This window comes from Pseudomonas sp. PDM20 (assembly GCF_014852575.3).
Lineage (GTDB): Bacteria > Pseudomonadota > Gammaproteobacteria > Pseudomonadales > Pseudomonadaceae > Pseudomonas.
Genome location: NZ_CM181224.1, coordinates 6,263,223 through 6,489,611, shown reverse-complemented (window position 1 = coordinate 6,489,611; position 226,389 = coordinate 6,263,223). Strand labels below are relative to the sequence as shown.

Here is a 226,389-nt window from a genome sequence, read left to right as displayed (position 1 = left end):
CGCCCTGGGCGAAGTCCCTGAAGTACTACTGGTAAGCCCCGTGCGGCGCGTGCTGGCCCTGGCGCTGGCGTTGCTCGCGGGCAACGCCCCGGCGGCCGGCGTGGACGCCGCGGACCACGACGCGTTCTGGCTCTGGAGCGGCGTCGCGCCCCAGCCCGTGCTGGCCCAGGCACGCACTCTTTACGTCCTGCAGGGGCAGGTCAGCGCGCCGCGCCATAGCGATGGTCGCACCCGGCTGATCGCCCAGGGCATCGCCATCCCGCGCCTGAAACAGGGCGAGGTGTGGGTGGTCTACCGCGCCCACACCTTGCGCTGGAACGAAGACATCTACCGCACCCTGCTCTCGCAACTGCGGCGCTGGCGAGCCGCCGGCAATCCGGTGGTCGGCGTGCAGATCGACTTCGATGCGCGCACGCGCTACCTGAACGAGTACGTCGACTTCCTCCAGGACCTGCGCACGCGCCTGCCTGCGGGCTGCAAGCTGAGCATCACCGGGCTGATGGACTGGGGCAGCAACGCTGCGCCTGAGACCATCAACCGCCTGGCCGGCGTGGTGGACGAAGTGGTGGTACAGACCTACCAGGGGCGCCAGACCATCCCCAACTACCAGGCTTACCTGCCGCGCGTGGCGCGCCTGCAACTGCCCTTCCGCATCGGACTGGCGCAATACGGGGAATGGCAGGCACCGGCCTACCTGGCGAAGAGCCGGTGGTTCAGGGGGTATGTGGTGTTCCTGCAGAACCCTTAGCAGCGCAGGTCGGAATTGCGCAGGGCTCCCCTGCAGGGGCGCCCCACGGGCGCGATCACGGGCATGGCCCGCTCCTGCAGGGAAACTCCGGCGGTCAGTCAGTTCCCGCCACACCCGCACTTTCCGCAATCGCTCCCGCAACCGCCAGCTGCCGCCGGTTCCCGCGCATCGCGGGTCGAGCCGCCCTTCAGGTTGCGCATCAGCAGCGCGTATTGCAGGTCCAGCTCCTCGGGTAGTGGGAGGTAGACCACATGCCCGTCGCCGGGCGCGACGCCGATGGATTCGCCGCGGTTGTTCTCCAGTGCGTGCAGGCGGAAGGTGCGGTTGCCCGCCGGGGTCATCAGTTCGACGCTGTCGCCCATCTCGAAACGGTTCTTCACCCGCACCTCGGCCAGCCCATTTCGGCGCTCGCCGGTGAACTCGCCGACGAACTGCTGGCGCTCGGACAGCGAGTGGCCGTACTGGTAGTTCTGGTACTCGTCGTGCACATGGCGGCGCAGGAAGCCCTCGGTGTAGCCGCGGTGGGCGAGGGACTCCAGGGTGTCCATCAGGCCGAGGTCGAAGGCGCGCCCGGCGACGGCATCGTCGATGGCCTTGCGGTAGGCCTGGGCAGTGCGCGCAACGTAGTAGTGGGACTTGGTCCGACCTTCGATCTTCAGCGAATGCACACCCATCTGCGTCAAACGTTGCACGTGCTGGATGGCTCGCAGGTCCTTGGAGTTCATGATGTAGGTGCCGTGCTCGTCCTCGTACGCCTCCATCAGCTCGCCGGGGCGGTTGCTTTCTTCGAGCAGGACGATTTCCTTCGTCGGCGCGCCGATGCCCAGGGTCGGTTCGACGTTGCGCACCGCGTGGCCCAGCTCGTCCTCATGGGCAGCGTGGGTCTGGTATTCCCAGCGGCAGGCGTTGGTGCAGGTGCCCTGGTTGGGGTCGCGGCGGTTGATGTAGCCCGACAGCAGGCAGCGCCCGGAGTAGGCCATGCACAGCGCACCGTGGACGAAGACTTCCAGCTCCATGCCCGGCACGCGCTCACGGATTTCGCCGATTTCCTCCAGCGACAGCTCGCGGGACAGGATCACCCGCTTGAGCCCCTGCTGGCGCCAGAATTCCACGCTGGCCCAGTTCACCGCGTTGGCCTGCACCGAGAGATGGATATCAACCTCGGGGAAATGCTGGCGAACCAGCATGATCAGGCCGGGATCGGACATGATCAGCGCATCCGGGCCAAGGGCGATCACCGACTCCACGTCCTGCAGGAAGGTCTTCAGCTTGGCGTTGTGCGGGGCGATGTTGACCACCACGTAGAGGCGCTTGCCCTGGGCGTGGGCCTCGTGGATGCCGGTGGCGAGGTTGGCGTGGTCGAACTCGTTGTTGCGCACCCGCAGGCTGTAGCGTGGCTGGCCGGCGTAGACGGCATCGGCGCCATAGGCGAAGGCGTGGCGCAGGCTCTTCAGCGAGCCGGCGGGGCAGAGCAGTTCGGGGGAAAACGGCGTGGGGGACATGGCGGCGCAGCGGGTAGTGGGAAAAAGGCCGCCACTCTAGGAAATCCGCGGGCTGCGCGTGCTGAGCGAGGTCAACGGATGCGCTATCCGCGCCGTCAGGCTCTTCGTAGGATGGTGTGGAGCGAAGCGATACCCATCAATACCTCGCGCCGGCAGCATGGGTATCGCTGCGCTCCACCCATCCTACGTCGTGTTCATCCGGTGAGATCGGCGCGGTGCATCACTCCAGCCAGCGCCGCCCCTGCAGCTCCAGCAGCGTCTGCGCCGGTTCCGGCCCGTTGCTGCCGGCGGGGTAGGGGCGCGGGCTCAGGTAGTGCTCGTGCCAGCCCTTGATGATCGGGTCGACCCAGCTCCAGGCCGCTTCCACCTCGTCGCGGCGCATGAACAGCGTCGAGTCGCCCTCGATCACGTCCAGCAGCAAGCGTTCGTAGGCGTCCCAGCGGCGCTTGTTGGTGCTGAAGGCCTGGGCGAGGTTGAGGTCCAGCTCCACCGGTTCCAGCTGCATGCCCTTGCCGGGGGTCTTGGCCATCAGCTGCACGCTGATGCGCTCCTCCGGCTGCAGTCTTATCCACAGGCGGTTGGCCGCGCCGGCACCGCTGCCGATCAGGCTGTTGGGCACCGGCTTGAACTGGATGACGATCTCCGAGCACTTCTTCGCCATGCGTTTGCCGGTGCGCAGGTAGAACGGCACGCCGCTCCAGCGCCAGTTGTCGATCTCTGCCTGAACGGCGACGAAGGTCTCCGTATCGCTGTCGTTGTCGACATTTTTCTCGAACCAGTAGGCCGGCACTTCCTGCCCGCCGATGTGCCCGGCGGTGTATTGGCCGCGCACGGTCTTGTCCTGTACGTCCTGCCCGGAAATCGGCCGGAGCGCCTGGAGAATCTTCACCTTCTCGTTGCGCACCGCTTCGGCGTCGAAGCGCACCGGCGCCTCCATGGTCACCAGGCAGAGCAGCTGCAGCAGATGGTTCTGCACCATGTCGCGCATGGCCCCGGCATGGTCGTAGTAGCTGCCGCGGTTCTCCACGCCCAGGGTTTCGCTGACCGTGATCTGAACGTGGTCGATGTGCCCGTTGCGCCACACCGGCTCGAACAGGGTGTTGGCGAAGCGCAGGGCCATCAGGTTCTGCACGGTTTCCTTGCCCAGGTAGTGATCGATGCGGAACACCCGCGACTCGTCGAATACTTCGCCGATGGCCTGGTTGATCGCCACCGCCGACTCCAGCGAATGCCCCAGCGGCTTTTCGAGCACGATGCGCGCCAGCGGCCCGGCGAGACCGGCGATCTTCAGGTTCTGCGCAATCGGCGCGAACAGGCTCGGTGCGGTGGCCAGGTAGTGCACCAGCACCCGGCCGTCCGTGCGCTTGAGGGCCTTGGCCACGCGGCCGAAGTCGGCGCTCTGGGAGGCGTCCATCGCCACGTATTCCAGGCGCTGGGCGAAACTGCGCCAGGCCTCGGCGGAAAAGTCGCTGCGCGCCACCTGGGCGCGGCAGTTGCGTTCGGCCAGGGCGAGGTAGGCGGCGTTGTCGCGCTGGCTGCGGGCGAGGGCGAAGATCCGCGTGTCGGCCGGCAGGCGATTCTCCCGGTGCAGGTGGTAGAGCGCCGGCAGCAGCTTGTGCAGCGCCAGGTCACCGCTGCCGCCGAACACCAGAATGTCGCAGGAGCTGGGAAGACTAAGGCTGGCGGGCGTATTCAAGACTTATTCCCTGGGCGTGGCGGTTAGTTTTGTAGTATAACTACAACAAGACTACATAAATTTCAGACAACTATCACCGAGCCTATCCCTGTGAACCTTTTGCAGCACATTGCCCAGTCGCGTCATCTGCTCCGCAAGTCGGAGCTCAAGGTTGCCGATCACGTGATGCAGGACCCTGCATCGGTCATGCACAGCTCCATGGCAGACCTCGCCCACAGCGTGGGCGTCAGCGAGCCGACCATCGTGCGCTTCTGCCGCGCCATCGGTTGCACCGGCTTCCAGGACCTCAAGCTCAAGCTGGCGCAGAGCCTGGCCGCCGGCGCCAGTTTCGGCCAGTTCTCGATCAACGAAAGCGACTCGGTGGCGGACTTCAGCCTGAAGATCTTCGACACCACCCTGCACTCGCTGATGGAAGTGCGCGAGAACCTCGACACCCATGCCCTGGAGCGCGCCATCGCGGCCATCGCCCATGCCCAGCGCGTCGAGTTCTACGGCTTCGGCGCCTCCGGCGCGGTGGCGGCGGACGCCCAGCACAAGTTCTTCCGCCTGCTGCTGTCGGCGGCGGCCTACTCGGACCCGCACATGCAGGCCATGTCGGCGGTAACCCTGAAGCCCTCGGACGTGGCGATCTGCATCTCCCAGTCCGGCCGCTCCAAGGACCTGCTGGTGACCGCCAACCTGGTGCGCGAAGCCGGTGCCACGCTGATCACCCTGTGCCCCAGCCAGACCCCGCTGGCGGACCTGGCCACGGTGAACCTGGCGGTGGATGTCCACGAAGACACCGATATCTACACCCCGCTGACCTCGCGTATCGCTCACCTGGTGGTGATCGACGTGCTGGCGATGGGCGTGGCCATGGCTCGCGGCCCGGACCTGGTGAATCACCTCAAGAGCGTGAAGCGCAGCCTGCGCAGCCTGCGCCTGTCGCCGAAGGTGGTGAAGAACCACGAGGAGCGCCCGGAAGAGGCGTCCTGATCCGTCCCTGACGGTGTCGCCGACCGCCCGTCGGCGTCACCGGGGCTTCACCACCACGTCGTCAAACGGTCATCCGTCGTCAGCATGCTGGCGTCTCCAGCCCTTAGGCCTTGGGAGATGCGAGATGCCCCGCCATATCGACGACACCCAGCTCCAAGTGGATAGCAAGACCCGCCGCAAGCTCGAAGACCAGCGCCGCATGCAGTTCCGTCGCGCCATCGAGGACCGCATGGAGGCCCAGCGCCTCGCCCTCGAAACCTCCGATTACCCCGACCTGATCGCGGCCGCCTACCTCACTTCGGCGAAGGCGGGCCGGCGAAGCGTTCGGCCAGCTGGCTGATCAGCGCCCGCTCTTCACGGATGAAGGCGACGAACGCCTGGGCCACCGGGCTCAGGCGCTTGCCGCGGGCGTGCACCAGACACCAGCTGCGGTAGAGCGGCAGTTCTTCCACCGGCAGCTCATGCAGCAGCCCGGATTGCAGCTCGCGGCTCACCGCGTGGCGCGGCAGCAGCGCCAGTCCCAGACCCGCCAGCACTCCTTCGCGTGAACCTTCCAGCGAGGCGAACTCCAGCGTCTGCGGGAAGTGCGCGCGCTTCTGCTGGAAATGTTCCTCGCAGGCCTTGCGCGTGCCCGAGCCGGGCTCGCGGATCAGCAGCGGGTAGGGCTCCAGGTCCTTCAGCGAAAGCTTCGCGGCGTTGCACAGCGGATGGTCCGGCGGCGCCACGGCCACAATGGGGTTGTTCAGGAAGGGCAGGAATTCCAGCGCCATGTCCTGCGGCACCAGGGACATGATCACCAGGTCGTCGCGGTTGTCCGACAGGCGTTTGATCACCTGGGCGCGGTTGACCACCGTGAGGTTCAGGCTGACGTCAGGGTGCTGCGCGTGGAAGGCGGCGAACAGGTGCGGGGTGATGTACTTGGCGCTCGATTCCACTGCCAGGCGCAGTTGGCCCTGCAGCGAGCCCTTGAGGTCGGAGAGGTTCATGTCCAGCACTTCCAGGCGCTGGAAGATGTCGGTGGTGGCGCGCAGCAGGGCGTCGGCGGCATCGGTCTGGTAGAGCTTCTTGCCGATGTACTCGAACAGCGGCTGGCCGACCAGTTCTTCCAGCTGGCGGATCTGCAGGCTGACCGCCGGCTGGGTCAGGGCCATTTCCTCCGCGGCGCGGCTGTAGGAACGGCTTTCGCACACCGCACGGAAAACCTGCAGTTGGCGAAGGGTCATACGCATCAATGACTTACGCATAGAACACGGCCTGATCGCGACATTTCCGCTCAACTATAAAGCATTCTTTATGGCTACCCCAATAATTATTGATTTTGGTTAATCCTCCCTCCCGCGCTAGGGTAAAAACACGCCGGAACCCGCTCCGGCCGAGAGAGCCAGCTGCCGCGACCGGAGCTGCCGATGGGTTTTTACGCCGGGGTCCAAAAGGCCCGGGCCGAGGGAAAGCCGCAGTGATCAAGAAAATCCTGATCGCCAACCGTGGGGAGATCGCTGTCCGGATCGTGCGCGCCTGCGCCGAGATGGGCATCCGTTCGGTGGCCGTCTATTCCGATGCCGACCGTCACGCCCTGCACGTCAAGCGCGCCGACGAAGCCCACAGCCTGGGCGCCGATCCGCTGGCGGGTTACCTGAACCCCCGCGCCCTGGTGAACCTGGCGGTGGAAACCGGCTGCGACGCCCTCCACCCGGGCTACGGCTTCCTCTCCGAGAACGCCGAGCTGGCCGATATCTGCGCCGAACGCGGGATCAAGTTCATCGGCCCCTCTGCGGAAGTCATCCGCCGCATGGGCGACAAGACCGAAGCGCGCCGCAGCATGATCGCCGCCGGCGTGCCCTGCACCCCCGGCACCGAAGGCAACGTCGCCGACCTGGCCGAAGCTCTCTCCGAAGCCGAGCGCATCGGCTACCCGGTGATGCTCAAGGCCACCTCCGGCGGTGGCGGCCGCGGCATCCGCCGCTGCAACAGCCGCGAAGAGCTGGAGCAGAATTTCCCCCGCGTGATCTCCGAAGCCACCAAGGCCTTCGGCAGCGCGGAAGTCTTCCTCGAGAAGTGCATCGTCAACCCGAAGCACATCGAGGCGCAGATTCTCGCCGACTCCTTCGGCAACACCGTGCACCTGTTCGAGCGCGACTGCTCGATCCAGCGCCGCAACCAGAAACTGATCGAGATCGCCCCCAGCCCGCAGCTCACCCCCGAGCAGCGTGCCTACATCGGTGACCTCTCCGTGCGCGCGGCGAAGGCCGTGGGCTACGAGAACGCCGGCACCGTGGAGTTCCTGCTCGCCGATGGCGAGGTGTACTTCATGGAGATGAATACCCGCGTGCAGGTGGAACACACCATCACCGAGGAAATCACCGGCATCGACATCGTCCGCGAGCAGATCCGCGTGGCCTCCGGCCTGCCGCTCTCGGTCAAGCAGGAAGACATCATCCACCGTGGCTTCGCGTTGCAGTTCCGGATCAACGCCGAAGACCCGAAGAACAACTTCCTGCCGTCCTTCGGCAAGATCACCCGCTACTACGCGCCCGGCGGCCCTGGCGTGCGCACCGACACGGCGATCTACACCGGCTACACCATCCCGCCGTACTACGACTCGATGTGCCTGAAGCTGGTGGTCTGGGCGCTGACCTGGGAAGAGGCGCTGGACCGTGGCCTGCGTGCGCTGGACGACATGCGCGTGCAGGGCGTGAAGACCACCGCCGCCTACTACCAGGAAATCCTCAAGAACCCGGAATTCCGTAATGGCCAGTTCAACACCAGCTTCGTCGAAAGCCACCCGGAACTGACCCAGTACTCCATCAAGCGCACCCCGTCGCACCTGGCCATCGCCATCGCTACCGCCATTGCCGCCCACGCTGGCCTGTGAGGAATTCGTACATGACCGTTTCCAAGAAAGTCACCGTCACCGATACCATCCTGCGCGACGCCCACCAGTCGCTGCTGGCGACCCGGATGCGCACCGAAGACATGCTGCCGATCTGCGACAAGCTCGACCAGGTCGGCTACTGGTCGCTGGAAGTCTGGGGCGGCGCCACCTTCGACGCCTGCGTGCGCTTCCTCAAGGAAGACCCGTGGGAGCGCCTGCGCAAGCTCAAGGCCGCGCTGCCCAATACCCGCCTGCAGATGCTCCTGCGCGGGCAGAACCTGCTCGGCTACCGCCACTACAGCGATGACGTGGTGCGTGCCTTCGTCGCCAAGGCGGCGGTCAACGGCATCGACGTGTTCCGCATCTTCGACGCGATGAACGACGTGCGTAACCTGCGCGTCTCCATCGAGGCCGTGAAGGCCGCCGGCAAGCACGCCCAGGGCACCATCGCCTACACCACCAGCCCGGTGCATACCATCGACGCCTTCGTTGCCCAGGGCAAAGCCATGGCCGACATGGGCGTGGACTCCATCGCCATCAAGGACATGGCCGGCCTGCTGACCCCCTACGCCACCGGCGAGCTGGTCAAGGCGCTGAAGGATGCGCTGCCGCTGGACGTGGTCGTGCACTCCCACGACACCGCCGGCGTCGCCAGCATGTGCCAGCTCAAGGCTGTGGAAAACGGCGCCGACCGCATCGACACCGCCATCTCCAGCATGGCCTGGGGCACCAGCCACCCGGGCACCGAGTCGATGGTTGCCGCCCTGCGCGACACCCCGTTCGACACCGGCCTGGACCTGGAGCTGATCCAGGAAATCGGCATGTACTTCCACGCCGTGCGCAAGAAGTACCACCAGTTCGAGAGCGAGTTCACCGGCGTGGATACCCGCGTGCAGGTCAACCAGGTTCCGGGCGGGATGATTTCCAACCTGGCCAACCAGCTCAAGGAACAGGGCGCGCTGAACCGCATGCCGGAAGTGCTCGCGGAAATCCCGCGGGTTCGCGAAGACCTCGGCTTCCCGCCCCTGGTCACCCCGACCTCGCAGATCGTCGGCACCCAGGCGTTCTTCAACGTCCTGGCCGGCGAGCGCTACAAGACCATCACCAACGAAGTGAAGCTCTACCTGCAGGGCCGCTACGGCAAGGCGCCGGGCAAGATCGACGAAACCCTGCGCCGCCAGGCCATCGGCAACGAAGAAGTCATCGACGTGCGCCCGGCCGACCTGCTCAAGCCGGAGCTGAACAAGCTGCGCGAAGAGATCGGCAGCCTGGCCAAGTCCGAGGAGGACGTGCTGACCTTCGCCATGTTCCCGGACATCGGCCGCAAGTTCCTCGAAGAGCGTGCCGCCGGCACCCTGAAGCCCGAAGAGCTGCTGCCGATCCCCAACGGCAAGGGCGTGGCCGCTGCTGGCGGTGAAGGCGTACCGACCGAGTTCGTGGTCGACGTGCACGGCGAAAGCTACCGCGTGGACATCACCGGCGTCGGCGTGAAGACCGACGGCAAGCGCCACTTCTACCTGTCGGTGGATGGCATGCCCGAAGAGGTGGTGTTCGAGCCGCTCAACGAGTTCATCGGCGGCGGCGGCAACAAGCGCAAGCAGGCCAGCGAGCCGGGCCACGTCAGCACCACCATGCCGGGCAACATCGTCGATGTGCTGGTCAAGGAAGGCGACAGCGTGAAGGCCGGCCAGGCCGTGCTGATCACCGAAGCAATGAAGATGGAGACCGAAGTGCAGGCGGGCATCGCCGGCACCGTGAAGGCCATCCACGTAGCCAAGGGCGACCGGGTCAACCCCGGTGAGATCCTGGTTGAAATTGAAGGCTGACCAAGGACAGACGGGTCTTTAAGGTTCAGTCCCACGGGGGAGCACGATGCTCCCCCTTTTTTTGCCTGGAGGATTTCCGGCGTCGCGCCATTGGTTGATCTGCGTCGGAAAATTCCTTCAGAAAGGCTCTATGTTCCACGCTGGGAAAATTGACTGACCAGGGTGCGGCGATGGGGAGAGTCGTTCTGTTGTGGGTGCTGCTGTGCGGGGCCACCCAGGCTTTGGCGCAGTCATCGGAGATGATGGATCGGCTTGCCGCCCTGGAGCAGGACCCGGCCAAGCGCGAGCAGGCCTATGCCGCCGCGCAGGAGCGCATCCTGCTGTGCAGCAAGTGCCACGGCAAGGATGGCAACAGCAAGCGCGACTACATCCCCAACCTGGCCGGGCAGAACCCGCAGTACCTCTTCGACGCCTTCGAGAAGTACGTCGACGGCCAGCGCACCGACTTCGTGATGAACCAGGCGGCCAAGCTGCTGAGCATCAACGAGCGGGTCAACATCGCCTACTACTTCAGCCAGCAGAAGGTCCTGCCCCGCGCGGAGGCGGCGCCGGACAAGGCGCTGGTGGAACAGGGCGCCCGGCGCTTCGCCACCGTCTGCGTCACCTGCCACGGCGAGAAGGCCAAGGGGCACGACGGCTTCCCGCGTATCGCCGGGCAGCCGCAGGTCTACCTGACCCATGCCCTGCAACGTTACCGCGACAAGGATCCGAGCCGTGCGGACTCGCCGATGCTGGCGGTGGCGGCACTGCTCAACGATGACGACATCACCTCACTGGCTGCCTATATCAGCCAGCTGCAGCCCTGAAAGCAGCCAGCCGCCCGGAGGCGGCTGGCTGTTGGACTGAACGGCGGAGGCTTACTGCTGCTTGTCGTCGGCCGGCTTGGCTGCTTCAGCGTCCGGCTGGACCGGGGCGGCGGCTTGTTCGGCAGGCGCCGTCGACTCTGCCGGCGCGGTCTGTTCAGCAGGGGCTGTCGGTTCTGCCGGCTTGGCTTCCGGTTGGATCGCAGGCTTGGTTTCCTGCTGGGCAGCTGCGGGGACGGCAGTCTTCGAGGCTTGTTCCTCTTGCTTGCCACAGGCGGCAAGAACGGCGCAGGCAGCGATCAGGATGCAAAGCTTTTTCATGGGAGTGCTCACTCATCGAGGTTGGGCGGATACCGGTCGGCTGACCGGGGCGGCAAGCTTTGCCGTCGGCGCTCGCTGAGGCTATGTGTCGGGATCCGAGACAGGCCGCGAAATTTCCGAATCTCTCGTCTTAACAACGCCCAAGAAAAAGCCCGGCTTGCGCCGGGCTTTTTCGTCAGTGGATCGCGATCAGAACGCCATCTGCCATTGGGCGATCAGCGCGTGGTTCTGCGCGTTGCTGCCCATCTGCCCGCTGTAACCGATGCCGACGGTGTTGCGCGCCGAGACGCCGACATCGAAGCCGACGTCCAGCAGCAGGCTGTTGCGATCCAGCGCGGTGCCCTGGACGCTGAAGGCGTCGCCGCCGGCGAGGAAGGACTGGCGGGTTTCGCTGTCGATGTCGCCGAAGGTGTGACGCCAGCCCAGGCCCAGGCGCGGGGTGAAGCTCATGCCGTTGCTCAGGGTGTCGAGGCGGGCGATGCGCAGGCCGAGGGTGCTGCTCAGGTTGTCCTGGTCCTGGGAGTCGACGTGCAGCGCGGCGGCGCCGCCCTTCTCGTCGTACGAATCGCGCTCGTAGCGCTGGTAGTCCAGGCGTGCGTAGGGCTCGGCGCTCAGGCGGCCGCTGCCCATGGCGTAGCCGGTCTCGGCGAACGCCTGCCAGCTGTCGGCGTCGTAGTCGCCCTTGGGACGATCACTGAAGCCGTCGAACTCCACCCGGCGTTTGCTCTCGCCGTCATGGCTGCTGTAGGCCGCACCCAGACGCACTGCCAGCGGGCCGCTCTGGTGCAGCGCGTAGGCGCCCAGGTGCCAGCTGTCGATGTCGCCGGAGACGCCGCCGCTGCCGTCCAGGTCGGTGTGCGAGTAGCCGCCGAGCACGCCCAGGCGCCAGTCCGGAGTCACCGCCCAGTCGGCACCGAGCAGGGTTCCGCCGGTGTTCTGTTGCAGGTCGCCGCTGTTGTCGTGTTCGTCGAGCTTGCCGTGGCTGCCGATACCCTGCACCCAGAGGCGACCGGCGGCGTTCGGGTCGTTCAGGTTGCGCGCTGCGCTGGGTACGCCGGTGGCGGCGAGCATTGGTGTGTCGCTGCGCTCGGTGGCCGCCAGCAGGCTGTTGCTGCCCAGCTGGCGCACGGCGTTGAGCATGGCGCTGCCGACCTGCTGGCTGCCGGCGATGGTCGCGGCGGCCAGGCTGGCGTTGCTGGCGCCGGCCAGTTGTTCCAGGGCGGAAGTGGCGTTGCTCGCGTCGCTGGTGATCAGCGCGTTGTACAGCGCACCGCCGTTCTGGCTCTGCAGGGCGGAGCCGGCGTTGCGGCCGTTGCTGCTGCTGGCCAGGTCGCCGAACTGCACGTCGTTGCGGGTCAGTTGCAGGTCGACGCTGTTGGCGCTGTAGCTCAGGGTCGGGGTGAGGAAGGCGAAGTTGCTCTTCACGTCGGCGAACTGGCCGCTGACGCCGCCGGTGGAGCTGATCACCTGTACGCTGCTCTGCCACGGCCAGTTGCCGCTGCCGGCCTGCACGGCGAGGTGCGAGCCGTCGATGCGGGTGCTGCCGTCCACCAGCACGGTGGCGTGGGCGCCGCTGGGCTCCACGCCGAAGGCCAGGGTCGAGCCGCTCTGCAGGTTCAGGTTGCCGGTCACCTGGGCGGCACCGGTTGCCGGCGAGGCGACCAGGGTACCGGCGACGTTCAGCCCGCCGACGCTGCCGCTGCCCGAGTAGGTGGCGCCCTGGTCGATCTGCAGGGTGCCGAGGAGGCTGCCGGTGTTGTTCAGGCTGGCGCCGCTGAAGACTTCGCCGCCTTCGCTGAAGTCGTCGGTGCTGGAGAGCGTCCAGCTGCCCTGTTTCACGTCCAGCCATTCGAAGTTGGCGCTGTTGCCGAAGCTGCCGCCGGCGGCGTCGTCGAAGGTCACGGTGTCGCGGCCGCTGCCGCCGTCCACCAGACCTTCGAAGCGGCTGCCGGAGAGCAGCACCAGGCTGTCGTTGCCGCCCCCCATTTCCAGGGCCACGCCGTTGCCGCCCTGGATCAGACCGTCGTTGACCACGGTGTCGTCGAGGTCGCCGGACAGGGTCACGCCGGAGAGCTTCTCGCCGGTGATGCTGCCGTGGTTCTCCAGGTAGGTGGAGCTGAAGCCGCTGTTGCCGTTGCCGTCGTCGACCAGGATGCCGCGGTCGACGCTGCGGATGATCGCGCCGGCGTAGTTGATGATGGTACCGCCGCCCATGGCGATGCCTTCGCTGCCATTCGGCGAGCCGTCCTTGGAGCCGGCGGCGCCGGTGCCTTCGATGATGCCGTGGTTCTCGATGTGGCCGGTGTAATCGATGTCCACACCGTCGCCGTCGCCATCCGGAACCAGCCCGTTGTAGGAGCCTGTGATGCGCCCGTAGTTGATCACGGTGCCGTCGCCGTCGGAGCCGAAGCCCGAGCCATTGCGGCCGATGATCACGCCGTCGGCGTAGTTGATCAGGGTGGCGCCGACATCGGTGGTGATGCCGTGGCGGCCGCCGCTGATCAGGCCGTGGTTTTCCACGTAGCCGCCGGAGGCGCCCTGGAAGTCGATGCCGTCGTTCTTGGTGTCGGCGGTAATCATGTCCGAGCTGCTGATCTCGCCATAGTTGGTGATCGACGCGTTGCCGCCGGGGCGGATGGCGTCGTTGCCATCGCTGTGGATGACGCCGCTGGCGCGGTTGATCAGGGTGACAGTGGCATTGCTCTGCAGCTTGTCGAAGTCCAGCGCCTGGCCGGTGGCGGAATAGATGCTGCCGGCGTTGTCGACCAGCACGTTGCCGGCGCTGAACGGGTTGTTCATGCGGATGGCGTCGTCGTAGCCGAGGATGCGCCCGCCTTCGCGGTTGATGATCTGGTAGAAGCGCGTGGTGCTGTCGCTGCCGGAGGTATCGACCACGCGGCCGGTGGTGGACTGCATCAGGCCGCTGTTGTCGATGACCACGCCGCTGCCGGTGGCCGCGCCCTTGAGGTCGACGCTCTTGCCGCTGGTGACCAGGCTGCCGGTGCTGGTGACGGTCAGGGTGTCCTGGTTGGCCAGGGTGCGGCTGCTAGTCTGCGCGTCGCTGATGATGGGCGATACCGGCACGGCGTGGGCGGTTTCGGCGGCCAGGCTCGCCAGTACCAAGGCGATGCTCAGCGCGAGCGGGGAGGGCTTGTGCAGCATGGTACGGGCGTCCTTTTTCTTATCGAAGTGGCCGCCTTTTATAGCGATGGATTCTTACGCTTTTGTAACGGTGCTGGCCCCTTGCCAACTTCGTCGCCGGGCAGGGACGGGAGAAACCTTATATACTCTGCGGTCTTTTTACCGTTTCCAGTGTGAGAATCGCCGTGAGCCAGCTGCCGCCCTGCCCCCAATGCAACTCCGAATACACCTACGAAGACGGCGCCCAGCTGGTCTGCCCCGAGTGCGCCCATGAGTGGTCCGCTGACGGCTCGGGCGAGGCCGAAGGCGATACCCGCGTGATCAAGGACGCGGTCGGCAACCTGCTGCAGGATGGCGACACCGTCAGCGTGATCAAGGACCTCAAGGTCAAGGGCTCGTCCCTGGTGGTGAAGGTCGGCACCAAGGTGAAGAACATCCGCCTGGTGGACGGCGACCACGACATCGACTGCAAGATCGACGGCATCGGCGCGATGAAGCTGAAGTCGGAGTTCGTGAAGAAGGTCTGAGCCTTCTCGCTGCCCATAAAAAAGCCCGGCCATGTGCCGGGCTTTTTTTGTTCGCCGTTTTCAGCCTTGGAGAGGGCTCAGGATGAGCGCAAAACTTGCGATACCCATCGCTCGCTGTTGCAGGAACTGATGGGTATCGCTTCGCTCCACGCCATCCTACGGGGTGAGCAGTGGCTCACTCCTTGTAGTAAACCACCTGGTTGCTGGTCGCCAGCAGTGCGCCGGACTGGCTCCACAGCTGGGCGCTCTGGTCGAAGAAGCCGTTGCGGAATTCCTGGGCGCGGGCGTCGCCCAGCAGGTAGCCGCTGCCGACCTCGGCCATCTGCGCGGCGTCGGTGTGGAAGTAGGTGGTGATCGACACGGTGCCGGCCGGCACCGGGGTGGCGCGGCGCAGCCAGATGCGCGGGTAGAAGATGTCACTCATCGCCGCCAGGGACAGGAAGTCCAGCGGGCGGTCCTGGGCATCGCGCAGCCAGAGCTGGCTGCGGCTGGTCTCGCCGCTGCCGTCCCATTGGGTGGGGAAGGCACCAGAGACCGGGCGCATCTCATATTGCTTGGGCCAGGCCACCCCCTTGGCGGCGGGGCTCATCGGCTCGAAGTCGCTGGGCGGGGCGAGGTCCGGCGCGGGGATGTCGGTCAGGCTCCAGGTCTCGCGGCGCAGCGCGGTGACCAGGGTGGCGGTGGTGGTGACCTGCCGCTCGCCGGCTTCATCAGCCTGGGTCAGTTGCAGCAGCCAGTGCTGGGTGCTGCGGTTGGTGCGCACCGGCACGGCTTCGACCTGGAAGGCGCCGGCCACGACTGCCGCAGCGTAGTTCACCGTCAGCGACACCGGGCTGCCGAGCAGTTGCGGGTGGCGCAGCGCGCCCTGCAGCAGGACCGCAGCGGTGACGCCGCCGAAGGGGCCGACCATGTTCCAGTAGTCCTGGCTGGTGTGGCCCTCGTAGAGGTTGGGCTGGCCCGCCACAGGTTGCAGGGCCACGGCGCGGTCGAACGGGTGCAGGGCGGTATCGGTCATGACTCTCTCGGCACTTTTTGTTCTGGGGAGAGGGTCTTGTAGGGGAAAGCGCCGAGTCGGGTCAAGGATACCGAGTGGTCAGGGCGTGACCTCGAACCTCAAGGTGCCGATGACTTGGCCGGCCTCGGTAAGCACCTGCACCTGCCAGTCGCCGCTGGGGTCGGTGGGGAAGTTCTGCTTGTGTGTCCAGGCGCGGTAGCCGGCCTCGCGGCCGCCCTTGATGTCGAGGGCGATGCGGTCCACTTCCTGGCCGTTCAGCCGCCAGGCATGGTAGATGCGCTCGTTCAGCCCGCGCGGGGCGTTGATCGCGGTGTAGGCGTAGAGGCCCTGACTCTTGATCTGCGCAACGCTGACCGTTTCCAGACTGTCGCCGGGGGTGCGCTGGGCGTTGTCGAAGCTCTCGGTCACCGCCATCTCGGTCATCCACAGGGTCGAGGGTGGCACCCAGGCGCGGGCGAACCAGCCCACCGCACCGATGGACAGGGTCAGGCCGACGAGGGCGAACCAGCGCCACCATTTGTGGATCTTCACCGTGACCGCGAGGCTCGGGAAAGACAGCAGCACGGCGATGCCGAGTGCCGCCTGGTAGCTCTGCGGGGTGCTCAGGTGGAGGATGATCGGCAGCGCGGTGAGCAGCACCGCGAACAGCGTCAGGGTGTGGTAGCCGAGGAAGGTCCAGCGCCGCACCGACAGCCACTTGTAGTAGACCGGGTCGGTGATCGCCGCGAGGCCAGCCAGCGTCAGCACGCCGGTGAACAGGGCCTGCCCGCTGTTCCAGGTGGTGGTGACGAAGAAGAACGGCAGGCAGAAGAACAGGCTTTCCTGGTGGATCAGCTGGGTCGCGTAGCGCAGCAGACCCGGTGGCACTTCCCAGCCGAAACGGCGTTTGAAGCGGTCGGTAAGCAGGTTCTCCAGCATCAGCCAGATCCAGCTGACCAGCATGACGATGGCCATGGCGCGGGCGAAGCCGGCGCGGTGGCGGTCCACCATGATGAAGCTGAAGACGCCGGAGCAGAAACCGAACAGGGCGATGACGCGCGGATACTTCTGCAGCAGGCCGAGGACGAGAGTGATGAGGCGCTGCACGCGCTCTTTCCAGATGAGCATGGGGCGGGAAGGCATTGCGGATTGGGGGCGAGATTGTAACCCCGGATGTCGGCGCGGGGCACGGGGAGTGACGGGAGGGGGTTCGGGCGTGGCCCCTCACCCCAGCCCTCTCCCGGAGGGAGAGGGGGCCGTCCGCAGCGTTGGGGCATTTACGGAGTCAGTCGGCGAGCGTCGGTCCTTCAGCCCGTGGAGGACAGTTCCCTCTCCCTTCAGGGAGAGGGTTAGGGAGAGGGCAGCCGCCGCGCAGGAGGACGGGTTCGCGAGCAAGGACTAGGCGTCCCTCTCGGTCCTACGAAAAGCGAGATGTCAGGAGCAGGACTCAGTGCTTCCCGCTCAGCTCCTCCCGCGCATAGTCGACGAACAGCTGCGCCGGCTTGGTCAGCTGGGCGCGCTTGAGCCAGGCGGCGACCAGGCCGGAGGTGCTCACCTCTTCGGCGACATCCACCGTCACCACCTTCTTGCCGTCGTAGGTGCACTCGGAATGTGGACGGGTGACCAGCAGGGAGAAGCCGAAGCCCTGGCCAACCATGCCGCGCACCATCTCGATCGACGGCGAGCTGAAGGCGATGTGCGGGTTCAGCCCCAGTTCCTCGAAGATGCGCACGAAGTAGGTGCGGCTGGGCTGCACGTCCAGCAGGATCATCGGCTCCAGCACCAGGTCGCGCAGGGAGACCTTGTCCTGCTTGGCGAAGCGATGGTTCTCCGGCAGCAGCGCATAGGGGCGCTGGGCGGGCATCAGCGGGTCGGTGGAGATGGTGGCGTCGAGGTCATGCTCGTAGAGCAGCGCCAGGTCGAAGCGGCCGGCGGTCAGGCCCTGCACCAGCTCCTGCTGCTCGCCATCGCTGATGCGGATTTCCACGCCGGGGTAGCGCTCGCGGAAACCCGAGATCAGCCGCGGCAGGTAGAGCGGGGCGACGGTTTCGAAGCAGCCGATGTCGATCTGCCCGGCCACCACGTCGTTGTCGGCGAGGGCGTTCTGCTCGAACTCGTGGGCCATGCGCAGCAGTTCCTGCGCCTTGCGGTAGAAGCGCGCGCCGCTGGGGGTGAGCGACACGCCCTGGGCGTGGTGGCGGATGAACAGCTGAACGCCGAAGCTCTCTTCCAGCCCCTTGATCGCCGTGGAAATGGACGGCTGCGCGATGTACAGCTTGCGCGACGCCTCGGCCACGCTGCCGCACTCCACGGTGGTCACGAAATACTTCAATTGCCGCAAGGTATAGGAAGCCACTGCACGCCTCGTTGATGCTTTTTTATACAAGATACCGCGTTGGGCCGGCCGGCGGGGGCGGCCCATGGCGAAGATTTTCCTCGCCGGGGACCACATTTTTCATGGCCTTGGCCGCCTGCTGCGACCCTCCGGGCGCGGGCATACTCCAGCGCAGTGCGTGAAAGCGCCCTGCAAATCCCGTACACGCAGCCTGGAGTAAAGCTCATGCGCATGGCCCTTTGGCAGACCTGCGGCCTCCCCGGCGATGTTGCCGGCAACCTCGACCAACTGGAGCGCCAGGCCGGCGCCGCCGCTGCTGCCGGCGCGCACTTGCTGCTCTGCCCCGAGCTGTGGCTGGGTGGCTACAACGTACCGCAGCGGATGAACGAGCTGGCCGAGGCGGCGGACGGCCCGTCTGCCCAGCGCATCGGCGAGCTGGCGCAGCGCTTCGGGCTGGCCATCGCCTACGGTTACGCCGAGCGCCATCCGCAGGGCGGCAAGCCGTACAACTCGGTGCAGGTGATCGGCCCGTCCGGCAGCGCGCTGGGCCACTACCGCAAGGCGCACCTGTTCGGTGCCATGGAGCGCGAGGTGTTCAGCGCCGGCGATGTGCTGGAAGCGCCGTTCGACTATGCCGGCTGGCGCATCGGCTTGCTGATCTGCTTCGACGTGGAGTACCCCGAAGCGGTGCGCACCCACGCACTGAACGGCGCCGGGCTGATCCTCATTCCCACCGCGCTGACGCCCGAATACGGCGCGGTGCCGGGGGTGATAGTTCCGGCGCGGGCGGTGGAGAACCAGCTGTTCGTCGCCTACTGCAACCACTGTGGCGTGGAGGACGGGCTGGCCTTCCTCGGTGGCTCCTGCATCGTCGCGCCGGATGGCGAGCGCCTGGCTGCCGCCGGGCCCGCGGAGAGCCTGCTGATCGTCGATCTGGACCCGCAGCAGCGCGCCCGCCAGGCCGGCACTTTCCCCTACCTGCCGTGCCGTCGCCCCGAGCTTTACGAGGCGCTGACCCGCTGAATACGGGCGCTGCAGCGGTGCGCAGGCGCGCACCGTGATGGTGCGCAATGCTCCGGGCCGGTGCGTGGCTGCCCAGCTTTTTCATATACCCCGAAGACAAATTTAATAATTTTCCTTGGCAAGGCCTTGGGCGACCATCCAATCCACATTCGAACAACAACGTCCCTCGAGGGCGAGCGAAGCAGGAGTGCCCTGGTGTACGAGCTCAACGATTGGCGGCAGCGTGCTGCCCGGCAGACTTTCATCGACAGCGCGCTGATCGGCGGCCGCCGCGTGACTGCACAGGATGGCGCGACCTTCGCCGCCATTGACCCGGCGACCAATCGCCTGCTGGCCAATGTCGCTGCCTGTGGCGCGGCCGAAGTCGACGCCGCCGTGCGCGTCGCCCGCCAGGCCTTCGAGACCGGCCCCTGGGCGCGCATGGCGCCGCGCGAGCGCAAGGCCGTGCTGCAGAAGCTCGCCGAGCTGATGATGGCCCACCGCGACGAACTGGCCCTGCTCGACACCCTGAACATGGGCAAGCCGGTGATGGACGCCTGGAACATCGACGTCCCCGGCGCCGCTGGCGTGTTCTCCTGGTACGCCGAAAGCCTCGACAAGCTCTACGACCAGGTCGCGCCGACCGCGCAGAACGCCCTGGCCACCATCACCCGCGCGCCGCTGGGCGTGATCGGCGCCGTGGTGCCGTGGAACTTCCCCCTCGACATGGCCGCCTGGAAGCTGGCGCCCGCGCTGGCCGCCGGCAACTCCGTGGTGCTCAAGCCCGCCGAGCAATCGCCATTCTCCGCCCTGCGCCTGGCCGAGCTGGCGCTGGAAGCCGGCATTCCCGAAGGTGTGCTGAACGTCGTGCCGGGCCTGGGCGAAAGCGCCGGCAAGGCGCTGGGCCTGCACCCGGACGTGGACGCCCTGGTGTTCACCGGTTCGACCCAGGTCGGCAAGTACTTCATGCAGTATTCCGCGCAGTCCAACCTCAAGCAGGTCTGGCTGGAGTGCGGCGGCAAGAGCCCGAACCTGGTGTTCGCCGACTGCCGCGACCTCGACCTGGCCGCCGAGAAGGCCGCCTTCGGCATCTTCTTCAACCAGGGCGAAGTCTGCTCGGCCAACTCGCGCTTGCTGGTGGAGCGCTCGATCCACGACGAGTTCGTCGAGCGCCTGATCGCCAAGGCCCGCGACTGGACTCCGGGCGACCCGCTGGACCCGGCCAGCCGCGCCGGTTCCATCGTCGACAACAAGCAGACCGCCGGCATCATGGCCTGCATTGATCGCGCCCAGAGCGACGGCGCGCAGCTCGCCTGCGGTGGCCGTCAGCTGAGCTTCAATGGCTCGGACAATTTCATCGAGCCGACCATCTTCACCGGCGTGCGCCCGGAGCAGTCCCTGGCCCGCGACGAAGTATTCGGCCCGGTGCTTGCAGTCATCCCCTTCGACAGCGAAGAAGAAGCCGTGCGCCTGGCCAACGACAGCATCTACGGCCTCGCCGCCTCCTTGTGGAGCGACGACCTGCACCGCGCCCACCGCGTGGCGCGCAAGCTGAACGCCGGCACCGTGTCGGTGAACACCGTGGACGCGCTGGACCCGGCGATTCCGTTCGGTGGCGGCAAACAGTCGGGCTTCGGCCGCGACCTCTCGCTGCATTCCTTCGATAAATACACGCAGCTCAAGACCACCTGGTTCCAGCTGCGCGACTGAATGAAAGACAGGCCGCCGGGGTCGCGCCCGGCGCCTGAGCAACACCCGAATTCCTAACCGAACCGTTCGAGACGGCCGGTGAGACTGCCTAGGTAAGTCCGTCGCCCTCGATCCCCTGAAGACCCCTCAGGCCGGCTGCCGGAGCACCGCCGAGGGATAGAGGAGAAAGTCGATGACCGACCCGAAGAGAGCGCCACGTGATACCCGCGAATACCAGAAAGCGGACGCGGCCCACCACATCCATGCCTTCCTCGACCAGAAGGCGCTGAACGCCGAAGGCCCGCGCGTGATGGTGCGTGGCGAAGGCCTGCACCTCTGGGACAACGATGGCAACAAGTACATCGACGGCATGTCCGGCCTGTGGTGCACCAACCTGGGCTACGGGCGCAAGGACCTGACCGCCGCCGCCACCGCCCAGCTGGACGAGTTGCCGTACTACAACATGTTCTTCCACACCACCCACCCGGCGGTGATCGAGCTTTCCGAGACCCTCTTCAGCCTGCTGCCCGACCACTACAGCCACGCGATCTACACCAACTCCGGCTCCGAGGCCAACGAGGTGCTGATCCGCACCGTGCGTCGCTTCTGGCAGATCGAAGGCAAGCCGCAGAAGAAGATCATGATCGGCCGCTGGAACGGCTACCACGGCTCCACCCTGGCAGCCACCGCGCTGGGCGGCATGAAGTTCATGCACGAGATGGGCGGCCTGATCCCGGACATCGCGCACATCGACGAACCCTACTTCTTCGCCGCCGGCGGTGACCTGACCCCGGCCGAATTCGGCCGTCGCTGCGCCCTGCAGCTGGAAGAGAAGATCCTCGAGCTGGGCGCCGACAACGTCGCCGGCTTCATCGCCGAACCCTTCCAGGGCGCCGGCGGCATGATCTTCCCGCCGGAAAGCTACTGGCCGGAAATCCAGCGCATCTGCCGTCAGTACGACGTGCTGCTGTGCGCCGACGAAGTGATCGGCGGCTTCGGCCGTACCGGCGAGTGGTTCGCCCACCAGCACTTCGGCTTCCAGCCCGACACCCTGTCCATCGCCAAGGGCCTGACCAGCGGCTACATCCCCATGGGCGGCCTGGTGCTGAGCAAACGCATCGCCCAGGCGCTGGTGGAAGAGGGCGGCGTGTTCGCCCACGGCCTGACCTACTCCGGCCACCCGGTGGCGGCAGCGGTGGCGGTGGCCAACCTGCGTGCGCTGCGTGACGAGGGCTGGGTGAATGCGGTGAAGAACGACACCGGCCCGTACCTGCAGCAGTGCCTGCGTGAAGTCTTCGGCAACCACCCGCTGGTGGGCGACATCCAGGGCACCGGCTTTGTCGCTGCGCTGCAATTCGTCCAGGACAAGGCCACCCGCAAGCGCTTCGACAATGAAAACGACATCGCCTGGCGCTGCCGCACCATCGGCTTCGAGGAGGGCGTGATCATCCGCTCCACCCTTGGCCGCATGATCATGGCCCCGGCACTGGTCGCCGGCCGTGCCGAGATCGACGAACTGGTCGACAAGACCCGCCGCGCGGTGGATCGCACGGCCCAGGAAATCGGCGTGCTGTAAGGCGCCGGAGCCACCGGTAGGGCGCATAACGCGCCAGCGTTATCCGCCGTGGATTGACCGGCGGATAACCCGTTCCGGGTTATGCGCCCTACGGCTCCACGAATACCTGATAACAACGCCGCGAGCGCAAAGACGCCCGCGCGATGGAACCCTTTTGTCCGGCTTCTGGCCGGGAGTACTGCCCAGCAACACAACAACGCCAATCCGGCTGTGGGAGTCGTTCCATGAAAGTGTCCTTGCTCACGCGCATCTCCATCACCTGTGCCCTTGCTGCCGCTGTCGGCAGCGTTAATGCACAGCCCCAAAGCATCACCGTCATCTCCTTCGGCGGCGCCACCAAGGCGGCCCAGGAGCAGGCCTACTTCAAGCCCTTCGAGGCCAGCGGCGCCGGCAAGATCGTCGCCGGCGAGTACAACGGCGAGATGGCCAAGGTGAAGGCCATGGTCGATGTCGGCAAGGTCACCTGGGACGTGGTCGAGGTGGAAAGCCCCGAGCTGCTGCGCGGCTGCGAGGAAGGCCTGTTCGAACGCATCGACCCGGCGGCCATCGGCGACGAGAAGAACTTCGTCCCCGGCACCCTCAGCGAGTGCGGCGTGGCCACCTACGTCTGGTCCATGGTCATGGCCTACAACGGTGCCAAGGTCGCCAAGGCCCCGCAATCCTGGGCCGACTTCTGGAACACCGCCGAGTACCCGGGCAAGCGCGGCCTGCGCAAGGGCGCCAAGTACACCCTGGAGATCGCCCTGCTGGCCGACGGCGTGAAACAGGAAGATCTCTACAAGGTGCTCGGCACCAAGGAAGGTGTCGATCGCGCCTTCGCCAAGCTCGACCAGCTCAAGGGCAACATCCAGTGGTGGGAAGCCGGCGCGCAACCGCCGCAGTGGCTGGCCGCCGGTGACGTGGTGATGAGCGCCGCCTACAACGGCCGCATCGCCGCCGCGCAGAAGGAAGGCGTGAAGCTGGGCATCGTCTGGCCGGGCAGCCTGTACGACCCGGAATACTGGGCCGTGGTGAAGGGCACGCCGAACAAGGCGCTGGCCGAGAAGTTCATCGCCTTCGCCAGCCAGCCGCAAACCCAGAAGACCTTCTCCGAGAACATCCCCTACGGCCCGGTGCACAAGGGCACGCTGGACCTGCTGCCGGCGGACGTGCGCGACGCGCTGCCCACCGCGCCGGCCAACCTCGAAGGCGCCCGCTCGGTGGACGCGGCCTTCTGGGTCGACCACGGCGAAGAGCTCGAGCAGCGCTTCAACGCCTGGGCCGCCCGCTGATCCTTTCCTGATCCAAGCCCGGCGTCCGCGCCGGGCCTGCCTTGCCAACGACGCGTGAGAAACACAATGACAACGACGCAAAACCAGGCGACGACTCTGGAGCTGAGCACCATCCAGCCCATCGCCGCACACGAACGACACGGCCGCGCCCGCGACCTCTTCACCATCTGGTTCGGCAGCAACATCATGCTGTTGACCGTGGTCACCGGCGCCCTGGCGGTCACCGTGTTCAAGCTGCCGTTCTTCGCCGCCGTGCTGGCGCTGGTACTCGGCAACCTGGTGGGTGGCGTGTTCATGGCCCTGCACTCGGCCCAGGGTCCGCAGCTGGGCGTGCCGCAGATGGTGCAGACCCGCGGCCAGTTCGGCTCCTTCGGCTCCCTGCTGGTGGTCGCCCTGGTGGTGATCATGTACCTGGGCTTCTTCGCCTCGAACCTGGTGCTCGGCGGCCAGGCGCTGCACGCGCGCTTCGAGATGATCGGCACCAACACCGGCATCCTGCTGGTGGGCGCGATCAGCGTGATCGCCACGGTGTTCGGCTACCGCCTGATCCACGGCTACACCCGCGTGATGTCCTGGCTGTCCGGCGCTGTGCTGCTGGTCAGCTTCGTCTGGCTGGTGTTCGTCCACGGCCTGCCGGCGGACCTGCTTGAGCGCAACGAGAACAACATCCCCGGCTTCCTCGGCGCGCTGTCCATCGCCGCGCTGTGGCAATTGGCGTATGCGCCCTACGTATCCGACTACTCGCGCTACATGCCGCAGGGCACCGGTTCGCGCACCGCGTTCTGGTCGAGCTACTGGGGCTGCTGCCTGGGTTCGATCCTGCCGATGCTGCTGGGCGTGCTGGTCGGCCTGTCGGTGGGCGAGGGCGACGTCATCGCCGGCCTGATCGAGATGACCGGCGGCTTCAGCGCCATCATGGTCGCGGTTTTCTCCATCGGCATCGCCGCCACCAACTCGATGAACCTGTACTGCGGCACCCTCTCGGCCATCACCGTCGGCCAGACGCTGATTCCCGCCTGGTCGGCCAAGGCCGGCTGGCGCGCGGTGATTGCCCTGGCGCTGTTCGGCGGTTCGCTGACCATCGCCCTGCTCGGCCAGGACAACTTCATGGCCAACTACACCAACTTCATCCTGCTGCTGCTCTACGTGCTGGTGCCCTGGAGTGCGATCAACCTGGTCGACTACTACCTGATCGCCCATGGCGAGTACGACGTGCTGTCGTTCTTCCGGCGTGACGGCGGCATCTACGGCACCTTCAACTGGACAGCGGTGAACTGCTACATCCTCGGCATCCTGGTGCAGGTTCCGTTCATGTCCACCGCGCTCTACACCGGCGCCGCCGCGCAGGCCATGAACGGTGCGGACATCTCCTGGGTGGTCGGCCTGGGCGTGGTCTCGCCGGTCTACTGGCTGTTCAGCCGCAAGCGCCAGCGTGCCCTGAAGGCGGCCCGCGCATGAGTCGTCGTACCGGATTCTTCTTCGACGAGCGCTGCTTCTGGCACGCGACCGGGCTGCACGCGCTGATCCTTCCCGTCGGTGGCTGGTTGCAGCCGCCGGTGGGCGGCGGCCACGCCGAGTCGCCGGAGAGCAAGCGTCGGCTGAAAAGCCTGATGGATGTCTCCGGCCTGAGCAGCCAGCTGCACCTGTCCAGCGCGCCGCTGGCCAGCGAGGAAGATCTGCTGCGGGTGCACCCGGCCAGCTACCTGGAGCGCTTCAAGGCCTACAGCGAAGTCGGCCACGGCGACATGGGCGAGGAAACCATGGTCAGCCATGGCACCTACGACATCGCCCGGCAGTCCGCCGGCCTGACCATCGCCGCGGTGGATGCGGTGCTGCGCGGCGAGCTGGACAACGCCTACGCGCTGTCCCGTCCGCCGGGCCACCACTGCCTGCCGGATCGCGGCATGGGCTTCTGCTACCTGGCGAACATCGCCGTGGCGGTGGAGACGGCCAAGGCGCGCCACGGTATCAAGCGTGTGGCAGTGCTCGACTGGGACGTGCACCACGGCAACGGCACCGAGGCGATCTTCTACGGCCGCGACGACGTGCTGACCCTGTCGATCCACCAGGCCGACTGCTACCCCACCGGCACCGGTGCGGTGGGCGACATCGGCGAGGGCGCGGGCAAGGGCTACAACCTCAACGTGCCGCTGTATCCGGGCAGTGGTGACGACGCCTACCGTGTGGCCATGGAAACCCTCATCGTGCCGGCGCTGGAACGCTTCCAGCCCGAGCTGATCGTGGTTGCCAGCGGCTTCGACGCCAACGGCGTGGACCCGCTGGCGCGCATGCTCGCCCACAGCGAGACCTTCCGCTTCATGACCGCCGCCGTGCGCGACGCCGCCGAACGCCTGTGCGAAGGGCGTCTGGTGGTGGTGCACGAAGGCGGCTACGCGGAAGCCTACGTGCCGTTCTGCGGCCACGCGGTGATCGAGGAAATGGCCGGCGTGCGCACCGAAGTGGTCGATCCCTTCCTGCCGATGCTCGAAGGCCAGCAGCCCGACGCGGACTTCCGCGCCTTCCAGCGCCAGGCGCTGGAGCGGATGGCGGCGAAGCTGCTCGGCTGATGTTGCTAGAATGGGGCCTGGCGACGTAACGGCGGATAACCGCAAGCGGTTATTCGCCCTACGTTTCTACCGGGCCTGAGCGCGTGCGTAGGGCGCATAACGGCCCAAGCGTTATCCGCCGCTTGGCCGGATCATGACCGAAGCGGCTAGAGTGGGGGTTCCATCCAAAACAACGGATCGCGTCCCATGAAGTCCCTGTCCTTCCTCTTGCTCCTGCCCGCCAGCCAGCTGGTGTTCTCCGCGGCCGCCCAGGCCGCCGCCGACTGCGCCGACGCCCAGACCCAGGCCGAGATCAACGCTTGCACCGGCGCCGCCTACAAGGCCAGCGACAAGCGCCTCAACGACCTCTACGGGCAGTACCGCCAGCGCCTGGATGCCGGACAGAGGAAGGCCCTGACCGCCGCGCAGAAGGCCTGGCTGAACTACCGCGATCTCAGCTGCCAGTTCGAGACGGCCGGCGCCAAGGGTGGTTCGGGCTACCCCATGGCCTACAGCAATTGCCTGAAGGCCATGACCGACAACCGCATCAAGGAATTGCAGATGCTGTCCGACTGCCAGGAAGGCGACTTCAACTGCCCTGCGCCCAAGCCCTGATACTTGCAGGAGCAACGGTTCTTCCCCGGGTAGCTTCGTGTTTGCGCGTCCCCCTCACCCCAGCCCTCTCCCTCAGGGAGAGGGAGCAGACCGTGCCGGCTGAAGCTGCGGTTTCATCCTCCACCGCACGGTCCCCTCTCCCTTTGGGAGAGGGTTAGGGTGAGGGTCGACCTGAGCGGAGGAATATCTGGCAGGAACGGGCTCTAACCTGCGGGCAGAAAAAAAGGGAGCCTTGCGGCTCCCCTGGAGAGACGGCCGCGGAAGTGGAGTCGCGGCCGGGGGTTAAGCTGCGCTGTCAGGCTGCGCTGAACAGGCTGTGCGGGTCGATGACGAATTTCTTCGGCACGCCGGCATCGAACTCGCCATAGCCCTTGGGCGCCTGGTCGAGGGTGATGACTTCCACCCCGACGACGTCGGCGATCTTGATGCGGTCCCACATGATCGCCTGCATCAGCTGGCGGTTGTACTTCATCACCGGGGTCTGGCCGGTGTGGAAACTGTGCGACTTGGCCCAGCCCAGACCGAAGCGGATGCTCAGCGAGCCCTGCTTGGCGGCCGCGTCCACCGCGCCCGGGTCTTCGGTGACGTAGAGGCCCGGAATGCCGATCTTGCCGGCGACCCGCACCACCCCCATCAGCGAGTTCAGCACGGTGGCCGGAGCCTCGTGCTGCGATCCCGAATGCCCATGGCCACGGGCCTCGAAGCCCACCGCATCGACCGCGCAGTCCACTTCCGGCTCGCCCAGCAGATCGGCGATCTGCTCGTGCAGCGGAGTGTCCTTGGACAGGTCGGCGATCTCGAAGCCCTGGGCCTTGGCGTGGGCCAGGCGGGTCGGGTTGACGTCACCGACGATTACCACGGCCGCGCCCAGCAGGCGGGCCGAAGCGGCGGCGGCGAGACCGACCGGACCGGCGCCGGCGATGTACACGGTGCTGCCCGGACCGACGCCCGCCGTCACCGCACCGTGGTAGCCGGTGGGGAGGATGTCGGAGAGACAGGTCAGGTCGCGGATCTTCTCCATCGCCGCGTCGCGGTTGGGCAGGCGCAGCAGGTTGAAGTCAGCGTAGGGAACCATCACGTACTCGGCCTGGCCACCGACCCAGCCACCCATGTCGACGTAGCCATAGGCGCCGCCAGCGCGGGACGGGTTGACCGTCAGGCAGACGCCGGTGTGCTGCTCCTTGCAGGTGCGGCAGTGGCCGCAGGCGACGTTGAACGGCACCGAGACCAGGTCGCCGATCTTCATGGTTTCCACGCCACGGCCGATCTCCACCACCTCGCCGGTGATTTCGTGGCCCAGCACCAGGCCTTCGGGCGCTGTGGTACGGCCACGGACCATGTGCTGGTCGGAGCCGCAGATGTTGGTGGAAACGACGCGCAGGATCACCCCGTGGTCGATCTGCTTGCCCTGCGGGTCCTGCATCTTCGGATAGGGGATGTTCTGAACTTCGACCTTGCCCGGGCCGAGATAAACCACACCACGATTGCCAGACATACGCATTCCTCATTGTGTTTGTGGGTACAAAGGCGGGCCTCGCGGCTCGCGGTTCTGCACTGGGATGTCGTGTGTTGCGCGACAGGGCCGGGGATTGGCAGCCGGTGATCTGTCGGTGTTGCTCGGTGCTTGGGAGAGGGCGCTTTATCGCGAACGCCACAGTCCAGGTCGGAACGTAGGGCGGATGAGCTCCATCCATCCGCCGTTCGGGTGTCATGGCGGCTCCTACAGCACCACCGTCCGGTTGGCGTTCAGGAAGACGCGTTTCTCGATGTGGTAGCCCACGGCTTTCGCCAGGGTCAGGCACTCCACGTCGCGGCCCTTGGCGATCAGGTCCTCGGGGTAGTGGGAGTGGTCCACGGGCTCGACGCCCTGGGCGATGATCGGGCCCTCGTCGAGGTCGTTGTTGATGTAGTGGGCGGTGGCGCCGACCAGCTTCACACCCTTCTGGTAGGCCTGGTGGTAGGGCTTGGCGCCCTTGAAACCGGGCAGCAGCGAGTGGTGGATGTTGATCGCCCAGCCGTCCAGGCGGCGGCACAGCTCGGGGGACAGCACCTGCATGTAGCGGGCGAGGATCACCAGTTCGGCGCCGGTTTCCTCGATCACCTGCCAGACCTTCGCCTCCTGCGCTCCCTTGTCGTTGGGGTCGAGGGCGAAGTGGTGGTAGGGGATGTCGTGCCAGCGCGCCAGCGGTTCCAGGTCCGGGTGGTTGGAGACCACCGCCACCACGTCCATCGGCAACTGGCCGATGCGCTGGCGGTAGAGCAGGTCGTTCAGGCAGTGGTCGGCCTTGGAGACCATGATCACCACCTTGCTGCGGTAGCCCGGCGGGGTCAGTTCGACATTCATCTGGAAGGGCGAAACGCGGTCGGCGAGGCCGGCGCGGAAGGCCGCTTCGTCGAAGCCGTCGCCGGCGCGGAACTCGATGCGGATGAAGAAGCGCTGCGCCAGGCGGTCGTCGAAGGAGTGGTGCTCGGTGACGTAGCAGCTCTGTTCGAACAGGTAGCGCGTGACCACGTCCACCGTGCCCAGCAGGCTCGGGCTGTCGGCGGTAAGGATCCAGGTTTCGGGGGTGCGGCTCATGGTCTGACTCCGAAGGATTTCCCCCCGCCGGTGCGGCAGGGGGAATCGACGCCTGTTACGCCGCTACCTGCAGGCCGTACTCGGCGCAGGCGTCCTGCAGCCACAGCCAGAAGTAGTCGGAGAAGCTGCGGCGCACCACCAGCTCCCAGGTGTGCTCGCCGGTATGGCGGATCACCAGCTGGGACTTGGCGAAGTTCGTGCCGATAGCCTTGCCCACCGGGAAGTTGCTCGGGTGCACGTCGTAGCCGGTGGACTTCATCAGCACTTCGCGGACCTTCGCGCCTTCGAGCTCCAGCAGGGTCTGCCCGCCGCTGACGTTGATCACCGAGTAGTGCAGTTCTTCGCCCAGCGCGTCGCGCAGGCGCTGTTCGACGGCGAACTCCTCGCCGCCGGGGACGATCAGCAGCCACTCGTCCGGGCCGAGCCACTGCAGCGAGGTTTCGCCCTTGGCCACCAGGCCCAGGGCCACCGGCAGCTCCAGGCCCAGGGCCTTGTGCACGCCGCCGGCGAAGGCCGGGTCGTGGGCATCGCCACGCAGGGTCAGGTGGCCGAGGAACTTCTTCTCGCGCAGGGTCACGCCGGCGTTGGCCACCTTGCGCGCGGCGAGCTTGTCCAGCTCGGCGTGGTGCAGGGGCGACTCGGCCTGGATGCCGTCTTCGGGGCGTTGCTGGTAGAGGTTGGCTTTGCTCATGTTCTGTTCACCTTGGGGCGCGTTGCGCCTGGAAATCGGTCAGCCCGCTCCGTGTGGGGAGCGGGCGCGAGGGATCAATCCACGTTCTGCCGTTCGCCTTTCGGGTCGTAGAACACCGAGCTGCAGATTTCCGCCTCGATCACCCGGCCGTCCGCCAGCGGGGCATAGACCTTCTCGCCCAGGCGCTTGATGCCGCCCTTCACCACCGCCAGGGCAAAGCTGTAGCCCAGGCTGCTGCTCATGTAGCTGGAGGTGACGTGGCCGACCATGGTCGCGGGGATGCTGTGCTGCGGGGTGAACAGCAGTTGCGCGCCCTCGGGCAGCAGGTCCATCGGGTTGGTGGGCTTGAGACCAACCAGCTGCTTGCGGTCTTCGCGCTGGCAGTCGGCGCGGTTCATGCCGCGCCAGCCGATCCAGGAGAACGGCTTGGTGCGACCCACCGCCCAACCCATGTTCAGGTCGTCCGGGGTGACCGAGGCATCGGTGTCCTGGCCGACGATGATGAAGCCCTTCTCGGCGCGCAGGACGTGCATGGTCTCGGTGCCGTATGGCGTCAGGTTGTACTTGGCGCCGGCGGCGACGATGGCCTCCAGCACACCCATGGCGTAGTTGGCCTGGATGTTCACCTCGTACGACAGCTCGCCGGTGAAGGAGATGCGGAACACCCGCGCCGGCACGCCGGCGACCTTGCCTTCCTTCCAGGTCATGAAGGGGAAGGCGTCCTTGTCCAGGTCGATGTCGGTGACTTCGGCCAGCAGCTTGCGGCTGTTGGGGCCGGACAGGGTGAGGGTGGCCCAGTGGTCGGTGACCGAGGTGAAGTACACCTTCAGTTCCGGCCATTCGGTCTGGTGGTACAGCTCCAGCCACTCCATGACGCGCGCGGCGCCGCCGGTGGTGGTGGTCATGACGAAGTGGTTGTCCGCCAGGCACGCGGTGACGCCATCGTCGAAGACCATGCCGTCTTCCTTGCACATCAGGCCGTAGCGGGCCTTGCCCACATCCAGCTTGGTCCAGGCGTTGGTGTAGACGCGGTTGAGGAACTCGCGGGCGTCCGGGCCCTGGATGTCGATCTTGCCCAGGGTCGAGGCGTCCAGCAGGCCGACCGAATCGCGCACGGCGCGGCACTCGCGGGCCACGGCGGCGTGCATGTCTTCGCCGCGCTTGGGGAAGTACCACGGGCGCTTCCACTGGCCGACGTCCTCGAACTCGGCGCCGTTCTTCACGTGCCAGGCGTGCAGCGCGGTGAAGCGCACCGGTTCGAACAGGTGGCCGCAGTGACGGCCGGCGACCGCGCCGAAGGTCACCGGGGTGTAGTTCGGGCGGAACATGGTGGTGCCGGTGTCGGCGATGCTCTTGCCCTGGGCGCGGGCGGCGATGGCCAGGCCGTTGATGTTGCCCAGCTTGCCCTGGTCGGTGCCGAAGCCCAGCGCGGTGTAGCGCTTGACGTGCTCGATGGACTCGAAGCCCTCGCGGCAGGCCAGTTCGATGGCGGCGGCGGTGACGTCGTTCTGGGTGTCGACGAACTGCTTGGGCGCCCGCGCCGTGGTTTTCTCGTGGGGCACCTGGAACAGCGCGAGAGTGGCGTCCTCGGCGCGCTCGGCAACCACCGGCAGCTCGCCTTCGACGGACTTGAAGCCGCCGTCGACAGCGGCCTGGCTGCCGGCCTGGTAGCCATCAGCCAGGGCGTCGGCGAGGCGGAACACGCCGTTCACCGCGCCGGCGCAGAGGCGCTTCTGGAAGGCGAGGCCGGGAACGAAGGCGAGGATGTCCTCGCGCCATTCCGGCTTGCCGCCCAGGTGCGAAGCCAGGTGCACCACCGGGCTGTAGCCGCCGGAGCTGGCGATGAGGTCGCAGTCCAGCCACTCACCGGGCGCATTGACCTTGTGGCGGAAGGTGTCGATGGAGGCGACCTTCGCACCGGTCACGCGTTTGCTGCCGCGTGCCTCGATCACTGCGCTGCCGGTGATGACCCGCATGCCGCGCTTGCGCGCTTCCTCGACCCATTCGCCGCGCGGATTGGGGCGGGCGTCGGCGATGGCGACCACCTGCAGACCGGCTTCCTGCCAGTCCAGGGCGACGCGGTAGGCGTAGTCGTTGTTGGTGGACAGCACCAGTTTCTTGCCCGGTGCCACGCCATAGCGGCGGACATAGGTGGAGACAGCGCCGGCGAGCATGTTGCCCGGCACGTCGTTGTTGCCATACACCAGCGGGCGCTCGTGGGCGCCGGCGGCGAGCACCACGCGGTTGGCGCGGACCCGGTGTACGCGCATGCGTACCTGGCCCAGCGGAGCGGTCTCGCCGATATGGTCAGTGCGGCGCTCGTGAATGGTGAGGAAGTTGTGGTCGTGGTAGCCGTTGACCGTGGAGCGCGGCAGCAGGATCACGTCCGGGTTGCCTTGCAGCTCGGCGATGGCCTTGGCCACCCACTCCTCGGCCGGCTTGCCGTCGAGGGTCTCGCGGGTGTCGAGCAGACTGCCGCCGAACTCTTCCTGTTCATCGGCGAGGATTACCCGCGCACCGCTGCGCGAGGCGGCCAGGGCTGCGGCGAGGCCGGCGGGGCCGGCGCCGACGATCAGCACGTCGGCGTGGTGGTTCATCCAGTCGTAGCTGTCCGGGTCCACTTCGGTGGGCGCACGACCCAGGCCGGCGGCCTTGCGGATGTACTTTTCGTAGGTCAGCCACATGGACTGCGGGTACATGAAGGTCTTGTAGTAGAAGCCGGGCGGCATCAGCTTGCCGCCGACCTTGCCGAAGATCCCCATGAGGTCGTTCTGCACGTTCGGCCAGCCGTTGGTGGCGGTCGCCACCAGGCCGCTGTACAGGGCCTGCTGGGTGGCGCGCACGTTGGGCACCTGGGTGGATTCGCGCGAGCCGATCTGCAGGATGGCGTTGGGCTCTTCGGCGCCGGCGGCGACGATCCCGCGCGGGCGCGAGTACTTGAAGCTGCGGCCGAGGATGTCGACGCCGTTGGCCAGCAGGGCGGCGGCCAGGGTGTCACCGGCGAAGCCCTGGTAGCTCTGGCCGTTGAAGCTGAAGGTCAGCGGCTTGTTGCGGTCGATGCGACCGCCACGGGACAGGCGATTGATCTGGCTCATTAGGCCTTCTCCACGGCGGGCTGGACGGCGGATTTCTTCTCGGATTCGGCGCTGATGCTTGGTTTTTCGCCGATCTTGTAGGTTTCCAGGATTTCGTAGGTCACGGTGTGGCGGGTGACGTTGAAGTACTGGCGGCAGCCGGCGGCGTGCACCCACAGCTCGTGGTGGATGCCGCGCGGGTTATCGCGGAAGAACATGTACTCGCCCCACTCGGCGTCGGTGCAGGCAGCCGGGTCGAGCGGGCGCGGGATGTGCGCCTGGCCCTTGGCGTGGAATTCCTCTTCGGAACGCAGCTCGCCGCAATGAGGGCAGAAGATATTCAGCATGGTTTTTGCCCTCTTAGTGCGCGACGGCGGCAGCGCCGTGTTCGTCGATCAGCGCGCCGGTGTGGAAGCGTTCGATGGAGAAGGGCGCGGCCAGCGGATGCGGCTCGCCCTTGGCGAGGGTGGCGGCGAAGACATTGCCCGAGCCGGGGGTGGCCTTGAAGCCGCCGGTGCCCCAGCCGCAGTTGAAGAACAGGTTCTTCACCGGGGCCTTGCCGATGATCGGGCAGGCGTCCGGGGTGGTGTCGACGATGCCGCCCCACTGGCGGTTCATGCGCACGCGCGAGAGCACCGGGAACATCTCGACGATGGCCTGCAGGGTGTGCTCGATGACCGGGTAGGAGCCGCGCTGGCCGTAGCCGTTGTAGCCGTCGATGCCGGCACCGATGACCAGGTCGCCCTTGTCCGACTGGCTGATGTAGCCGTGCACGGCGTTGGACATGATCACGCTGTCGATGATGGGTTTCAGCGGCTCGGAAACCAGTGCCTGCAGCGGGTGCGATTCGATCGGCAGGCGGAAGCCGGCGAGCTTGGCCATGTGCCCGGAGTTACCGGCGGTGACCACGCCGACGCGCTTGGCGCCGATGAAGCCGCGGTTGGTCTCGACGCCGATGACGGCGCCGTCCTGCTTGCGGAAGCCGATCACTTCGGTCTGCTGGATCAGGTCCACACCGAGGGCATCGGCGGCGCGGGCGAAGCCCCAGGCCACGGCATCGTGGCGGGCCACGCCGCCGCGACGCTGCACGGTGGAACCCATGACCGGGTAGCGGGCGCTTTTGGTGCAGTTCAGGTAGGGAATCTCTTCGGCCACCTGCTGGGCATTGAGCAGCTCGCCGTCGACGCCGTTGAGGCGGTTGGCGCTCACGCGGCGTTCGCCGTCACGCATGTCCTGCAGGGTGTGGCAGAGGTTGTAGACCCCGCGCTGGGAGAACATGACGTTGTAGTTGAGGTCCTGGGACAGGCCTTCCCACAGCTTCATGGCGTGTTCGTAGAGCAGCGCCGACTCGTCCCACAGGTAGTTGGAACGCACGATGGTGGTGTTGCGCGCGGTGTTGCCGCCACCCAGCCAGCCCTTCTCGACCACCGCGACGTTGGTGATGCCGTGCTCCTTGGCCAGGTAATAGGCCGTGGCCAGGCCGTGCCCGCCGCCGCCGACGATGACCACGTCGTAGACCTGCTTGGGCGTGGGCGTGCGCCACATGCGCTGCCAGTTCTCGTGGTGGCTCAGGGAATGCTTGAACAGGCCGAAGCCGGAGTAGCGTTGCATGGGGTGCTCCTGATTGTTCTTGTCGCCGTGGCTGCTCTTTGTAGGAGCGAGCTTGCTCGCGAATGAGTTGTCGGGATCGCGAGCAAGCTCGCTCCTACAGACGGCTGAAATTTCTCAACGGTAGACCGGGAAGTCCGCGCACAGGCCCGCGACCTGGGTGGCCACCTTGGCCTCCACGTCGGCGTCGCCCAGGTGGTCCAGCACGTCGCTGATCCAGCCGGCCAGCTCGCGGCATTGTTCTTCCTTCAGGCCACGGGTAGTCACCGCCGGGGTGCCGATGCGGATGCCGGAGGTGACGAACGGGCTCTGCGGATCGTTCGGCACGGCGTTCTTGTTCACCGTGATGCCGACACGGCCCAGGGCGGCGTCCGCTTCCTTGCCGGTCAGGCCCTGCTTCACCAGGCTGATCAGCATCAGGTGGTTGTCGGTGCCACCGGAGACCACGTCGTAGCCGCGCTCGATGAACACCGAAGCCATGGCCTGGGCGTTCCTGATCACCTGGGCCTGGTAGTCCTTGAAGCCGGGCTCCAGCGCCTCCTTGAAGCACACCGCCTTGGCGGCGATCACGTGCATCAGCGGGCCGCCCTGGGCGCCGGGGAAGACGGCGGAGTTGAGCTTCTTCTCGATCTCTTCGTTGGATTTCGCCAGGATCAGGCCGCCGCGCGGACCGCGCAGGGTCTTGTGGGTGGTGGTGGTAACCACGTCGGCGTAGGGCAGCGGGTTCGGGTACAGACCGGCGGCAACCAGGCCGGCGACGTGGGCCATGTCGACGAACAGCAGCGCCCCGACCTTGTCGGCGATGGCGCGGAAGCGCGGGAAGTCGAGGGTCTTGGAGTAGGCGGAGAAGCCGGCGACGATCATCTTCGGCTTGTGCTCCACGGCCAGGCGCTCGACTTCGTCGTAGTCGATCAGCCCGGTGTCGGTGTTCAGGCCGTACTGCACTGCGTTGTAGAGCTTGCCCGAGGACGACACCTTGGCACCGTGGGTCAGGTGGCCGCCGTGGGCCAGGCTCATGCCCAGGATGGTGTCGCCGGCATTGATCAGCGCCAGGTACACGGCGGAGTTGGCCGAGGAGCCCGAGTGCGGCTGGACGTTGGCGTAGTCGGCGCCGAACAGCTGCTTGGCGCGATCGATGGCCAGCTGCTCGACTTTATCCACATGCTCGCAGCCACCGTAGTAACGCTTGCCCGGATAACCTTCGGCGTACTTGTTGGTCAGCCCGCTGCCCTGAGCCTGCATGACGCGCTTGCTGGTGTAGTTCTCCGAAGCGATCAGCTCGAGGTGGTCCTCCTGGCGCGCTTCCTCGGCATCCATCGCCGCGAGCAGTTCGTCGTCATAACCCTGGATCTGGTCTTGCTTGCTGAACATCGCTGGTCTCCCTGCGGCGCGGTGGGGCGCCATGGCTGGTGCGGGGCGCGAGCTGGCCCCCTTGGAAGCGATGGTATGACTGGCCCCGTCAGCCCAGATGCCTGCGCACGTCGCGGGTAGGTGCGTTTGCGACATGCCGTGAACGGCGCAAAAGCGACCGCGTGCGTGGAATTGCACGCGACGGCTGGTCAGAATGCGACATGCCCGCGCCAGGACGGCGCGGCCCGCGGAGCCCTGCCCGATGAAGCGCTTCTTCTTATGTGGTTCGCTGTGCCTTGCGCTGCTGGCGCCGGCTTTGTCGGCCTGGGGCATGTCGCGCCTGTTCGACGGCGACGCGCGGGTCTGGGTGCAGGGCCGGACGCTGTGCTTCGGCGGCGCGGCATTCAAGTCGCCCGGCCTGTTCTTCAACCGCACGCGGCAGGTGGATGAACGGCAAGTGGCCGTATATTCCATCGAAGTCGCCCGCCAGCCTTACGAGCCGTTCTGGTCGTCGGCCAGCATCGAACCGACCCAGGGTGTACCGCTGCGCAGCGAGACCTGCTTCGCCTATGGCCAGGCCATCACCGGCTTCCGCGAGAAAGTCCCGGCACGGGCCCTGGAGCCTGGCCTGTACAACGTCACCCTCGGCGGGCGCGACAGTGCCGGGGACGGCCAGCGGGCGACCTTCATGAAGACCTTCTGCCTGGAAGCACGCGGCGCCGGGGTGGCGGTGATCGATGCCGGCTATGACGAGAAGCAGGGGCGCTGGGTCTGCAACCCCCCGCAATGAAGCTGCCGATAGGAACCGCTGGGCCAAGGGACTAAACTGCGCCCCTCACGAAATGCGAGGACGCCATGAACCGTTCCCTGACTCTGCTTTCCGCCCTGCTGCTCACCGCGACACTGCAGGGCTGTGGTGACGACAGCAAACCCGCCAAGGCCGACGCGCCCGAAGCTGCCGGCACCGCCGCCGCGGCCACCCCGGCGGGCGACAGCTGCACCGGCCATGTACTGGAGAAGGCGCTGCCGCCGACCAAGGCCGTCTACGGCTATCCCTACCTGTCCCGCGAGTGCGGCTACGACGACGCCACCATCGTCTACGGCAAGGCCGATGGCAGCCAGCATCTGGTCGTGACCCTGACCGACACCGGCCTGCCGGCGCCGGGCGCCGACCAGCAGGGCGAGGCCGCCAGGCAGTACCTGGCCGCCCAGGCCAAGCTGCGCGACACCACCGCCAAGAACGTCTCGCTGCTCAACCAGGCCCGCCAGGCCGCGCTGCAGAACGGCACCGCCGCACAGTTCGGCGGCGAGCAGTACCTGCCGGTGATCGACAGCACCCGCATGGGCGACCCGCTGGCCATCAGCGTGCCGGGCCCGGACGACAAGGCCGGAGAATCCAGCCTGACCGGCCTGATCAAGGGCCGCTACGTGCTCAACATGACCTCGCCGGACAAGCCCAACGGCGGCACCGCCCAGTCCCTGCGCGAGCTGTTCGTGCCGATCTCCGAGCAGATGGCGCTGACCAAGCTGCCCTGATCGATCAAGAGAGTTCTGACAGGGGTTCGTCCCACTTTCTGATCCTCCACCGTGCCTAGTTCTTAGGAAAATTCCCGGCGTCGTTAATTACCCCAAACGCCGGGAAGAGGTGGAGGACCATGAATTTCAAGACGAGAGGCCTGCCTGTATTCCTGGCGGCCCTGCTGTCGCTTTCCGTGCAGGCGACGCAGATGCCGGCGCCGGTCCATGAAGTCAAAGCCTACAGCGGCGCCGACGGCGTCAAGGTGTGGGTGGAGCAGATCGGGCCTCGCCGGGCCAACATGTTTCTGGTGCGCATTGGCGGCGTCGATCATGCCTGGAACATGCGCATTCACCGGATGGATGGGCTGAGCCTGCTGGATGAGTCGCTGTTCAAGCTCCATTCCCGGCGGGAGGAGCCTGTTGCCCTGGTGCTGCGTGGCGAGTGTGGCGAAGTGATGCTCCCCGGCGAGCGCAGCGGCCGCAAGGTCTGCTACGACCAGGGACTCTCCGAGACCCAGGATGCCCAGCAGTTCGTGACGTCCTACGTGAACCAGCGCATGTAAGACCGGCGGGTGCACGAGAGGCGGGGATTTCGCTACGCTGCTGACTGACTTTCCGTGCAGTTCCGAGGCAGCGCCATGACCGACAACACCCAACAGTTCGCCAGTGACAACTACTCCGGCATCTGCCCCGAAGCCTGGGCGGCCATGGCCGAAGCCAACCGCGGTCACGAACGCGCCTACGGCGACGACCAGTGGACCGCCCGCGCCTCTGATTATTTCCGCGAACTGTTCGAGACCGACTGCGAAGTCTTCTTCGCCTTCAACGGCACCGCGGCCAACTCCCTGGCCCTGGCGGCGCTGTGCCAGAGCTACCACAGCGTGATCTGCGCCGAGACCGCCCACGTCGAGACCGACGAGTGCGGCGCGCCGGAGTTCTTCTCCAACGGCTCCAAGCTGCTGCTGGCGCGCACCGACGCCCAGGGCAAGCTGACCCCGGAGGCGATCCGTGAGATCGCCCTCAAGCGCCAGGACATCCACTACCCGAAGGCGCGCGTGGTCACCATCACCCAAGCCACCGAGGTCGGCACCGTCTACCGCCCGGACGAGTTGCAGGCGCTCAGTGCTACCTGCCGCGAGCTGGGCCTGCACCTGCACATGGATGGCGCGCGGTTCTCCAACGCCTGCGCTTTCCTTGGCGCGACCCCGGCCGAGCTGACCTGGAAGGCCGGCGTCGAAGTGCTCTGCTTCGGCGGCACCAAGAACGGCATGGCGGTGGGCGAGGCCATCCTGTTCTTCAACCGCGAACTGGCCGAAGGCTTCGACTACCGCTGCAAGCAGGCCGGCCAGCTGGCCTCGAAGATGCGCTTCCTCGCCGCGCCCTGGGTCGGCGTGCTGCAGGATGACGCCTGGATGCACTACGCCAGCCACGCCAACCGCTGTGCACAACTGCTGGCCGAGCGCGTCGCCGACGTGCCGGGTGTACAGCTTATGTTCCCGGTGGAAGCCAACGGCGTGTTCCTGCAGATGTCCGAGCCTGCCCTGGAAGCCCTGCGCCAGCTGGGTTGGCGCTTCTACACCTTCATCGGCGCCGGCGGCGCGCGCTTCATGTGCTCGTGGGATACCGAGATCGCCCGCGTCGAGGAGCTGGCGGCCGACATTCGTAGGGTGATGGGCGCCTGAGCCTGAGTTGTCCCCAGGCGCTGGGGACGGTTGCTCGCGCAACCTGTCCCCAACCTGTGGATGAATGCCTGCAAGGCGCGGTTGGTGTGGCTTGCGCTGATGTGATCAAAGTTTGATCAAGTGTGCCCCCCTCACCCTCTCCCAGGGGGAGAGGGGACTGTTCGGAGCAGGATGGAACCGAGCTTTCAGCCGGCACGGACTGCTCCCTCTCCCTGAGGGAGAGGGCTGGGGTGAGGGGGGAAGCCCTGGCACGGATTTATCGGACGCGTAGGGCGTGAGACCGCCGCTTATACCCGCACCGCCGTACCGCTCACGCTGACCATCAGCATGCTGCCGTTCTGCCCCACGACCTCGTAATCCAGGTCGATGCCGACCACGGCATTGGCGCCCAGCTCCTGCGCGCGCTCCTGCAGCTCCTCGAAGGCGATCTCCCGCGCCCTGCCCAGTTCCTTCTCGTACGCCCCGGAGCGGCCGCCAATGATGTCGCGCAGGCCGGCGAACAGATCGCGGAACACGTTCGCGCCGAGGATCGCCTCGCCGACCACGATGCCGCGGTATTCCTGGATGGTCTTGCCCTCGATGGTGGGCGTGGTGGTCAGGATCATGGGATTGGCTCCTCTGCTGGGGGAAATCCAGCATAGCCCCGCACCCCACCGAAGGCCGCGCCGGCTGTGTTTCAGCATTTGGCGGAAATCCGGGGGAAACCTTGTGATAAAGCTGTGGATAAAGGGGTGGAAAATGACAGCGGCATGGCACTTTCATGAATGACCGAAAATCGTCGCAGAATTTCAGAGAAGTGCCGTCATTCGTGGCTTTCAGGGGTGTCCGGGTGAGGTGTGGAGATCTCCACAGCCGCTGTGGAGGCAAGCTTGCCCAACCTGTGGAAAAACTGTTGGGCAGTGGCTGCGGAGCCGATGGTACGGGGCTTCCCTGAAGCTGGCTGTTTTCTGATCAGTCGCGTGTTTTCAATCACTTGCGGGCCTGTGTATCGATTGCGACGAAATTCCTGTGCACGATCCTTCCACCGCTATCCCCGGTTTGTGTTGACCCACTTGTGTGCCTCCTGTGGAAAACATCGTCGGCGCCACGGGCAGCGGGGCTTCCAAAGGGTTGTTCAAAGATTGATCAGCGAAGGATGCAAGCGACTGATCCACGGCGACTTTTCCCCAGTGATGCGGGCTGCGTGAAACTTTCCACAGTGCCTGTGGGGCGAATCTCGCAGAAGGTGTGGACAACCTGTACCCAGATCGCTGCAAGCCACGCACGGCGCGGCCCAGTCTGCTTAGTACGTTTTTTGATCAATTGGCGAAAGCCGCGCCGTTACTGGCTTTCAGCGAATGTTCCGGCGGGTTTTCCACATTGGCTGTGCAGCGTTCTGCCGGGAACTTGTGGGCGGGTTGTGGATGAAACGCTGTAAAGCCCGTTGTTTCTGGTTTGCGCCGGGCTGATCAATATTTGTCCAGGGGCGCAGGGCCCGCTGCCTATACTTCACTCACCCTGGGGGCGGGAGATTCAGCATGTCCAGTTACTCGGTGGAACAGATCCGCACCGTGGCCCTGGTCGGCCACGGCGACAGCGGCAAGACCCTGCTTGCCGAAGCGCTGCTGCAGCACAGCGGCGCCATTCCCAGCATGGGCTCGCTGGAGCGCGGCGACACGCTGTGCGACTCCGACCCGCTGGAACGCGAATACCACCACTCGCTGGCCGCTGCCCTGGTGCACTTCGAGCACGAGGGCGCGCAGGTCCGCCTGATCGATACGCCCGGTTATCCCGACTTCATCGGCCATGCACTGCCGGCTCTGGCAGCGGTGGAAACCGCGCTGGTGGTGGTCAATGCGCAGAACGGCATCGAACTGAGCACCCGCCGCATGATGGATTGGGCCGGCGAGCGCGGGCTGTGTCGGATGCTGGTGGTGAACAAGATCGACGCCGAGCGCATCGACCTGCCGGGCCTGCTGGCGGGTTTGCGCGAGTCGTTCGGCAAGGAGGTACTGCCCATCAACCTGCCTGCCGAGGGCGGAGCACGGGTTGTGGATTGTTTCTTCAATCCCGACGGCGAGGCGGATTTCTCCTCGGTGGCCGAGGCGCACCAGGCGCTGGTGGACCAGGTGGTGGAGGTCGACGAGGCGTTGATGGCGCATTACCTGGAGGAGGGCGAGGTAGCGCCCGAGGCGCTGCACGAACCCTTCGAGCGCGCCCTGCGTGAAGGACACCTGATTCCGCTGTGCTTTGTCTCCGCCCGCACCGGCGCCGGCGTGCCGGAGCTGGCGAACATCCTCGCGCGCCTCGCGCCGAATCCCACCGAGGGCAATCCGCCGCTGTTCCTGCGCACCGATGACAAGGGCACCGAGCACCCGGTTAAGGCCAGCCCCGACCCGGCCGCCCACGTGCTGGCCCATGTGTTCAAGGTGGTGATCGACCCCTTCGTCGGCCGCCTCGCGGTGTTCCGCGTGCACCAGGGCACGATCCGCCGGGAGATGCAGTTGTTCGCCGGCGATGGACGCAAGCCGTTCAAGGTCGGCCATCTGTTGCGCCTGCAGGGAAAGAAGCACGAAGAGGCGCCGTGGCTGATCCCCGGTGACTTCGGCGCGCTGAGCAAGGTCGACGAACTGGAGTACGACGTGGTGCTGCACGATTCCCACGACGAGGACCACATCCACCTCAAGCCCCTGGATTTCCCCACACCCATGCAGGGCCTGGCCATCGAGGCGAGCCGCCGCGGCGACGAACAGCGCCTGGCGGAAATCCTCCAGCGCCTGCAAGCCGAAGACCCCTGCGTGCGCCTGGATTACAACGCCTCCACCCAGGAAACCGTGCTGCGCGGCATGGGCGAGCTGCACCTGCGCTATCTGCTCGAGCGCATGGCCGGGCAGTACAAGCTGGAAGTGCAGACCCGCGCGCCCAGCGTGCCTTACCGCGAAACGGCGACCCGCAGCGCCGAAGGCCACAGCCGGCACAAGAAGCAGACTGGCGGGGCGGGGCAGTTCGGCGAGGTCTACTTGCGCATTGAGCCAATGCCGCGCGGCGAAGGCTTCGCCTTCGTCGACGCGATCAAGGGCGGGGTGATTCCCGGCAACTTCATTCCCTCGGTGGAGAAGGGCGTGCGCTCGGCGCTGGCGGCCGGGCCGCTGGCTGGTTTCCCGGTGGAGGACGTGAAGGTCACGGTGTTCGACGGCAAGAGCCACTCGGTGGATTCCAAGGACATCGCCTTCCAGGCCGCCGGGCGCAAGGCCATGCTCGATGCGCTGCGCAATGCCGGCGGCATCGTGCTGGAGCCGGTGATGCAGATCGAGGTGACCACGCCGGATACCCACCTGGGCGACATCACCGCCGACCTCACCGGCCGCCGGGGCCAGGTACTGGGCACCGAGTCGCTGTCGGCGAGCGTCGCGCTGGTGCGCGGGCAGGTGCCGCTGGCGGAGCTGGACGGCTACGCCAACCGGTTGAAATCCATCACCGCCGGCCAGGGGCTCTACAGCCTTTCTTCCAGCCATTACAGCGCCGTCCCACAGGACGTGCAGCAGCGCCTGTCGAGTGGCTACAAGGCCGTCCCGGAAGAAGACTGAGCGAATGTGGATAGTTGTCGCAGCCGCTGCCCGAAAAGGCCCGTGGTTGGGCCTTGGCGCGCGACTGTCCGGCGTGTCTGCGGGAAAGGTGAAAGCCACGTGGCATAAGGGTTGCAGGCGGGATCGAGGCGGCCAGCCGGTTCGGCCAGAGGTGTCTCCGAGCTTGCCTCGGGACACCTTCAGCCTGTGGATAACTCAGTGGGTAACGTGTGGGACAGGTGGGGGCAGGCTGTGATCAGTACTCGATCACCACGTCACCCTTGGGCACGCTGCAGCAGGACAGGATGTAGCCTTCGGCGACGTCTTCGTCGGTGATCCCGCCGTTGTGCTCCATCTCCACTTCGCCCGAGCGCTTCATGACCTTGCAGGTGCCGCAGATGCCCATGCCGCAGGCCTTGGGAATGTGCAGGCCGAGCTGCGCGGCGGCGGCATGGACGGTCTCGCCCGGTGCCACGCGGATGCTCTTGCCTGTCTCGCAGAACTCCACCAGGTTCTGATCGGCCAGGGGCACGGCCGGCGCCTCGGCGGCTTCGGCGGCCAGTTCCTTCACGTCGGCGCGGACTTCCGGCGGGGTCGGGCCAAAGGCCTCCTCGTGGTAGCGCGACATGTCGTAGCCCTCGGCTTCGAGCAGGCGCCTGACCGCGTGCATGTAGGGCGTCGGGCCGCAGCAGAAGACCTCGCGCTCGAGGAAGTCCGGCGCCATCAGCTGCAGCATCGCCTTGTTCAGGAAGCCCCGGTAGCCGGCCCAGGACTCACCCATCTCGTACTTCTCGCAGACCAGGTACAGCTTGAAGTTGTTGATCCGCGAGTTCATGTGCTCCAGCTCGCGGTGGTAGATGATGTCCTTGGGCGTGCGCGCGCTGTGCACGAAGACCATGTCGACGTTGCCGTTGGTGTCGAAGAACCAGCGCGACATGGACATCACCGGGGTGATGCCGACGCCGCCGGAAAGGAACAGCACCTTCTCGGCGGGGAAGTCGATGGCGTTGAAGTTGCCCACCGGCCCGTGCACCGGGATCTGGTCGCCTTCCTTGAGGTTGTCGTGCAGCCAGTTCGACACCTTGCCGCCGGGCACGCGCTTGATGGTGATGGAGAAGCTGTAGGGCACCGAGGGCGAGCTGGAGATGGTGTAGGAGCGCATGATCGGCTGGCCGTCGATCTCCAGCTCCAGGGTGACGAACTGCCCCGGCTTGAAGAAGAACATGATCGGCGCGTCGGCCATGAAGCAGAAGGTGCGTACATCCCAGGTTTCCTGGATGGCCTTCACGCAGCGCACCAGGTGGCGCCCGTTGGCCCAGGTCTGGGTATTCACCGGATTGAGGAAGTTGTTCGTCGACATGCTGTCTCTCCGCGCACGCGGGCCGTGCTGGGCCTGATGGGGCAGCGCCGGGGCCCGTTTGCCTACGCCGCTTGAGCGTAGAAAGCACGGGGCCTTTCGGCATGCCTGATGGGGCGGATTGTGTGCACGAGGATGGCCGCTGCATTTACCTGCCAGCGACATTTGCATGCTTATCGCGACCTGCCGCCTGGGACGTGCCGTTGCGCGTCGGGAAATGATGTGGCCGTGTCGCCCATGGATAAGGGTAATCCCGGGGTGCGGCCCCACACTCAGCTCCATGCCGAGCAACTCCCAAGGTTGAGCGAGACGGCGGGAAACGGCGCACTCGGCGCGCCTGGCACCTGCCGCAAACAAGCCCTGCGTGGCAAACCGTATCAGCCACTTATTTCCGCCGGCAGCCCGACCGGGCTGCGGCATGAGGACCGAGCAATGGACGTCACCACTACCCTGAGTCTGGGCGACCCGCTGGAACCGGCCCGCAAGGCCACCGCCGAGATGCTGCGCAGCCGCGACCACAGCTTCTCGCTGCCGCAGCCCTTCTACAACGACGAGCGCCTGTTCCAGCTGGACATGCAGGAGATCTTCCACAAGGAGTGGCTGATCGCTGGCATGACCTGCGAGATCCCCGCCAAGGGCAACTTCCTCACCCTGCAGATCGGCGACAACCCGGTGATCGTCCTGCGCGGTGCGGAAGGCAAGATCCACGCCTTCCACAACGTCTGCCGCCACCGTGGCTCGCGTCTGTGCGTCAGCGACAAGGGCAAGGTCGCCAAGCTGGTCTGCCCCTACCACCAGTGGACCTACGAGCTGGACGGCCGCCTGCTGTTCGCCGGCACCGAGATGGGCGCCGACTTCGACATGAAGAACTACAGCCTCAAGCCGGTGAACGTGAAGACCGCCGGCGGCTACATCTTCATCTCGCTGTCGGAGAACCCGCCGGCCATCGATGACTTCCTGCGTACGCTCGAGCACTACATGGAGCCGTACGACATGGAGAACACCAAGGTCGCGGTGCAGACCACGCTGATGGAAAAGGCCAACTGGAAGCTGGTGCTGGAGAACAACCGCGAGTGCTACCACTGCAACGGCTCCCACCCGGAGCTGCTGAACACCCTGCTGGAGTGGGACGACGTCACCGACCCGCGCGCCAGCCAGGCGTTCAAGGACCAGGTCGCCGCCTGCACCACCGCCTGGGAAGCCGAGAAGATTCCCTATGCCCATGAAAGCTTCGGCCTGCGCAACCGCATTGTGCGCATGCCGCTGCTGCAGGGCACCGTGTCCATGACCATGGACGGCAAGCAGGGCAGCAAGAAGCTCATGGGCCGCATCCAGAACCCGGACCTGGGCTCGATGCGCATCCTGCACCTGCCGCATTCGTGGAACCACTGCATGGGCGACCACCTGATCGTCTTCACCGTGTGGCCGATCAGCGCGCAGGAAACCATGGTCACCACCAAGTGGCTGGTGCACAAGGATGCGGTGGAAGGCGTCGACTACGACGTCGCCCGCCTGCGCGAAGTCTGGGACGCCACCAATGACCAGGACCGTCGCCTGGCCGAGGAGAACCAGCGCGGCATCAACTCCACCGCCTACCAGCCGGGGCCGTACTCCAAGACCTACGAGTTCGGCGTGATCAACTTCCTCGACTGGTACAGCGAGCGGTTGCTGAACAACCTGGGCGAAGAATCCGCCCACGCCCGCCTGGTCGCCGAGAAGTAAGCCCCAGCCATCCAGCGCCCCCTCTTCGGGGGCGTTGTCGTTCAGGAGGAAGCCACGTGGACGCCATGCTCTTCTACAGCAGCTCCGCTTTCGTCACCGGCCTGGTGGCGTGGAACCTCTTTGCCTGCTGGCGCAAGCGCTGATCCCTGTCGCTGTGCTCTTTGTAGGATGGGTGGAGCGAAGCGATACCCATCGGCGCAGCGCGGTCGTGAATTGATGGGTATCGCTGCGCTCCACGCCATCCTACGTCTCGGTTCTGCATCTCCCCTCACTCGGTAATCCGCGGCTTCCGAGCCTTTGCGCGGCACGCATTCCCCTGTGCGACGCAAACGCTGTCGCCCATGTCGCCGCCTTGACGCTTTCGGTATGACCCTGGTCGTTTTCGAACCGGGTCGCCTCGGGGTGCAGGGATATCCTGCCTGCAAAGCGTCGGGGGAAAACCCGCCGCGCCAAGCCTGACAAGCCTTGCCTGACCAGCCGGCCCTGATAAGAGAGACGCCAAGATGAGCCCAGCCGAACTTCACGCCGACAGCATCGTCATCGATGGCCTGATCATCGCCAAATGGAACCGCGAGCTGTTCGAGGACATGCGCAAGGGCGGCCTGACCGCCGCCAACTGCACCGTGTCGGTGTGGGAAGGATTCCAGGCGACGGTGAACAACATCGTCTCCAGCAGCAAGCTGATCCGCGACAACAGCGACCTGGTGCTGCAGGTGCGCACCACCGCCGACATCCGCAAGGCCAAGGAGCAGGGCAAGACCGGCATCCTCTTCGGCTTCCAGAACGCCCACGCGTTCGAGGACCAGCTGGGCTACGTCGAGGTGTTCAAGCAGCTGGGCGTGGGCATCGTGCAGATGTGCTACAACACCCAGAACCTGGTCGGCACCGGCTGCTACGAGCGCGACGGCGGCCTCTCCGGCTTCGGCCGCGAGATCGTCGCAGAGATGAATCGCGTCGGCATCATGTGCGACCTGTCCCACGTCGGCTCCAAGACCTCCGAGGAAGTCATCCTCGAGTCGAAGAAGCCCGTCACCTACTCCCACTGCCTGCCGTCGGGCCTCAAAGAGCACCCGCGCAACAAGTCCGACGCCGAGCTGAAGTTCATCGCCGACCACGGCGGCTTCGTCGGCGTGACCATGTTCGCGCCCTTCCTCGCCAAGGGCATCGACTCGACCATCGACGACTACGCCGAAGCCATCGAGTACGTGATGAACATCGTCGGTGAGGACGCCATCGGCATCGGCACCGACTTCACCCAGGGCCACGGCCAGGACTTCTTCGAGTGGCTGACCCACGACAAGGGTTACGCCCGCCGCCTCACCAACTTCGGGAAGATCGTCAACCCGCTGGGCATCCGCACCGTGGGCGAATTCCCCAACCTCACCGAAACCCTGCTCAAGCGCGGCATGCCCGAGCGCGTGGTGCGCAAGGTCATGGGCGAGAACTGGGTGCGCATCCTCGGCGAAGTCTGGGGCGAGTAATCCGCTTTTCCCCCTCTCCCTCAGGAGCGGGGCGCGCAGCTAGGGCCGGGGTGAGGGCTGCCGCGCTCACCCGTAGAACCCCTCACCCCAACCCTCTCCCCAAGGGAGAGGGAGCCAAAAGAATTGGAGCGAAACCTCATGGCCAAACACGCCCCCGAACTGCCCATCGAAGTCGACAGCGAAACCGGCGTCTGGACCTCCGACGCCCTGCCGATGCTCTACGTACCGCGGCACTTCTTCGTCAACAACCACATGGGCATCGAGGAAGAGCTGGGCGCCGAGCGCTATGCCGAAATCCTCTACAAGGCCGGCTACAAGTCCGCCTGGCACTGGTGCGAGAAGGAAGCCGAGTGCCACGGTCTGGTCGGCGTGGAAGTCTTCGAGCACTACATGAAGCGCCTGTCCCAGCGCGGCTGGGGCCTGTTCCAGATCGAGCAGATCGACCTCGACAAGGGCACTGCCCAGGTACGCCTGAAGCATTCGGCCTTCGTGTACGTCTACGGCAAGGTCAACCGCAAGGTCGACTACATGTTCACCGGCTGGTTCGCCGGCGCCATGGACCAGATTCTCCAGGCGCGCGGCAGCGCGTTGCGCACCGTGGCCGAGCAGGTCTACAGCGGCGCCGAGGAAGGCCACGACGACGGCCTGTTCGTCGTCAAACCCCTCTGATCCACGACTTCGGCACGGGCGGCCCGCGGGCCGCCACCACAACAAGAAACCTCTGATCCCGTGAGGATGCCGCAATGGCTTTCGAGGCAATGTTCCAGCCGATCCAGATCGGCAAGCTGACCATCCGCAACCGCGTGCTCTCCACCGCCCACGCCGAGGTCTACGCCACCGACGGCGGCATGACCACCGAGCGCTACGTGAAGTACTACGAGGAGAAGGCCAAGGGCGGCATCGGCCTGGCCATCTGCGGCGGTTCCTCCGTGGTCGCCATCGACAGCCCGCAGGAATGGTGGAGCTCGGTGAACCTCTCCACCGACCGCATCATCCCGCACTTCCAGAACCTGGCCGACGCCATGCACAAGCATGGGGCCAAGATCATGATCCAGATTACCCACATGGGCCGCCGCTCGCGCTGGGACGGCTTCAACTGGCCGACCCTGATGTCGCCCTCGGGCATCCGCGAACCGGTGCACCGCGCCACCTGCAAGACCATCGAGCCGGAAGAGATCTGGCGCGTGATCGGCAACTACGCCCAGGCGGCACGCCGGGCGAAGGAAGGCGGCCTGGACGGCGTCGAGCTGTCCGCCGTGCACCAGCACATGATCGACCAGTTCTGGAGCCCGCGCGTCAACAAGCGGACCGACGAGTGGGGCGGCACCTTCGAGGGCCGCATGAAGTTCGGCCTGGAAGTGCTCAAGGCCGTGCGCCGGGAAGTCGGTGACGACTTCTGCGTCGGCATGCGCATCTGCGGTGACGAGTTCCACCCGGACGGCCTCACCCACGACGACATGAAGCAGATCGCCAAGTACTACAGCGACACCGGGATGATCGACTTCATCGGCGTGGTCGGCTCGGGCTGCGACACCCACAACACCCTGGCCAACGTCATCCCGAACATGACCTATCCGCCGGAGCCTTTCCTGCACCTGGCTGCCGGCATCAAGGAAGTGGTCAATGTGCCGGTGCTGCACGCGCAGAACATCAAGGACCCCAACCAGGCCACGCGCATCCTTGAGGGCGGCTACGTGGACATGGTCGGCATGACCCGCGCGCACATCGCCGACCCGCACTTGATCGCCAAGATCAAGATGGGCCAGATCGACCAGATCAAGCAGTGCGTCGGCGCCAACTACTGCATCGACCGCCAGTACCAGGGCCTGGACGTGCTGTGCATCCAGAACGCCGCCACCTCCCGCGAATACATGGGCGTGCCGCACATCATCGAGAAGACCACCGGCGTGAAGCGCAAGGTAGTGGTCGTCGGTGGCGGCCCGGCCGGCATGGAAGCGGCGCGCGTCGCCGCCGAGCGTGGTCACGACGTCACCCTGTTCGAGAAGAAGGACCAACTGGGCGGGCAGATCACCACGGCCTCGAAAGCCCCGCAGCGTGACCAGATCGCTGGCATCACCCGCTGGTACCAGCTGGAACTGGCGCGCCTGAATGTCGACCTGCGCCTGGGCACCGGCGCGGACGCCGACACCATCATGGACCTGCGTCCCGACGTGGTGGTGCTGGCCAACGGCGGCCACCCGTTCCTCGAGCAGAACGAACACTGGGGCGCCGCCGACGGGCTGGTGGTCAGCAGCTGGGACGTGCTCGACGGCAAGGTGGCGCCGGGCAAGAACGTGCTGGTCTACGACACCATCTGCGAATTCAGCGGCATGTCGGTGGCGGACTTCCTCGCCGACAAGGGCGCCCAGGTCGAGATCGTCACCGACGACATCAAGCCGGGCGTGGCCATCGGCGGCACCACCTTCCCGACCTACTACCGCAGCATGTACCCCAAGGAAGTGATCATGACCGGGGACCTGATGCTGGAGAAGGTCTACCGCGAGGGCGACAAGCTGGTGGCGGTGCTGGAGAACGAATACACCGGCGCCAAAGAGGAGCGGGTGGTCGACCAGATCGTCGTGGAGAACGGCGTACGTCCGGACGAGAGCCTGTACTACGCGCTCAAGCAGGGTTCGCGCAACAAGGGCCAGATCGACGTCGAGGCGCTGTTCGCGATCAAGCCGCAGCCGTGTCTCAGCGAGCCCGGCGACGGTTACCTGCTGTTCCGCATCGGCGACTGCGTGGCCCAGCGCAATACGCATGCGGCGATCTATGACGCGCTGCGTCTGTGCAAGGACTTCTGATACAGGCCCGGTAAGGATCTCCGGCTGGCTCGGATAGCCCCTCTCCCGCTTGCGGGAGAGGGCGGGGGGAGAGGGTGTTTCAGGCCATGCGCAGTGCCGGCTCGAACACCCTCTCCCTAACCCTCTCCCTGAAGGGAGAGGGGACTGGTCCGGAGTCCCCATTTCGGTCCCTGCGAGGAGACCCATGACAATGCTCAACATTATCCTCCCCATCCTGCTCTTCAGCGCCCTCGGCCTCGCCGTGCTGGGCGCCGTGAAGCGCTTTACGATGTGGCGCCGCGGCCGGCCCGCCCAGGTCGACTGGATCGGCGGCCTGCTGAAGATGCCGCGCCGCTACCTGGTGGACCTGCACCACGTGGTCGAGCGCGACAAGTACATGTCCAAGACCCACGTGGCCACCGCTGGCGGCTTCGTCGCCGCCGCGCTGCTGGCTATTCTCGTGCACGGTTTCGGCCTGCACAGCCGCATCCTCGGCTTCGCCCTGCTGGCCGCCACAGCGCTGATGTTCTGCGGCGCGCTGTTCGTCGCCAGGCGCCGCCTCGACCCGCCGTCGCGGCTGTCGAAAGGCCCGTGGATGCGCCTGCCGAAAAGCCTGCTGATGTTCTCGGCGAGCTTCTTCATCGCCACCCTGCCGGTGGCCGGCATCCTCCCGGAAGGCTTCGGTGGTTGGTTCCTGGCGGCCATCCTCGCCATTGGAGTGGCCTGGGGCGTGTCCGAGCTGTTCTTCGGCATGACCTGGGGCGGGCCGATGAAGCACGCCTTCGCCGGCGCCCTGCACCTGGCCTGGCACCGCCGCTCCGAGCGCTTCGGTGGTGGTCGTTCCACCGGCCTGAAACCGCTGGACCTGGAAGACCCCATGGCGCCGCTGGGCGTCGAGAAGCCCACCGATTTCACCTGGAACCAGCTGCTCGGCTTCGACGCCTGCGTGCAGTGCGGCAAGTGCGAAGCCATGTGCCCGGCGTTCGCTGCCGGCCAGCCGCTGAACCCGAAGAAGCTCATCCAGGACATGGTCATCGGCCTGGCTGGCGGCAGCGACGCGAACTTCGCCGGCTCCCCGTATCCGGGAAAACCGCTGGGCGAACACAGCGGCGGACCCCACCAGCCCATCGTCGCGCTGGACGGCAAGGCGCTGGTGGATGCCGAGACCCTGTGGTCCTGCACCACCTGCCGCGCCTGCGTCGAGGAATGCCCGATGATGATCGAGCACGTCGACGCCATCGTCGACATGCGCCGCCACCTCACGCTGGAAAAGGGTGCGACCCCGAACAAGGGCGCCGAGGTGCTGGAAAACCTCATCGCCACCGACAACCCCGGCGGCTTCGCCCCCGGTGGCCGGCTGAACTGGGCGGCGGACCTGAACCTGCCGCTGCTGGCCGACAAGCAGCAGGCCGACGTGCTGTTCTGGGTCGGCGACGGTGCCTTCGACATGCGCAACCAGCGCACCCTGCGGTCCTTCGTGAAGATCCTCAAGGCCGCCAATGTCGACTTCGCCGTACTCGGCCTGGAAGAGCGCGACAGCGGCGACGTGGCCCGCCGCCTGGGTGACGAAGCCACCTTCCAGACCCTGGCCAGGCGCAACATCGCCACCCTGGCCAAGTACCGCTTCAAGCGCATCGTCAGCTGCGACCCGCACAGCTTCCACGTGCTGAAGAACGAATACGGCGCGCTGGGCGGCAACTACCGGGTGCTGCACCACACCACCTTCATCGACGAGCTGGTACAGAAGGGCGCGCTGAACCTCGGCCAGAGCAAGGCCGCCAGCGTGACCTACCACGACCCGTGCTACCTCGGCCGCTACAACGGCGAGTACGAGGCGCCACGCGCTGTGCTCAAGGCCATCGGCATCGAGGTCAAGGAAATGCAACGCTCCGGCTTCCGCTCGCGCTGCTGCGGTGGTGGTGGCGGCGCGCCGATCACCGACATCCCCGGCAAGCAGCGGATTCCCGACATGCGCATGGCCGACATCAAGGAAACCGGCGCTGAGCTGGTGGCCGTGGGCTGCCCGCAATGCACCGCGATGCTCGAGGGCGTGGTCGCGCCACGCCCGGAGATCAAGGACATCGCCGAGCTGGTTGCCGAGGTCCTCATCGAGGCCACCGAGGTGCCGGCAAAAAAGCCCTCGCTGGCGCGCCGTGAAGAAACGGCGGAGGTGCACTGATGAACGCGCCGGACGCCTTCGTAGGGCGCATAAAGCCAACGGCTTTATCCGCCGTCTCGACGTCATCGGCGGATAACGCTGCGCGTTATTCGCCCTACACCTGCCTGGAGCATCGAGCATGAGCGACATCATCCGCCGCGACCCGCGCGCCGAGTGGATCGCCCGCAACCGCCTGCATCCGCTGCACGCGGCCATGCAATCGGCCCAGGGCGGCGAGAGCCGCTGGATGGGCCCCAACGGCGTGGTGCGCAAGAACCCCCATGCGGTGGGCTTCATCGGCCCCAATGGCGTCAAACGCATCGACCGCTCCGGTGGCCAGCAGGGCACCGGCGGCAAGCGCAGCAGCGCTCCGGAAGTGGTGCAGCTGCCGCTGGTGATTCTCGAACAACCGGCGTTCCTGATTGCCGTGGTGCCGGACATGGTCGGCGGTCGTCTGTCCAGCCACGACCGCGATCTGCTGGGCCTGGCCCGCAAGCTCGCCGGCAGCGACGGCGCGGTGCTCGCTGTGGTGTTCGGCGAGCACAAGGAAAGTGCCTTCGATACCGCCGGCGTCGACCGCCTGCTGATGATCGAAGGCAACGAGTACGACGGCTACGCCCCGGAACAACGGGTGCTGGCGCTGCGCTCAGCCAACAGCCAGTTCGCTCCGCGCCACTGGTTGCTGCCCGACAGCCGCAGCGGTGGCGGCGAACTGGGCCGCCGCTTGGCCGCGAGCCTGGGCGAACGCCCGGCGACCCGCGTCTGGCAGGCCGAAGGCGAGCGCTGCGTCGGCCGTGCCGGTGCTGGTCAGCAGGACCTGCACCGCGAGCTGCCGCGCCTGATCCTGGCCGCTGCCGAGTGCGCCGAACCGGTCAGCGAGACCCGCCACGAAGCCCGTGCCGTGGAGCTGGACTCCAGCGTCGCGCGCAACATCCCGCGTATCGAAGACCTCGGCCCGGTGGCCGTGGACCCGGCGCAGATTCCCATGGCCGAGGCGGAGTTCATCCTCTCCGGCGGCAATGGCGTGAAGGACTGGGACCTGTTCCACCGCGCCGCTGTCGCTCTCGGCGCCACCGAGGGGGCTTCCCGCGTGGCGGTGGACGACGGCCACATGCCGCGCGCTCGCCAGGTCGGCGCCACCGGCACCTGGGTCACTGCGCGGGTCTATCTCGCCGTCGGTATCTCCGGGGCGATCCAGCACCTGCAGGGCATCGGCTCCTGCGACAAGGTGGTGGCGATCAACATGGACCCGGGCTGCGACATGATCAAACGCGCCGACCTCTCGGTGATCGGCGATTCCACGGCGATCCTCAAGGCGCTGATGGCCCTGGCCGAAGCCCATCGCAATGGAGCGGCGCGCGATGCGGCCTGAGGCGTTTTCTCCGATTGTAGGGCGGATAAAGCCGAAGGCTTTATCCGCCGCCGTAGCCACATCGGCGGATAACGCTGCGCGTTATTCGCCCTACGCCAGCTTGCAAGCCCGAGGTGGCTTATGAACGACCTGAACATCGTCACCCTGGTTTCCATCGGCGCCCACCCGGCCTCCGGTCGTTCTCGCCGTGCCGACCAGGATGCCCGCGCGGTGGAGCTGGGCATGAGCCTCGCTGGCAAGCGCCTGCGCGTGGTACACGCCGGCGACGCCGGGGAGGAAGCGCTGCGCGGCTACCTCGGCATGGGCCTGGACGAACTGGCGGTGCTGGAGCAGCCCGCTGGCGCCGACGCCCTGCCGGCACTGGCGGCCTACCTCGGCGACAGCGATGCGCAACTGGTACTCACCGGCACCCAGGCGGAAACCGGCGAAGGCTCGGGCATGCTGCCGTTCCTGCTGGCCGAGCGGCTGGGCTGGCCGCTGGTGGTCGGCCTGGCGGAAGTGGAGAAGGTGGAAGGCGGCAGCGCCCAGGTGCTGCAGGCCTTGCCCCGAGGCCAGCGGCGCCGGCTGAAGGTGCGCCTGCCCTTCGTCGCCAGTGTCGACAATGCCGCGCCGGTGGCTCGCCAGAGCGCGTTCGGCCCGGCTCGTCGTGGCTATCTGGAAGCCCATGAAGTGGAGGTGGTGGACGACCCGCTGCTCGCCGAAGGCAACCTGCAACCGGCGCGCCCGCGTCCCAAGCGGCTGAAGGTGATCAAGGCGAAGACCGGCGCCGAGCGCATGAAGGCCGCCACCGCCAAGGCCTCCGGCGGCACCGGGCAGGTGCTCAAGGACGTCACGGCCGAAGCGGGTGCCGAGGCGATCTTCAAGCTGCTGCGTGAAGAAGGGGTGATTCGAGTCTGACACCGCGCTCCCTGTAGGAGCGCTCGATGGGCGCGATCGCGGGCATGGCCCGCTCCTACAGATGTCCGCGCCAGCGAACCTTGCGGGCGATTTTCCGGTCGAAATCATGCTGGTGGCCGGAAATCATTGAAATGACACGAGAATTATCTCGTAAGCTATTGAATTGACAGCATACGGCTTGTCAGAAGATTCCCGTTTCTGCTGGCCCCGCCGCGCCCCTTTCTTTATCCTCCGCACCCTTTGAAAGGCTTTGCGGAGGCTCCCATGCTTGATTCCACCCTCGAACAACTTGAACAGCTGGTCGCCGAACTGCTGCAGCAGAACGAAGTGCTGGTGCAGGACAACGCCGCTGTGCGTGAAGAGCTGCTCAAGGCCCGTGAGGAAAACGACAGCCTGCAGCTGTCCCTGATGGAGCAGGAAGAGAAGCACAACGCTACGGCCACCCGCCTGCAGGCGCTGATCCGCCGCGTCAGCGACAGCCGCGCCCACGCATGAGTGGCGACGGCGTCCGCGTCCTGCGCATCCTCGGGCGCGAATACAGCGTCCGGGCGCCGGCCGGTGAAGAGCGCCGGCTGCAGGACGCGGCCGCGCTGTTGCAGGCGGAGATCACCGCCAGCAAGAAGAAATTCCCCTACGTCACCAGCAATGAGCTGATGGTGCTTTCCGCGCTCAACCTCTGTGCCCGTCAGCTCGGCGCGCAGGACGGGGAGTGCGACGAGGCGGACGCCGTGGAGCGTATCGCTGCCCTCAACCGCCGGATTCTCGATCACCTGCAACGGCAGGACTGATCCCGCGCGTCTCTTTTGTACATGCAGGGCATCGCGGACAACGTTCGCGGTGCACTTTGTCGTACCCGAATCGCAGGCAAAAAAAAGGGGACACCGGGGTAAGCGGTGTCCCTTCTAAAGGAGAGTGGGCCAGGAGGCCCCTCAACCGGTGAGACGTGGCGCTTCGGACAAGTCCGCCGCGCCGGGCATAAAAGAAGGGAGTGGGGGTAACCAATCCCTGAAAGGTGAGGAAGGAGTACTCCCCCTCAACCGGTGAGACGTGCCCGGCTCGCGCCGGGCGGGTGATCAGGCGCGCAGCGGAATCAGGCGCGGGGCGATCATGTTTTCCGGCAGCAGGATGTCGGCCAGGGTGGCTTCGTCCAGCAGCTGTTCCTCGCGAACCAGTTCCAGTACGCCGCGGCCGGTTTCCAGCGCGATCTTGGCGATGCGGGTGGAGTTCTCGTAGCCGATGTACGGGTTCAGCGCGGTGACCAGGCCGATGCTGTGCTCCACCAGTTGGTGGCAGCGCTCGACGTTGGCGGTGATGCCGGTGATGCAATGCTCGCGGAGCATGTCCATGGCGCGCTGGAGCAGGCGGATCGAGTCGAAGATCTTGTAGGCGATCAGCGGCTCCATCACGTTCAGCTGCAGCTGGCCGCCTTCGGCAGCGATGGTCAGCGCCAGGTCGTTGCCCATGATTTCGAAGGCGCACATGTTCACGGCCTCCGGGATCACCGGGTTGACCTTGCCCGGCATGATCGAGCTGCCCGGCTGACGCGGCGGCAGGTTGATCTCGTTGATGCCGGTGCGCGGGCCGCTGGACAGCAGGCGCAGGTCGTTGCAGATCTTCGACAGCTTGACCGCGGTGCGCTTGAGCATGCCGGAGAACAGCACGAAGGCGCCCATGTCGGAGGTGGCTTCGATCAGGTCGGCAGCCGGGACGACCGGCTGGCCACTGATTTCAGCCAGGCGCTCGACGGCCAGCTTCTGGTAGCCGGGGTCGGCGTTGATGCCGGTGCCGATCGCGGTGCCGCCGAGGTTCACTTCGGTCAGCAGTTCCGGCGCCAGGCGACGCAGGCGGTCGAGGTCTTCGCCCAGGGTGGTGGCGAAGGCGTGGAATTCCTGGCCGAGGGTCATCGGCACCGCGTCCTGCAGCTGGGTACGGCCCATCTTCAGTACGCTGGCGAACTCGACGCCCTTGGCGGCGAAGGCCTGGATCAGGCTGTCGAGGCTGGCCAACAGGGTGTCGTGGCCGAGCAGCAGGCCCAGGCGGATGGCGGTCGGGTATGCGTCGTTGGTCGACTGCGCCATGTTCACGTCGTTGTTCGGGTGCAGGTACTTGTACTCACCCTTGGTGTGGCCCATGGCTTCCAGCGCGATGTTCGCGATCACTTCGTTCGCGTTCATGTTGGTGGAGGTGCCGGCGCCACCCTGGATCATGTCCACCACGAACTGGTCGTGGAAGTCACCGCGGATCAGACGGGCACAGGCTTCGCTGATGGCGGCGTGCTTGTCTGCCGGCAGGTGGCCGAGCTTGTGGTTGGCATCGGCAGCCGCCTGCTTGACCATCGCCAGGGCGACGACCAGCTTCGGGTAGTGCGACAGCGGCACGCCCGAGAGGCGGAAGTTGTTCACAGCGCGCAGGGTCTGGATGCCGTAGTAGGCGTCAGAAGATACTTCGAGGGTGCCGAGGAGGTCTTTCTCGATGCGGAACGATGCAACAGGGGACATGACAGGGATTGTCTCAAAGGAACACGGCCAGTGCCGCGATGCCCGGTAGACTAGGGATTTCGCCTTTCGTCGGCCAATGCTGTTAAAGGCTGCCTCATGCACGAACGGCATAATGTACCCTGTGACGAATTGATGACGGCGAGCGTGTGACTGTGCTACGCGCGCCCGGCTCCTGACCAATCGATCAGTGTGTGACAGCGTTGGAGTTGACGTGAACCTCGAGACCAAATGGCTGGAAGACTTCAGCACCCTGGCCACCACCCGCAGTTTTTCCCAGGCCGCTGAAAAGCGCTTCGTCACCCAGCCGGCGTTCAGCCGGCGCATCCGCAGCCTGGAAGATGCCCTCGGCCTGACGTTGGTGAACCGCCAGCGCACGCCCATCGAGCTGACCGAGGCGGGCCAGCTGTTCCTGGTCACCGCCCGCGCGGTGGTCGAGCAGCTCGGTCAGGTGGTGCGCCACCTGCACCATCTGGAAGGCGGGCAGGGCGAGGTGCTGCAGTTCGCCGCCGCGCACTCCCTGGCGCTGGGCTTCTTCCCGGCGTGGATCTCGCGCCTGCGCTCCGAGGGCCTGAACATCGCCAGCCGTTTGGTGGCCACCAACGTCGGCGAGGCGGTGCACCTGCTGCGCGAAGGCGGCTGCGACCTGATGATGGCCTTCTACGATCCGGACGCCGCGCTGCAGATGGATCCGGAAGTCTTCCCCTCGCTGCACCTGGGCCGTACCGAGATGCTGCCGGTGTGCGCGGTGAACTCCGCCGGCGTACCGCTCTACGACCTGGACAGCGGTCAGAGTGTGCCGCTGCTGGCCTACAGTGCCGGTGCCTTCCTCGGGCGCGGGGTGAACCTGCTGCTGCGCCAGCGCAACCTGCGCTACACCACTGTCTATGAAACGGCGATGGCCGACAGCCTGAAGAGCATGGCGCTGCAGGGCATGGGCGTGGCCTGGGTGCCGCGCCTGAGCATGGAGTCGGAGCTGGCGCGCGGCGAGCTGGCGCTGTGCGGCGGCCCGCACTGGATCGTCCCGCAGGAAATCCGCCTGTACCGCTGCGCCCTGGTGCGCAAGGCGCAGATTCGCCTGCTCTGGCGCAAGCTGGAAGGCGGCCTGGGGCTGGACGAGACGCCCTGATCCGCCGTGCGGAGGCGGACGACCGGGGCTGTTCCGTTTATTTGATAAGCATTATCATTTGCGGCTTTCCAGGGTCTTCCCCTCGCGCCGGCTTCGGTGCGGACCGCTGGCGAGCCTCCGTCCCCGATGCCCCATTCCGACCGCCCGGCCGACTCCCGTGCCGCGGACGCCCCGGCGCCCGCCGAGGCACTGCCGCGCGAGGACTTCCTGCAGGTGTTCCTGACCCAGCGCCCGCGCATGGAGGCACTGGTGCGGCGTCGCGTCGGCTGCCGCGCCACCGCAGCGGACCTGGTGCAGGACCTGTTCCTGCGCTTCTGGAAGCGCCCGCAGGCACCGGTGGAGGAGCTTGGCAGCTACCTGCTGCGCAGTGCGCGCAACCTCGCCATCGACCATCTGCGTGGCGAGGACTCGCGCGGCCGCACCTTGAGCGCTCTGCTGCCCGATGACGGCGATGCCCAGCCTTCGCCGGAACAGGCCGTGCAGGCCGGCGCCGACCTGGCCCTCATAGAAGACGCCCTGCGCCAGTTGCCCGAGCGCACTCGCCACATCTTCCTGCTCAGCCGCGTGCACGGCCGCACCTACGGCGAGATCGCCACGGCCGTGGGGCTTTCCCAGAGCGCGGTGGAAAAACATATGATGCGCGCCCTCGATGCCTGCAAGGCGAGCCTGATGCCCGCCGCGCCGGCCACTCGCCGTGGAGCCGCTGACCGATGAAGCCTGAAATCGCCACCTCGCCCGAGGACGCCCAGCGTCAGGCGCGCCAGTGGCTGCTACGTCTGCAGGATCGTGGTGGCGAAGCCTGGCTGGGTGCTTTCCAGGCGTGGCTGGCGGCTGATCCCCGGCACGCCAGCGCCTATGCCGAAGTCGATGCGCTGTGGCAGGCCAGTGCCGCACCGGCGCAACGGCTGGCGGCGGAGGAGGACGCTGTCCTGAACGCCTATCTGGTGCAGATGGATCGTCCCGCCATCCGCCCTGCGCAAGGTAATAACCGACGCTGGGGCTATCCTCTGGCCAGCGCCGCCTGCCTGCTGCTGATGCTCTGGGCCGGCGGCTGGTGGTCGCCGGGCAACTGGGTCACCGATCTCTCCGCCGACTACGTCAGCGCGCCGGGCGAAGTGCGCGAGATCACCCTGGATGACGGCTCGCGCCTGACCCTGGATGCCGACAGCGCCGTCGCCGTCTCCCTGGATGGCGAGCAACGCCGTGTCGACCTGCTGCGCGGTGCCGCGTCCTTTGCCGTGAAGCACCTTCCCAAGCCCTTCGTGGTGCGCGCCGGCGAAGGCGAAGCGCGGGTGCTGGGCACCGAATTCGAAGTCCGTCGCCTGGGCGAGCAGACCCGCGTCACCGTCGTCGAAGGCCGCGTCTCGGTGCGCGGCAGCCACGCGGTGGGCGTGCCGGAAGTAGTGCTCGGCGCAGGCGAACGCGTCGGCATCGACGGCACCAGACTGGGCGATGCCCAGCCCGCCGACGCCCAGGCCGCGCTGGCCTGGCGCCAGGGTTGGCTGACCTTCTACCGCGCGCCGCTGGGCGAGGTGCTGGAGCGCCTGGGCACCTACTATCCGGGGCGCATCGTGCTGCTCGATAACGAACTGGCGCAGCGTCGGGTCAGCGGCAGTTTCCGCAGCGCCGACCCACAGGCCGCGCTGGATTCGCTGCAAGCGGTGGTGGGCTTCCGCCAGCAGCCGCTGCTCGGGCGCTTCGTGCTGATTCGCTGAGCGCGGAAAATATTTTCGAAAAAGGGATGAGGTACCGACGCGGCTGCTCCGTGCAGTGGTCATGAATGCGATTTATTCGCATGTGAAGTCGACCTTTCGAGCAAGTGAGCCCCCGATGACCCCGCTGCGCCGCGCTGTCCCCGAACTGTCCCTGAAACCGCTCGCCGCCTTCGTGCTCGGCACCGCCCTGGTCGCCGCGCAGGCGCCGGCCGCGTTGGCGGATGAAGTCGCCGCCAGCTCCGCGCTACTGGCGAAACATGGCTTCGCCATCACCGCCCAGCCGCTGCCCCAGGCGCTCAGCGAGTTCAGCCGGGTGACCGGCCTGAGCGTGGTCTACACCGATGAAACGCCGTACGACCTCAAGGCCCCGGCAGTCTCTGGCCAGCTCAGCGCCAACGACGCGCTGAACCGCCTGCTCGCTGGTTCCGGCTACCGCTTCCGCGCCCTCGACGGTCATACCCTGACCCTGGAGCGCCTGCCCGCCGATCCCCTGAGCCTGACCGACACCACCGTCACCGGCCAGGCCGCCGCCACCAGCTACCAGCCGGCGCCGGTGGCCTCCATCGGCCGCACCGATACGCCGGTGCTGGAGACCCCGCAGAGCATCGTCACCGTCCCGGCGCAGGCGCTGCGCGACCAGAAGCCGCGCAACCTCGACGACGCGCTGGGCAACATCAGCGGCGTGACCCAGGCCAATACCCTCGGCGGCACCCAGGATGCGGTGATGAAGCGCGGCTTCGGCGACAACCGCGACGGCTCGATCATGCGTGACGGACTGCCCTCGGTGCTGGGCCGCAACCTCACCGCCACCGCCGATCACGTCGAGGTGCTCAAGGGCCCGGCCTCCGTGCTCTACGGCATCCAGGACCCGGGCGGCGTGGTCAACGTGGTGAGCAAGAAGCCGCAGCTGCAGCAGTACAACGCCGTCACCCTGCGCGGCTCGACCTTCGCCCATGGCAAGCAGGGCAGCGGCGCGCAGATCGACAGCACCGGCGCGCTGGGTGAAAGCAACCTGGCCTACCGGTTGATCGTCGATCACCAGGACGAGAACTACTGGCGCAATTTCGGCCAGCAGCGCGAGACCCTCGTCGCGCCGTCGCTGGCCTGGTTCGGCGAGGACACCACGGTGAACCTCAGCTACGAGCATCGCGAGTTCAAGACGCCGTTCGACCGTGGCACCGCCATCGATCCGCGTACCAACAGGCCGCTGGATATCCCGCGTACCCGCCGGCTGGACGAGCCGTTCAACATCACCGAAGGCCGCTCCGACCTGAGCCGCCTGGATATCGAACACCGTCTCGACGATGCCTGGAAGGCGCACCTCGCCTACGGCTGGACCCGCGAGACCTACGACGACAACCAGGCGCGGGTGACCAAGGTGAACAGCAACGGCACCGTGACCCGCCGCGTCGACGGCACCCACGGCGCGGTGAGCAGCGACAGTTTCGCCACCGCCAGCCTGAACGGCGACCTGCAACTGGGTGGCTTTCGCCACGAGCTGGTGGTCGGCATCGACAGCGAGAAGCGCAAGATCTACCGCGCCGACCTGATCCGCGACACCAAGAACACCACCCTGAACTACCTCGACCCGGTCTACGGGCAGATTTCCCCGGCCACCAGCGTCAGCGCCAGCGACAGCGACCAGACCGACAAGCTGCGCAGCGACTCGCTGTTCCTGCAGGATTCCTGGCACCTGGACGACCACTGGATTCTGGTCGCCGGCGGGCGCTACCAGATGTACGACCAGTACGCCGGGCGCGGCCGGCCGTTCAAGGCCAACACCGACATCAGCGGGCAGAAGTGGGTGCCGCGCGCGGGTGTGGTCTACAAGGTCAACGACGAGGTCTCGCTGTACGGCAGCTACACCCAGTCGTTCAAGCCCAACTCCACCATTGCGCCGCTCTCCACCGGCGAGGTGATCGACTCGGCGATCCAGCCTGAGGAGGCTTCGTCCTGGGAAATCGGCGGCAAGCTCGACATCCCCGGCCGCGTCACCGCCAACCTGGCGCTCTTCGACATCCGCAAGCGCAACGTGATGGTCACCCAGCTCGACGCCAACGGCGACAGCCGTGTCAGCACCGCCGGCAAGGTGCGCTCCTATGGCGCCGAACTGGACGTCACCGGCCAACTGAGCGAAAGCTGGAGCCTGCTCGGCAGCTACGCCTGGCTGGACGCCGAAGTGACCGATGACCCGGAGCTGGAAGGCAACCGCCTGCAGAACGTGGCGAAGGAGACCGCCTCGCTGACGGCGGTGTACGACGCCGGCTCGCTGCTCGGCGGCGACGATCTGCGTCTTGGAGGCGGCGCGCGTTATGTGGGCAAGCGCGCGGGCGATCCGTCCAACTCCTTCGAGCTGCCGTCCTACACCGTGGCCGATGCCTTCGCCAGCTACGACACCAAGCTGGGCGGGCACAACGTCGGCTTCCAGTTCAACGTGAAGAACCTGTTTGACCGCACCTACTACCCGTCGGCGGCGAACAACCTCTACGTGGCTATCGGCGAGCCGCGGCAGTTCGAGTTCTCGACCACGGTGGAGTTCTGATCCGGAAGACGCGGTCGCTTTGTAGGGCGGATAGCCCGTTCCGGGTTATTTGCCCTACAGGTGAGGCGCGGGGTAGGAGTCCACCCCGCGCAGAGGCCTACATCTCGACCACGATCCGCCCTTCGATCTGCCCGGCGCGCATGCGGTCGAGAATGGCGTTGATGTCGTCCAGCTTGCCGGAGGCGACGGTGGCCTTCACCAGGCCTTCGCCGGCGAAGTCCAGGGCTTCCTGCAGGTCGGCGCGGGTGCCGACGATGGAGCCGGTGATGTGCAGGCCCTTGAGCACCACGTCGAAGATCGGCGTGGGGAAGTCGCCCGGCGGCAGGCCGACCAGCGACACGGTGCCGCCGCGACGGGCCATGCCGATGCCCTGGCCGAAGGCGCTGTTGGACACCGCCGTGACCAGTACACCGTGGGCGCCGCCGATATCGCGCTGCACCACCTCGACCGGGTCTTCCTTCTTCGCGTTGACGGTCAGGCTGGCGCCCAGGCGCCTGGCGAGCTCCAGCTTGGCGTCATCCACGTCCACCGCCACCACATGCAGGCCCATGGCCTTGGCATACTGCACGGCCACGTGGCCGAGGCCGCCGATACCGGAGATTGCCACCCACTGGCCGGGGCGCGCGCCGGTTTCCTTCAGGCCCTTGTAGACGGTGACGCCCGCGCAGAGGATCGGCGCGATTTCCAGGAAGCTGACGTCCTTGGGCAGGATGCCGACGTAGTTCGGGTCCGCCAGCACGTATTCGGCATAGCCACCGTTCACCGAATAGCCGGTGTTCTGCTGGCTCTCGCAGAGGGTTTCCCAGCCGGTCAGGCAGTGTTCGCAGCAGCCGCAGGCGGTGTACAGCCAGGGCACGCCGACGCGGTCGCCCTCCTTCACGCGGGTGACGCCGGAGCCGACTGCAGCGACAAAACCGACGCCTTCATGGCCGGGAATGAACGGCAGGCTCGGCTTCACCGGCCAGTCGCCTTCGGCGGCATGCAGGTCGGTGTGGCAGACGCCGGACGCCTCGATCTTCACCAGGATCTGCCCGGGGCCGGGCAGCGGGACTTTGACTTCCTCGATCCGCAGTGGCTCGCCAAAGGCGTGGACGACAGCGGCTTTCATGGTCGTGGGCAGGGTCGTGGACATTGCGCTCGCTCCTTGAAGGGTGAGGGACCTGCCCCATCCGGGCAGGTTCGTGTCAGACGAGTCTGAGCCTCTGAGCCTAGGCCATCTTGAGCTGCGGCAAGCTTTTCCGCGGTCGTCGCAGGCCTTGTCGATGGTGGAATGACGAAATCGGGACCAACGGTCATGCCCAGTGCACTGCCGCACAGTCTTTGCGGTATACTGCGCCGCCTTCAAGCCGGCACTGCCCGCCGGTTTGGCCACGTACAAGCCACGCCCTCACGGAGTCGTGGCTTGTTGGTTTCTGACGCGCCCAAGAGCGCACTTGAGAGAGGCACGACGATGAGCGCACTGGTTGGCGTGATCATGGGTTCCAAATCCGACTGGAGCACCCTGAGCCACACCGCAGACATGCTGGACAAGCTCGGCATTCCGTATGAAGTGAAGGTGGTTTCCGCCCACCGTACTCCGGACCTGCTCTTCCAGTACGCCGAAGAGGCCGATGGCCGTGGCATCGAAGTGATTATCGCCGGTGCCGGCGGTGCCGCCCACCTGCCGGGCATGTGCGCCGCCAAGACCCACCTGCCGGTCCTCGGCGTGCCGGTACAGTCCTCCATGCTCTCGGGCGTCGATTCGCTGCTGTCCATCGTGCAGATGCCCGCCGGCGTCCCGGTCGCCACCCTGGCCATCGGCAAGGCCGGCGCGACCAACGCAGCCCTGCTTTCCGCCAGCATCCTGGGCGCCAAGTACCCCCAATACCACGAGGCGCTGAAGCAGTTCCGCGCCACCCAGACCGAGACGGTGCTGGACAATCCCGATCCGCGCGAGGCCTGAGTACGACCATGAAGATCGGTGTCATCGGTGGCGGCCAGCTGGGCCGCATGCTGTCCCTGGCGGGTACCCCGCTGGGCATGAACTTCGCCTTCCTCGACCCGGCGCCGGACGCCTGCGCGCAAGCCCTGGGCGAGCACATCCGCGCTGACTACAGCGACCAGGACCACCTGCGCCAGCTGGCCGATGAAGTCGACGTGGTGACCTTCGAGTTCGAGAGCGTGCCGGCCGAGACCGTGGCTTTCCTCTCGCAGTTCGTGCCGGTCTATCCGAACGCCGAGTCGCTGCGCATCGCCCGCGACCGCTGGTTCGAGAAGTCCATGTTCAAGGACCTGGGCATCCCGACCCCGGCCTTCGCCGACGTACAGTCCCAGGCCGACCTCGACGCCGCGGTAGCCAGCATCGGCCTGCCGGCGGTGATGAAGACCCGCACCCTGGGCTACGACGGCAAGGGCCAGAAGGTCCTGCGCAAGGCCGAGGACGTCACTGGCGCCTTCGCCGAATTGGGCAGCGTGCCGTGCATCCTCGAAGGTTTCGTGCCCTTCACCGGCGAAGTCTCGCTGGTGGCGGTCCGCGCCCGCGACGGCGAAACCCGCTTCTACCCGCTGGTGCACAACACCCACGAGAACGGCATCCTGCGCCTCTCCGTGGCGAGCACCGAGCACCCGTTGCAGGCGCTGGCCGAAGACTACGTCGGCCGCGTGCTGGACAAGTTGCAGTACGTAGGCGTGATGGCTTTCGAGTTCTTCGAAGTCGACGGCGGCCTGAAGGCCAACGAGATCGCCCCGCGCGTGCACAACTCCGGCCACTGGACCATCGAAGGTTCCGAGTGCAGCCAGTTCGAAAACCACGTGCGCGCCATCGCCGGCTTGCCGCTGGGCTCGACCGCGAAAGTGGGCGAGAGCGCCATGCTCAACTTCATCGGCGAAGTGCCGCCGGTGGCCGAGGTGCTGAACATCGCCGACTGCCACCTGCACCACTACGGCAAGGCCTTCAAGGCCGGGCGCAAGGTTGGCCACGCCACCCTGCGCAGCGCCGACCTGCCGACCCTGAAGGCGCGCATCGCCGAAGTCGAGGCGCTGATCGCCAAGGTCTGACGGCCCGCCGATCCAGGTGACAGGAGAAAGCCGCGTCAATCGCTGACGCGGCTTTTTTCATGGGCGATCGGCGGAGTGCTGTAAGGCCCACGAAACACTGCGGGTCGCTCTGGCGCGCGGGAATACACGGAACGCGAGGCTTTCCTACACTGTCCCATGACACGCGCGAATACGCCGCGCACATCCCACAAGGAGGGACTGTCATGGGCTTCATCGGAACCATCGTCATCGGCCTGATCGTCGGACTCATCGCACGCTTTCTGAAGCCGGGCGACGACAGCATGGGCTGGATCATGACCATCCTGATCGGCATCGGCGGCTCGCTGCTGGCGACCTACGGCGGCCAGGCGCTCGGCATCTACGCGGCCGGTCAGGCGGCAGGTTTCATCGGCGCGGTGATCGGCGCCATCGTGCTGCTGGTCATTTACGGCCTGATCAAGAAGAATTGACGGTGATTTCCGCCCCTCTCCCGCCCAGGGGGAGGGCGCAGGAAGCCCCTGCCGCCTGTGCCCGACCGGGCCCTTCGAGTCCACGATGCGCCGACCACTGCTCGCCTGCTGTCTGATCCTGCTGACTTCCCTGGCGTCCGCCGCCGAACTTCCCGAAACCGACTGGCTGTCCCTGATGCCGCCGAGCGACCGCAAGGCGCTGGAGGACATGCCGGAAATCACCCACAACGGCCCCGAGGCCAACGGCACCTTCACCAGCAAGGGCGGGCTGAAGCAGTCCGACAAGAAGCTGCCGCAGGTGATGTATTCGACCAGAACCGTGGCCGCGCTGAACGGCAAAGCGTTGCGCCTGGGCGGCTACCCGGTGCCGCTGGAGAACGACGCCAAGGGCCGTGTCACCGAGTTCTTCCTGGTGCCTTACCCGGGCGCCTGCATCCACGTGCCGCCGCCGCCGCCGAACCAGATCGTGCTGGTGCGCTACCCCAAGGGCATCCAGATCGACGATATCTACAACCCGATCTGGGTCAGCGGCACGCTGAAGGTGGAGAAGGTCAGCAATGACCTGGCCGACGCGGCCTACGCCATCGACGACGCCAAGGTGCGGCCGGTGGAAGAGAGCGACCTTTAAGTACCCCCGTCTCGAAGCTCTTTGCTACGTAGCCGGCGGCTCCCTTGTAGGAGCGAGCTTGCTCGCGAACAGATTTCCCGGATGCCGCCGGCGTTGTGCGGGTTCGCGGGCATGGCCCGCTGCTACAGGTAAATACCGGCGTTGACCGTCGGGCATGGGGCCATCAGGCCTTCAGCGGCTCGCCCCAGATTTCCACGGTCATGGTCTCGCTGCGCCCCGGCGCCACGCTCATGGCGTCGTCCATCACCCGCGCGGTCTCGATGCAGAGCATGCCGGTCCAGGCATCGTCGGGCATCTGCGACAGGCGCGCGGCCTTGTCGATCCAGGGGTTCCACACCACCGCCGAGCGCGAGCCGCCGGCCTTGACGTGGATGCCGCGCTCCCACAGCGGGTCCTGGATTACCAGGGTCTTCTCCACGTCCAGGTAGACGCGGTCGGTCTCGCCGGTGAAGCGGATCAGGCCGTGCTGCTGGCGCTCCTCCCAGTTCTCCATGGCGTCCAGGTAGCGGTTGCCCTGCAGGCCTTCGATGCTCACCTGGCGGCAGTCGCTGACGGCGAAATAGGTGTGCAGCGCCTGGGTCAGCGGCAGCGGTTTGTCGCCGAGGTTGTGGGTGGTCATTTCCAGGGTCAGGCGTTCGCCGAAGCGCATCACCAGCTCCAGTCGCGCCGAGTGCGCCCAGCCGGGCAGGCCATGGCTGGCGTCATAGCTGAAATGCACCGACAGCTGGCCCTGCTCGTCGGCGATGTCGTCCAGCTGCCAGTGGAGGGCGCGCACCAGGCCGTGGGCTGGCGGCTTGTCGCTCTGGTAGGCGGTGCGGATGTCCACCGGGTTGCGGTCCAGGTTGCCGAACCAGGGCCAGCACACCGGCACGCCGCCGCGCACGGATTGGCCGTGGCGGTACTCGGCGGTCTCGCTCAGCCACACCAGCGGTGGCTGTTCGTGGGGCTGGTAGCTGAGCAGCTGCGCACCCTGCTGGGCGATCAGGGCTTCACCATGGGCGGTGTGGATGCGCCAGCAGGACAGTTGATCGATCTGTACCTGCTCGACGCGGGGAGTCTGGATGTCGCTGCTCATGGGGGTCTCCGGGACTGCGCTGCGAAAGTTTCAGTATCACCGATCCTTCGCGCAGCGGGCAGTTCCCGGAGAATGAAAAGATCAGCTCTGGCGCAAGGCTTCGAGCCGTTCGCGCTGCTGGCCGTCGGCATCGAGGTTGGCGGCGTCCAGCCAGCTTTCGAAGGCCCGCTGGCAGCGCGGCCATTCGCTGTCGATGATGGAGAACCACGCGGTGTCGCGGTTGCGGTCCTTCACCACCGTGGCCTGGCGGAAGGTGCCCTCGAAGACGAAGCCCAGGCGCACGGCGGCACGCATGGAACGGGCGTTGAGCGCGTTGCACTTCCATTCCAGGCGGCGGTAGCCCATCTCGAAGGCCCAGCGCGCCAGCAGGTAGACCGCCTCGGTGGAGGCCGGCGAGCGCTGCATCACGCGGCCGTAGGCGATGTGGCCGATCTCGATGCTGCCGTCCTTCGGGAAGATCCGCAGGTAGCTGAGCAGGCCGACGGCGCGGCCGCTGGTGCGGTCGATCACGGCGAAGAACAGCGGATCGTTGCTCGCTGCGTTGCCCGCCAGCCAGGCGTCGAAAGGCGCGCGCTCGGGGAAGGGGCCGTAGGGCAGGTAGTCCCACAGCAGCGGGTCGGAATCCGGACCTTGCAGTGCCTGCCACAGGTCGTCGCCATGCAGGGCGACGTCCAGCGCTACGAGGTTGACGTAGCGGCCGGTCAGGGTACGGCGTTCCGGGCTGGCGGCGGGGCGCCAGTTCAGCAGGGGTTGTTCGTTCATGGGCGCTCCGGCTCAGAGGATCTTGCGGTACTGGACGAACCCGGAGCGGTCGGCAATCCGGTCATAAAGGAACATGGCGTCGGTGTTGCTCTCGTGGGTCAGCCAGTGCACCCGCGAGGCGCCATTGGCGCGGGCGTCGGCGTAGACGTGCTCGATCAGCTGCGCGCCGATGCCGCCGCCGCGCTGGCCTTCGGCAACGAACAGGTCCTGCAGGTAGACGTAGTCGCCCTGGGTCCAGCAGGAACGGTGGTAGATGAAGTGCACCATGCCGATGGCCACGCCATCGCGCCAGGCGAGGGCCGCGTGCATCGGTTCGGCCGCATCGAGGAAGCGCTGCCAGGTGACGGCTGTGGTGGCCTCGTCGATGGTGGTCTTGTAGAAGCGCTGGTAGCCCTGCCAGAGCGGCAGCCAGGCGGTGTGATCAGCGGCGCTGATCGGGCGGATCTCGACGGCGGAAGACATGCTGACAACCTTGTGTGCGTTGGAATGCTTCCAGACTAGGTCGGGAATTGGTTCTGCTAAAGAGCCATTCATGGTGAAATCAAGGGAACCATTGCCGTCGTCCTGGTAGGCTTCTCCATGAGCGTCCCGTTGCCTTTCAACCCTTCCGGTATCCGTCTCGATCCGGCCCGCCCGCTGGGCGTGCAGCTGTTTCAGGCGTTGCGCGAGCGCATCCTCGATGGTCGTCTCGCGGCGCGCTCGCGGCTGCCGGCCAGCCGTGATCTGGCTTCATCGCTGGGGGTTTCCCGCAATACCGTGGTGCGCGCCTACGAGCAGCTCTACGCCGAGGGTTACATCGAAGGCCGCACGGGCGATGGCACCTACGTGGCGGAGCGGGTTCAGCCCTCGGTCGATGCGGTTCGCAGCGAAGCCCGCAGCCCGGATGCGCCCTCGCTGGAGCGCCTCGCGCGGCACCATCTGCCGCTGCCGCCCACCGGCGCGCCACGGGCGTTCCGGGTCGGCGTGCCGGCCTTCGACCTCTTCCCCTTCGATACCTGGGCGCGGCTGCAGGCGCGCTTCTGGCGCGATCCGCCGCTGGATTGCCTGGGTTACGGCGACCCGGCCGGTGAGCAGCGCCTGCGCGAACTGGTCGCCGCCTACCTGCGCACCACCCGTGGTCTGCATTGCGACGCCGGGCAGATCATCATCACCAGCGGCGCCCAGCAGGGCATCGCGCTGTGCGCCCAGGTGCTGCTCGCCGAAGGTGACGGCGCGGCCATCGAGAACCCCGGTTACCGCGCCGCCGGCCATGCATTCGCCACGGCGGGTGCGCGCCTGCACGGTGTGCCGGTGGATGCCGATGGCCTGTGCACGGCGCAGTTGGAACAGCTGCCGGACTGCCGGCTGGTCTACGTCACGCCGTCGCACCAGTACCCCACCGGCGTGACCCTGTCGCTGGCGCGGCGCCTGGAGCTGCTGGAGTGGGCCGAGCGCAGCGGTGGCTGGATAGTCGAGGACGACTACGACGGCGAGTACCGTTACAGCGGCACGCCGCTGATGCCGCTGGCGGCGCTGGATCGCCATGACCGCGTGCTCTATGTCGGCACCTTCTGCAAGATCGCCTTCCCGGCGCTGCGCCTGGGCTACCTGGTCGTGCCGCCGGCACTGGCGCAGGCCTTCGCCCGCCGCCGTGCGCTAGATGTGCGGCATTCCGAAGTCGGCACCCAGCGGGTGATGGCGGACTTCATCGCCGAAGGACACTTCCAGCGCCACGTCCGCCGGATGCGCCGCGCCGCCCGCAGCCGTCGCGACGCGCTGCTGCGCGGCTGGCCGGAGGTGGCTGGGTGCGCGCCGATGCCAGCTGTCGAGGCGGGATTGCACCTGTGCGTGCGCGTCGACAGCCGCGAACGCGAGCTGGAACTGGTGCAGCGCGCGGCGGCGGTTGGCGTAGAGGTGAACGCCCTGAGCGATTACTGGTTGCCGGAGTCCAGCGAGCCAGCGGATCAGCGTGCCGGACTGGTGCTGGGCTTTGCCGCAGTACCCGAGGCGCGGATCGCCGAGGCACTCAAGGCACTGCGCGAGGCTTGGGCTCGAACGTAGGGCGGATAACCGTTTACGGTTATCCGCCATCCGGGCTTCGCGGCAATCGAGGCGGCGGATAACGCTTGGGGCGTTATGCGCCCTACGGTCGGCTGGGGGTTTTCCGGAGGCTTGTAACTCCCAGCTATTTCCTTAGCTGCCTTACGAAGTTGGCGGGAGGCACTAGGCTCCCTAGAATATCGCCCCTCCCGAAAATGCCCCGGAGTCGCCATGAGCCTAGCCCTGTCCACCGTTCCCGAGCGCAAGTCAACAGCGCCCTGGGTCGCCTTCCTCCTGCTGCTGGCGGGCGCGCTGTTCCTCGCCCAGGTGGTGAGCGGCCGGCAGGCATTGCTGTTCCTGGTCGGCGGCGCGCTGGGGCTGACGCTCTACCACGCCGCCTTCGGCTTCACTTCCGCCTGGCGCGTGTTCATCCGTGAACGCCGTGGCGCCGGATTGCGTGCGCAGATGGTGATGCTGGCGCTGGCCGTGCTGCTGTTCTTCCCGGCCCTGGCCGCCGGCACGCTGTTCGGCGAACCGGTGAAGGGGCTGGTGTCGCCGGCCGGTACGTCGGTCATCGTCGGCGCCTTCATCTTCGGCATCGGTATGCAGCTGGGCGGCGGTTGCGCCTCCGGCACATTGTTCACTGTCGGTGGCGGCAACGCGCGGATGCTGGTGACGCTGCTGTTCTTCATCGTCGGCTCGGTGGTCGCCACCCACCATATCGGCTGGTGGTTCGCCCTGCCGTCGCTGCCGCCGACCTCCATCGTGCAGTCGCTGGGTCTGTTCCCGGCGCTGGCGCTGAGCCTCGCGCTGTTCGCCGCCATCGCCGCCGTCAGCGTGGTGCTGGAGCGACGCCGACATGGCGTGCTGGAGCTGATCGCCAGCAATGGCGAGAAGGGCATCGGCCGGTTCTTCCGTGGCCCCTGGCCGCTGGTGTGGGGCGCGGTGGCGCTGGCGCTGCTGAACTTCGCCACCCTGGCGCTGGCCGGGCGTCCGTGGGGCGTCACCTCGGCCTTTGCCCTGTGGGGCGCGAAGGCGTTCGAGAGCCTCGGCATCGCCGTCGACCAGTGGGCCTTCTGGCAGGTCGAAGCCAATGCCAAGGCGCTCGCCGCGCCGGTCTGGCAGGACGTCACCAGCGTGATGGACTTCGGCATCATGATCGGCGCGCTGCTGGCTGCCGGTCTCGCCGGCCGTTTCGCCCCGAGTCTGAAGATCCCGGCGCGCTCGCTGATCGCAGCAGTCATCGGCGGCCTGTTGCTGGGCTACGGCGCGCGCCTGGCCTACGGCTGCAACATCGGCGCGTACTTCAGCGGCATCGCTTCCGGCAGCCTGCACGGCTGGCTGTGGCTGGTGGCGGCGTTCTTCGGCAACGCGGTGGGCGTGCGTCTGCGCCCGATCTTCTTCCCCGCCGAGCGCGTGGAAGCGCGCCTGACCGGCTGCTGAGTCAGGCTGGGCGGGGCGTCTCGCGCTCCGCCCAGTAGGTCTGTCGGTGGCCGCGGGCCTGGTAGTCCTGCGCCAGGGCTTCGGCCTCGGCACGGCTCAGCTGGCGGCGCATGACGAAGCGGTTGCCGTTGTCGTCCAGGCGCAGCAGGCACCAGTCCCGCTCCTCAGGCATTGAAGGTCGAGGTCTTGCGCAGGCGCAGCGCGAGCATGATGAGCAGGGCGCCAAAGAACACCGAGTAGGCGCCGATCACCCAGGCCACGGCGATCGCCCCGGCTCCCGGATTGCCGATCATCAGCACGCCGAACAGCACCGATACCGCGCCGGAAAGCCCCAGCCACCATTCGTTCTGCAGCGCCTTGCGCAGGCGGATTGCGGCGATGATCTGCAGCACGCCCATCACCAGCGCCCAGCCGGCGATCAGCATCAGCAGGCCCAGCGCGGTCAGCTGCGGCCAGAGGAAGGCGATCAGCCCGGCGGCAATACCCAGCAAGCCCACCAGTACCAGCGGCCACAGCGGCCGGCCGGATTCGCGCATCTGTGCGGCGGCGATCAGCGTGAACAGGCCGTCGACGAACGCGTAGGCGCCGAAGAACAGCACCATCACGGTCAGCACGATGCCCGGCCAGACCATAGCCAGGATGCCGAACAGCAAGGCAGCGACGCCGCGCAGGGCGATCCATTTCCAGTGGCGGCCCAGGGCTTGCCAGAGCGGGTGTTGCGACATGGCGGCGATCCTCGCGAGGGGTATGGCTGAAACCATAGTCGCTGGTGCGCGGCGCGGGCCCTGACGTGGGGCAAAAGAAAGCCCGGCACGGGCCGGGCTGTGAAGGGCCCGTCGCAACGGGCAGGTGCCGTCAGGCGACGTCACCGGGGAGAGCGGCTGCGACACATCCGGCGCGGATTCTGCGATCCTTGCCGGTGGCGTAGCGATGAACGGTACGGGCCCCGCCATGCGGGCGCCTCGGAGGACTTGATGCAACGCAGCATATTCTTAGTTGATTGAGCGTTCAATAAAAAACGAATAGACTGGCCCACATTATCGCCGGACGGCACAGGTACGTCCGGCGAAGAGGAGATTGAAAAATGCCCAAGGTCGGTATGCAGCCGATTCGCCGCTCCCAGCTGATCCACGCGACCCTCGAGGCGGTGGACCAGGTGGGCATGAGCGACGCCAGCATCGCCCTGATCGCCCGCCTGGCGGGGGTCTCCAACGGCATCATCAGCCACTACTTCCAGGACAAGAACGGGCTGCTGGAAGCGACGATGCGACATTTGATGTCGGCATTGAGCAAGGCTGTCGCCGAGCGCCGCGCTACCTTGCGCAACGACGAACCGCGCTCGCACCTGCGGGCCATCATCGCCGGCAACTTCGATAGCTCCCAGGTCAACGGCCCGGCCATGAAAACCTGGCTCGCGTTCTGGGCGACCAGCATGCACCAGCCGGCGCTGCGCCGACTGCAGCGGATCAACGACCACCGGCTGTATTCGAACCTGTGCAGCCAGTTCCGCCGCGAACTGCCGCTGGCCCAGGCCCGCAGCGCCGCTCGCGGCCTGGCCGCGCTGATCGACGGCCTCTGGCTGCGGGGCGCGCTCTCGGGCGATGCCTTCGACACCGAGCAGGCGTTGGCGATTGCCTACGACTACCTCGACCAACAACTGGCCAAGCGCCCCGGATAGCGGGCGCAGCCTTGCGCTGACACCGACAAGAGAGGACCACCGCACCATGGCTCGATTCGAAGTACAGAAGCTCTACATTGGCGGTCGCTACGTGGAAGCCACCAGCGGCGCCACCTTCGAGACCATCAATCCGGCCAACGGTGAAGTCCTCGCCCAGGTACAACGCGCCTCGAAGGAAGACGTCGAGCGCGCCGTGCAGGCGGCGGTGGAAGGGCAGAAAGTCTGGGCGGCGATGACCGCCATGCAGCGCTCGCGCATCCTGCGTCGCGCCGTGGACATCCTCCGCGAGCGCAATGACGAGCTCGCCGAGCTGGAAACCCTCGACACCGGCAAGCCGCTGGCCGAGACCCGCTTCGTCGACATCGTCACCGGCGCCGACGTGCTCGAGTACTACGCCGGCCTGGTGCCCGCCATCGAGGGCGAACAGATCCCGCTGCGCGACACCAGCTTCGTCTATACCCGCCGCGAGCCGCTGGGCGTGGTCGCCGGCATCGGCGCCTGGAACTACCCGATCCAGATCGCCCTTTGGAAATCCGCCCCGGCCCTGGCCGCGGGCAACGCGATGATCTTCAAGCCCAGCGAAGTCACCCCGCTGACCGCGCTGAAGCTGGCCGAGGTCTACACCCAGGCCGGCCTGCCCGATGGCGTGTTCAACGTGCTCACCGGCAGCGGCCGCGAAGTCGGCCAGTGGCTGACCGAACACCCGCTGATCGAGAAGATTTCCTTCACCGGTGGCACCTCCACCGGCAAGAAGGTCATGGCCAGCGCTTCCAGCTCCTCGCTCAAGGAAGTGACCATGGAGTTGGGCGGCAAGTCGCCGCTGATCATCTTCGAGGACGCCAACCTCGACCGTGCCGCCGATATCGCCGTCATGGCCAACTTCTTCAGTTCCGGCCAGGTCTGCACCAACGGTACCCGCGTGTTCATCCCGCGCAACCTGCAGGCGCGCTTCGAGGCCAAGGTGCTGGAGCGCGTCAAGCGCATCCGCCTGGGCAACCCGCAGGACGAAAACACCAACTTCGGCCCGCTGGTGAGCTTCCCGCACATGGAGAGCGTTCTCTCCTACATCGAGTCCGGCAAGGAACAGAAGGCCCGTCTGCTGTGCGGTGGCGAGCGCGTCACCCAGGGTGAGTTCGGCAAGGGCGCGTACGTCGCGCCGACCGTGTTCACCGACTGCCGTGACGACATGACCATCGTCCGCGAGGAAATCTTCGGGCCGGTCATGAGCATCCTCGTCTACGACACCGAAGACGAGGCCATCCGCCGCGCCAACGACACCGAGTACGGTCTCGCCGCTGGCGTCGTGACCCAGGACCTGGCCCGCGCGCACCGGGCGATTCACCGCCTGGAAGCGGGCATCTGCTGGATCAACACCTGGGGCGAGTCGCCGGCCGAGATGCCGGTTGGCGGATACAAGCAATCGGGTGTCGGTCGTGAGAACGGCCTGACTACCCTGGCTCACTACACTCGCATCAAATCCGTACAGGTAGAGCTGGGCGACTACACCTCGGTGTTCTGATCGCCGCGATCGAGCCATGAAAGGCCGGTCGCAGGCATGACTCCCTGACCACCGGCCATCCCCAACACGCAGACACCGGCGCGAACGCGTCGCGGGCGGTGTCGTGCCTGAAAAAGAGGAAGGCCTGCATGTCCCAGGAATACGACTACATCATCATCGGCGCGGGTTCCGCCGGTAACGTACTGGCTACCCGCCTGACCGAGGACGCCGACGTCAGCGTGCTCCTGCTCGAAGCCGGCGGCCCGGACTACCGCGCCGACTTCCGCACGCAGATGCCGGCGGCGCTGGCCTACCCGCTGCAGGGCCGTCGCTACAACTGGGCGTACCTGACCGACCCGGAGCCGCACATGAACAACCGCCGCATGGAGTGCGGACGCGGCAAGGGCCTGGGCGGCTCCTCGCTGATCAACGGCATGTGCTACATCCGCGGCAACGCCATGGACTTCGATGGCTGGGCGAAGGAGAAGGGCCTGGAAGACTGGACCTACCTCGACTGCCTGCCGTACTTCCGCAAGGCCGAGACCCGCGACATCGGCCCCAACGACTACCACGGCGGCAATGGTCCAGTGAGCGTCACCACGCCCAAGGCTGGCAACAACCCCCTGTTCCACGCCATGGTCGAGGCCGGCGTGCAGGCCGGTTACCCGCGTACCGAGGACCTCAACGGCTACCAGCAGGAAGGCTTCGGTCCGATGGACCGCACCGTCACCCCGCAAGGACGGCGCGCCAGTACTGCCCGTGGCTACCTGGACCAGGCCCGCGAGCGGCCGAACCTGACCATCGTCACCCATGCGCTGACCGACCGCATCCTGTTCAGCGGCAAGCGCGCCATCGGCGCGACCTATCTGCATGGCGATGACAACGCGCTGAAGGAAGTCCGCGCACGCCGCGAAGTGCTGGTGTGCTCGGGCGCCATCGCTTCTCCGCAACTGCTGCAGCGCTCCGGCGTCGGCCCGTCCGCGCTGCTGCGTGACCTGGGCATTGAGGTCGTGCATGACCTGCCCGGCGTTGGCCAGAACCTCCAGGACCACCTGGAGATGTACCTGCAGTACGCCTGCAAGCAGCCGGTTTCGCTGTACCCGGCGCTGCAGTGGTGGAACCAGCCGCAGATCGGTGCGGAGTGGATGTTCCTCGGTACCGGGCTGGGCGCGAGCAACCAGTTCGAGGCGGGCGGTTTCATCCGCAGTCGTGAGGAATTCGAGTGGCCGAACATCCAGTACCACTTCCTGCCGGTGGCAATTAACTACAACGGCAGCAATGCGGTGAGCGAGCACGGCTTCCAGGCCCACGTCGGCTCCATGCGCTCTCCCAGCCGCGGGCGGATCAACTTGACGTCCCGTGATCCGCGCAAGCACCCGAGCATCCTGTTCAACTACATGTCCTGCGAGCAGGACTGGCAGGAATTCCGCGACGCCATCCGGATCACCCGCGAGATCATGAACCAGCCGGCGCTCGATCCCTATCGCGGCCGCGAGATCAGCCCGGGCCTGGACAAGCAGAGCGACGCCGACCTCGACGCCTTCGTTCGTGAGCACGCGGAAACGGCTTTCCACCCGTCCTGCTCCTGCAAGATGGGCGACGACGACATGGCGGTGGTCGATGGCGAAGGCCGGGTGCACGGCATGGAGGGGCTGCGGGTGATCGATGCGTCGATCATGCCGCTGATCATCACCGGCAACCTCAACGCCACCACGATCATGATGGCCGAGAAGCTCGCCGATAAGGTGCGCGGTCGCCCGTCGCTGCCGCGCAGCACCGCCGACTACTTCAAGGCCGAAGGTGCACCGGTACGCGGGAAACCGCAGCGCTGATTCTGAAAGATAGAAACGAAAACGCCGGCGAGAATGCCGGCGTTTTCAGTTTTCAGCCACGACGCGGAGGAACCGGTCGGGTACGCCCGCTACCGTCGATGGCAACGAAGACGAACACTGCCTCGGTGACCTTGCGCCATTCGCTGGACAGCGGGTCATCGCTCCATACCTCGACCAGCATGCGGATCGAGCTGCGGCCCACTTCCAGGGTCTGGGTATAGAAGGAGAGCTGCGCGCCGACAGCGACCGGGACCAGGAAGGCCATGCGGTCGATGGCTACCGTGGCCACGCGGCCTCCGGCAATGCGGCTGGACATGGCGGTTCCGGCGAGATCCATCTGCGCCACCAGCCAGCCACCGAAGATGTCGCCAAAGCCGTTGGTCTCGCGCGGCAGGGCGGTGATCTGCAAGGCCAGGTCGCCTTGCGGGATAGGATCTTCTTGTTCGAGCTCGATCATAGGTAAGGGCCTCTTGCCCCCGGCGTACTCATGGTGAGGGTATGGAAAAACTCTCCCAAGACACCTGCCGGCGCAAGGCCTTGGGACAGCTTTTGATCGGCCTCCCCGCATTATATAGAGGGAGGGCCGGCGCGACGACCGCAGGATGGGATGAAATTCCCGCGGGCGCGGCCGCTGTGTCGCCTCCGCGCAATTTGCTATGGTGCGGCACCTGCGGCTGCCGGTCGCAGCCTCCTTGCCTGCAGAGATAACAAGCACCATGCCTTCTGTGAACGCTCCTGCCGCGCCCGCGTCACGTCCGTTGACCCGCAGCGACTACAAGACTCTTTCGCTGTCCGCCCTGGGCGGCGCCCTCGAGTTCTACGACTTCATCATCTTCGTGTTCTTCGCCACCGTGGTCGGCAAGCTGTTCTTCCCCGCCGACATGCCCGACTGGCTGCGCCAGCTGCAGACTTTCGGCCTGTTCGCCGCCGGCTACCTGGCCCGTCCGCTGGGTGGGGTGGTGATGGCCCACTTCGGCGACCTGCTGGGCCGCAAGAAGATGTTCACCTTGAGCATCTTCCTGATGGCCGTTCCCACGCTGATCATGGGCTTGCTGCCCACCTACGCACAGATCGGAATCTGGGCGCCGCTGGCGCTCCTGCTGCTGCGCGTCATCCAGGGCGCAGCCATCGGTGGTGAGGTCCCGGGTGCGTGGGTGTTCGTAGCCGAGCACGTCCCCCATCGTCATGTGGGCTATGCCTGCGGCACGCTCACGTCGGGTCTGACCGCGGGCATCCTCATCGGTTCGCTGGTGGCGACCCTGATCAACAGCGTCTACAGCGCCGAGGAAGTGCAGGGCTATGCCTGGCGTATTCCGTTCCTGCTGGGCGGCATCTTCGGTCTGTTCTCCGTCTACCTGCGCCGCTGGCTGCACGAGACGCCGGTATTCGCCGAGCTGCAGCTGCGCAAGCAACTGGCCGATGAGGTGCCGCTGGGTGTGGTGGTGCGTGAGCATCGCCCGGCCATCGTGCTGTCCATGCTACTGACCTGGGTGCTGTCCGCCGGCATCGTAGTGGTGATCCTGATGACCCCGTCGGTGCTGCAGACCGTCTATGGCTTCGACGCGGCTACGTCGCTGAAGGCCAACAGCGTGGCTATCGTCTGCCTGAGCGTCGGTTGCATCCTGTCCGGGCGTCTCGCCGACCGTTTCGGCGCGGGCCGCACCTTTATATATGGAAGCATCCTGCTGGGCGTCGTCTCCTGGACCTTCTACACCAGCCTCAAGGCGCATCCGGACTGGCTGTTCCCGCTGTATGCGGTCACCGGCCTGTGCGTCGGCGTCATCGGTGCGGTGCCTTACGTGATGGTCAACGCCTTCCCGGCGGTGGTGCGCTTCACCGGCCTGTCCTTCTCCTACAACCTGGCCTACGCCATCTTCGGAGGCCTGACACCCATGGTGGTTGCCCTCCTCATGAAGGAAGACCCGCTGGGCCCGGCATATTATGTAGTGGCGCTGTGCGTGGTTGGCCTGCTGGTGGGTGCCTACCTGTTGCGCCAGGAGCGCAGGTTGGTAGGGCAGGGAATGGCCATAAACTGATCGACCGGACAGTTTTTTGCAGAAAGTTTAAATTAGTCGTTGACGGCCGATTTAAACTCCCTATAATGCGCACCACTCCCAGCGACGAAGCGCTGAAAGAACTTGAAAATCAAGTACTTACAGAGATTCGAAGTTGAGAGTGGCGGTCAGGCAGGTGATTCACTTGCCGCTCTTCATTAGTTGCTCCGGCAGCGAGCTGAAAAGAAGATCGCCGAGGTGGTTGACAGCGAGTTTGATCGCTGTAGAATGCGCCTCCCGCTGATGAGAAGGTTTCCTTCGCTGAAGCACAAGCGATTGAGTAGAAAAGAAATTTTCGAAAAATAAAGCTTGACGGAAGATGAGGTTGGCGTAGAATGCGCGCCTCGGTTGAGACGAAAGTCTTAACCAACTGCTCTTTAACAAGTTGAATCAAGCAATTCGTGTGGGTGCTTGTGATGTAAGACTGATGATCGACTGATTATCAGCAACGCAAGTAACACTCGTGAATTCGAGAGTTTTAGCTCTTTAAATAGAGCATGCGATTGCTGAGCCAAGTTTAGGGTTTTCTCAAAACCCAAGCAGTATTGAACTGAAGAGTTTGATCATGGCTCAGATTGAACGCTGGCGGCAGGCCTAACACATGCAAGTCGAGCGGATGATGGGAGCTTGCTCCCGGATTCAGCGGCGGACGGGTGAGTAATGCCTAGGAATCTGCCTGGTAGTGGGGGACAACGTTTCGAAAGGAACGCTAATACCGCATACGTCCTACGGGAGAAAGCAGGGGACCTTCGGGCCTTGCGCTATCAGATGAGCCTAGGTCGGATTAGCTAGTTGGTGGGGTAAAGGCCTACCAAGGCGACGATCCGTAACTGGTCTGAGAGGATGATCAGTCACACTGGAACTGAGACACGGTCCAGACTCCTACGGGAGGCAGCAGTGGGGAATATTGGACAATGGGCGAAAGCCTGATCCAGCCATGCCGCGTGTGTGAAGAAGGTCTTCGGATTGTAAAGCACTTTAAGTTGGGAGGAAGGGCAGTAAGTTAATACCTTGCTGTTTTGACGTTACCAACAGAATAAGCACCGGCTAACTTCGTGCCAGCAGCCGCGGTAATACGAAGGGTGCAAGCGTTAATCGGAATTACTGGGCGTAAAGCGCGCGTAGGTGGTTTGGTAAGATGGATGTGAAATCCCCGGGCTCAACCTGGGAACTGCATCCATAACTGCCTGACTAGAGTACGGTAGAGGGTGGTGGAATTTCCTGTGTAGCGGTGAAATGCGTAGATATAGGAAGGAACACCAGTGGCGAAGGCGACCACCTGGACTGATACTGACACTGAGGTGCGAAAGCGTGGGGAGCAAACAGGATTAGATACCCTGGTAGTCCACGCCGTAAACGATGTCGACTAGCCGTTGGGATCCTTGAGATCTTAGTGGCGCAGCTAACGCGATAAGTCGACCGCCTGGGGAGTACGGCCGCAAGGTTAAAACTCAAATGAATTGACGGGGGCCCGCACAAGCGGTGGAGCATGTGGTTTAATTCGAAGCAACGCGAAGAACCTTACCTGGCCTTGACATGTCCGGAATCTTGCAGAGATGCGAGAGTGCCTTCGGGAATCGGAACACAGGTGCTGCATGGCTGTCGTCAGCTCGTGTCGTGAGATGTTGGGTTAAGTCCCGTAACGAGCGCAACCCTTGTCCTTAGTTACCAGCACGTTATGGTGGGCACTTTAAGGAGACTGCCGGTGACAAACCGGAGGAAGGTGGGGATGACGTCAAGTCATCATGGCCCTTACGGCCAGGGCTACACACGTGCTACAATGGTCGGTACAGAGGGTTGCCAAGCCGCGAGGTGGAGCTAATCCCATAAAACCGATCGTAGTCCGGATCGCAGTCTGCAACTCGACTGCGTGAAGTCGGAATCGCTAGTAATCGTGAATCAGAATGTCACGGTGAATACGTTCCCGGGCCTTGTACACACCGCCCGTCACACCATGGGAGTGGGTTGCTCCAGAAGTAGCTAGTCTAACCGCAAGGGGGACGGTTACCACGGAGTGATTCATGACTGGGGTGAAGTCGTAACAAGGTAGCCGTAGGGGAACCTGCGGCTGGATCACCTCCTTAATCGAAGATCTCAGCTTCTTCATAAGCTCCCACACGAATTGCTTGATTCACTGGTTAGACGATTGGGTCTGTAGCTCAGTTGGTTAGAGCGCACCCCTGATAAGGGTGAGGTCGGCAGTTCGAATCTGCCCAGACCCACCAATTGTTGTGGTGTGCTGCTGATCCGAATGGGGCCATAGCTCAGCTGGGAGAGCGCCTGCTTTGCACGCAGGAGGTCAGGAGTTCGATCCTCCTTGGCTCCACCATTAATCGTCGAAAGCTCAGACATGAATGTTCAGGTTGAACGAACATTGATGTCTGGTCTTTGTGCCAGAACCGTTCTTTAAAAATTTGGGTATGTGATAGAAGTAGACTGAATAATCTCTTTCACTGGTGATTATTCAAGTCAAGGTAAAATTTGCGAGTTCAAGCGCGAATTTTCGGCGAATGTCGTCTTCACGTTCGAGACAATAACCAGATTGCTTGGGGTTATATGGTCAAGTGAAGAAGCGCATACGGTGGATGCCTTGGCAGTCAGAGGCGATGAAAGACGTGGTAGCCTGCGATAAGCTTCGGGGAGTCGGCAAACAGACTTTGATCCGGAGATCTCTGAATGGGGAAACCCACCTAGCATAAGCTGGGTATCTTGCACTGAATACATAGGTGTAAGAGGCGAACCAGGGGAACTGAAACATCTAAGTACCCTGAGGAAAAGAAATCAACCGAGATTCCCTTAGTAGTGGCGAGCGAACGGGGATTAGCCCTTAAGCTTCTTTGAATCTAACAGAACGCTCTGGAAAGTGCGGCCATAGTGGGTGATAGCCCCGTATGTGAAAGGTTCTTTGAAGTGAAATCGAGTAGGACGGAGCACGAGAAACTTTGTCTGAATATGGGGGGACCATCCTCCAAGGCTAAATACTACTGACTGACCGATAGTGAACCAGTACCGTGAGGGAAAGGCGAAAAGAACCCCGGAGAGGGGAGTGAAATAGAACCTGAAACCGTATGCGTACAAGCAGTGGGAGCCTACTTTGTTAGGTGACTGCGTACCTTTTGTATAATGGGTCAGCGACTTATATTTAGTGGCGAGCTTAACCGTATAGGGAAGGCGTAGCGAAAGCGAGTCTTAATAGGGCGTTTTAGTCGCTGGGTATAGACCCGAAACCGGGCGATCTATCCATGAGCAGGTTGAAGGTTAGGTAACACTGACTGGAGGACCGAACCCACTCCCGTTGAAAAGGTAGGGGATGACTTGTGGATCGGAGTGAAAGGCTAATCAAGCTCGGAGATAGCTGGTTCTCCTCGAAAGCTATTTAGGTAGCGCCTCACGTATCACTCCAGGGGGTAGAGCACTGTTTCGGCTAGGGGGTCATCCCGACTTACCAAACCGATGCAAACTCCGAATACCTGGAAGTGTCAGCGTGGGAGACACACGGCGGGTGCTAACGTCCGTCGTGAAAAGGGAAACAACCCAGACCGTCAGCTAAGGTCCCAAAGTTATGGTTAAGTGGTAAACGATGTGGGAAGGCTTAGACAGCTAGGAGGTTGGCTTAGAAGCAGCCACCCTTTAAAGAAAGCGTAATAGCTCACTAGTCGAGTCGGCCTGCGCGGAAGATGTAACGGGGCTCAAACCATACACCGAAGCTACGGGTGCATCGCAAGATGCGCGGTAGAGGAGCGTTCTGTAAGCCTGTGAAGGTGAGTTGAGAAGCTTGCTGGAGGTATCAGAAGTGCGAATGCTGACATGAGTAACGACAATGGGAGTGAAAAACTCCCACGCCGAAAGACCAAGGGTTCCTGCGCAACGTTAATCGACGCAGGGTTAGTCGGTCCCTAAGGCGAGGCTGAAGAGCGTAGTCGATGGGAAACAGGTTAATATTCCTGTACTTCTAGTTACTGCGATGGAGGGACGGAGAAGGCTAGGCCAGCTTGGCGTTGGTTGTCCAAGTTTAAGGTGGTAGGCAGAGATCTTAGGTAAATCCGGGGTGTTAATGCCGAGAGCTGATGACGAGTCATCTTTCAGATGATGAAGTGGTTGATGCCATGCTTCCAGGAAAAGCTTCTAAGCTTCAGGTAACTAGGAACCGTACCCCAAACCGACACAGGTGGTTGGGTAGAGAATACCAAGGCGCTTGAGAGAACTCGGGTGAAGGAACTAGGCAAAATGGCACCGTAACTTCGGGAGAAGGTGCGCCGGCGAGGGTGAAGTATTTACTGCGTAAGCCCATGCCGGTCGAAGATACCAGGCCGCTGCGACTGTTTATTAAAAACACAGCACTCTGCAAACACGAAAGTGGACGTATAGGGTGTGACGCCTGCCCGGTGCCGGAAGGTTAATTGATGGGGTTAGCGAAAGCGAAGCTCTTGATCGAAGCCCCGGTAAACGGCGGCCGTAACTATAACGGTCCTAAGGTAGCGAAATTCCTTGTCGGGTAAGTTCCGACCTGCACGAATGGCGTAACGATGGCGGCGCTGTCTCCACCCGAGACTCAGTGAAATTGAAATCGCTGTGAAGATGCAGTGTATCCGCGGCTAGACGGAAAGACCCCGTGAACCTTTACTGTAGCTTTGCACTGGACTTTGAGCCTGCTTGTGTAGGATAGGTGGGAGGCTTTGAAGCGTGGACGCCAGTCTGCGTGGAGCCATCCTTGAAATACCACCCTGGCATGCTTGAGGTTCTAACTCTGGTCCGTTATCCGGATCGAGGACAGTGTATGGTGGGCAGTTTGACTGGGGCGGTCTCCTCCTAAAGAGTAACGGAGGAGTACGAAGGTGCGCTCAGACCGGTCGGAAATCGGTCGTAGAGTATAAAGGCAAAAGCGCGCTTGACTGCGAGACAGACACGTCGAGCAGGTACGAAAGTAGGTCTTAGTGATCCGGTGGTTCTGTATGGAAGGGCCATCGCTCAACGGATAAAAGGTACTCCGGGGATAACAGGCTGATACCGCCCAAGAGTTCATATCGACGGCGGTGTTTGGCACCTCGATGTCGGCTCATCACATCCTGGGGCTGAAGCCGGTCCCAAGGGTATGGCTGTTCGCCATTTAAAGTGGTACGCGAGCTGGGTTTAGAACGTCGTGAGACAGTTCGGTCCCTATCTGCCGTGGACGTTTGAGATTTGAGAGGGGCTGCTCCTAGTACGAGAGGACCGGAGTGGACGAACCTCTGGTGTTCCGGTTGTCACGCCAGTGGCATTGCCGGGTAGCTATGTTCGGAATAGATAACCGCTGAAAGCATCTAAGCGGGAAACTAGCCTCAAGATGAGATCTCACTGGGAACTTGATTCCCCTAAAGGGCCGTCGAAGACTACGACGTTGATAGGTCGGGTGTGTAAGCGCTGTGAGGCGTTGAGCTAACCGATACTAATTGCCCGTGAGGCTTGACCATATAACACCCAAACAATTTGCGTGTTGTACGGTGAAGACGTAACGAACCGAAAGTTCGTGTGAACCGCAAATACCTGTCACATACCCGAATCTGGATGAGCGTGTGCATCTGCCACGAGCGTCCATAAAGAATTGCTTGACGACCATAGAGCGTTGGAACCACCTGATCCCATCCCGAACTCAGTAGTGAAACGACGCATCGCCGATGGTAGTGTGGAGTTTCTCCATGTGAGAGTAGGTCATCGTCAAGCTCCTATCCCAAGACCCCTGGTCAGCATCGCTGGCCGGGGGTTTTGCTTTTGTGGCGCGAAAAAGGACGCCGTTCGACATGGAAACGTTGATTTCTACCTTCATCCTGCTGGGTGTTCTGAGCCTGAGCGTCGGTCAGCTGCTCGCCTTCTGCCTGCTCGTGGCGCGGGCAGGGCCAGCTGCGATTCTCGCCCTGATCATCCCGGGTTTCGGCTTCTTTCTAGGGCGCCGGCACGGTATCTATAAATGGCTTCTGCTGCCTTACCTGGTGTGCATGGGCTGCTTCCTCGTCGCCATGATCATGGCCGGATGAGCGCCTGCAAATACTTGCCGCCTTAGCTGAGAGCAGGGCTCGTAGCCCTCTAGAACAGCCATTACAGCGTTATTCTCCCTTTCCTGCGGGTAGCGGTGTTCCTGTTACAAAGCCTCTGCTGCCACACTGATGGCATTTCATCCAACTGTCACATTCCAGTCATAGAGTCTTCATGCGGCCTGCCGATACTGGCCCCCGTTCCATCCAACCCCATTCTCCTTAAGGAGCAAGGCATGAAACTCAAGCGTTTGATGGCGGCCCTGACTTTTGTCGCTGCAGGCGTAGGCACCGCCAGTGCGGTAGCCGCGATCGATCCGGCCCTGCCGGACTACCAGAAAGCCAGCGGTGTGTCGGGCAACCTGTCGAGCGTCGGTTCCGACACTCTGGCCAACCTGATGACCATGTGGGCGGAAGAGTACAAGCGCCTGTACCCGAACGTTAACGTGCAGATCCAGGCCGCCGGTTCCTCCACCGCGCCGCCGGCTCTGACCGAAGGCACCGCCAACTTAGGTCCCATGAGCCGCAAGATGAAGGACGTCGAGCTGCAGGCCTTCGAACAGAAGTACGGCTACAAGCCGACCGCTGTTCCGGTTGCCGTGGATGCCCTGGCGATCTTCGTGCACAAGGACAACCCCATCAAGGGTCTGACCATGCAACAGGTCGACGCCATCTTCTCCTCCACCCGCCTGTGCGGCGGCAAGTCGGAAGTGAAGACCTGGGGTGACCTGGGCCTGACCGGCGACTGGGCCAACAAGCCCGTTCAGCTGTTCGGTCGCAACTCCGTCTCCGGCACCTACGGCTACTTCAAGGAAGAAGCCTTGTGCAAAGGCGACTACAAGCCGAACGTGAACGAGCAGCCGGGTTCGGCTTCCGTGGTTCAGTCGGTCAGCCAGTCCCTGAACGGCGTTGGTTACTCCGGTATCGGTTACAAGACCGCTAGCGTGAAGACCGTTGCCCTGGCCAAGAAAGAAGGCGGCGAGTTCATCGAAGACAACGAGGCGAATGCCCTGAACGGCACCTACCCGCTGTCGCGTTTCCTCTACGTCTACGTCAACAAGGCGCCGAACAAGCCGCTGAACCCGCTGGAAGCCCAGTTCCTGAAGATGGTGCTCTCCAAGACCGGCCAGCAGGTTGTCGTGAAAGACGGCTACATCCCGCTGCCGTCCAAAGTCGCCGAAAAAGCGATCAAGGATCTGGGTCTGTAATCAGCCCTTCAACCGGGCGGAGATCCCGCCCGGCATGGGCTGACGCTTACTCGACCGAGCCCGCCAGCATGGCTCTGCTGGCGGGCTTTGTCGCGTCACCTCCATGTCATCTTTCTGTCATATAGGGCCGCTAGGGTGTCACTCCATGAACGACATGGCCAACTCCCCGATGACTTCTTCTCTCCCCGAGCGGATCGATTTCAATACGCCTGCCCTGCAGCGCAAGCGCCGTATCCGGGCGCTCAAGGATCGACTGACCCGTTGGTACGTCCTGGTCGGCGGGCTCGCCGTGCTGGCTGCCATTACCCTGATCTTCTTCTACCTCGCCTACGTCGTGCTGCCGCTGTTCCGCGGCGCCGAACTGGAGGCGCGTGACCCCCTCGCTCCGACCTGGCTGAAAACGGCCCAGGCGCCGCTGCTGCTGAGCATCGAAGAGCAGAACATGGTGGGCATGCGCGTCGCCGCCAACGGCGAAGTGGTGTTCTTCGACGCCAAGAAAGGCGACGAGATGGACCGCGTTGCGCTGAAGCTGCCCGCCGGCACCAGCGTCACCTCCATCGCCGAGGACCAGCCGGGTCATCCGACCGTCGCGCTGGGCCTGTCCAACGGCCAGGTGCTGGTGTTCAAGCACAACTACAAGGTCACCTACCCGGACAACAAGAAGACCATCACCCCGCACATCGACTATCCCTACGGCGAAGCGCCGATGAACCTGGATCCCCAGGGCCGTCCGCTGGAGCACGTGGCGATCGTCTCGGGTGACGACAGCCTGTTGCTGGCCGCGTCCACCGGCAGCGAAATGCTCCTGCTCGGCCTGACTCAGCAGGAAAACATGCTGACCGGCGAGAGCACCCTGCAGGAAGAACGCATCAACTTGCCGCAGATCGCCGATCCGGTGAAGGCCATCTACATGGACCCGCGCAAGCAGTGGCTCTATGTGCTCAATGGCCGCGCCCAGGCCGACGTGTTCGACCTGAACTCCCACCAGCTCAACGGCCGCTACAAGCTGCTGGATGACGCGTCCGCCGAAGTGACTGCCAGCAGCCAGCTGCTGGGTGGCATCTCGCTGATGGTCGGCGACTCCAAGGGCGGCATCAGCCAGTGGTTCATGGCCCGTGGCGAAGACGGCGAACCGCGCCTGTCCCACGTGCGTGATTTCAAGCTGGGCGACCAGCCGATCTCCAGCATCGCGCCGGAGCAGCGCCGCAAGGGCTTCCTGGCCATCGACAAGCAGGGCAACCTGGGCATTTTCCACAGCACCGCGCACCGTACGCTGCTGGTGGAGAACGTCGCGCCCTCCGCCGGCCCGATGGCCCTGTCGCCGCGCGCCAACCGACTGATCCTCGAGCAGGGCGGTGAGCTGCGTCGCTTCAGCCTGAGCAACCCGCACCCGGAAGTGTCATTCAGCGCGCTGTGGGGCAAGGTCTGGTACGAGAGCTACGACAAGCCGTCCTACGTTTGGCAGTCCACCGCCGCGACCACCGACTTCGAGCCCAAGCTGAGCCTGTCGCCGCTGACCTTCGGTACCCTGAAGGCCGCGTTCTACGCGATGATCCTCGCTGCTCCTCTGGCCATCGCCGCCGCCGTCTACACCGCCTACTTCATGGCTCCGGGCATGCGCCGCAAGGTGAAGCCGGTGATCGAGCTGATGGAAGCGCTGCCGACCGTGATCCTCGGCTTCTTCGCCGGCCTGTTCCTGGCGCCGTACGTCGAAGGCCACCTGCCGGGCATCTTCAGCCTGCTACTGCTTACCCCGCTGGGTATCCTCGCTGCCGGCCTGATCTGGAGCCGTCTGCCTGAGCGCATCCGCCTGAGCCTGCCGGCCGGCTGGGAAGCGGCGATCCTGATCCCCGTGGTCCTCGCCACCGGCGCCTTCGCCCTGTGGATGAGCCCGCACCTGGAGACCATGTTCTTCGGCGGCGACATGCGCCTGTGGATCAGCCATGACCTGGGCATCACCTACGACCAGCGCAATGCTCTGGTAGTGGGCCTGGCCATGGGCTTCGCGGTGATTCCGAACATCTTCTCCATCGCCGAAGACGCCATCTTCAGCGTGCCGCGCAGCCTGACCTACGGTTCCCTGGCCCTGGGCGCCACGCCCTGGCAGACGCTGACCCGCGTGGTGATCCTGACCGCCAGCCCGGGCATCTTCTCCGCGCTGATGATCGGCATGGGCCGCGCCGTGGGCGAGACCATGATCGTGCTGATGGCCACCGGCAACACCCCGGTTATGGACGTGAACATCTTCCAGGGCATGCGCACCCTCGCGGCGAACGTCGCGGTGGAAATGCCCGAGTCGGAGGTGGGCGGCACTCACTACCGCGTGCTGTTCCTCTCGGCACTGGTCCTGCTGTCCTTCACCTTCGTGATGAACACCCTGGCAGAGCTGATCCGTCAGCGCCTGCGCAAGAAATACGCGTCGCTCTAAGCGACGCCCGACGAGGCTACGTTCCGTGAAACAGAAACAGGAATCCGTCAAAGCGTGGTTTGCCAGCGGTTCTCCCTGGGTGTGGATGAACGCGGGTGCGGTGTCCATCGCCGTGATCATGACCATCGGCCTGCTCGCCGTGATCGCCGTGCGCGGTCTCGGCCACTTCTGGCCGGCGGATGTGATCGAAGCGACCTACACCGTCCCCGGTGAAGCGCCCAAGACCCTGATCGGCGAAGAAGTCCAGGTCGAGCAGGTGCCGCGCGAACGTCTGCGCGGCGCCGGTCTGCCGGTGCCGGACAATGGTCCGGAGTTCATGACCCGCGAACTGCTCAAGCTGGGCAACCGCGACCTCTACGGCAGCGACTTCTCCTGGGTAATCGGCGAATGGCTGACCGACCGTCGTCACCCGGCAGACCTGGTCACCCTGGAGCGCCGCGAGTGGGGCAACTTCTATGGCTACCTGCTGAGCGTGAAGGAAAACGGCAAGGTGGTTGCCGAAGGTCCGGGCGCCATGGCCGAGCTGCAGACCCGTCTCAAGCGCGTCGATGAGCTCTACAGCAAGCTGTACCGGCTGGAGAAGAAGGACATTGGCGGCATCAACCATGGTCTGGAGCGCCTGCGCCTCAAGGAACGTGGCCTGCAGCTGAACAACAAGCTGGATGCCACCGCCGAGGCCGACATCGCCGCCGGCCGCGCCGAGCTGAACGCCCAGTACAAGGTGCTGGAAGAGCAGCTCAACGGCCTGCACCAGGAGTTCAACCGCGACAGCATCGTCATGCGCGACGCCACCGGCCAGCAGACCGAAATCAGCGTCGGCAAGCTGGTGCATGCCTACCAGCCGAACCAGATGGGCGTGGCCACCAAACTGAGCTTCTACTTCAAGAAGCTGTGGGAATTCCTCAGCGATGACCCGCGTGAAGCCAACACCGAGGGCGGTATCTTCCCGGCCATCTTCGGCACCGTGATGATGACCCTGGTGATGGCCGTGATCGTCACCCCGTTCGGTGTGATCGCTGCCGTCTACCTGCGCGAGTACGCCCGCCAGGGCCTGCTGACCCGCATCATCCGCATCGCGGTGAACAACCTCGCGGGTGTTCCGGCGATCGTCTACGGCGTGTTCGGCCTGGGCTTCTTCGTCTACGTGCTGGGCGGCTCGCTCGACCGGATGTTCTTCCCCGAAGCCCTGCCGGCGCCGACCTTCGGCACGCCGGGGCTGTTCTGGGCCTCGCTGACCCTCGCCATCCTCGCGGTGCCGGTGGTGATCGTGGCCACCGAAGAAGGCCTGGCGCGCATCCCGCGGGCCACCCGTGAAGGCTCCCTCGCCCTGGGCGCGACCAAGGCCGAGACCCTGTGGAAAGTGGTCCTGCCGATGGCCAGCCCGGCGATGATGACCGGCCTGATCCTCGCAGTGGCCCGTGCTGCCGGTGAAGTGGCGCCGCTGATGCTGGTGGGCGTGGTGAAGCTGGCTCCGGCGCTGCCGGTGGACGGCAACTACCCGTACGTGCACCTGGACCAGAAGATCATGCACCTGGGCTTCCACATCTATGACGTCGGCTTCCAGAGCCCGAACGTCGAGGCCGCGCGCCCGCTGGTGTACGCCACCGCGCTGCTGCTGGTGATGGTGATCGCCCTGCTGAACTTCTCGGCCATCGCCATTCGTAACCGCCTGCGCGAAAAGTACAAGGCGCTGGAAAACTGATTCTGCAGGCGGCGGGCCGTGCCCGCCGCCTGGCCTCCCAAGGAGACTGAACATGCAACATGACACCGCATCCCACGGCATCGATATCGGCGCGCTCGGCCGCGGCGACCGCCATGGCATGAACCTGGAAAGCGAGACCGTCGCCCTCGAAGTGCCCGGCCTGAGCCTGTTCTACGGCGAAAAGCAGGCGCTGTTCGACGTCAGCATGAACATTCCCAAGCAGCGCGTGACCGCCTTCATCGGCCCGTCCGGCTGCGGCAAGTCGACCCTGCTGCGTTGCTTCAACCGCATGAACGACCTGGTCGATGGCTGCAACGTGAAGGGCGAGATCCTCCTGGACAGCCACAACATCTTCGCCAAGAACGTCGACGTCGCCGAACTGCGTCGCCGCGTCGGCATGGTGTTCCAGAAGCCCAACCCGTTCCCCAAGAGCATCTACGAGAACGTGGTGTACGGCCTGCGCATCCAGGGCATCAACAAGAAGCGCGTTCTCGACGAAGCCGTCGAGTGGGCGCTCAAGGGCGCTGCCCTGTGGGATGAAGTGAAGGATCGCCTGCACGAATCCGCCCTCGGCCTCTCCGGTGGCCAGCAGCAGCGTCTGGTCATTGCCCGCACCATCGCCGTGGAGCCGGAAGTCCTGCTGCTCGACGAACCCTGCTCGGCACTGGACCCGATCTCCACCCTGAAGATCGAAGAGCTGATCTACGAGCTGAAATCCAAGTTCACCATCGTCATCGTGACCCACAACATGCAGCAGGCCGCACGTGTCTCCGACTACACGGCGTTCATGTACATGGGCAAGCTGATCGAGTTCGGCGATACCGATACCCTGTTCACCAACCCGGCCAAGAAGCAGACCGAAGACTACATCACCGGTCGCTACGGCTAGTCTCGCGGTATTGCGTGCGCGGTAGAACTTCCCGGAGAACATCACAAGCCAGCGGCCCGGCGCCTGCGGCTTTCGCGGAGCGAACATGATCAACAAAGAAAGCCTCACCCACCACATCTCGCAGCAGTTCAACGCCGAACTGGAAGATGTGCGCAGCCACCTGCTGGCCATGGGCGGCCTGGTGGAGAAGCAGGTCAACGACGCGGTCAACGCGCTGATCGACGCCGACTCGGGCCTGGCCCAGCAGGTGCGCGAGATCGACGACCAGATCAACCAGATGGAGCGCAACATCGACGAGGAATGCCTGCGCATCCTCGCCCGCCGCCAGCCGGCTGCCTCCGACCTGCGCCTGATCATCAGCATCTCCAAGTCGGTGATCGACCTCGAGCGCATCGGCGACGAAGCCTCGAAGATCGCCCGCCGCGCCATCCAGCTGTGCGAGGAAGGCGAGTCGCCGCGCGGCTACGTCGAGGTGCGCCACATCGGCAACCAGGTGCGCAAGATGGTGCAGGAGGCGCTGGACGCCTTCGCCCGTTTCGACGCCGACCTCGCACTGTCGGTTGCGCAGTACGACAAGACCGTCGACCGCGAATACAAGACCGCCCTGCGCGAGCTGGTCACCTACATGATGGAAGACCCGCGTGCCATCTCCCGCGTGCTCAACGTCATCTGGGCGCTGCGTTCGCTGGAGCGTATCGGCGACCACGCGCGCAACATCGCCGAACTGGTGATCTACCTGGTGCGCGGCACCGACGTCCGCCACATCGGCCTGACCCGCATGAAGGAAGAGGTGCAGGGCACCGCTGGCAAGGCCGACAAGGCCGAATAAGCCAGACGCCCGTACCAGAACGGACCCGGCCATCGCGCCGGGTTCGTCATTTTATGGCCGAGCGGTCCCTCACCAATGGCATGTAGCCACCCGGCAAGGCTATCCTTCGCCCTATCGTTTTCGGGAGATGCCGATGGGCAAGGTCAGTGTGCTGGTCGTGGATGACGCTCCGTTCATCCGTGACCTGGTGAAGAAGGGGCTGCGGGACCATTTCCCCGGTCTGCAGATCGAAGAAGCGGTCAACGGCCGCAAGGCGCAGCAGTTCCTCGCGCGCCAGGCCGTGGACCTGATCCTCTGCGACTGGGAAATGCCCGAGCTGTCGGGTATCGAGCTGCTTACCTGGTGCCGCGAGCAGGACCACCTGAAGACCACGCCCTTCATCATGGTCACCAGCCGAGGCGACAAGGACAACGTGGTGCAGGCCATCCAGGCCGGCGTCTCCGACTTCATCGGCAAGCCGTTCTCCAACGACCAACTGGTGAGCAAGGTGAAGAAGGCGCTGTCGCGAGCCGGCAAGCTGGAAGCCCTTGCGGCCCAGGCACCGCAGCGCAGCCTGGTCGGCTCCATGCCCAATGACTCCCTGGCTGCTCTCACCGGTGGCAAGGCCGAGGTAGTACGCCCGGCGGCCGCGCCCGCTGCGCCGCGCCCGGCGGCTCCGGCACCGGCTGCCGCCGCTCCGGCCGCCCGCAGTGGCGCCAAGGGCCAGCAAGGCCAGCTGCGCCTGCCCTCGGCGAGCCTGCCCTGCGTGATCAAGGCGCTCAGCCTCAAGGAAGCGCTGCTGGTGGTGAAGCGCGGCACGCCGCTGCCCCAGGTGCTGGAAAGCGCCGTGCTGGACCTGGAAGAAGACAGCGACGTCGCCCGCCTCAACGGCTACCTGCATGCCGTGGCCGCGCTGGAACCCAAGCCGGACAGCGAGTGGTTGCAGCTGACCTTCCGCTTCGTCGACCGCGACCCGCAGAAGCTTGACTACCTGTCCCGGCTGATCGCCCGCGGCAGCTCTCAGAAGCACTACGTGCCCGGCGCCTGATCCGGTTACAAATCCGCCCGCCGGCAACCGGGACTGTTTCACAGGCCGACCGGCGGCAGGTCGCGACGCACGGGCGACGCTGCTAGTCTTGCCAGCGTCGCCATACCTATAACCAGAGTCGACATGCTAGGGCGCAGTATCCTCCTGTGCGGTCTTCTGGCCGCATCCGGGACGGCTTCGGCCGTGACCATCTACAAGTACACCGACGCCAATGGCGTGGTCACCTACACGGACAAGGCCGTGGCGGGTGCGGCTGTCTTCGTTTTCCGCGATCGCATGGTCGAGCACCTGGAAGAACAGGTGAAGCTGGAGACGAAGAAGCACGCCGGCGGCGAGACCCTGCAGGTGCGCAACGACCTGTACGCACCGGTGGAAGTCGAGCTGAGCGTGACCGGTGTGCAGAACGCCGTGGGCGCGCCGGAGCGGCCGATCCGCTGGGTGCTGCCGCCGCGCAGCTCGATTCGCCTCGCCACCCTGGCACCGCTCGATCCCGCCAGGCCGCTGCGCTACAAGCCCAAGCTGCGCTATGCGCTGGGCGATCCGCGACTGACGCCGTTGTCCTACCAGTACGCGCTGCCATGGACCGGCGGGCCGTTCCGCCTGACCCAGGGCGCCAATGGCCGCTACAGCCACTTCACGCCCAAGGGCCGCTACGCCATGGATATCGCCATGCCAGTAGGCACGCCGATCATCGCGGCGCGCGGCGGTACCGTGGTGAAGGTCGAGAACGGCCAGAGCGGGCGCGGCAAGAACCCCTCCGGCAACTTCGTGCGGATACTGCATGACGACGGCACCATGGGTGTGTACCTGCACCTGATGCGCGGCTCGGTGCTGGTGCGCGAGGGTCAGCGCGTTGGTACCGGTACGCCGCTGGCGCAGTCGGGCAACACCGGCAACAGCAGCGGTCCGCACCTGCACTTCGTGGTGCAGCGCAACGTCGGCCTGGCGCTGGAGTCGATTCCCTACGACTTCTCCCAGCCGGTGGATACGCTGCCGAATTTCGCGGTGGTGAAGGGCAACTGATTCGCTTCTTTCGCGTCCGCGTGGGCACGCTTTACTGCATGCCCATGACGCATGGCGCAGACCTGTAGGAGCGGGCCATGCCCGCGATCGCGCGCATGGCGCGCTCCTGCAGTCGAGCATTTGCCAACGAAAAAGGCTGCCCGGGGGCAGCCTTTTTCATTCAGGGCAAAAGACTCAGTCGAGCTTCACCACCTTGGCGAGGACAATCTTCGGGCCTTTCATCTTCTTCACGATGATGCGCAGGCCTTCGGTATCCAGCACTTCCTCTTCTTCCGGCACGCGCTTGAGGGTGTCGTAGACCAGGCCGGCGAGGGTGTCCGCCTCGACGTGGTCCAGGTCCAGGCCCAGCAGGCGTTCCAGCTTGAACAGTGGCGTGTCGCCGCGCACCAGCAGCTTGCCGGGTTGGTAGGCGACGATGCCGCGCTCGGCCTTGCGGTGTTCGTCCTGGATGTCACCGACCAGCACTTCCAGCACGTCTTCCATGGTCAGGTAGCCGACGACCTTGTGGTCGGCTTCCTCCACCAGCGCGAAGTGCGAGCCGCCCTGGCGGAACTGCTCCAGCAGGCGGGCCAGCGGCAGGTGCTTGGTGACCATTTCCAGCGGGTGGGTCAGCTCGTCGAGGTCGAAGGACTCCGGCAGGCTGTCCAGCGTGGCCAGGGCCAGCAGCAGGTCCTTGATGTGCAGCAGGCCGATGAACTCGCCCTTCTCGCTGTCGTACACCGGGTAGCGGCTGTACTTGTGGCGGCGAATGGTGGCGAGGATGTCGTCCAGCGGGGCGCTGCGCTCCAGGAAGACCAGGTCCTCGCGGGAGTTGGCCCAGTCCACCACTTCCAGCTCGCCCAGCTCCACCGCCGAGGCCAGCACGCGCATGCCCTGGTCGCTGGGGTCGTGGGCGCGGCTGGAGTGCAGGATCAGCTTGAGCTCGTCACGGCTGTAGTGGTGCTCGTGGTGAGGGCCCGGCTCGCCTTGCCCGGCAATCTTCAGGATGGTGTTGGCGCTGGCGTTGAGCAGCCAGATCGCCGGGTACATCGCCCAGTAGAACAGGTACAGCGGCACCGCCGTCCACAGCGACAGCAGCTCCGGCTTGCGGATTGCCCAGGACTTGGGCGCCAGCTCGCCGACCACGATGTGCAGGTAGGAGATGATGAAGAACGCAGTGAAGAACGACACGCCGCGGATGACTTCCTCGGAGTGCACGCCGACCGCGGCCAGCAAGGGCTCCAGCAGCTCGGCGAAGGCCGGCTCGCCGACCCAGCCCAGGCCCAGTGAGGCGAGGGTGATGCCCAGCTGGCAGGCGGAGAGGTAGGCGTCGAGCTGGTTGTGCACCTTGCGCAGGATGGTGCCGCGCCAGCCGTGCTGGTTGGCGATGGTCTCCACGCGGGTCGAGCGCAGCTTGACCATGGCGAACTCGGCGGCGACGAAGAAACCGTTGAGCACGACGAGGAACAGGGCGAACAGGATCAGGCCGAAATCGGCGAAATAGGTGAGGAAGTTGCTACTAGGGGAAGGGTCCATGGTTCTGTTGGTTCAAGAATGGACGGACAAGAATGCGGTTCGCGGGGCCTGGCTGGCAAGCCCGTCTATACCAGAGTCGAAGTCGGACACCGTTATGCGCGGCTCTCGATCTGCTGCGGCGGGAAATGGCAGGTGAAGCTGCTGCCCTTGCCCGGCACGCTGCTGATGTCCAGGGTGCCGCGGTGGCGCAGCAGCACGTGCTTGACGATGGCCAGGCCCAGGCCGGTGCCGCCGGTGCTGGCATTGCGGCTGGAGTCGACGCGATAGAAGCGCTCGGTCAGGCGTGGCAGGTGCTTGGGATCGATGCCGATACCGCTGTCCTGCACGGCGAGGTGCGCGCCTTGCTCGTCGGCCCACCAGCGAATGCGGATTTCGCCTTCCTCGGGGGTGTACTTCACGGCGTTGAACACCAGGTTGGAGAAGGCGCTGCGCAGTTCGGCCTCGCTGCCCTTGAGCTTGACCTTCGAATCCGCCTCCAGGCTGATGCGATGGCTGCGCGCGCCGGACAGCGCCTGGGCGTCGTTGCGGATCGACAGCAGCATCAGGTCCACCGCCACCGGCTTGTTGTCCGCCGGGTAGTCGGTGGCTTCCAGCTTGGCCAGCAGGAGCAGGTCGTTGAGCAGGTTCTGCATGCGCCCGGCCTGCTGCTGCATCTGCTGCAGCGCGCGCGTCCAGCGCGGGTTCACGTCCTCGACGTTATCCAGCAGCGTCTCCAGGTAGCCGGCGATCACCGTCAATGGCGTGCGCAGTTCGTGGGAGACGTTGGCGACGAAGTCCTTGCGCATCTGCTCCAGCTGATGGACGCGGGTCACGTCGCGCACCAGCATCAGGTGCTCGCCGGCACCATAGAGGGTGATGTGGAACTGCAGGCGCAGGTTGTCGTTGATCGGCGAGGAGAGCTCCAGCGGCTCGCGGTAGTCCTCGCCCTCGAAGTACTCCTTGAAGCGCGGATGGCGCACCAGGTTGGTCACCGGCTGGCCGCCGTCCTGAGGGCTCTTCAGGCCCAGCAGGCGTTCGGCGGACTGGTTCCACCACTCGAGGTTGCCGTCGCGGTCGAGCAGGATCATGCCGTCGCGCAGCGCCGCGGTGGACTCCTGCATGCGGTCGATCACTGCCTGCAGACGCCCGCGGGCGCGCTGGTTGCGCCGCTGCAGGTGGTAGATGCTGTCGAACACCTCGCCCCACAGGCCGTAGCCATCGGGCGGGGCTTCATCGGGCTGGTGGTTCTTCAGCCACTTGTGCAGGCGCAGCAGCTGCCAGGTCGACCAGCCGAGATAGCCCGCCAGCGCCACGGCGATGGCCCAGCCGTACTGGCCGGTGATCAGGCCGAGCAGCGCGCCGGCGGCTACGACTAGCAGCAGGTGGCGTATCAGCACGCCACTCCAGTTCTGGGTCACGAAATTCCGTTCCTTGTGCCCGCCAGATGAGAAGCCGGGTCAGCTTTTGGTCGAGAAACGATACCCGGTGCCGCGCACGGTCTGAACCAGATTTTCGTATACCTCGCCCAGGGCCTTGCGCAGACGGCGGATGTGCACGTCGACGGTGCGCTCCTCGACGTAGACGTTGCCGCCCCAGACCTGGTCCAGCAGTTGGCCACGGGTGTAGGCGCGCTCCTGGTGGGTCATGAAGAACTGCAGCAGGCGGTATTCGGTGGGGCCCATCTCGGCGGGCTTGCCGTCGATGGTCACGCGGTGGCTGATCGGGTCGAGCATCAGGCCACCGACTTCGATCGGCGTCTCGCTGTCGCCGGCACCAGTGCGGCGCAGCACGGCCTTCAGGCGGGCAACCAGTTCGCGCGGGGAGAAGGGCTTGGTGATGTAGTCATCCGCGCCGACTTCCAGACCCTGGATCTTGTTGTCCTCTTCGCCCTTGGCGGTGAGCATGATGATCGGGATGGCCGAGGTCAGCTCGTCGCGCTTGAGGCGGCGGGCCAGTTCGATGCCGGAGGTGCCCGGGAGCATCCAGTCGAGCAGGATCAGGTCCGGCTTGCGGTCGACGATCACCGCGTGAGCCGTCTGGGCGCTGTCGGCCTCCAGACATTCGTAGCCGGCCATCTCCAGGGCCACGGCGATCATTTCCCGGATCGGAGCTTCGTCATCGACGATGAGGATTGTCTTGCCAACCATGCTGAGGCCTCAGAATTTCTGTAATGCGCCGCATTAGATAACGGAAATATTTCATGAATGTGACACCGCGATGGTAGCTGAGCCTCGTGCCAGAGCGCTCGTCTATGCTCATGGGGTCGCCGCGCGCTTACCACGCGGCACAAGCGGAACCCACCGGCCCGGTCGGCGGTGTGCCCGGCAGAGAGCCTGCCGGAGTCTTGCGATGACGGTAGTGAGTGCGTTGTCGACGTCCCCTGGCCGGCCCTGCCTGCATTTCCGCCCGCCTTTGCGCCGGTACTCGCGCCGTTTCCACCTCACCAGAGGAGAAGTGTTTATGAAACTGCTATTCCCGGCCCTGGCACTGGGCCTGATGCTGCCGGCGATGTCCGCCCTGGCCGCGGCGCCCGGCATGGAGAAGAACGGCATGCTGGTCGATGCCAAGGGCATGACGCTCTACACCTTCGACAAGGACAGTGGCGGCAAGTCGATGTGCAATGGCGGCTGCGCGCAGAACTGGCCGCCCCTGATGGCCTCGGCCGACGCCAAGGCGATGGGCGACTGGACCATGATCAAGCGCGAAGACGGCACCGTGCAGTGGGCCTACAAGGGCAAGCCGCTGTACACCTTCGTGCAGGACAAGAAGGCCGGCGACATGGCCGGCGAGGGCAAGATGGGCGTCTGGCACATGGCCAAGCCCTGATGTGATCTGCATTTCCCTGTAGGAGCGGCCATGCCCGCGATCGCGCGCATGGTGCGCTCCTGCAGGGGCCCCGATCAGCGCAGGGCGAAGTCCAGCACGGTGCCGAGGAAGATCGCCAGCCCCGCCCAGTGGTTGTGCAGGAAGGCCTTGAAGCACTTCATCGGCTCGCGGTCGCGGGTCGAGTGGAACTGCCAGGCGAAGCAGCCCGCCGCCACGGCCAGACCCAGGTAGTAAGTCAGGTGCATCGCCAGCTTGTTGCCGGCCAGGATCAGCAGCAGGAGCATCAGGCCCTGCAGGCTCAGGTTGATCACCCGGTCGGCGTCGCCGAAGAGGATCGCCGTGGACTTCATGCCCATCTTCAGGTCGTCCTCGCGGTCGGTCATCGCGTAGTAGGTGTCGTACGCGACTGTCCACAGTACGTTGGCGAAGAACAGCAGCCAGGCCACCGCCGGCAGCGTGCCGCTGGCCGCGGTGAAGGCCATCGGGATACCCCAGGAGAACGCCGCGCCCAGCACCACCTGCGGGTAGTAGGTGTAGCGCTTCATGAAGGGGTAGAGCGCCGCTACCGCTGCGCCGCCGAAGGACAGCCAGATGGTCTGCTCATTGGTGCACAGCACCAGCAGGAAACTCAGCCCCAGCAGCGTGAAGAAGGCAATCCAGGCCTCGCGCACGGTGATCTTGCCGGTCGCCAGCGGGCGCGCCTTGGTGCGTTCGACGTGGCCGTCGAGCTTGCGGTCGGCGAAGTCGTTGATCACGCAGCCAGCCATGCGCATCAACACGGTGCCGAGGATGAAGATCACCAGGTTCTTCACGCTCGGCACGCCGCCGCTGGCCATCCACAGCGCCCACAGCGTCGGCCAGAGCAGCAGGTAGATGCCGATCGGCTTGTCCATGCGCGTCAGCTGGATGAAGTCCCAGGCGCGGGGATGCAGGCGGGCGAGGGGTTTGATCAGGGCGACGAACATGGCGGCCTCCGGAAAACGATCCGGGAATTATACGGGCTGTTGTTCCACGCGGTGCCACAGCGATGGCAGGAAAACCTCGGCGACCAGCACGCCCAGGCCGTCGCGGCTGAAGCAGGAGCGGCGGCCCCACAGGCGCTCGGCGCGCACCTCCACCGGCAGGCTCGCCGCCGGGTAGCGGCACACCTCGATGGGGCCGCGCTGGAAGGCGCGGTCGCTGAACAGCAACTCACCCAGGGAGCGCGTGCCGAGCAGGCGCAGGTCGAAGCCCGAGCCTTCCAGCGCCGAGCGCGCGGCGACGCTGCGGGCGAATACCCAGGGTGTGCCGTGGCCTTTCAGGTAGACCTCGCGCACCCAGCCCTGGCTGCCGTCCGGCACACCCAGCGCGGCGCACTCGTCGGTACGCAGGCGATGCCAGCCCTCGGCCAGCGGCTGCACGGCGAAGTTATCGGCGGAGAGAGCCGTCAGCCGGCGCGTCAGCGAGCCTTCGTCGAACAGCCAGTCCACGACCTGGGCGGCGGGAGCGGGGTGCAACTGGGCGGAAGTGAGCCAGCGGGGCGGATGGATCAGGGCGGCTTCGGGCACGGCTTGGACTGCGGTTGGCCAGGGACGCGGCAGCTTAACATGGCGCCTTTGCGCGGCCGATTGCGTTGTCCGCAAGAGTGCATTACGCCAGACCCCACCAAAGGTTTGGCCAGCCGCCCGGCGTTTTCCATGGGGCTTGCGCCGCAAGCCCATCGCCAGTACAAAGCCGGACATTGGATGCACCGACGTCCAAGCGACAAGAACATGAGGGTGATAGCTGATGAAGAAGTGGCAGTGCGTGGTTTGTGGCCTGATCTATGACGAGACCAAGGGCTGGCCGGAAGAGGGCATCGCCGCCGGTACCCGCTGGGAAGACGTGCCGGAAGACTGGCTGTGCCCCGATTGCGGCGTCGGTAAACTGGATTTCGAGATGATCGAGATCGGCTGATCCCGCCCGGATCGATTCCCGCGACGGCGGCCTTCGGGCCGCCGTCTGCGTTTGCGCACCCCGCAAGCCCGCGCCTGACGCGGTAGACTGGAGGCGCGCCGGGTTGACCCTGCTGACGGAGCCCGGCGTCGCGCCCGCCGTTGGCCGGTGCGCGCCGATACGTTAGCTTCACCGGGCAATCGCAGGAGGGCTTGGCTGATGCGCAAATGGCAATGCGTGGTCTGTGGCTTCATCTACGACGAGGCACTGGGCCTGCCGGACGAGGGCATCGCCCCCGGCACGCGCTGGGAGGACATCCCGGCGGACTGGGTGTGCCCGGATTGCGGCGTGGGCAAGATCGATTTCGAGATGATCGAAATCTCCTGAGCCCCTGCCCGAACGAATTTATGCGGCGGCCCCACGGCCGCCGTGCCGTCTTTACGAAATGGCGTGTTTTGAGGTGAGAGAGCAATGAGCGACAACGCACCGCTGGTGATCATCGGAACTGGCCTGGCCGGCTACAACCTCGCCCGCGAGTGGCGCAAGCTGGACAGCGAGACGCCGCTGCTGCTGATCACCGCCGACGACGGACGCTCCTACTCCAAGCCGATGCTCTCCACCGGCTTCTCCAAGGACAAGGACGCCGACGGCCTGGCCATGGCCGAGGCGGGCGCCATGGCCGACCAGCTCAAGGCGCGCATCCTCACCCATACCCGTGTCACCGGCATCGATCCGGGCCACCGGCGCATCTGGATCGGCGAGGAAGAGATCCACTACCGCGACCTCGTGCTGGCCTGGGGCGCCGAAACCATTCGCGTGCCGGTCGAGGGCGACGCCCAGGACCTGATCTTCCCGATCAACGACCTGGAAGACTACGCGCGCTTCCGCAGTGCCGCCGCCGGCAAGCGCCGCGTGCTGCTGCTGGGTGCCGGCCTGATCGGCTGCGAGTTCGCCAACGACCTCTCCAGCGGCGGCTACCAGCTCGACGTGGTGGCGCCCTGCGAGCAGGTCATGCCCGGCCTGCTCCATCCGGCCGCCGCCCAGGCGGTGCAGCAGGGGCTGGAAGGCCTCGGCGTGCGCTTCCACCTCGGCCCGGTGCTGAACAGCCTGGTGCGCGCTGGCGACGCCCTGGAAGCGCACCTCTCCGATGGCCAGGTGATCCCCTGCGACCTGGTCGTCTCCGCGGTCGGCCTGCGCCCGCGCATCGACCTGGCCGCCGCCGCCGGCCTGGATATCAATCGCGGCGTGATGGTGAACCGCGAACTGCGCACCTCCCACGCCAACATCTATGCCCTGGGCGACTGCGCCGAGGTCGACGGCCTCAACCTGCTCTATGTGATGCCGCTGATGTCCTGTGCCCGCGCGCTCGCGCAGACCCTGGCCGGCAAACCGACGCCGGTGGCCTACGGCGCCATGCCGGTGACCGTGAAGACGCCGGTGTGCCCGCTGGTGGTATCGCCGCCGCCGCGTGGCAGCGAGGGCGAATGGCGGGTGGAAGGCTCTGGCCCGGACCTCAAGGTGCTTTGCCGGGATACCGCCGGTCGATTGCTCGGCTATGCCCTGACCGGGGCCGCCGTGAGCGAAAAACTCTCCCTGAACAAGGAGTTGCCGGCACTACTGGCGTGACAGGCGTCGCCAATGGCGTTTTTGCCTTGGGAAAGTGCCCGCAAATTGTCAGACGATACTGGCGTACCAGCTTTCGGCGTGCCATTCTCCCCCCGTCTGCCGCAGCCTAGAGCCTGTACGGCAAGCCTGCGGTGCCTTGGGCGCTGTTGGGAAGACAGCACGGACACAACAACAACAAACCGTCAAAGAGGCATTTATGCGTAAACCAGAACTCGCCGCCGCGATCGCCGAGAAGGCCGACCTCACCAAAGAACAAGCCAACAAGGTGCTGAACGCGCTGCTGGATGAAATCACTGGCGCGCTCAACCGCAAGGACAGCGTTACCCTTGTCGGTTTCGGTACCTTCGTTCAGCGCCACCGTGGCGCCCGTACCGGCAAGAACCCGCAAACCGGCCAGCCGGTCAAGATCAAAGCCAGCAATACCGTTGCCTTCAAACCGGGCAAGGCGCTGAAAGATAGTATAAATAACTGAGACATCGTTTCAGTTTCTGTGGATAGATTCTGAAAAGCCCCGCTAGTCGGGGCTTTTTTACGTCTTTTGTAAAGTGGGGCGCGCGTTTCAAAAGCTTCGCGTCAAGAAATATCCAACGATCGCTGTGTTCGTTTCATTCTGGTGTTGCGTCGGTTAGACTGTTGCGAAAAATATCTATGTATGTACCGGCGTTTCAAACGAATGAGTTCAAACTACAGCATTACAGTACTGCAGTTCCAAAAACTGCAGGGCGTGAAGTTAAAAGTAGTTATTTACCGGGATCAAATTGATGTATTGGCTGGCGCTTATGCAGTGCAGCGCTTCCTCATCGGTAGAAAGCCAAACTCAATAAAGTCTGACCAAGAGTCCATATTGAATCTGTATCGGTTCTGCGAGCGAAACGATATAGACCTTCATCGTCGAATCAGGGAGCTATCCCCCATAACTATCGGCGAAATAGAAGCGTTTTCTATTTATTGCAGCTTCCGCCGAGATCGTGAAGGTAGAGTGGGAGCTGGGCTATTTCAGTCCCGAATGAGAGGCGCGAAGGCGTTTATTGGCTATTTATGGAAATTCTATCAAGGGCGAATTTCCGAGAAGTCAGAAAGTATTGTTGCCGCCATAGCTAGGGGCGAAGCAATGGAAAGCGCTTTTGAGTTTTACTTAAAAGCGCCCTATCAACCCAATAGAAACGATAAAGTCGGCTTGACTCCTGAGATGCAAGCTAGATTTTACGCCATAATTAATCCGTCGGAATATAATGAGCTAAATCCGTGGGTGCGCCCTGAAATTCGTTGGCGAAATTACATCCTTCTCATGGCCATGATGTTAGGGGGAAATAGAAAGGGTGAAACCCTCCTATTAAAGCTGAATCATCTCCAGCTAACTGGGCGGCGAAAGTACTTTGAGATAGAGAAGCCTAAAGGAGTTGTAATATACGCCCGCTCTGAGGTGCCATCGGTTAAAACTTTCGGCCGCCAAGTTGATCTGCATGATGACTTGGCAGCAATGTTCGAGTACTACATCACTGATATGCGAGTTCTGTTCGCAGGGTATCAGAGGTCTAGCTATGTCTTTCTATCCGCTCGTGACGGGCAGGAGTTGTCGCTTCTAACCCCCAATGCGATTTTGAATTCACTAATAGCGAAGAACCCAGAATTCAAGGGGGTTCTTACACCTCACCTGCTCAGAAATACCTTTCACGACTTATTGAATAACGCTTTAGAGAGACGCTATAAAGATTCATCTCCATTATCAAAGGCTCTCTTAAAATCCCCAATTCAAGAAGCCGCGGGTGGATGGAGTCAAGGAAGCACAATGCCTCAGCACTATTCTAAGGGCTCTATAAATTCTCGTGTTTCCGAGCTGCAGAGGGAAATACAACAGAGAGTATTGGGGCGCTAAGTATGGGGAGTGTAGATGTGAGTGCATTAGTTGAGTTGGAGTTCCCGCAGCTACAAGAGTTGCTGTATGAAGGTATTCAGACTGTAATTAGTAGGCAGGGGTTCAAGGTAGATATACTCTCTTCAGACGGATCGTTTGAGCCTCACATAATACTCCCTGATAATGTTGGGGAGTTCCAGTATTTGAATACGGAAAAGCTCCAGTCTTTGAGTGGGTCTTTAAAAGATATCTGTGTCGGATATCTTATATTTATTATTTCACGCTACCAGGCGGGGACTGTCAAGGACAGGTTCTTAATCCTCCAAAAGATAGCCATCGATGCTGCTGCTGGCGTGCCAGTTGCAGATTCTCTTCGCTCGCTTTCGGCTACTAGTGGCTTTCTGATTTCTGGAATAAAGGAGTTTTCTGAGTATCTAGTACTTCACGAGTATGACGAGGATTCGTATTGGATTTTCGAAGAGATTTGTAGTCTGAAAGACTATTCTGACAACTCTAATGGCTATCTAAATCTATTCATGATGGATGATGAAAGAGGCCCTTTTACAAAAGATGAAATGCTGACTCTCTCAAGTGAGGTGGAGAACTCTAATCACTCAGTTGAGTCTAGATTAGCATTGGCGTTATTTCTTGAGTTAGGACTTCGGCCTATTCAAGTCGCATTGTTGAAGCGAACAGACTTCATCTTTGATGAAAATGCTCAGCTCTACTACCTGAGAGTGCCGCGCGTTAAGAGCAGGCAACGAGATTGGCGAGGGCAGTTTAAGGTTCGTGTGTTAAGTGATAGAACGGCACAACTGCTAATAATGCATATTGAATCAACTGATATCAGTATGATTGATGGCGATGTTGATCAGTCTCTTCTCCCGATTTTCTTTAGCGGAAAAGAGATGAATCGTGAAAATTTTCACGTGTGCCGGGAGCTCTGGGCGCTTCGGAATCGAGAGTCGAAGAAATTTTATGTAGATGCCGGCAAGGTCGAATCCTCGTATCACAGAGGTGCCCACTATTTGTGGAGGCTAATATCTAGTCTCGAGAATTCAATTCCAATATCGTCGAGGACTGGTAAACAGTTTAAATTATTCCCATACAGGTTTCGTTACACCGTTGGGACTCAAGCGGTAATCTCAGGCTACGGCCCTGAAGAAGTTGCCGATATGCTTGATCATAGTTCGACGTACACCGTTAAACATTATTTCCGATTCTCTAGTGAGATGTGGGAAATTCTTGAAAAGGCTTCGAATAGCAGGATTGAGCATAAGCACTTCAGCGCGGCCTGGCTACGCCAGGATCTCGGTGAGGAGAATATGTTCACGCGACCAATATATGAGTCAAGAACTTTTACCGTGGTTGGAAAGTGCGCTCTGAAAGAAACCTGTTTCGATGAGCCTGCGGTCGCTTGCTATGGTTGTAATAAGTTTTGTCCTAACTCCGACAAGGCCGCTCACTTTGAGGCATTAAAAGGCCTTTTGGAACGCAGGGAAAGTGCTTCCCAGAGCACATCGGCAGCTATGCTTGTTGATGTAGAGAGGGCGATTGATGGCTGTAAAGCTGCAATAATTCTTTCTGATGCTAACGATGCTGATCGGGTTGTAATTAAGGAATTGATAAGTTGAAGTCGAAAGTTATCAATGCTGCCCATGAAGTTGCCCTGGTTAAGCTAGAAAAGCTGCTGCCTGATTCTAAGATGAAATTTGAGGAAATGAGTTTCTTCAAGGGATCATCTTGGGTTGACAATCGATGGAAATACTTGGGGGTTCATTCGATTCGATTTGCGTCCGATGAGCGATACTCACAAGAGCTTGAGAAGCTTAACAAGATTTTCTTAGTTGACTATCTTTGGCAGCGGAGGCAAAAGCGTAGGCCGTTGACTCCGGCGTGGGTTGACAAACTTGCGCAACCTCTTAGGTTGCTGGCTAGCATCGGAGTTTCGAGTCTTTATCAAATCAATCATGAAAGCTACGCGTCAGCATTAACCACCCTGGAAGGAAAAGGCGGAGCGGCAGGTGATTGCGGAAGATTAAATTCCCTAATTAGATTTCTCTTCAATAAGGGCTTGGTTAATTGTGAGTTTGACCTGTCCTCTCCAAAGGATTTTCTAAAAACCGATAGGTTTGGTTTGCCAGCTATATCCGATAAGCTGCCTTTGCCCGAGTTGGTTAGGTCCATCATAGAGCTTAAGGGGGCAATCGATGAAAGGTGGGATGGGAGTTCTCGGGCGAAAATCGATAAACTGGCGATATACACTCAGCCTTTTCAGTATGCGTTAGGGTTAAGAATTGGAGAGGTTCTAAGGCTGCCCGCTAATTGCCTGTTCACGAAAGACGGAGAGATGTTCTGCAGAGTTTGGACTGAGAAAGGGACACAGCCAATAGCGCGTTATGTTCCAACAGTTTGGCGCGAATTGCTGTTAGATGCTGTTGATAAAATAGACAGTATATCTGGCCCCTATAGGGCTTGTGCTAAGTTAATTGAGAGTAAGCGCTTGTTTGAAACTCTCGACTCTAGGTTCGAGCAACGTGTTAACTCAATTAAAGAGAGTATTAGGCATGCGAAAGGTTTGCTTGAGGTGTATTGCTGGCAGTATAAAAAATATGCAGCCAGGAGAATGCAACTCACACGTGCGTTGGCGGATGACGAACTAGTTGAGCTTAAGGACATAAGGGAGTACTTACCTTCAGCTCCAGTTTCTACCGACTCGGCCACTTTGCTTAGAGCCTATAACCTGCAAGGCCTGAATATAATAAGCAAGCCTCTGGGGATCCGGAAACATAAGCACTATGTCAGGGGCGCAGAATTAAAAAGAATGGCCTCAGAGATAGTTGAGTTTTTTGGAAGTGTCATATCTGAGAAAGATCTGCCAATGATTTTGTTTGGTCGAGCCTTCAGCTCTGCCAAAACTGACCGAAATTATTATTTGGGTCTCAAAAAAACAAAATCTTTGACGCGGCTTGAGTCCGCTGCATTTTTGAGTATTAAGAATTCTAGAACCGGGCAAAATTTTAGCTATTTCACTCGTTCAGATGCAGAGCGGATAATAGAGGAGGTACTCGGCGGGGGGTATTCCTATGAGTATGAAATTCCACTGCGCGACGCTGAGATTTTATTTCCAGAGTTCTTGCTGAGCGCAACAAGTGCAAGGATTAACGAAAGGCCCGAGTGCTCGATACTCACTGGCTTGGATATTTCTAGTGAGCCGAAGAGATTTTACAAGTTAGTAGATCCTGACTCTGCTTTAGATGTTCACACTAACGGTGTTGATGGATATTTGTTGGACTATAGAAGTCTTCGGGCAGCGATAGAAAGGTTTTTCTATCACCAGAATTCAATTGCAGTTCTTGATGATCCAGCTGATCCTGTGTGCTTTGGCGGTGTTATTATAAGCTCAAGCTCTTTTAGTATAGAGCAAAAGGTTTCGGAATACCTATTTGTCGCACCTGCATCCTCTGGTGGTGTATATATAGACGCCATCCCAACTATCCTTGGGTATAGCACCGTTTGGTACTCTCTGAGAAATTCAGATAACGGTGTTTCCGCTTTTACCCGGTATGGCGTAACTAGTGACTTGGCTTTGATTGAATCCTTTCAAACGCACAAGGGACGCCATTGGCAGACAAATTCGCTATTTCGCGCAGGCCTTGCAGCGAGTATTGTTAATAAGTGGATGGGGCGGAGTGACCTGCAAGGTGCGCATTATGATCACCGCACCGCTCGTGAACGTGCGGGTGCTGTCGGTGACCTGATGTTGCGCGAGCAAAAGAGATTTGTCGGACACCTGCCCGAAAAAATAAGATCTTGGTCAGATCGGAAAATGTCACTTGAAGACTGTCAGTCGCATTTGGGTGCATCTCTCCAGACGCTTCACCATTCACCTACTGGTTATTGCGCGCGAGATATAGATCTCAAGCCATGTGAGTTTCATCTAAAGTGCTTGACTGGAAATAATGGTAAAGGTTGTAGGGAGTTTATCTTCGACTTAGAGGATCCGGTGCAGCGAGCGAAAATTGCGGTCGTACGAGATCAGGCAGAGTCTGAGTTAGCAAGGCTGTTCGAGTATTTGAATAGCCCCAATGTACCTGTTGAATCAGTAGAAATGCATATAGAGCACCAGATGGTCGTGTTTAGGAATGCTAACGCGGTGCTTGAAAAATCTGAGTTGATTCTGACAGACGAGCAGGCTAGTCATCACAATGACTACCTCCCATTCAGAGCGGAGGGATCAAGACCAGATGACTGCATATTCCAGTGTGGAGATGTTGGGTAGTATGGCTACGAAAAAAAACCAATGGGACCATGCATTTTCAGTGCTAGACCGTTTCGAACGCCAAATCTTCCAGGCGTCAGATTTATCGTGGAGCTTTTTGGTTGAGCAGACTGGTATATCTAAGCCGACACTATGGAGGAACTCGGTGTTTAAGAGCGAGTTTCAGCGAGTTCGTGAATTGGTAAAAGGGTACGCGACTGGGAGTGAGAGCTTCGATATCGTTAACTCTGTTCACGGCTCAAGAGAACGCGCGAAGGATTTTCTTATCGTTCAATTGAAAGAGAAGATCAATAACCTAACTAGTGAGCTCAATCGTGAGCGGGAACGCTTGATCTACGCCTGTATGGTTGCGCGCCGTCGAAACATCGACCCTATGGAGTTTATGGATTTAGCCCCGCTGGGCGTTGAGGCTCGACCGGCAGTTACAGTTACCCCTATTAAGAAGGGGGCCAAGGATTCCCAACGGCCTTCGCTCAATAAGGCGCCGGAATCCGAGAAAGGTCGCGGCTAACCGGGGTGGCTCCGGCTGAAAAGCCACGGCGAGAAGGAAGCCGAAGCTTTCGAGCGATTTGTTGCAACCCAGGACAACATCCTGGAATGCTTTACGGTGTCTGGTGAGTGGGACTACATGCTGAGAATCGTGGCTGCCGACATTCGGGACTATGAGGCATTCTTGAGAGAACCTTACTTGCTGCACCCTGCTGTCGCGACAGCCAGTTCGCAATTCGCTCTTTCTCGGATTAAGTACTCCACCGCTGTGCCCGTGCAGTCGGCGTGCAGGCCGTTTAGGGGGCGTTCAGCAAGCTCAAGAACGTGGATAGCTTCTTGGGTGAGGGGTGAGGGGTGAGGGGTGAGGGGTGAGGCAGTTTGATAGACTATCCCTTGATGGAAGACTATGAAGGGGTGCTAGACTCCTTGCGAGGTCTAGCACCCCGGCCTTGCTCCACCACAGCCCTGACCAGTCAAGACTCGACCCTCAGCTGGCTCAGGGCTTTCATTTTGAGGGCATCGGGGTGGGTGGACTGGCGCCCGATGCCCGTGGCTCTCCTTATCATGTTCCGCATACGGCCTCCTCTCACAAGACTTCACTCTAGCGTTGCACCACCACAGCCCTGACCAATCAAGACTCGACCCTCAGCTGGTTCAAAGCTTTCATTTTGTGGGCATCGGAGTGGGGTGCTGGCACCCGATGCCCCAGACTCTCCTAAGCATTTGCCTTGGCCCTCCTGATGCGTTTTGGCTTAGTAGGTAGTGCCGGCGGCGGCGGAGGCGGTGCGGCCGCGCTCAATGCTTGCTTGGCAGCTTCAGCCGCAGCGGCCGCCTTTTTTGCTTCCTCTTCTGCTACCCAATGAGCGTGGAGTGCCTCGATATCGCTAAAGGCGCCAATCTCTGGCAGCCGGTCGATGAAGCGGCCATACAGGCCGTCCTGAACCTTGTTGTTACGGCGCATCCATTCAACGGCAGCGTTGGGATTGGTGAGCATCACGTAGTGGAATTCGCCTGATGGCCCTGGCTTGGTAATGATGAAACTCAGCTCACGAAGCTTCTTCATCCGACGCCGCCAGGTGTCCACCGCCCGCTCGCCGAGGAACCCCGCTTCAGCAGCAAAAGTGCTTGGGCTCTCGATCGTGATAACCGGATGATCGGGCATACGCGCCCACAGGCAAAACAACACGTGGCCGGCAGGCTGTCCCTTCGACTGGGCGTCGATGATCTGCATTGCAATTGGCAGCGTCCGAGGAACCGTGCTAAAGCCGTCGTGAGTCTTACGCGTCCATTTCCAGGCTTCGGGGATCTCGGGGAAGTGAACGAGCATCAATTGCTGAGCGCGTTCCGACATCGTTAAGCGGCGCTTTGCTGACTGTTTTGCATTGGCCATTTGCAGCCCTTATCCGATTTCTGTTGAGCCCAGTTTCGTGGCATCTGCTGACTAAGACAAACCGTCATTACACGCCCATATCACGTGCTTTCATGCACGTGAATGAACGATTCAGATCACTCAAATGCCTGATATGAGGCTAGTTCAGATAATCGAATTGCGCGATATCGCGCAAAAAATGTTTATAACTTGCTGAATTTAAAGCATTTATTCTTGTTTTTTGGTGCTCATTCGTCCTCATCGTCCTCGCCGTCCTCAATGTCCTCGTCGTGCTGCAGGGTGTAGGGTTTGGGAAGAGGGGCGTGTATAGGTGGGGCAGCTTCGATTTCTTGCGTCAGCAGCCCCACCACCGGATTCTCGAAATCAGGGGTCTCACGATGTGCTACCGCCGAGGATGATGGTTTCGGGCTGCGCTGCCTTCGGACGGACCAGCGGCTCTCTCTCGGCAGCTGCTCACGTTAAGCCAGCCGGGCGCATGCAATACGCTGTATGCAGTAAGCCGTATCGGTCTGTGTCTATCGACGGATCCGTCACGCCTGTACTGTCTGATTCCCTTTATCTACCAGCGAGCAACGAGTCCCATGGCACTGATTTCTGATCGCGTACTGTTAGCTCGCAACGGCGCCAACGACACGGTCATCTGCCGAATGGCTTCAGGCTGGGCTGTCATGGGGGATGTGCAATTCCTACCAGGTTATTGCCTGCTGCTCCCTGACCCTGTCGTCCCGAGCTTGAACGATTTGGATACTGACGCTCGGATAGCCTACTTACTCGACGCGATGGGCCTTTAGCTTCGATTTCCTGCAATTGCTTGCTCGCGATGCTGTAGTACCTGCGCCTCGCGGGCGCTACTGTCTCGGGCAAGCTCTTCCGCAATAGCACGTAAATCTCCAAGCTGGATGGTTAAGTCCAGTTGCAGGCGATCAATTTCCTCACGCTCGAGCTTGCCGATCGAGACTGGATTTCCCTTTAGCTCGGCCGCGGTGTGAAAGTGCTCTTCCGCTGCGGCGACGCGCTCTGCAACGGCATTCCTCGTCGCGCTTTGACGGCTGCCACCGTGGTTTCCGGTGAAAACCGCAATTGACCGATCGAGTACACCAATTGTGCGTGCAAGGAACTGAACTCGGCTGAATTCGAAGGCGAAGGACGAGACAAGTGCCGCCACCTCTCGCCTTCCTGAGCGAAGCTGATCCGCGAGTAGTGCCTCCTGTGCAGCGGAAGCAGAGCTCGCAGACTTGAAGGCCGCGAGCGTTGCAAGGCCGGTAGCGACCATAGCTCCACATGCAACGACTAAGTTAAGCCACTCTGCGTTTGTCATCCCACGTTCCTCTGATGGTCGATCCATGGCGTAGGCCGAGAAGCGACACGGCTTTGGCATGGATGAAATCCTAGGTCGGGTCACCAGGCGTGCAAGGGGCGAACTGGAAAGTCGACAGGCCTGAAGGCGTGGAGGGGCGGTTCGCACGGCTTTTGGTCGGTCAACGAAGCGGCAACAAACAAAAGCGGAATAGGCAGGTGTTGCGACGTCTCAATGCCTGATTCGAACCGAAGTGAGGTCACTCCGAAAAGATCTGCGAAATTCCGCTTCTGGCCGGTTGCTGCCCCAGGGGGAGGCCGCTACCGACCCATAGCGGACGCTCAGCGAGTGATTTCCGGATATCGACGTGGATCGTTGGGCGAGTTGCTCGGCGTACCGAGTTCCAGTCGCCAATAGCCCACGTCGTGCCACTGGCCCAGCTTGAAGCCGACCTGAGGGAAAGTGCCGATGTGCTGGAAGCCCAGCCGCTCATGCAAGCCGACGCTTCCAGCGTTGGGCAGAGCTACGCCGGCGTAAGCTGCGTTGAATCCCTGCCTGGCGAGGATAGGGAGCAGCTTGGCATAGAGGCTGCGGCCAACTCCGGAGCGACGCTCGCCGTCCGCTATGTAGACGGTGACATCCACCGCCCATCGGTACGCCGCACGCGCCCGGTGCTGACTGGCGTAGGCGTAGCCAACCAGGCGGCCATCGCGTTCCGCGACAAGGTACGGGTAGGTCTGAAGGGTCGTGACGATGCGCTCGCACATCTCCTCCACGGTCGGCGGTACCTCCTCGAAGGAGATTGCCGTGCCGCTCACGATTGGGGCGTAGATGGCCTGGACCGCCGCAGCGTCTTCGGGGCGGGCTTCTCTGATTTCGATTGTCATGGCGGCCTCAGATCGAACGTTGGTTCACGCGGGCGGAAAGCTGCTCGGCACTCTCCTTGCGCTCCGAATAGCGATCCACCAGGAATTCCTGACGATCGCGCAGCAGCAGGGTGAACTTCACCAGTTCCTCCATCACGTCCACCACACGGTCGTAGTACGCCGAAGGCTTCATGCGTCCCGCGTCGTCGAACTCCAGGTAGGCCTTGGGCACCGAGGATTGGTTGGGGATGGTGAACATGCGCATCCAGCGGCCGAGCACGCGCAGCTGGTTGACCACGTTGAACGACTGCGAGCCGCCGCAGACCTGCATCACAGCGAGCGTCTTGCCCTGGGTGGGGCGCACGGCGCCGAGCGCGAGGGGAATCCAGTCGATCTGCGCCTTGAACACGGCCGATAGGGCTCCGTGTCGTTCCGGAGAGCACCACACCTGGCCTTCCGACCACTGCACCAGATCGCGCAGTTCCTGCACCTTGGGATGCTCCACCGGTACGTCGTCAGGTAGCGGCAGACCGGAGGGATTGAAGATGCGCGTCTCGGCGCCGAAGTGCTCCAGCAGGCGCGCGGCTTCCTCCACCAGCAGGCGGCTGAAGGAGCGTTCGCGGGTCGATCCATAGAGCAGCAGGATGCGTGGCTTGTGTTCACTGGTGCGGGTTGCCGCTGGCGGCAGGTCGAACAGCGAAAGGTCGAGGTTGGGCAGTTGTTCGGACATGGTTCCTCCTGCTCAGAGAGCGCCGATGCGATCCAGCTCGCGCTTGAGCTCGTCGCGGCCGAGGGTGGCGAAAGGAAGGGCGAAGAAGTCCCGGCAGCGCAGTTCAATGCGGGCCAGCGTGGCGCGGAAGGCGGCGTCGATGGCGAGCTCATCACCCACCACATCGGATGGGTCTTCCAGCCCCCAGTGGGACTTCAGCGCCGGCCCGAAGTACACCGGGCAGGCTTCGCCGGCGGCCTTGTCGCAGACGGTGATGACGATGTCCGGCGGGTTGCCTTCGAACGCGTCGTTACCCTTGCTGCTCAGGCCTGCGGTTGAAATACCGGCCTGCTGCAGGGTGGTGAGGCTGCGCGGCAGCACCTGGCCCTTGGGGAAGCTGCCGGAGCTGACCGCCTCGAGGCCTTCCGGCGCCAGGTGGTTGAACAGCGCTTCGGAGAGGATGCTGCGGCAGCTGTTGGCCGTGCACATGAACAGGACTCGCATGGAGGTCTCCTCCGCTTGACGCGGACTTCAGAGGCTCAGGCGCAGCGCCAGGGCCGAAAGAGTGATCAGCAGGACGGGCAGGGTCAGCAGGATGCCGACCTTGAAGTAGTAGCCCCAGGTGATGCGCATGCCCTTGCGCTCCAGCACATGCAGCCAGAGCAGCGTGGCGAGGCTGCCGATGGGGGTGATCTTCGGGCCGAGGTCGCAGCCGATGACGTTGGCGTAGATCATCGCCTCGCGCACCAGGCCTTCCGCGCTGCTGCCCTGAATCGACAGCGCGCCGACCAGCACGCTGGGCATGTTGTTCATCACCGAGGACAGCAGCGCCGAGAGCAGGCCAGTACCGATGGCGGCGCTCCACAAACCCTGTTCGGCAAGGCGGTCGAGCAGGTGGGTAAGGAAGTCCGTGAGGCCGGCATTCTTCAGGCCGTACACCACCAGGTACATGCCGAGGGAGAAGATCACCACCTGCCAGGGCGCTTCGCGCAGCACGCGGCGGGTGGAGATGCGGTGCCCGCGAGCGGCGACGGCAAACAGAATGGCCGCACAGGCAGCGGCCACCGCGCTGACCGGAATGCCCAGCGGTTCCAGGGCGAACAGGCCGACCAGCAGCACCAGCAACGTCCACCAGCCGACGATGAAGGTAGCGCGGTCGTGGATCGCCGCCTTCGGCTCCTTCAGCGCATCGAGCGCGTATTGCCTCGGGATGTCGCGACGGAAGAACAGGAACAGCACCAACAGGGTGGCGGCGACACTGGCGAGGTTCACCGGCACCATTACCGAGGCGTACTCGGCAAAGCCCAGGCCGAAGTAATCAGCCGAGACGATGTTCACCAGGTTGGAGACCACCAGCGGCAGGCTCGCTGTGTCGGCGATGAAGCCTGCAGCCATGACGAAGGCCAAGGTTGCGGCCGGCGAGAAGCGCAGGGCGAGCAGCATCGACATGACGATGGGCGTGAGGATCAGTGCCGCACCATCGTTGGCGAATAGTGCCGAGACAGCAGCGCCGAGCAGTATGCAGAAGGCAAACAGCCGGTAGCCGCTGCCATTCGCCCAGCGCGCGACGTGCAACGCGGCCCACTCGAAGAACCCGGCCTCATCCAGCAGCAGGCTGATGATGATGACAGCGATGAAGGTGGCGGTGGCGTTCCAGACAATCGCCCACACGGTCGGGATGTCGTGCAGCGAAACCGCGCCGGCGGCCAGGGCGATGATCGCTCCCAGCGCGGCACTCCAGCCGACACCGAGGCCCTTGGGTTGCCAGATGACCAGAACGAGGGTGAAGACGAAGACAGCAACGGCGACCAGCATGGGGGACTCGCTCGAAGGGATCAGCAGCAGGCGGCATCACGGACGGGGCGGCCATCCATGTTCTGCAGGCGGAGAGTGTTGTCGGCCAACCATTGCGCGTTGGCCAGCAGGGTCACCTGCAGCATCTCGTGCACCCAGGCAGGCAGCTCGGGGTTGAGGCGGTAATACACCCACTGGCCCTGGCGGCGATCCAGCAGCAGGCCGCTGCTGCGCAACTGCGCCAGGTGGCGGCTGATCTTCGGCTGGCTGTCGTCCAGAGCGCACATCAGCTCGCAGACGCAGAGCTCGCCCAGGCTGGCGATGAGCAGGGTGGCGCGAACTCGGGTCTCGTCGGCCAAGCTCTTGAAGACTTCGGGTGGAGTGATCATGGCTTCACCTTGCATATGGAAAATCGAATATACGGATTTCCATATATTTTGCGCAAGCCTCATGGGATTTGAGCGTCTGCTTCTGGCCCAGGCCGTGTAAAAACACAGCGAGCGCTGGGTAGCCAGATATGGATTGGTTTTAACGATATCCAGCGGCCTCCTGGACGCGTGGTGTGCCCATCCTGGGCATTCAGTTGATTCGGCAAGTGCTGCTTCCACGATTCTGTGCGACGCGTTCGGATGGCTGCCAATGGGGTTTCAGGCCTTCATTGCCGCTATCAGCGCACTATTGCCCAACAGGTTCAGCACCCGTTTGAAGTTATAGGCGAGCACATGCAGGCTCATTTCCGTGCTTACGCGGTTGAGCGTCTTGGTGAGGAAATGGGTGGCGCCCATCCAGGCCTTCAATGTGCCGAAAGGATGCTCCACTGTCTGCCGGCGGATGCGCATCATCTCCGGTGCCTGATCCAGGCGAGACTGCATCGCGTCGAGCACCGACTCGTGTTCCCAGCGACTCACTCGCCGCTGCGCGCTCGGTGTGCACTGATCTTTCAACGCACAGCCCTGGCAATTCGAACTCCAGTAACGATGCAGCTTCAGGCCTTTCTCCACCGTCGAAAAACGCCAGATCAGGCGTTCTCCGGCTGGGCAGCGGTACTCGTTCTGGGCTGTGTCGTAAATAAAATCATCTCGACCAAAGCGCCCCGCTGCGGCAGCGCCTGAGGTCTTGGCCTTGGGGACGAAGGCGGTGATGCCAGCCGCATGGCAGGCGAGGATTTCCTCGCTCTTGAAGTAGCCACGATCGGCAACCACCGACAGCGATTGCGTTCCCATTGCCACCCGCGCTTGCTTGGCCATCGCACTCAGTTGATCGCGGTCGATGCCATTGTTGGTGACCTCGTGCGTCACGATCAGGTGATGCTTCGCCTCAACCGCAGCCTGGACGTTGTAACCGACCATGCCTGTGCCGCGCGTCATCATCGAGCGAGCGTCAGGGTCAGTAAGAGAAATCTGTTTGTCCGGGGTGGCCTCCAGCTGAGCTTCGATATCCCTGAGTTCCTGCATCTTGGTTTTCAGGGCGGCAATCTTGCTGTGCAAACGCTCGGATTTGGCCCGTGCCACAGCAGGCTCTTGTCGGTCGGCAGTGTCCAGCGCGGTGAGGTAGCGGCTGATGCTGGATTCGATCTCCTCCATTCGCCGTTGCAGCTTGGCACTGGTGAAGTTGCGGTCGCGATTGTTGACCGCCTTGAACTTGCTGCCGTCGATAGCCACCAGCGCTTCGGAGAACAAACCGAGCTGCTGGCACAGCACCACGAACTGCCGGCAGACACCACGGATGGCTTTGCCGTTGTCCTTGCGGAAGTTGGCGATGGTCTTGAAGTCCGGCATCAGGCGTCCGGTCAGCCACATCAACTCGACGTTGCGTTGTGCTTCACGTTCGAGGCGGCGACTCGACTGGATGCGGTTGAGGTAACCGTAGATATAGATCTTCAGCAGGACGGCCGGGTGATACGCAGGGCGGCCAGTTTCGGCGGGAACCACGCCGCCGAAGCCCAACCGCCCGAGATCGAGTTCATCGATGAACACATCGACTACTCGCACCGGGTTGGTGTCCGCGACGTAATCATCCAGGCTCTCGGGCAGCAGTGTGCATTGGCCTCGATGCTCGCCTTGGATGAAACGCTTCATGGACTGCCCCCGCTATGACTGCCGACGGCAGGATAGCAAGAGCACTAGCCACGTTTTTACACAGCCTGGACCGGAAGCAGACAAATCCTGTCTAAGGAACGGCTGCATCAACCCGTTTGGCGTGCACGCCTGCTGTGCTGCGCCCCATCGTTGATGGTCTGTCGATGTTCGCCTGCACATTGACTCGCGGACTCTCATGCGAAGGTTCGTCGCTGGCATGGATCGTACCGGCCTGGGTGGCCACCGCAGCTGCGACGGCGACGGTCGGATTCATGCTGTCGACCATGGAGCTGGGAATGAGGATGGTGGTTCCGCGCTCCTTGGTGGTTTCGTAGATGATGTTCATTGCGCGCAACTGCAGGGCCGTAGGCTGACCGGCATAGATCGTGGCTGCTTCCACAAACCGTCCGGCGATTTCCGCTTCTGCGGAGCCCAGGATGATTCGCGCCTGCTTCTCGCGTTCGGCCTGCGCCTGGCGTGACATGGCGTCCTGCAATGCCACCGGGATGGCCACGTCGCGGATCTCCACCGAGCCGACGGTGACACCCCATTCCTGGGTCTTTTCACCAATCTCGCGGCACAACTGCTGATCGGAGCTGCGTCGATCGGATAGCAGCGCGGCCAGCATCGACGAACCGATCATTTCCCGCAGAGAGGTCTGTGCTACCCGGTCGATGGCCTGCCGGTAGTCGGTGATAGCCAGTGCCGCTTTGCGGGCGTCGTGCACGTGCCAGAAGATGATGGCGTCGACGTTCACCGGCACTGTATCGCGAGTCAGTGCCTGCTCGGCATTGAACGCCGTGGTCTGGATTCGCTCGTCGATCACAGCGACGACGCTGTCCAGGACCGGAATGATCATGAACAGTCCGGGCCCGCGCACGCCTTGCAGGTTGCCTGCGCGCAACACGACGAATTTCTGCCAGGTGTTGGCCATCTTGAGGGACAGCGAGACGACCAATGCACACACCAGCACAACGATGCCCACAACCGAGTGGCCAAGGTAGATGAGGACGGCACCGATGGCCGTCAGAACCATGACGATGAAGAGGGTGATGGGGTTCATGGTGTCCTCCCGCATTCAAGCGCAACGCTCATTTGAAGATTGCGCCTGAGGCGTTCGTCTGTCTGTGCGCTAGACCACTGGAGCAATCCGCTGGGAAGGTCCCCGTGAGCACTGCCGGTCTTTGTGAGGGGCTAAGCGCGCTTGCGTACCGACGCCAGGAGTTGCGACCTGCCATGGTTGCATTCCGTCAACACCGAGCTGGCCTGGCGTTTCGGTACGTCCTGGCGATCAGCGGTGATCGGCTCACCAGAGGTCGCCATGAAAAAACAACCGGGAACAGTTCCGGACAGCCCGTCGCCAACCGGTGGTGGTGTCAGGCCCACACTGCCGGGCGGTGAATATGGCTCTCCCGCCGAGCGATATTCATTTCGAGATCGCGACAAGAAACAGCCGACGCTGCCGCCATCGGTTAATCCGGCTGAAGGCCCATCACAGGCTCCGCACAATTCTCCGGTCGATCCCCCGGAGGAGTAGTCCCCACCGAGCGTGCGATGGCGCACGGACGGCAATCCTGACGCTGTTGTCCGTCAGCTGCCCGGAGTCGGTCTTTGCGTCGTCATGTGCCAACTCAGACCAGGCTGATGTCCATGTGCGCACCGACTCCGGGCGCTCTTTCGATGACTTCGAAGGCGCGCAGGGTTTCGCGCGCCGAGTGGGTCTCGGCAAGCAGAACGACATTTCCTGGCAGGAGGGTGTACCCGAAGGGATGGTCGTCCTGGCTGACGTTCGCCGAAGCGCTGATTGCCGCGCCCGCCAGCCCTCCCACTACAGCACCCCAGCCCAGCAATTCGAGTAGCGGCGAGTCGCCGAAGAGGCCTGCACCGGCATTCGTCATCGCGATTGCGAACAGCGCACTGACCAGCAGGCCGAACAGCGTCCCGACGGCAACGCCCTTGATGACCTGCCTAAAGGCGCGTCGCTTCGCGCGCAGGCGCCCGGAGGGCACCAGTTCCTGGTTGTCGAATATGTGCACTCGGTCCAGACGAATGCCTAACCCCAACAGGTCCTGTTTCGCGCAATCGGCCTGTGATCGTCGGGTGAACACACCTGAGACCTGATGGCAGTAGTCGGTCATGGTTGCTCTCCTGGAATGCGACCTTTCGAACCAGTTTCCAGCATCCGCGAAGCCGAGGCGTCGGTCCGTCTGTTAACGCACGTACCCGTGCTCGTTATTGGGTGACGACCGCAAGTGGGCTACCGCACCGACAACCTGGTGAAAGGTTGTCATTGTCGCTCCCTCCACACTCTGCATGGCGCAGGAGTGGGAAGCGCGGCGAGGCGGCCATGAACCAGATAGGCAAGCAAGGCCCCCATGGCGGGGCAGCTGATCCCAAGAGGAAGACTCATCCGCAAGGCAGGCGCAACGAAGCGCCGCGTCTGCCGGGCTCAGATAACTACTCCCATCCGAAGACCAGAGCGGAAGCGGTACTCCAGCAATCGCTGGAGGTCGATTCTGCTGGAAATCCGACCCATCGACCGGAGAAGGGCACGAAGCCCGGCCGCGCCGGAGATGTTCATGACCAGTGATGCGCCATCGATGGATGACTACAGAAAACGCAGTGTGGCGGCGGGTCTGCGGCGCCAATGGCGGCATGCGGTGATTCTCTGCAGGAGGGCATGGCGTCAGCTGTCCATGACGACACACCCTGTGCCGCAGGCCAATCGCCAGATCAGGGCGAAAGAAACGCCGGTGGTTCGGCGCAAGCCGCGTCGTTGATCGTGCAGCTGCCGGTTACGATGGAGGTCACCAGAGCCCATGAACAGATTGTCACTGATCGATGCCGGGAAAATGCTCGACACCTGGCTTCCGGGATACTCATGCGCACTCTCTCGGTCCGCCATGGGCTCCATCAGTCTTCAGCTCATGTCCTTGCTGCAGGGAGAGGGGATTACGTTCCTGGGCATCGGCCAGCATTGCCTGCAAGGCGCGCAAGCGCTGAGAACGCTCAGTCAATCGTTGCAGGGAGAGCTGGCCCTCGTCTTCACCCCGCCTGCAGAGGAATCACAGGTTCCGGCACGCAGAGTTACCGAGGATGAGAGCCTGGACTTCGAGTGTCAGTAGCCGCCGATTGCAATCAGGGCTCCTCCTCACCACCTGGCGTCCTTCGTTCCAGGAGCGCACGAAGAGTGCCCTCGAACGTTGCGAGGTCCCATGGCTTGGCCAGGAACGTCGTGTTCTCGGGCGGCTTTCTGCCCTCCGGCCTATTGAGTCCCGAGGTGATCACGACGGGCGCCGAGGGACAGTGCCGCAGAGAAAATCTGGCAACGTCGTAGCCGTCGAGCAGCCCGACCATCTGAATGTCGGTGATGATCAGATCGACCCGCGTGTCCGGCTGCTTCAGGTACTCGATTCCATCTTCGGCGCTGGAGAAGGCGGTGACCTGCGCGTCGAGAAGATTGGCCAGGATCTGCGTCATCAGAATGCGGACGGTCAGCTCGTCCTCCAGCAGGAGGATGTGCGGTGAAATGCTGCCCATGTCGTTGTCATCCAGTCCAGGTTGCCAATGCTTGAAAGCTCCCGTGGGACAGGGAGCGCTCGGCTATGTGATGCTCTGCTGGTGTGCGGGCGCCCATCATGGCTTGCCACCAATATCCCCGGGCAAGCTCGGCGCCTGGTCTTCCGTACGGGCTGATGTGGCCGCAGTTTCCTTCGGCAACATGGCCTCTATCTGATGCGGCGCTTCCACTCCCAGTTCCTCCAGCATGGATAGCAACTCGGTGCAGAATCGCTGCAACTGGGTCTCGGAGAGCGCGGCAAAGCCATGGGCGAGGATGTAGCGGGCGATCACATCCTGCGGACTGTCCGGCGTGAACGCCGATTGCGCGATCAGATGGCGCAAGTCCTCGTAGAACCGTGCATTGATGTCGTTCGATTCCATGACAGTCACCTCTTCAGCGGACTAGGGAATTGCCCTGAGACGTATCGGCGCTCAGGGGCTGGACGTGCATTCGATGCATGGAACGGAAGCAGCGTTTCCTGTGGGGGGAGGCAATGACACAGGCCATTGATTAGACGACCTGCCCTTCATTGGAATAGTGCGATCAGAATGATCAATGCGCCTGGCAGGCACCGAGCCGAGCCTCAGGCGGCCCTTAAGTGCGCAACCGCACCGACGTCGTAGTCCTGGTCTGCGAAGGTTGGAGTCAGGCATGCCCCACGGCTTGCGGTGATACGGGCAGCTTCTTCAGGAGCCGCCGGGTACCGACAGAGGGGGCTTTCTCTGTACGTGCCACCCTGGCGCTCGTGTCGACCTGCCAGGTTTCCGCCGCACTTCCGGAGCCTTGCCATGATGTCGCTCCATTTCCGGGCCTTGCGCCGCGGCCGATCGAAGCCTCCTTGGGACAGTCTGGTACCGGTTCGCGAAGAACTCTTCGGCATCGAACGGCTCGAACAGCACGCGCAGAGCCTGGCCCTGGCACAACAAGTGACGGATACGCCAAGGCGTGTACTGCCGTTGCATGTGCGCCTGGATGACAACGCCCGTGTCCTGCTGGCTGCCTACCGGGCCAGTGCTGTCGAGTTGGAAAGGGGCAATGGTGTGGTACCGGCTGCCGAGTGGCTGCTGGACAATTACCACATCGTCGAAGAACAGATCCGTGAGGTCCGCGACGACCTGCCGCCTGGCTACTACCGGCAGTTGCCCAAGCTCGCCGATGGACCGTTCGCCGGCTACCCGCGGGTCTTCGGCCTGGCCTGGGCCTTCGTGGCGCACACCGACAGCCACCTCGATGTGGAGCTGCTGCAGCGCTTCATCCATGCCTACCAGCGAGTCCAGCCACTGACCATCGGCGAACTGTGGGCGGTGGCGATCACCCTGCGCATCGTCCTGATCGAGAACCTGCGGCGCCTGGCCGAGCAGATCAGCGCCGGCCGCATAGCCCGTGCCGATGCCGATGCCCTGGCCGAGCGCCTGCTCTCGCCAGGGCACGCTCGCTCGGCGCTGGAGGCGGATATCGCCGCGCGCTCGACCGGTCCGCTTTCCGAGGTGTTCTCCGCCCAACTGGCCAAACGCATGCGCGACCAGGACCCGCGCACGACACCGACACTGGGTTGGCTCGAAGAGCGCCTGCACGAACAGGGCGTCAGCGTCGAAGCGGCGGTCCAGCATGCGCAGCAGCGCCTGGGCGCCTCCAATGTCACAGTGCGCAATGTGATCACCAGCATGCGCCTGATCTCCGATATCGACTGGGCACAGCTGTTCGAGAACGTCAGTCTGGTCGACGCGCGGCTGCGCGACGGCAGCAACTTCGCTGCCATGGACTTTCCCACTCGTAACCTCTATCGCAGCGCCATCGAACAGTTGGCGCGCGGCTCTTGCCTGGACGAGCTCCAGGTGGTCGATCACGCCCTGGAGGCTTGCCGTCAGGCTGTGGCCGACCATTCGGAAGGTGAAGACCCCCGCCGTGAATTCGATCCCGGATTTCATCTGATTGCTGAAGGCCGCCCGACGCTGGAGCGCGCCATCGGCTTCAGCCCGACGTTGCACCTGCGCCTGAATCGCTTCAGTGTGCGCCTGGGCATGGGAGGCTACATCGGTGCCATCGGCCTGCTCAGCCTGGTGCTGCTGGGATTCGTATCCCACCTGCTGAATCAGTCTGCGCCCTCCTGGGGCTGGATGCTGGCCTTCCTGGCCTGCCTTTGCGTTCCGGTGACCGAAGTGGCCACAGCACTCATCAACCGCTTGGTGACCTGGAGCTTTGGCGCGATAACGCTGCCTGCGCTGGAACTCCTGGCCGGCGTGCCACAGGCGTTGCGCACCGTTGTGGCTGTGCCGACCTTGCTGACCACCGAGGCCGATCTGCTGGAGCAGATCGAGCGGCTGGAGGTCCACCATCTGGCGGGTATCGGCGGTGACCTGACCTTCGTGCTGATTCTCGATGGCGTCGACGCGACACAGGAGGTCCTGCCCAGTGATGCACCGCTGCTAGATGCTGCGGCTGCCGCCATCGACCGCCTGAATCGGCATTACGGCCAGGGGCCCGGCGGCCAGCGCTTCTTCGTGCTGTTTCGCAGGCGCTGCTTCAACCCTGCCGAGGGCTGTTGGATGGGCTGGGAGCGCAAGCGCGGAAAGTTGCATGAACTGAACCGGCTGTTGCGCGGCGCCACCGATACCAGCTTCGTGGCGATTGCCGGAGAGCCGCCGCGAGTGCCGAGCGAGGTACGCTTGGTCATCACCCTCGACGCTGATACTCGCCTGCCCCGCGAGGCGGCCCTGCGCCTTATCGGCAAGATGGGCCACCCGCTGAACCAGCCGCGCTTCGATGCCCTGCAGCAGCGAGTGATCAACGGCCACGCGGTACTCCAGCCGCGAGTGACGCCATCGCTGCCGATGGGCGGGGAGGGCTCGTTGTACCAGCGCGTCTTTTCCGGCCCGGCAGGTATGGACCCCTACGCGGCGGCGGTGTCGGACGTTTATCAGGATCTGTTCGGCGAAGGCTCCTTCACCGGCAAGGGGATTTATGACGTCGATGCCTTCGAGCGCGCGATGGTCGGCCGGGTCGCGGACAATCGACTGCTCAGCCATGATCTCTTCGAAGGCATCTTCGCCCGTGCAGGGCTGGCGTCGGATGTCGAGGTCGTCGAAGAGTCGCCGTCGCGCTTCGATGTGGCGAGCAGGCGCATGCATCGCTGGACCCGCGGCGACTGGCAGCTTTTGCCGTGGATGCTCGGCCACTGGCGCGGGCCGCAGGCGATGCCATTGATCGGCCGCTGCAAGATGCTCGACAACCTGCGCCGGTCGCTGGTCGTGCCCTTCGCCCTGGCAAGCCTGCTGCTCTGCTGGTGGCTGCCATTGCCGCAGGCACTGCTGGCCGCGACGTTGGTCATTCTGACCCAGGCGATCCCGCCGTTACTGCCGATCTACTGCGCGTTGCTGCCAGCGCGCTCGGGAGTTCGATTACGCAGCCACTTCGCCATGCTCGGCGCCGACTTCCGTCGTGCGTTGCTGCAGATCCTGCTGTCGCTGGCCTTCCTGGCAAACGATGCCTGGAGCATGGTCGATGCCATCCTGCGCACGCTTTGGCGGATGTACGTCAGCCAGCGCAACCTGCTGGAGTGGACCACTGCCGCACAGTCCTCACGCAAGCCGCGCCCTGGCTGGCTCGGCAGCTATCGGCAGATGGCCGGTGGGACGGCCCTCGCCGCATCGGCCGGCATCACCGGGTTGGCATTGCAGCCGGCGAACTGGTTGCTGATTCTGCCATTGACCCTGCTCTGGTTGAGCGCGCCTCTACTCGCGTTCTACAGCAGCAGGCCCACGCAGCCGTCGCGTCGTTCGGGCCTGGAAGAGGATGACGCAACCGCATTGCGCCTGTGCGCACGGCGGACCTGGCGCTTCTTCGAGACCTTCGTCACGCCGGCGGACAATCTGCTGCCGCCGGACAACTTCCAGGAGCAGCCCAGGCCTGTGCTGGCTCACCGCACCTCGCCTACCAATATCGGCCTCTACCTGCTGTCCGCGGTGTCCGCTCGCGATTTCGGCTGGGCCGGCGGCCTGCAGACGCTGGAGCGCCTGGAAGGCACCCTGGCGGTGCTGGAGAAGCTGCCGCGCAGCCACGGCCATTTCTTCAACTGGTACGGAACCCGCGACCTGCGAGCCCTGGAACCGAGGTACCTGTCCTCGGTGGACAGCGGCAACCTGGCTGGGCACCTGATCGTGCTGGCCAACGCGTGCGAGGAGTGGCGCGCCAGCCCGCTGGTGGAGGAAGCCCGCCAGGGCCTGCTCGACACCCTGCACCTGGCACGGCAAGCCGTCGCAGCGCTGCCGCTGGCTGAAGATGTCGCGTTGCTGCAGGTGAAGGACGACGTGCGGGAGATTCACCGGGCCCTCACCGGCCCACAGTCGCTCGACGCCTTGCTGCCCGCCCTCGGGCACCGCGCGGAAAAGGCCGTGCGGTGCGTCGCGGGCCTCGCGCCGGCTGGCGAGGAGGGCGGCGACCTGTCTTTCTGGTTCGACGCACTGCGCAGGGCCTTCGCCGAGCACAGCCGAGACCGACGGCATGGCCATGAAAAGGCATTGGACCGACGCCTTCAGGCCCTGGCCGATACGGCGCGCCGGCTGGCACTGGAGATGGATTTCGGTTTCCTGCTCAACCAGGAGCGCAAGCTGCTGTCCATCGGCTATTGCGTGGACGACAACCGCCTGGATCCTAGTTGCTACGACCTGCTGGCCTCCGAGGCGCGCCTAGCCAGTCTGTTCGCCATCGCCAAGGGCGACCTGCCGACCCGCCACTGGTTCCGCCTGGGCCGCACGGCCACGCCGGTGCCCGGTGGCTCGGCGCTGATCTCCTGGTCCGGCTCGATGTTCGAGTACCTGATGCCCTCGCTGGTCATGCGGGCGCCGGCCGGCAGCCTGCTGGAACAGACCAACCGCCTTGTCGTGGCGCGGCAGCAGGCCTACGGTGCCGCGCTGGGCATCCCCTGGGGCATCTCCGAATCGGCCTACAACGCCCGCGATCTGGAATTCACCTACCAGTATTCGAACTTCGGCGTGCCGGGTCTTGGTCTCAAACGCGGATTGGCCGAGAACGTTGTCATCGCGCCCTATGCCACGGCACTGGCGACCATGGTCGATGCGCAAGGGGCGCAGCGCAATTTCGATCACTTGACAGCCGTCGGTGCGCTTGGCCGCTATGGCTTCTATGAGGCTCTGGACTTCACCCGCTCACGCCTGCAGGACGGGGAAAGCGTCGCCATCGTCTGCAGTTTCATGGCCCACCACCAGGGCATGAGCATCGTCGCCATCGCCAATACCCTGCAGCACGGGCGCATGCGCTGCCGCCTGCATCGCGAGCCGATGATCCAGGCCAGCGAACTGCTATTGCAGGAGCGCGTCCCGCGCGATGTGGCGCTGGGGCATCCCCGCGCCGAGGAAGTAACGGTAGCGCCCAGCGACACCATTGCCGATGCGTCCACGCTGCGCCGAGTCGATGCAATGCTCGATGGACCGCCGATCACTCATCTGCTGTCCAACGGTCGCTACGCATTGATGCTGACTGCCAGCGGTGGCGGCTACAGCCGCTGGGGAGATATCGCAGTGACGCGCTGGCGCGAGGATGCCACCTGCGACGACTGGGGCAGTTTCATCTTCCTGCGCGACCTGCAGAGCGGCGCACTGTGGTTGGCCACGGTGCAGCCTGGCGGACAACCGGTGGAGAATGGCGAGGTACTGTTCGACGAGGACCACGCCGAGTTCATCCAGCGCGACGCCGCGCTGCTGACCAGCCTGGAAGTACTGGTGTCCGGAGAGGACGATGGCGAGGTGCGGCGGGTGTCGCTGACCAACCATGGTCGCCGTGCACGCGAAATCGAACTGACTTCCTATGCCGAAGTGGTGCTGGCAACGCCGGCAGCCGATGGCGCGTATCCGGTGTTCTCGCGGATGTTCGTACAGACAGAATACCTTGCCGAGTTCGGCGCCCTGGTCGCCACGCGACGCCTGCGCTCGCCGGACGATCCGTCGATCTGGGCAGCCCATTTCGCAGTGGTCGAGGGCGAGGTGATCGGCGAGACGCAGTATGAGTCCGACCGCGCCCGCTTCCTCGGCCGTGGCCGAACCCTGCGGGAGGCGCAGGCAGTTCTGGGCCACCGTGCCCTGGGCAACTCCCAGGGCAGCGTGCTCGATCCGATTTTCTCCCTCCGCCTGCGCCTGCGGGTGGCACCCGGCAAGGTTGCACGGGTGGCATTCTGGACACTGGTAGCCAGTACCCGGGAAGCCTTGCTTGACCTGATCGACAAACACCATGAACGCAACGCTTTCGAACGCGCCAAGACCCTGGCCTGGACCCAGGCCCAGGTGGAATTGCGCGACCTGGGCATCGATGCCGAAGAGGCCGCCGATTTCCAGCGCCTGGCGGCGCCGATTCTCTATGCGGATTATCGCTGGAGGGTACCGCAGGAAGCCCTTCGGCGCGGCGCAGGGCGCCAGTCCGGGCTCTGGCCGCTGGCGATTTCCGGAGATTTGCCGATCGTCCTGTTGCGCATCGACGAAATCGACGATCTGTCGCTGCTGCGGCAGCTCCTGCGCGCTCGCGAATACTGGCGGATGAAGGGCCTGGACGTTGACCTGGTGATCGTCAACGAACGAGCCTCGTCCTATGTCCAGGATCTGCAGACCGCCATCGAAACCGCCGTACGCAGCAGCCCCTCGCGTCAACGCAGCGAAGGCCAGGCCTCGCGCGGCGCCGTGTGCACCTTGCGCGCCGACCTGATGACCGTGGAGGCACGGGAACTGCTGAACGCCGTGGCGCGGGTGAACCTGCTGGCGCGCCGGGGCTCCATCGCTGCCCACCTGGGGCGTCTGCCGCCGGCCAAGCCGCGGCCGTCTGCCGCCCGGCATGCACCGGCGGCCTTGCCGCTGCTGCCCGCGACCGAGGGAACGAGCAGTGATGAGCCGCTGGAATTTTTCAACGGGCTGGGCGGCTTTGCGCTGGGCGGGCGCGAGTACCACATCGTTCTGAACAATGGCCACACGACCCCGGCGCCGTGGATCAATGTGATCGCCAATCCAGCGTTCGGCTTCCAGGTCTCGGCGGAAGGCAGCGGCTACACCTGGGCCGGCAACAGCCGGGACAATCAGCTCAGCCCCTGGTCCAACGACCCGGTCATCGATCCTGCAGGTGAGGCTTTCTACCTGCGCGACGAAGACAGTCTGGCATTGTGGGGCGTTACCGCCCGGCCGATCCGCGACGCAGGCTTGTACCGCGCCGCCCATGGTTTCGGCTACAGCCGGTTCAGCCACACGGCCCACGGTATCGAGGCGCAGCTGCTGCAGTACGTGCCGCTGGATGACCCGCTGAAGATATCGCGGCTCACACTGCGCAATACCTCCGGCCGGCCGCGCCGGCTATCGGTGACGGCTTACGTGGAATGGGTACTGGGTACCGCGCGCGGAGCCTGCGCCCCTTTCATCCTGACTGGGGTGGATGTCGAAAGCGGCGCGCTACTGGCACGTAACCCCTGGAGCATCGCTTATTCCGAGCGGCTGGCTTTCGCCGACCTGGGCGGGCGGCAGAGCAGCTGGACCGCCGATCGCGGCGAATTCATCGGCCCTACCGGTAGCCTGTCGGCTCCTCGGGCGCTGCTCGGCACCGTGGCGTTGTCGGGCGCCACTGGCGCTGGCTTCGATCCTTGCTCTGCCCTGCAATGCATCGTCGAGCTGGGTGTCGGCGAGTCCGTGGAAGTGCTGGCGTTGCTGGGGCAAGCCGGATCGGACGAAGAGGTTCGTGGTCTCGTGGAGCGATATCGCAGCATCGATCTCGATGCGGTATTGGCCGATGTGACACGGCACTGGCAGCAGCGGCTGGGCACAGTCCAGGTGCGCACGCCTGATCGCGCCATGGACCTCATGCTCAACGGCTGGTTGCTCTACCAGACGCTGGCGTGCCGCATCCATTCCCGTTCGGCGTTCTACCAGGCCAGCGGTGCTTATGGTTTCCGTGATCAGTTGCAGGATGGTCTGGCGCTGTCGTTCGCCTGCCCAGAGCTGACCCGCCACCACTTGCTGCGGGCCGCCGGGCGCCAGTTCGTCGAGGGCGATGTGCAGCACTGGTGGCTTGAACAGACGGGGCAGGGAGTGCGCACGCGAATCTCCGATGACCGGGTCTGGTTGGCCTATGCCTGTGCCAGCTATATCGAGTCATCCGCGGACCTTGCGGTGCTCGACGAAATGCTGCCTTTCCTCGACGGGCCACAGCTGCATCCTGGCGAGAGCGATACGTTTTTCCAGCCGATGCTTGCAGAGGAGAGCGCCTCGCTGTTCGAGCACTGCGCTCGGGGCCTGGACCAGTGCCTGGAGATGGCCGGCGCCCACGGCCTGCCACTGATGGGGAGCGGAGACTGGAACGACGGAATGAACCGTGTGGGCGTCGGCGGGCAGGGCGAAAGTGTGTGGCTCGGCTGGTTGCTGTTGCATACCCTGGAGCGCTTCGGTGCGCTGGCCGAGGGGCGTGATAAGGTGCGGTGCGTGCGCTGGCGGAAACATTCGGCGGCGCTGCAGCTGGCCTTGGAGGAGCATGGCTGGGATGGCCAGTGGTATCGCCGAGCGACTTTCGACGACGGCACCTGGCTCGGTTCGGCGGCCAGCGACGAATGCCGGATCGATTCCATCGCCCAGTCTTGGGCGGTGCTCTGTGGCGGCGCGAATCCCGAGCGCGCAGCCACTGCCATGGCCTCGCTGGAGCGCTGGTTGATCCGTCAGGATGAGGGGTTGGCCTTGCTGTTCACTCCACCCTTCGATCTATCAGCGCATGATCCCGGCTACATCAAAGGCTACCCGCCGGGCCTGCGCGAGAACGGCGGGCAATACAGTCATGCGGCGATGTGGAGCATCCTGGCGTTTGCCCGTCTAGGTGAGGGCGACAAGGCGGCCGGGCTGTTCTCCCTGCTCAACCCGATCAACCATGCACGTACCGCGGCAGAGGTGGAGTGCTATAGGATCGAACCCTATGTCGTCGCCGCCGATGTCTATTCCATTGCCCCCCATGTCGGGCGTGGTGGCTGGAGCTGGTACACCGGCTCCGCTGGCTGGATGTACCGTGCGGGGGTGGAAGGGATTCTGGGGCTCCGGCGCGAGGGTGCAAGTCTGCTGATCGATCCGTGTATTCCGCTGGACTGGCCGGGGTTCGACGCCAGCGTGACGGTGGATGGTTGCCATTACAGCATCGTCCTGGCCTCGGCCGGGAAGCACTGCCGCGGCATCCAGCGCGCGCTTCTGGATGGCCGTTCACTGGTCTGCGGCGAAAGCCCGGTGCAGGTGCCGCTGGCGGTTGGCGAGCATCGCCTCGAGCTGTTCCTGTAAACTCGTGTCACTCCGCCGCATGGCCTGGACGACGGGGGACGTAGGGTAGCAAGCGGTCGGTTTCCGCCTTCACCACCGCGTAACACTCGCAGCTCAATGCCTCCAGGCGCGGGCGGTCCAGCACTGTGATCCGCCCCCGGCTGTACTCGATCACACCTTGCTTCTGCAGTTTGCCGGCCGCTTCTGTGACGCCCTCTCGCCGTACACCGAGCATGTTGGCGATGAGCTCCTGGGTCATGATCAGCTGGTTGCCGGGCAGGCGATCGAGGGACAGCAGCAGCCAGCGGCAGAGTTGCTGGTCGATGGAGTGATGGCGGTTGCAGACTGCCGTCTGGGCCATCTGAGTGATCAATGCCTGGGTATAGCGGAGCAACAACATGAGCATGTCGCCGTGGCGACTGAACTCGTCCTTCATTCGTTGCCCCGCGAGCCGGTAAACGCTGCCGGCGCTTTGCACGATAGCGCGGCTGGGGGTGCTCTCGCCGCCCATGAAGACGGCTATACCGACCAGCCCCTCATTACCGACCACGGATATCTCGGCCGATGCACCACTTTCCATCACGTACAAAAGCGAAATGATGGAGTCGGTGGGGAAGAACACGTAACGCATCGCATCACCGGGTTCGTAGATCACCTTGCCCAGATCCAGGCGTTGCAGCTCCAGATGGGGGAAAAGGCGTTCCTGAACCTCGCGGGGGAGTGCGGCCAGTAAATGGTTCTGCGCGGGGGAGGGAGTCTCTCGCATGGCGGCCTCCTCACGGGGCGTATCGCGACTATTCAAGCATACAATTTCAGGCCTTTGCCGGTGGTGCAAAGTTCCCTATCGCACAGACCGGACTCCTATTTGCGCGCAGCCTGGAGCTTGCGGTGGCGGATGCTGATCTGGCGCCTTGTACGACCCTGTCATCGCATCGTTCAGGGTGGGCGTGAACATTGAAGATCTGGATTCCTGCGGTATTTACTAGGGCCATAACGGCATAGTCGCCGATGACCATTCCTGCCCCGGCCGGGCGCGGATAGGCTCATCGGGAGTGACAACTGCAACTCCGAGGACGAAGGCCTTGGCGGCCTCAAGGAAATCGTGCTGGATTCGCAAAGTGGGCAAGTTGCCTGTGCCGGGCTGTCATTCGGCGGAATCCTGGAGATGGGAGAAAAACTGTTTGCAGTTACATGGAGGCGGGATACGGCGAACAAGCGCTTCGTGCTTGACGTCGACCTGGATCGCCTGAGCAGCGCGCCGGGGTTCGACTAGGATAATTGGCAGGACATGCAGCATTCGACATTGGGCGGGAAATACCTAATCATTATCATTATGAAGCCGCGCCAGTCGAAGCTCCCAGCTTCTGATTGATTGTGCCTGGCCGTGCCCTGCCTTTTTGTTAAATTGAAGCCGGCCAGATGATTCTTAATCAGCGGATTGGAAATATATTCGAGATTGACTGGATATTGGCCCGCTTGAGTGAGTCCATGATCACGGCGACACATTCAAGTTGTTGTCTGATTCTGGCGAGACTCTCCCTATTCGTGGAGGATTCGGAACTGACTTCTTCTGCCACAAGATCATTTATCGCCTGTGTCAGGCAACTGCTTGCAATATTAAGGCTTTGCCCAAATCGCTTTTCTTTCATGTCGAATCCCCGCTATTTTCCTGAGAATCGCATGGCTTGAGCCCAATGAGAGACCCCGCAGTTAGCGGGGTCTGGGGATTTCACAGTACTTTAACCTGCTCGGCCTGGTCACCTTTAGGGCCAACGCCCACCAGGAAGCTCACGCGCTGACCTTCATCCAGTGACTTGAAGCCTGGAGTGTCGATTTCTCGAAAATGGACGAATATGTCCGGCCCCATCTCGGGGGTAATGAAGCCAAAACCTTTTACTGCGTTGAACCATTTTACGGTTCCATTCTGACGAATAGCCATGATGATCTCCACGCGAATGGCTGCAGAGTGAAGTGGCCGAGGAGATGGGCGTCATTCATCAAGACGGAGCCGCTAAACACGGCAGAGGAATTAAATTATACAGCGAGCGGGGAGGTTTGCAGGGATTTTAAGATTAATTTTGATTATTCGGATGAATGGTCTGCTGGATGAGCATCGATATTATGTCTTTCATGAGTTTTTATTTGGTCTTTCTGTTTTTTTGACTTCTCTGAGATGTTGGCTAGAGGTTTTGATGGTCGCAGTTGCGGGGATGTTTCCCTAATGGGATTGAACTTGGTGGAAAAGATACCCGATCCAGATTCATTCCAGTAAGTTGGGTGCATATGAACAAAGAGTCCTCCCGTAGCGAGTCTGGCTGCAGCTTGGCATATGGCCGGCACCGGCTCACGGTGCCGGACTCTTTCAGCTGATTGCCGGGGGTAGCGTTACGCAGGCGGCCAGCACCCAGGCGGATGCATGGTCAAACCTCAGTTTGTTCCGCCATTGCCAGAGCGTCGTCGACCTCGATACCCAAATACCTAACAGTACTCTCCAGCTTCGTATGGCCGAGCAGCAACTGCACTGCTCTCAGGTTCTTTGTTCTGCGATAGATCAGCGATGCTTTGGTCCTACGAAGCGTGTGGGTTCCGTAGAGTGTGGGGTCGAGGCCGATTGTGGTTATCCAGGTTTTCACAATGCGGGCGTAAGCTTTTTCTTTCGCCATGAGACAGGCAAGTGACGGGCCTTGCCTATCAAGGGGCCCTTTTCGCGTCATGCAGAGCGCTGGCATTGAGCGTGATTTGTTCGTGGATTGGGCGCTTCAGTGGCCAATGACGTCTGATCAGGTGAAGAGGTAGGGCGATCGCCATGTCTGAAAACACCCGGCCGCGATGGGGGCCTCTCTAGGTCGAGGCATTCGCCGGAGCTTGCAATCGAAGATATGTCACAACGAACCACGCAATTTACCGTGACCGTCACGAATATTGGTTGCGTTTATACGTCCGTGAATCCTAAAATCCACCTAAATGGACTGGGGGTTCCCGGTCGGCGTTATGGCCTCGGTGCGATCACCGGGGCCTTTCGCTTTCTACAGGGGGGTGAATTTTGAGGCCCATCCCTTCGAAGCCGACGCCGACCTGCATACGCCCCCCGCTGCAGAAAAATTTCCGCTTCAGCAATTCGAAGGCGCGGTTCTCTTGCTCGGGCCTGACTACAGATAGCCCGATCGGGCGTGCTACTAAGTCAGCAAGCTGCAGGCCAGAAGAGTTAGTTTTTTTGTCAGCAAAAACGATTTCGAAAGGCAGTGTCTTACCGAATTTGTTGTCTCCAGCACAGACGCGCCGGAATTCGAGCTCCAGCTCTGCGTCCTCGCGCTTCCCCCTGCACTCCACAACGACATAGGTCGTCAGCTGCTCCTGCCCCTTCTCCTCGACAAACTCGAAGAGTGTCTCCAGGCAAAAAGCGAGCGCAAGGTGGTACGGGTTGCTTGTGCGCTCACGGAGTCGGATCTTATCGATTACACAGCCAATTAGAATGAAATTGCTGGTCTCGATAATGCCAGTCAGTTCGTTAAGGAATTGGTCCTTGTGCGGTCGGCTGTCGAAGCGGAAACCACCCTTTTCTTTCCGAATATCGGTCTCGTGTAATACCACGAGATCGTGGCCAAAGTGCTTGAATTTAAATGACTCGATTGAGGGTACGACCCGCTGCGCGTAGTGACTTTTGTGGAAGACACAAAATGCTAATACGAACACTGGATAGTTTGGGTCAACATTCTCCAGTCCATGGTCACCGCTCTCGTCTACGTAAACGACGTGCTTACTATACCGCTTCTCGGGAACAACCGGCTCAGGAGGGGCGGCCGGAGCTTCTCCTGCTGCAGGAAATAAAGGCAATTGCCCAGGCAGTGGTGCTATGGGTACGGCGGATAGATCTGGGAGCTTATCTGTCATTTGCTCGACCAAGAGCCGGAATTTGGGCTGACGATCATAACGGGCTGCATATATGCATCGCAAAAATTTCGCCGCGACGCCGCCGGGCATACCTCATGGACGGTCTGTCGATAACGCCAAACTCACATGAATAATCGGTATGGGTAGCTGGTGTTAGGCAGGCTCATTACGTTCGAAATTGTTCGAGCGAGCCGTTGTGAGTACATGATGGTTACTGGTAACGGGTCATACAGCGCATCGTTATTCCAGTCCATCTTGGCTAATGCAATCGCCTCTGAAGCAAGGAGATCGAAGGGCCCTCGCCCCATGTGCCGCCGCAGGAATATGGGCTTAGGAATGCTCTTGGCTCCCTGGAAGTAGTCTCTTCCCCCCACGACAGAGGGGGCATTGCCAGCGATCCATAAAAGCGCCGAATTCCCAGATGTCATCACAAAGGTGCCGCGAGGCACGGGAAACTTCGCGGCTCCGATGCTCGCCGGTGTAGAGCTATTCTCGACCAGCCATACGCCCCGCCAAGCCGAACTGGAGCCAATTTCTAAGCACTCGACCTCAGGAATCGTAAACGTTGCTTCCTGAACTCCCTTTAACTCGTCTTCAGTGAATGCTGTCGTCTTGTGAATGACCAGACGGCGGGGAACGCGACCGCCATGACCTTCAAGATAGAGACGTAGGCTTCGTGTCAAAACGGCACGCATATCTGCTTTCGAAAGGAAGGGATTCCGACGAGCTTCGGGCTCATCGGAAATTGAATCGTTCGCTTCAAATGCAACGAACTGCATTCCCCCGCCCTCCATATCAAAGACTTGAGAGCAACAGGTGACGTAATGAGCAGAAGAGCGCCTGATTGCGTAGGCCAGGCCTATGTAGGCGGTATCCGCTGGGGCACCGGCAATAGGGGATAGCTTCCAGGGTGTTCCGCCGGCTTTTGCATAAAGGGCTATCGCAAGCCTCCATGCTCGTGCTCCCCAGTTGTTAAAACTGAGGGATTTATCGTTCACGACCTGAGTGGGGATCCCCAACTGTGCTGCTAGAGCTTTTAGCTCATCATGTGCATCAAATTCTTTGGTTCGCAGGTGCCGAAGCCATCGATCAGGAAAGTACACGAGTGCTACGTCAAACTGATCTCGGGTTGCCGATAGGCGGATAAGGGCCTGATGCAACGCGGCGCGAACTCTATCTGCCGCCTCACCAGTGCCGGGAAAATCGTTTAAGTCCTCTGGCCACTTTACGTGAACCTGTTGATCTGCTCCTGACAGATCAACCCCAAACAAACTGCTAAATCCTGGATACTCTTGCGCATAGCTGCTCCTGTCCGTGTTTCTCTGGCGTACACGCAGGCTATCCCGCATATCGCGAACTCGCTCTGCTCCGGAGCGTGGGCCGACATAAGCAATACGAAGGTCGGAGACGTAATGTCGAAAGGACGCTTGGTCGAAGGCGCCGAATCGCGAAAGGCCAATTAAAGGATGACGGTGGGTGGCATCAGCTGTCCCAACTGAAAAGGCTAGCAATGGTTCATCCAGAAGGGTAAACGCCGGTAGTTGGATAGGCACAGTCCGTGTGTTCATGCTCACCGCCCCGATACGTGGTAAGAGTTGTGGTCATGACTTGGACGACTTCGAGCTGTGCGCGGCCCCAGCTCAAATTCAGCAGTAATTCCTCGCCCCTCGGGAAGCCTATAGGCTGTTCTGCGAGCCCCATTTATGTGAGCTAGCAATTCGACCCAGGCATCGAATATGGCTGACCATCTCGGATTGTATTTCTGCACCCACCGTTCGCGGCGCCAATCTTCGGCTTTCCTATGCTCAAGAGTGGACTGCGTAGGGTCTGCATCCTTCCCCGCTCGAGAGAAATCAATAAACGTGGCTGGCTCGAATACCACCCACCATCGCCCATCGGCCTCTTCGAGGCGTATCCAAACCCCTTCGGCATACCGAGCAGTTGTACCTGGCACCAATCCAGTAAGTTCAGTGCCGTATGCCGATTTCAAATTTGCCAACTGTTGGCGTCGCTCAGCGGCTGCCTCAGCGGTAAGGTTTGCATGGGGCCAAGAAACCGAAAGGCTGTGTCCCCGTCCCTGTAACCTTGCTCGTAAAGGGAGATTACGGCATAGGGCGCGGATGAGCGCTTCGTAAATCACTCCCTTCGCCCATGGATCTTTCGAGATATCGAGTTGAATCTCGCCGGAGAGCTTTGGGCCGAGGGGAGAGAGTGCCTTGCATAAAGCCTCGTCGTCGCCGAAGGCAGCAATTACGCCGGGCTGACCGGCGAGACCTATGACTGCCTTGGTCATGCTCTCCTTCAGCAGGCCTCGGATTTCCGCAACTTCTACGGGCGAGTCGAGGGTGATCTTTCGTGCGGAGTGCGGCATTGCTAGCAGCGGCAACGCTGATAAGCGCAACACAGGCGCTGCCAGAGTTGGGCTGCGTTCCAGTGTTACTGGCGTCGGGGTAATTGATCGTTCCGAGCTGATGACGTGGCTGACCAGCGGTGGCGGTAGCTCGGTGATATCCGCAATATTTCCGAGAAGCTCGTCGAAGGTAGTGCCACACACCAGATGAACGTCGACTCCTGCTGTCTCTGCCTCTTCAAGAAATTCAGTTACGGCAGGCAGCAGTCTCGTTGGATCTTGGCACAGCCAATAAATGCCCTTTGGGTAGTGGACTGGATCAGTCAGAACTGCTCTTAGAGCCTGCATAATGGATTCGTCGCGGCCGCTGTAGCCCACCACAATGAGGCCGAACCGATGTAGGGACTGCGTCAGCACCAAGCGCAGTCGCTCATCCTGCTCTAGCAACTCCGAGTCAGTGTTTTTTAGCTCGACAGATTGGTAGTCGCCATGAAGTTTGACGATCAAAGGCCACTCGTTTTCCCGCAAACATGTCTCTGCTCGGGCGCTGTTATCGATGGCGGCAAGAGTCACTGAAGAGCGGTCGCTTGGTGGAAGCAGTTGGGCGGCAACGGTCGCTGAATCTTCTATCAGGGTGTCGAAATTGGTGGTGAAGACGCATGAGGTCTGATTGGAGCTTAACAGTGCGCCCAGTACCTTATGCCCTAAAGACGGGCTGCCCTTGGATACTTGCCTTTTGATGTAAAGGCGTCGGTCTTCTTGAGAGGGATAAAGTGCTTCGAATGCTCGGCTGTATTCAGTCGGTGACCACTTGGGAGGAAGTACTCCTTTCCGCTCGTGATGCTGATCAATCCGCTCTTGCCATAGAGGGTCCGAAGAGTCGATTTCTCGAGAACTGATTCCCGTCTCCGACGCATAGAGTTGCGCCCGGAACTCTTGAATCATTTGATAGCCGGTCGGTATCCCTGCCGTTGCGGAAGCGCCTGCTCCAAGCAGCCAAGCATAACTGGAGGGGTTAAGCGCAAATCTAGTTGCAAAAGCTCGTCCGCTGGTTTCCTTCATGCAGAACTCCCTGAGCAATCGAAGCCTAATCTAACCTTCTCGCTTCCATGCTACATGGCAATGATAGGCTTTGTGCAGCCAAAATTAACCAGGCCATGCGGTACAAGAATTTGAGCGAAGCGTCGCAATGTTTTCGGGCGGTAATTGGCCTCGTTCGGCGTTTGGATGCCTCGCAAAATAAGGATGCGGGCTCCCATTTCGTGGCCGATGCGTAATAAAAAAGCGCCAAAGGCTGGGAGCCTATGGCGCTTCGGGTGGTGCGAATATCAGTTATTGCTGTAGCCAGGACTCAACCGTGTCGTTGCCGTGTTCGGCTTTCCAGGCCTTCAGAACCTTATGGTTGCCGCCTTTGGTTTCAACGACCTCATTGGTATGAGGGTTCTTATACACCTTGATCGCACGAGCTCGGCGAGCTGGTTTAGCAGCACCAGTGCGTACGCCTCGATGAGACGCGGGGTCAAGGATCGCCACCACGTCCTTGAGGGACTTGCCATACTGGGCGAGAAGGGCATTGAGTTTCTCTTCGAACTCAATTTCCTTCTTCAAGCCAGAATCATTTTTCAACGATTCAAGATAGGCCAGCTGATCGGCCAGGGCTTTTTCTGCTGCGCGAAATTCGGCAAGCCTAGACATGATTTACTCCGGGTAAGAATAATTACGTTTCCCAAGTTTAAAGCAGCTAATCAGGGCTGGCTACCAACTGAATGCGGTTTGATTTAGTGACGTCTGCTTTGGAGCTAGCTGCGACCCCAGCCGACTGCGCGGCGCGCTGCGGGTTTTGCCCTTCGGGCTCCCCTGTTACGGTGCTTGCCCGATACGTTGTGCGAGCGGAAGCGAAATTGCCTGCCGCATCCAAGATGGCATTTCGCTGCTTTGCAGCTTCTGAAGGTGTTGTGTACCAAGCTTATTGAGAATTTTGGAGATGTTTCCCAAACTCAGATCCTGAGGGCCCAAATAGTAGAGGGCGATGATCGCCAGTCCGGCAACCGAATCTGTGTGCTGAAAGCAGAAACTTGGGGCGTGCTGAAACCTTACTGTCAGATTGTATACACGAATCTTCATGCTACGAGCAGTAGTGTAGAAAACAGGAGTGACCTGCATTTGCGTGGTTAATCCGAATTTCCGAACAGCCTCTGCGCCATGGGTCTGATATTTTTCCCCCTTGGAGTTCATTATTAGCTCAATGACGTCAGTCAGCTCCGCACCTATTTTGCCGAAGGGTGGGATGGTTTCAAGGCGCACATAAATTCCACGACTGACCCTCTCAATCTCTCCGCAAGCAACAAGTCTATACAGCGCACTGAGTACCGCTTTGCGAGGCCCAAGGGCGCGGAGGGCGCTAGTTTGAAATGGACGACGCGCTGGGTACCGCAGTATCCAACCCTTGACTGCGCTTGCGACTCTGAGTGGGCTTGCCATTTTTTGGGGGCCGGCTCTTAAAGGCTTTCGGTTGTGGAGGAACTGAATATGGGGCCGAGCAGATGAGCTATGCCTTGCGATTCGGCAAAGGTCTCCTCCTCAATCCTTCCTGCGAGCAATACTTGGTCAGCGCTGGGGTAATGCCGTAATAGAAGCTTCGCATCAGATCGAAGCGTCATCGGGAGACTGATGTTTTTGGAGATTTCGACGAGAAGCTCTCGAGTCTGAATGACTGCGCGAGTGCGTTCGTGCGGCATTGACATCATCTATCCTCCAGAGGTGGATTTTGAAGGAGGATTTTTTGGCGGCGACTTGTAGATGTGCTTGTCGACCCGTAATGGCTCAGTCCATTCGCCAAGTTCCGAAAAGTACTTTTTGCCACTTACGGTCTTAAACATTACGCCTGACCTGTTGGTTGCCGAGTCGGCTACCTGAAGTATTTCGTCCAGCCGTTCCATCTCCCAGGATTCCGTTCCGGTCAGTCTGCTAGGGACAACGACCGAGATCTTCTCAATTTGGAAGTCGGGTCCTTCCTCGATCATGGCTTTTTTAAGGACCACGATGCTGGTCGTCATGAGGACGCTTTTGTAGCGTGCGCGGCTAATGACGCGGACGACCTCTATGAAAAGCACGGGAGCATTCAGCTCCAGCTCGACGAATGACCAAGCCTGTGCCGAGTCATCCTCCTTGAGGCCTCCTAAGAGAATCTCACCCTGCCGATGTGTCACGAACATGACTTGCTCCTTCCGGGCCTCGAGCGTGATCAGCCTCGTGTTGTCCGAAGCCGTCTCTTGAGTATCGATGAACAATATATTTTGTAGCCATATCTTGTTCAATATCGCTTTATCGCTTCCTTTTGCGGGTATGCAAAATGGAAACGAAAGAGCGCTTCGGGAAAGCCCTGCGGCTTGTGCGACTTCGGCGAAACCTGTCCCAGGAGGCTTTTGCAGTGGTGAGCAGCCGGACGTTTATCAGCATGCTTGAACGCGGAAAGACCAGTCCTACGTTGGAAAAGCTGGACGAGCTTTGTTCGGTTCTTGAGATCCATCCCGCTACCTTGGTTGCACTCACTTACATGTCAGATGAGAGGGACAAGGGGAAGTCAGGCAGAGAGGTGCTGCAGGTCATCTCAAGGGAGCTCCAGCAACTGCTCGAGGGCTCTGAATTCGGCTAGGCGGGAATTTTGTGAGTGCTGACGGCTATGCGCTCTGGGCGGTCAGTGTTTCATTTTCTTCGGTCGGAAATCGTTGCCGCTGTAAGCCCGACAAAACGGGAGTTTCACTTTTCGCCGTTTCAGCTAAAAATCGCTGTCCAAACACAGCTTTTTGAAACGACTATTTTGGCAGCGATGCTCTCATTTCCATGAGGGCCACGAAATTAGCTGGCTGCCGTTGGAGGTCGGTATTTTGAAACGAATTTTTCTTAAGCTAATCAAAGACGCCGTCAACTGATCGCGTCTGACCCGGAGCCAGAGCGGCTCCGGGTTGCCTCCTCCAGTTACATAATCCCTCCAAAAGACCGGATGTAGTCCGTTTTCAAACTGGCTACAATGCGCAGACTATTGTCTCGAACGTCGAGGTTTGTGCATGAAATTCCGTCTACTCCTGTGGATGCTCGGTCGCCTGATGGCCAAGGCCAGCCGCGAAAACCCGGCGTTCCAGAAGCAGCTCGAAGGCAAGGACCTGGTGTTCCAGCTCCACACGCTCGACGGCAAGGTCGCCCGCCACTACATCGTCAAGGACCTCAAGGTCAGCGCCCGTCGCGGCACCCATCCGCAGCCGGCCTTCGCGCTGGGCTTCAAGGACGGCGCCTACGGCTTCGCCACCATGACCTCGAAGAACCCGCAGCTGGCCTTCATGCAGGGGATCCAGAACAAGGACATCCAGATCCAGGGCAACCCCGGCCTGGTGATCTGGTTCCAGGGCTTGGTGAAGTACCTCAAGCCGAAGAAGAAAGCCGCGCCGGGCAGCGACAAGAAAGCCGCCTGAGGCGCTTTCGACGACCAGAAAAAAGGCCCCTTCGAGGGGCCTTTTTCATGTCTGCATCGCGACGGCTTCAGCGTTGGTACATTCAATGCGCGGGATTGAACTGGCTGGCCAGCTCGCGCAGCACCGCTTCGGCGTCGAGCACCTTGCGCACGGCGTCTTCGGCCTTCTCGCGGGGGATGTCCAGGCGATCCAGCAGGTCCTGTGGAATGTCGGTCTCCGGGCCGCTGCCGATGCCGTGGTTGCGCAGCAGGCGGGTCGCCAGGCAGACCAGGTTGGCGTAGGCCGAGCAGTCGCCGGCGTAGGACGGGTCGTGCTGGAAGCGCAGCGCGGTGTAGATCTCTTCCGGCATGTCCCAGGTGCGCATCAGCCAGGCGCCGATCTGCTCACGGGTGATGCCCAGCAGGTGCTGCTCGACGAGGTTGTGCTCGACGTGCGGGTTCACCTCGAGGTGCCGGCAGATCAGTGAGAAATGCGGCGGGAAGATGTGTGCCAGGACCAGGTAGCCGATGCTGTGCAGCAGGCCGCCGAGGTAGGTCAGGCCGGCTTCCGGGCGCTCGGCGCGCGGTACGGCACGAGTCAGGCCCTCGATCACCGCGGCGGTGTAGATCGCCTGGTGCCAGTAGGGCTTGGCGTGCTGCGGCTGGTCCTTGGGCAGGCTCAGGGTCTTGCCCAGGGCCAGGCCCAGGGCGAGGTTGATCACCAGGTCGAAGCCCAGTACGCGGACGATGGCGTCCTCCACCGAGCGGATCTTGCCGGGCGCGGCGTAGTAGGGCGAGGCCGCCCAGCTGACGACCTGCGCGGCCAGCGCCGGGTCGGTCTCCACCACGCCGGTGATGTCGTCCACGGTGGCGTTGGGGTCGACGCGCAGCTTGATGATCTTTTGTGCGGTTTCCGGCAGCGGCGGAATCTCGATGGTTTCCTCGAGGCGCTGCTGGATGCGGCGGGCGGTGAACGCCTGCACGGCCTGGGTGATTTCCTTGCGGTCGTCGTCCGGGCGGTCGAGGTTCGGCCGGATCGATTCCAGCGCCACGCCGAAGCGCGCCGCGCTGGCTTTCTCCAGCAGGCTGCGGAAGGACGCGGTGGGAATCTCCAGCAACGTGCCGGCTGCGCCGGACTCGATCAGCAGCTGGGGTTCCTGCAACAGGCGCTCGTCATACAGGCACGGCGAGCTGGTCAGCGGCGGCAGCGCCGGCAGGCGGCCGAGCTGGTGCTTGCCGAGCATGCGCTCCAGGCGATCGGGCTTGACCGCCACCAGCTTGCGGCCGGTGAGTTCGGCCAGGCGGTTCAGGTCCAGCAGCTGGCTTTGCGGGAACAGCACCAGCAGGGTGCCGACGGCATCTTCCAGCAGGCTGGCCTGTACCCGGCGCGAGGCCGCAAGCGTAGTGACATCGCAGACTTCGCGAGACGGTATGCCCAGCTTGGCGAGCAGCTGCAGGATGACCTCTGGGGCCTGCGAGGAGTCGGATGGGGCGCGTGCGGCGTCGCTCATGAATGTGATCCGGTTATCAACGGCTGGGTCGGAGTATAACCACGCAGTCAGCGTGACCGAGCAGTCAACTGACCGATGAAAGTGAAATAGATCACACTTGTCCGTATTGCTGCCCGTGTCTCAGCCAGCGTGCCAGCAACGGGCTGACCGATTGCGGCCAGTGTGCCAGCAGGGCCTGGGCGGCATCGCGCACCGCCGGCAGCAGGTCGGCGTCGCGCATCAGGTCGGCCACCTTGAATTGCAGCAGGCCCGTCTGGCGGGTGCCGAGCATTTCGCCGGGGCCGCGCAGCTCCAGGTCCTTTTCGGCGATGACGAAGCCGTCGCAGGTCTCGCGCATGATCCCCAGGCGCTCGCGGCCGATCTGCGACAGCGGCGGGTGGTAGAGCAGCACGCAGTGGCTCGCCGCGCTGCCCCGGCCGACGCGGCCGCGCAGCTGGTGCAGCTGGGCCAGGCCCAGGCGCTCGGGGTTTTCGATGATCATCAGGCTGGAGTTGGGCACGTCAACGCCGACCTCGATCACCGTGGTGGCGACCAGCAACTGCAGCATGCCTTCCTTGAAGGCTTCCATGACCACGGCCTTGTCCGCCGGCTTCATGCGCCCGTGGATCAGGCCGACGCGCAGTTCGCCCAGCGCCGAGGAGAGTTCTTCGTAGGTGGTTTCCGCAGCCTGGCAGGTGAGTTCTTCGGATTCCTCGATCAGCGTGCACACCCAATACGCCTGACGGCCTTCGGCGCAGGCGGCGCGCACCCGCTCGATCACTTCGATTCGGCGGCTGTCGGCCACCAGTACGGTGTTTACCGGGGTGCGGCCGGGCGGCAGCTCGTCGAGGATCGAGGTGTCGAGGTCGGCGTAGGCGCTCATTGCCAGGGTCCGCGGAATGGGCGTGGCGGTCATGATCAGCTGGTGCGGGCAGAGCCGGCCATCGACGCCTTTCTGGCGCAGGGCGAGGCGCTGCTGCACGCCGAAGCGGTGCTGTTCGTCGATGATCACCAGGGCCAGGCGCTTGAACTTCACTTCGTCCTGGAACAGCGCGTGGGTGCCGACGATCATCGGCGCGCCGCCGGCGATCTGTTCCAGTGCGCTGGCGCGGGCCTTGCCCTTGAGCTTTCCGGCCAGCCAGGCGACTTCGATGCCCAGCGGTTGCAGCCACTTGGTGAAGTTGAGGAAGTGCTGCTCGGCGAGAATCTCGGTCGGCGCCATCAGCGCCACCTGATAGCCGGCTTCCAGCGCCTGCAGGGCGGCGAGGGCGGCGACCACGGTCTTGCCGGCGCCGACGTCGCCCTGCACCAGGCGCAGCATGGGTTCGGGCTGGGCGAGGTCGTAGGCGATCTCCGCGCCGACACGCTGCTGCGCGCCAGTGGGCTTGAAGCCGAGGTTCTTCAGGTACAGCGCCGGCAGGCGCTTGGCCGGCGGCAGCTGTGGCGCGGCCTGGGAACGCACGCTCTCGCGCAGGCGTTGCAGCGACAGCTGGTGAGTCAGCAGTTCCTCGAAGGCGAGACGGTGCTGGGCCCAGTGGCGGCCTTCGGCGAGTTCTTCCAGGTCGGCGTCCGGCGGTGGCCGGTGCAGGTAGCGGATGGCTTCGTCCAGCGGGCCCAGGCGGTAGTCGCGGGCCAGTTCCGCCGGCAGCCAGTCCGGCAGGCTCGAGGGGCCCAGGCGCGCCAGGGTCTGCTCGCTGAGCTGGCGCAGGCGCTGCTGGGTGAGGCCTTCGGTGGTCGGGTAGATCGGCGTCAGGGTCTGCTCCACCGGCGCCGCGGCGGCGTCGGTGAGCGAGCGGTATTCGGGGTGGTAGATCTCCAGGCCCGAAGCGCCGGGGCGAGCCTCACCGTAGCAACGCAGGTGCGTGCCGCGCTTGAGGTTCTCCTTCTGCGCCTGGCTGAAGTGGTAGAAGCGCAGGCTCAGGGTGCCGGTGCCGTCCTGCAGGCGCACCAGCAGGCTGCGCCGCTTGCCCATCACCACGTCGGCGCCGGAGACCACGCCTTCGACCACGGCATCCTGTCCCGGACGCAGGGCGCCGATGGGGGTGATGCGGGTGCGGTCCTGGTAGCGTAGCGGCAGGTGGAAGAGGATGTCCTGGAGATTCTCCAGGCCGACCTTCGCCAGCTTCTCTTCCAGCGCGGCGCCCACGCCCTTGAGCGCGGTGACCGGGACGTTAGACAGATCGGTCATGCCGGTTCGGCTTCACCCTTGACGGTCGGCTTGGCGACCGAGCACAGGCGGATCGAGTCGGCCAGCACTTCGATGGCGCGCGGGCGCGGGAAGCTCGCGCGCCAGGCGATGGCGACGGTGCGGAAGGGGACTGGCGCGCTGAACGGGCGCACTTCCAGCACGCCCGGCGCGTAGTGGTGGCTGTCCACGGCGGAGAACGGCAGCACCGACACGCCAAGGCCGGAGGCGACCATGTGGCGGATGGTTTCCAGCGAGCTGGATTCCACCGTGGTGTGCCTGTTTTCGCCGCCCTTGTGGGTGGTCGGGCAGGCTTCGAGCACCTGGTCGCGGAAGCAGTGGCCTTCGCCGAGCAGCAGCAGACTCTTGTCGTTGAGCAGCTCCGGGTCGATGGTCTTTTTCGCGGTCCATTGGTGGTCCGCCGGCATCAGCACATAGAAGGGCTCGTCGAACAGCTGCAGGGTCAGCACGTCGGCTTCCTGGAACGGCAGGGCGATGATGATCGCGTCCAGCTCGCCGGTGCGCAGCTTGTCGCGCAGGATGTGGGTGAAGTTTTCCTCGATGTACAGCGGCATCTGCGGGGCAACCCGGTGCAGCTGCGGGATCAGGTGCGGGAACAGGTACGGGCCGATGGTGTAGATCGCGCCGACCTTGAGCGGCGAAGTCAGCTGGTTCTTGCCGGCCTGGGCCAGTTCACGGATGCCCTGGGCCTGCTCGAGGACCTTCTGCGCCTGCGCCACGATGCCTTCGCCGACCGGGGTCAGGCGCACTGCACTCTTGCTGCGCTCGAAGATCAGTACGCCGAGCTCGTCTTCCAGCTTCTTCACGCCCACCGACAGGGTCGGCTGGCTGACATGGCAGCGCTCCGCGGCGCGGCCGAAGTGTTGCTCCTGGGCAAGCGTGACGATGTAGCGCAGTTCGGTAAGGGTCATGGCGACTAAGTCCGTTGAGGTGGCCCAAGCATAGCGGCTGCACCGCCGCGAACCAACCGCGCTAAACTGCCGAGCTTTGATTCGCGGAGCCAAGCATGAGCAAGAGCACCTTCCCCAGCCTGATGATCGTCGGTTGCGGTGACGTCGGCAGCCGCCTGGGACGCCAACTGGCCGCCCGTGACTGGCGCGTCCACGGCCTGCGCCGCAACGTGGCCGCGCTGCCGCTGGAAGTGCTGCCGGTGGCCGGCGACCTGGGCCAGCTCGAATGCCCGGACACCTGGCCGGTGGGCAAGCTGGACTACCTGGTGTTCTGCGCCGCCGCGACCCAGCACGATGAAGCCGGCTACCGCGCCGCCTACGTCGAAGGCCTGCGCAACACCCTCGGCTGGTTGCAGCAGCGTGGACAGCTGCCCAAGCGCCTGCTGTTCGTCTCCAGCAGCGGCGTCTATGCCCAGCGCGATGGCGAATGGATCGACGAGACCTCGCCCGCCGAAGCCCAGAGTTATTCGGGCAGCGTGATGCTCGAGGCCGAGCAGGTGGCGCTGCAGAGCGGTATACCCGCCAGTGTCGTGCGTCTCACCGGTATCTACGGCCCCGGCCGCGAGTGGCTGCTCAAGCAGGTGTGCGAGGGCTACCGCGTCGCCAGCGAGCCGCCGCTGTACGCCAACCGTATCCACGCCGAGGACGCCGCCGGCCTGCTCGCCGCACTGCTGGAAGCCGACCGCAGCGGTGTCGCGCTGGAAGACTGCTACATCGGTGTCGACAACGACCCGGCGGCGCTGCACGACGTAGTCGGCTGGCTGCGCGCGCATCTGGGCGTCACCCACTGGGCCGACGAGCAGACCGTGCGCCGCGCCGGCAGCAAGCGCTGCAGCAACGCCCGCGCCCGCGCGCTGGGCTGGGAGCCGCGCTACCCGAGCTTCCGCGAAGGCTACGCGGCGATCCTCGCCGGCAAGCAGGACTAAAAGGGTCTGATGGACGCCAATCGACTGCTGGCGCGCCCCTGGTTACCGGGGGTGGAGTTGTTCCATGCGGACTTCTCCGGCCAGCCGTTCGGGCGGCACAGTCACTATGCCTTTGCCATCGGCGCCATCCTGCACGGCGCTGGTGGCTACCAGTGCCGCGGCGCGCACCACGTGCTGCCGGCCGGCACCCTGTCTCTGATGAACCCGGAGGAGCCGCACACCGGCAATGCCGAGTCCGAGCGGCTGGTCTATCGCATGCTCTATATCGAGGAATCGCGCCTGCTCCCGCTGCTGGGCCGCAAGCAGTTGCCGCGTGGCTTCCAGGCGCTCAATCCGCACGATGACGGGCAGGTGGCGGAGGCGCTGCGGCGCGTCGCCACGGAGTTCGAGCGCAACGACGCGCTGGCGCTGGAGAGCGAACTGCTGGCGCTGCTGGAGTTGGTGTTCGTTCGCCACGGCGGCATGCGCCCGACTGCCTCGGCCTCGCGCGACGGCAGCGTCACTGCCAAGCTGCGCGACTACCTGGAAGCGCATTACCGCGAGGCGGTCAGCCTCGAAGCGCTGGCTGAGCTGCTGCAGCGCCATCCGCGCCACCTGATCGAAGCCTTCCGCAACGCTTACGGCGTGCCGCCGCACACCTACCTGCTGCAGCGGCGCATCCGCGAGGCCAAGCGCCTGCTGGTGGCCGGCGAGAAGCCGCTGGAGGTCGCGCTGACCCTGGGGTTCTACGACCAGGCGCACTTCTCCGGCACCTTCCGCCGCTTCACCGGCGTTACGCCCGGTCGCTTCCTGCGCGCCACGCGCACCTGACTTTCTTCCAAGACCGGCAAACCCCGACGCTTCCAGACTGCGCGACGCCGCTATCCGGGAGATCACCATGTTCGCCGCCTTCGCGCTGGTCGCCAGCACCCACTTCGCCGCCCTGCTGTCACCGGGGCCGGACTTCTTCCTGCTGATCCGCGCCGCGCTGCTGCGCGGTCGTCGCCATGCCGATGGCTGCGCGGCGGGCATCGCCCTGGCCAATCTGGCGAGCATGCTGCTGGTGCTGTTCGTTCTCGGTCTGTTGCCGGAAGTGGCCAGCCACGGGCTGCGGGTGGTGCAGTTGCTGGGTGGCGTCTACTTCGTCTGGCTCGGCGCGCAGGCGCTGCTGGCGCGTCGGGAGCTGGAGATTCCCACTGATCTGGGGCTGCAGCGCAGCGGAGGATTTCTGCGCGGGATGCGCGAGGGCCTGCTTGCCAGCAGCCTGAACCCCAAGCTGCCGATCTTCTACACCGGGCTGTTCGGCGTGCTCGGGCAGTTCCACCTGCCGGGCTGGGCACTGGGAGTCTGCGTGCTGTGGATGGGCGCAGTGGTGCTGCTGTGGGACATGGCGCTGGTGCGCCTGCTGGATCGTCCGCGCTGGCGCGGCTGGCTGAAGCGCCGGGTCACGGCGCTGGACCGCCTTTGCGGCGGCCTGTTGCTGGCGCTGGGTGGCTGGCTGCTGTGGAGCGGGCTGCGCTGACGGCTGTCATTCGCGCCCGCCCGCTCGCGCGGAGTCAGTCGCGCTCCAGGGTCCAGACCTTGTTGCCGGGCGCGTACTGCGGCATCTCGTCGGACTGGGCGCGGTTCACCGCTTCGAACAGCTCCAGCTTGTCGCCGTCGCGCTCGAAGAGGAATTCGCGGCCCTGCTGGCCCTGTTGCAGCCAGATGCTGTCGTTGTCGCCGCTCATGGCCGCGCAGTCGCCGGCCAGGCACAGCGCGTAGCGATCGAAGCCGGGCATGCCTTCGAGGCTGCCGTTGGCGGCGAACTTGACCTTGCTGCCCTTGCCTTCGCCTTCCTCGATGATCCAGGTGCCGTTCAGGTAGGCGGCGTAGAGGGCGTTCTCGAAGGTGCTGCCGGCCGGGCTCTGCGCGGCGGGCTGCTCCTTGGGGCGCAGGAAGCGCTGCTCGGGCCAATTGTCGCTGCCCACCTGCACCAGCTCCTTGCCGTCAAGCTCCAGGGATTCCTGGTTGCTGCCGTAGAAGTCGACGCGGTAGTGCTTGGGATCTTCGGCGCTCAGCTGGCCTTCGCCGAGCTCGAAGCCGTTGCTGAAGGTGGCCTGGCTGGCCTTGGTGTCCAGCTTCCATTCCAGGTTCGGGCCGTAGGCCAGCAGCGCCTCGCGCAGCTTGCCACCCTTGCCGGCGGCATCGATGGCGGCCTGGTTGACCCAGACGCCGGAAGGGTCGGACGGGGTGCCGGCGCAGCCGGTGAGCAGGCCGATCAGGGCGCTCAGGATCAGGGCGCGACGCATGTTTGCTCCTTGCAGACAAAAGAACGGGGCCCTGAAGGCCCCGTTCGGGAGGTGCGGCTTATTCCAGGACGACGATGGCGTCCATCTCGACCTGGGCGCCCTTGGGCAGGGCGGCAACGCCGATGGCGGCGCGGGCCGGGTAGGGCTGGACGAAGTACTTGCCCATGATCTCGTTGACCTTGGCGAAGTGCGACAGGTCGGTGAGGAAGATGTTCAGCTTGGCGACGTCGTGCAGGTAGCCGCCGGAAGCCTCGATGACGGCTTTCAGGTTCTCGAACACCTGGACGGTCTGCTCTTCGAAGCCCTCGACCAGTTCCATGGTTTTCGGGTCCAGCGGGATCTGGCCGGAGACATAGACGGTGTTGCCAGCCTTGATCGCCTGGGAGTAGGTGCCGATGGCGGCCGGGGCTTTGTCGGTGTGGATAACGGTCTTGGTCATGTCGACTCCTAACGGGGTGGGATCAGCTGCGCATGCGGGTGATGCGGATCACGCCCTTGAGCGCGCGCAGCTTCTTGATGACGCGGGCCAGGTGCACACGGTCATGCACGCTGACGACGAGCTGGACCACGCTGATGCGACCGTCGCGCTCGTCCATGCTGATCTTCTCGATGTTGCCGTCGGCGGCGTTGACGCTGGTCGCCAGCAGGGCGATCAGGCCGCGCTGGTGTTCCAGCTCGACGCGCAGTTCGACGTTGAATTCGCCGGTGACATCCTTGGCCCAGCTGAGCTGGATGCACTTTTCCGGATTGTGGCGGATTTCGCTGATGTTCCGGCAGTTCTCCAGGTGCACGACCATGCCCTTGCCGGCCGACAGGTGGCCGACGATCGGGTCGCCGGGGATCGGCGTGCAGCACTTGGCGTAGCTGAGCACCAGGCCTTCGGTACCGCGGATCGCCAGCGGCCCTTCGGCGCTGGGAGCCTGCTCGCCTTCGCTGGACAGCAGGCGGCGCGCGACCACGTAGGCCATGCGGTTGCCCAGGCCGATCTCTTCGAGCAGGTCCTCGAAGACTTCCATGCGGTATTCGTTGAGCACGCCCTGGATGCGTTCCTGAGGGATCTTCTCCAGGTGGCTGTCGAAGCCGGCCAGCGTCTTGTTCAGCAGGCGCTCGCCGAGGTTGATCGACTCGGAGCGGCGCTGCAGCTTGAGCGCGTGGCGGATGTGCGTGCGCGCCTTGCCGGTGACCACGAAGTTGAGCCAGGCCGGGTTCGGCCGGGTACCCGGTGCGGTGACGATTTCCACCGTCGCGCCGCTCTGCAGCGGCTCGGACAGCGGCGCCAGGCGGCGGTTGATGCGGCAGGCGATGCAGCTGTTGCCGACGTCGGTGTGCACCGCGTAGGCGAAGTCGACGGCCGTGGAGCCCTTGGGCAGCTCCATGATGCGGCCCTTGGGCGTGAAGACGTAGACCTCGTCCGGGAACAGGTCGATCTTCACGTTCTCGATGAATTCCAGCGAGTTGCCGGCGCGCTGCTGCAGTTCGAGGATGCCCTTCACCCACTGGCGGGCGCGGGCATGGGTGCCTTTCTGCGCTTCCTCTTCGCTGGACTTGTACAGCCAGTGCGCGGCGATGCCGTGGTTGGCCATCTCTTCCATCTCACGGGTGCGGATCTGGATCTCGATGGGCACGCCGTGCATGCCGAACAGCGTGGTGTGCAACGACTGGTAGCCGTTGGCCTTGGGAATCGCGATGTAGTCCTTGAAGCGACCGGGGAACGGCTTGTACAGGTTGTGCACGGCGCCGAGCACGCGGTAGCAGGTGTCGACCTTGTCGACCACGATGCGGAAGGCGTAGACGTCCATGATCTCGTTGAACGCCTTGCGCTTGCCGCGCATCTTCTTGTAGATGCTGAACAGGTGCTTCTCGCGGCCCAGGACCTGGCCTTCCATGCTTTCGCGGGCGAGGCAGTTGACCAGCGATTCCTGGATCTTGCCGACGATCTCGCGGCGGTTGCCACGGGCCTTCTTCACCGCCTGGCGGATGCGCTCGGAGCGCATCGGGTGCATGGCCTTGAAGCCCAGGTCCTCGAATTCCACGCGCATGCTGTGCATGCCCAGCCGGTTGGCGATGGGGGCGTAGATTTCCAGGGTTTCCTTGGCGATGCGCCGGCGCTTCTCGCCGGACAGCACTTCCAGGGTGCGCATGTTGTGCAGGCGGTCGGCCAGCTTCACCAGGATCACGCGGATGTCGCGCGCCATGGCCATGGCCATCTTCTGGAAGTTCTCGGCCTGCGCCTCGGCCTTGGACTCGAAGTTCATCTGGGTCAGCTTGCTGACCCCGTCCACGAGTTCCGAGACGGTTTCGCCGAACTGCGCGGTGAGCGCTTCCTTGGCGATGCCGGTGTCCTCGATCACGTCGTGCAGCATGGCCGCCATCAGGCTCTGATGGTCCATGTGCATGTCGGCGAGGATATTGGCGACGGCGAGCGGATGGGTGACGTAAGCCTCGCCGCTGCGGCGGCGCTGCCCGTCGTGGGCCTGCTCGGCGTAGTAGTAGGCGCGGCGGACCAGGTTGACCTGGTCCGGGCCCAGATAGCTCGACAGACGATCGGCGAAGGCATCTATGCTCGGCATGGGTTCACCCCCTGCCGAGCGGTACGTCGCAGTGCACCGATTCGTCGGCCGGACATGGACTTACAGGGCCTCGTTGTTGGCCTCGTCTTCGAAGGCAGCGAACAGCGGTTCTTCTTCAACCACGTCCTCCAGCAGAACGATTTCGTTGTCGATCAGGCCGGAAGCGATTTCGCGCAGGGCGACGACGGTGGGCTTGTCGTTTTCCCACGGTACCTTCGGCTCTTTGCCGCCGGTGGCCAGCTGACGCGAACGCTTGGTGGCGAGCATGACCAGCTCGAAACGGTTATCGACGTTGTCCAGGCAGTCTTCAACGGTGACGCGGGCCATGGTGTTCCTCGTACTGAAATGTAGGCCCGGAAAATGCCGGGCGGACTGGATAGTCTAAAAAATCGCCAATCTTTATGGAAGTGCCTTCTCTCGGCGACTTCAGGCCAACAGGCGTTGCAGCAGCTCGGTGTGACGCTGCTGCTGGGCATCCTGACGGAGCTGGCGGGCGCGGAAGATCGCCTTGAGGTCTTCCAGCGCGTGGGCGAAATCGTCGTTGATCACCAGGTGATCGTATTCCACATAGTGGCTCATTTCGCTGACGGCTTCCTGCATGCGCCGCTCGATCACCTCGTCGCTGTCCTGGCCGCGGTTGGTCAGGCGCTGGCGCAGGGCTTCCTGGGTCGGCGGCAGGATGAAGATCGACTGCGCCTGGGGCATCAGCCGGCGTACCTGCTGCGCGCCCTGCCAGTCGATCTCCAGGATCAGGTCGTTGCCTTCGGCGAGGGTCTTCTCGACCCAGCGCTGAGAGGTGCCGTAGAGGTTGTCGAAGACCTGCGCGTGCTCGAGGAATTCGTTGCGCTCGAGCATGGCGCGGAAGGTGTCGTGGCCGACGAAGTGGTAGTTCACCCCGTCCACTTCGCCCGGGCGCATGCCGCGGGTGGTGTGGGAGACGGAGACGCGCACGCTGGGCATGGCGTCGAGCAGGGCCTTGACCAGGCTGGTCTTGCCGGCGCCGGACGGGGCGGAAACGATGTAGAGGGTGCCGGACATGGCGCTTTCCTGGAGTTGCGGTTGACTGTGGTTGAAGCCGGATGCGTCCGGCTTACTCGATATTCTGGACCTGTTCGCGCATCTGCTCGATCAGGACCTTGAGGTTGACCGCGGCCTGGGTGGAGCGCGGGTCGAATGCCTTCGAGCCCAGCGTGTTGGCCTCGCGGTTGAGTTCCTGCATCAGGAAGTCCAGGCGCCGGCCGGCGGCGCCGCCCGCCTTGAGCACGCGGCGTACTTCGGTGACGTGGGTGGTGAGGCGATCCAGTTCCTCGGCAACGTCGCTCTTCTGCGCCAGCAGGACCATTTCCTGTTCCAGGCGCTGCGGGTCGAGCTCGGCTTTCATCTCGGTGAAGCGGTCGAGCACCTTCTGGCGCTGGTTGGCGAGCATTTCCGGGACCAGCTGGCGCAGGTTGGCCACGTCTTCCTGCATGGCTGTCAGGCGCTCGTCGATAATCTTCGAAAGCTCGGCACCTTCGCGGGCGCGGCCGGCCTTGAGTTCATCCAGGGCCTGGGTGAAAGCGGCCAGCGCGCTGGCGTTGAGCGCCTGCGGATCGGCGGCATCGCCCACCAGCACGCCGGGCCAGGCCAGCACGGCCAGCGGATCGAGCGGGGCGGGGTTCTTGATCAGGTCGGCGACGGTCTCGGCGGCGGCGACCAGTTGCGCGGCGCGCTCGCGGTCGACCTGCAGCGCCTTGCCGGCGTTTTCCTCGTTGAAGCGCAGGGTGCATTCCACCTTGCCGCGCGACAGGCCCTGGCGCAGCGCCTCGCGCACCGCGCCTTCGAGGTCGCGGAAGGCTTCGGGCAGGCGCAGGTTGGGCTCGAGGTAGCGGTGGTTGACCGAGCGCAGCTCCCAGCTCAGGGTTCCATGGGTGCTGGCGCGCTCGACGCGGGCGAAGGCGGTCATGCTGTGGACCATGGAGTCACCTCTCTGAATGGGCTGGGAAAACGGCCGACAGGTCGTCGGAAACCGGTAATTGTACCCCAGCGTAGCGCGCCGCAGCACGCCGGCGGTGGTTGCGCCCGTCCGCTGGCCTCTATAATGGCGGACATTCCCCCGCCAGTAATCTGTACAGGATGCCTCCATGAACCGTCCCAGTGGCCGCGCCGCCGACCAACTGCGCCCGATCCGTATCACCCGCCATTACACCAAGCACGCCGAGGGCTCCGTGCTGGTCGAGTTCGGCGACACCAAGGTGATCTGCACCGTCAGCGCCGAATCCGGTGTGCCGCGCTTCCTCAAGGGCCAGGGCCAGGGCTGGCTGACCGCCGAATACGGAATGCTGCCGCGCTCCACCGGCGAGCGTAACCAGCGTGAGGCCGCGCGCGGCAAACAGGGTGGTCGCACCCTGGAGATCCAGCGCCTGATCGGCCGCTCCCTGCGTGCCGCGCTGGACCTGTCCAAGCTAGGCGAGAACACCCTGTACATCGACTGCGATGTGATCCAGGCCGACGGCGGCACCCGCACCGCTTCGATCACCGGCGCCACCGTGGCGCTGATCGACGCCCTGGCCGTGCTGAAGAAGCGTGGCGCACTCAAGGGCAACCCGCTCAAGCAGATGGTCGCCGCGGTTTCCGTGGGCATGTACCAGGGCGAGCCGGTGCTGGACCTGGACTACCTGGAAGACTCCGCCGCCGAGACCGACCTGAACGTGGTCATGACCGATGCCGGTGGCTTCATCGAAGTCCAGGGCACCGCCGAGGGCGCCCCCTTCCAGCCGGCCGAGCTCAATGCCATGCTGGAACTGGCGCAGCAGGGCCTGCGCGAGCTGTTCGAACTGCAGCGCGCCGCGCTGGCAGACTGACCCGGCGGGCGGCCAGCCCGCCCGATCTTCAAGTGCAAGGAGCGAAAGGATGAGCGACGAAGTACCGGTACAGCAGGTTCAGCCGAGCCAGGAAGCCCGTCAGTGGGCGATGTTCTGCCACTTTGCCGCCTTCCTTGGCTTCATTTTCCCCTTCGGCAACCTGCTCGGGCCGCTGATCGTCTGGCAGATCAAGCGTGAATCGGACCCGTTCGTGGACCGTCAGGGCAAGGAAGCGCTGAACTTCCAGATCACCGTGAGCCTCGCGGTGGTGGTCAGCTGCCTGCTGATGCTGGTGGTGATCGGCTTCTTCCTGCTGGGCCTGGTGAGCATCGGCGCACTGGTGCTGACCATCATTGCCGGGATCAAGGCCAATGAAGGGCTGGATTACCGCTATCCCTTCACCTGGCGTCCGCTCAAGTAAGCGCGCTCCAGACGCGAAAAAGCCGGCGCGAAGCCGGCTTTTTTCTGTCCGCCTCGCGGCGGTGCGACAGGACTCAGATGCTCAGGGTCCAGTCGTAATCGACGATCAGCGGCGCATGCTGGGAGAAGCGCGGCTGGCGCGGCAGCTTGGCGCTGCGCACGAAGCGGCGCAGACCCGGCGTGAGGATCTGATAGTCGAAGCGCCAGCCCAGGTTGAGCAGCTCGGCCTGTTCGCTGTCCGGCCACCAGCTGTACTGGTCGCCTTCGCGGTTGACCTCGCGCAGGGCGTCGACGTAGCCCATGGTGCCGAAGATCTCATCCATCCAGCCACGCTCCGGCGCCATGAAGCCCGGCGATTGCTGGCATTCGCGCCAGTTCTTCACGTCCAGCTTCTGGTGCGCGACGTACAGCGAGCCGCAATAGATGTATTCGCGGCGCTTGCGGCGCTGCTTGTTCATGTACTGGGCGAAATCGTCCATGAACTTGAACTTGTGGTTCAGGTTCTCATCCCCTTCCTGCCCGGTAGGCAGCAGGAGAGTGGCGATACTCACCTTATCGAAATCGGCTTGCAGGTAGCGCCCGTAACGATCGGCCATCTCGAAACCCAGGCCGCTTATGACAGCCTTGGGTTGCAGACGACTATAGATTGCGACGCCGCCCTGACTGGGCACTTCGGCATCGCAGGCGTACAGGAAGTAGCCATCCAGTTGGTAGGACGGGTCATCCAGATCGAAAGCGGAGGCGCGGGTATCCTGCAAGCAGATCACGTCGGCATTCTGGGCTTGCAGCCAACTGAGCAAACCACGCTCGGCTGCAGCCTGAATACCATTCACGTTCACACTGATGATCCGCATAAATGGCCCCCAAAATCACGTGTGTGTATGATACCCGAGCTCAAACGGTTTAGCTAAATTCATACCGGCCGGTTCTTACCCATGCAGCCATATCAGCGCGATTTCATCCGCTTCGCCATCGAGCGCGGCGTTCTTCGTTTCGGCGAATTCACCCTCAAGTCCGGGCGCACCAGTCCGTACTTCTTCAATGCGGGCCTGTTCAACTCAGGCGTTGCGCTGTCCCAGCTGGGTCGTTTCTACGCCAGCGCGGTGGTCGACAGCGGCATACCTTTCGACGTGTTGTTCGGCCCGGCCTATAAAGGAATTCCGCTGGCGGCCGCTACAGCCATTGCGCTGGCGGAACAGCACGGCCTCGACCTGCCCTGGTGCTTCAACCGCAAGGAAGCCAAGGACCACGGCGAAGGTGGCACGCTGGTCGGCGCACCGCTGGCCGGTCGCGCGCTGATCATCGATGACGTGATCACCGCCGGCACCGCGATCCGCGAAGTCATGCAGATCATCGACGCGCAGGGGGCCCAGGCCGCCGGCGTACTGATCGCGCTGAACCGCCAGGAACGCGGCAAGGGTGAGCTGTCAGCGATCCAGGAAGTTGAACGGGACTTCTCGATCCCGGTCGTAAGCATTGTCTCGCTGGAGCAGGTGCTGGAGTATCTGGCCGGTGACGGGCAGCTCAAGCAGCATCTCGCGGCCGTCGAGGCCTATCGGGCGCAGTACGGTATCTAACCGGAACAAGGGTGTCGGGCATGGCCAAGCAGGGTGCTTACCGCTACAGGGTGTTGATGGGGCTTCTGGGGGCCATGCTCGCAGGCCAGGCGGCAGCTGCCGGCCAACCGACCAGCCAGGTCGAGCTGTACCGCTACGTCAATGACAAGGGCATCACCGTCATCGACCGCCTGGGCGTCCCGCCGCAGTACATCGGCAAGGGCTACCAGGTGCTTAACGACCAGGGCCGGGTGATCCGTGAGGTGCCGCCGGCACCGACCGCCGCCGAGATCGAGCAGCGCAAGGCGGACGCCGCGCGTGCCAGTTCCGACCAGCAACTGATGCGCATGTACACCAGCGTGGAGGACGTCGACCGTGCCCGCGACCGCAAGCTGGCTGAGCTCGACGGGCTGGCCAGCGTGGCCAAGGGCAACCTGCAGTCGCTGAAAACGCAGCAGGCCAACCTGCAGGCCCGCGCTGCCGATCAGGAACGTGCCGGGCGCCCAGTGCCGGATGACCTGGTCGCGCAACTGAGTAACCTGCGCAGCGATGAGCAACGCCTGCAGCAGGACATCGCCCGCTATCAGCAGCTGCGCACCCAGGCGCAGAGCAGCTTCGCCTCCGACCGGGCGCGATTCGCCCAGATTTCCGGCGGTAACTGAGGCAGACGCTCGCCGCGCTTACTGTTGCGGCGAGACGCGCTCGAATTCGTTGATCTTCCCGCGCAGCCAGTCCGGCAAGGGCTGGCTTGTCCGGTCTTCGCCGGCATAGGCGTAGATCAGCTCCCCCAGCGTCAGCAGGGTTTCATCACACCAGATCGACACCTGGAAGGTCAGGCTGCTGCGGCCCAGCCGACTGACGCGCACGCCCATTTCCAGCCAGTCGTCGAAGCGCGCGGGCGCCAGGTATTCCAGGGTGGTCTTCACCGCGAACAGATCGCCGCCGCCGCGCAGCAGGTCAGCCGGGTAGCTTACGCCCAGGTGGCGGTAGTACTCGGTGGTGGCGACATCGGCGTAGGTCAGGTAGTTGCCGTTGAAGACGATTCCCTGCGGGTCCACCTCCGACCAGCGCACGCGCAGGCCGTGGAAGAAGCTGAAGTCGTTGCGGGATACGGGGGATGCGGTCATTCCAGACTCCAGACGGAAAGACACCCGCGTGGATCGCTCCAGGCGGGTGTCATTTTCGATCAGCGCTGCTTGCGATTGGTGATCAGGGTGCCGACACCGCTGTCGGTGAAGATCTCCAGCAGCACGGCGTTGGGCACGCGACCATCGATGATGTGCGCGCTGGTCACGCCGCCCTGCACCGCTTCGAGGGCGCAGCGGATCTTCGGCAGCATGCCGCCGTAGATGGTGCCGTCGGCGATCAGCTCGTTGACCTGCTCGGTGGTCAGGCCGGTGAGGACCTGGCCCTGCTTGTCCATCAGGCCGGCGATGTTGGTGAGCAGCATCAGCTTCTCGGCCTTCAGCGCCTCGGCCACCTTGCCGGCCACGAGGTCGGCGTTGATGTTGTAGGACTCGCCGTTGGCGCCCACCCCGATCGGTGCGATGACCGGGATGAAGTCACCCTGCACCAGCATGTTCAGCAGGTCGACGTTGACCCCGGTGACTTCGCCCACGTGACCGATGTCGATGATTTCCGGCTTGGTCATCTCCGGCGTCTGGCGGGTGACGGTGAGCTTCTTCGCGCGGATCAGCTCGGCGTCCTTCCCGGTCAGGCCGATGGCGCTGCCGCCATGACGGTTGATCAGGTTGACGATGTCCTTGTTGACCTGGCCGCCGAGGACCATCTCCACCACGTCCATGGTCTGCGCGTCGGTGACGCGCATGCCATCGATGAAGTGGCTCTCGATCGACAGACGGCTGAGCAGGTCGCCGATCTGCGGACCACCACCATGGACCACCACCGGGTTGATGCCGACGGCCTTCATCAGCACCACGTCGCGGGCGAAGCTGTTCTTCAGCTCGTCCGTTTCCATGGCGTTGCCGCCGTACTTGATCACCAGCGTCTTGCCGACGAAACGGCGGATGTAGGGCAGGGCTTCGGCAAGGACGCGGGCAACCTGGGCGGCGTCATCGCGGCTCTGGGTCATGGTGGGCTCCGGCATAGAGGTCAAAAGGGCAGGCTGAGGGCGGGATCGACCGCTTTCAGCTGGGTGCGGAACACTTCCTTGATGCGTTCCAGTTCTTCCTGGGAATCCGCCTCGAAGCGCAGGACCAGCACCGGAGTGGTGTTGGACGCGCGAACCAGGCCCCAGCCTTTGGGGTAATCCACACGCACGCCGTCGAGGGTGGTGAGGTTGGCTTCACCCCACTGGCCACGGGCCTGTAGCGCCTCGATCAGGGCGAACTTGCCCTCGTCGGTGACGGTGATGTTGATTTCCGGGGTGGAGATGTCCATCGGGAACGCGGAGAACACGCGTTCGGCATCGCGCTTGTCCAGGCTGATGATTTCCAGCAGGCGCGCGGCGCTGTAGATGCCGTCGTCGAAGCCGTACCAGCGTTCCTTGAAGAAGATGTGGCCGCTCATCTCGCCGGCGAGCAGGGCGCCGGTTTCCTTCATCTTCTTCTTGATCAGCGAGTGGCCGGTCTTCCACATCACCGGGCGACCGCCGTAGCCGCTGATCAGCGAGATCAGGCGACGGGTGCATTTGACGTCGAAGATGATGTCGGCGCCCGGGTTGCGCGATACCACGTCCTTGGCGAACAGCATCAGCAGGCGGTCGGGGTAGATGATGGTACCTTCGTTGGTCACCACGCCCACGCGGTCGCCGTCGCCGTCGAAGGCCAGGCCCAGGTCGGCGCCGGTCTCTTTCACCTTGGCGATCAGGTCTTCCAGGTTCTCGGGCTTGCCCGGGTCCGGGTGGTGGTTGGGGAAGGTGCCGTCGACATCGCAATACAGCGGAATCACGGTGCAGCCCAGGGCTTCGATCAGCTGCGGGGCGATTACGCCGGCCACGCCGTTGCCACAGTCCACCACCACTTTCAGCGGCTTGGCCAGGGCGATGTCGTCGCGGATCTGCTGGAAGTAACGCGGCAGGATGTCGACCTGCTGCACGCTGCCCACGCCGGAGGCGAGGTCGCCATTCTGGATGCGTTCGCGCAGTGCCTGGATCTGCTCGTTGGCCAGGGTCTCGCCGGCGACGACGATCTTGAAGCCGTTGTAGTCCGGCGGGTTGTGGCTGCCAGTGAGCATCACGCCCGACTTGCCTTCCAGGACGTTGGCCGCGTAGTACAGGACCGGAGTCGGCACCATGCCGACATCGGTGACCTGGCAGCCGCAGTCGAGCAGACCCTGGATGAGGTGCTGGACCAGTTCGGGGCCGGACAGTCGGCCGTCACGGCCCACGGAGACGCACGGCTCGCCGCGCGCAAGGCTTTCGGAACCGATCGCACGGCCGACCCAGTAGGCGGTCTCGGTGGTCAGGGTGTCGCCGACCACGCCACGGATGTCGTAGGCGCGGAAGATGCTGGCGGGCAGCTGCGGGGCTTTAGGCGTGCTCATAGCGGGTGTTTGCTCCAATCCCAGGAGATCCTGGTCTTCATCAAGAATGTCGATGTCCAGAATGTCGGTATTCTGGAACAGCGGATCGACCAATGGCGTTTCAGTGACAGCGGCCGGGGCGCTGGCAGCGGCGACAGCCGGAACCGGCTGGGCGGCGGCTGCAGGCGCGGCGGGAGCGCTGGCACTGGGTGTTTCGGTCTTGCGACGCGGCTGGCGGGCCAGCGCCTGAGCCAGCGCCTGCAGGCTCGGCAGGCTCAGCTCAGGAGCTTTGGCAGTGCGTTGGCCGGCGAGTTCCTGAATGAACTGCCCCAGGCCCTGGGCATCTTTGCTGACCCGGCGCTGCATCGCACTTTGCGCAAGATAGAGGCCGAGCAGGCCGCCCACCAGCGCGAGCAGCGCAGCGATGCCCAGCAGGGTCGGCGAGTACAGCGGATTGGTGAGGGTCGGGCCGGGGGTGAAGCTCAGCTTCCAGTTCGGGTTGCCGCTGGCGATGCTGAGCGGCGCAACTTCACTGGCTTGGCCGCGCTGAAGCAGTACCTGCGCCGGCGAGTTGCCGAACTGCTGGGAAAGCTGCAACTGGCCGATATCGGCGGACATCGGCGGCAGGCTGCCGAGCAGGCGCTGCAGGTCGACGACCAGCAGCAGCGAACCCTGGATCGAGTTGTCCGCACCGCGCAGCGCGGTGGGGCTGTAGACCAGCCAGCGGGTGCCGACCTTGTAGGCTTCCGGTGCCACGGCCTGGCCGCTCTCGACGCGGTGCAGCATGTCCAGCGCGGCATAGTTGAGCGGGCCGGGGCGGGAGGTGTCCTGCACGGCCTGCCCGCTGGCGTTCAGGTGGACATCCACCAGCCCATCAAGATGCCCCTGGGTGAGTGCCTTTTCCAGCGCGGCGATGCGCGCCGGGTCATTGCTCTGCAGGGTCGGCAGCAACTGCGAGTCGCTCGCCATGGCGCGGCTGTCCGCGGCCAGCAGGCTGAGTGACTGGCGCAGCGCGCCGGCCTGGCTTTCCGACCAGGCGCTGCTGACCTGCGCGACGTGGGCCTTGTCCGCCTGGCCGAACAGGCTGAACCAGAGCAACGCGCCGGCCGCCGCTACACCGCCGACGGTAAGGACCAGGGAGGGCAGCAGCGGTTTGAGGTCGACCTTGGCCGCCGGCCCCTTGACGGGCTTCTCCGCCGGCACGAGTTCCGGCAGTTCGGCGCTGTCCTTGGCAGTGCGTTGGAAAAGTTTCATGCAACGTCTCCTCGGCGATTCATCCTGAAAGGGAAAGGGGTCAATGGCTGCCGGAGTGACCGAAGCCGCCGGCGCCGCGCTGGCTCTCGTCGAAGGACTCGACCAGCTCGAAGTGCGCCTGCACCACCGGCACCAGCACCAGCTGGGCGATGCGTTCGCCAATGGCGATCTTGAAAGCCGTCTGGCCGCGGTTCCAGCAGGAGACCATCAGCTCGCCCTGGTAATCCGAGTCGATCAGGCCGACCAGGTTGCCCAGCACGATACCGTGCTTGTGGCCCAGGCCCGAGCGCGGAAGGATCAGCGCAGCCAGGCCCGGATCGGCGACGTAAATGGACAGGCCGGTGGGGATCAGTACGGTCTGGCCCCGCTCGAGGACGCAGTCCTCCTTGAGCATGGCGCGCAGGTCGAGGCCGGCGGAACCGGGAGTGGCGTACTGCGGCAGCGGGAAGTCGCTGCCCAGGCGGGGATCGAGGATCTTGGCTTGCAGGGAATGCATTGAGTTCTCAGTGTTGATTGATGCGTTCGGCGATGAAGGCGATCAGCTGGCGGGCGATCTTGCCCTTGCTGGTCTGGGCGAACGCAGTCTTGTGCAATTCGCGGTCGATGACCGTGATGGCGTTCTCTTCACTATTGAAGCCGATGGACGGATTGGCGACGTCATTGGCGACGATCAGATCGAGATTCTTGTCCTTGAGCTTGCGCGAGGCGTACTCGAGCAGGTTCTCGGTCTCCGCGGCGAAGCCGACGCTGAAGGGCCGGTCCTCGCGCAGCGAGAGGGTGGCGAGAATGTCGGGATTGCGCACCAGCTGCAAGAGCAGGCCGTCACCGGTGGTGGGGTCTTTCTTGAGTTTCTGCGTGGCGACCAGTTCCGGGCGGTAGTCGGCCACGGCGGCGGAGGCGATCAGGATGTCCGCCGGCATCGCCGCTTCGCAGGCGGCGAGCATGTCGCGGGCGCTGACCACGTCGACGCGGCTCACGCGGTCGGGAGTGGGCAGGTGCACCGGGCCGGTCACCAGGGTCACGCGGGCGCCGGCTTCGGCAGCCGCTTCGGCCAGGGCGAAGCCCATCTTTCCGGAGCTGTGGTTGGTGATGTAGCGCACCGGGTCGATGTTTTCCTGGGTCGGCCCTGCGGTGATCAGGATGTGCTGGCCGGTCAGGGCCTTGAACTCGAAGCAGTCGGCGGCCAGTTGCGCCAGCTCTTCGGCCTCGAGCATGCGTCCCGGACCGACGTCGCCGCAGGCCTGGCTGCCGGCGGCGGGGCCGAAGAAGTGCAGGCCGCGCGAGCGCAGCAACTCGGCATTCACCTGGGTGGCCGGGTCGCGCCACATGGCCTGGTTCATCGCCGGCGCCAGCGCGACCTGCGCGTCGGTGGCGAGCACCAGGGTGGTCAGCAGGTCGTTGGCCACGCCCTGGGCCAGACGCGCCATGAGGTCGGCGGTGGCGGGGGCGATCAGCACCAGATCGGCCCAGCGGGCCAGCTCGATATGCCCCATGGCTGCTTCGGCGGCGGGGTCGAGCAGGTCCAGGTGCACCGGGTGGCCGGACAGGGCCTGGAGGGTGAGCGGGGTGATGAACTCGCGGCCGCCCTGGGTCATCACGACACGCACCTCGGCGCCCTGGTCGCGCAACCGGCGGACCAGTTCGGCGCTCTTGTAGGCGGCGATACCGCCACCGACGCCCAGAACGATGCGTTTACGATAGAGCCGCTGCATAGGCCAGCCTTAAATACGGAAATGGATGACGCGCGCTGAAGCCGATGACGCCTCCCCAGGCCTCCGGCCGCGCGCAGCGAGGGGGCTAAGATAGCACAGCGCCTGCGCCGGAACAGCGGGCGGACCAGACCTGGGAGGTTGCGTGAGAATTCTCGATTGGCCTGTGTCGGAGCGACCTCGGGAGCGCTTGCTGGAACAGGGGGCGGCGAGCCTGAGCGATGCCGAATTGCTGGCCATCTTCCTGCGCACCGGTGTCACCGGTTGCAGTGCCGTGGACCTCGCGCGCCGGCTGCTGGTCGAGTTCGGCAGCCTGCGCGCGCTGCTGGAAGCCGATCTCGAGGCGTTCTGCAGCCATCGCGGGCTGGGGCCGGCCAAGTTCACCCAGCTCCAGGCGGTGCTGGAGATGAGCCGCCGGCACCTGGCCGAGGACATGGATCGTGGCCCCGCCCTGGAAAGCCCGCAGGCGGTGCGCGACTTCCTCAAGGCGCGGCTGCGCCACGAACCCCACGAGGTGTTCGCCTGCCTGTTCATGGACAACCGCCACCGCATGCTGGACTTCGAGGTGCTGTTCCACGGCTCCATCGACAGCGCGAGCGTCTACCCCCGGCAGATCGTCAAGCGCGCCCTGGCGCACAACGCTGCCGCGCTGATCCTGGCGCACAACCACCCCTCCGGGATCGCCGAACCGAGCCAGTCCGACGACCTGCTGACCCGTCGCATCGTCCAGGCGCTGGCGCTGATCGATGTGCGGGTGCTCGATCACTTCATCGTCGGTGACGGCGAGCCGCAATCCATGGCCGAGCTGGGGATGCTCTAGCTCCGGTGCGCTACAGCTGCACCTTCGAATAGTCCTGGCGACCGAAGGGGTTCACTACGTAGCCCTTCACGTTCTGGCGGGTCAGCGCCGAGGCAGTCGGGTGCGCCAGCGGCAGCCACAGCGCCTGGTCGTGGATGATCTGCTGCGCCTGGTGATACAGCTCGCTGCGCTTGGCCTGGTCGGCCACCGCCTTGCCCTGGCTGATCAGGCCGTCGAGCTTCTCGTCGCAGTAGCGCGCGAAATTCAGCCCGGATTTCACGCTGGCGCAGGAGAATTGCGGGGTGAGGAAGTTGTCCGGGTCGCCGTTGTCGCCGGCCCAGCCCATGAACAGCAGGTCATGCTCGCCGGCCTTGGCGCGGCGGATCAGCTCGCCCCATTCGATCACGCGGATTTCGGCCTGGATGCCTATCTGCGCCAGGTCCGCCTGCAGCAGCTGTGCGCCGACGCTGGGGTTGGGATTGAGCAGGCTGCCGGAAGGGCGGGTCCAGATGGTGGTCTTGAAGCCGTCCTTGTGCCCGGCCTCGGCCAGCAGCGCGCGGGCCTTGTCCAGGTCGCGCGGGTAGCCGGGGATGTCCTTGGCATAGCTCCAGGTGTTGGGCGGGTAGACGCCGTCGGCGGCGGTGGCGCTGCCGGCGAACACGCTCTTCAGGTAGCTGCCCTTGTCGAAAGCGAGGTTGATCGCCTGGCGCACCTTGGGATTGTCCAGCGGCGGGTGCTGGCTGTTGATGCCGACGAAGGCGGTCATGAAGGCCGGGGTCTGTTCGACCTTGAGTTCGGCGCTCTTCTGCGCCGCCTCGACGTCCAGCGGCTTGGGCGACAGGGCGATCTGGCATTCGCCGCGCTTGAGCTTCTGCAGGCGCACGCTGGCGTCCGGGGTGATGGCGAACACCAGGTTATCCACAGCCGGCTTGCCGCCGAAGTACTCGGCGTTGGCGATATAGCGCACCACGGCGTCTTTCTGGAAGCGCTTGAAGACGAAGGGACCGGTGCCGATCGGCTGGGCGTTGAGCTTCTCCGGGGTACCGGCCTTCATCAGATGGTCGGCGTACTCGGCGGAGTAGATGGAGGCGAAGCCCATGCTGAGCATCGCCAGGAAGGTGGCGTCCGGGTGGTTGAGGCTGAAACGCACGTGGTGCTCATCGACCTTCTCCACGGCCTTGACCAGGCTTGGCAGCTGCATCGACTGGGCGTGGGGGAAGCCGCTCTGCGCGACCTTGTGCCAGGGTTGGGCCGGGTCGAGCATGCGCTGGAAGCTGAACACCACGTCGTCGGCGCCCAGTGCGCGGCTCGGCTTGAAGTAGTCGGTGTGGTGGAAGGCCACGCCGTCGCGCAGCTGGAAGTCGTAGGTCAGGCCATCGTCGGAGACTTTCCAGCTTTCGGCCAGGCTCGGCACCACTTCGCCGCGGGCGGCGTCGAAGTCCACCAGGCGGTTCATCAGCACGTCGGCCGAGGCGTTGGTGGTGGTCAGCGAGTTGTACTGGACCACGTCGAAGCCTTCGGGGCTGGCTTCGGTGCACACGCTCAGCGAGGCGGCGCTGGCGAGGGCAGGGGAAAGAAGGAGGGCAAGAAGGGCAAGACGCATGACGAACTCCGTGTGAGCTGGCAAGATGCCCATCCGCGAGGCTGGGCGGGGTCATGCAAGGCTGTTGGCAGCCTCGAAGGAGCTACCCTAGACCAAGCCGCCGCCCGTCACAACGATGACAGGCGACGAACGGCACCAGTGCCGCGGCCCGCGGGGGCTGGCATCGGCTTTTTCGAGTCATGCTTTCCCTTGCAGCTGGAAGTGTCTTTCTGATATAAAGCTGCGCTCTTTTCTGGGGCCCTGCTCTGATCCTGCGACTCGATCGCGGCGAAGCGGCAGTTAAGACCCCGGTGAAACTGAGAATCCTATTGAGTTAAGCAGCCAACCCATGCCGGGTTTGGCATGTGGTTTACAGAGGGCTGAGCCATGTCGAGAGTTTGCCAAGTGACCGGTAAGGGTCCGGTTACCGGGAACAACATTTCCCACGCACACAACAAAACCCGCCGCCGTTTCCTGCCGAACCTGCAGCACCACCGTTTCTGGGTTGAATCCGAGAAGCGCTTCGTGCGTCTGCGCGTTTCCGCCAAAGGCATGCGTATCATCGACAAGCGTGGCATCGAGGCCGTTCTGAACGACCTGCGCGCCCGCGGCGAAAAATTCTAAGGAGCTGCAGTCATGCGCGAACTGATCCGTTTGGTGTCCAGCGCCGGTACCGGCCACTTCTACACCACCGACAAGAACAAGCGTACCAAGCCTGAGAAAATCGAGATCAAGAAGTACGATCCGGTTGTTCGCAAGCACGTGATCTACAAGGAAGCCAAGATCAAGTAATTGATCTTCGCCCTTGTGAAGAAACCCGCCCTTCGTGGCGGGTTTTTTCTTGCCCGCGATTTCCTTGCGAAGATCGCGGACGAAAAAAAGCCCGCCGATCGGCGGGCTTTTTGGTGTTCGGGGGATCAGGCCTTCTGTTCGAAGATCACGTAGACCTTGCGGCAGGGCTCCAGCACTTCCCAGGTGCCGCTGAAGCCGGCCGGGATGACGAAGCGGTCGCCGACGCGCACGGTCTTGGCGCCGCCATTGGCGTCGCGGATCACCGACACGCCCTGGAGAATCTCGCAGTACTCGTGCTCGGTGTAGCTGACATTCCAGTGGCCCGGCTCGCCTTCCCAGATGCCCACGTTGAACTGGCCGCAGTCGCTGGCGTAGTGGTTGCGCACGTTCTGCGCCGGGTCGCCCTTGATGATGCGGTCCGGGGCGGGGCGGTAGTGCTCGGGGGCGGTGGTGGCCTGGGCGAAATCGACGATCTGCTCGACGTTCATGGCGGTCTCGGTTCTTTAGAGTTGTTGGCGAGAGTGCGTGCGGGCACGCGCAGCGCTGTTGGATATTTACTCCGAAGCGGCTGTCGGAAAACCATCAGCCGACGAATCAGGGCAGTCTATGTTTAATAAAACGAACGTGACAAGGCCATTTGGCCGCTTAGTGTAAAAAATATTGAAAATTGGCGGCCTCCGGTTTAGGGTTGCCAACAGCATGCGTTTGCTCCGCCTTGCGGAATTTTTGACAGCGCGCCCGCCGGGCGCCTGCACCTGATAAGTACATTAATAAGAGGACACGTTGTCATGGGTACCCTTACTCGCGCCGATTGGGAAGCTCGCGCCAAGGACCTGAAGATCGAAGGCCGCGCCTTCGTCAACGGTGAATATGTCGACGCCGCATCCGGCGCCACCTTCGATTGCATCAGCCCCGTGGATGGCCGCTTCCTGGCCAAGGTCGCCAGCTGCGACCTGGCCGATGCCGAAAGTGCCGTGCAGGTCGCCCGTGCCGCCTTCGATTCCGGCTCCTGGTCGCGCCTGGCCCCGGCCAAGCGCAAGAAGGTCATGATCCGCTTCTCCGAGCTGCTGCTGGAGAACGCCGAGGAACTGGCCCTGCTGGAAACCCTCGACATGGGCAAGCCCATCAGCGACTCGCTGAGCATCGACGTGTCCAGCGCCGCCAACAGCCTGCGCTGGAGCGGTGAAGCGATCGACAAGATCTACGACGAAGTGGCCGCCACCGCCCACAACGAACTGGGCCTGGTTACCCGCGAGCCGGTCGGCGTTGTCGCTGCCATCGTGCCGTGGAACTTCCCGCTGCTGATGACCTGCTGGAAACTCGGCCCGGCGCTGTCCACCGGTAACTCGGTGATCCTCAAGCCTTCCGAGAAGTCCCCGCTGACCGGCATCCGTATCGCCCAGCTGGCCATCGAGGCCGGCATCCCGAAAGGCGTATTCAACGTCCTGCCGGGCTTCGGCCACACCGTCGGCAAGGCCCTGGCCCTGCACATGGACGTCGACACCCTGGTGTTCACCGGTTCGACCAAGATCGCCAAGCAGCTGATGGTCTACGCCGGCGAATCCAACATGAAGCGCGTCTGGCTGGAAGCCGGTGGCAAGAGCCCGAACATCGTCTTCGCCGATGCTCCGGACCTGAAAGCCGCTGCTGAAGCTGCCGCCAGCGCCATCGCCTTCAACCAGGGCGAAGTCTGCACCGCCGGCTCGCGCCTGCTGGTGGAGAAGTCGATCAAGGCCGAGTTCGTGCCGATGGTCGTCGAAGCCATCAAGGCCTGGAAACCGGGCAACCCGCTGGACCCGGAAACCAACGTCGGTGCGCTGGTCGACACCACCCAGATGAACAACGTGCTGAGCTACATCCAGGCTGGCCACGACGACGGCGCCAAGCTGGTGGCCGGCGGCAAGCGCACTCTGGAAGAGACTGGCGGCACCTACGTCGAGCCGACCATCTTCGACGGCGTGACCAACGCCATGCGCATCGCCCGTGAAGAGATCTTCGGCCCGGTGCTGTCGGTCATCGAGTTCACCGATGCCGAAGAAGCCGTGCGCATCGCCAACGACACCCCGTACGGCCTGGCCGCCGCGGTGTGGACCAGCGATCTGTCCAAGGCTCACCTGACCGCCAAGGCACTGCGTGCCGGCAGCGTGTGGGTGAACCAGTACGACGGCGGCGACATGACCGCTCCGTTCGGTGGCTTCAAGCAGTCCGGCAACGGCCGCGACAAGTCGCTGCACGCGTTCGACAAGTACACCGAACTGAAGGCTACCTGGATCAAACTCTGATCCTCGGCTGAGGCAGGTCGGCCCCGAGTCAGGGGCCGACTCTGACAAAGAGCCACACCCGCGGCCGGGTTTCCCTCAGGGAAGCCCGGCCGCTGTGCATTGCGCATCGGGCACCCCTCGCGCCTGGCGTGCGCTCCGGATGGAACGGGAGAAAGACAATGCGTTGGGGACCGTATTTTGCTGTGTGTGCTGCCGTCATCAGCATCGGTCTGGCCCTGGGCCTGACCATGCCGCTGGTCTCGTTGCGCCTGGAAGGCTGGGGCTATGGCAACTTCGCCATCGGCGTCATGGCGTCCACCCCGGCCGTGGGCGTGCTGCTGGGCGCGATGATCGCCGGGCGCCTCGCGGCGCGGGTCGGCACGCCACGGCTGATGCGCCTGTGCCTGCTGTCCGGAGCCTTCTCGGTCGGCCTGCTGGCGCTGTTGCAGAGCTACCCGATCTGGTTGTTCCTGCGCCTGCTGATCGGCGTGCAACTGACTGTCGTGTTCATCCTCGGAGAAAGCTGGATCAACCAGCTGGCCATCGAGAAATGGCGCGGCCGCCTGGTCGCTCTGTATGGCACCGGCTATGCACTGAGCCAGCTGTCCGGCCCGGTGCTGCTGACGTTCATAGGCACCGCCGACAACCGCGGCTTCTGGTTCAGCGTCTGCCTGCTGGTGGGCGGCTCCCTGCTGCTGCTCGGCCGTACCGGCGCGCCCAGGGTCGACCCGCACAGCGCCAATGGGCGCGGGCTGTTCGCCTTCTGCGGCCAGCTCCCGGCGATCGCCTGGGCGGTGGTGCTGTTCGCCGGCTTCGAGGCGATGATCCTCACCCTGCTGCCGGTCTACGGCATCCAGCAGGGCTTCACCCAGGCGGTAGCGCTGGCGATGGTCAGCACGGTGGTGGTCGGCGATGCGCTGCTGCAGCTGCCCATCGGCTGGCTGGCCGATCGCATCTCGCGGCAGACGCTGTTCAAGGGCTGCGGCATCGTACTGTGCGCGAGCAGCCTGGCCATGCCGCCACTGCTCCACCACATCGCCATCTGGCCGGTGCTGGTGCTGTTCGGCGCCAGTGCGGGCGGGCTGTTCACCCTATCGTTGATCCTTATTGGCGAGCGCTATCGCGACGATGCGCTGGTGCGCGCCAACTCACACATCGCCCAGCTCTGGGGCATCGGTTGCCTGATCGGGCCGCTGGCCACCGGAGCGGCCAGCCAGTGGATCAGCGGCCATGCGCTGCCGCTGGTGATGGCGCTGGGGGCGGTCGGCTTCGTGATCCTGGTGAGCCTGCGCGGGTTGCCGCCGGTGATGCGTTCGACTGACGCCGAGCTGCAGCAGGAGCGCTCCTAGAGCATCTTCTCCAGCCCGATGGCGCCGGCGATCCATGCGTTGAGCCGACGCCAGGCGTTGCCCGGTTCGCGGTCCAGCGCCACCAGCTTGCCGCCGCGCTCCTCGATCCAGACCAGCTTTGGCGGGTCACTGTTGGGGGCAACCTTCACCTGGTAGCTGACGCTCGGCGACATGCTCGCCAGCGCCAGGCGGCGTACCTGGTCGGCCAGTTCCGGGCTGTCGACGATGATGCCGACCTCGGTGTTCCACAGCACCGAGCGCGGGTCGAAGTTCAGCGAGCCGACGAACACCTTCCGCTGGTCGAACACCGCTGCCTTGCTGTGCAGGCTGGCGCTGCTAGACCCGCGCACCATCCAAGGTGCGCCGGACAGACGTTGGTCCGGATCGGCGCGCAGTTCGTAGAGCTTCACCCCGTGCTCCAGCAGCTCCAATCGATAGGGCGCATAGCCGGCGTGCACGGCCGGCACATCAGTCGCCTCCAGTGAATTGGTCAGCAGGCGCACGCTGACGCCGCTGTCGGCGCGCTGGGTCAGGTAGTCGACCCCGGCGCTGGTCGGTACGAAGTAGGCCGAGACCAGGATCAGCTCCTTCGACACCCCGTCGAACAGCGGCTGCAGCTGGGTGCTGAGCAGGTACTCGCCCTTCGGATCGCCGTGGTCGAGGACTTTCAGTGGGGTGTCCCAGACTGCCTTGCCCGGCGCCCAGACCAGTTCGTCCAGCCAGTTCTGCAGGTGAGGGCGGTCGCTGTTGCGGTTGAGCCGGGCAATGTAGCTGGAGCTCTTCACCCGCTCCTTCGCCAGGTAGTGGTCCAGCTTGCGGCGCATGCGGTTGAGCTCGTCGAGGTCCGGGTCACCCCACAGGTAGTCCTCGATGGGCCGGCTGATGCGGCTGTTCCAGTACTGGTCGAAGCTCTGCCCCAGCGACTGCGCCACCGGGCCGACGCCCATCAGGTCGAGGTCGCTGAAGTTCATCTCGGCCTTGGCGTCGAAGTACTCGTCGCCCAGGTTGCGGCCGCCGACGATGGCCACGCTGTTGTCCGCCAGCAGCAGCTTGTTGTGCATCCGCCGGTGCTGTTCGGAGAGGTTGAACAGCCGCCCGAGGTTGCGCGTGACGCCGGTGCTGCGGCCCAGGTGCAGCGGGTTGAACAGGCGCACCTGGATGTTCGGGTGGGCGGCGAGCGTGCCCAGCTCGTAGTCCCAGCCGTCGCTGCTGGTGTCGTCGATCAGGATGCGCACGCGCACGCCGCGGTCCGCCGCGTGCAGCAGCTCGCGGATCAGCGCGCGGGTGGTGAGGCCGTCGTGGACGATGTAGTACTGCACGTCGAGGCTGCGCTGGGCCTTGCGGATCAGCTCGGCGCGGGCGAGGAAGGCGTCGACGCTGGAGGCCAGCAGGTGGAAGCCGGATTGCCCGGGATGGGCGGCGGCCTGTTCGCTGATCTGGTTGTCCAGCCGGGTGCCCTGCACCGGCAGCACGTGCGAAGGCTCGGGCGGCGGCGCGCTGGCGCAGCCACCCAGGGCCAGCAGGATCAGCAGGAACAGGCGTGGAAGCAAGGATGAGTCTCCGACAAGCCCGCCGGTGACGGGCTGCGGAAGATTCTAGCCGGTGGATCGCGCAGGCGGTCAGCCGCCGAAGGTTTCCTTGAAGCGGTACCAGGCCATCCCCAAGGCCAGCAGTGGCGAGCGCAGCAGCTTGCCGCCGGGGAAGGTGATGTGCGGCACCTTGGCGAACAGCTCGAAGCCGCTGCCCTGCTGGGCGGTGATGGCTTCGGCGAGCAGCTTGCCGGCCAGGTGCGTGGCGTTCACCCCGTGGCCGGCGTAGGCCTGGGCGAAATACACATTGGGCTGGTCGGGCAGGCGGCCGATCTGCGGCAGGCGGTTGGCGCCGATGCCGATCATGCCGCCCCACTGGTAGTCGATGCGCACGTTTTCCAGGTGCGGGAATACCTTGAGCATCTTCGGTCGCATGTAGGCGGCGATGTCCGCCGGGTCGCGCCCGGAGTAGTGGCAGGCACCGCCGAACAGCAGGCGGTTGTCGGCGGAGAGCCGGTAGTAGTCCAGCGCCACGCGCTGGTCGCACACGGCCATGTTCTGCGGCAGCAGGGCGCGGGCCTGTTCCGCGGACAGCGGTTCGGTGGCGATCACGTAGCTGCCGGCGGGCAGAACCTTGCCGTCGAGGTAGGGGTTCAGGCCGTTCTGGTAGGCATTGCAGGCGATCACCAGGGACTTGGCGCGCACGCTGCCCTGGGCGGTGCGCACGCGTACTTCGCTGCCGTAGTCGATGCCGGTGACGGCGGAGTTCTCGAACAGCCTCACGCCCAGGCTCTGCGCCGCGGCAGCTTCGCCCAGGGCCAGGTTGAGCGGGTGCAGGTGGCCCGAGCCCATGTCCACCATGCCGCCGACGTACTGGTCGGAGCCGACGATGGAGCGCATCTGATCCTGCGGGATCATGCGCAGTTCGTGGCGATAGCCGAGGCTTTTCAGCTCGTCGAAATCTTCCTGGAAGCCTTCGACGTCCGAGGGCTTGTTGGCCAGGTCGCAGTAGCCCCAGGTCAGGTCGCAGTCGATGGCGTATTTTTCGACACGCTGGCGGACGATCTCCACCGCTTCCAGGCCCATCAGCTTCATGGCGTGCACGCCAGCGGCGCCCACTGCCGGCTCGAACTGCTCCAGGCCGTGGCCGACGCCGCGGATCAACTGGCCGCCGTTGCGACCGCTGGCGCCCCAGCCGATCTGATGCGCTTCCAGCAGGATCACCGAGAGCCCGCGCTCGGCCAGTTCGATGGCCGTGTTCAGCCCGGAGAAACCACCGCCGATGATGCACACGTCGGCCTTTTCCTCGCCCGCCAGGGGCGGTACTTCGAGGCGGCGATTGACGCTCGCGGCGTAGTAGGACGGGGCGTGGCGGTCGGTGTGCACCGGCTGGTGAACGCGGGCGTTCATGTGCGATATCCTGATTTTTGTGTTGTTAAAATTTTACGCAGGATAAACGCCGACTTCCCGCGCAGCCAATAGCCGCACGGGAAAAAACGCCGGGAAGTCGTAAATAAATCTGTTGAGCTTGCCGCGAACGGCGGGGAATCAGCCGGCTATTCAGTCAGGAATGGGCAGGGTGAGGCTTTCCTTCACCTCTTCCATCACGATGTAGCTCTTGGATTCGCGCACGTGGGGCAGCTTGAGCAGGATGTCGCCCAGCAGCTTGCGGTAGGAGGCCATCTCGGAGATGCGCGCCTTCACCAGGTAGTCGAAGTGGCCTGACACCAGGTGGCACTCCAGCACATGGGGCAGCTTGAGCACCGAGCGGCGGAAGTCCTCGAAGGTGTCGCCGGACTTGTAGTCCAGGCTGATCTCGACGAACACCAGCAGGCTGGCCTTGAGGTACTGCGGATTCAGCCGGGCGTTGTAGCCCATGATGATTCCCTCGCGCTCCAGCCGGCGCACGCGCTCGGTGCACGGCGTGGTGGAGAGGCCGACGCGCTCGCCCAGTTCGGTGAAGGAGATGCGGCCTTCCTCCTGCAGGATGCGCAGGATGTTGCGGTCGATCTTGTCCAGTTCGCGGCGGCTTTGATGCTGGGTTCTCATGGGTATGACTCTGAAGTCGAGCGATGAGCTTTGGGGGAATGTCGGCAATATAGTCGGTTGTGCAGGGAATATCACTGGCAACCCTTGAACTTCCCGCGTTGGACGGCCAGCCTGTAGGCCAACGCTTCGGTCTTTTGGGACGAAGTCGGTCATTTTTTGCAGAGGCTTTCGCATGTCGCTTCCCCGCCTGCGCACCGTTCTCCTGCTGCTGTTGCTGCTTCTGGCAATGGCGGCCGGCGCGGCGTGGCTGGCGGTTCCGCGCCTGCTGGCGAGTGCCGGGGTCAGCGTCGAGCAGTGGCAGGGGCTGGGCATTTCCCGCGAGGGTCTGACGCTGCAGCGCCTGGCCCTTCAGCGGCAGACACCGGATGGCGCGCGCCTGGCGATCCAGTTGCAGGACCTGCGCGTCGGCTGGCCCGAGCATGAAGACGGGCGCTGGCGCCTGAAGGAGCTGGCTGCCCGCAGCATCGACATCCGCCAGTGGCCGGGGCAGGGCGCGCCGGAAGCAGATGCCGGGCTGCCGGAGATCACCCAGCTCAACCGCTGGCTGGCTCTGCTGCCCGGACGGCTGGCGCTGGAGCGCGTCGCCGTCGAATTGCCCTGCGCCCGCGAGCAACGCTGCACGCTCAATGGCAGCGCGCACTGGCAGCAGATCCAGGGCGGCGCCGCCGCACTGGGCGGCGAGCTGCGCCAGGGCGGACAGCAACTGGCATTCAACGGCCTGCTGCAACCGGGTGATGGTCAGTGGCGCCTGCACCTGGACAGCTACCTGGACAACGAGCCGCTGCTTTCCCTGGATTCCAGCTGGGCGCCGACCAGCCGCCAGCTCAGCGGCAACATTGCCAGCCCCGCCGTGCCACCGGTGCAGGCGGTGCGCAACTGGCTGGGCATGTGGTTGCCGACACCGAACCTGCCGTTGCCGATCCCCGAGGCCGGGCGCCTGCGCCTGAGCTGGGACACCCAGCTGGCCGGCGACGCCGCCTGGCCGGACTGGCCGGGCCTGCGCGATGGACGCGGCAGCATCGATCTCTCCCTGCAGCTACCGCAGCCCTGGCCGCTGCCGGGTGCGGGCAACCTGCAGGGTGATCTGCGGCTGATCGCCAGTGCGACCGATATCGGCTGGCGGCCCTCGGTGGTCAGCGGCGACCTGCGCCTTTCCGATCTCTACGGCGACTGGCTGCAGGCGCTGCCGGTCGGCCTGCGCCCGGCGCGCCTGACCCTGCACCTGGAGCCCGGTGTAGAAGAGGAAGTCGGCAGCGTGCGCGCCGATCTGCGTGCGGTGGGGGCCGCCGACCTGCGCCTGCGCTCCCGCGTGGCCTTGCTGGAGGCGACCCCGCTGGCGCTGCAACTGAGTGATGCGCGGCTGGAAGGGAAGATCCCGCACCTGGAGCTGGCCGGCCTGCGCGGCGACAACAGTCGCATCGACCTGAGCTTCGACGGCCGGATCGATCAGCAGTCGGCGAGTTTCAATCTGGCCGATGGCGCACAGTTGCAAGTCGGCACGCTGACCGGAGCGCAGTCGCTGAAGGCCAGCAAGCTTGCCGCCACGCTGGGTAAAGGCGCGCTGAACCTGGGGTACGCCAGTGACCTGCGGGCCACCCTGCAACTCGATGCCCCGCTGAAACTGGCCGTGGGCGAGTTGCGCCAGCCCCACGTCAAACCGCTGTCCTGGAATGCCATGGGCACACTGGCGGCGAGCCTCGACGCCCAGCAGTTCAAGGGCCGGCTGCTCAACAGCGGTGGTCTGAATGCCGAGGTCGACCTGGGTAACTCGGCGAAGCAGGGTGTTGCCCTGGTCGCGCGGCAGCCGGAGTTCTTCCTGCGCACCGGCAACCCGCTGGAGAAGTCCCTGGGCGACTGGCCGGGGCTGCTCAGCCTGAACAATGGCAAGGCGAGCTTCGACCTGAATTGGCGCCTGCCACCGGGCGCCGCTGCGCAGAGCCTCGACCTGAACCTGCGCGGCAGCGGGCTGGAGGGCGTCTACGATCGCAGCGAGGTGCATGGCCTCGACCTGCAGGCGAAGTTCGCCCTGAAGGGCTCGCAGCTGCAGCTGCAGCTGCCGCAGGTAAGAGTCGCCACGCTGAACCCCGGCGTCACCCTCGGCCCGCTGTCCCTGCAGGGTAATTACAAGGCCTCGCTGGCGGCGCCGCTGGCGGGCCGGGTCGACTGGCAGCAGGCGGAGCTGGGACTGTTCAAGGGTCGCGCCTGGCTGCCGGCCGGGGCCGTGGATCTTTCTGCACTGGGGCAGGGTCTTACCCTGAAGCTGGAGGGGCTGGCCCTGGAGGCGATCCTCGCGGCCTATCCGGCGGAGGGCCTTTCCGGCAACGGCATCATCGACGGCAACCTGCCGCTGGGTCTGCACGAGGGCAAGCTGGTGATCCGCAATGGCGAAGTGGCCGCGCGGCAACCCGGCGTGCTGCAGTTCCGTTCGCCGAAGATCCAGTCGCTGGGCCAGAGCAACCCGGCCATGCAACTGGTGGCCACCGCCATCGACGACTTCCGCTACGACAAGCTCAGCAGCCGCGTGGATTATGATGAATCCGGCAAGCTGCTCCTCGCCCTGAGCCTGAGCGGGCGCAATCCCGAACTGGAGCAGGGCCGGCCGATCAACCTCAACGTCAACCTGGAGGAGAACGTGCCCAAGCTGCTCACCAGCCTGCAACTGAGCGACCGGGTCAGCGACACCATCCGCAAGCGCGTGCAGGAACGCCTGCGCAACGACCCGGCCGCCGCGCCATGACCGCAAGGAGAACCTGAAATGCGCCTCCGCGCCCTATTCGCCCTACTGCTCCTGGCAGGCCTTGCCCAGGGCTGCACGCCCACCGTGCAGCTGGCAGCGCCCAAGGAGCCGATCAACATCAACCTCAACGTGAAGATCGAGCACGAGATCTATATCAAGGTCGACAAGGCGCTCGACGGCATCATCAACGAGAACAGTGGCCTGTTCTGAGAAGGAGCCTTTGCATGAGATTGCACCGCAAACTGGGCGTCGCGCTGGTCGCCCTCTGCCTGAGCCTGCCGGTCATGGCCATGAGCCTGGAGCAGGCGATGTCCGCGCTGGGCAGCGCCAAGTCCCAGGGGCTGGTCGGCGAGCAGGCCGACGGATACCTCGGCGTCGTGAAGAACGGCGGTGATGCCGCCGATGTCGCCGCGCAGATCAACGCCGCGCGCCGCGCCGAGTACCAGAAAGTCGCCAGCCAGAGTGGCGCCACCCTCAAGGACGTGGAATCCCTGGCCGGCAAGAAGGCCATCGAGCGTACGCCGTCGGGGCAGTACGTACAGGTCAATGGTCAGTGGGTGCGCAAGTAAGCCTGCCAAGGGGATTTCCCTGCCTGTCGCCGCTTGTCGGGGCAGGCGGGAACGGTCCGCCCGATAGCAGGTAAATCCCGTCCGCCATGAGGCCGGCGCGAGAAGTTCTGGCCGATCCCCTTCCGTTCGCTATTTCCTCTGGATCTGGTGAAATTTTCGCCAGATACTCGACCATCCGGTCTCGGGTAAAAAAGCGCTATTACTGGTGGATGTCCCTCCGTGAAAGCGACTTTTGCCAGGAATTTTCGTCAAAACACGCATCGCAATCAGTGAATATCGCTGAGCCTGACTTCCTATACTGCGCGCATCTACGTTCAGAATAAGAAACGTCCGCGCCCTCGGCGCGACGTAGGAGGCAAAGATGCGCGTTCTGGTGCTTGGCAGCGGTGTGATCGGTACCGCCAGTGCTTACTATCTCGCCCGTGCCGGCTTCGAAGTGGTCGTCGTCGACCGCCAGCCCGGCCCGGCCCTTGAAACCAGCTTCGCCAACGCCGGCCAGGTGTCCCCTGGCTACGCCTCGCCCTGGGCTGCCCCGGGCATCCCGCTCAAGGCCATGAAATGGCTGATGCAGACCCACGCCCCGCTGGCCATCAAGCTGACCGGCGACCCCAGCCAGTACACCTGGATGTGGCAGATGCTGCGCAACTGCAACGCCAAGAGCTACGCGGTGAACAAGGAGCGCATGGTCCGCCTGTCCGAGTACAGCCGCGACTGCCTCGATGAACTGCGTGCCGAGACCGGCATCACCTACGAAGGCCGCTCCCTGGGTACCACCCAGCTGTTCCGCACCCAGGCCCAGCTGGACTCCGCTGCCAAGGACATCGCCGTCCTGGAAAGCACCGGCGTGCCCTATGAAGTGCTGGATCGCGCCGGCATCGCCCGCGTCGAGCCGGCCCTGGCCAAGGTGGCCGACAAGCTGGTCGGCGCCCTGCGCCTGCCCAACGACCAGACCGGCGACTGCCAGATGTTCACCACCAAGCTGGCCGAGATGGCCAAGGCCCTGGGCGTGGAGTTCCGCTTCGGCCAGGACATCCAGCGCCTGGACTTCGCCGGCGACCGCATCAACGGCGTCTGGGTCGATGGCCAACTGGTCACCGCCGACCGCTACGTGCTGGCGCTGGGCAGCTACTCGCCGCAGATGCTCAAGCCGCTGGGTATCGACGCCCCGGTCTACCCGCTCAAGGGCTACTCGCTGACCGTGCCGATCACCAACCCGGACATGGCGCCGACCTCGACCATCCTCGACGAGACCTACAAGGTTGCGATCACCCGCTTCGACCAGCGCATCCGCGTCGGCGGCATGGCGGAAATCGCCGGCTTCGACCTGTCGCTGAACCCGCGTCGCCGCGCCACCCTGGAAATGATCACCACCGACCTCTACCCGGAAGGCGGCGACGTCAGCCAGGCGGAGTTCTGGACCGGCCTGCGCCCGGCCACCCCGGACGGCACCCCGATCGTCGGCGCCACCCGCTATCGCAACCTGTTCCTCAACACCGGCCACGGCACCCTGGGCTGGACCATGGCTTGCGGCTCGGGCCGCTACCTCGCCGACCTGATGGCCAAGAAGCGCCCGCAGATCAGCACCGAAGGCCTGGACATCTCCCGCTACGGCTCTGCCTCGGAGGCCCACGATGGCCATCCTGCGCCTGCACACTAACCAGCGGATGAGCCAGGTCGTCGTCCACAATGGCACGGTGTACCTCGCCGGCCAGGTGGCGGACGACCTCTCCGCCGGTGTCGAGCAACCGACCCGCGAAGTCCTCGCCAGCGTCGAGCGCCTGCTCGAAGAAGCCGGCACCGACAAATCGCGGGTGCTCTCGGCAACCATCTACCTGAAAGACGTCGCCGCCGACTTCGCCGGCATGAACGGCGTCTGGGACCAGTGGGTCCCGCAGGGCTGCGCCCCGGCGCGCGCCACCGTCCAGGCGGCGCTGTGCTACCCGGAGATCCTCGTCGAGGTCTCCATCGTCGCCGCACTGCCCTGATCGTTTTGCGTGGCCCGGCCGGAGCGCCGGGTTTTTTTCGTCCGTCGTTTCTGCTCCACACACCATAAGAGAGCCTCGCCATGCGTCCCGCCCGTGCCCTGATCGACCTCGCCGCCCTGCGCCACAACTACCGCCTGGCCCGTGAAGTGACCGGCGCTCGAGCGCTGGCAGTGGTCAAGGCCGATGCCTATGGCCATGGCGCGGTGGTCTGTGCCCGTGCGCTGGAGGCTGAAGCCGATGGCTTCGCCGTGGCCTGCATCGAGGAAGCGCTGGAACTGCGCGAAGCCGGCATCCGCGCGCCGATCCTGCTGCTCGAAGGCTTCTTCGAAGCCAGCGAGCTGGAACTGATCGACGCCCATGACTTCTGGTGCGTAGTCCACTCGGCCTGGCAGCTGGAAGCCATCGAGCGCGCCCGTCCGAGCAAGCCGCTGACCGTCTGGCTGAAGATGGACTCGGGCATGCACCGCGTCGGCTTCTTCCCGCAGGACTACGCCGCCGCGCTGGCGCGCCTGGAGGCGCTGCCGCACGTGGCCAAGGTCGTGCTGATGAGCCACTTCTCCCGCGCCGACGAGCTGGACTGCGCGCGCACCGAGGAGCAGGTCGCCGCCTTCCAGGCCGTGCGCGAAGCCGCAGGCCAGGGCCACGAGATCAGCCTGCGCAACTCTCCCGGCATCCTCGGCTGGTCCGATGTGCCCAGCGACTGGGTGCGCCCCGGCATAATGCTCTACGGCGCTACCCCCTTCGAACAGGCGCACCCGCTGGCTGACCAGCTGCGCCCGGTAATGACCCTGGAATCCCAGGTCATCAGCATCCGCGAACTGCCAGCCGGCGAGCCGGTGGGCTATGGCGCGCGCTTCATCGCCGACCGCCCGGTACGCGTCGGGGTGGTCGCCATGGGTTACGCCGACGGCTATCCGCGCCATGCGCCGGACGGCACGCCGGTGTTCATCGACGGCAAGCCCAGCCGCATCATCGGTCGCGTGTCCATGGACATGCTCACCGTGGACCTGACCGACCTGCCCAGCGCAGGCCTGGGCAGCCGCGTGGAACTCTGGGGCCCGAGCGTGCCCGCCAGCCAGCTCGCTGCCCTGTGCGGCAGCATCCCCTATCAGCTGTTCTGCAACCTCAAGCGCGTCCCGCGGGTCTACGCAGGCGAGTGACGGATACCGCCCGTAAAGTTTGCGCAGGATCGGCGGGCGATCTGTTGTAAATACTGAACGGTGTTGCCATGATACGTGGCACTTGGAACCCGCTCGGCTCAAGCCGTTGCGGGTTCTGCCTTTCAGAGCCTGCCTGATCACAAGAATAAGGAGGACCCCACCCTTGGACGTCGGTGCTCGTCTGCAAGCCATCCGTAAGCTCAAAGGTTTGTCCCAGCGCGAACTCGCCAAACGGGCGGGTGTTACCAACAGCACAATCTCGATGATCGAGAAGAACAGCGTCAGCCCCTCCATCAGCTCGCTGAAGAAAGTGCTGGGTGGTATTCCGATGTCCCTCGTGGAGTTCTTCTCCCTGGACCTGGAACAGAGCAGCAACACTCCTGTGGTCTACAAGGCAGACGAACTCAGCGACCTGTCCAGCGGCTCGATCATCATGAAGCTGATCGGCAAGGACTACCCCAGCCGCGCCATCACCCTGCTCGACGAGACCTACCCGCCAGGCTCCGACACCGGTGACGACATGTACGCCCACGAAGGCGAAGAGACCGGCGTACTGGTCGAAGGTCGCCTGGAGCTGACCGTCGGCGACGAGACCTTCGTCCTCGAATGCGGTGACAGCTACTATTTCGACAGCACCAAGCCGCACCGCTTCCGCAATCCGTTCGAAGCCCCGGCGCGGCTGATCAGCGCGACCACACCGGCAAATTTTTGAACAGCCGGTAGGACCGGCCAGATCAGCTGCGACCTAATGCCGCAAACGCCGGCTAGGTGGCGCAATTGTTTCGAGCTTCCCGGCTTTGCCGTTATACTTGCGCCCGCTCGCGCGGCCCGAGACTGTGACTGCACCGCGACCGGGCGTGATAAGCCACGATGAGGGTGAAAGGGTGAACCTGATTAGAAAAATCCTGGCAGCCCAAGCTGCCGTACTGGCCCTGTGGGCAGTGAGCGTTCAGGCCGCGACCAACGATGACGCCATTGCCAAGCGTCTCGAACCTGTCGGCAAAGTCTGCGTCCAGGGCAAGGAATGCGAAGGCGTTGGCGCCGTAGCTTCTGCCGGTGGTGGCGGTGCTCCGCGTTCGGGTGAAGAGATTGTCGGCAAGGTCTGCACCAACTGCCACGGCAGCGGCCTGCTGGGCGCGCCGAAAGTCGGCGACAAGGCTGACTGGGGCAAGCGTGCGAAAGAGCAGGGCGGCCTCGACGGCCTGCTGGCCAAGGCCATCTCGGGTGTCAACGCCATGCCGCCCAAGGGCACTTGCGCTGATTGCTCCGATGACGAGCTGAAAGCTGCGATTCACCACATGTCCGGCCTGTAATAGCCGACCTGTGCGAAAAGCCGCCCAAGGGCGGCTTTTTCATGCCCGCGATTTGTCACCTGGTGCGTCGCGGGAGCAACTTCTGCGCAAAGCCGGTCCAAACTCCTGTCGTTGAAACGAACCAGGAGGGATGCCCGGTGCAATCCTGCTCGATCGAAACTGCCGTCGAAGAACTGCTGCAACGCCTGGACGGGCACATCCGCCTCGGCCTGCCGCTCGGGCTGGGCAAGCCCAACCAGCTGGCCAACGCGCTGTACCGGCACATCCGCGAGAACCCGCGCCGACAGCTGACGCTCTATACCGCGCTGTCACTCGGCCGTCCGCAGGCCGGCGGCGAGCTGCAGCGGCGCTTCCTCGAACCCTTCGTCGAGCGCATCTACGGCGACTACCCCGAGCTCGACTACCTGCACGATCTGCGCAGCGGCAGCCTGCCGGAGAACATCCGCGTCGAGGAGTTCTACCTGCAGCCCGGCAGCCTGCTGGACAGCGCCCCGGCGCAGCAGAACTACATCAGCTGCAACTACAGCCACGTGGCGCGCGATATCAACGCCAAGGGCGTCAACGCCGTTGCCCAACTGGTGGCCCGCGACCCGGCGCGACCGGGCAAGCTCAGCCTGGCCTGCAACCCGGACATCACCCTCGACCTGCTGCCAATGCTGCAGCGTCGCCGCGCGGCCGGCGAAACCATCGTCACCCTCGGCGTGGTCCACGACCAGTTGCCCTACATGCCCGGCGACGCCGAGGTGGACGAGGACTTCTTCGACCTGCTGGTGGATGCGCCGGGCGACAGCAGCACGCTGTTCTCCACGCCCAACCTGCCGGTTGGCCTGCAGGACCATTGCATCGGCCTGCACGCCAGTGCTCTGGTGCGCGATGGCGGCACGTTGCAGATCGGCATCGGCTCCATGGGCGACGCCCTGACCTCGGCGCTGCTCACCCGCCAGCGCGACAATGACGGTTACCGCGCGCTGCTCGACGGCCTCGACTCTACCGCCCGGCACGCCGGGTTGATCGAGCGCGACGGCGGCCTCGGCGAGTTCGAACAGGGCCTGTATGGCTGCAGCGAAATGTTCGTTCCCGGCCTGCTGGCGCTGGCCGAGGCAGGCGTGCTCAACCGGCGGGTCGCGGCACGGCCGGGCTCGTCGCCCAGCGAACCGGGCGTCTGGCTGCATGGCGGCTTCTTCCTCGGCCCGCAGGCCTTCTACCGACGCCTGCGCGAAATGCCTCGCGAGGAACTGGCCGGAATCGGCATGACCGGCATCGGCTTCGTCAACAACCTCTACCGCGACGAGGAGCTCAAGCGTGAGCAGCGCCGCGACGCGCGTTTCATCAACAGCGCCTTCACCGTCACCCTGCTGGGCGCTGGCGTGGCCGACCAACTGGAGGACGGCCGCGTGCTCAGCGGCGTCGGCGGGCAGTACAACTTCGTCGCCCAGGCCCATGAGCTGGAGGGCGGGCGCTCGATCCTGATGCTGCGCAGCTGGCGCGAATCCGAAGGCGAGCTGAGCTCCAACATTGTCTGGAGCTACGGCCACACCACCATCCCCCGGCACCTGCGCGACATGGTGGTGACCGAGTACGGCGTGGCCGACCTGCGTGGCAGGAACGACGCCGAAGTGATCGCCGCGCTGCTGGCCATCGCCGACTCGCGCTTCCAGGACGAGCTGATCGCCCAGGCCCAGGAAGCCGGCAAGCTGCCGAAGGATTTCGAACTGGACGAGCGCTACCGCAACAACACCCCGGAGCGCCTGCGCGAAGCGACCCGGGGGTTGCGCCAGTTATTGCCGGAATTCCCGCTGGGCTGCGACTTCACCGAGCACGAGCGCGACCTGCTGCGAGCGTTGGGCTGGCTGAAGAGCAAACTGCGCCTGAGCGAGATTCTCGAACTGGGCAAGGCGACCCTGGACGCGCCGGAGCCGGAGGCTTTCCCGGAGCATCTAGAGCGCATGGGGCTGGCGAAGCCGGCGGGTTTGCGTGAGGAGTTGTACCAGCGCCTGGTGCTGGCTGGCCTGAAAGCCAGCGCCGAGCAGTCGTCGTAGGGGCGGACCTTGTCCGCGAATCCATCCCGACGCACAGCCGCCTGCCGGAGGATCGCGGATAAGATCCGCTCCTGCGTGGAAGTCCTGCGCAAGGGGCAGTTTCGTAGGGCGAATAACGCGCCAGCGTTATCCGCCGCGAAGGCACTGGCGGATAACCTGTTCCAGGTTATGCGCCCTACGTCTGGGGCCCAGCGCCAGGGCGACCTTGGAGGGACCCTCCTGCCAGGTATGAAAAAAGGCGGGCCCTGTTCGGCGCCCGCCTTTTTCGTGAATCGCGGTGGATCAGTCCTCGAGGAACTCGACCTGACCATTGGCCAGGGACTTCACGCGAGCCAGGGATTCCACGCGGTAGCCTTCGCTTTCCAGCAGGGCGCGGCCTTCCTGGAAGGACTTCTCGATGACGATGCCCAGACCGGCGACGCTGGCGCCCGCCTGCTGGATCAGGTCGATCAGCGCCTTGGCGGCATGGCCGTTGGCGAGGAAGTCGTCCACCACCAGCACGTGGTCCGCGGCGGTCAGGTGCTTGGCGGAGATGGCGATGGTGCTTTCGGTCTGCTTGGTGAAGGAGAAGACCTTGGAGATCAGCAGGTCGTTCTTCAGCGTCAGCGACTGGAACTTGCGGGCGAAGATCACCGGGATGCCCAGCTCGAGGCCGGCCATGACCGCCGGGGCGATGCCCGAGGCCTCGATGGTGACGATCTTGGTGATGCCCTGGTTCTTGAAGCGTTCGGCGAACTCGTGGCCGATCAACTTCATCAGCGCCGGGTCGATCTGGTGGTTGAGGAAGGCGTCTACCTTGAGGACCTGTTCGGAAAGAACGATGCCTTCGCTGCGAATTTTGTCTTTGAGAGTGTTCACGGGGGTGCTTCCGAAAGCGGCTGTCGCTGATGAAGCGCGTAATTCTACAACGCCATTGGTCTTCTGCGCGACGTTCCGACCAATGCAATTGCTGATCGAATGGACAGTTTTTCGATGGGCGGAAGAGGCAACCCCCCTGTAGGAGCGGGCCACGCCCGCGATCGCGCGCATGGCGCGCTCCTGCAGGTGCAGCGGCTCAGCGCTTGAGCATCGCCCGGATATCCGCCAGCGCCGAGTTGCCCTTGGCCACCTTGACCTCCTGCGGCGCGTCTTCCTGGCCTTCCCAGACCAGGTCCTCGGGCGGCAGCTCGTCGAGGAAGCGGCTGGGCGAGCAGTCGATGATCTCGCCGTACTGCTTGCGCTTGGCGGCGAAGGTCATCGCCAGGTTCTTTTTCGCCCGGGTGATGCCCACGTAGGCCAGGCGCCGCTCTTCCTCGATGGTGTCAGCCTCGATGCTGGAGCGGTGCGGGAGGATTTCCTCTTCCACGCCGAGAATGAACACGTAGGGGAATTCCAGGCCCTTGGAGGCGTGCAGGGTCATCATCTGCACGCCGTCGGCGCCTTCTTCCTCTTCCTGCTGGCGCTCGAGCATGTCGCGCAGCACCAGCTTGGCGATGGCCTGCTCGATGGTCATGTCGCCTTCTTCGTCGCGTTCCAGGGTGTTCTTCAGCGCTTCGATGAGGAACCAGACGTTGCCCATGCGGAAGTCGGCGATCTTGTCGCTGGAGGCGTTCTGCCGCAGCCAGTTCTCGTAGTCGATGTCCATCACCATGCTGCGCAGCGCACCGATTGGGTCGCTGCCGGCGCACTGCTCGCGGACCTTGTCGATGAAGCGCTTGAAGCGCTGCAGGCGCTCGATGTAGCGGGCGTCCAGATGCTCGGACAGGCCCAGCTCGCCGGAGGCGTTGAACATCGAGCAGCCGCGCTCGGTGGCGTAGTTGCCGAGCTTCTCCAGGGTGGTGGAGCCGATCTCCCGGCGCGGCACGTTGATTACCCGGAGGAAGGCGTTGTCATCGTCCGGGTTCACCAGCAGGCGGAAATAGGACATCAGGTCCTTCACTTCCTGGCGTCCGAAGAAGCTGGTGCCGCCTGACAGGTGATAGGGAATCTGGTGGTGCTGAAGTTTCAGCTCGATCAGCTTCGCCTGATAGTTACCCCGGTAGAGGATGGCGAATTCGCTGTAGGGCCGCTGCGTCTTCAGGTGGATGGTGAGGATTTCCATCGCCACCCGCTCGGCTTCGGACTCCTCGTTGCGGCAACGGATCACCCGGATCGGGTCGCCTTCGCCCATCTCGCTCCACAGCTGCTTCTCGAACACGTGGGGGTTGTTGGCGATGAGGATGTTCGCGCATTTGAGGATGCGGCTGGTGGAGCGGTAGTTCTGCTCCAGCATCACCACCTTCAGCGAGGGGAAGTCTTCCTTGAGCTGCATCAGGTTTTCCGGGCGCGCGCCGCGCCAGGCGTAGATCGACTGGTCGTCGTCGCCCACCACGGTGAAGTGCGCGCGCTGCTGCACCAGCATCTTCACCAGCAGGTACTGGCTGGCGTTGGTGTCCTGGTACTCGTCCACCAGCATGTAGCGCACGCGGTTGCGCCACTTGTCGAGGATCTCCGGGTGCTCCTGGAACAGCTTTACCGGCTGCAGGATGAGGTCGTCGAAGTCCACCGCGTTGTACGCCTTGAGCGTGCGCTGGTAGTGCAGGTAGACCATCGCAGCGGTCTGTTCCTTGGGGTTGCGCGCCTTTTCCAGCGCCTCTTGCGGAAGGATCAGGTCGTTCTTCCAGCTGCCGATCAGGCCCTTGATCTCGTCCAGACCGTCATCGCCGGAATATTCCTTCTGCATGATGTCGGTCATCAGCGCCTTCACATCGCTCTCGTCGAAGATCGAGAAGCCGGGCTTGTAGCCCAGGGCCGCATGTTCCTTGCGGATGATGTTCAGGCCCAGGTTGTGGAAGGTCGAGACGGTCAGGCCCTTGCCCTCGCCGGGGCGCAGCAGGGTGCTGACGCGCTCCTTCATCTCGCGGGCGGCCTTGTTGGTGAAGGTCACGGCGACGATGTACTGGGCGCGGATGCCGCACTGCTGGACCAGGTAGGCGATCTTGCGGGTGATCACGCTGGTCTTGCCGGAGCCGGCGCCGGCCAGCACCAGGAGCGGGCCGCCGACGTAGTTCACGGCCTCTTGCTGCCGGGGATTGAGTCGGGACATGAAAGGCGGGGGTCTGTAGTGGAGCGGGCGCGTATTCTAGCAGGCCGTGCCGGGCGTCGGGGTGCCGCTCGGAATAGCGGCGATCTGTGACACGATCGTACTTATGTGTTTTGGATAAATCTGTACATGTATTAGGCTTGTGACAGCATTACTTGAAGAAAACTCTTAAGAGTTTCTCTGAAGTTTCGTCTACATCCGTGGGATGTCCGGATGGCGTCGCTTCAAAACCGGGAGAAGTGGGCGCAGGGATGGTGCCTGGAGTTTCTCCCCTTTTTAGAGATACATGGGGGTCGCTTGGCAGCGTCGGTCGAACCAACGCGCCTGCTCCTGCTGGCGGAAGCGCCGCAGTGGGCCCAGCTACTGCGCGGGCATCTGGCCGCGTTGGGGCAGGGCTATTCGCTGATCACGGCCCCGTCCTGGCAGGCCGCCAGCAGCCTGTTCGACGAAGATCAGGTCGGCCTGGTACTCGCCACGCCCGGCAAATTGCCGTCCGCCCACCAATGCCACCTGCCGCTGGTCCTGCTGCTGGAGCGCGAGCCCGCGCAAGAGCCGGTCGGCGTCGCCGATTACCTGGTGGCCGAATCCCTCAGCGTCGAAGTCCTGCGCCGCACCCTGCGTTACGTGCGTGAGCGCACCTCGCTGCAGAACACCCTGCAGAGCCTGGCCGAACAGGACCCGCTGACCGGCATTGCCAACCGCCAGGGCTTCCAGACCCTGCTCGCCGCCCGTCTCAGCGAGAGCGAAGGTCGCGGCCTGGCGCTGGGCCACCTGGACCTGGACAACTTCCGCCACGTCAACGACGCCCTCGGCCACCAGGCCGGCGACCGCCTGATCCTGCAGGTGGTGGCGCGCCTGAAGGCGCACCTGGACAACGGCGACGACATTGCCCGCCTGGGTAGCGACGAGTTCGCCCTGCTGCTGGACACCCGCCGCGACCCGGCGCGGGTGGAGAAGATTGCCGAGCTGATCGTCGAATCCCTGGGCGAACCCTACTGGGTCGAGGGCGAAAGCCTGTTGCTGGGCTGCAGCCTGGGTGTGGCCCATGCCCGCGCCGGCGAAGCCGCCGACCCGCTGTTGTGGCACGCGCACATTGCCATGCAGCAGGCCAAGTCGCGCCAGGGCTGCACCTTCCACGTCTTCGACGAACGCATCAACCGCGGCGCGCGCAGCCTGGCCGACCTGGAAAGCGAACTGCGCCGGGCGTTGCGCCGCGACGAACTGGAACTGCACTACCAGCCGCGCCTGGACCTGCACAGCGGGCAGATCGTCGGCCTCGAAGCGCTGGTGCGCTGGCGCCACCCCGAGCGCGGCCTGCTGACGCCGGGCGACTTCGTGCCGCTGGCCGAGGAAAGCGGGCTGATCGTGCCGCTGGGCTACTGGGTCATCTCCCGTGCCCTGCGCGACATGCAATGGCTGCGCGGGCGTGGCCTGCCGCCGCTGCACATGGCGGTGAACCTGTCGTTCCGCCAGTTCCAGGACAGCCAGTTGCTGCCGACCCTGGAGCGCCTGATCCGCGAGCGCGGCGTCGACGCCCAGTGGCTGGAATTCGAACTCACCGAAACCGCCGTGATGCGCCGCAGCGACCAGGTCCAGCAGACCATGCAGGCCCTCGGTCGCCTGGGCGTGCGCTTCTCGCTGGACGATTTCGGCACCGGCTTCTCGTCCTTCGTGCACCTGAGCAGCCTGCCCATCACCCTGCTGAAGATCGACAAGAGCTTCGTCGGCGACATGCACGAGCGCCCGGAAAACCTGCAACTGGTGAAGGCCATGATCAACCTGGCGCACAACCTGAACCTGGAAGTGGTCGCCGAGGGCGTCGAGACCATCGCCCAGCAGGACGAGTTGCGCCAGTTCGGCTGCGACCAGGTGCAGGGCTACTGGATCAGCCGCCCATTGCCGCTCGCGGAGCTGGCGCGGTTCCTGGTGTTCGGCGCCAACCGCGCGCTGCGCCTGCAGGACTCGGTCAGCTAGCGGTCAGCCAGCACAGCCAGGCCCGCGCTGGCCGTGTGCGGGCGCAGCAGGCGCGAGGTCTTAGCCTCGAACGCCAGCGTCAGCCCGATGGCCGCGCAGGCCAGCCCGGAGGCCAACCCCCACCACACGCCACTCGGCCCCCAGCCCAGCGGGAAGGCCAGCAGCAGCGCCATCGGCACGCCCACCAGCCAGTAGCCCGCCAGCCCGACGAGGAAGGTGGTGCGCGCATCCTTCAGGCCACGGATTGCGCCCATCGCGATGCACTGGGTGCCGTCGAACAGCTCGAACCACGCGGCGATGGCCAGCAGGCTGACGGCCAACTGCACCACCTCGCGGTTGGCCGGGTCGTTGTGGTCGATGAACAGGCCGATGACCAGCTCCGGCGCGAGCCAGAACAGCGCGGCGAAGGCGAACATGCAGTTGGCGCCGAAGCCGATGCCCAGCCGGCCGGCGCGGCGCGCCTCGACCAGCCGGCCGGCGCCGTAGTGCTGGCCGATGCGGAAGGTCACCGCGTAGGAAATCCCCATGGGCACCATGAAGGCCACGTACACCGACTGGATGGCGATCTGGTGCGCCGCCAGCGCGGTGCTGCCGATCACGCCCATGCACAGGGTCGCCACGGTGAACATGCCTGACTCCACCGCGTAGGTGCCGCCGATGGAAATGCCCAGGCGCAGGGATTCGCCGATCACCTTGAAGTCCGGCTTCGACAGCCCGGTCAGCAGCGGGTAGGGCGCATACGCCCGGTGCCAGCGCAGGTACAGGGCGAAGATCACCGGCAGCGCATTCATCACCACCGCGGTGACCATGCCGATGCCCGCCAGCCCCAGGCGCGGCAGGCCGAACAGGCCTTCGATGAAGGCGTAGTTGAGGGCGAAGTTGGCCAGCGCGCCGATCAGGCTGATGGCCATGACCGGGCCCGGCCGTTCGATGGCGCTGGTGAAGCCGCGCAGCACCATGAAAGCCATGTAGCCGGGCAGGGCGAAGACGATGCTGTGCAGAAAACTCATGGTGCCCGCGACCGTTTCCGGCGCCTGACCGAAGGCGATCAGGATCGGCCCGAGGTTCCACAGCAGCAGGCCCGCCAGCAGCGCCAGCGCGCCACCGATCCACAGGCCGGCCTGGGTCGCTTCCACCACGCCGCGCGCGTCCTTCGCGCCATGCCGGATCGCCACCAGGTTGCCGGTGGCCGCCACCACGCCGACGCAGAAGGTCGACACCAGCGCATAGGTCGACGCGCCCAGCCCGCCGGCGGCCAGCGCCTCGCGGCCGAGCTTGCCCATCATCACGGTGTCGGTGAACACCATGGCCACGTAGGCCAGTTGCGCGGCGATCAGCGGGCCGGCGAGGCGAAGGATGGCGGCAAGTTCGTCACGGTACAGGCGTTTCATGAGTCAGGCTCAGCAAGCGGCAACTGCCGCATCGATGGGGAGCCTTCCATTCTCCGGCTGCTGTGGGGCCGGGCACAAAAGGATAAATGCGATGCCATACATGAGTCATACTCATGCATGCCGCCTTTTGGAGCCCACCATGAACCGCCAGTTGCCGCCCCTTTACGCCCTGCGCGCCTTCGAGGCGGCCGCCCGGCATGCGTCCTTCACCCGCGCCGCCGAGGAACTGGCGATCACCCAGAGCGCGGTGAGCCGGCACATCAAGACCCTGGAAGAACACTTCGCCTGCCGCCTGTTCCAGCGCCGCGGCCGCCAGCTGGAGCTGACCGAAACGGCGCGGATGCTGCTGCCCGGACTGCGCGATGGCTTCGATGCTCTGGAGCGCGCCTGCGCCAGCCTGCGCGCTGAAGAAGGTGTGCTGCGCCTGAAGGCGCCCTCGACCCTGACCATGCGCTGGCTGCTGGCGCGGCTGAGCCGGTTCCGCATGCAGCACAGCGATATCGAGGTGCAACTGACCAGTGCCTGGATGGACGTGGACCGCGTGGATTTCGTCCATGAGCCCTTCGATTGCGCGGTGCTGCTCAGTTCCGGGCACTTCCCGCCGGACTGGGAGGCCACCCTGCTGTTCCCCGAATGGCTGATTCCTGTCGGCGCGCCTGCACTGCTGGCGGACGGCCCCTGGGACGCCGGGCGGCTGGCCGCCGCCGAGCTGCTGCACCCTACGCCCGACCGCCGTGACTGGCGGCGCTGGCTGCAACGCATGGGTCTGGGGGGGAAAGTGTCACTCAAGGGCGGGCAGGTGTTCGACACGCTGGAGCTGGGTATCGTCGCCGCGACCCGCGGCTACGGGGTTTCCATCGGCGACCTGGTGATGGTCGCCGAGGATGCCAACCAGGGCCGCCTGGCGCTGCCCTGGCCCGCCGCGGTGGCCAGCGGCGAGAGTTACTACCTGGTCTGGCCCCGCGCGCGTCGGCATCAGGAGCGGCTGCGCCGGTTGCGCGACTTCCTGCAGGCCGAGGTGCAGGCCATGCAGTTGCCGCCGGTGGAGCTGCTCGACTGAGTCCGGCGGCGCGACGGATCAGTCGCCGCTGCAGCCATTGGCCCACACCTGGTAGTGCAACTCGTGCTGCTGGGCCTGGGCGTCTTCGTAGACCATGGTCACCGGCACGATGCCGCATTCCTGCTGGGTATCGGTGATGGAAATGACCCGGTGCACGTCGGGCCTGTCGTGGGCCGGCACGGTACCGCAGGCGGCGACGAACAGGGTGGTGAGGATCAGGGCGATCAGCGCTTTCATGGCATGTTTCCTTCAGAAGAGTTGAATCAGGCGCGTTCGTGCAGCAGCGAGCGGGCGGAGTCGGCCATCACCAGCAGGCCGCCGGCGAGCATCAGGGTGTCCTTGAGCACCAGCCGGCCCGCGCCGGACAGGTAGGGGAAGCCGTGCTGCGCATCACCCAGCGCCGACACCCAGGCCTCGGGCGTGGTGATCAGGAAGCTCAGCGTCACCAGCGGCGTGCCGAACGACAGGAAGCCGCCGAGCAGGCCCAGGCGCCGTGACAGCGGGTTGAGCAGCACCAGCAGGGCGATGCTCAGCTCCACCACGCCCAGCCCCTTGGAGAATCCGTAGGTGTTGTTGGCGGTCTGCCAGGCGCGCTTCTGCACATCCAGCTCGCCCTCGTGGGTGAGGTGCGCGCGGTAGTCCTCGGGGTGCTCGTAGAAGAACGACATGAACGGGCTGTTGGCGACGAAGGGCGTGATGCTGTCGGCTTCGTAGGGCACGAATTTCAGCGCACCGATCCAGATGAACACCACGGCGATGGCGACGCGCATCAGGTTGGCGCCGACGTGGTCGAGGCGGCTGAGTGCCTGCAGGCCCTGGGTGATGGGAGAGGTCATGGGGAACTCCTTGAGAGTCGGTTGAAATCAGGAGTGCCCATTGTCGGAATCGCGCCGCTGCGCTTCTTTCGCGTTGTGCTCGGGTTTTTGTCGGTGGGTCTCGGATGCGTTTTCACCGGCCCCTGGCCCCGCACCAAGGGAGTACGCAAGCGAGAAAGAAGGGGGTAGCCGCGTTTACTTGGCTGATCCCGCGCGTAATCTGTAGGCCCTTTCCTGCGTGTGGAACGCCATGAACTCCATCGACCGCCTGATCCAGCTCGCCGGCCTGCGCGGCAGCCTCGACCTGCGCTGCCAACTCCAGGGCGACTGGGCGCTCGACCATGAACAGGCACCGGGCGGCGTGGCGCAGTACCACATCCTGTTGTCCGGGCGTTGCCAGGCAGAAATGCCTGACGGCCAGGTCCTTCAGCTTAAAGCCGGCGACATCCTGGTCTTCCCCCGCGGTGGCGCGCACCTGCTGCGCAGCCAGGGGCCGAAGGTCAGCCCGGTGCCCGCCCAGGTCAGCCAGGACGGCCTGCTGCCGGTACACCGCATCGGCAGCGAAGGCGAGGCACTGGATATCCTCTGCGGCAGTTTCCACTACCAGCGCGACTCGCTGCTGATCGGCGCGCTGCCGGCGTTCCTCAACATCTCCAGCCAGGAGCTGGGGCTGAGCGAGCAACTGGCCGCGCTGGTCGGCCTGCTGCGTGGCGAGGCGGACGGCAATCAGGCGGGCGCGCGCTTCCTGGTCGACGCGCTGTCCTCGGCCCTCTTCACCCTGATCCTGCGCGTCTACCTGCAGGAGTACGTCCCCACCAGCGGCACCCTGGCGCTGCTCGCCGACAAGCGCCTGAGCCGCGCCTGGCAGGCAATGCTCGACGACCCCGCCCACGAGTGGACCATCGAGGCGCTGGCCGAGCGCGCCAGCATGTCCCGCGCCACCTTCATGCGCCTGTTCACCCAGGTGGCCGGGCTGTCGCCCTGGGCGCTGCTGACGAAAGTGCGCATGGAACTGGCCTACCGCCTGTTGAGCAGCTCGCAGCTGAGCCTCAGCGACATCGCCGCCCAGGTCGGCTACCAGTCCCAGGCGTCCTTCACCAAGAAGTTCAAGGAAACCTACGGCGACGCCCCCGGTCGCCTGCGTCGCGCGGTGAACTAGACCAGTCGTCGTCGCCAGCCAAGCCGCATGGCGCGTATGGACATGTCCTGCCGCCTTCGCGACGGTTCACGTCGCTGCCGTCGCAGAGCTGAAACAGCGCTTTGCTAGGGTCATTGCTGGACTAGTCCAGTGAAGGCCCGCCATGGGCCTTCCCCATACCCACAAGACCACTCGGGGGAATTCCATGAAGCCCATGCGCACCTTGCTCGCCGGCCTGATCCTGGCCGGCCTCGCCAGCACCTCTTTCGCCGCCACCGAACTGAAACACTGGCCGGCGCCGGCCGCCAAGCAGCTCGACGCCCTGATCGCCGCCAACGCCAACAAGGGCGCCTTCGCGGTCTTCGACATGGACAACACCAGCTACCGCTACGACCTCGAGGAATCGCTGCTGCCCTTCCTCGAAATGAAAGGCGTGCTGACCCGCGAGAAGCTCGACCCCTCGCTCAAGCTGATCCCCTTCAAGGACGTCAACGGCCACAAGGAAAGCCTCAACAGCTACTACTACCGCCTTTGCGAAGTCGACGACCTGGTCTGCTACCCCTGGGTCGCCCAGGTGTTCTCCGGCTTCACCCTCAAGGAGCTCAAGGGCTACGTCGACGAACTGATGGCCTACGGCAAGCCGGTGCCCAGCACCTACTACGAAGGCGACGTGGTCAAGACCATCGAGATCAACCCGCCCAAGGTCTTCACCGGCCAGACCGAGCTGTACAACAAGCTGATGGAGAACGGCATCGAGGTCTACGTGATGACCGCCGCCCACGAGGAACTGGTGCGCATGGTCGCCAGCGATCCCAAGTACGGCTACAACGTGAAGCCCGAGAACGTCATCGGCGTCACCACCCTGCTCAAGGACCGCCAGAGCGGCGCCCTGACCACCGCGCGCAAGCAGATCAGCGAAGGCAAGTACGATCCCAAGGCCAACCTGGACCTGGAGATCACCCCCTACCTGTGGACCCCGGCGACCTGGATGGCCGGCAAGCAGGCGGCGATCCTCACCTACATCGACCAGTGGAAGAAGCCCATCCTGGTCGGCGGCGATACCCCCAGCAGCGATGGCTACATGCTGTTCAACGGCACCGCCGAGAACGGCGTGCACCTGTGGATCAACCGCAAGGCCAAGTACATGGACCAGCTCAACGGCATGATCAAGAAGAATGCCGCGGCCCAGGCCAAGCTCGGCCAGCCGGTCACCGCCGACAAGAACTGGGTGATCGTCACCCCGGAAGAGATCCAGTAGGCCCCATAAAAAAACAGGCCGGTACAAGCCGGCCTGTTCTTCACGGTGCCCTGTGGCGATCAGTAGATGATGGTCAGATAAGCCTGCGTTGCGAAATCACCGCCTTCCGTAATGCCGGTTGGGGTGTAGTAACGCAGTTGATAGTCCATCCCTTGCGTTGCACTTATATTTCGACCCTCGTCCTTGGTCAGGTCGATGGTCTCGCCACTTCCATCGAGCACCTGCACGTAAACGTCTTTCGGGCCGTCAGCGGTGTTTTTCAGGGCGCCCGTTTCGCTATCCACATTCTGGGTGTGCTCCCATTTGACCTTCGTAACCGCCGGGCAGTCTTGCAGCTGGAGGTGCATGTCTACGGTGTTGGACGTGCTGCCGGCATTCTTCAGCGAGGCGGTGGGGGTATCGGGCATGAGGACATCCATGCTCTTGTTCCCGGTGAAGGAGCAGGTGCCGCCCACGAGCTTGCCGGAGATATTCACCTCCATGTCATAGGCGTAGGCCGTGGCGGCCATGGGCAGGAGAACCAGGGCTGCAATCAGTTTTTTCATTCGATACTTCCTTTCATCAGAGTGAGCGTTGAGGCGCGTGCGCAAGCAGCGAGCCCACGCTCTGTTGACGTGGTATTGACCACCGCCCGTCAGGCTATAGCGCTGCCGCCGGTTCCGATGTCGGGCGTGCCGGCTGATGGGGTGCGATTGATCGCGTGATAGTGAAATCCAATTCACATCCGTCAGCCTTTGCCGATGGAATGCTCTGACGAAGGTTGCGAGGGTGTAGGGCATTGCGGACGATCCCTTCGGAGGATCGGTGCTGTCCTATCGATCCTCTGCCAGATGCGTCTCTCGATAGAGAGTTGTCCTACAGGCCTCTGGCGTTGCGGTCCTACGAGCCCACTGCTTAGCGTTCCGCCCTGCCACAGTGTCATCGTGGCCAGGTGTGGAAACCTGAACATTGACAGTGATCGCCATGGGCGGGGCAGTCCGGCACCTCTTCGGTGCCGGACTCGCTTTGCTCTCCATGGCGGGCCGTGTGAGGCGGGCTTCGGCCCGACCGGCTAGCGCTGTCTAATGTCCGGTTTCCACCCTTGCACGGTCCGCCTCCCTCCTTCGGCAGTTTCGGGCGGCGGCTTCTTGAATGAGCAAGGAGCTACAGCATGAACCTTTCGATTTCCCCGGCCGATGACGGCCTGATCCCGACCCTGTTCGTCCGCTACAACCGGCAATTGCGCGCCCTGCTGATCGAGCAGCAGGCGTGGTTCGCGGTGCGCGACCTGAGCAAGCTGATCAACCGCCCCGTCGACGCCCACCTCATCGGCCGGCTGGACCACGACCAGTCCCGCCGCGAGCGCCTTGCCGGCAATGCAGAACCGGAACTGCTGGTCAGCGAGAGTGGCCTCTACGCCCTGCTGCTGATCTACTGCCACCACCCGGAAAACCGCAGCCTGCGCCAATGGCTGACCAACGACGTGGTGCCCGCCCTGCGCGACGCCTCCAACCTCGACGCCCGCCTGCCGCGCCGGCGCATGCAGCTCCTGCTCGGCGAATCGCTGCCGGTGATGGACTGGCAGGGCAGCCTGTGGCTGCGCTGGCGCGACGCCGTCGGCCTGATGGAAAACCACCTGCGCGTGTAAGGGGACGCTTTCGTAGGATGGGTGGAGCGCAGCGATACCCATGCTGTCGGTGCACGGAGATCGATGGGTATCGCTGCGCTCCACGCCATCCTGCGTCGTGCCTCCGGTCACTCCTGTAGGGCGCATAACGCGCCAGCGTTATCCGCCGTGGGGCTTGCGGCGGATAACCCGTCCCGGGATATGCGCCCTACGGCCCTGCGCTCCACACCATCCTGCGGACTGGCTCCGGATTCACACTGCAGGAGCGCCGTTGCCCGGACTGGAGCCCCCGCCCCAAGCCAAATCCGGGTGAATGACTCAAGTATTGTCACGCGCCGCCGATAGCCTGTGCAGACCGGCGAACCACGCCGGCACTCCCCTCGAACCGAAGCAGGCCGCTCCTCGAACCACGGGCGACGGCCCGCCGTTGCGTGCAGAAGCAGAAAAATGAACCAGCCCCGATCCCGCATCGCCCTGCAGTTGGCGATGGCCCTGGCCGTGCTCCTGATCCTGTTGATCAGCGGCAGCACGCTGTTTGCCTTGCGCTCGCTAGACAGCGCTACCCTGACTACCCGCGAAGAGCACCTCGCCAGCGAAGCGCGCCTGCTGGCGGACCAGCTGGAAACCTTCCACGGCACCCTGCGCGAGAGCACCCAGCGCCTCGCCGGCCTGTTCGAGAAGCGCTTCGCTGCCGGCCTGCAAGCGCACACCGATGAGCGCGTGCCGGTCGCCGCACTGCAAGCCCCGGCGCTGTACCTGGGCGACACCCGCCTGAATGGCGACTTCACCCTGGTCGACGAATTCCGCCAGCTCACCGCCGGCGTCGCCACCGTGTTCGTGCGCGATGGCGAAGATTTCGTGCGCATCACCACCTCGCTGATGAAGCAGGACGGCAGCCGCGCCATGGGCACCGTGCTGGACCACAACAGCCCGGCCTACCCGCTGCTGATGCGTGGCGAGAGCTACGTCGGCCGCGCGCTGCTGTTCGACCGTTTCTACATGACCCAGTACACCCCGGTGCGCGACGGCAGCGGGCGGGTGATCGCCGTGCTGTTCGTCGGCTTCGACTACACCGACGCGCAGAAACGCCAGTTCGACAACCTCGGCCGCTTCCGCCTCGGTCAGGGCGGCTCGCTGGCGCTGCTGGACGAACAACACCACTGGCTGGTGCCGCCGGCCGGCGCGCGCAATCCCGAGCGCGCCGCCGACAGCCTCGCCAGCCTGCTCGACAACCCCGGCCGTGGCCGCTTCTGGAGCGACGGCCAGGATGATTTCTACAGCGTGGCGCAGCCCTTCGCCGGCGGCCCCTGGACCGTCGTCGCGAGCATGCCCAAGGACGAGATCCGCGCGGTGACCTGGCGCGTCGGTGGCCAACTGGCCATGGGCAGCCTGATCGCCATGCTGCTGGCGGTGATCGCCACCACCTGGCTGCTGCAACGCCGCCTGCGTCCGCTGGGCGACCTGGTGCGCCAGGCCCATGCACTGGGCGCCGGCGACCTGGGCGCGCGCCTGTCGGTTGCCAGCCGTGACGAGATCGGCGACCTGGCGCGCAGCTTCAACCAGATGGGCGAGGCACTCTCCAGCATGGTCTCGCGGGTGCGCGGCGCGGCGGAGGAAGTGGGGCATTGCTCGCGTTCGCTGTCGGGTCTTTCCAGCGGCGCCTATGCCGGCATGGAGCAGCAGTCCGGCGAGATCAACAGCATGGCCGGCGCGGTGGAAGAGTTCAGCGCCACCTCGATGGACATTGCCGACAACATGCGCAGCACCGAACGCATGGCCAGCGAAAACACCAGGCAGACGCGCATCGGCCTGCATTCCATGGACGATGCCTCCGCCTCGCTGGCGCAGATTGCCGGCGCGCTGCAGCAGACCGTGGAGCGGGTCAACCGCCTCGGCGCGCGCTCCCAGGAGATCGGCAGCATCGTCGGGGTGATCACTTCGATTGCCGAGCAGACCAACCTGCTGGCGCTCAACGCCGCCATCGAGGCCGCCCGTGCCGGCGAGCAGGGCCGCGGCTTCGCCGTGGTCGCCGATGAAGTGCGCAGCCTGGCCGCGCGCACCCAGGCCGCCACCACGGAAATCTCGCAGATGATCGGCGCCATCCAGCAGGACACCGGCAGTGCCACCGAAACCATCGAGCAGGGCAGCCAGCTGATGCAGCACGGGCTGGCATTGAACGAGAAGGTCGCCGCGGCACTGGCGGAAATCTCCCAGCAGAGCAGCGCGGCCGGCGAGCAGTTCGCCGCCATCACCACCGCGACCCAGGAGCAGAGCCGCACCGCGACGCTGCTCAGCAGCAACCTGCAGGGCATCGCCCAGGCCAACAGCGAACAGCGTCAGGTGGTGGCCGATCTGGCGCAGACCGTGCGCGAGCTGGACAGCCTGGCCGCCAGCCTGCGCGACGAGGTCGGGCGCTTCCGCTGAAGCGCCGGGCGGGTCAGTCCTTGAGCTGGCCCAGCCCGTACTCCAGGCTGGCGGCGGACAGTTCGCCCATCTGGCTGTGCTTCAGGCGCCCCTGGGCGTCGTAGAACAGCGTGGTGGGCATGCCGTAGGAGCCGGTGGCCTGGCCGAGGCGGTTGCCGCTGTCGAGCAGCACCGCCGCTTCGCTCAGGCCCTGGTCGCGCAGGAAGCGCTGCACGGCTTCGGCATTCTCGCCCTGGTTGACCAGCAGGAAGCGCACATCGCTGCGCTGCTGCTGGGCGGCCTCCAGCACCGGCATCTCGCGTCGGCACGGCGGGCACCAGGTTGCCCAGAGGTTCACCACCATGGGCCGGCCATCCAGCGCGCGCAGGTCCACGGCGGCACCGCGCAGGTCCATCACCGTGAGTTCGGGAATCTGCTGGCTGCGGTCCAGCGCCGAGGTCACGGCCTTGCCGCCACCCCACAGGCACACACCGACCACGGCCGCGACGGCCAGCGGGCGGCGCAGCTCTGTCCGCTTCCAGGCCAGCAGCGCGCCGATCAGTGCGGCGGCGATCACCCCCGGCAGGGCGAGAAAGCCGCCATCGCGGATATCCACGATGCTCAGCGGCGTCGCCGCGTACTGCTCGAAGTAGCGCGCGACAAAGGCCAGCCGCGCCACCAGCAGGCCACCGAGGAACATGGCAAACAGTGCGCCTTCGGGGTTGGCGCCGCGCTTGCGCCCGGCCAGCCAGCCGGCCAGCAGGGCGCCGAAGAAGCCGAGGTAGAGCAGCACGTGGGGCAGGGGAAGGGCCAGCGGGCCGAGGGTGAGACTGGTCAAAGCGGGTGCCTGGCAAAAGGAAACCAAGGTACAGCAGGGCGCTGCCACGGGGCAGCGTCGGGCTGTGGATAAATGTTTCGCCTCAGGCGGGCAGTGGCTCGGCCTGTTGCTCGCGCAGCTCGGCGGTCAACCGCTTGGCGCAGGCGCCGACCTTGCGCACGGCATCCTCGATCACCGCCAGGTCGCGGTTGGAGTAGTTCATGCGGATGCAGTTGCGGTACTTGCCCGAGGCGGAAAAGATGTTGCCCGCCGCCACCTGCACGTTGTCGCGGCGCAGCTCCTGGTTCAGCCGCACGCTGTCGAACAGCGGGTCGAACTCGACCCAGAGCATGAAACCGCCGCGCGGCCGGGTGACCCGCGCGCCCTCGGGGAAGTAGCGGCCGACCCATTCGGTCATCAGGTCGCGGTGGCGCTGGTACTGCGCGCGCATGCGGCGGATGTGCGGCTCGTAGTGGCCGCCGCCGACGAACTCGGCCAGCGCCATCTGCGGTTGCGGCGCGCAGGTGCCGCTGGCGATGTACTTGAAGTGGAGGATGCGGTCCAGGTAGCGCCCCGGCACCACCCAGCCGGTGCGCAGGCCGGGCGCCACGGTCTTGGAGAAGGAACTGGCCAGCAATACGCGGTCGTCGGTGTCGAAGGACTTGATGCTGCGGGGGCGCGGATAGGCGTAGGCCAGCTCGCCGTAGACATCGTCCTCGAGGATTGGCACGTCATAGCGTGCCGCGAGCGTGAGCAAAGCGCGCTTGCGCGCGTCGGGCATGATGTAGCCCAGCGGGTTGTTGCAGTTGGGGGTGAGCAGGATGAGCTTCACCGGCCACTGTTCCATGGCCAGTTCCAGCGCCTCCAGGCTGATGCCGTTGGTGGGGTCGGTGGGGATTTCCAGCGCCTTCAGGCCATAGGCCTTGAGCGCCTGCATGGCGCCGTGGAAGCTGGGTGAATCGATGGCGATGATGTCGCCCGGCTCGCAGATGGCGCGCAGGGTGATGGCCAGCGCCTCCTGGCAGCCGGTGGTGATGACGATCTCGCTGGGCGGCACCTGGCAGCCGGAATCCAGCATCAGCCGGGCGATCTGCTCGCGCAGCGGCAGCGAGCCCTGGATGCCTTCGTAGCCGAGGCTCTGCAGGTCGGTGCGGCGTGCGGCGTGCACCATCGCCCGCTGCAGCGGCTTGAGCGAGGGGCTGGCAATGTCCGGCGTGCCGCGCCCGAGCTGAACGAAATCGCCGCCGGGCGCGCGGCGTACCTGTTCCAGCACCTGGTCCCACTGCGACACGTCTACCGGCCGTTGCGCCGGGCGGGTCATGGCCGGCATCGGTGGCAACTCGCGGCGCTCGGGTACGAAGTAGCCGGACTTCGGCCTGGGCTCGACCAGCCCGGAGTCCTCCAGCACACGGTAGGCCTGCTGCACGGTGCTGATGCTGACGCCGTGCTCCTCGCTCAGCGCGCGCACCGAGGGCAGGCGGTCGCCGGGACGGTACAGGCCCTGCTCGATGCGGTCGCCGAGGGTGGCGGCCAGCTGCGCGTAGCGTTTCATGACAGATCTCCCGTGCCGGACAGACTCGGCGGAATGCAGTACAGATCGGGAAAAAATACGCCATTCAGAAGGATTTCGCTCGAGTCTGTATGGAAAAAACTTAACCGCGTTGAATCTGTAATGATTTCCGCCGATTCGTCACGCTAGTCCCACGTTCGAAAGAGCTCGACTGGAGGAGTGACGACATGAGCGGCCTGAGCGATGTGCGGCTGACCCTTTACCAACAGGAACTGCTGGAGATCCCCGGCGTGCGCGAAGCTCCGCGCGCCCCGCAGGAAAGCCGCTGGCAGCAGTTCTGGCGCCGCGTGCGTACCCGCAAGCAGCTGCTGGAGCTGTCCGATGCGCAGCTGAAGGATATCGGCGTCACCCGCGAGCAGGCGGTGATCGAAGCGATGCGGCCGTTCTGGCGCTGCTGACCGGAAACTGACCCATCAGGGAGTGCTTATGAGCGAGACGCGCGCTGCTGCGTTTGAAAGGATCGCCGCCGAACTCGGCTACGACTTCAGCGGTGAAATGAAGATCGGCGGCAACTACGTGCCTTTCCTCATCGAAGGAAACCAGGTGCATGTCAGTGGGCAGATTCCGCGGGTGGGTGATGAAATCGTCGTCATCGGCCGGGCGGGCAGTGAAGTCTCAATGGCCGATGCCCAACTGGCTGCCAAGGTCTGCGTCATGCGCGCGCTGGCCTTGCTGCGGCAGGCGCTGGGTGATCTCGACCGGGTGCGCAGAGTGTTGCAGCTCAACGTGTTCGTACAGTCGGCAGAGCACTTTACCCAACTGAGCGAGGTGGCCGACGGCGCATCGGCGGTGCTGTACGAGGTGCTGGGGGCGGCCGGTGTGCACACGCGCACTTCGGTTGGCGTCTATCAGTTGCCGAAGAACGCCACGGTCGAGCTGAATCTGCTCGCCGTCGCGCACGACCTGCCGGGCTAGTGCCCCGCGCGGTACTGCAGCGCCTCGGCGAGGTGCGGGCGGGCAATGTCGTCTGCCTGCTGCAGGTCGGCGAGGGTGCGGGCGACCTTGAGAATCCGGTGCAGGGCGCGCAGTGACAGGTTCAGGCGCTCGCCGGCCTTCTCCAGCCAGGCCTGGTCTTCCGGGCTCAATGCACAATATTGGTGCATCTTCTTCAGGGTCAGAAAGGCGTTGGCGCAACCCTGCCGGGTAAGCTGGCGCTGGCGCGCGGCGGCGACCTGCACAGCCAGCTCGGCGCTGCTGGTGCTCGGCCCGCTGGGTGCGAGGCTGGTGCTTTCCCGGCTGACGGTGAGGTGCAGGTCGATGCGGTCCAGCAGCGGCCCGGAGAGCTTGGCCCGGTAGCGCTGGATCTGTTCCGGCGAGCAACGGCAACGGCCGCTGGGGTCGCCCAGATAGCCACAGGGGCAGGGGTTCATCGCCGCCACCAGCTGGAAGCGCGCCGGGAAGCGCACGCGGCCATTGGCGCGGGCAATGACGATCTCGCCGCCTTCCAGCGGCTCGCGCAGCACTTCCAGGACCTTGCGATCGAATTCCGGCAGCTCGTCGAGGAACAGCACGCCTTCGTGGGCCAGGGTGATTTCCCCCGGCTGCGGACGACTGCCACCGCCGACCAGTGCTGGCGCTGAGGCGGTGTGGTGCGGCTGGCGGAAAGGCCGCTGCGGCCAGTGGGTCAGCGGCCCGCGCCCGGCCACGGAATGGATCGCCGCCACCTGTAGCGCCTCGTCTTCATCCAGCGGCGGCATCAGGCCGGGCAGGCGGCTGGCGAGCAGTGTCTTGCCAGTGCCGGGCGGCCCGCTGAACAGCAGGTTGTGGGCGCCGGCGGCGGCCACCAGCAGCGCACGCTTGGCGGCGGCCTGGCCCTGCACTTCCGAGAGATCGGGGTAGGGCGGTGTCACCCGCATCAGGCCGTTGGCCTCGTAGGGGCGCAGGCGTTCCTGGCCGCTGAAGTGCGCGGCCAGCTCCAGCAGGTGGCCGACGGCGTAGACGGTCAGGCCGCTGGCGAGGCTGGCTTCCTCGGCGTTCTCCTTCGGCACCACCAGCGCGCGTCCGGCAGCACGGGCTGCCAGCGCGGCGGGCAGTACACCGGGGACCGGCCGCAGCGTACCGGAGAGCGCCAGTTCGCCCAGGCATTCGAGCCCATCCAGCCCGGCGGCATCGGCCAACTGGCCGCTGGCGGCGAGTATGCCCAGGGCGATGGCCAGGTCGAAGCGCCCGCCGTCCTTGGGCAGGTCGGCCGGGGCGAGATTCAGGGTGATGCGGCGGTTGGGGAAGTCGAAGCCCGAGTTGAGCAGGGCGCTGCGCACGCGGTCCTTGCTCTCCTTCACGGCGCCTTCGGGCAGGCCGACCAGGGTCAGTGAAGGCAGGCCGTTGGCGAGATGCGCCTCGACGGTGACGCCGGGCGCTTCCACGCCGACCTGGGCGCGGCTATGGACGATGGCGAGGGACATGGATCACTCCTGATCGCATGCCGCCCGCCAGGCGGGACTTATTCTTCGGCGGCGGGGGCAGGTGCGGCGGTGTCGGCGGGCGAGAGCCTGGCTTCCATCTCCGCGACCTTCGCTTCCAGCGCCTCGAGACGGGCGCGGGTGCGCGCGAGGACGACCATCTGGCTGTCGAATTCGTCGCGGCTGACCAGGTCGAGCTTGCTGAAGGCGCTCTGCATCAGAACCTTGAACTGGGCTTCCAGCTCGGCCTTCGGCAGGGGCGATTCGCCACCGAACAGACGTCCGGCTTGTTGGCTGATGGCATCGAGGAAGGCTTTGGGCGGCAGCATGGTTCATGGGTTCCGGATTGAATCAGAGCGCAGTCTATCACGCAGCCGGCGCTGGCTGCGGCGCGCCGGGTTGCACGCTTTTTGAGCAGTGTGCCCGCTCTGCGTGCGCGCTTTCGGTGCGCCAGGGCAGCGCTGGCGATTCGCCAGAAAGCCCTGTTTCAGGCCAAGTGCCTGATGCCACGGGCATTTTCACGAACTGGCAAGCTTCATGCTTTGGGGCAGATATGGCGTGCACCGATGCAGTTCCGGTGCGGCAGGCGAGGCGGTGGATTGCTTCGATCAAGGCAGTCGGAGTGCTGAGGTAGGGCGGCCGGCGCATTACAAAAGCCAGACACTGCGCTTAGACTTGTCTCCGGGTTCGTTCTTCCTGGGGCGGGTCCACCAAAACACGGGAGAGAGTTACATGAAGCTAGTCACAGCCATCATCAAGCCGTTCAAGCTGGACGACGTTCGTGAGTCGCTGTCCGAGATCGGCGTGCAGGGCATCACTGTGACCGAAGTCAAAGGCTTCGGCCGGCAGAAGGGTCACACCGAGCTGTACCGTGGCGCGGAATACGTTGTCGATTTCCTGCCGAAGGTGAAGATCGACGTCGCCATCGCCGATGACCAGCTGGATCGTGTTATCGAAGCCATCACCAAGGCCGCCAACACCGGGAAGATCGGTGACGGCAAGATCTTTGTCGTAAATCTGGAACAGGCCATTCGTATCCGTACCGGCGAAACCGGCACCGACGCGATCTAAGCCAAGCCCACACCGAACCCCCACGCCCCAGGAGAAACAACAATGACTCTGCGCAAATACGCAGGGCTAGGCGCCCTATTGCCCCTCGCAATGCCCGGTCTGGCCTTGGCCGACGAGGCTGCGGCCCCCGTCCTGAACAGCGGCGACACCGCCTGGATGCTGATTTCCAGCGCCCTGGTGCTGCTGATGACCATCCCTGGCCTGGCGCTGTTCTACGGCGGCATGGTGCGCGCCAAGAACGTCCTGTCGATCATGATGCAGTGCTTTGCGATCACCGCGCTGATCAGCATCCTCTGGGTCGTCTACGGCTACAGCCTGGCCTTCGATACCGTCGGTATGGAAAAGGGCGTGGTCAACTTCGCTTCCTTCGTCGGCGGACTGGACAAGGCCTTCCTCAGCGGCCTGACCACCAGCGGCCTGACTTCCGCCGCCGCGCTGTTCCCTGAGAGCGTCTTCGTGATGTTCCAGATGACCTTCGCGATCATCACGCCGGCCCTGATCGTCGGCGCCTTCGCCGAGCGCATGAAGTTCTCGGCCATGCTGATCTTCACCGCGCTGTGGTTCACCCTGGTCTACGCACCGATCGCCCACATGGTCTGGAGCGGTGACGGTGGCCTGATGTGGGACTGGGGCGTGCTGGACTTCGCCGGCGGCACCGTGGTGCACATCAACGCCGGTATCGCTGGCCTGGTGGCGTGCATCGTCCTCGGCAAGCGCAAGGGCTACCCGACCGCTGCCATGGCCCCGCACAACCTGGGCTACACCCTGATCGGCGCCGCCCTGCTGTGGATCGGCTGGTTCGGCTTCAACGCCGGTTCCGCCGCTGCCGCCAACGGCACCGCCGGCATGGCCATGCTGGTCACCCAGATCGCCACCGCCGCCGCCGCCCTGGGCTGGATGTTCGCCGAGTGGATCACCCACGGTAAGCCGAGCGCCCTGGGCATCGCTTCGGGCGTGGTTGCCGGCCTGGTCGCCATCACCCCGGCTGCCGGTACCTGTGGCCCGATGGGCGCCATCGTCATCGGTCTGTCCGCTGGCGTGATCTGCTTCTTCGCTGCCACCAGCCTCAAGCGCGCCGTCGGCTACGACGATTCCCTGGACGCCTTCGGCGTGCACGCTGTCGGCGGTATCGTCGGCGCCCTGCTCACCGGCGTGTTCGCAGCCCCGGCACTGGGCGGCTTCGGCACCGTGACCGACATCGGCGCGCAGCTGTTCACCCAGTTCAAGGGTGTGGCCTTCACCATCGTCTACACCGGTATCGTCAGCTTCGTGATCCTCAAGGTCCTGGACCTGGTCATGGGCCTGCGCGTCTCCGAGGAAGAGGAAACCGTGGGTCTGGACCTCTCCCTGCACAACGAGCGCGGCTACAACCTGTAAGGGTTCGCGCAAGTTCGACGAAGGGCGCCCTCGGGCGCCCTTTGTTTTTTCGATCAGCACGCTAGAATGCGCGCGCATCACCGTTAGCGACGCAAGGATTGCCCGCCATGTGGCAGCAGAAGACCATCACCCTGCGCCCTCGACCGCGAGGTTTCCACCTGGTCACCGACGAGATCCTGGCCGCGCTGCCGGAGTTGTCGAAGTGCCGGGTTGGCCTGCTGCACCTGCTGTTGCAGCACACCTCCGCTTCGCTGACGGTCAATGAGAATGCCGACCCCTCGGTGCGCCGCGATTTCGAGCGATTCTTCAATCGCCTGGTGCCCCAGGGCGAGAGCGGCTATGAACATGACTACGAAGGTCCGGACGACCTTCCGGCGCATTTCAAGTCGAGCCTGCTGGGCTGTCAGCTGACGCTGCCGATACAGGAGGGAGGCTTGGCAATGGGCACCTGGCAAGGTATCTATCTGGGCGAGCACCGCGACCACGGCGGGCCGCGAAAGATCGTGGCGACCTGGCAGGGCGAGCTTGTATGAATTTTTTCCGGCGGCGTTCGTCAAAGCGCGCAGCTGGGCTATAACTAACGTGCTTTGCAGCACCACAGAGGTTGAACAATGAGCGACGAAGAACTGGAACAGGACGAGCTGGACGGCGCTGACGAGGACGATGGCGAGGAACTCGCCGCAGCGGACGACAGCGACGCCGAAGCAGACAGCGGCGATGGGGATGAAGCCCCTTCTCCCAAGGGCGGTGGCAAGAAAGCCAAGGCCGCTGCGGAAGAAGAGGAACTGCCCTCGGTCGAAGCCAAGCAGAAGGATCGTGATGCACTGGCTCGCGCGATGGAGGAATTCCTCACTCGCGGTGGCAAGGTGCAGGAGATCGAGCCGAACGTCGTGGCCGACCCGCCCAAGAAGCCGGATAGCAAATACGGCAGCCGCCCTATCTGATATCTGACGCGACATGAAAAGCCCCGCCGTTCCGTGAGGAGCGGCGGGGCTTTTTCATGTCCGCGTATGTCTGGCGGCCGCTCCTACAAATCGTAGGGCGCATAACGCGCCAGCGTTATCCGCCGCGACGCAATCGGCGGATAACCCGTTCCGGGTTATGCGCCCTAGGGTCTGGTCCGCACCTACAGATTTGCTAGAACGCCGGGCAGCTCGGACAGGTTGTGGATGATCGCGCTGGGCGCCTCTTCGCCGTCCCATGGCTTGCGCGCCGGGTTGAACCAGATCGCCTTCATGCCCGCGCGACGCGCGCCGGCGATGTCATCGCTGGGGTGGTCGCCGATGTGCACGGCGTGTTCCGCCGCCACGCCGCCGCGCTTGAGTGCTTCCTGGAACGGGTGTGGATCAGGTTTGCCGACGCCGAGTTCTTCCGCGCACAGGGCGAACTGGAAGTAATCGGCCAGGCCCAGGCGGCGCACGTCGGCGTTGCCATTGGTGAGCACGCCGAGGATGAAGCGGTTGGCCAGTTGCTCCAGGGTCGGGTGCACCTCGGGGAACAGCGCCACCTGGTGTCGCGCGTGGAGGAAGGTCTGGAACCCGGCTTCGGCCAGGTCGCTGGCCTCGGCTTGTGGATAACCCGCGTCGAGCAAGGCGTGGAACAGGATGCGCCGGCGCAGTTCGCTCAGGCGGTGCCGGAGCATCGGGTCCTGCTCCATCAGCCGCGAGCGAATCGCCCACAGGTGTTCGATGGGCACCGGGCCCAACTGCGTGGCATTCACTGCCAGCCAGTCGCGCAGGGTGGCTTCCGCGCTGTTCATCACCGGGGCGACATCCCACAGCGTGTCATCGAGGTCGAAGGTGACCAGACGGATACTCATTCTTCTGCTCCGGGTTTACGGCGTGCCCGTGGGTGCGCCTGGTCATAGACCGTGGCGAGGTGCTGGAAGTCCAGGTGGGTGTAGATCTGCGTGGTGGCGATGTCGGCGTGGCCGAGCAGCTCCTGCACCGCACGCAGGTCCTGGGAGGACTCCAGCATATGACTGGCGAAGGAGTGCCTCAGCATGTGCGGATGCAGGTGCTGGCCCAGCTCGCGCACGCCGGCTTCGCGCACGCGCAGCTGGATCGCGCGGGGTGTCAGGCGCTTGCCGCTGCGGCCGATGAACACGGCGTTGTCCTGTGGCGAGGCGAGGGCGCGCAGCGGCAGCCAGTTTTCGATGGCCTGCCGCGCGGCGCGGCCGACCGGCAGTTCGCGCACCTTGTTGCCCTTGCCGTGCACGCGCACCAGGCCGTCCTTGAGGTCCAGCCACTCCAGGTCGAGGCCGACCAGTTCGGAGAGGCGCAGGCCCGAGGAATAGAACAGCTCCAGCAGCGCCTGGTCGCGGCGGGCGATGAAATCGTCCTCGACACCACCGTCGAGCAGTTGCGCGGTGCGGTCGGTGTCCAGGGTACGCGGCAGCTTGCGTGCGCCCTTGGGCGCGGCGAGGCCGTCGGCGGGGTTGTGCCGGCAGCGGCCTTCGCGGATCAGGTACTGGTACAGCCCGCGCGTGGCCGACAGCAGGCGCGCCAGGCTGCGGCTGGCGAGGCCCTGCTGGTGCAGGCGGGCGACGAACATGCGCAGGTCGCGCACCTGCAGCGCGGGCCACTCGTTCAGCGAGGACTTTTCGCAGAGCGCGGCGAGGCGCAGCAGGTCGCGGCGATAGCCGTCGAGGGTATGGACGGACACCTGGCGTTCGCTGCGCAGGTGTTCCAGATAAGCGTCGATGCCAGCTTCAAGTGTCAACGAAAGGCTCCAGGCTGCAGGTCGCAGGCTTCAGGCAAAAGCACTCGGCCCGCTGCATTCGGCCTGTCGCCTAAAGCCTGCAGCTTGCCGCCGCTTTCAGCGCACCGAGCGCAGTGGCGTGGAGAAGCGCGGCAGGGTCCGCGCGAGGACTTCGGCGACGTAGCCCAGGAACAGGGTGCCCAGCGAGCTCTTGTAGTGCTGCGGGTCGGGGCTGCCGATCGCCAGCACACCGTGCAGGCCCTGGAAGGTCAGCGGCACCACGGCGGCGGAGCCGACCTGCTCGCGTTCGCTTTCGCAGAACAGGAAGGCCAGCTCGTGGGGGCGCAGCACGCCGCAGACGGTCTTGCCGCCCGACAGCAGGCCGCCGATCGCCTGGTGCGCCTCGGCGCTGCTCACCGAACGGCCCACCGGCAGGTTGTTGTCGCTGAACAGGATCAGGCTGACGTAAGGCACGAGGAATTCGTGGCGCAGACTGTCTTCCGTCGTGCTGACGATTTCCTCGAGGCTGGTGGCGTCGAGCAGGTCGAGCACCAGGCGGCGGGTCTTGTCGAACAGCCGGTCGTTGTCGCGGGCCACGTCCATCAGCTGCGACAGCCGATGGCGCATCTCGATGTTGCGCTCGCGCAGCAGGCGTACCTGGCGCTCCACCAGCGACACGGCGTCGCCCGGCTGGTGCGGAATGCGCATCTCCGGGATCAGCTCGTCATGATCGACGAAGAATTCAGGGTGCCGGCGAAGATAGTCGGCGACCTGTTCGGCTTCGAGCGTAACGGTGGGGTCCTGCGGAGTATCGGTCATAAGCGTCCCGGTTATAGACGTACCTGGCCTTCGAACACCCGCACGGCGGGCCCGGTCATCATAACGGGCTGACCCGGTCCTGCCCACTCGATGGTCAACCGTCCGCCGGGAAGGTCGATCTGTACCGGCGATTGCAGCCAGCCCTGGCGGATGCCGGCGACCGCGGCGGCGCAGGCGCCGGTGCCACAGGCCAGCGTCTCGCCGGCGCCGCGTTCCCAGACGCGCAGGCGCGCCTGGTGCGGATTGACGATCTGCAGGAAGCCGATGTTGGCCTTCTGCGGGAAGCTTTCGTGGATTTCCAGCTTCGGCCCCAGGGTGCGCACCGGAGCGCTGTCTACGTCATCCACGCGCAGCACGCCGTGCGGGTTGCCCATGGAGATGGCCGCCAGCTGGTACTGCTGGCCATCCACTTCGAGGGGGTAGCTCAGCGCTTCGGCACCGGCCTGGAACGGCACCTGCTCGGGTTGCAGGCGCGGCGGGCCCATGTCGACGGTAACCTGGCCATCGTTGGCGATGGTCAGCTCGATCATGCCGCCCTTGGTTTCCACGCGGATGGTCTTCTTCGCGGTCAGGCGCTTGTCGACCACGAAGCGGGCGAAGCAGCGCGCGCCGTTGCCGCACTGTTCGACCTCGGTGCCGTCGCAGTTGAAGATGCGGTAGCGGAAGTCGGCGTCCGGCGTGCTTGGCGGCTCGACGATCAGCAGCTGATCGAAGCCGACCCCGAAGTTGCGGTCGCCCCACTGTTTGACGTGGCGTGGTTGCACATGGGCGTGCTGGCTGACCAGGTCCAGGACCATGAAGTCATTGCCCAGCCCATGCATCTTGGTAAAACGCAGAAGCATCGTCGTCTCGGCCTCAGTCCGGCAGCAGGCTTTCGCCGGCGAACAGCTCTGGTCGTGTTCCGTGGCGACGCACCCAGTGCGCGGCCGAGCTATCCACCAGCACCTCGGCGGCGCGGCCCCGGGTGTTGTAGTTGGAATTCATGACGAAACCATAGGCGCCGGCCGAACGCACGGCCAGCAGGCCGCCTTCTTCGCGGACGGGGTTGCGGAGTCGGGCGAGGAGCTCGCCGTTACCGCTTTGCGGCATGCCGAGGCGTCCGGCGATTGCCGGCGACGGCAGGTCTGCCGCGAACAGTTGCCCGTCGCGGACGTCGAAGGCGTCCATGGGAACGCCCTCAGAGACCGTAGCGGTCCTTGCTGTGCTCGCTCTTGGCCTTCTGGTCGTCCGGCAGGTACAGCGGGCCTTTCTGGCCACAGCCGGCCAGCGCGGCGGTGAAGACGGCGAGCGCGACGAAGGGAAGCAGCAGTCGCTTCATGGCGGAATCCTTGTAATAAAGCGTCAATGGGTCCGGAGTATACCGACCCCCCGCCGGCTTGCCTATTCAAGCGGACTCCCGCCCGGCGGGGCTTGCGGCTCGCGCCGAAAGGGCCGGTGGCCCTATGATGGCGGGCAAAAAATGGAATGCCTGATGGACTATCGCGATCCCCTGCCCAGTTCGGTGTCGGTGGCCTACCTGCAGGGCCTCGTGGAGCATCTGCAGCGCCAGGGCGTGGACCCGGCGCAGTTGCTGGCGACGGTGCACCTGGAGCCCTCGATCCTCGCCCAGCGCGACCAGCGCATCGCCGCCAGCGCCTACCTGGAGCTGGTGGGCGCCGGCGTGCGCCTGAGCGGCGACGACAACCTCGGCCTGCACCTGGGCGAGGCGGTGCGCCCCGGCTACTACGGCGTGCTCGGCTACCTGATCATGAGTTGCGCGACGCTCTCCGACGCCTTGCACCGCCAGGCGCGCTATGCCTCGCTGGTGGGCAACCTGGGCCGCGTCGAGCTGGCCGACGAGCCGCCGCGCGCCGGTTGTGAGGCGCTGGTGAAGCACAGCTGGGAGCCGCTGCTGCCGCAACAGCAACGACAGATGAGCGAAGAGACGCTGGCCGGCTGGGTCAGTTTCGGCCACTGGGTCAGCGGCGTGGACGAGGTGCCGTTCGAGGTGCGTTTCAGCCACAGCGCTCCGGCGGATGTCAGCGAGCACGAGCGTATCTTCCGCTGCCCGGTGCTGTTCGATCAGCCGGACAACGCCCTGGTCTTCCCCAGGCGCCTGCTTTCGCTACCGCTCGGCCAGGCCGACGCCCAGGTGCAGCGCACCCTGGATGCCTACGCCGAACGCCTGCTGGTGGAAATCAACAAGGGCGACACCGTGCTCGACCGCGCGCGCCTGGAGCTGGCGCGCCAGCTGCCGGAGCAGGGCGCCGACCTGGAGCGCCTGTCGCAGACCCTGGCGCTGAGCCCGCGCACCCTGCAGCGGCGGCTGCGCGACACCGGCCTGTCGTTCAGCCAGCTGGTGGACGAAACCCGCCAGCAACTGGTGCTGCACTACCTGCGCGACCCGGCGCTGGACACCGCCGACATCGCCTACCTGCTGGGCTTCAGCGAAGCCGGCTCGCTCGCCCGCGCATTCCGGCGCTGGACGGGGCAGAGTCTGGGCGAATACCGGCGTAAACTGGTGCCTTTGACTGATCCCGAGGACGATGCATGAGCACTTTGAGCGAAGCCCGCTTCCATGACCTGGTGGACGCTGTACAGGTAACGGTGGAGGACGCCTTCGACGACAGCGACCTGGACCTGGACCTGGAGAACTCCAGTGGCGTGCTGACCGTGCGCTTCGAGAACGGCACCCAGCTGATCCTCAGCCGCCAGCCGGCGCTGCGCCAGCTGTGGGTGGCGGCGCGCTCCGGCGGCTTCCATTTCGACTACGACGAATCCGGCTCGCTGTGGATCTGCGACAGCACCCGCGAACCGCTGGGCGCGCTGCTCAATCGCGCGACCCTGGAGCAGGCAGGTGAGGATGTCGACTTCCCCGGCATCTGAGCCGCGGGCCAGCGTCGCCTCGCCCTGCTGCCGGCGCTGTTGCCTGGACGACGCGGACATCTGCGTCGGCTGCGGGCGCACCCTGGGCGAGATCCTGGAGTGGAACGAGGCCGACGGCGAGCGGCGCCTGGCGATTCTGGCGGACTGCGAAAAGCGCCGAAACAACCATCGGCCGAAGTGGTGACTGGTCGGTGTTGCTTATTTTCTGTGCTGTGTTAGTGTCCGGGAAAACCCCGCCTTGGGCGGGGTTTTTCTTTTTTCGGATTTCATTACGTTCGATCCCCGAACGTCTTTACTGCCAGAACACCCAGGGCCCCGAACGCGCGAGCGTCCGGGGCTCTCCTGTAAGGAGACTGCCAACCATCATGACCACGACTCCCATCACCGTGACTCGACTCGACCTGCAACGTCTGGAGCGCATGCTCGACAGCCTGGATGAGTACGGCCCCGCGGCCGAGGCGCTGGAGGCCGAACTGGCCCGCGCCACGGTGGTCGGCCACGACGAGATACCGCCGGGCGTGGTCACGATGAACTCCACCGTGCGCTGCCGCGAAGAGGGCAGTGGCAAGGAATACCACCTGACCCTGGTCTACCCGGCTGGCGTCGGCGGTGAAGGCAAGGTCTCGATTCTTGCTCCGGTCGGCACTGCGCTTCTCGGCCTGACCACCGGCCAGAGCATCGACTGGCCGGTACCCAGCGGCAAGACGCTGAAGCTGACCCTGCTGGAAGTGGAATACCAGCCGGAAGCGGCCGGCGACTTCGATCGCTGATTTCCCCTTCGGGAACCTCCCTCTCCGGGCGTCCGGCTGGCCTTCAGGCCTCGGCCAGCGCCCGGTTCAGCGCCTGCTCCAGGCTCTGCTTGTAACGCAGGAAGTGCACCGTCTGCAGTTCCCCGCCCTCACGCATGGCCGACAGGTCCAGGTCGGTGATGTAGCAGGGGTAGCGCTCCTGCCCGCGTCGGCGGTCGAGGATGTGCCGGGCGGCGGCCTGGAACAGCTCGTTGCCGAACTCCAGTTCCGAGAATTCGCGGTGGTTGCAGAACAGCGTGGTGCGCGCGCGCTGGCCTTCGCCCGGTTCGACGATCGCCTGCACGTTGTAGAACGGCAGGGCTTCCAGCGGTTGTGGCGCATTGCGTCGCTCGATGCGTTGGGCGCGCTGGTGGCCGTTGGTCACCACTTCGTAGAAGAGGATGTCGGCGCCCACCGGGCCCTGCGCTTCCAGTAGCGAAATCACCGCGTTGCGGCGGTACTGCACCGATTGCAGGAAGCGCTGCAGCGGTAGCAGCAGGCCTTCCTCGGTGTCGTATTCCTGGCGGCGCCGCCAGAGGGCGTTGCGCTCGTCGAGGATGGTGATTTCCGCGCTGCCTTCATCCAGGCGGTAGAACACCTGAACGGTATTGGCCCGGCCCAGTGGCAGGATCATGGCGAGGTCGTCGCCCTCCAGTGCGTGCCGGTCCAGTTGCAGGAAGCCACTGTCGTCCTGGGTGTCGCCCAGGTGCTCGACCAGCGCTGGCAACCCGTCGATCACCCGATGGCTGACGCTGCCCGGCACCAGGTGCAGCAGGTGGAAGTGCTGGCGCACCTGCAACAGGTAGCGCCCGCCCTTGCCGCTGGCGAGTTGGGCATGGGCGTCGCGGAACAGGTCTTCCACACGCTGGGCGATGGCCGTGGCGCGGTTGCGGCAGAAGCAGCGCACCAGCAGGCGCGGCGGCGGGGCGTCGGAGGGCACGCTGTTGAGGAATTCGCGCAGGCAGTCGAGCAGCGCGTGCGGGCCTGCATAGCGGCTGACCAGCAGTTCGTTCCAGCTGTTCAGCGTGATCTGGTCGAGGGTCAGCACCAGGTTGTCGCGCACGCCGGAATAGCCGAGCGAGTCGGTGCGCTCGGTGGTCATGTGCACGTTCATCTGGCTGTGCTGGCGCAGCGGGTCGACACCGACGTTCACCAGCAGCAACACCTGCGAAGGCACCGCGCTGCGCAGCAGGGCGCTTTCCGGCACCTCGTCGAGCGGCAGCGGAACGGCCTGCTGCAGGCAGCCCAGCAGGTTCTGCAGCTCGAACTCGGTCAGGTCGCTGCTGCCCGGTTGCAGGGACAGCCGCGTGGTGGCATCGATCACCCCGTTGCGGTGGCTCCAGGTGAGCAGTTCCATGAGGTCGCGGGCGCGGCGCAGCGGGGCGAAGTCGGCCATTTCCTGCAGCGACAGGTTGCCGCCGAACAGCGCCCAGTACGGTGGCTTGCCCGCCTCGCCGCCGGGCAGCTGGGCGAGGGTGAGGATGTCTTCGGCCATGTCCGGGGCGATGCCCGGGTTGATGAATTCGACCTTGCCGGCCTTGCGCTCGAAGGCGGCATACAGACGCCGGCCGAGGATGCCCATGTCCCGCGGGTTGATGCCGCTGGCGGCGTGCTGCAGGCGGGCGAACTGCGAGAGGAAGCGGTAGCTGTGGGTCAGTTCGTTGACCAGCGCGCGGCGCTCCAGCAGTACCTGGCGGACCTTCCACTGGCTGCGGCTGTCGAGCTGGGCGAAGGCGCGGCTGTCCCACTTCCAGGGCGCCGAGACGCGCTCCATCACCTTGCGCTGCCAGCTCTTGTGACCCTGGCGCGGCGGGCGGCTGAGCTTCTTGCCGACCTTCAGGTAGAGGCAGCGGCGGATCAGCTCCAGGCGCTCGGTTTCGCCGCGCTCCTTGAGGTATTCCTCCAGGCGGCGGTAGAGCATGACGTAGGGGTCCAGCTCCTCCACATCCAGGCGCCCGGCGTAGATCGCCTGTTTGTAGCGCAGGCTCAGGCAGGACACCTGCGGGTGTTCGCTGGCGTAGACCTCGGTGAGCAGCAGCTTGAGCACCGACTTGTAGGGCGACTCGATGCCCTTGAACAGCTGCCACATGCCGGCGCCGATGAATTCGCCCGGCGGGATGCGCGCCAGGTGGCCGAGGTCGAGGACGTCATCGGCGCGGATGAAACGCTTGTTCAGCAGCGTCTGGCAGTACTCGGCGTAGCGGTTCTCTTCGTAGACCGGCACCAGCCACCACAGCGGGGTGCGGCCGCCGAGCCAGATGGCGGTGCGGTAGAACTCGTCCAGCAGCAGGTAGTGCTGGCTGGTGCCGCAGTCGTCGGAGGTCAGCCGGGCCTCGCGGGCGCCCTGGGTGTAGTGCTGCGGGTCGACGAGGAAGCAGTGCACCTCGGCGCCCTGGGTGGCGGCCCATTGTTCGAGCAGCTCGCACTTGCGGCGCAGCTCCGCCCGCTCCCGCTCGGTGAGGTCGGAGGCGTGGCAGACCCAAAGGTCCAGGTCGCTCTGCTCGGCCTGGGCGACGGTGCCCAGGCTGCCCATCAGGAACAGCCCGTGGATCGGCAGCGGCGGGTTGCCGCGTCGGGTCTTGTAGCTGAAGGAGCGGGTCAGGCGCTGGGCTTCGGCGAGGATGTCGTCGTCCGGGACGAAGTTCGACAGCCCGGCGGGCGTGCTGGCCGACACGTAGCCGGGCAGCAGCGGATGGTTCACGTCCAGCAGCAGTGGCAACAGCTTCAGGACAAGCTGCTGGCGCGTGGAAAGCGCTTCGCTGGCCCGATGCAGCCGCGCGGCGTTGACCTTGAGGAAGCGTTGACGCAGCTGCGTCAGCACCTTTCGGTCGATGCCGTCGTCGATGTCCGGGCGGATCTCGGGGGTGAGCGTCATGGCGTACTGCTGTCTGGCCAGCGGCGCCGCATCAGGGAATGCGGCGCTCGGAAGTGTGCCAGTTTATCGCCCGCTCGCGGGGGAACTTGAGGTCAGCTGCGCAGGATGCCGAGCAGGACCTGGGCGTGCTCGGCGGCGTCAAGCCCCAGACCGGTGAGATAGCCGCCGTCCTGCTTGTCGATCAGGCCCTTGGCGTGAAGCCGGCCGGCAGCCGCCACGGCTTCGGCGGAAGCATCGTGATGGACTTTCAATCCCGCCTGGCTGTTCTCCAGGTCAAAGAGCGCCAGCAGGTCCAGTTCCTCAACCATTTCTTTCGTGAAAGCCATTCGCCTAACTCCCGATGGTCAATGAGGCTTCAGTGTAGTCTCAAGTCAGACCGGTTCGGCAAGCGCTGTTATGCCGCTGTCTCATTCGGCAACAGTGCCATCGGGCAGGGTCGGCAGCGCGCGCAGGGCCTGTTCGTACCACTCGCCGTTGAACGGGCGGTCCTCGGCCAGCATCGCCTCGATCTCGTGGGCGAGCACCAGGGCCATCAGGTGCAGGGCGTCCTCGCGTTCGTAGCCGACCAGGGTCAGCTTGTTGAACACCGCGCGGGCGGCCGCCGGGCTCTCGCTCTCGATCTGGTTCTCGATGGCCTGGATCAGGGTGTCTTCGGCGAAGGACTCTTCGCCATCGTCTGGGTCTGTCATCACATTGCTCTCCGGCGGACTTGTGAAGCCGCCCGAAGTTGGCCAACCTGCGGGGCAACTTCAGGTGCGTAAAAGGATCGTCGGGCGACATGATCACCTATTACACCCTTGTCGGCGACCGCCTGGTGCGCCACAACGGCAGCGAGTGCCACGGCATGCCCAAGGACACGCTGTGGATCGATCTGTTCCAGCCCACGGCGCAAGAGGAGCAGTTGCTGGAGTCGATCATCGCGGTGGATGTGCCGACCCGCGAGGAGATGGCCGAGATCGAAGATTCCTCGCGCTTCTACGAGAGCAACGGTGCGCTGTACATGACCACCAGCGTGGTCGGTGGCATCCGCGAGCACAATCCCACTGTCTCGGAAGTCACCTGCGTGCTGACCCCGCACTGGCTGGTGACGGTGCGCTATACCGACCTGCTGGCCTTCCGTACCTTCGAGACGCGCACCCAGCGCGGCGGCTGCGAGGGTCGCAGCGACCAGCTGTTCGTGACCCTGATGGACAGCGTGGTGGACCGCATCGCCGACGTGCTGGAGATCGTCCAGAAGCAGCTCGACAGCCTGGGCACCAGCATCTTCCGCGAGGGCCCGGCCAGCGAGAAGGCCGACCTGCAGGAAGTGGTCAAGCAACTGGGGCGCAAGAACTCGCTGCTGTCCAAGCTCAACGAGAGCCTGCTGAGCATCAGCCGGCCGCTGTCGTACTTCCGTCAGGGCAGCAACGGCTGGATCAGCGACGAGGTGAAGCTGGGCATGAAGTCGGTGGAGCGCGATGTACGCTCGCTCAGCGAGTACCAGACGAAGATGGCCGGGGAAATCACCTTCCTGCTGGACGCCACCCTGGGTTTGATCAACATCGAGCAGAACAGCATCATCAAGGTGTTCTCCATCGCTGCCGTGCTGTTCCTGCCGCCGACCCTGGTGGGCACGGTGTACGGCATGAACTTCGCGCACATGCCGGAGCTGCAATGGCTGGCCGGCTACCCCATGGCGCTGGTGGCGATGGTCATCTCGGCGATCATTCCCTACTACTGGTTCAAGTACAAAGGCTGGCTCTAGGCGGGTTGATGCGGGTCAAGAAAGGCTTGCGGCACGGGTAGCACAGTGGAGGGCCGTCCCCACGTCTCACAGGAGGAGACCATGGCCCAGCAGCCCAAGCCCCGGCAGCCCATTTCCCAGGAGAGCCTGCCGCCACCCGAAGCCAGCAAGCCCGCCGCCGCGGCGCTGCCCGAAGTGACCACCGAGGGCGGTGCGCAGATCCAGGCACAGAGCCAGGGCCCGGTCGCGCTGACCGTCGCCATGGCCCCGCGCGGCAGCAACGAGGACTCCGGCTCCGCCCAGTTGCCCGCCAGCTATCCCTACCGCAAGCGCCTGCAGCGCAGGGAGTACGAGAAGGCCAAGGCCGAACTGCAGATCGAGCTGCTGAAGGTGCAGAACTGGGTGAAGGAGACCGGCCAGCGCATCGTCCTGCTCTTCGAGGGCCGCGACGCCGCCGGCAAGGGCGGCACCATCAAGCGCTTCACCGAACACCTCAACCCGCGTGGCGCCCGCGTGGTGGCGCTGGAGAAACCCAGCGATGCCGAGCGCGGCCAGTGGTACTTCCAGCGCTACATCCAACACCTGCCCACGGCCGGTGAAATCGTCTTCTTCGACCGCTCCTGGTACAACCGCGCCGGGGTCGAGCGAGTGATGGGCTTCTGCTCGCCGCGCCAGTACCTGGAGTTCATGCAGCAGACGCCGGAGCTTGAGCGCATGCTGGTGCGCAATGGCATCCACCTGTTCAAGTTCTGGTTCTCGGTGAGCCGCGAGGAGCAGCTGCGCCGCTTCGTCTCGCGTCGCGACGATCCGCTCAAGCACTGGAAGCTGTCGCCGATCGACATCCAGTCGCTGGACCGCTGGGACGACTACACCCAGGCCAAGGAGGCGATGTTCTTCCACACCGACACCGCCGACGCGCCCTGGGTGGTGGTCAAGTCCGACGACAAGAAGCGCGCGCGGCTCAATTGCCTGCGGCACTTCCTGCACAGCCTGGATTACCCGGACAAGAACCCGAAGATCGCCCGTGCCCCGGATGCGCTGCTGACGGGCCGTGCCGCGCTGATGGACCGCGATGAGCTGGAGCGCCCGGCGCAGGCAATGGTCCCGGTGCAGATACCAGAGCCGGAAGCCATCCCGGCCTGAGGCGCTACTGCTGGCTGATCAGCATGAGCTGGCCGGAGACCGCGCGGGCGTTGCGATCGACGATGATCGGCGCCCAGGGCCGGCCGGAAGCGCTGACGCCGCTGTTGCTCTTGCTGTTCATGTCCAGAAGCGCCTTGCTCAGGTACTCCCAGCGGGTGCGCAGTTTCTTGGTCGCGTCGCTGTCGGGCAGCTGGTCGATGCGCTGGGTCAGCAGCGGCACCAGTACGCCCTCGTCCTGGCCGAGGTATTCCTGCGGCTGCTCGCGGGCCAGCTCCAGGCCGCTGATATAGGCGCGCCCCAGGTACTGGGTGGCGAGGTACTCCACGCGCACCGGCAGCTCCCACAGCGGAATCTGGCTGGCGTCGGCGGTAGCGGGGACGAAACGTTCGATCTGGGTGAGCAGATCGCGCAGGGAGCGGCTCAGGTCCTGGTTGTAGCGCCAGGGCATATCTTCTTCCTTGGGGCCGTAGGAAACGCCGTTGCGAATCTGGGTAACGAACTCCGCATGGGCCTTGCGCAGGGCATCGTCAGCCTTGGGGTAGGCCTTGACGGCATTGTCCAGCGTGGCCAGGTCCTTCTCCAACTGGGCGGCGTGACCTTCCTGGAAGCCTTCGCCGCGCAGCAGCAACAGGCTGTTGATCGAGCGGCAGGTATAGACCTGCAGGGTCTGCAGCTGCAGTTCCTCGCTGGGGAGGTTGGCCTGGGCGGCGAGGGCGAAGAGTCCGAAACAGCACAGCATGAACCCACGAACGATATCGAACATGGCGGAGGCGTCCTTATTGTTATTGTGAGCCGCGCGATTCGCCGGATGTGTGTCTTTTTGGCGCCAGAAACGCAGCTATCCCTAGGCTAGCCGCGAACGAAGCCGCTGCAACCGACCGAAAGAGTGATTTGTGCAGGTGATGCCTGGTGCGGACGACGCCGGGGTGCGGGGGATTCTTTGTACGGGGGGCTCTGTACGGGTGAAGGTGCCGGCGGAAGGTCAGGAGGGGGGAGGACTGCTCTGGGGAGAGAGCCGGACCTTCCGCCGGGCTTGAGGGGCAGGCTGGCGTCAGAAGCGCCAGTAGGCGGAAAGGGTGGTCTGGTCGAGGTCGATGTCGCCGACGTCCAGGTATTCCTGCTCCAGGCGCACGCCCAGGCCGCCAATCACGTCCAGTTCGCCGCCGAAGCCGTAGAGCGGGTCCACGTCGTCGGACTTGCCGGCGGCGTCGTCATCGGCGTGCCAGGCATGCACGCCGGCAATGCCGTACAGGCGGATGCGCTGGCCGATGGGGAAGCCCAGGTGCACGTTGGCCTGTAGCGATTCGCCGTCGAAGTGCTTTTTGCCGTCGCTCATGTCGCCGAAGTCGACCACCGCGCCTTCCAGAGACAGGTAGTTGTTCAGGCGGTAGCCGGCGTACAGCTTGTAGCTGTCGTCCTGGTCGTCGAAGGAGCGGTCGTCGATTTCCAGGCGGGTGACGCCGCCCCCGACGTAGAGGCCGCTGTCGTCGGCCATCGCCAGGGCCGGGGCGGTCAGGGCGAGGGCGCAGAGGAGTTTCGAAAGGCGCATAGGATTCCCTTGCGGCCGGCGTGGAGGCCGGCCGCCTTGCTGTCTTGCGGAGGGTTGGGTGCCGCTCTGGCGCGGGCCTTTCGGCGGCTGCGCAGCGGCGGGGGCATTAGAGCGGGGTGGTGGCGTGCGCGACCATCGAAGCTTGTCGAGAGTCGTCTGGCTTTTGTTCTAGAGGCTGCCGTTCTGGAGGCTGTCGGCGAGCGTCAGGCGTGGGCGGCCTGGCGCAGGCGTTCGCGGTCTAGTATCTCGATGCCGCCATAGCTCAGGCGCACGATGCCCTGGGCTTCCAGCTCCTTGAGGATCTGGTTGGTGGTCTGCCGCGACAGCGACAGCATGGCCGCCAGTTGCTCCTGCGGCAGGTGCAGCTCGCGCTTGGCGGTGGCTGACTCGCCGTAGCCTTCGGCGATCATCAGCAGACGCCGGGCCAGGCGCGGCGCGGCCGGCAACAGCGACAGCTCCTCCAGCACGGCGAAGGTGATGCGCAGCTTGTGGCTCATCAGCAGGGCGAAATCTCGCCAGAATTCCGGGTGCTGCGCCAGCAGCGCCTGCAGCGGCGCCAGGGGCACCTGCAGCAATACGGTGGCGCCCTCGGCGTAGGCGTCGTGGGTGCGCGGCTGGCCGTCGAACAGACAGATCTCGCCGAACCAGTTGGGCGCTTCCACCAGGGCCAGTAAGGCTTCCTTGCCGGTCTCGCCGACCACGCTGACGCGCATCGCGCCTTCCACCACGCAATACAGGCCGCACGGCGCATCGCCACGGGCGAACAGACGCTGGCCGGCGGGCAGGCGGCGCACCACGGCCGCGTCGCACAGGGCCTGGCGCAGCCCCTCGGGGAGGGTCTGGAACCAGCGGCCATCTTGCAGGCAGGCGAGGTAGGGCTTGGCGTCGGTCATGGGCAATGTCGGCTAGCTGACAGAGTGGCAAGGCACAGATCGCCATCATGCCAGTACCTTGCGGGAGAACAACAATGAAAACTCTGGTCGATCACCTTGCCCAATATGCCGCCTACCACCGTGACCGGCGGAACATCGTCAGCCATTTCATCGGGATTCCGATGATCGTGCTGGCCATCGCCACCCTGCTGTCGCGCCCCGGTTTCGAGTTGGCCGGCCTGTTGGTCTCGCCCGCCACGTTGCTGGCGCTGGCCTCGGTGGTCTTCTACCTGCGCCTGGACCTGCGTTTCGGCCTGCTGATGACCGCGCTGCTGGCGCTGTCGCTGTGGCTGGGCGCCGGCTTTGCCGCCGGCAGCACCGCCTACTGGCTCACCTGGGGTATCGGCCTGTTCGTCGTGGGCTGGATCATCCAGTTCGTCGGCCACTGGTACGAAGGGCGCAAGCCGGCGTTCGTCGATGACCTCACCGGGCTGATCGTCGGCCCGCTGTTCGTCGCCGCCGAAGCGGCCTTCCTGCTGGGCCTGCGCGATGAAGTGCGCCACGCCGTGGAAGAGCGCGCCGGCCCCACCTGCATCCGCGAGAAGAAGGCGACCGCCTGATCCGCCTTATTCCGTACCGCTGAGCTGGCGGAGGATGCGCGCGCTGTCGGGGTCGGCCGGGAAGAAGGTTTCCAGGGCCAGCTCCGACAGTGTCACGTCCACCGGTGTGCCGAACACCGTGATGGTGCCGATCAGGCTGCACACGCCCAGCTCTGTCTGCAGTTGCACCGGGATCAGCACCATGTCGCCGCTGGCCGCCTCGTCGTAGGGCGGTGCCGGGTAGCCTGCCACTTCGTCGCGCAACGCCGCCAGCGCGGGGTCGCCGCTGGCTTCGAAGTCGCGTTGCAGGCGCTCCACCACATGCGCCTTCCACGGCCCGAGATTGAGAATGCGCGGTGCCAGGCCCTTGGGGTGCAGGCTCATGCGCAGCACGTTGATCGGCGGCTGCAGCAGTTCCGGGTCGACGCCGATCAGGAAAATGTCCACCGTGCGGTTGGACGCCAGCAGGTTCCAGTGGCGGTCTACCACCATCGCCGGGTTTGGCTCGTGGGCCTTGAGCAACTGGTCGATGGCCTGCCGGGCTACCGTCAATGCCGGGTCGTCCAGGCCCTTCTCCGAGTACACCGGGGCGTAGCCGGCGGCGCTGAGCAGGCGGTTGCGTTCGCGCAGGGGGATGTCCAGCTGTTCGGCCAGGTGCAGGAGCATCTCGCGGCTGGGCAGGGCGCGGCCGGTTTCGACGAAGCTCAGGTGGCGCGTGGAAATCTCCGCGTCGCAGGCGAGGTCGAGCTGGCTGAGCCGGCGGCGCTGGCGCCATTGGCGGAGCAGGGCGCCGACTGGTTGGGCCGGGTTTTCGTGGGCTGATCTGTTCATGGCTTCGAACGATAGACCTGCTGCCCGGTAACGGCCATTACCTGGCAGGTAATCGACGCCCCTACGTCCCGGGCGGATTCTTCAGCCACACGCCGCCAACCGGTGGCGACCCCTGAAGGAGCTTCGCCATGACTCTGCTGCAATCCTCCCCGCTGCTTCGCCTGACCCTGAAAGTCGATGCCATCGCCGGTGGCGCCATGGGCCTGCTGATGGCACTCGCCGCGCAACCGCTGGGCGAACTGCTGGGCCTGCCCTTCGTGCTGTTGCTGGTGGCCGGCATCGTGCTCCTGCCGCTGGCGCTGGTGCTCTACTGGATGAGCAATCAGAGCGTTCTGTCGCGCACCGGCGTCTGGGCGGTCATCGCCCTGAACGCGCTGTGGGTGGTGGAGAGCGTCGCCCTGCTGGTGACCGGCTACGTGCAGCCGACCGCCCTGGGCTACGCCTTCGTCATCGGCCAGGCGCTGGTGGTGCTGCTGCTGGCGGAGCTGGAGTTCTTCGGTCTGCGCCGGTCGGCTGTCCTGGCCCTGTGACTGCGCAACCCGCAGGGCGCATAACGCGTCAGCATTATCCGCCGGACAGGAGCCGGCGGATAACCTGTTCCAGGTTATGCGCCCTACGGTGCTGCGGGATGCGCAACGCCTTATGCCAGGGCTTCGCGGACGAAATCGAGGCGGTCCTGGCCGAAGAACATCTCGTCACCGACGAACATGGTCGGTGCGCCGAACATCCCGCGTTTGATTGCCGCCTCGGTGTTGGCCTTCAGCGCGTCCTTCACTTCCTGCTCGGCGGTCAGCGCCAGCAGCGCCTGGGGGTCGAAACCCGCCTCGGCCAGCAACGGGCCGAGCACCGCCGGGTCGCCCAGGTTCAGCGCGTCCACCCACATGCCCTTGAACACGCAAGCCAGCAGCGCGTCGAAGCGTTCCGGCTGGCGCAGCTGCACGCCGGTGGCGGCGCGCATCAGGGTCAGGGTGTTGATCGGGAAGTACGGGTTCATCTTCAACGGCACGCCGTAGCGGCGGGCGAAGCGCAGCATGTCGATCATCGTGTAGCGGCCCTTGGCCGGGATGGCGATGGGCGAGGCATTGCCGGTGGCCTGGAACACGCCGCCCAGCAGCACCGGGCGATAGACCAGCCCGGCTCCTGCCTCGGCGCAGATCGCTGGCAGCTGGGTATACGCCAGGTAGGAAGTCGGGCTGCCGAAATCGAAATAGAACTCGACGCTCTTGCTCATGAGTGGCTCTCTTTCTTGTTGTCGTTATGGGCGGATTACCAGCGCTCGATCCAGGGGCGCAGGTCCAGTTCGAAGGTCCAGGCATCGCGCGGCTGGGAGTGCAGGTACCAGTAGCTGTCGGCGATATGCTCGGGATCGAGAATGCCGTCCTGGTCCTTCAGCGCGTAGCGCTCGGGGAAGGTCTCACGGATGAATTCGGTATCGATGGCGCCATCGACGACAACGTGGGCGACGTGCAGGCCGATCGGTCCCAGCTCGCGGGCCATGCTCTGGGCCAGTGCGCGGATGCCGTGCTTGGCTCCGGCGAAGGCGGCGAAGCCCGAGGCGCCGCGCAGGCCGGCGGTGGCGCCGGTGAACAGGAGAGTACCGCGCTGGCGCTTGACCATGCGCTTGGCCACTTCGCGGCCGGTGAGGAAGCCGGAGAAGCAGGCCATTTCCCAGATCTTGAAGTACTTGCGCGCGGTCTCTTCGAGGATACTGCAGGGCACGTTGGCGCCGATGTTGAAGACGAAGGCTTCGATGGGGCCGATGTCGCGCTCGATGGTTTCCACCAGCTCGATCACCGCCTCTTCCTTGCGCGCGTCGGAGGCGAAACCGTGGGCCTCGCCGCCCTCGGCGCGGATCTGCTCCACCAGCGGCTGCAGCTTGTCGGCCGAGCGCCGGGTGACGCAGGCGACGTAGCCCTCGCGGGCGAAGCGGCGGGCGATGGCGCCGCCGGTGGCATCGCCGGCGCCGATGACCAGGACGACTTTCTTGTTCGACATGCTCGTTTCCTCTGCGGGGTGCGCGAAAGTTGGTAAACGGTCGTTAGGTAAACGAACGTTATGTTAATCTGCGAGACATCGTCAACCGCTTCGCCGGAGTTGTCCCGATGCGCTACTCAGCCACCCACAAGGAAGAAACCCGCCAGCGTCTGCTCGACAGCAGCGGCGCGCTCGCCAAGCAGGGCGGCTTCGCCACCTCCGGGGTGGACGGGCTGATGAAGGCGGTGGGCTTGTCCGGCGGGGCGTTCTACAACCACTTCGGGTCGAAGGACGAACTGTTCGCCGCCATCGTCGAGCGCGAGTTGCAGCAGAGCGTCGAGCGCCTCGCGGCCAAGGGCAAGGTGCTCGATCGTGCGCGCCTGGAGCGCGGCCTGAAGCGCTACCTGAGCGTTACCCACGTGCAGGACGCTGGCGCTGGTTGTGCGATTCCGGCGCTGGGCGCGGAGATCGCTCGCGCCGATGAGGCCGTGCGGCAGAGCGCCGAGGATGCGCTGCTGGAGTTGCAGCAGGCCTGGGGCGAGGCGCTGGGTTCGCCGGAAGACGCCTGGGCGTTGCTGGCGCAATGCGTCGGCGCGCTGGTGGTGGCGCGGATGGTTGCCAGCGAGAAGACGCAGAAGGCGATCATCGAGTCGAGCCGGGAGTTTTTGCTCCGTCATCTCGACGAGCAGTGAGGTGCTATCCCGTAGGCTTTATGCGCCCTACGCAAGCCAATCAGCGCGGGTCAGAGACCGCGGATGGCAAGGTCGGCGCCGAGCAGGAGCAGTCCGCCGAAGAAACAGCGGCGGAACGCCAGCGGGCTGATCCGCGAGCGCAGCCAGGTGCCCAGGTACATGCCCGCCAGCGCCGGCAACAGGGCTAGCAGCGACAGGCCGAGCACATCCGCCTGCAGCAGCGAGCCGTGCTGGCTGAGGGTGATCGCCAGGGCCAGGGTCGAGACGGTGAAGGACAATCCCAGTGCCTGCACCAGGTCGTCCTTCTCCAGCCCGAGAGCCTGCAGGAACGGCACGGCGGGAATCACGAAGACGCCGGTCACGGCGGTGACGCCGCCGGTGATCACGCCGATCAGCGGCGACAGCCAGCGCTCGTGTTTCGGTGCCACGCTGAAGCGCTTGTTCGACAGCCCCAGCAGCGCGTAAAGAATCAGTGCCACACCCAGCAGCGGTGTCGCCGCCGGCCAGTTGCGTCCTGCCAGCAGCCAGCCCACCAGCAGGGTGCCGATGACTATGCCGACCAGCATGCCCCACATCCGCTTGAGCAGCCCGAGGAAGCGCGGCCCGGCGGCGAGCTGCCAGATGTTGGTGACGGTAGAGGGTACGACGAGAATCGCGGCTGCCTGCATCGGCGGCATCACCAGCCCGAGCAGCCCGACGGCGACCGTGGGCAGGCCGAGGCCCACCACCCCCTTCACCAGGCCGGCGAGGAGGAAGGTGAGGATGATCAGTTCGAGGTGCTGGGGGAGGGCGTCGAACATGGCCGGGCCTTGCGTGAAAAGGACCGGGGCAGGATACGGAAGATCGAGGGTCGACGCGAACCTGCAGGAGCGGGCCATGCCCGCGATCACGTCCATGGGACGCTCCTGCAGGTCTACGGATGCATCAGATATTCGCCACCGGCTGGTAGGCCTTCGGCTTGAAGTACAGCGTCTCGCCACGGGCCAGCCCGGTCAGGCTGTCGTGGTCCTTGACCACTTCGGCCTCGATCAGCTCGTCCTGGCCGTCGACCTTGAGGGTCACGCGGGTGATCGCGCCCAGCGGGCGGATGTCGCGGACTTCGGCGGCGCGGTGCTCGGCCACTTCGGAGCGCGACAGCGAGATTTCGTGCGGGCGGAACAGCACGTGCTCGTCACCGCCGATGTGCAGGCGGTTGGAGTCGCCGAGGAAGTGGTAGACGAAGTCGCTGGCCGGGTTCTCGTAGACCTCGCCAGGGGAGCCGATCTGCTCGATCACGCCCTTGTTCATCACCACGATGCGGTCGGCGACTTCCATCGCTTCTTCCTGGTCGTGGGTGACGAACACGGAGGTCAGGTTGATCTCCTCGTGCAGGCGTGCAAGCCAGCGGCGCAGCTCTTTACGCACCTTGGCGTCGAGGGCGCCGAAGGGTTCGTCGAGCAGCAGGATCTTAGGCTCCACCGCCAGTGCACGGGCCAGCGCGATACGCTGACGCTGGCCGCCGGAGAGCTGCTCCGGGTAGCGGTCGGAGAGCCAGTCCAGCTGCACCATGTTGAGCAGTTCGTGGACTTTCTCGGCGATGCGCGCTTCGCTCGGGCGCTCCTTCTTGGGCTTCATGCGCAGGCCGAAGGCTACGTTGTCGAACACCGTCATGTGGCGGAACAGTGCGTAGTGCTGGAACACGAAGCCGACATTGCGATCACGCACGTCGTGCTGCGAGACGTCCTCGCCGTGGAACACGATGTTGCCCACGTCCGGGGTTTCCAGGCCGGCGATGATGCGCAGCAGGGTGGTCTTGCCGCAGCCGGACGGGCCGAGCAGGGCGACCAGCTCGCCGCTGTGGATGTCGAGGTTGATGTCGTTCAGCGCCTTGAAGGCGTTGAAGTTCTTGCTGACGTTACGGATCTCGATGCTCATGGCGTGGCTCTCACTTATTCATCGTCAGCTTTGACTTTGGTGCGGGACAGGCGCGACTCGCTCCACTGCTTGAGCAGCAGGATGACCAGGGCCATCAGCAGCAGCAGGGTGGCGACGCTGAAAGCGGCGACGTGGTTGTATTCGTTGTAGAGGATTTCGACGTGCAGCGGCAGGGTGTTGGTGACGCCGCGGATGTGCCCGGAGACCACCGACACCGCGCCGAACTCGCCCATGGCCCGCGCGGTGCACAGCACCACGCCGTAGATCAGGCCCCATTTGATGTTCGGCAGGGTCACGTGCCAGAACATCTGCCAGCCATTGGCGCCGAGCAGGCGCGCGGCCTCTTCCTCCTGGGTGCCCTGTTCCTGCATCAGCGGGATCAGTTCGCGGGCGACGAAGGGGAAGGTGACGAAGAGGGTGGCCAGGACGATGCCGGGCACGGCGAAGACGATCTGGATGTCGTGGTCCGACAGCCACTCGCCGAAGTAGCCCTGGGCGCCGAACAGCAGCACGTAGATCAGGCCGGCGATCACCGGGGAGACCGAGAACGGCAGGTCGATCAGGGTCACCAGGATGCTCTTGCCGGGGAACTCGAACTTGGTCACGCACCAGGCGGCGGCGATGCCGAACACCAGGTTCAGCGGCACCGAGATGCCCACGGCGATCAGTGTCAGCTTCAGCGCGGCCAGCGCGTCGGGTTCCAGGATGGCTTCGAAGAAGGTGCCGAAGCCCTGCTTCAGCGCTTCACTCAGAACGACGAACAGCGGCAGCAGCAGGAACAGGGCGAAGGCCAGCCAGGCCAGCGCGATCAGGGCGCGGCGGCCCCAGACATTACCCCGGCGAGCAGCGTTGGCAGCGGCCGCGGCGGAAAGGCTTGCGGTACTCATGGCGCGCTCCTCAGGGTGTTTCGATGCGGCGTTGCAGCAGGTTGATCAGCAGCAGCAGGACGAAGGCGACGACCAGCATCAGCACGCCGATGGCGGTGGCGCCGGTGTAGTCGTACTGGTCCAGCTTGACCATGATCAGCAGCGGCAGGATCTCGGTCTTCATCGGCATGTTGCCGGCGATGAAGATCACCGAGCCGTACTCGCCGACGCCGCGGGCGAAGGCCAGGGCGAAGCCGGTCAGCCAGGCCGGCAGCAGCGCCGGCAGCAGCACATGGCGGAACACCTGCAGCGGCTTGGCGCCCAGGCAGGCGGCGGCTTCTTCCACTTCACGCGGGATATCGGCCAGTACCGGCTGCACGGTGCGCACCACGAACGGCAGCACCACGAAGGTCAGCGCCAGGGTGATGCCCAGTGGGGTGTAGGCGATCTTCAGGCCGATCTCGGTGGCGAAGCGGCCGACCAGGCCGTTGGGCGCGTACAGCGCGGTGAGCGCGATGCCGGCCACGGC

General features: G+C 64.4%; 208 protein-coding genes, 2 tRNA genes, 3 rRNA genes and 3 pseudogenes (2 of these 216 running past the window's edge). 115 read left to right on the top strand and 101 right to left on the bottom strand.

Annotated features, from left to right (window positions below; translation table 11 throughout):
• Both IB261_RS29830 and IB261_RS29825 read left to right on the top strand, forming a co-directional pair.
• Positions 1-35, top strand: partial view of a PA5441 family protein gene (locus tag IB261_RS29830; protein WP_192383539.1) — the final stretch only. Its footprint begins 2,143 nt before the window's first position; 35 of the gene's 2,178 nt are visible here — the last part of the coding sequence; the start codon falls outside the window, past its left edge; it ends in the stop codon at positions 33-35.
• 5 nt (positions 36-40) lie between these two features.
• Entirely contained in the window at positions 41-748 is a 708-nt protein-coding gene (locus tag IB261_RS29825; RefSeq protein WP_192383540.1) for a DUF3142 domain-containing protein, read from the top strand.
• 98 nt (positions 749-846) lie between these two features.
• Here the strand turns inward: IB261_RS29825 and trhP are convergent, their stop codons facing one another.
• Positions 847-2,250, bottom strand: a complete 1,404-nt coding sequence (trhP, locus tag IB261_RS29820) for a prephenate-dependent tRNA uridine(34) hydroxylase TrhP (protein WP_192383541.1) — start codon at positions 2,248-2,250, stop codon at positions 847-849.
• A 220-nt stretch (positions 2,251-2,470) separates the two neighbouring features.
• On the bottom strand, positions 2,471-3,946 hold the full coding sequence (gene zwf / locus IB261_RS29815; RefSeq protein ID WP_192210519.1) for a glucose-6-phosphate dehydrogenase: 1,476 nt from the start codon (positions 3,944-3,946) through the stop codon (positions 2,471-2,473).
• Positions 3,947-4,036: 90 nt separating this feature from the next.
• Between zwf and hexR the strand changes: the two genes are divergently transcribed.
• Both hexR and IB261_RS29805 read left to right on the top strand, forming a co-directional pair.
• The gene (hexR, locus tag IB261_RS29810; protein WP_045214017.1) at positions 4,037-4,921 is read left to right on the top strand and encodes a transcriptional regulator HexR; all 885 of its coding nucleotides are present in this window, start codon (positions 4,037-4,039) and stop codon (positions 4,919-4,921) included.
• 124 nt (positions 4,922-5,045) lie between these two features.
• Positions 5,046-5,261, top strand: a complete 216-nt coding sequence (locus IB261_RS29805; protein WP_081519099.1) for a PA3496 family putative envelope integrity protein — start codon at positions 5,046-5,048, stop codon at positions 5,259-5,261.
• Here the strand turns inward: IB261_RS29805 and IB261_RS29800 are convergent.
• Positions 5,215-6,150 carry a LysR family transcriptional regulator gene (locus tag IB261_RS29800; RefSeq protein ID WP_138213613.1) on the bottom strand — a complete coding sequence of 312 codons (936 nt, stop codon included), beginning with the start codon at positions 6,148-6,150 and terminating at the stop codon, positions 5,215-5,217. The genes IB261_RS29805 and IB261_RS29800 overlap by 47 nt on opposite strands.
• A 227-nt stretch (positions 6,151-6,377) precedes the next feature.
• Here IB261_RS29800 and IB261_RS29795 point away from each other — a divergent pair, with 227 nt between their 5' ends.
• The 3 genes from IB261_RS29795 (at position 6,378) to IB261_RS29785 (ending at position 10,425) form a co-directional block, all read left to right on the top strand.
• Positions 6,378-7,793: an acetyl-CoA carboxylase biotin carboxylase subunit gene (locus IB261_RS29795; RefSeq protein WP_024766119.1), complete on the top strand. Its 1,416-nt coding sequence runs from the start codon at positions 6,378-6,380 to the stop codon at positions 7,791-7,793.
• An 11-nt stretch (positions 7,794-7,804) separates the two neighbouring features.
• Positions 7,805-9,619: a sodium-extruding oxaloacetate decarboxylase subunit alpha gene (oadA, locus tag IB261_RS29790; protein ID WP_081519101.1), complete on the top strand. Its 1,815-nt coding sequence runs from the start codon at positions 7,805-7,807 to the stop codon at positions 9,617-9,619.
• A gap of 170 nt (positions 9,620-9,789) precedes the next feature.
• Positions 9,790-10,425 carry a c-type cytochrome gene (locus IB261_RS29785; RefSeq protein WP_225606161.1) on the top strand — a complete coding sequence of 212 codons (636 nt, stop codon included), beginning with the start codon at positions 9,790-9,792 and terminating at the stop codon, positions 10,423-10,425.
• 51 nt (positions 10,426-10,476) lie between these two features.
• Here the strand turns inward: IB261_RS29785 and IB261_RS29780 are convergent, their stop codons facing one another.
• Together IB261_RS29780 and IB261_RS29775 are read right to left on the bottom strand one after the other, a co-directional pair.
• On the bottom strand, positions 10,477-10,743 hold the full coding sequence (locus tag IB261_RS29780) for a hypothetical protein (protein ID WP_081519102.1): 267 nt from the start codon (positions 10,741-10,743) through the stop codon (positions 10,477-10,479).
• Between the two features lie 189 nt (positions 10,744-10,932).
• Positions 10,933-13,905: an autotransporter outer membrane beta-barrel domain-containing protein gene (locus IB261_RS29775; RefSeq protein ID WP_192383542.1), complete on the bottom strand. Its 2,973-nt coding sequence runs from the start codon at positions 13,903-13,905 to the stop codon at positions 10,933-10,935.
• A gap of 164 nt (positions 13,906-14,069) precedes the next feature.
• On the opposite strand from IB261_RS29775, the gene IB261_RS29770 reads away from it, so the two are divergent.
• The gene (locus IB261_RS29770) at positions 14,070-14,411 is read left to right on the top strand and encodes a zinc ribbon domain-containing protein YjdM (protein WP_081519104.1); all 342 of its coding nucleotides are present in this window, start codon (positions 14,070-14,072) and stop codon (positions 14,409-14,411) included.
• A gap of 175 nt (positions 14,412-14,586) precedes the next feature.
• Here IB261_RS29770 and IB261_RS29765 read toward each other — a convergent pair whose 3' ends face one another.
• From IB261_RS29765 to IB261_RS29755, 3 genes are all read right to left on the bottom strand, one after another.
• Positions 14,587-15,426 (bottom strand): acyl-CoA thioesterase, encoded by an 840-nt coding sequence (locus tag IB261_RS29765; protein WP_192383543.1) that lies wholly within the window; start codon positions 15,424-15,426, stop codon positions 14,587-14,589.
• A gap of 78 nt (positions 15,427-15,504) precedes the next feature.
• Positions 15,505-16,533, bottom strand: coding sequence for a DUF5924 family protein (locus IB261_RS29760; RefSeq protein ID WP_192225710.1), 1,029 nt, complete (start codon positions 16,531-16,533; stop codon positions 15,505-15,507).
• A gap of 319 nt (positions 16,534-16,852) precedes the next feature.
• Positions 16,853-17,761: a LysR substrate-binding domain-containing protein gene (locus IB261_RS29755; protein ID WP_081519107.1), complete on the bottom strand. Its 909-nt coding sequence runs from the start codon at positions 17,759-17,761 to the stop codon at positions 16,853-16,855.
• A 204-nt stretch (positions 17,762-17,965) separates the two neighbouring features.
• Here IB261_RS29755 and IB261_RS29750 point away from each other — a divergent pair, with 204 nt between their 5' ends.
• From IB261_RS29750 to IB261_RS29720, 7 genes are all read left to right on the top strand, one after another.
• On the top strand, positions 17,966-18,763 hold the full coding sequence (locus IB261_RS29750) for a carbon-nitrogen hydrolase family protein (protein WP_192383544.1): 798 nt from the start codon (positions 17,966-17,968) through the stop codon (positions 18,761-18,763).
• Between the two features lie 195 nt (positions 18,764-18,958).
• Entirely contained in the window at positions 18,959-20,452 is a 1,494-nt protein-coding gene (locus tag IB261_RS29745) for an aldehyde dehydrogenase (RefSeq protein ID WP_192383545.1), read from the top strand.
• Positions 20,453-20,624: 172 nt separating this feature from the next.
• Complete coding sequence (locus IB261_RS29740; protein ID WP_138213622.1) at positions 20,625-22,007, top strand: aspartate aminotransferase family protein; 1,383 nt, start codon at positions 20,625-20,627, stop codon at positions 22,005-22,007.
• Positions 22,008-22,231: 224 nt separating this feature from the next.
• Positions 22,232-23,278 (top strand): gamma-aminobutyric acid-binding protein, encoded by a 1,047-nt coding sequence (locus IB261_RS29735; RefSeq protein ID WP_151188765.1) that lies wholly within the window; start codon positions 22,232-22,234, stop codon positions 23,276-23,278.
• 66 nt (positions 23,279-23,344) lie between these two features.
• On the top strand, positions 23,345-24,736 hold the full coding sequence (locus IB261_RS29730) for a purine-cytosine permease family protein (protein ID WP_192210525.1): 1,392 nt from the start codon (positions 23,345-23,347) through the stop codon (positions 24,734-24,736).
• Complete coding sequence (locus IB261_RS29725) at positions 24,733-25,845, top strand: histone deacetylase-like amidohydrolase (protein ID WP_192383546.1); 1,113 nt, start codon at positions 24,733-24,735, stop codon at positions 25,843-25,845. The genes IB261_RS29730 and IB261_RS29725 overlap by 4 nt, the downstream gene beginning before the upstream one ends.
• A gap of 186 nt (positions 25,846-26,031) precedes the next feature.
• A complete protein-coding gene (locus tag IB261_RS29720) occupies positions 26,032-26,439 on the top strand; it encodes a lysozyme inhibitor LprI family protein (protein WP_192383547.1) in 408 nt (135 codons plus the stop codon).
• A 295-nt stretch (positions 26,440-26,734) separates the two neighbouring features.
• Here IB261_RS29720 and fdhA read toward each other — a convergent pair whose 3' ends face one another.
• The 7 genes from fdhA to glyA all read right to left on the bottom strand — a co-directional run bounded on the left by fdhA (position 26,735) and on the right by glyA (position 35,761).
• Positions 26,735-27,934, bottom strand: coding sequence for a formaldehyde dehydrogenase, glutathione-independent (fdhA, locus tag IB261_RS29715; protein WP_081519115.1), 1,200 nt, complete (start codon positions 27,932-27,934; stop codon positions 26,735-26,737).
• Between the two features lie 225 nt (positions 27,935-28,159).
• Entirely contained in the window at positions 28,160-29,017 is an 858-nt protein-coding gene (locus IB261_RS29710) for a formyltetrahydrofolate deformylase (protein ID WP_192383548.1), read from the bottom strand.
• Positions 29,018-29,072: 55 nt separating this feature from the next.
• Positions 29,073-29,708: a sarcosine oxidase subunit gamma gene (locus IB261_RS29705; protein WP_192383549.1), complete on the bottom strand. Its 636-nt coding sequence runs from the start codon at positions 29,706-29,708 to the stop codon at positions 29,073-29,075.
• A gap of 74 nt (positions 29,709-29,782) precedes the next feature.
• A complete protein-coding gene (locus IB261_RS29700) occupies positions 29,783-32,803 on the bottom strand; it encodes a sarcosine oxidase subunit alpha (protein WP_192383550.1) in 3,021 nt (1,006 codons plus the stop codon).
• Positions 32,803-33,129, bottom strand: coding sequence for a sarcosine oxidase subunit delta (locus tag IB261_RS29695; protein WP_081519119.1), 327 nt, complete (start codon positions 33,127-33,129; stop codon positions 32,803-32,805). The genes IB261_RS29700 and IB261_RS29695 overlap by 1 nt, the downstream gene beginning before the upstream one ends.
• A 13-nt stretch (positions 33,130-33,142) precedes the next feature.
• Positions 33,143-34,393, bottom strand: coding sequence for a sarcosine oxidase subunit beta (locus IB261_RS29690; RefSeq protein WP_081519120.1), 1,251 nt, complete (start codon positions 34,391-34,393; stop codon positions 33,143-33,145).
• Between the two features lie 114 nt (positions 34,394-34,507).
• Positions 34,508-35,761: a serine hydroxymethyltransferase gene (gene glyA / locus IB261_RS29685; protein ID WP_081519121.1), complete on the bottom strand. Its 1,254-nt coding sequence runs from the start codon at positions 35,759-35,761 to the stop codon at positions 34,508-34,510.
• 241 nt (positions 35,762-36,002) lie between these two features.
• On the opposite strand from glyA, the gene IB261_RS29680 reads away from it, so the two are divergent.
• From IB261_RS29680 to IB261_RS29665, 4 genes are all read left to right on the top strand, one after another.
• Positions 36,003-36,530: a hypothetical protein gene (locus tag IB261_RS29680; protein ID WP_081519122.1), complete on the top strand. Its 528-nt coding sequence runs from the start codon at positions 36,003-36,005 to the stop codon at positions 36,528-36,530.
• 65 nt (positions 36,531-36,595) lie between these two features.
• On the top strand, positions 36,596-37,276 hold the full coding sequence (locus IB261_RS29675) for a hypothetical protein (RefSeq protein ID WP_081519123.1): 681 nt from the start codon (positions 36,596-36,598) through the stop codon (positions 37,274-37,276).
• Between the two features lie 119 nt (positions 37,277-37,395).
• Entirely contained in the window at positions 37,396-37,821 is a 426-nt protein-coding gene (locus IB261_RS29670; protein WP_192383551.1) for a hypothetical protein, read from the top strand.
• Between the two features lie 75 nt (positions 37,822-37,896).
• Positions 37,897-38,940, top strand: coding sequence for a threonine aldolase family protein (locus tag IB261_RS29665; RefSeq protein ID WP_081519125.1), 1,044 nt, complete (start codon positions 37,897-37,899; stop codon positions 38,938-38,940).
• Between the two features lie 287 nt (positions 38,941-39,227).
• On the opposite strand, the gene IB261_RS29660 is transcribed toward IB261_RS29665, so the two are convergent.
• Positions 39,228-39,545: a heavy metal-binding domain-containing protein gene (locus tag IB261_RS29660; protein WP_192383552.1), complete on the bottom strand. Its 318-nt coding sequence runs from the start codon at positions 39,543-39,545 to the stop codon at positions 39,228-39,230.
• A 912-nt stretch (positions 39,546-40,457) separates the two neighbouring features.
• On the opposite strand from IB261_RS29660, the gene fusA reads away from it, so the two are divergent.
• On the top strand, positions 40,458-42,506 hold the full coding sequence (fusA, locus tag IB261_RS29655) for an elongation factor G (protein WP_081519126.1): 2,049 nt from the start codon (positions 40,458-40,460) through the stop codon (positions 42,504-42,506).
• Between the two features lie 235 nt (positions 42,507-42,741).
• On the opposite strand, the gene gbcB is transcribed toward fusA, so the two are convergent.
• Positions 42,742-43,845, bottom strand: coding sequence for a glycine betaine monooxygenase reductase subunit (gene gbcB / locus IB261_RS29650; protein ID WP_081519127.1), 1,104 nt, complete (start codon positions 43,843-43,845; stop codon positions 42,742-42,744).
• Positions 43,846-44,274: 429 nt separating this feature from the next.
• Between gbcB and gbca the strand changes: the two genes are divergently transcribed.
• The 9 genes from gbca (at position 44,275) to IB261_RS29605 (ending at position 55,043) form a co-directional block, all read left to right on the top strand.
• The gene (gene gbca / locus IB261_RS29645) at positions 44,275-45,564 is read left to right on the top strand and encodes a glycine betaine monooxygenase oxygenase subunit (RefSeq protein ID WP_081519128.1); all 1,290 of its coding nucleotides are present in this window, start codon (positions 44,275-44,277) and stop codon (positions 45,562-45,564) included.
• A 503-nt stretch (positions 45,565-46,067) separates the two neighbouring features.
• Positions 46,068-47,045 carry a dipeptidase gene (locus IB261_RS29640; RefSeq protein WP_081519129.1) on the top strand — a complete coding sequence of 326 codons (978 nt, stop codon included), beginning with the start codon at positions 46,068-46,070 and terminating at the stop codon, positions 47,043-47,045.
• A gap of 138 nt (positions 47,046-47,183) precedes the next feature.
• Positions 47,184-47,714, top strand: a complete 531-nt coding sequence (locus tag IB261_RS29635; protein ID WP_081519130.1) for a 4-vinyl reductase — start codon at positions 47,184-47,186, stop codon at positions 47,712-47,714.
• Positions 47,715-47,788: 74 nt separating this feature from the next.
• Positions 47,789-49,849, top strand: a complete 2,061-nt coding sequence (gene dgcA / locus IB261_RS29630) for a dimethylglycine demethylation protein DgcA (protein ID WP_192383553.1) — start codon at positions 47,789-47,791, stop codon at positions 49,847-49,849.
• Between the two features lie 190 nt (positions 49,850-50,039).
• On the top strand, positions 50,040-52,007 hold the full coding sequence (gene dgcB, locus IB261_RS29625) for a dimethylglycine demethylation protein DgcB (protein WP_192383577.1): 1,968 nt from the start codon (positions 50,040-50,042) through the stop codon (positions 52,005-52,007).
• Positions 52,008-52,125: 118 nt separating this feature from the next.
• Entirely contained in the window at positions 52,126-53,358 is a 1,233-nt protein-coding gene (gene etfA / locus IB261_RS29620) for an electron transfer flavoprotein subunit alpha (protein ID WP_192383554.1), read from the top strand.
• Between the two features lie 120 nt (positions 53,359-53,478).
• Positions 53,479-54,255, top strand: a complete 777-nt coding sequence (gene etfB / locus IB261_RS29615) for an electron transfer flavoprotein subunit beta (RefSeq protein ID WP_192383555.1) — start codon at positions 53,479-53,481, stop codon at positions 54,253-54,255.
• 264 nt (positions 54,256-54,519) lie between these two features.
• Complete coding sequence (locus IB261_RS29610) at positions 54,520-54,750, top strand: hypothetical protein (protein WP_138213642.1); 231 nt, start codon at positions 54,520-54,522, stop codon at positions 54,748-54,750.
• Positions 54,747-55,043 (top strand): cell division protein ZapA, encoded by a 297-nt coding sequence (locus IB261_RS29605; protein WP_081519136.1) that lies wholly within the window; start codon positions 54,747-54,749, stop codon positions 55,041-55,043. The genes IB261_RS29610 and IB261_RS29605 overlap by 4 nt, the downstream gene beginning before the upstream one ends.
• 285 nt (positions 55,044-55,328) lie before the next feature.
• Here the strand turns inward: IB261_RS29605 and aspA are convergent, their stop codons facing one another.
• Positions 55,329-56,753, bottom strand: coding sequence for an aspartate ammonia-lyase (gene aspA, locus IB261_RS29600; RefSeq protein ID WP_192383556.1), 1,425 nt, complete (start codon positions 56,751-56,753; stop codon positions 55,329-55,331).
• Positions 56,754-56,964: 211 nt separating this feature from the next.
• On the opposite strand from aspA, the gene IB261_RS29595 reads away from it, so the two are divergent.
• The 4 genes from IB261_RS29595 (at position 56,965) to IB261_RS29580 (ending at position 62,136) form a co-directional block, all read left to right on the top strand.
• Positions 56,965-57,879: a LysR substrate-binding domain-containing protein gene (locus tag IB261_RS29595; RefSeq protein ID WP_045214108.1), complete on the top strand. Its 915-nt coding sequence runs from the start codon at positions 56,965-56,967 to the stop codon at positions 57,877-57,879.
• Positions 57,880-58,005: 126 nt separating this feature from the next.
• Positions 58,006-58,593: an RNA polymerase sigma factor gene (locus tag IB261_RS29590; RefSeq protein WP_151188750.1), complete on the top strand. Its 588-nt coding sequence runs from the start codon at positions 58,006-58,008 to the stop codon at positions 58,591-58,593.
• On the top strand, positions 58,590-59,594 hold the full coding sequence (locus tag IB261_RS29585; RefSeq protein WP_192383557.1) for a FecR family protein: 1,005 nt from the start codon (positions 58,590-58,592) through the stop codon (positions 59,592-59,594). Before IB261_RS29590 ends, IB261_RS29585 begins: the two co-directional genes overlap by 4 nt.
• A 115-nt stretch (positions 59,595-59,709) precedes the next feature.
• Positions 59,710-62,136 (top strand): TonB-dependent siderophore receptor, encoded by a 2,427-nt coding sequence (locus IB261_RS29580; RefSeq protein WP_192383558.1) that lies wholly within the window; start codon positions 59,710-59,712, stop codon positions 62,134-62,136.
• Positions 62,137-62,233: 97 nt separating this feature from the next.
• Here the strand turns inward: IB261_RS29580 and adhP are convergent, their stop codons facing one another.
• Complete coding sequence (gene adhP / locus IB261_RS29575; protein WP_081519141.1) at positions 62,234-63,268, bottom strand: alcohol dehydrogenase AdhP; 1,035 nt, start codon at positions 63,266-63,268, stop codon at positions 62,234-62,236.
• 318 nt (positions 63,269-63,586) lie between these two features.
• Between adhP and purE the strand changes: the two genes are divergently transcribed.
• The 4 genes from purE to IB261_RS29555 all read left to right on the top strand — a co-directional run bounded on the left by purE (position 63,587) and on the right by IB261_RS29555 (position 66,249).
• The gene (gene purE / locus IB261_RS29570) at positions 63,587-64,078 is read left to right on the top strand and encodes a 5-(carboxyamino)imidazole ribonucleotide mutase (protein ID WP_017521570.1); all 492 of its coding nucleotides are present in this window, start codon (positions 63,587-63,589) and stop codon (positions 64,076-64,078) included.
• Between the two features lie 8 nt (positions 64,079-64,086).
• Entirely contained in the window at positions 64,087-65,172 is a 1,086-nt protein-coding gene (locus tag IB261_RS29565) for a 5-(carboxyamino)imidazole ribonucleotide synthase (protein WP_192383559.1), read from the top strand.
• A gap of 203 nt (positions 65,173-65,375) precedes the next feature.
• The gene (locus IB261_RS29560; protein ID WP_081519143.1) at positions 65,376-65,621 is read left to right on the top strand and encodes a GlsB/YeaQ/YmgE family stress response membrane protein; all 246 of its coding nucleotides are present in this window, start codon (positions 65,376-65,378) and stop codon (positions 65,619-65,621) included.
• An 85-nt stretch (positions 65,622-65,706) separates the two neighbouring features.
• Positions 65,707-66,249: a DUF3299 domain-containing protein gene (locus IB261_RS29555; protein ID WP_151188746.1), complete on the top strand. Its 543-nt coding sequence runs from the start codon at positions 65,707-65,709 to the stop codon at positions 66,247-66,249.
• Between the two features lie 163 nt (positions 66,250-66,412).
• On the opposite strand, the gene IB261_RS29550 is transcribed toward IB261_RS29555, so the two are convergent.
• The 3 genes from IB261_RS29550 to IB261_RS29540 form a co-directional block, all read right to left on the bottom strand.
• Entirely contained in the window at positions 66,413-67,324 is a 912-nt protein-coding gene (locus IB261_RS29550) for a D-hexose-6-phosphate mutarotase (protein ID WP_192383560.1), read from the bottom strand.
• An 81-nt stretch (positions 67,325-67,405) separates the two neighbouring features.
• Positions 67,406-68,086 (bottom strand): GNAT family N-acetyltransferase, encoded by a 681-nt coding sequence (locus IB261_RS29545; RefSeq protein WP_192225727.1) that lies wholly within the window; start codon positions 68,084-68,086, stop codon positions 67,406-67,408.
• A gap of 12 nt (positions 68,087-68,098) precedes the next feature.
• A complete protein-coding gene (locus IB261_RS29540; RefSeq protein WP_151188743.1) occupies positions 68,099-68,548 on the bottom strand; it encodes a GNAT family N-acetyltransferase in 450 nt (149 codons plus the stop codon).
• Positions 68,549-68,665: 117 nt separating this feature from the next.
• Here IB261_RS29540 and pdxR point away from each other — a divergent pair, with 117 nt between their 5' ends.
• Together pdxR and IB261_RS29530 are read left to right on the top strand one after the other, a co-directional pair.
• The gene (gene pdxR, locus IB261_RS29535; protein WP_192383561.1) at positions 68,666-70,126 is read left to right on the top strand and encodes a MocR-like pyridoxine biosynthesis transcription factor PdxR; all 1,461 of its coding nucleotides are present in this window, start codon (positions 68,666-68,668) and stop codon (positions 70,124-70,126) included.
• Between the two features lie 210 nt (positions 70,127-70,336).
• Complete coding sequence (locus IB261_RS29530; protein ID WP_192225729.1) at positions 70,337-71,548, top strand: YeeE/YedE family protein; 1,212 nt, start codon at positions 70,337-70,339, stop codon at positions 71,546-71,548.
• A gap of 1 nt (position 71,549) precedes the next feature.
• Here the strand turns inward: IB261_RS29530 and IB261_RS29525 are convergent, their stop codons facing one another.
• Both IB261_RS29525 and IB261_RS29520 read right to left on the bottom strand, forming a co-directional pair.
• Positions 71,550-71,720, bottom strand: coding sequence for a hypothetical protein (locus IB261_RS29525; protein WP_167523245.1), 171 nt, complete (start codon positions 71,718-71,720; stop codon positions 71,550-71,552).
• Positions 71,713-72,273: an HdeD family acid-resistance protein gene (locus tag IB261_RS29520; protein ID WP_081519150.1), complete on the bottom strand. Its 561-nt coding sequence runs from the start codon at positions 72,271-72,273 to the stop codon at positions 71,713-71,715. Before IB261_RS29520 ends, IB261_RS29525 begins: the two co-directional genes overlap by 8 nt.
• Before the next feature lie 359 nt (positions 72,274-72,632).
• On the opposite strand from IB261_RS29520, the gene betI reads away from it, so the two are divergent.
• The 3 genes from betI to betA all read left to right on the top strand — a co-directional run bounded on the left by betI (position 72,633) and on the right by betA (position 76,556).
• Entirely contained in the window at positions 72,633-73,226 is a 594-nt protein-coding gene (betI, locus tag IB261_RS29515) for a transcriptional regulator BetI (protein ID WP_045214133.1), read from the top strand.
• Between the two features lie 46 nt (positions 73,227-73,272).
• The gene (gene betB / locus IB261_RS29510; protein WP_192225731.1) at positions 73,273-74,745 is read left to right on the top strand and encodes a betaine-aldehyde dehydrogenase; all 1,473 of its coding nucleotides are present in this window, start codon (positions 73,273-73,275) and stop codon (positions 74,743-74,745) included.
• A gap of 128 nt (positions 74,746-74,873) precedes the next feature.
• Complete coding sequence (gene betA / locus IB261_RS29505; RefSeq protein WP_192383562.1) at positions 74,874-76,556, top strand: choline dehydrogenase; 1,683 nt, start codon at positions 74,874-74,876, stop codon at positions 76,554-76,556.
• Positions 76,557-76,608: 52 nt separating this feature from the next.
• Here betA and IB261_RS29500 read toward each other — a convergent pair whose 3' ends face one another.
• Positions 76,609-77,013 carry an acyl-CoA thioesterase gene (locus IB261_RS29500; RefSeq protein WP_017521585.1) on the bottom strand — a complete coding sequence of 135 codons (405 nt, stop codon included), beginning with the start codon at positions 77,011-77,013 and terminating at the stop codon, positions 76,609-76,611.
• A 259-nt stretch (positions 77,014-77,272) separates the two neighbouring features.
• On the opposite strand from IB261_RS29500, the gene IB261_RS29495 reads away from it, so the two are divergent.
• From IB261_RS29495 to IB261_RS29430, 14 genes are all read left to right on the top strand, one after another.
• Positions 77,273-78,592: an MFS transporter gene (locus IB261_RS29495; protein WP_081519153.1), complete on the top strand. Its 1,320-nt coding sequence runs from the start codon at positions 77,273-77,275 to the stop codon at positions 78,590-78,592.
• A gap of 565 nt (positions 78,593-79,157) precedes the next feature.
• Positions 79,158-80,694, top strand: a 16S ribosomal RNA gene (locus tag IB261_RS29490).
• Positions 80,695-80,758: 64 nt separating this feature from the next.
• Positions 80,759-80,835 (top strand) — tRNA-Ile (locus IB261_RS29485).
• A 28-nt stretch (positions 80,836-80,863) separates the two neighbouring features.
• Positions 80,864-80,939 (top strand) — tRNA-Ala (locus IB261_RS29480).
• 229 nt (positions 80,940-81,168) lie between these two features.
• Positions 81,169-84,060, top strand: a 23S ribosomal RNA gene (locus tag IB261_RS29475).
• 134 nt (positions 84,061-84,194) lie between these two features.
• Positions 84,195-84,310 (top strand): 5S ribosomal RNA (gene rrf / locus IB261_RS29470).
• The 16S, 23S and 5S rRNA genes sit together here with 2 tRNA genes alongside, the layout of an rRNA operon.
• 77 nt (positions 84,311-84,387) lie before the next feature.
• Positions 84,388-84,621: a hypothetical protein gene (locus IB261_RS29465; RefSeq protein WP_081515131.1), complete on the top strand. Its 234-nt coding sequence runs from the start codon at positions 84,388-84,390 to the stop codon at positions 84,619-84,621.
• Positions 84,622-84,854: 233 nt separating this feature from the next.
• Entirely contained in the window at positions 84,855-85,826 is a 972-nt protein-coding gene (gene pstS / locus IB261_RS29460; RefSeq protein WP_024762034.1) for a phosphate ABC transporter substrate-binding protein PstS, read from the top strand.
• Positions 85,827-86,220: 394 nt separating this feature from the next.
• Entirely contained in the window at positions 86,221-88,254 is a 2,034-nt protein-coding gene (locus IB261_RS29455) for an ABC transporter permease subunit (RefSeq protein ID WP_192225392.1), read from the top strand.
• A gap of 25 nt (positions 88,255-88,279) precedes the next feature.
• On the top strand, positions 88,280-89,956 hold the full coding sequence (gene pstA, locus IB261_RS29450) for a phosphate ABC transporter permease PstA (protein ID WP_151188738.1): 1,677 nt from the start codon (positions 88,280-88,282) through the stop codon (positions 89,954-89,956).
• 52 nt (positions 89,957-90,008) lie between these two features.
• The gene (gene pstB / locus IB261_RS29445) at positions 90,009-90,845 is read left to right on the top strand and encodes a phosphate ABC transporter ATP-binding protein PstB (RefSeq protein ID WP_081515134.1); all 837 of its coding nucleotides are present in this window, start codon (positions 90,009-90,011) and stop codon (positions 90,843-90,845) included.
• 85 nt (positions 90,846-90,930) lie between these two features.
• A complete protein-coding gene (gene phoU, locus IB261_RS29440) occupies positions 90,931-91,674 on the top strand; it encodes a phosphate signaling complex protein PhoU (RefSeq protein ID WP_045217747.1) in 744 nt (247 codons plus the stop codon).
• Positions 91,675-91,807: 133 nt separating this feature from the next.
• Positions 91,808-92,701: a response regulator gene (locus IB261_RS29435; RefSeq protein ID WP_081515135.1), complete on the top strand. Its 894-nt coding sequence runs from the start codon at positions 91,808-91,810 to the stop codon at positions 92,699-92,701.
• Between the two features lie 123 nt (positions 92,702-92,824).
• Positions 92,825-93,724, top strand: a complete 900-nt coding sequence (locus IB261_RS29430) for a peptidoglycan DD-metalloendopeptidase family protein (RefSeq protein ID WP_081515136.1) — start codon at positions 92,825-92,827, stop codon at positions 93,722-93,724.
• A gap of 174 nt (positions 93,725-93,898) precedes the next feature.
• On the opposite strand, the gene IB261_RS29425 is transcribed toward IB261_RS29430, so the two are convergent.
• The 3 genes from IB261_RS29425 to phoB all read right to left on the bottom strand — a co-directional run bounded on the left by IB261_RS29425 (position 93,899) and on the right by phoB (position 97,365).
• The gene (locus tag IB261_RS29425) at positions 93,899-95,239 is read right to left on the bottom strand and encodes a hemolysin family protein (RefSeq protein WP_081515137.1); all 1,341 of its coding nucleotides are present in this window, start codon (positions 95,237-95,239) and stop codon (positions 93,899-93,901) included.
• A 92-nt stretch (positions 95,240-95,331) separates the two neighbouring features.
• Complete coding sequence (phoR, locus tag IB261_RS29420; RefSeq protein WP_081515138.1) at positions 95,332-96,636, bottom strand: phosphate regulon sensor histidine kinase PhoR; 1,305 nt, start codon at positions 96,634-96,636, stop codon at positions 95,332-95,334.
• A 39-nt stretch (positions 96,637-96,675) separates the two neighbouring features.
• The gene (gene phoB, locus IB261_RS29415; protein ID WP_054910046.1) at positions 96,676-97,365 is read right to left on the bottom strand and encodes a phosphate regulon transcriptional regulator PhoB; all 690 of its coding nucleotides are present in this window, start codon (positions 97,363-97,365) and stop codon (positions 96,676-96,678) included.
• Between the two features lie 313 nt (positions 97,366-97,678).
• On the opposite strand from phoB, the gene IB261_RS29410 reads away from it, so the two are divergent.
• Positions 97,679-98,044: a COG4315 family predicted lipoprotein gene (locus tag IB261_RS29410; protein ID WP_192225067.1), complete on the top strand. Its 366-nt coding sequence runs from the start codon at positions 97,679-97,681 to the stop codon at positions 98,042-98,044.
• A 74-nt stretch (positions 98,045-98,118) separates the two neighbouring features.
• Here the strand turns inward: IB261_RS29410 and ubiA are convergent, their stop codons facing one another.
• Together ubiA and IB261_RS29400 are read right to left on the bottom strand one after the other, a co-directional pair.
• Positions 98,119-99,009 (bottom strand): 4-hydroxybenzoate octaprenyltransferase, encoded by an 891-nt coding sequence (ubiA, locus tag IB261_RS29405; protein ID WP_081515140.1) that lies wholly within the window; start codon positions 99,007-99,009, stop codon positions 98,119-98,121.
• Between the two features lie 27 nt (positions 99,010-99,036).
• Positions 99,037-99,576 carry a chorismate lyase gene (locus tag IB261_RS29400; RefSeq protein ID WP_192383924.1) on the bottom strand — a complete coding sequence of 180 codons (540 nt, stop codon included), beginning with the start codon at positions 99,574-99,576 and terminating at the stop codon, positions 99,037-99,039.
• 235 nt (positions 99,577-99,811) lie between these two features.
• Here IB261_RS29400 and IB261_RS29395 point away from each other — a divergent pair, with 235 nt between their 5' ends.
• The 9 genes from IB261_RS29395 (at position 99,812) to IB261_RS29355 (ending at position 108,568) form a co-directional block, all read left to right on the top strand.
• Entirely contained in the window at positions 99,812-99,979 is a 168-nt protein-coding gene (locus IB261_RS29395; RefSeq protein ID WP_015479573.1) for a rubredoxin, read from the top strand.
• 198 nt (positions 99,980-100,177) lie between these two features.
• Positions 100,178-100,345 carry a rubredoxin gene (locus IB261_RS29390; protein ID WP_017520693.1) on the top strand — a complete coding sequence of 56 codons (168 nt, stop codon included), beginning with the start codon at positions 100,178-100,180 and terminating at the stop codon, positions 100,343-100,345.
• A gap of 84 nt (positions 100,346-100,429) precedes the next feature.
• The gene (locus IB261_RS29385) at positions 100,430-101,584 is read left to right on the top strand and encodes an NAD(P)/FAD-dependent oxidoreductase (protein ID WP_081515142.1); all 1,155 of its coding nucleotides are present in this window, start codon (positions 100,430-100,432) and stop codon (positions 101,582-101,584) included.
• A 196-nt stretch (positions 101,585-101,780) separates the two neighbouring features.
• The gene (locus IB261_RS29380) at positions 101,781-102,056 is read left to right on the top strand and encodes an HU family DNA-binding protein (protein ID WP_192383922.1); all 276 of its coding nucleotides are present in this window, start codon (positions 101,781-101,783) and stop codon (positions 102,054-102,056) included.
• Positions 102,057-102,257: 201 nt separating this feature from the next.
• Positions 102,258-103,460 (top strand): integrase, encoded by a 1,203-nt coding sequence (locus IB261_RS29375; protein WP_192383921.1) that lies wholly within the window; start codon positions 102,258-102,260, stop codon positions 103,458-103,460.
• A gap of 17 nt (positions 103,461-103,477) precedes the next feature.
• Entirely contained in the window at positions 103,478-105,073 is a 1,596-nt protein-coding gene (locus tag IB261_RS29370; protein WP_192383920.1) for a site-specific integrase, read from the top strand.
• Entirely contained in the window at positions 105,070-107,721 is a 2,652-nt protein-coding gene (locus IB261_RS29365) for a hypothetical protein (protein WP_192383919.1), read from the top strand. The genes IB261_RS29370 and IB261_RS29365 overlap by 4 nt, the downstream gene beginning before the upstream one ends.
• The gene (locus IB261_RS29360; protein WP_192383918.1) at positions 107,687-108,232 is read left to right on the top strand and encodes a hypothetical protein; all 546 of its coding nucleotides are present in this window, start codon (positions 107,687-107,689) and stop codon (positions 108,230-108,232) included. Before IB261_RS29365 ends, IB261_RS29360 begins: the two co-directional genes overlap by 35 nt.
• 15 nt (positions 108,233-108,247) lie before the next feature.
• The gene (locus IB261_RS29355) at positions 108,248-108,568 is read left to right on the top strand and encodes an Lrp/AsnC ligand binding domain-containing protein (protein WP_192383923.1); all 321 of its coding nucleotides are present in this window, start codon (positions 108,248-108,250) and stop codon (positions 108,566-108,568) included.
• A gap of 357 nt (positions 108,569-108,925) precedes the next feature.
• Here the strand turns inward: IB261_RS29355 and IB261_RS29350 are convergent, their stop codons facing one another.
• On the bottom strand, positions 108,926-109,600 hold the full coding sequence (locus IB261_RS29350; protein WP_225606228.1) for a hypothetical protein: 675 nt from the start codon (positions 109,598-109,600) through the stop codon (positions 108,926-108,928).
• Positions 109,601-110,181: 581 nt separating this feature from the next.
• On the opposite strand from IB261_RS29350, the pseudogene IB261_RS29345 reads away from it, so the two are divergent.
• A pseudogene (locus tag IB261_RS29345) lies at positions 110,182-110,376 on the top strand (HIT family protein); the annotation flags it as partial.
• Between the two features lie 11 nt (positions 110,377-110,387).
• On the opposite strand, the gene IB261_RS29340 reads toward IB261_RS29345, so the two are convergent.
• The 9 genes from IB261_RS29340 to IB261_RS29300 form a co-directional block, all read right to left on the bottom strand.
• Positions 110,388-110,918 (bottom strand): hypothetical protein, encoded by a 531-nt coding sequence (locus IB261_RS29340; RefSeq protein WP_427871335.1) that lies wholly within the window; start codon positions 110,916-110,918, stop codon positions 110,388-110,390.
• Between the two features lie 320 nt (positions 110,919-111,238).
• Complete coding sequence (locus tag IB261_RS29335; protein ID WP_192383916.1) at positions 111,239-111,784, bottom strand: arsinothricin resistance N-acetyltransferase ArsN1 family B; 546 nt, start codon at positions 111,782-111,784, stop codon at positions 111,239-111,241.
• 7 nt (positions 111,785-111,791) lie between these two features.
• Positions 111,792-112,493, bottom strand: a complete 702-nt coding sequence (arsH, locus tag IB261_RS29330) for an arsenical resistance protein ArsH (RefSeq protein WP_192383915.1) — start codon at positions 112,491-112,493, stop codon at positions 111,792-111,794.
• Between the two features lie 12 nt (positions 112,494-112,505).
• On the bottom strand, positions 112,506-112,976 hold the full coding sequence (locus tag IB261_RS29325) for an arsenate reductase ArsC (RefSeq protein WP_192383914.1): 471 nt from the start codon (positions 112,974-112,976) through the stop codon (positions 112,506-112,508).
• Between the two features lie 27 nt (positions 112,977-113,003).
• The gene (locus IB261_RS29320) at positions 113,004-114,287 is read right to left on the bottom strand and encodes an arsenic transporter (RefSeq protein WP_192383913.1); all 1,284 of its coding nucleotides are present in this window, start codon (positions 114,285-114,287) and stop codon (positions 113,004-113,006) included.
• A gap of 20 nt (positions 114,288-114,307) precedes the next feature.
• Entirely contained in the window at positions 114,308-114,655 is a 348-nt protein-coding gene (locus tag IB261_RS29315; RefSeq protein WP_192383912.1) for a metalloregulator ArsR/SmtB family transcription factor, read from the bottom strand.
• 258 nt (positions 114,656-114,913) lie between these two features.
• Positions 114,914-116,344, bottom strand: a complete 1,431-nt coding sequence (locus IB261_RS29310; protein ID WP_192383925.1) for an IS1182 family transposase — start codon at positions 116,342-116,344, stop codon at positions 114,914-114,916.
• A 91-nt stretch (positions 116,345-116,435) separates the two neighbouring features.
• Entirely contained in the window at positions 116,436-117,407 is a 972-nt protein-coding gene (locus IB261_RS29305; protein WP_192383578.1) for a slipin family protein, read from the bottom strand.
• Positions 117,408-117,975: 568 nt separating this feature from the next.
• Positions 117,976-118,482 carry a hypothetical protein gene (locus IB261_RS29300; RefSeq protein ID WP_192383579.1) on the bottom strand — a complete coding sequence of 169 codons (507 nt, stop codon included), beginning with the start codon at positions 118,480-118,482 and terminating at the stop codon, positions 117,976-117,978.
• Positions 118,483-118,691: 209 nt separating this feature from the next.
• On the opposite strand from IB261_RS29300, the gene IB261_RS29295 reads away from it, so the two are divergent.
• On the top strand, positions 118,692-118,934 hold the full coding sequence (locus IB261_RS29295) for a hypothetical protein (protein WP_192383580.1): 243 nt from the start codon (positions 118,692-118,694) through the stop codon (positions 118,932-118,934).
• Positions 118,924-119,124: a hypothetical protein gene (locus IB261_RS29290; RefSeq protein ID WP_192383581.1), complete on the top strand. Its 201-nt coding sequence runs from the start codon at positions 118,924-118,926 to the stop codon at positions 119,122-119,124. Before IB261_RS29295 ends, IB261_RS29290 begins: the two co-directional genes overlap by 11 nt.
• A 358-nt stretch (positions 119,125-119,482) precedes the next feature.
• Here IB261_RS29290 and IB261_RS29285 read toward each other — a convergent pair whose 3' ends face one another.
• Complete coding sequence (locus IB261_RS29285; protein WP_192383583.1) at positions 119,483-119,884, bottom strand: response regulator; 402 nt, start codon at positions 119,882-119,884, stop codon at positions 119,483-119,485.
• Positions 119,885-119,980: 96 nt separating this feature from the next.
• Complete coding sequence (locus IB261_RS29280; RefSeq protein ID WP_192383584.1) at positions 119,981-120,286, bottom strand: hypothetical protein; 306 nt, start codon at positions 120,284-120,286, stop codon at positions 119,981-119,983.
• Positions 120,287-120,694: 408 nt separating this feature from the next.
• On the opposite strand from IB261_RS29280, the gene IB261_RS29275 reads away from it, so the two are divergent.
• A complete protein-coding gene (locus IB261_RS29275) occupies positions 120,695-129,205 on the top strand; it encodes a glycoside hydrolase family 94 protein (protein WP_225606190.1) in 8,511 nt (2,836 codons plus the stop codon).
• A gap of 7 nt (positions 129,206-129,212) precedes the next feature.
• On the opposite strand, the gene IB261_RS29270 is transcribed toward IB261_RS29275, so the two are convergent.
• The gene (locus IB261_RS29270; RefSeq protein WP_192383585.1) at positions 129,213-129,950 is read right to left on the bottom strand and encodes a Crp/Fnr family transcriptional regulator; all 738 of its coding nucleotides are present in this window, start codon (positions 129,948-129,950) and stop codon (positions 129,213-129,215) included.
• Positions 129,951-130,202: 252 nt separating this feature from the next.
• Between IB261_RS29270 and IB261_RS29265 the strand changes: the two genes are divergently transcribed.
• A complete protein-coding gene (locus tag IB261_RS29265; protein ID WP_192383841.1) occupies positions 130,203-130,457 on the top strand; it encodes a PRC-barrel domain-containing protein in 255 nt (84 codons plus the stop codon).
• Between the two features lie 456 nt (positions 130,458-130,913).
• On the opposite strand, the gene IB261_RS29260 is transcribed toward IB261_RS29265, so the two are convergent.
• The 9 genes and pseudogenes from IB261_RS29260 to IB261_RS29220 all read right to left on the bottom strand — a co-directional run bounded on the left by IB261_RS29260 (position 130,914) and on the right by IB261_RS29220 (position 138,640).
• Positions 130,914-131,123, bottom strand: a complete 210-nt coding sequence (locus IB261_RS29260; RefSeq protein WP_045217843.1) for a cold-shock protein — start codon at positions 131,121-131,123, stop codon at positions 130,914-130,916.
• Between the two features lie 481 nt (positions 131,124-131,604).
• A pseudogene (locus IB261_RS29255) lies at positions 131,605-131,835 on the bottom strand (tyrosine-type recombinase/integrase); the annotation flags it as partial.
• A gap of 355 nt (positions 131,836-132,190) precedes the next feature.
• On the bottom strand, positions 132,191-133,075 hold the full coding sequence (locus tag IB261_RS29250; protein ID WP_192383586.1) for a DUF3800 domain-containing protein: 885 nt from the start codon (positions 133,073-133,075) through the stop codon (positions 132,191-132,193).
• 122 nt (positions 133,076-133,197) lie between these two features.
• The gene (locus tag IB261_RS29245; protein WP_192383587.1) at positions 133,198-134,643 is read right to left on the bottom strand and encodes an argonaute/piwi family protein; all 1,446 of its coding nucleotides are present in this window, start codon (positions 134,641-134,643) and stop codon (positions 133,198-133,200) included.
• Positions 134,644-134,645: 2 nt separating this feature from the next.
• Positions 134,646-136,487, bottom strand: a complete 1,842-nt coding sequence (locus tag IB261_RS29240) for an SIR2 family protein (protein ID WP_192383588.1) — start codon at positions 136,485-136,487, stop codon at positions 134,646-134,648.
• A gap of 270 nt (positions 136,488-136,757) precedes the next feature.
• Entirely contained in the window at positions 136,758-137,120 is a 363-nt protein-coding gene (locus tag IB261_RS29235) for a histone-like nucleoid-structuring protein, MvaT/MvaU family (RefSeq protein WP_192383589.1), read from the bottom strand.
• A 165-nt stretch (positions 137,121-137,285) separates the two neighbouring features.
• Positions 137,286-137,906: a DUF6088 family protein gene (locus tag IB261_RS29230; protein WP_225606191.1), complete on the bottom strand. Its 621-nt coding sequence runs from the start codon at positions 137,904-137,906 to the stop codon at positions 137,286-137,288.
• 17 nt (positions 137,907-137,923) lie between these two features.
• Complete coding sequence (locus IB261_RS29225; RefSeq protein ID WP_427871394.1) at positions 137,924-138,163, bottom strand: BPSL0761 family protein; 240 nt, start codon at positions 138,161-138,163, stop codon at positions 137,924-137,926.
• Between the two features lie 9 nt (positions 138,164-138,172).
• A complete protein-coding gene (locus IB261_RS29220; protein ID WP_192383591.1) occupies positions 138,173-138,640 on the bottom strand; it encodes a hypothetical protein in 468 nt (155 codons plus the stop codon).
• 137 nt (positions 138,641-138,777) lie between these two features.
• Here IB261_RS29220 and IB261_RS29215 point away from each other — a divergent pair, with 137 nt between their 5' ends.
• Both IB261_RS29215 and IB261_RS29210 read left to right on the top strand, forming a co-directional pair.
• The gene (locus IB261_RS29215; protein ID WP_192383592.1) at positions 138,778-139,080 is read left to right on the top strand and encodes a helix-turn-helix domain-containing protein; all 303 of its coding nucleotides are present in this window, start codon (positions 138,778-138,780) and stop codon (positions 139,078-139,080) included.
• A 412-nt stretch (positions 139,081-139,492) separates the two neighbouring features.
• Entirely contained in the window at positions 139,493-139,894 is a 402-nt protein-coding gene (locus tag IB261_RS29210; RefSeq protein ID WP_081515143.1) for a helicase, read from the top strand.
• 82 nt (positions 139,895-139,976) lie between these two features.
• Here IB261_RS29210 and IB261_RS29205 read toward each other — a convergent pair whose 3' ends face one another.
• The 3 genes from IB261_RS29205 to IB261_RS29195 form a co-directional block, all read right to left on the bottom strand.
• Positions 139,977-141,383, bottom strand: a complete 1,407-nt coding sequence (locus tag IB261_RS29205) for an aminoacyl-tRNA deacylase and HDOD domain-containing protein (protein WP_192383593.1) — start codon at positions 141,381-141,383, stop codon at positions 139,977-139,979.
• A 91-nt stretch (positions 141,384-141,474) separates the two neighbouring features.
• The gene (recG, locus tag IB261_RS29200; RefSeq protein ID WP_169935469.1) at positions 141,475-143,550 is read right to left on the bottom strand and encodes an ATP-dependent DNA helicase RecG; all 2,076 of its coding nucleotides are present in this window, start codon (positions 143,548-143,550) and stop codon (positions 141,475-141,477) included.
• Positions 143,547-144,479, bottom strand: coding sequence for a hydrogen peroxide-inducible genes activator (locus IB261_RS29195; RefSeq protein WP_081515145.1), 933 nt, complete (start codon positions 144,477-144,479; stop codon positions 143,547-143,549). The genes recG and IB261_RS29195 overlap by 4 nt, the downstream gene beginning before the upstream one ends.
• A gap of 95 nt (positions 144,480-144,574) precedes the next feature.
• Between IB261_RS29195 and IB261_RS29190 the strand changes: the two genes are divergently transcribed.
• The 3 genes from IB261_RS29190 (at position 144,575) to IB261_RS29180 (ending at position 146,945) form a co-directional block, all read left to right on the top strand.
• Complete coding sequence (locus tag IB261_RS29190) at positions 144,575-145,444, top strand: NAD-dependent epimerase/dehydratase family protein (RefSeq protein WP_192383594.1); 870 nt, start codon at positions 144,575-144,577, stop codon at positions 145,442-145,444.
• Between the two features lie 9 nt (positions 145,445-145,453).
• On the top strand, positions 145,454-146,254 hold the full coding sequence (locus IB261_RS29185; RefSeq protein ID WP_192383595.1) for a helix-turn-helix transcriptional regulator: 801 nt from the start codon (positions 145,454-145,456) through the stop codon (positions 146,252-146,254).
• A 67-nt stretch (positions 146,255-146,321) separates the two neighbouring features.
• Positions 146,322-146,945, top strand: coding sequence for a LysE family translocator (locus IB261_RS29180; RefSeq protein ID WP_192225069.1), 624 nt, complete (start codon positions 146,322-146,324; stop codon positions 146,943-146,945).
• 34 nt (positions 146,946-146,979) lie between these two features.
• Here IB261_RS29180 and IB261_RS29175 read toward each other — a convergent pair whose 3' ends face one another.
• The 6 genes from IB261_RS29175 to IB261_RS29150 all read right to left on the bottom strand — a co-directional run bounded on the left by IB261_RS29175 (position 146,980) and on the right by IB261_RS29150 (position 152,238).
• A complete protein-coding gene (locus tag IB261_RS29175) occupies positions 146,980-147,714 on the bottom strand; it encodes a putative periplasmic lipoprotein (RefSeq protein ID WP_081515149.1) in 735 nt (244 codons plus the stop codon).
• A 58-nt stretch (positions 147,715-147,772) separates the two neighbouring features.
• On the bottom strand, positions 147,773-148,153 hold the full coding sequence (ridA, locus tag IB261_RS29170) for a deaminase RidA (RefSeq protein WP_017520704.1): 381 nt from the start codon (positions 148,151-148,153) through the stop codon (positions 147,773-147,775).
• Between the two features lie 22 nt (positions 148,154-148,175).
• On the bottom strand, positions 148,176-150,284 hold the full coding sequence (gene spoT / locus IB261_RS29165; RefSeq protein WP_151188729.1) for a bifunctional GTP diphosphokinase/guanosine-3',5'-bis pyrophosphate 3'-pyrophosphohydrolase: 2,109 nt from the start codon (positions 150,282-150,284) through the stop codon (positions 148,176-148,178).
• A 60-nt stretch (positions 150,285-150,344) separates the two neighbouring features.
• The gene (gene rpoZ / locus IB261_RS29160) at positions 150,345-150,611 is read right to left on the bottom strand and encodes a DNA-directed RNA polymerase subunit omega (protein WP_045217709.1); all 267 of its coding nucleotides are present in this window, start codon (positions 150,609-150,611) and stop codon (positions 150,345-150,347) included.
• A 99-nt stretch (positions 150,612-150,710) separates the two neighbouring features.
• Positions 150,711-151,322, bottom strand: a complete 612-nt coding sequence (gmk, locus tag IB261_RS29155) for a guanylate kinase (protein WP_045217706.1) — start codon at positions 151,320-151,322, stop codon at positions 150,711-150,713.
• A 52-nt stretch (positions 151,323-151,374) separates the two neighbouring features.
• On the bottom strand, positions 151,375-152,238 hold the full coding sequence (locus tag IB261_RS29150) for a YicC/YloC family endoribonuclease (protein WP_081515151.1): 864 nt from the start codon (positions 152,236-152,238) through the stop codon (positions 151,375-151,377).
• Positions 152,239-152,404: 166 nt separating this feature from the next.
• Between IB261_RS29150 and rph the strand changes: the two genes are divergently transcribed.
• Together rph and IB261_RS29140 are read left to right on the top strand one after the other, a co-directional pair.
• Positions 152,405-153,124 carry a ribonuclease PH gene (rph, locus tag IB261_RS29145; protein ID WP_015479557.1) on the top strand — a complete coding sequence of 240 codons (720 nt, stop codon included), beginning with the start codon at positions 152,405-152,407 and terminating at the stop codon, positions 153,122-153,124.
• Positions 153,125-153,173: 49 nt separating this feature from the next.
• A complete protein-coding gene (locus IB261_RS29140) occupies positions 153,174-153,545 on the top strand; it encodes a DUF4870 domain-containing protein (protein WP_045217702.1) in 372 nt (123 codons plus the stop codon).
• Between the two features lie 73 nt (positions 153,546-153,618).
• Here the strand turns inward: IB261_RS29140 and crc are convergent, their stop codons facing one another.
• Entirely contained in the window at positions 153,619-154,398 is a 780-nt protein-coding gene (gene crc, locus IB261_RS29135; protein ID WP_151188728.1) for a catabolite repression control protein Crc, read from the bottom strand.
• An 81-nt stretch (positions 154,399-154,479) separates the two neighbouring features.
• On the opposite strand from crc, the gene pyrE reads away from it, so the two are divergent.
• On the top strand, positions 154,480-155,121 hold the full coding sequence (gene pyrE, locus IB261_RS29130) for an orotate phosphoribosyltransferase (protein ID WP_081515152.1): 642 nt from the start codon (positions 154,480-154,482) through the stop codon (positions 155,119-155,121).
• Between the two features lie 20 nt (positions 155,122-155,141).
• Positions 155,142-155,762 (top strand): DUF4124 domain-containing protein, encoded by a 621-nt coding sequence (locus tag IB261_RS29125; protein ID WP_151188727.1) that lies wholly within the window; start codon positions 155,142-155,144, stop codon positions 155,760-155,762.
• Between the two features lie 18 nt (positions 155,763-155,780).
• Here IB261_RS29125 and IB261_RS29120 read toward each other — a convergent pair whose 3' ends face one another.
• Genes IB261_RS29120 through coaBC form a run of 5 tightly spaced genes read right to left on the bottom strand, consistent with a single transcriptional unit; the run spans position 155,781 to position 161,549 of the window.
• Positions 155,781-156,227: an acyl-CoA thioesterase gene (locus tag IB261_RS29120; protein ID WP_151188726.1), complete on the bottom strand. Its 447-nt coding sequence runs from the start codon at positions 156,225-156,227 to the stop codon at positions 155,781-155,783.
• 59 nt (positions 156,228-156,286) lie between these two features.
• On the bottom strand, positions 156,287-157,192 hold the full coding sequence (gene argB, locus IB261_RS29115; RefSeq protein WP_024762065.1) for an acetylglutamate kinase: 906 nt from the start codon (positions 157,190-157,192) through the stop codon (positions 156,287-156,289).
• Between the two features lie 20 nt (positions 157,193-157,212).
• Positions 157,213-159,837 carry a phosphomannomutase/phosphoglucomutase gene (locus IB261_RS29110; protein WP_192383596.1) on the bottom strand — a complete coding sequence of 875 codons (2,625 nt, stop codon included), beginning with the start codon at positions 159,835-159,837 and terminating at the stop codon, positions 157,213-157,215.
• Between the two features lie 40 nt (positions 159,838-159,877).
• Positions 159,878-160,333, bottom strand: a complete 456-nt coding sequence (dut, locus tag IB261_RS29105) for a dUTP diphosphatase (protein WP_192383597.1) — start codon at positions 160,331-160,333, stop codon at positions 159,878-159,880.
• Between the two features lie 7 nt (positions 160,334-160,340).
• Positions 160,341-161,549, bottom strand: a complete 1,209-nt coding sequence (coaBC, locus tag IB261_RS29100; protein WP_045217692.1) for a bifunctional phosphopantothenoylcysteine decarboxylase/phosphopantothenate--cysteine ligase CoaBC — start codon at positions 161,547-161,549, stop codon at positions 160,341-160,343.
• Between the two features lie 142 nt (positions 161,550-161,691).
• On the opposite strand from coaBC, the gene radC reads away from it, so the two are divergent.
• Positions 161,692-162,366: a RadC family protein gene (radC, locus tag IB261_RS29095; RefSeq protein WP_192383598.1), complete on the top strand. Its 675-nt coding sequence runs from the start codon at positions 161,692-161,694 to the stop codon at positions 162,364-162,366.
• 10 nt (positions 162,367-162,376) lie between these two features.
• On the opposite strand, the gene IB261_RS29090 is transcribed toward radC, so the two are convergent.
• Complete coding sequence (locus tag IB261_RS29090; protein ID WP_192383599.1) at positions 162,377-163,948, bottom strand: ABC transporter substrate-binding protein; 1,572 nt, start codon at positions 163,946-163,948, stop codon at positions 162,377-162,379.
• Positions 163,949-164,314: 366 nt separating this feature from the next.
• Here IB261_RS29090 and rpmB point away from each other — a divergent pair, with 366 nt between their 5' ends.
• Entirely contained in the window at positions 164,315-164,551 is a 237-nt protein-coding gene (gene rpmB, locus IB261_RS29085) for a 50S ribosomal protein L28 (protein ID WP_009614118.1), read from the top strand.
• 12 nt (positions 164,552-164,563) lie between these two features.
• Entirely contained in the window at positions 164,564-164,719 is a 156-nt protein-coding gene (gene rpmG, locus IB261_RS29080) for a 50S ribosomal protein L33 (RefSeq protein WP_017520721.1), read from the top strand.
• Positions 164,720-164,844: 125 nt separating this feature from the next.
• Here the strand turns inward: rpmG and IB261_RS29075 are convergent, their stop codons facing one another.
• Positions 164,845-165,207, bottom strand: coding sequence for a cupin domain-containing protein (locus IB261_RS29075; RefSeq protein WP_024762072.1), 363 nt, complete (start codon positions 165,205-165,207; stop codon positions 164,845-164,847).
• Positions 165,208-165,507: 300 nt separating this feature from the next.
• Between IB261_RS29075 and IB261_RS29070 the strand changes: the two genes are divergently transcribed.
• Both IB261_RS29070 and IB261_RS29065 read left to right on the top strand, forming a co-directional pair.
• On the top strand, positions 165,508-167,001 hold the full coding sequence (locus IB261_RS29070; RefSeq protein WP_045217682.1) for an aldehyde dehydrogenase: 1,494 nt from the start codon (positions 165,508-165,510) through the stop codon (positions 166,999-167,001).
• Between the two features lie 158 nt (positions 167,002-167,159).
• Positions 167,160-168,329 (top strand): MFS transporter, encoded by a 1,170-nt coding sequence (locus tag IB261_RS29065; RefSeq protein ID WP_192225075.1) that lies wholly within the window; start codon positions 167,160-167,162, stop codon positions 168,327-168,329.
• On the opposite strand, the gene IB261_RS29060 is transcribed toward IB261_RS29065, so the two are convergent.
• The 3 genes from IB261_RS29060 to dadR form a co-directional block, all read right to left on the bottom strand.
• Positions 168,326-169,879: a phospholipase D family protein gene (locus IB261_RS29060; protein ID WP_081515161.1), complete on the bottom strand. Its 1,554-nt coding sequence runs from the start codon at positions 169,877-169,879 to the stop codon at positions 168,326-168,328. The genes IB261_RS29065 and IB261_RS29060 overlap by 4 nt on opposite strands.
• A gap of 69 nt (positions 169,880-169,948) precedes the next feature.
• Positions 169,949-171,268 (bottom strand): NAD(P)/FAD-dependent oxidoreductase, encoded by a 1,320-nt coding sequence (locus tag IB261_RS29055; RefSeq protein ID WP_081515162.1) that lies wholly within the window; start codon positions 171,266-171,268, stop codon positions 169,949-169,951.
• Positions 171,269-171,418: 150 nt separating this feature from the next.
• A complete protein-coding gene (gene dadR, locus IB261_RS29050) occupies positions 171,419-171,907 on the bottom strand; it encodes a transcriptional regulator DadR (protein WP_015479539.1) in 489 nt (162 codons plus the stop codon).
• A gap of 172 nt (positions 171,908-172,079) precedes the next feature.
• Here dadR and IB261_RS29045 point away from each other — a divergent pair, with 172 nt between their 5' ends.
• The 9 genes from IB261_RS29045 to IB261_RS29005 all read left to right on the top strand — a co-directional run bounded on the left by IB261_RS29045 (position 172,080) and on the right by IB261_RS29005 (position 181,710).
• Positions 172,080-174,644: an intermembrane phospholipid transport YdbH family protein gene (locus IB261_RS29045; RefSeq protein WP_192383600.1), complete on the top strand. Its 2,565-nt coding sequence runs from the start codon at positions 172,080-172,082 to the stop codon at positions 174,642-174,644.
• A gap of 18 nt (positions 174,645-174,662) precedes the next feature.
• On the top strand, positions 174,663-174,854 hold the full coding sequence (locus IB261_RS29040; RefSeq protein ID WP_081515164.1) for a YnbE family lipoprotein: 192 nt from the start codon (positions 174,663-174,665) through the stop codon (positions 174,852-174,854).
• A 14-nt stretch (positions 174,855-174,868) separates the two neighbouring features.
• The gene (locus tag IB261_RS29035; protein WP_081515165.1) at positions 174,869-175,213 is read left to right on the top strand and encodes a YdbL family probable chaperone protein; all 345 of its coding nucleotides are present in this window, start codon (positions 174,869-174,871) and stop codon (positions 175,211-175,213) included.
• Between the two features lie 361 nt (positions 175,214-175,574).
• Positions 175,575-176,870, top strand: coding sequence for a D-amino acid dehydrogenase (gene dadA / locus IB261_RS29030; RefSeq protein ID WP_045217668.1), 1,296 nt, complete (start codon positions 175,575-175,577; stop codon positions 176,868-176,870).
• Complete coding sequence (locus IB261_RS29025; protein WP_192383601.1) at positions 176,845-177,198, top strand: RidA family protein; 354 nt, start codon at positions 176,845-176,847, stop codon at positions 177,196-177,198. The genes dadA and IB261_RS29025 overlap by 26 nt, the downstream gene beginning before the upstream one ends.
• 80 nt (positions 177,199-177,278) lie before the next feature.
• Positions 177,279-178,358 (top strand): alanine racemase, encoded by a 1,080-nt coding sequence (gene alr / locus IB261_RS29020; RefSeq protein ID WP_192383602.1) that lies wholly within the window; start codon positions 177,279-177,281, stop codon positions 178,356-178,358.
• A 163-nt stretch (positions 178,359-178,521) separates the two neighbouring features.
• Positions 178,522-179,070 carry a cupin domain-containing protein gene (locus IB261_RS29015; RefSeq protein ID WP_024762080.1) on the top strand — a complete coding sequence of 183 codons (549 nt, stop codon included), beginning with the start codon at positions 178,522-178,524 and terminating at the stop codon, positions 179,068-179,070.
• Positions 179,071-179,242: 172 nt separating this feature from the next.
• Entirely contained in the window at positions 179,243-179,671 is a 429-nt protein-coding gene (locus IB261_RS29010) for a c-type cytochrome (RefSeq protein ID WP_081515168.1), read from the top strand.
• 197 nt (positions 179,672-179,868) lie between these two features.
• Positions 179,869-181,710: an acetyl-CoA hydrolase/transferase C-terminal domain-containing protein gene (locus IB261_RS29005; RefSeq protein WP_318653092.1), complete on the top strand. Its 1,842-nt coding sequence runs from the start codon at positions 179,869-179,871 to the stop codon at positions 181,708-181,710.
• Between the two features lie 282 nt (positions 181,711-181,992).
• On the opposite strand, the gene IB261_RS29000 is transcribed toward IB261_RS29005, so the two are convergent.
• The gene (locus tag IB261_RS29000) at positions 181,993-182,568 is read right to left on the bottom strand and encodes a xanthine phosphoribosyltransferase (RefSeq protein WP_081515169.1); all 576 of its coding nucleotides are present in this window, start codon (positions 182,566-182,568) and stop codon (positions 181,993-181,995) included.
• A gap of 196 nt (positions 182,569-182,764) precedes the next feature.
• The gene (rep, locus tag IB261_RS28995) at positions 182,765-184,774 is read right to left on the bottom strand and encodes a DNA helicase Rep (protein WP_081515170.1); all 2,010 of its coding nucleotides are present in this window, start codon (positions 184,772-184,774) and stop codon (positions 182,765-182,767) included.
• Between the two features lie 294 nt (positions 184,775-185,068).
• Between rep and IB261_RS28990 the strand changes: the two genes are divergently transcribed.
• Positions 185,069-186,745, top strand: a complete 1,677-nt coding sequence (locus IB261_RS28990; RefSeq protein WP_151188718.1) for a putative bifunctional diguanylate cyclase/phosphodiesterase — start codon at positions 185,069-185,071, stop codon at positions 186,743-186,745.
• Here the strand turns inward: IB261_RS28990 and IB261_RS28985 are convergent.
• A complete protein-coding gene (locus tag IB261_RS28985) occupies positions 186,742-188,136 on the bottom strand; it encodes a NorM family multidrug efflux MATE transporter (protein ID WP_192383603.1) in 1,395 nt (464 codons plus the stop codon). The two genes, IB261_RS28990 and IB261_RS28985, sit on opposite strands and share 4 nt — an antisense overlap.
• 139 nt (positions 188,137-188,275) lie before the next feature.
• Here IB261_RS28985 and IB261_RS28980 point away from each other — a divergent pair, with 139 nt between their 5' ends.
• A complete protein-coding gene (locus IB261_RS28980; RefSeq protein ID WP_192383604.1) occupies positions 188,276-189,196 on the top strand; it encodes a LysR substrate-binding domain-containing protein in 921 nt (306 codons plus the stop codon).
• An 18-nt stretch (positions 189,197-189,214) separates the two neighbouring features.
• Here IB261_RS28980 and IB261_RS28975 read toward each other — a convergent pair whose 3' ends face one another.
• Both IB261_RS28975 and rclC read right to left on the bottom strand, forming a co-directional pair.
• Complete coding sequence (locus IB261_RS28975) at positions 189,215-189,433, bottom strand: DUF2790 domain-containing protein (RefSeq protein ID WP_081515174.1); 219 nt, start codon at positions 189,431-189,433, stop codon at positions 189,215-189,217.
• A 26-nt stretch (positions 189,434-189,459) separates the two neighbouring features.
• Complete coding sequence (gene rclC, locus IB261_RS28970) at positions 189,460-190,032, bottom strand: reactive chlorine resistance membrane protein RclC (RefSeq protein WP_081515175.1); 573 nt, start codon at positions 190,030-190,032, stop codon at positions 189,460-189,462.
• Positions 190,033-190,261: 229 nt separating this feature from the next.
• Here rclC and IB261_RS28965 point away from each other — a divergent pair, with 229 nt between their 5' ends.
• On the top strand, positions 190,262-191,170 hold the full coding sequence (locus tag IB261_RS28965) for an AraC family transcriptional regulator (protein ID WP_081515176.1): 909 nt from the start codon (positions 190,262-190,264) through the stop codon (positions 191,168-191,170).
• A 184-nt stretch (positions 191,171-191,354) separates the two neighbouring features.
• Entirely contained in the window at positions 191,355-192,407 is a 1,053-nt protein-coding gene (locus IB261_RS28960) for a haloacid dehalogenase-like hydrolase (RefSeq protein WP_412548094.1), read from the top strand.
• Positions 192,408-192,466: 59 nt separating this feature from the next.
• Here IB261_RS28960 and IB261_RS28955 read toward each other — a convergent pair whose 3' ends face one another.
• Complete coding sequence (locus IB261_RS28955) at positions 192,467-192,952, bottom strand: fimbrial protein (RefSeq protein WP_192383605.1); 486 nt, start codon at positions 192,950-192,952, stop codon at positions 192,467-192,469.
• 605 nt (positions 192,953-193,557) lie between these two features.
• Here IB261_RS28955 and IB261_RS28950 point away from each other — a divergent pair.
• Positions 193,558-194,034 (top strand): BRO-N domain-containing protein, encoded by a 477-nt coding sequence (locus tag IB261_RS28950; RefSeq protein WP_192383606.1) that lies wholly within the window; start codon positions 193,558-193,560, stop codon positions 194,032-194,034.
• A gap of 426 nt (positions 194,035-194,460) precedes the next feature.
• Positions 194,461-196,437: a methyl-accepting chemotaxis protein gene (locus tag IB261_RS28945; protein WP_192383607.1), complete on the top strand. Its 1,977-nt coding sequence runs from the start codon at positions 194,461-194,463 to the stop codon at positions 196,435-196,437.
• Positions 196,438-196,450: 13 nt separating this feature from the next.
• Here the strand turns inward: IB261_RS28945 and IB261_RS28940 are convergent, their stop codons facing one another.
• Entirely contained in the window at positions 196,451-197,254 is an 804-nt protein-coding gene (locus tag IB261_RS28940; RefSeq protein ID WP_081515180.1) for a TlpA disulfide reductase family protein, read from the bottom strand.
• Positions 197,255-197,336: 82 nt separating this feature from the next.
• Positions 197,337-198,785 carry an aminotransferase-like domain-containing protein gene (locus IB261_RS28935; protein ID WP_192383608.1) on the bottom strand — a complete coding sequence of 483 codons (1,449 nt, stop codon included), beginning with the start codon at positions 198,783-198,785 and terminating at the stop codon, positions 197,337-197,339.
• Between the two features lie 185 nt (positions 198,786-198,970).
• Here IB261_RS28935 and IB261_RS28930 point away from each other — a divergent pair, with 185 nt between their 5' ends.
• Positions 198,971-199,201 carry a DUF1127 domain-containing protein gene (locus IB261_RS28930; RefSeq protein WP_081515182.1) on the top strand — a complete coding sequence of 77 codons (231 nt, stop codon included), beginning with the start codon at positions 198,971-198,973 and terminating at the stop codon, positions 199,199-199,201.
• A gap of 28 nt (positions 199,202-199,229) precedes the next feature.
• Positions 199,230-199,718: a RidA family protein gene (locus IB261_RS28925; RefSeq protein ID WP_081515183.1), complete on the top strand. Its 489-nt coding sequence runs from the start codon at positions 199,230-199,232 to the stop codon at positions 199,716-199,718.
• On the opposite strand, the gene IB261_RS28920 is transcribed toward IB261_RS28925, so the two are convergent.
• Together IB261_RS28920 and IB261_RS28915 are read right to left on the bottom strand one after the other, a co-directional pair.
• Complete coding sequence (locus IB261_RS28920; protein WP_192383609.1) at positions 199,715-201,205, bottom strand: YifB family Mg chelatase-like AAA ATPase; 1,491 nt, start codon at positions 201,203-201,205, stop codon at positions 199,715-199,717. The genes IB261_RS28925 and IB261_RS28920 overlap by 4 nt on opposite strands.
• Positions 201,206-201,243: 38 nt before the next feature.
• Positions 201,244-201,531: an accessory factor UbiK family protein gene (locus IB261_RS28915; protein ID WP_081515185.1), complete on the bottom strand. Its 288-nt coding sequence runs from the start codon at positions 201,529-201,531 to the stop codon at positions 201,244-201,246.
• Between the two features lie 403 nt (positions 201,532-201,934).
• On the opposite strand from IB261_RS28915, the gene glnK reads away from it, so the two are divergent.
• From glnK to sutA, 4 genes are all read left to right on the top strand, one after another.
• Positions 201,935-202,273: a P-II family nitrogen regulator gene (glnK, locus tag IB261_RS28910; RefSeq protein ID WP_003457590.1), complete on the top strand. Its 339-nt coding sequence runs from the start codon at positions 201,935-201,937 to the stop codon at positions 202,271-202,273.
• Between the two features lie 42 nt (positions 202,274-202,315).
• Positions 202,316-203,650 carry an ammonium transporter gene (locus IB261_RS28905; RefSeq protein ID WP_081515186.1) on the top strand — a complete coding sequence of 445 codons (1,335 nt, stop codon included), beginning with the start codon at positions 202,316-202,318 and terminating at the stop codon, positions 203,648-203,650.
• Between the two features lie 107 nt (positions 203,651-203,757).
• Positions 203,758-204,183 (top strand): secondary thiamine-phosphate synthase enzyme YjbQ, encoded by a 426-nt coding sequence (locus IB261_RS28900; RefSeq protein WP_081515187.1) that lies wholly within the window; start codon positions 203,758-203,760, stop codon positions 204,181-204,183.
• A gap of 78 nt (positions 204,184-204,261) precedes the next feature.
• On the top strand, positions 204,262-204,594 hold the full coding sequence (sutA, locus tag IB261_RS28895) for a transcriptional regulator SutA (RefSeq protein ID WP_045215410.1): 333 nt from the start codon (positions 204,262-204,264) through the stop codon (positions 204,592-204,594).
• Between the two features lie 182 nt (positions 204,595-204,776).
• On the opposite strand, the gene IB261_RS28890 is transcribed toward sutA, so the two are convergent.
• The 6 genes and pseudogenes from IB261_RS28890 to lptM form a co-directional block, all read right to left on the bottom strand.
• On the bottom strand, positions 204,777-205,469 hold the full coding sequence (locus tag IB261_RS28890) for an HAD family hydrolase (RefSeq protein ID WP_151188709.1): 693 nt from the start codon (positions 205,467-205,469) through the stop codon (positions 204,777-204,779).
• The gene (gene xerC / locus IB261_RS28885) at positions 205,466-206,371 is read right to left on the bottom strand and encodes a tyrosine recombinase XerC (protein WP_192383610.1); all 906 of its coding nucleotides are present in this window, start codon (positions 206,369-206,371) and stop codon (positions 205,466-205,468) included. Before xerC ends, IB261_RS28890 begins: the two co-directional genes overlap by 4 nt.
• 96 nt (positions 206,372-206,467) lie before the next feature.
• Entirely contained in the window at positions 206,468-207,169 is a 702-nt protein-coding gene (locus tag IB261_RS28880; protein WP_081515190.1) for a DUF484 family protein, read from the bottom strand.
• Between the two features lie 11 nt (positions 207,170-207,180).
• The gene (gene dapF, locus IB261_RS28875) at positions 207,181-208,011 is read right to left on the bottom strand and encodes a diaminopimelate epimerase (protein WP_192383611.1); all 831 of its coding nucleotides are present in this window, start codon (positions 208,009-208,011) and stop codon (positions 207,181-207,183) included.
• Between the two features lie 13 nt (positions 208,012-208,024).
• Positions 208,025-208,201: pseudogene (locus tag IB261_RS28870) on the bottom strand (diaminopimelate decarboxylase); the annotation flags it as partial.
• Positions 208,202-208,346: 145 nt separating this feature from the next.
• Entirely contained in the window at positions 208,347-208,487 is a 141-nt protein-coding gene (gene lptM, locus IB261_RS28865; RefSeq protein WP_081515193.1) for an LPS translocon maturation chaperone LptM, read from the bottom strand.
• A 153-nt stretch (positions 208,488-208,640) separates the two neighbouring features.
• Between lptM and IB261_RS28860 the strand changes: the two genes are divergently transcribed.
• From IB261_RS28860 to rnk, 4 genes are all read left to right on the top strand, one after another.
• Entirely contained in the window at positions 208,641-209,702 is a 1,062-nt protein-coding gene (locus IB261_RS28860) for an AraC family transcriptional regulator (protein ID WP_081515194.1), read from the top strand.
• The gene (cyaY, locus tag IB261_RS28855; RefSeq protein ID WP_024762102.1) at positions 209,699-210,034 is read left to right on the top strand and encodes an iron donor protein CyaY; all 336 of its coding nucleotides are present in this window, start codon (positions 209,699-209,701) and stop codon (positions 210,032-210,034) included. Before IB261_RS28860 ends, cyaY begins: the two co-directional genes overlap by 4 nt.
• Entirely contained in the window at positions 210,012-210,218 is a 207-nt protein-coding gene (locus IB261_RS28850) for a DUF1289 domain-containing protein (protein WP_081515195.1), read from the top strand. Before cyaY ends, IB261_RS28850 begins: the two co-directional genes overlap by 23 nt.
• Before the next feature lie 181 nt (positions 210,219-210,399).
• Positions 210,400-210,804 (top strand): nucleoside diphosphate kinase regulator, encoded by a 405-nt coding sequence (rnk, locus tag IB261_RS28845; RefSeq protein WP_081515196.1) that lies wholly within the window; start codon positions 210,400-210,402, stop codon positions 210,802-210,804.
• A 43-nt stretch (positions 210,805-210,847) separates the two neighbouring features.
• Here the strand turns inward: rnk and IB261_RS28840 are convergent, their stop codons facing one another.
• The 3 genes from IB261_RS28840 to IB261_RS28830 all read right to left on the bottom strand — a co-directional run bounded on the left by IB261_RS28840 (position 210,848) and on the right by IB261_RS28830 (position 214,386).
• Positions 210,848-213,697, bottom strand: coding sequence for a class I adenylate cyclase (locus IB261_RS28840; protein WP_192383612.1), 2,850 nt, complete (start codon positions 213,695-213,697; stop codon positions 210,848-210,850).
• Positions 213,698-213,789: 92 nt separating this feature from the next.
• A complete protein-coding gene (locus IB261_RS28835; protein WP_081515198.1) occupies positions 213,790-214,023 on the bottom strand; it encodes a TIGR02647 family protein in 234 nt (77 codons plus the stop codon).
• An 81-nt stretch (positions 214,024-214,104) separates the two neighbouring features.
• Complete coding sequence (locus IB261_RS28830) at positions 214,105-214,386, bottom strand: hypothetical protein (protein ID WP_081515199.1); 282 nt, start codon at positions 214,384-214,386, stop codon at positions 214,105-214,107.
• A gap of 89 nt (positions 214,387-214,475) precedes the next feature.
• Between IB261_RS28830 and IB261_RS28825 the strand changes: the two genes are divergently transcribed.
• Both IB261_RS28825 and ppk2 read left to right on the top strand, forming a co-directional pair.
• Positions 214,476-215,441 carry a magnesium transporter CorA family protein gene (locus IB261_RS28825; RefSeq protein WP_081515200.1) on the top strand — a complete coding sequence of 322 codons (966 nt, stop codon included), beginning with the start codon at positions 214,476-214,478 and terminating at the stop codon, positions 215,439-215,441.
• 240 nt (positions 215,442-215,681) lie between these two features.
• Positions 215,682-216,563, top strand: coding sequence for a polyphosphate kinase 2 (gene ppk2, locus IB261_RS28820; RefSeq protein ID WP_225594891.1), 882 nt, complete (start codon positions 215,682-215,684; stop codon positions 216,561-216,563).
• A 4-nt stretch (positions 216,564-216,567) separates the two neighbouring features.
• On the opposite strand, the gene IB261_RS28815 is transcribed toward ppk2, so the two are convergent.
• The 3 genes from IB261_RS28815 to IB261_RS28805 all read right to left on the bottom strand — a co-directional run bounded on the left by IB261_RS28815 (position 216,568) and on the right by IB261_RS28805 (position 219,005).
• On the bottom strand, positions 216,568-217,326 hold the full coding sequence (locus IB261_RS28815) for a hypothetical protein (RefSeq protein ID WP_081515202.1): 759 nt from the start codon (positions 217,324-217,326) through the stop codon (positions 216,568-216,570).
• Positions 217,327-217,614: 288 nt separating this feature from the next.
• Positions 217,615-218,112 carry an outer membrane beta-barrel protein gene (locus tag IB261_RS28810; protein ID WP_081515203.1) on the bottom strand — a complete coding sequence of 166 codons (498 nt, stop codon included), beginning with the start codon at positions 218,110-218,112 and terminating at the stop codon, positions 217,615-217,617.
• Positions 218,113-218,315: 203 nt separating this feature from the next.
• Positions 218,316-219,005: a Crp/Fnr family transcriptional regulator gene (locus IB261_RS28805; protein ID WP_192225089.1), complete on the bottom strand. Its 690-nt coding sequence runs from the start codon at positions 219,003-219,005 to the stop codon at positions 218,316-218,318.
• Between the two features lie 74 nt (positions 219,006-219,079).
• On the opposite strand from IB261_RS28805, the gene IB261_RS28800 reads away from it, so the two are divergent.
• Entirely contained in the window at positions 219,080-219,604 is a 525-nt protein-coding gene (locus tag IB261_RS28800; protein ID WP_081515205.1) for an Mpo1 family 2-hydroxy fatty acid dioxygenase, read from the top strand.
• A gap of 6 nt (positions 219,605-219,610) precedes the next feature.
• Here IB261_RS28800 and IB261_RS28795 read toward each other — a convergent pair whose 3' ends face one another.
• Complete coding sequence (locus IB261_RS28795) at positions 219,611-220,414, bottom strand: MmyB family transcriptional regulator (protein ID WP_081515206.1); 804 nt, start codon at positions 220,412-220,414, stop codon at positions 219,611-219,613.
• Between the two features lie 128 nt (positions 220,415-220,542).
• Between IB261_RS28795 and IB261_RS28790 the strand changes: the two genes are divergently transcribed.
• Positions 220,543-220,944, top strand: coding sequence for a hypothetical protein (locus IB261_RS28790; RefSeq protein WP_151188701.1), 402 nt, complete (start codon positions 220,543-220,545; stop codon positions 220,942-220,944).
• 110 nt (positions 220,945-221,054) lie between these two features.
• Here IB261_RS28790 and IB261_RS28785 read toward each other — a convergent pair whose 3' ends face one another.
• Positions 221,055-221,645 (bottom strand): 2-hydroxychromene-2-carboxylate isomerase, encoded by a 591-nt coding sequence (locus IB261_RS28785; RefSeq protein WP_192225091.1) that lies wholly within the window; start codon positions 221,643-221,645, stop codon positions 221,055-221,057.
• 35 nt (positions 221,646-221,680) lie between these two features.
• Entirely contained in the window at positions 221,681-222,409 is a 729-nt protein-coding gene (locus IB261_RS28780) for an SDR family oxidoreductase (RefSeq protein ID WP_151188699.1), read from the bottom strand.
• A 107-nt stretch (positions 222,410-222,516) separates the two neighbouring features.
• Between IB261_RS28780 and IB261_RS28775 the strand changes: the two genes are divergently transcribed.
• Positions 222,517-223,080 carry a TetR/AcrR family transcriptional regulator gene (locus tag IB261_RS28775; protein WP_192383613.1) on the top strand — a complete coding sequence of 188 codons (564 nt, stop codon included), beginning with the start codon at positions 222,517-222,519 and terminating at the stop codon, positions 223,078-223,080.
• A gap of 50 nt (positions 223,081-223,130) precedes the next feature.
• Here the strand turns inward: IB261_RS28775 and IB261_RS28770 are convergent, their stop codons facing one another.
• The 4 genes from IB261_RS28770 to cysT all read right to left on the bottom strand — a co-directional run.
• Positions 223,131-223,880, bottom strand: a complete 750-nt coding sequence (locus IB261_RS28770) for a sulfite exporter TauE/SafE family protein (protein WP_192383614.1) — start codon at positions 223,878-223,880, stop codon at positions 223,131-223,133.
• A 124-nt stretch (positions 223,881-224,004) separates the two neighbouring features.
• Positions 224,005-224,994, bottom strand: coding sequence for a sulfate/molybdate ABC transporter ATP-binding protein (locus IB261_RS28765; protein ID WP_045215470.1), 990 nt, complete (start codon positions 224,992-224,994; stop codon positions 224,005-224,007).
• Between the two features lie 14 nt (positions 224,995-225,008).
• Positions 225,009-225,881 carry a sulfate ABC transporter permease subunit CysW gene (gene cysW, locus IB261_RS28760; RefSeq protein WP_081515211.1) on the bottom strand — a complete coding sequence of 291 codons (873 nt, stop codon included), beginning with the start codon at positions 225,879-225,881 and terminating at the stop codon, positions 225,009-225,011.
• 10 nt (positions 225,882-225,891) lie between these two features.
• Positions 225,892-226,389: the 3' portion of a sulfate ABC transporter permease subunit CysT gene (gene cysT, locus IB261_RS28755; RefSeq protein WP_017520777.1), read on the bottom strand. It continues 321 nt past the right edge of the window; 498 of the gene's 819 nt are visible here — the last part of the coding sequence; the start codon falls outside the window, past its right edge — the gene reads right to left on this strand; the stop codon is at positions 225,892-225,894.

Coding starts and splice junctions, on each gene's coding strand:
- trhP (WP_192383541.1), bottom strand. CDS start 2,250: ATGTCCCCCACGCCGTTTTCCCCCGAACTGCTCTGCCCCGCCGGCTCG.
- IB261_RS29805 (WP_081519099.1), top strand. CDS start 5,046: ATGCCCCGCCATATCGACGACACCCAGCTCCAAGTGGATAGCAAGACC.
- IB261_RS29800 (WP_138213613.1), bottom strand. CDS start 6,150: ATGCGTATGACCCTTCGCCAACTGCAGGTTTTCCGTGCGGTGTGCGAA.
- oadA (WP_081519101.1), top strand. CDS start 7,805: ATGACCGTTTCCAAGAAAGTCACCGTCACCGATACCATCCTGCGCGAC.
- IB261_RS29785 (WP_225606161.1), top strand. CDS start 9,790: ATGGGGAGAGTCGTTCTGTTGTGGGTGCTGCTGTGCGGGGCCACCCAG.
- IB261_RS29780 (WP_081519102.1), bottom strand. CDS start 10,743: ATGAAAAAGCTTTGCATCCTGATCGCTGCCTGCGCCGTTCTTGCCGCC.
- IB261_RS29775 (WP_192383542.1), bottom strand. CDS start 13,905: ATGCTGCACAAGCCCTCCCCGCTCGCGCTGAGCATCGCCTTGGTACTG.
- IB261_RS29765 (WP_192383543.1), bottom strand. CDS start 15,426: ATGACCGATACCGCCCTGCACCCGTTCGACCGCGCCGTGGCCCTGCAA.
- IB261_RS29760 (WP_192225710.1), bottom strand. CDS start 16,533: ATGCTCATCTGGAAAGAGCGCGTGCAGCGCCTCATCACTCTCGTCCTC.
- IB261_RS29750 (WP_192383544.1), top strand. CDS start 17,966: ATGCGCATGGCCCTTTGGCAGACCTGCGGCCTCCCCGGCGATGTTGCC.
- IB261_RS29740 (WP_138213622.1), top strand. CDS start 20,625: ATGACCGACCCGAAGAGAGCGCCACGTGATACCCGCGAATACCAGAAA.
- IB261_RS29735 (WP_151188765.1), top strand. CDS start 22,232: ATGAAAGTGTCCTTGCTCACGCGCATCTCCATCACCTGTGCCCTTGCT.
- IB261_RS29730 (WP_192210525.1), top strand. CDS start 23,345: ATGACAACGACGCAAAACCAGGCGACGACTCTGGAGCTGAGCACCATC.
- IB261_RS29725 (WP_192383546.1), top strand. CDS start 24,733: ATGAGTCGTCGTACCGGATTCTTCTTCGACGAGCGCTGCTTCTGGCAC.
- IB261_RS29720 (WP_192383547.1), top strand. CDS start 26,032: ATGAAGTCCCTGTCCTTCCTCTTGCTCCTGCCCGCCAGCCAGCTGGTG.
- fdhA (WP_081519115.1), bottom strand. CDS start 27,934: ATGTCTGGCAATCGTGGTGTGGTTTATCTCGGCCCGGGCAAGGTCGAA.
- IB261_RS29710 (WP_192383548.1), bottom strand. CDS start 29,017: ATGAGCCGCACCCCCGAAACCTGGATCCTTACCGCCGACAGCCCGAGC.
- IB261_RS29705 (WP_192383549.1), bottom strand. CDS start 29,708: ATGAGCAAAGCCAACCTCTACCAGCAACGCCCCGAAGACGGCATCCAG.
- IB261_RS29700 (WP_192383550.1), bottom strand. CDS start 32,803: ATGAGCCAGATCAATCGCCTGTCCCGTGGCGGTCGCATCGACCGCAAC.
- IB261_RS29695 (WP_081519119.1), bottom strand. CDS start 33,129: ATGCTGAATATCTTCTGCCCTCATTGCGGCGAGCTGCGTTCCGAAGAG.
- IB261_RS29690 (WP_081519120.1), bottom strand. CDS start 34,393: ATGCAACGCTACTCCGGCTTCGGCCTGTTCAAGCATTCCCTGAGCCAC.
- glyA (WP_081519121.1), bottom strand. CDS start 35,761: ATGTTCAGCAAGCAAGACCAGATCCAGGGTTATGACGACGAACTGCTC.
- IB261_RS29680 (WP_081519122.1), top strand. CDS start 36,003: ATGAAGCGCTTCTTCTTATGTGGTTCGCTGTGCCTTGCGCTGCTGGCG.
- IB261_RS29675 (WP_081519123.1), top strand. CDS start 36,596: ATGAACCGTTCCCTGACTCTGCTTTCCGCCCTGCTGCTCACCGCGACA.
- IB261_RS29670 (WP_192383551.1), top strand. CDS start 37,396: ATGAATTTCAAGACGAGAGGCCTGCCTGTATTCCTGGCGGCCCTGCTG.
- IB261_RS29665 (WP_081519125.1), top strand. CDS start 37,897: ATGACCGACAACACCCAACAGTTCGCCAGTGACAACTACTCCGGCATC.
- IB261_RS29660 (WP_192383552.1), bottom strand. CDS start 39,545: ATGATCCTGACCACCACGCCCACCATCGAGGGCAAGACCATCCAGGAA.
- fusA (WP_081519126.1), top strand. CDS start 40,458: ATGTCCAGTTACTCGGTGGAACAGATCCGCACCGTGGCCCTGGTCGGC.
- gbcB (WP_081519127.1), bottom strand. CDS start 43,845: ATGTCGACGAACAACTTCCTCAATCCGGTGAATACCCAGACCTGGGCC.
- gbca (WP_081519128.1), top strand. CDS start 44,275: ATGGACGTCACCACTACCCTGAGTCTGGGCGACCCGCTGGAACCGGCC.
- IB261_RS29640 (WP_081519129.1), top strand. CDS start 46,068: ATGAGCCCAGCCGAACTTCACGCCGACAGCATCGTCATCGATGGCCTG.
- IB261_RS29635 (WP_081519130.1), top strand. CDS start 47,184: ATGGCCAAACACGCCCCCGAACTGCCCATCGAAGTCGACAGCGAAACC.
- dgcA (WP_192383553.1), top strand. CDS start 47,789: ATGGCTTTCGAGGCAATGTTCCAGCCGATCCAGATCGGCAAGCTGACC.
- dgcB (WP_192383577.1), top strand. CDS start 50,040: ATGCTCAACATTATCCTCCCCATCCTGCTCTTCAGCGCCCTCGGCCTC.
- etfA (WP_192383554.1), top strand. CDS start 52,126: ATGAGCGACATCATCCGCCGCGACCCGCGCGCCGAGTGGATCGCCCGC.
- etfB (WP_192383555.1), top strand. CDS start 53,479: ATGAACGACCTGAACATCGTCACCCTGGTTTCCATCGGCGCCCACCCG.
- IB261_RS29610 (WP_138213642.1), top strand. CDS start 54,520: ATGCTTGATTCCACCCTCGAACAACTTGAACAGCTGGTCGCCGAACTG.
- IB261_RS29605 (WP_081519136.1), top strand. CDS start 54,747: ATGAGTGGCGACGGCGTCCGCGTCCTGCGCATCCTCGGGCGCGAATAC.
- aspA (WP_192383556.1), bottom strand. CDS start 56,753: ATGTCCCCTGTTGCATCGTTCCGCATCGAGAAAGACCTCCTCGGCACC.
- IB261_RS29590 (WP_151188750.1), top strand. CDS start 58,006: ATGCCCCATTCCGACCGCCCGGCCGACTCCCGTGCCGCGGACGCCCCG.
- IB261_RS29585 (WP_192383557.1), top strand. CDS start 58,590: ATGAAGCCTGAAATCGCCACCTCGCCCGAGGACGCCCAGCGTCAGGCG.
- IB261_RS29580 (WP_192383558.1), top strand. CDS start 59,710: ATGACCCCGCTGCGCCGCGCTGTCCCCGAACTGTCCCTGAAACCGCTC.
- adhP (WP_081519141.1), bottom strand. CDS start 63,268: ATGTCCACGACCCTGCCCACGACCATGAAAGCCGCTGTCGTCCACGCC.
- purE (WP_017521570.1), top strand. CDS start 63,587: ATGAGCGCACTGGTTGGCGTGATCATGGGTTCCAAATCCGACTGGAGC.
- IB261_RS29565 (WP_192383559.1), top strand. CDS start 64,087: ATGAAGATCGGTGTCATCGGTGGCGGCCAGCTGGGCCGCATGCTGTCC.
- IB261_RS29560 (WP_081519143.1), top strand. CDS start 65,376: ATGGGCTTCATCGGAACCATCGTCATCGGCCTGATCGTCGGACTCATC.
- IB261_RS29555 (WP_151188746.1), top strand. CDS start 65,707: ATGCGCCGACCACTGCTCGCCTGCTGTCTGATCCTGCTGACTTCCCTG.
- IB261_RS29550 (WP_192383560.1), bottom strand. CDS start 67,324: ATGAGCAGCGACATCCAGACTCCCCGCGTCGAGCAGGTACAGATCGAT.
- IB261_RS29545 (WP_192225727.1), bottom strand. CDS start 68,086: ATGAACGAACAACCCCTGCTGAACTGGCGCCCCGCCGCCAGCCCGGAA.
- IB261_RS29540 (WP_151188743.1), bottom strand. CDS start 68,548: ATGTCTTCCGCCGTCGAGATCCGCCCGATCAGCGCCGCTGATCACACC.
- pdxR (WP_192383561.1), top strand. CDS start 68,666: ATGAGCGTCCCGTTGCCTTTCAACCCTTCCGGTATCCGTCTCGATCCG.
- IB261_RS29530 (WP_192225729.1), top strand. CDS start 70,337: ATGAGCCTAGCCCTGTCCACCGTTCCCGAGCGCAAGTCAACAGCGCCC.
- IB261_RS29525 (WP_167523245.1), bottom strand. CDS start 71,720: ATGCCTGAGGAGCGGGACTGGTGCCTGCTGCGCCTGGACGACAACGGC.
- IB261_RS29520 (WP_081519150.1), bottom strand. CDS start 72,273: ATGTCGCAACACCCGCTCTGGCAAGCCCTGGGCCGCCACTGGAAATGG.
- betI (WP_045214133.1), top strand. CDS start 72,633: ATGCCCAAGGTCGGTATGCAGCCGATTCGCCGCTCCCAGCTGATCCAC.
- betB (WP_192225731.1), top strand. CDS start 73,273: ATGGCTCGATTCGAAGTACAGAAGCTCTACATTGGCGGTCGCTACGTG.
- betA (WP_192383562.1), top strand. CDS start 74,874: ATGTCCCAGGAATACGACTACATCATCATCGGCGCGGGTTCCGCCGGT.
- IB261_RS29500 (WP_017521585.1), bottom strand. CDS start 77,013: ATGATCGAGCTCGAACAAGAAGATCCTATCCCGCAAGGCGACCTGGCC.
- IB261_RS29495 (WP_081519153.1), top strand. CDS start 77,273: ATGCCTTCTGTGAACGCTCCTGCCGCGCCCGCGTCACGTCCGTTGACC.
- IB261_RS29465 (WP_081515131.1), top strand. CDS start 84,388: ATGGAAACGTTGATTTCTACCTTCATCCTGCTGGGTGTTCTGAGCCTG.
- pstS (WP_024762034.1), top strand. CDS start 84,855: ATGAAACTCAAGCGTTTGATGGCGGCCCTGACTTTTGTCGCTGCAGGC.
- pstB (WP_081515134.1), top strand. CDS start 90,009: ATGCAACATGACACCGCATCCCACGGCATCGATATCGGCGCGCTCGGC.
- phoU (WP_045217747.1), top strand. CDS start 90,931: ATGATCAACAAAGAAAGCCTCACCCACCACATCTCGCAGCAGTTCAAC.
- IB261_RS29435 (WP_081515135.1), top strand. CDS start 91,808: ATGGGCAAGGTCAGTGTGCTGGTCGTGGATGACGCTCCGTTCATCCGT.
- IB261_RS29430 (WP_081515136.1), top strand. CDS start 92,825: ATGCTAGGGCGCAGTATCCTCCTGTGCGGTCTTCTGGCCGCATCCGGG.
- IB261_RS29425 (WP_081515137.1), bottom strand. CDS start 95,239: ATGGACCCTTCCCCTAGTAGCAACTTCCTCACCTATTTCGCCGATTTC.
- phoB (WP_054910046.1), bottom strand. CDS start 97,365: ATGGTTGGCAAGACAATCCTCATCGTCGATGACGAAGCTCCGATCCGG.
- IB261_RS29410 (WP_192225067.1), top strand. CDS start 97,679: ATGAAACTGCTATTCCCGGCCCTGGCACTGGGCCTGATGCTGCCGGCG.
- ubiA (WP_081515140.1), bottom strand. CDS start 99,009: ATGTTCGTCGCCCTGATCAAACCCCTCGCCCGCCTGCATCCCCGCGCC.
- IB261_RS29395 (WP_015479573.1), top strand. CDS start 99,812: ATGAAGAAGTGGCAGTGCGTGGTTTGTGGCCTGATCTATGACGAGACC.
- IB261_RS29390 (WP_017520693.1), top strand. CDS start 100,178: ATGCGCAAATGGCAATGCGTGGTCTGTGGCTTCATCTACGACGAGGCA.
- IB261_RS29385 (WP_081515142.1), top strand. CDS start 100,430: ATGAGCGACAACGCACCGCTGGTGATCATCGGAACTGGCCTGGCCGGC.
- IB261_RS29380 (WP_192383922.1), top strand. CDS start 101,781: ATGCGTAAACCAGAACTCGCCGCCGCGATCGCCGAGAAGGCCGACCTC.
- IB261_RS29375 (WP_192383921.1), top strand. CDS start 102,258: ATGAGTTCAAACTACAGCATTACAGTACTGCAGTTCCAAAAACTGCAG.
- IB261_RS29360 (WP_192383918.1), top strand. CDS start 107,687: ATGACTGCATATTCCAGTGTGGAGATGTTGGGTAGTATGGCTACGAAA.
- IB261_RS29350 (WP_225606228.1), bottom strand. CDS start 109,600: ATGGCCAATGCAAAACAGTCAGCAAAGCGCCGCTTAACGATGTCGGAA.
- IB261_RS29340 (WP_427871335.1), bottom strand. CDS start 110,918: ATGACAAACGCAGAGTGGCTTAACTTAGTCGTTGCATGTGGAGCTATG.
- IB261_RS29335 (WP_192383916.1), bottom strand. CDS start 111,784: ATGACAATCGAAATCAGAGAAGCCCGCCCCGAAGACGCTGCGGCGGTC.
- arsH (WP_192383915.1), bottom strand. CDS start 112,493: ATGTCCGAACAACTGCCCAACCTCGACCTTTCGCTGTTCGACCTGCCG.
- IB261_RS29325 (WP_192383914.1), bottom strand. CDS start 112,976: ATGCGAGTCCTGTTCATGTGCACGGCCAACAGCTGCCGCAGCATCCTC.
- IB261_RS29320 (WP_192383913.1), bottom strand. CDS start 114,287: ATGCTGGTCGCCGTTGCTGTCTTCGTCTTCACCCTCGTTCTGGTCATC.
- IB261_RS29315 (WP_192383912.1), bottom strand. CDS start 114,655: ATGATCACTCCACCCGAAGTCTTCAAGAGCTTGGCCGACGAGACCCGA.
- IB261_RS29310 (WP_192383925.1), bottom strand. CDS start 116,344: ATGAAGCGTTTCATCCAAGGCGAGCATCGAGGCCAATGCACACTGCTG.
- IB261_RS29305 (WP_192383578.1), bottom strand. CDS start 117,407: ATGAACCCCATCACCCTCTTCATCGTCATGGTTCTGACGGCCATCGGT.
- IB261_RS29300 (WP_192383579.1), bottom strand. CDS start 118,482: ATGACCGACTACTGCCATCAGGTCTCAGGTGTGTTCACCCGACGATCA.
- IB261_RS29295 (WP_192383580.1), top strand. CDS start 118,692: ATGAACCAGATAGGCAAGCAAGGCCCCCATGGCGGGGCAGCTGATCCC.
- IB261_RS29290 (WP_192383581.1), top strand. CDS start 118,924: ATGACCAGTGATGCGCCATCGATGGATGACTACAGAAAACGCAGTGTG.
- IB261_RS29285 (WP_192383583.1), bottom strand. CDS start 119,884: ATGGGCAGCATTTCACCGCACATCCTCCTGCTGGAGGACGAGCTGACC.
- IB261_RS29280 (WP_192383584.1), bottom strand. CDS start 120,286: ATGGAATCGAACGACATCAATGCACGGTTCTACGAGGACTTGCGCCAT.
- IB261_RS29275 (WP_225606190.1), top strand. CDS start 120,695: ATGATGTCGCTCCATTTCCGGGCCTTGCGCCGCGGCCGATCGAAGCCT.
- IB261_RS29270 (WP_192383585.1), bottom strand. CDS start 129,950: ATGCGAGAGACTCCCTCCCCCGCGCAGAACCATTTACTGGCCGCACTC.
- IB261_RS29260 (WP_045217843.1), bottom strand. CDS start 131,123: ATGGCTATTCGTCAGAATGGAACCGTAAAATGGTTCAACGCAGTAAAA.
- IB261_RS29250 (WP_192383586.1), bottom strand. CDS start 133,075: ATGACAGATAAGCTCCCAGATCTATCCGCCGTACCCATAGCACCACTG.
- IB261_RS29245 (WP_192383587.1), bottom strand. CDS start 134,643: ATGAACACACGGACTGTGCCTATCCAACTACCGGCGTTTACCCTTCTG.
- IB261_RS29240 (WP_192383588.1), bottom strand. CDS start 136,487: ATGAAGGAAACCAGCGGACGAGCTTTTGCAACTAGATTTGCGCTTAAC.
- IB261_RS29235 (WP_192383589.1), bottom strand. CDS start 137,120: ATGTCTAGGCTTGCCGAATTTCGCGCAGCAGAAAAAGCCCTGGCCGAT.
- IB261_RS29230 (WP_225606191.1), bottom strand. CDS start 137,906: ATGGCAAGCCCACTCAGAGTCGCAAGCGCAGTCAAGGGTTGGATACTG.
- IB261_RS29225 (WP_427871394.1), bottom strand. CDS start 138,163: ATGCCGCACGAACGCACTCGCGCAGTCATTCAGACTCGAGAGCTTCTC.
- IB261_RS29220 (WP_192383591.1), bottom strand. CDS start 138,640: ATGTTCGTGACACATCGGCAGGGTGAGATTCTCTTAGGAGGCCTCAAG.
- IB261_RS29215 (WP_192383592.1), top strand. CDS start 138,778: ATGGAAACGAAAGAGCGCTTCGGGAAAGCCCTGCGGCTTGTGCGACTT.
- IB261_RS29210 (WP_081515143.1), top strand. CDS start 139,493: ATGAAATTCCGTCTACTCCTGTGGATGCTCGGTCGCCTGATGGCCAAG.
- IB261_RS29205 (WP_192383593.1), bottom strand. CDS start 141,383: ATGAGCGACGCCGCACGCGCCCCATCCGACTCCTCGCAGGCCCCAGAG.
- recG (WP_169935469.1), bottom strand. CDS start 143,550: ATGACCGATCTGTCTAACGTCCCGGTCACCGCGCTCAAGGGCGTGGGC.
- IB261_RS29195 (WP_081515145.1), bottom strand. CDS start 144,479: ATGACCCTTACCGAACTGCGCTACATCGTCACGCTTGCCCAGGAGCAA.
- IB261_RS29190 (WP_192383594.1), top strand. CDS start 144,575: ATGAGCAAGAGCACCTTCCCCAGCCTGATGATCGTCGGTTGCGGTGAC.
- IB261_RS29185 (WP_192383595.1), top strand. CDS start 145,454: ATGGACGCCAATCGACTGCTGGCGCGCCCCTGGTTACCGGGGGTGGAG.
- IB261_RS29180 (WP_192225069.1), top strand. CDS start 146,322: ATGTTCGCCGCCTTCGCGCTGGTCGCCAGCACCCACTTCGCCGCCCTG.
- IB261_RS29175 (WP_081515149.1), bottom strand. CDS start 147,714: ATGCGTCGCGCCCTGATCCTGAGCGCCCTGATCGGCCTGCTCACCGGC.
- ridA (WP_017520704.1), bottom strand. CDS start 148,153: ATGACCAAGACCGTTATCCACACCGACAAAGCCCCGGCCGCCATCGGC.
- spoT (WP_151188729.1), bottom strand. CDS start 150,284: ATGCCGAGCATAGATGCCTTCGCCGATCGTCTGTCGAGCTATCTGGGC.
- rpoZ (WP_045217709.1), bottom strand. CDS start 150,611: ATGGCCCGCGTCACCGTTGAAGACTGCCTGGACAACGTCGATAACCGT.
- gmk (WP_045217706.1), bottom strand. CDS start 151,322: ATGTCCGGCACCCTCTACATCGTTTCCGCCCCGTCCGGCGCCGGCAAG.
- IB261_RS29150 (WP_081515151.1), bottom strand. CDS start 152,238: ATGGTCCACAGCATGACCGCCTTCGCCCGCGTCGAGCGCGCCAGCACC.
- rph (WP_015479557.1), top strand. CDS start 152,405: ATGAACCGTCCCAGTGGCCGCGCCGCCGACCAACTGCGCCCGATCCGT.
- IB261_RS29140 (WP_045217702.1), top strand. CDS start 153,174: ATGAGCGACGAAGTACCGGTACAGCAGGTTCAGCCGAGCCAGGAAGCC.
- crc (WP_151188728.1), bottom strand. CDS start 154,398: ATGCGGATCATCAGTGTGAACGTGAATGGTATTCAGGCTGCAGCCGAG.
- pyrE (WP_081515152.1), top strand. CDS start 154,480: ATGCAGCCATATCAGCGCGATTTCATCCGCTTCGCCATCGAGCGCGGC.
- IB261_RS29125 (WP_151188727.1), top strand. CDS start 155,142: ATGGCCAAGCAGGGTGCTTACCGCTACAGGGTGTTGATGGGGCTTCTG.
- IB261_RS29120 (WP_151188726.1), bottom strand. CDS start 156,227: ATGACCGCATCCCCCGTATCCCGCAACGACTTCAGCTTCTTCCACGGC.
- argB (WP_024762065.1), bottom strand. CDS start 157,192: ATGACCCAGAGCCGCGATGACGCCGCCCAGGTTGCCCGCGTCCTTGCC.
- IB261_RS29110 (WP_192383596.1), bottom strand. CDS start 159,837: ATGAAACTTTTCCAACGCACTGCCAAGGACAGCGCCGAACTGCCGGAA.
- dut (WP_192383597.1), bottom strand. CDS start 160,333: ATGCATTCCCTGCAAGCCAAGATCCTCGATCCCCGCCTGGGCAGCGAC.
- coaBC (WP_045217692.1), bottom strand. CDS start 161,549: ATGCAGCGGCTCTATCGTAAACGCATCGTTCTGGGCGTCGGTGGCGGT.
- IB261_RS29090 (WP_192383599.1), bottom strand. CDS start 163,948: ATGCGTCTTGCCCTTCTTGCCCTCCTTCTTTCCCCTGCCCTCGCCAGC.
- rpmB (WP_009614118.1), top strand. CDS start 164,315: ATGTCGAGAGTTTGCCAAGTGACCGGTAAGGGTCCGGTTACCGGGAAC.
- rpmG (WP_017520721.1), top strand. CDS start 164,564: ATGCGCGAACTGATCCGTTTGGTGTCCAGCGCCGGTACCGGCCACTTC.
- IB261_RS29075 (WP_024762072.1), bottom strand. CDS start 165,207: ATGAACGTCGAGCAGATCGTCGATTTCGCCCAGGCCACCACCGCCCCC.
- IB261_RS29070 (WP_045217682.1), top strand. CDS start 165,508: ATGGGTACCCTTACTCGCGCCGATTGGGAAGCTCGCGCCAAGGACCTG.
- IB261_RS29065 (WP_192225075.1), top strand. CDS start 167,160: ATGCGTTGGGGACCGTATTTTGCTGTGTGTGCTGCCGTCATCAGCATC.
- IB261_RS29055 (WP_081515162.1), bottom strand. CDS start 171,268: ATGAACGCCCGCGTTCACCAGCCGGTGCACACCGACCGCCACGCCCCG.
- dadR (WP_015479539.1), bottom strand. CDS start 171,907: ATGAGAACCCAGCATCAAAGCCGCCGCGAACTGGACAAGATCGACCGC.
- IB261_RS29045 (WP_192383600.1), top strand. CDS start 172,080: ATGTCGCTTCCCCGCCTGCGCACCGTTCTCCTGCTGCTGTTGCTGCTT.
- IB261_RS29040 (WP_081515164.1), top strand. CDS start 174,663: ATGCGCCTCCGCGCCCTATTCGCCCTACTGCTCCTGGCAGGCCTTGCC.
- IB261_RS29035 (WP_081515165.1), top strand. CDS start 174,869: ATGAGATTGCACCGCAAACTGGGCGTCGCGCTGGTCGCCCTCTGCCTG.
- dadA (WP_045217668.1), top strand. CDS start 175,575: ATGCGCGTTCTGGTGCTTGGCAGCGGTGTGATCGGTACCGCCAGTGCT.
- IB261_RS29025 (WP_192383601.1), top strand. CDS start 176,845: ATGGCCATCCTGCGCCTGCACACTAACCAGCGGATGAGCCAGGTCGTC.
- alr (WP_192383602.1), top strand. CDS start 177,279: ATGCGTCCCGCCCGTGCCCTGATCGACCTCGCCGCCCTGCGCCACAAC.
- rep (WP_081515170.1), bottom strand. CDS start 184,774: ATGTCCCGACTCAATCCCCGGCAGCAAGAGGCCGTGAACTACGTCGGC.
- IB261_RS28985 (WP_192383603.1), bottom strand. CDS start 188,136: ATGAAACGCCTGTACCGTGACGAACTTGCCGCCATCCTTCGCCTCGCC.
- IB261_RS28980 (WP_192383604.1), top strand. CDS start 188,276: ATGAACCGCCAGTTGCCGCCCCTTTACGCCCTGCGCGCCTTCGAGGCG.
- IB261_RS28975 (WP_081515174.1), bottom strand. CDS start 189,433: ATGAAAGCGCTGATCGCCCTGATCCTCACCACCCTGTTCGTCGCCGCC.
- rclC (WP_081515175.1), bottom strand. CDS start 190,032: ATGACCTCTCCCATCACCCAGGGCCTGCAGGCACTCAGCCGCCTCGAC.
- IB261_RS28965 (WP_081515176.1), top strand. CDS start 190,262: ATGAACTCCATCGACCGCCTGATCCAGCTCGCCGGCCTGCGCGGCAGC.
- IB261_RS28960 (WP_412548094.1), top strand. CDS start 191,355: ATGAAGCCCATGCGCACCTTGCTCGCCGGCCTGATCCTGGCCGGCCTC.
- IB261_RS28955 (WP_192383605.1), bottom strand. CDS start 192,952: ATGAAAAAACTGATTGCAGCCCTGGTTCTCCTGCCCATGGCCGCCACG.
- IB261_RS28950 (WP_192383606.1), top strand. CDS start 193,558: ATGAACCTTTCGATTTCCCCGGCCGATGACGGCCTGATCCCGACCCTG.
- IB261_RS28945 (WP_192383607.1), top strand. CDS start 194,461: ATGAACCAGCCCCGATCCCGCATCGCCCTGCAGTTGGCGATGGCCCTG.
- IB261_RS28935 (WP_192383608.1), bottom strand. CDS start 198,785: ATGAAACGCTACGCGCAGCTGGCCGCCACCCTCGGCGACCGCATCGAG.
- IB261_RS28930 (WP_081515182.1), top strand. CDS start 198,971: ATGAGCGGCCTGAGCGATGTGCGGCTGACCCTTTACCAACAGGAACTG.
- IB261_RS28925 (WP_081515183.1), top strand. CDS start 199,230: ATGAGCGAGACGCGCGCTGCTGCGTTTGAAAGGATCGCCGCCGAACTC.
- IB261_RS28920 (WP_192383609.1), bottom strand. CDS start 201,205: ATGTCCCTCGCCATCGTCCATAGCCGCGCCCAGGTCGGCGTGGAAGCG.
- IB261_RS28915 (WP_081515185.1), bottom strand. CDS start 201,531: ATGCTGCCGCCCAAAGCCTTCCTCGATGCCATCAGCCAACAAGCCGGA.
- glnK (WP_003457590.1), top strand. CDS start 201,935: ATGAAGCTAGTCACAGCCATCATCAAGCCGTTCAAGCTGGACGACGTT.
- IB261_RS28905 (WP_081515186.1), top strand. CDS start 202,316: ATGACTCTGCGCAAATACGCAGGGCTAGGCGCCCTATTGCCCCTCGCA.
- IB261_RS28900 (WP_081515187.1), top strand. CDS start 203,758: ATGTGGCAGCAGAAGACCATCACCCTGCGCCCTCGACCGCGAGGTTTC.
- sutA (WP_045215410.1), top strand. CDS start 204,262: ATGAGCGACGAAGAACTGGAACAGGACGAGCTGGACGGCGCTGACGAG.
- IB261_RS28890 (WP_151188709.1), bottom strand. CDS start 205,469: ATGAGTATCCGTCTGGTCACCTTCGACCTCGATGACACGCTGTGGGAT.
- IB261_RS28880 (WP_081515190.1), bottom strand. CDS start 207,169: ATGACCGATACTCCGCAGGACCCCACCGTTACGCTCGAAGCCGAACAG.
- dapF (WP_192383611.1), bottom strand. CDS start 208,011: ATGCTTCTGCGTTTTACCAAGATGCATGGGCTGGGCAATGACTTCATG.
- lptM (WP_081515193.1), bottom strand. CDS start 208,487: ATGAAGCGACTGCTGCTTCCCTTCGTCGCGCTCGCCGTCTTCACCGCC.
- IB261_RS28860 (WP_081515194.1), top strand. CDS start 208,641: ATGGACTATCGCGATCCCCTGCCCAGTTCGGTGTCGGTGGCCTACCTG.
- cyaY (WP_024762102.1), top strand. CDS start 209,699: ATGAGCACTTTGAGCGAAGCCCGCTTCCATGACCTGGTGGACGCTGTA.
- IB261_RS28850 (WP_081515195.1), top strand. CDS start 210,012: ATGTCGACTTCCCCGGCATCTGAGCCGCGGGCCAGCGTCGCCTCGCCC.
- rnk (WP_081515196.1), top strand. CDS start 210,400: ATGACCACGACTCCCATCACCGTGACTCGACTCGACCTGCAACGTCTG.
- IB261_RS28840 (WP_192383612.1), bottom strand. CDS start 213,697: ATGACGCTCACCCCCGAGATCCGCCCGGACATCGACGACGGCATCGAC.
- IB261_RS28835 (WP_081515198.1), bottom strand. CDS start 214,023: ATGGCTTTCACGAAAGAAATGGTTGAGGAACTGGACCTGCTGGCGCTC.
- IB261_RS28830 (WP_081515199.1), bottom strand. CDS start 214,386: ATGACAGACCCAGACGATGGCGAAGAGTCCTTCGCCGAAGACACCCTG.
- IB261_RS28825 (WP_081515200.1), top strand. CDS start 214,476: ATGATCACCTATTACACCCTTGTCGGCGACCGCCTGGTGCGCCACAAC.
- ppk2 (WP_225594891.1), top strand. CDS start 215,682: ATGGCCCCGCGCGGCAGCAACGAGGACTCCGGCTCCGCCCAGTTGCCC.
- IB261_RS28815 (WP_081515202.1), bottom strand. CDS start 217,326: ATGTTCGATATCGTTCGTGGGTTCATGCTGTGCTGTTTCGGACTCTTC.
- IB261_RS28810 (WP_081515203.1), bottom strand. CDS start 218,112: ATGCGCCTTTCGAAACTCCTCTGCGCCCTCGCCCTGACCGCCCCGGCC.
- IB261_RS28805 (WP_192225089.1), bottom strand. CDS start 219,005: ATGACCGACGCCAAGCCCTACCTCGCCTGCCTGCAAGATGGCCGCTGG.
- IB261_RS28800 (WP_081515205.1), top strand. CDS start 219,080: ATGAAAACTCTGGTCGATCACCTTGCCCAATATGCCGCCTACCACCGT.
- IB261_RS28795 (WP_081515206.1), bottom strand. CDS start 220,414: ATGAACAGATCAGCCCACGAAAACCCGGCCCAACCAGTCGGCGCCCTG.
- IB261_RS28790 (WP_151188701.1), top strand. CDS start 220,543: ATGACTCTGCTGCAATCCTCCCCGCTGCTTCGCCTGACCCTGAAAGTC.
- IB261_RS28785 (WP_192225091.1), bottom strand. CDS start 221,645: ATGAGCAAGAGCGTCGAGTTCTATTTCGATTTCGGCAGCCCGACTTCC.
- IB261_RS28780 (WP_151188699.1), bottom strand. CDS start 222,409: ATGTCGAACAAGAAAGTCGTCCTGGTCATCGGCGCCGGCGATGCCACC.
- IB261_RS28775 (WP_192383613.1), top strand. CDS start 222,517: ATGCGCTACTCAGCCACCCACAAGGAAGAAACCCGCCAGCGTCTGCTC.
- IB261_RS28770 (WP_192383614.1), bottom strand. CDS start 223,880: ATGTTCGACGCCCTCCCCCAGCACCTCGAACTGATCATCCTCACCTTC.
- IB261_RS28765 (WP_045215470.1), bottom strand. CDS start 224,994: ATGAGCATCGAGATCCGTAACGTCAGCAAGAACTTCAACGCCTTCAAG.
- cysW (WP_081515211.1), bottom strand. CDS start 225,881: ATGAGTACCGCAAGCCTTTCCGCCGCGGCCGCTGCCAACGCTGCTCGC.